The sequence below is a fragment of the Nocardia sp. CDC159 genome, from assembly GCF_023740735.1.
In the GTDB taxonomy this organism is placed as follows: domain Bacteria; phylum Actinomycetota; class Actinomycetes; order Mycobacteriales; family Mycobacteriaceae; genus Nocardia; species Nocardia pulmonis.
In genome coordinates this window covers 1-175,276 of the sequence record NZ_JAMRXH010000016.1, presented here as the reverse complement: position 1 = coordinate 175,276, position 175,276 = coordinate 1, and the positions used below count along the sequence as shown (strand labels likewise).

Below are 175,276 nucleotides of genomic sequence, written 5' to 3'. Positions count from 1 at the left end.
TGCGCGCGGTGTACCTGTACACCGCCGCCCATCAGGATCCGGTGGTGGCCGAGCAGGTTTCCGGTGCCGATGCCGATCTGGCCGCGCGGGTCAACGATCTGCTGCTGCCGATCGTCAAGGGTGTCGGCTCGGAGCGGGCCTACCAGTACCTGACCGAATCGCTGCAGACCCTGGGTGGTTCGGGCTTCCTGCAGGACTACCCGATCGAGCAGTACATCCGCGATTCGAAGATCGACTCGCTGTACGAGGGCACCACCGCGATCCAGGCGCAGGACTTCTTCTTCCGCAAGATCGCCCGCGACCGCGGTGTGGCGCTGGGTCATGTGGCCGGCCAGATCCAGAAGTTCATCGACTCCGAGGCGGGCAACGGCCGCCTGAAGGGTGAGCGCAAGCTGCTGGCCACCGCGCTCGAGGATGTGCAGGCCATGGCCACCACCCTGACCGGGCACCTGATGGGCGCTCAGCAGGACGCGAAGGAGCTGTACAAGGTCGGCCTGGGTTCGGTGCGCTTCCTGCTCGCCGTGGGCGATCTGCTGATCGGCTGGCAGCTGCTGCGCCAGGCCGAGATCGCGCTGGCCGCGCTGGACAACGGTTCGACCGAGCCGTTCTACCAGGGCAAGGTGGCCACCGCGCAGTTCTTCGCCCGCAACGTGTTGCCGGAACTGACCGCGGTCCGCACCGTGCTGTCGAACCTGGACAACGACATCATGGAGCTCGACGAAGCCGCCTTCTGACGGTTGAATCACGAAGGCCCCGTTGCCGCTTGCGGCGGCGGGGCCTTCGCCATGCCGGGAGCGACCACAACGGTGTTGCCGCCCAAGCCCTTCGCACGGTACATGGCCGAATCCGCCTGGCGGAACAGCTCTTCGCGCGAGTGGGCGCCCCAACCGGATACCGCCGCTCCCACGCTGGCCGTCACCGCGACCGGCAGGCCGGTCATGACCTCGATGGCGTGCCGCAGGCCCTCGGCCACGGCCGCGACGCCCCGCCCGCACCGGCGGCCGACGACCGCGAACTCCTCCCCACCGGTGCGCGCCACCACCGCCCCGGGCGGGGCCGCGGTGCGCAGGCAGGCGGCCGTGCGGATCAGCACCTCGTCGCCCGTGGCGTGGCCGAAGGTGTCGTTGATCGATTTGAACCGGTCCAGGTCGATCGTCACCACGTAGACATCGCCGCGGCCGTTCGGCTCGAAGAACCGCTGCATCCGCGCGTCCAGCCCACGCCGATTCAGCAGGCCGGTGAGCGGATCGGCCAGAGCGTCCAGCCGGATCAACCAGTTGACGAACTGTACGACCGGCAGCGTGACGATGAGCACCACCACATTCGCCATGAAGGTCCCCGCCCCCAGCGGGATGTCCCCGGACCCGTGACCGTGACCGAACATCATCATGAGGGTCACCACCACGATCGACAGCAGCGACCAGGCCAGATGCAGGCCCAGCAGCCGGGTGCCGTGGAAGATCGCGACATACGCCCCGGTGGTCACCAGCAGCACGATCCCGAGCGCGCCCAGCAGCCGATCGGAGACCATGATGTTGTTGGCGGTGATGAGCAGATCGATCAGCGCCACCCAGAGCAGCGACTCACCCTTGCTCGGCCACGGGAACACCCACCACCGCAGCGCCCACAGACCCGCGACCGTGCCCGCGACAACGGCCTGGGTGAGGCCCACCGGCCCGGTCTGACCCGTCGGCGAGATCGCCGCCAGCATCGTGATGAGCAGCATGACGATGCCGCCCGACCCGATCATCCGCTTCATCGGGGCGAGCGCCGCATGGGCGTCGAGGGTGCGCACCAGCGCGTCGTAGTCGACCCGGTCGCGCACCCAGGCCCGAAAGATCGCATTGTCGCCCATCGAGTCACCATCTCTCGTCGCCAATAACCAGAGATTAACTGTTACTCGACGTAGCGGCTACTGCGGCGAACCTTCGCCACCTACGCTCAGGCCGGCCCCGGGGCGTGCAGCGGCGCGGGGATCTCGCCCGACATCTCCGGATCGGCGACCACGACGGCATTCCCTCCCAGTCGTTTCGCCTCGTACATGGCCATATCGGAGGCGCGCAGCAGTCGACGCGCGGCATGCTCGTCGTCATCGCGCGCGGCCGGGTCGGCGGGCTCGTTCACCGCGACACCGACACTGGCGGTGATCCGAACGGGCAGATCGTGCATGGTCTCGATGGAACGCCGCAAACGCTCGGCGATCTCGCGCACATCGTCCTCCGCGCGCAGCGAGCCGACCACCACGAATTCCTCCCCGCCATTGCGCGCGATCACCGCGCGCGACGCCGCCGCGGCGCGCAGCCGCTCGGCCGTGCGGACCAGCACCTCGTCGCCGAACGAATGCCCGAAGGTGTCGTTGACCGATTTGAACCGGTCCAGATCGAGCGTGATCACATACGCGCCCTGGCCGTTGCGCGCGGCGTAGGACCCGACGTAGCGGGACAGGTAGTAATCGAGCCCGCGCCGGTTCAGCAGCATCGTCAGCGGATCCGACAGCGCGTCCCGGCGCAGCAGCCAGTGACAGAAATGCACCGGCGGCAATACCACCACGGTCGCCGCCACCATGATCAACACGACCGCACCGGCCAGCGCGTAATCCCCGGCGAACTCGGGGTCCCCCAACACCATTCGCGCCGACAGCACCAGGATCACCAGCAGTGACCAGGCGACATGCAGCGCCAGCAGCCGCGGGCCGTGGAAGACGGTCACATAGCCGCCGATCACCACCAGCAGGATCGCGCCCAGCGCGCCGTAGAGCCGATTCTGCTCGGGCAGGCAGTTGGCCGGGGAGGCGATATCTGCCAGCGCGACCCAGACCAGCGATTCGGCCTGGCTCGGCCACCGGAAGAACCACCAGCGCACCGCCCACGCCGCGGCCAGCAGCGAAACGAACGTGCTGATCACATAACCCGCTGTCGAGTTGGAGCCCGCCCGGGAGAGCACGCTGAGCACGGTGATCACCAGCAGCACCGCGCCACCGAAACCGACCATGATGCGCATCGGGGTCAGCGCGGAATGGGATTCGAAAGTGTCCAGCAGCCAGCGATAGTCGACCCGGTCACGCCACCAGGCTCGCACTATCGAACGGCCGTTGCTCATCGGGCACCGCCTTGCGTCGGGGAGAACAAGGGGCTTGCAGGTCTGTCCCGGAATCACGGACAGCAGAACATTCGGAAACCTCCGCAAAAGTCTAGCTGTCCCGGCGCGCGCCGAAACATCGGCGATGCATGATCCGCATCGATCCACGAAAAGGGGCAGAATACGGCTCGGCGTGACTCACGGAAGGGGCATGAGAGTTATGAAACGAACCCTGTCCGCGCTTACCGGAGCATGTGCCGCAACCGCCCTGCTGGCGGTGGCGGCGGCGCCTGCCGGGGCGGACCCGAACAACATCAATCCGATACCCGTACTCAACGGCACCAACGGTTTACCCCGGCTGCCGGGACCGACCCAGGCTGTGTTCCAGCTCACCGGAATGGCCAGCCCGAATCGCACCGACGGCAACAATGTCCTCGGCACCGATCTGGGCATCATGTGGGACGACGGCCGCGGCCAGATGCTCACCGCCTACGGCGACACCGCGGGCCTGGGCGCGCCCAATCTGCTGACCGGCAGCATCTGGGCGTGGCGGTCGAATGTGTTGTACCGCAGCCCCGCCGGGGTCTCCCCCGCCGACGGCATCCGCTACGTCAGCTTCGTCGACAATCCGCTGCCCAGCCCGAAGATTCCGGGCATCGAGATCAGCTTCATCCCCACCGCGGGCGTTTCGGTGAACGGCGTGCAGTACATGAGCATGATGTCGGTGCGGCAGTGGGGCGCCGACGGTCACTGGGAGACCAACTACGCCACCCTCGCCGTCTCCGGCGACGATGGCCAGACCTGGGCCCAGCTGCCCACCACCCGCCGCGGCAACGACGGCGGCTTCCAGAACTTCCAGCAGGCCGCCTTCGTGAAGGCCGACGGCTACGTCTACCGCTTCGGCACCCCCGCCGGGCGCGACAATCCGGGCTTCGTCGCGCGGGTGCGGGAGGCCGACATCGCCAACTGGGACGCCTACGAATTCTGGGACGGCGGTGCGTGGAAACCCAAGGACGCCAATGTCGCCAGGCCGGTGGTCGACGGGGTCGGCGAACTGTCGGTCATGTGGAATCAGTACCTCGGTCAGTATGTGATGCTCACCACGGACCCGTTCAATTCGGTCGTGCTGCGCACCGCGCCCGCACCGGAGGGACCGTGGGGCCCGCCGCGGGTGCTGGTGGATGCCCGCGATCTGCCCACGGCGTACGCACCGATGATCTATCCGTATCAGACCGGCCGCGATCTGTACTTCGCGCTGGGTGTACACAACCAGTACAACGTGGTGCTGATGCGCACGCCGCTCTAGCCCGTCCGGGACGAGAAAGGCCCCGTGCGGTTGCCGGGTCGGGGGTCTGGCAACTGCACGGAGCCGATCTGAATATCGGCGGCCCGCTCGAGGCGTTACACGGGTTCGGGGAGAATCTAGGCGGGCACAGCGACCTGAGAGCTCGGACCTGCCGGAGCTCGGACGACTCGAGGAGATGAGTATGCAGCTGGGAATGATCGGGCTCGGCCGGATGGGCGCCAATATCGTGCGGCGCATCGTCCGCGACGGGCATACGGCGGTCGGATATTCGCGGCACGAGGAGCAGATCAAGGAGTTCACCGCCGAGCTCGGTGAGAGCTTCCAGGGCGCGACCGACTACCGGGGCTTCGTCGCGCTGCTGGAGAAGCCGCGCATCGTGTGGGTGATGATCCCCGCGGGCGCCACCGGCGCGGTCATCGACGAGGTGGCCGAACTGCTCGAGCCCGGCGACATCATCATCGACGGCGGCAACAGCCGCTACCACGAGGACATCAAGCGCGCGAAGGCGCTGGCGCCCAAGGGCATCCACTACCTGGACATCGGCACCTCGGGCGGTGTGTGGGGCCTGGAGCGCGGCTACTGCCTGATGATCGGCGGCGAGGCCGAGACGGTATCGCATCTGGAGCCGCTGCTGAAGTCCATCGCCCCCGGTATCGACGCGGCCGAGCGCACCCCCGGCCGCACCGGTGCGCCCTCCCCGGCCGAGCAGGGCTATCTGCACTGCGGTCCCGCGGGCGCCGGGCACTTCGTGAAGATGGTGCACAACGGCATCGAGTACGGCGCCATGGCCGCCTACGCCGAGGGCCTGAACATCCTGGCCAAGGCCAATATCGGCAAGATCCTCACCGAGGAGCACTCCGCCGAGGAGACGCCGATGGAGAATCCGGAGTACTACCAGTACGACATCAATGTGCCGGAGGTGACCGAGGTCTGGCGGCGCGGTTCGGTCGTCGCGTCCTGGCTGCTGGATCTCACCGCGGCCCAGTTGCACGCCGATCCGGAGCTGTCCTCGTTCGGCGGCCGGGTGTCCGATTCGGGCGAGGGCCGCTGGACCATCCACGCCGCCATCGACGAGGGTGTGCCCGCGCCGGTGCTGTCGGCGGCGCTGTATCAGCGCTTCTCCTCACGCGGCGAGGCGCTGTACGCGGACAAGGTGCTCTCGGCCATGCGCAAGGCCTTCGGCGGCCACAACGAGCTGCCGGGTAAGTGAGTAGCTGAGCGAAGGGCGGTGGGTTGTCCCACCGCCCTTCGCTTTACGCCAGGTGCAATGCCTGCAATGCCAGCTTCAGCACCGCCAGCGGGCCGAAGAAGAACAGGTAGGCGGCGCCGGTCAGAAAGGCCACAGCGGTACTCCTCAGTCGAATGTTCTATCGATCCAGTCGATGGTCTGCATGCCGAAAAGGTCGGTGCCCCAGCCGTACAGATCGGTCAGCATGCGCACCATGCTGCAATCGGTGGGCTGATAGCTCACCTCGGTCCCCCTCGACCGGTAGGTCTCGGCGAGCTCGCGGGCGTCGCGGGCGGGCACCAGCGACATGAACGAGTCGTCGGCGGCACACGAGGTGATCATGACCTTCGCCTTCGGCGTCCCCGATCGGCCGAGTTCGTTGTCGTCGAAGACGGCCTGGAAATCGGGCTCGTCGGCCGGGTTGCGCCCGGAGTGGAACAGCGTGTTCAGCGGGACGAACGGCATGCCGAAGTAGGCGGGCGTCTGGCATTGCGTCCGAAACAGATTCGCGATGCCGAGTCCGGCAGGATTCAGCTTCTCGTCCAATTTCATTTCCGGATACCACGGTTCGAGCCCGAGCAGCGTCGCGAAGACGAATCCGGAGCCCACCGACCCATTGGCCACTCGCATGAAGTTGCGCTGATTGACGACCATGCCCTCCAGCACCGCGGACTTCACATTCAGCTCGGGGGCGTATTCCGGCTGCAACTCGGCCGAAAAGGCCGCGCCCACACCGCCGCCCGCGATGCCGAACAGCCCGATCTGGGCCTTCGGATCCAATCCCGCCTCGCGCAGGGCCAGTGCCGCGCGCACCCCGTCGAGCTGCGCGTGCGCGGCGAACTTCCCGGCGAACACACCGTGCGGGCGCCGATCGCCGTCGTTGCCGACATCGGAGATCATCACCGCGTAGCCCTTGTCGAACATCAGCGCCAGCGGCCCCAGCGCCGACCAGGACGAGCCGTCGAGCGGATCGCCGCCGGTCCACTGGGTGCTCGGATGGCACGACCAGCCGACGCTGTCGTTGGCCTCCTGATACGAGATGACCCGGCGCTCGCCGTTCGGGCGACCGTCCTTGGGAATCATCAGGATTCCGGTGCTGATCACCGGCGTGACACCGTCGAGCGCGGTGGTGACGTACATGAGCTTGTACGCCTCGACCGAGTTCGGCTTCACGCCCAGGAACATCACCTCGACCGGTTTGGCCTTCAGAATCGTGCCGGGTCGCTCGTCCCCGGTCAGCGGCGGCTCCTGATAGAACGGGTCATCGAACATCAGGGCCTGGAACGCCTCCTGCGGCGTGGCCGCGGGCGAGTTCTGGATGGTGCCGACGACGAAGCCGTTGAACACCCGGTCCAGTCCGGGCGTGCTGTTCGGGATCTCGGGTGAATCCGGTTGGGCCACGGCCGTTCCCGCGGCGCCGAGCGACAGCGCCAGGGCGGTGATCACCGTGGCGAGAATGGTTCGACGCATGTTCAGGCTCCCTGTCCGGCCGGTTCCACGCGCAGTTGCTGGGCCGCCGACAGCAGCAGCTGCGGCAGGTTCAGCAGCGGGCGATGCGATTCCAGCTGCGCCTCGTAGGGCGTGCGCATAGTGGCTTCCAGTGCGGGCCAATTGTTCTCGACCTGGAACTTGTACTTGGGCAGCAGTTCGGTGGTGATGTAGTCCCAGCGGTCGTCGAAGCTCGCCCAGTTCCAGCTCGGCAGGGGCAGCACCAATTCCATGGGCGCGCCATTGTTCGCGATGAACGGGATTCGCACCGGCCGAAATTCGCGCGGCGGCACCACACCGGCCACCGACGGCGATCCGGCGGCCCCGCTGAGGTAGGTGATCGCCTCGCCGATGCTGCCCTTGTAGGCGCGCGTCTCGTCCCACTGCGCGCCGACCGCCCACTGCTGTTCGCGGCGCAGCAGTACGCCGTTGCCCGCCGCGATCCGATCCCGATCGCCGGAGGCCACATCGCGCCAGGCGTTCATGATGTCCGCGCCGAACAGTCCGGCCGCCTCGAACTCCGCCAGGGCGGGCAGGCCGCCGGTGACGTAGGCGTCGTGCATGGGCATCAGATCGGAGAAGATGTTCTTCTGCATCACCAGGATCATGCCCAGGGTCCAGCGCAGATCCTCGGGCGTGAGCCGCGGTCCGGCCAGGGCGAGCGCCCGCAGGCCCTCCGGCAGCATCGCGACGGCCTGCGGCCCGGCGGCCTGTTCCACCGCGCCCACCACGGTGCGGGCGGCGTCGGACAGGCCGGGCAGGTCGTAGATGTTGGTCATCAGGTCGAAATCGATCATCCCGCCGCCGAAATCGGCCCCGACCTGACCGCCCATCCCGGCCCACTGCAGTTCGCGGTGGGCCAGCTGCAGATCCTCGTAGTAGCGATAGGACTTGATCAGATTGTCCCGGTTGGCCTGCACACCGGCGCGCGGATTCCAGGCGGCCAGGTCGATGCCCGCCTTGTTGGTGACGTCGACCAGCCAGTACTGGTAGAGCAGGGCGGCGTACCGAGTGGGCGCCACGCCTCGCGCTCGGGCCTCGTCCAGCAGTCTCGCGAGTTCCGCCCCGTCATAGGGCAATTCGGGATCGACACCGCCCGGGCCCTGTGCGGCATTGCGGTTGACCAGTGGGAGATCGAGATAGCGATCGAGGTCGTCGGCCGCCACCGCGGTACCCGCGGTGCCGAGTCCCAGGGTGAGCAGTGCCGCGAGCGCCAGTCCCGCGCCACGCACAAGCGCGCCGATGCGCATGCTGTCCAGCCTTTCGCTAGGCGATATCGATGGAACGAACCAGGCCAAGGCAATTAGCCATCCAATAGCTATTGGTTAAGCGCACGTTACCAATCTCTGTTAGAAGCGCTTAACTCGGGCGGCAGGACCTTCGCAACGCCCGCCAATCGGATCTACCGGACAAATAACCTGGTGATAGCGAGATTTTCGGATTCGGCCAATCGAGCGCCGCGATCGAATCGCCGACGAATTCGATGACCGATATCACAATGCGATAACGCGCAGTGCCGCCGCGCCGATGGGCACGGTCCCGAATCCCGGCATTGGTGGCCCGTACCGCCCACGCGGTACGGTCGGAGGCCATGCGCATCGTTCCGGGGATTCTGCTCGCCGTGACCGCGGTGGCCCTGTCGGCCTGCTCCGGCGGCAGCGGCGGGACCGCGGCCACGACCAGCTCGTCGACCGCGGCCGCGCCCAGCACCTCGACGGCCCCGGCGACCACCACGCCGGACCGAATCGATTGCGCGGCAGGCTACCTCGCGCAGTTCACCACGCGACAGAAGCTGGCGCAGCTGCTGACCGTCGGCATCACCGGCGCAGCCGACGCCGAGAACGTGGTGCGCACCGAACAGGTGGGCGGCATCTTCGTCGGCAGCTGGACCGATCCGGCGCTGCTGGCCGACCGGCAGATCGAGCGGGTGAAGGCCGCCGCGCGGACCCCGCTCATGGTCACCGTCGACGAGGAGGGCGGCCGGGTCTCGCGGCTGCGCAATCTGATCGGAGCCGCACCCTCGGCCCGCGCGGCCGCGCAGACGGTCTCCGCCGAGGAGTTCTACGCCCAGAGCAAGGCGCGCGGAACCGCGATGAGGGAGCTCGGCATCACGGTGGACTTCGCACCCGATGCCGACGTCAGCGCCCAGCCCGACGACAGCGTCATCGGCGACCGCTCGTTCTCCGACGATCCGGAGGTGGTCAGCCGCTATGCGGGCGCCTTCATCCGGGCGATGCGCGACGCCGGGCTCGGCGCGGTCATGAAGCATTTCCCGGGCCACGGTTCGGGATCGGGCGATTCGCATACCGGCGCGGTCCGCACACCGCCGCTGGAGCAGTTGCAGGGCAAGGATCTGGTGCCCTTCCGCGAACTGGTCGGCTCCGGCGCGGGGGTGATGGTCGGCCATCTCGATGTGCCCGGCCTGACCACGCCGAACGTTCCGGCCAGCATCAGCCCGCAGGTGATGGGCCTGCTGCGCCAGGGCGCGGGCTACGGCGCGGCCCCATTCGACGGGCCGATCTTCACCGACGACCTCAGCGGCATGGCGGCCATCACCGATCGCATGGATATCGAGGACGCGGTCGCCGCGGCGCTCGAGGCCGGGGCCGACAACGCCCTGTGGATCAATACCAATGCCGTGTCGCGGGTGCTGGATCGGCTGGAGCAGGAGGTCCGGGAGGGCCGACTGCCGATTCAGCGGGTCGACGAGTCGGTGCTGCGCATGGCCCGGTTCAAGGGCATCCCGCTGAACTGCTGAGCCGCGGCGAATCGCGGGCAATTGGCCACCGGCGAACTTACCTTGGAGTAAGATAGGGGCTTCGACATGGTCTAGGAGAGTGGATGGCAGGCGGAACGAAGCGGCTTCCCCGGGCGGTTCGTGAGCAGCAGATGCTGGACGCCGCCGTCGAGGTGTTCTCGCGCAAGGGCTATCACGACACCTCGATGGACGCCATCGCCGCCGAGGCCAAGATCTCCAAACCGATGCTCTACCTGTACTACGGCTCCAAGGACGAGCTGTTCCGCGCCTGCATCGCCCGCGAAAGCATCCGCTTCATCGAGGCGGTCGCGGTTGCGGGCAACCCGAAGCTGACCCCGCACGAGCAGCTGCGCGCGGGTCTCGAGGCGTTCCTGTCCTACGTCGACAACAACCGCCTGTCCTGGCAGGTGCTCTATCGCCAGGCCCTGGGCCAGCAGCCGTTCGCCTCCGAGATCGCCAACAGCCGCGAGCGGGTCATCGAACTGACCGCCAAGCTGCTCGAGTCCAGCGCCAAATACGCCGAGCCCGGAACGAATTTCGATATCGTCGCGGTTGCCGTGATCGGCGCGGGCGAGGCCATTGCCGACCGCATCGCCAATGGCGAGGTGGAGGTGGCCGAGGCGGTGGACCTGCTGGACAATCTGGCCTGGCGCGGCCTGGCGGGCAAGAAGAAGGCCGAATAGCGAAGAGCCGCACATCCTTTCGGCCTGCCGCGGATCGGATCCCCCATGCGATCCGATCCGCGGCCGCCGAGAAGACGTGCGGCTCTTGCCCCTTCGGCCTGCTGGCCGAGGCTCAGCGCAATGTGGCGGTCAGGTGCGGGTAGCCCTTCTTCGGGTGCTTCAGCGCCAGATCCCAGCCGCCGGACACCTGATCGGCGTACACATTGACCGTCGACGGTAGCAGGATGGGCTTGCCGAACTTCACCGAGTAGGTGGTCCGCGCGGGCACCCGGCCCTCGATGGCGCCGAGAATCGCCGCCGCCGACCACATTCCATGCGCGATCGAGCGCGGGAAGCCGAAGGCCTTCGCGCCGAGCGCGGACATGTGGATGGGGTTGCGGTCCCCGGAGGCCGCGGCGTAGCGGTGGATCTGCGCCTGGTCGACCCGCAGCGTGCGCAGCGGGGGCGGCGGCACCTCGTCCGGCTTGGGCTCCGGCTTCGGCCCGCCCGACAGCGACGTCTTCTGCTGGTGCAGGAAGGTCGTCACCTGCCGCCACACCAGCTCACGGCCGACGCTGACCTCACTGATCGCGTCGACCAACAGGCCCTTGGGATGTTCGCGCAGGTTCTCCACATGCGCCCGGATGTCCAGCGGCTCGCTGACCGAGATGTCACGGGTGCGCTCGATGACGTTCTCCGCGTGCACCGCGCCCACCGCGACGAACGGGAAGTCGCGGGCCACCACCAGCTGCATCACCAGCGGGAAGGTGAGCACGAACGGATAGGTCAGCGGCAGCGCGTCGCCGAACCGCAGCCCGGTGGCGTGACAGTAGGCGGCCAGGTTGTCCACATCGATCTTCAGGCCGGTCAATTCGATTGCCCGGTCCGGGATCTGGGACTTGCGGCCCGAGACCAGCGGCAGCGGAACGGCGCCGAGCGCGGCCTTGAGATAGAGGCTGCCCGTCTTGGGCGGCTCGTGCAGCGAGATGGTCTGGGTCATCATGCTCCGATCAGGGCCTGGCCGCAGACGCGGATCACGTTGCCGCTCACCGCGTTCGAGGCCGGGCTGGCGAAGTAGGCGATGGTCTCGGCGACGTCCACGGTCTGCCCGCCCTGGTACAGCGAGCTGAGCAGGCGGCCCGCCTCGCGGGTGCCCAGCGGGATGGCGGCGGTCATGGCCGTCTCGATGAAGCCCGGGGCCACGGCGTTGATGGTGATGCCCTTCTCGGCCAGCTTCGGGGCCTCGGCGTTGACCATGCCGATGACACCGGCCTTGGAGGCGCCGTAGTTGGTCTGGCCGCGGTTGCCCGCGATACCCGCGATCGAGGACACGTCGATCACGCGGCCGCCCTGCTTCAGCGCGCCCTTGGCGACCAGGCCCTCGGTAATCCGGTGCGGCGCGGCCAGATTCACGTTGATGACCGAGTTCCAGCGCGCGTCGTCCATATTGGCAAGCAGCTTGTCGCGGGTGATACCGGCGTTGTGCACGATGATGTCGATGCCGCCGAAGCGCTCGGTGGCGAATTCGGCCAACTTGTCCGCGGCGTCGGGGGCGGTGACGTCGACCGCGATCGAGACGCCGCCCACCTTGTTGGCGGTCTCGGCCAGGGCCTCACCGGCGGCCGGGATATCGGCCACGATGACCTTCGCCCCGTCGCGGGCGAAGACCTCGGCGATGGTCGCGCCGATCCCGCGGGCGGCGCCGGTGACGACGGCGACCTTGCCCTCGAGCGGCCTGTCCCACTTGATGTCGGCGGCGGCGTTGTCGTCCTTGCCGACCCGGAACACCTGGCCGTCAACGAAGGCCGACTTGCCCGAGAGAATGAAGCGCAGCGTGGACTCCAGTCCGGTCGCGGTCGAGGCGGCCTCGGGGTGCAGGTACACCAGATTCGAGGTGGCGCCGCGCAGCAACTCCTTGCCGACGCTGCGGGTGAAGCCCTCCAGCGCGCGCTGGGCGATCTGGGCCTCGACGTCGGCGGCCAGCTCCGGCGTGGTGCCGACGACGAGTACGCGGCCCGACGGCGCGATGCTGCGCATGGCGGGCTGGAAGAACTGGAACAGCTGCTCGAGATCCTCGATCCGGTTGAGCCCGGTGGCGTCGAAGACCAGCGCGCCGAACTTCACACCCTGGCTGACCGAATCGACGAAGGTATAGTCCGACAACAGGTTTCGCACGGCGTCGGCGACGCGGCCCTTACCGCCCAGCAGCACCGGGCCGGGCAGCGCGGGCTCGCCCGGGGTGTAGCGACGCAGCGTCTCCGGCTTCGGTAGTCCCAGCTTGCTCGCCAGGAAGTTACCGGGGGCCGAGTGAACGAACGATCCGTAGAGGTTGGGAGCGCCCTTGCTCTTGCTGGCTGCCACTGTTCCTACCTTTTCCTTCGTGTCGAATGTGATCGGCTCTGCCCCGAGCGTCTTTTCGCACATCTACGGGGTACGGTGTCGACAATGAACTTACTCCAGAGTAAGTTTAATGTAAACCGACGTCGAGACATGTGGAGACTCGAGTGACCAGCAAAGCCCGTTCGACGAAGGCCGCGTCCGCGAGCGGCGGGGCCAAGAACACCAAGCAGACCCGTCCGGTCGCCATTCTCGGCGGCAACCGGATTCCGTTCGCGCGCTCGGACGGCCGCTACGCCCACGCCTCCAACCAGGACATGTTCACCGCCGCGCTGAACGGCCTGGTGAGCCGGTTCGGCCTGCAGGGCGAGCGGCTCGGCATGGTCGTCGGCGGCGCGGTGCTCAAGCGCGTCGGCGAGCACGGCATGATCCGCGAGAGCGTGCTGGGCAGCGAGCTGTCGCCCTACACTCCGGCGCACGATCTGCAGTTGGCGTGTGGCACCGGCCTGCAGTCGATCGTCACCGTCGGCGACGCGATCGCTCTCGGCCGCATCGAGGCCGGTGTCGGCGGCGGCACCGACACCACCTCCGACGCGCCGATCGGGGTGAGCGAGGCCGCCCGCGAGTGGATGCTGGACGCCAACCGCGCCAAGAAGAACAGCGACTACCTCAAGCTGGTCGGGCGGCTGCGCCCGAGCATGGTCGGCATCGAGATCCCGCGCAACGCCGAGCCGCGCACCGGCCTGTCGATGGGTGAGCACGCGGCGATCACCGCCAAGGAGTTCGGCATCTCCCGCGAGGCGCAGGACGAGTTGGCCTACCTGTCGCACAAGAATATGGCCGCCGCCTACGACCGCGGCTTCTTCGACGATCTGGTCACCCCGTTCCTGGGCCTGACCCGCGACGACAACCTGCGGCCGAACTCCTCGCTGGAGAAGCTGGCCACGCTCAAGCCGGTGTTCGGCACCAAGCTGGGCGACGCGACCATGACCGCGGGCAACTCCACCCCGCTCACCGACGGCGCGTCGACGACGCTGCTGTCGAGTGAGGAGTGGGCGGCCGCGCACAACCTGAAGCCGCTGGCCTATCTGGTCGACAGCGAGGTCGCGGCGGTCGACTACGTGTGGGGTCCGGACGGGCTGCTGATGGCCCCGACCTACGCCGTGCCGCGGCTGCTGGCCCGCAACGGGCTGACGTTGCAGGACTTCGACTTCTACGAGATCCACGAGGCGTTCGCCTCGGTGGTGCTCGCCACGCTGCAGGCGTGGGAGTCCGATCAGTACTGCAAGGAGCGCCTCGGCCTGGACGGCGCGCTCGGGTCGATCGACCGCGGCAAGCTCAATGTCAACGGCTCCTCGCTGGCGGCGGGTCACCCGTTCGCCGCGACCGGCGGGCGCATCGTGGCCCAGGCCGCGAAGCAGCTGACGGAGAAGGGCTCCGGCCGCGCGCTGATCTCCATCTGCGCCGCTGGCGGCCAGGGCGTGGTGGCGATCCTGGAGCGGTGATTCGCTCCCCATCCGATTCGGGCCCCCGGGCGGCGTACCGCCCGGGGGCCCGCCCTCATCCGGTTGGTCTCGGATAGCGGCACTCGATGTGCCTGCGGGCCAGATCGAAGGTGCGCCGGGCGAGCGCGGCGATGCCGACGCCGTCGTAGCCGGATACCGCCGTGCGCAGGGTGTCGTGCAGCGGCTCGGTCCAGTGCCCGGGAATGGCATTGGCGCCCGCCAGGATTCCCGCCACCGATCCGGCCGTCGCACCGTTGGAGTCGGTATCCCAGCCGCCCTGCACGGTGAGCCCGACGGTGGCGGTGAAATCGCCCGCGCCCCAGAGCAATCCGGCCGTTAGCACGGCGGCGTTGCCGACGGCGTGCACCCAGTCGTAGTGGGCGTGGCGGGCGTGCACCGCCGCGATCGCCCGATCCCAGCTCAGTCCGCGGCGATGATCCTCGACCACCGTCTCCACCGCCTCGGCCAGCCGGGTACGGGGCGGAATCACCTGCCGCGCAACGTCGATCGCCGCGGCGGCCGATCCGGCGGTGAACGCCGCGGCCACCAGTGCGGCTGCCCAGCGCGCCGCCCAGGCGCCGTTTCCGGTGTGCGAGACCGCCGCGTCGCGGGCCGCGAGTTCGGCGGCCCGCGCCGGATCGCCCGCGCAGACATAGCCGTAGGCGTCGACGCGGATCACCGCGCCGATCCACTCGCGGTAGGGATTGCGGTGCCGGGCGGTCGCGGGCGGGCCGAAGCCGTCGATGAGATTGCGGTAGGCGACCCGCTCGGCGGTGTAGGTCTGCAGGAACGGCAGCAGCTCCAGCCACTGCGCGGCCACATCGGCGGAGGTGAAGCTCCAGCCCTGCTGCTCGAGCAGGTTCAGCCCGAGCACGGTGTAGTCCAGATCGTCGTCGCGCGGGCAGCCGTCGACGCGGCCGCGGGTCGCCTCGGGCCAGTTGCCCTGCAACTCACAGCCCTCGGGCATCGGGCTGAGCACCGGCACGTAATCGGCCAGGGGATAGGCCCCGGCGCGCTCGAGGTAGGCGCGGATGCGCACCGGGGTCCACAGCCGCCCGTTCTCGAGCGGCTTGCCGAGCGTGCAGCCGACGCAGCGGCCCAACCAGCCGCCCAGGATGCGGTCGTAGAGCCGGGCCGGTACGGCCACGTTGGTGAGGACGGGCGGGTCACCGGGCTCGTCACCGTCCTCGACATAGGGCCAGGTCGGGTCGCGCGGCGCGGATTCGATCCGATCGAGCAGCCGCCAGCAGGCCGCCGCATTGGGAATCGGAGTATGCGTCAGATCGTGCACCTCCTCGGCGAATTCGTCTACCAGACAACCGGATTCGCGCCTTTGCAGCCATTCGAAATACAGCAGGGCACGCGGATCCGCCTCAGGATGGCCGAGGGCGGCCGGGTCGATTGATTCCATGGTCTTCACAGGTGGGGAGCAAAGCGTTCGCACAATGGATACCCAGCGCGCGACATGCGGAATCGGCCCGACGAACCGGTACGAATCATCGCGTGGCGCTCGTCCCCGAAACTCGCAGGGTGGACATGGCCGCGGCCACCACTTCCGACAGCAGCGGCAGCGATTCGTCGCGCTGCGGCGCGCGCGCCCACCACCGCCCCTCGTGGGTGTGCCTGCCGAAGCCGGTGGGCAGGATGACATTGCTGCGGTGCGGACCGATATCCACGCTGTGCCTTTCCAACTGGACAGTACATTCCAGACTCGGATATCCGTCGAAGACCGCGAGGAATGTCCGCCGCGGCGGCCGGTCGCGCACCAGTACCGGCCCGGGAATGCCGCGCACGGTCAGCTCGCCGAGAATCAAGGCCCCCAACGGTTCCGGGGTGTTCACCGCCGCGATCGAATCGACCAGCGGCAGTACCACGAATCCAGGGGAGGTGACATGAACTCTGGGCAATCCGAAGATCCGGCGATATGCGGCCGCCCAATCCTGCGGTGTCACAAGTTCTTCCAACCGCACGATAAAACCTCGCTCGGCTCGCTCCTACCGACTTCTCGTGCCCCGACGTCGGTGTGGTTCTTCCAGTCAACCGTCGGATCACATGCTGCGGCACCGCTTTCGGTGAATCATTAGCGAACTGTCTAGGTATAACTAGTGCAGCCAGCACATACCGACCGATCGCTTTGCCACTCCGACGGGTACTGAACAATTGTCCGACCTATTTTCGAATCGCCCCCTGGAAATGGCATTGCGCTGACCGGGGATGCCCGTTTCCCGCCGGCGCGCCGGGTACGCTCGGGGCACGTAGCCGAACCGGAGAACCTGGGAGGTTCGTCATGGCGTGCGACCTGATGCTCATCGCCTACGACGGTTCCGAGAATGCCAAACGGGCCGTGGAGTACGCGGGGCGGTTTCTGTCGGCGACCAAGGCGGTGGTGCTGACGGCATGGGAGCCGATGGTGCGTCAGGCCGCACGGGTCTCCGGACTGTCGGGGGTGATGCAGCCGGAGTGGGTGGGCGACGACGAGATCGAGGACATCGCCTACGTCGACGCCAAACACATCAATGCCGAGGGCGTGCGGCTGGCCAAACTGTCCGGGCTCAATGCCGAGGCGCGAACCGCGGAATGCACCTCGACGATCTGGAACGCGATCGTCGACGTCGCCGACGAACTCGATGTGGACATCATCGTGGCGGGTACCCGCGGAGCCACGGGCATGCGCGCGCTACTGCATTCCAGCGTCGCCGAGGCCGTGCTGAAGCACTGCCATCGGCCGATCCTGCTGGTGCCGCCGCCCGGCAAGCCACCCGCCGACCACGAGCACTAGGTCCCGGCGAGGGCCCGCAGCGCGGCCAGCTCGGCGGCCGACGGCGGTGCGGTGGTGGCCACTTCGTCGGCCACCCGCAGCTCCCAGCCCGTGGCCGCACGCACCCGCGCCACGCTCACGCCCGGGTGGACGGCGGTGAGCATCAGCTCGCCGCGCTCGTCCGGCGCGAGCACGCCGAGATCGGTGACGACCAATGTCGGTCCGCGGCCACGCAATCCGTACTCGGCCCGCTCACCCCGGCCGGTGCCGTGGCCCAGCGAGGTGACGAACCGGACGCGCTCGACGAAGGCCCGCCGCGTATGCCGCACGACGACGAATACCTCACCGCAGGACGCGGCGATCTCCGGTGCGCCACCGGCGCCCGGCAGGCGCACCTTCGGATTCGCGTAGTCGCCGACGACGGTGGTGTTGATATTGCCGAACCGGTCGATCTGCGCGGCGCCCAGGAAGCCGACGTCGATGCGCCCCGGTTGCAGCCAGTAGTTGAAGATCTCCGGCACGCTCACCACCGCGTCGGCGGTCTCGGCGAGGATCCCGTCACCGATCGAGGCGGGCAGGCGGTCCGGTTTGGAGCCCAGCGTGCCGGATTCGTAGATCAGCACCAGATCCGGTGCGTGCGTGGTGCGGGCGAGGTTGGCGGCGGTGGAGGGCAGGCCGATGCCGACGAAGCAGCGCTGCCCGTCGCGCAGCGCCCGCGCGGCCGCCACACTCATCATCTCGTCGGTGGTGTACGGCGCCGCCGGCGTGGCGGTATCGGTTTCGAGACTCATGCGGGGCTCCCGGTCGGGGCGTGAACGTGCTCGCTCAGCCAGCGGGTGAACGCGTCGCGGTCGCGGCTGATGGCGTCCCACGCGGCGTAATAGGCGTTGTCGCGGGCGGAATAGTCCTGCGCATACGACGGATGGGCGCCGCCGGGCGCCACCGCGACGGCCGTCACCACCCACGACGGCAGCACGATCGCACCGGGGACGGGGGTCAGCTCGTCGACGACCTCCTCGACGGTGACCAGGCTGCGCCGCGCCGCCAGCACCGCCTCCTTCTGCACCCCCAGCAGGCCCCACAGCTGCACGTTGCCGCGGCGATCGGCCCGCTGCGCGTGGATGATCGACACATCGGGATTCAGGGCCGCAACTGCGGTCAGCCGCTCGCCGGTGAACGGGCAGACGATCGGCTTGATGGTGTCGGTGACCGCGGCCAGATCGGTGCCGAGATAACCGCGCAGCACCGCGAACGGCAGCCCGGACGCGCCCGCCACGTACCGGTTGGCCATGCCCGCATGGCTGTGCTCCTCGATCTCCAGCGGTGCGGGCCACTGGTTTTCGACCGCGTCGCGGAATCGGTGCAGCGAGCCGACACCCGGATTGCCGCCCCAGGAGAACACCAGCTTGCGCGCGCAACCCGCGCCGATCATCTGGTCGTAGACGATATCCGGCGTCATCCGGACCAGAGTCAGCTCGCGCCGCCGCTGCCGGATGATCTCCTGGCCCGCGGCGGTCGGAATCAGATGGGTGAAACCCTCCAGTGCGACCGTATCCCCGTCGTGGACGAGCTGTTTCACCGCGTCGGCGAGGGAAACGATCTCACTCATATTCGGCATCATAGAGAAGGTGAGCCAAATCCGTTGCGACTCAGCGCTGTTGCAACCAGCGCCAGGAGTCGTCGGCGCGCTTGCGGCCGGGCGCCAGCTCCGGGCCGAGCACATCGGGTTCGGGAGTGGACATGGCCAGCCGCCGGAAGCCGTCCGCGGGCGGTGACAGCGCATCGCCGCGACGGCTGACCACGGCCGTCTCCACGACCGGCACGTACCGCGCCAGCGGCAGTGTCACCACGGCGGGACCGCACAGCGAGCGCACCGCGGCGGGCGCGAGCGCGATACCGTGCCCGGCCCCGGCCATCGCCACCGCGGTGGCCAGCTGCGCGACGATCCGGATCGCCGGATCGATACCGCCCAACCGGCACGCCTCGGTCAGATGCGCGTACAGCCCGCCCCAGGCCCCCGGCGTGGGCGCGAAGAACTGCTCGGCCGCCAGATCCGCGAGATCGACCCGGCCGTCGTGCTGCTGGGCGAGGGCCCGCGGCAGCACGGCCACCAGCGGCTCGCGGTGGATCACCGCGATGTCCAGCCGATGCTCGTGGTCGGGATCGACCTCGACCGGGGGCAGGTGGACGATGCCGATCTCGCTGCGGCGCAACCGCACCGCGTCGAGCACGGCCGTGCCGAGCTCCTCGGCGTAGTCCAGCACCACGTGCGGCCGCTCCCGGCGATAGCGGGCCAGCAGTCCGGGCACGACCCCCCAACCCGTCTCGGAGTCGAACGACAGCGCCAGCCGCCCGGCGCGGCCGTCGCCGATATGCCGCACCGACTCGGTGACCTCGGCGATATCGGACAGGATGCGCCGCGCCTTGCCGAGCAGCTCGCGCCCGGCGTCGGTGAGATCCACGCCGCGGCGGTGCCGGACGAACAGCCGCACGTCGAGTTCCTGCTCGAGCCTTTTGATCTGGGCTGTCAGCGGCGGCTGCGTGACGTGCAGCCGGTCGGCGGCCCGGGTCACCGACCCCTCTTCGGCGACGGCCACGAAATATCCGAGCTGGCGTAGATCCATACCCGATCGTATGACTGAGCGAGGAATTTCGTATTGGACATATACCAGCCGGTACGCGACTGTGAGACGGGACACAGATCGAGGGAGGTGAGCCGATGCCCGAATTCACCTACGACATACCGCGGCAGCGCATCGTCTTCGGACCGGGCGCGGTGCGCCGTCAGCTGCGCGACGAGATCGAGAGCCTGCGTTTCACCCGGCTGCTCGCCGTGACGAGTCCGGCGCGACAACGGATTTCGGCGGATCTGCTGTGCTCGCTGTCGGACCTGATCACCGGGACCTTCACCGGCGTGCGGCCGCACGTGCCGGTCGCGGTGGCCGAGGCCGCGCGTGAGCGCGCCCGCGCCGCGGAGGCGGACGCCATTCTGAGCATCGGCGGCGGCTCCACCGTCGGCACCGCCAAGGCCATCGCCCTCACCACCGGACTGCCCATCATCGCCGTGCCCACCACCTACGCCGGGTCGGAGGTCACGCCGGTGTGGGGCCTGACCGAGCATGGGCACAAGCGCACCGGCAAACATCCGGCCGTACTGCCGCGGCTGGTCGTCTACGATCCCGAACTGCTCCGGTCGATGCCCCAGAGTATGGCCGCGGCAAGCGGTTTCAATGCCCTGGCGCACTGCGTGGAGGCGTTCTGGGGGCCGGGTCGCAACGGCAGCGTCGACGTGATCGCCGAGGAGGGCATCCGCGCGCTCGGCGCCGGGCTGCGCGCCCTGGCCGACGGCACCGGCGACGCCGCCGCCCCGGATCTGCTCTACGGCGCGTATCTGGCCGGTTCGGCCTTCGCCACCGCCGGATCGGGTTTGCACCACAAGCTCTGCCACATCCTCGGCGGCACCTACGATCTGCCGCACGCCCAGACCCACGCCGTGGTGCTGCCGTATGTGCTGGCGCTCAATGCCCCGGGCGCGCCGGAGGCGGTGCATCGCATCGGCCGGGCACTGCACAGCGCCGATCCGGTCGCGGCCCTGCGGGACCTGGCCAAGCGGCTGCGCATTCCCACCAGCCTGTGCGAGATCGGCCTGGCCGCAGGCGATCTCGACGAGGCGGCCGCACTCGCCACCGCCGTGGTACCCGACGACAACCCCGTGCCCGCCGACCGCACCGCGCTGCGCGCCCTGCTCGCCGCGGCCTGGTCCGGCACCGCCGCTCCGGAGCAGCCATGACCGACCGACACATCCACGCGGAACCGCTCACCGACGAGGTCTCGGCCAGTTTCGCCGACGCCCCGCCGCGCCTGCGCGAGGTGATGCAGAGCCTGGTCCGGCATCTGCACGAATTCGCCCGCGAGGTCCGTCTCACCGAGGACGAGTGGGCGCGCGGCATCGAGTTCCTCACCCGGACCGGACATATCACCACCGCTACCCGGCAGGAGTTCATCCTGCTCTCCGATGTGCTGGGATTATCGATGCTGACCATCGGCCTCAATGCACCCGAGGACGAAAAGGCCACGGAGCCCACGGTTTTCGGGCCGTTCTTCGTCGACGACGCCCCCGAGATCGAGCTGGGCGGCGATATCGCGCGCGGTGCGAAGGGTTCGCCGTGCTATGTCAGCGGGGTGGTGCGGTCCAGCTCCGGCGAACCGATTCCCGGGGCGCGCATCGATGTGTGGGAGGCCGATGCGGACGGCTTCTACGACGTGCAATACGACGGCGACCGCCGCGCCGGACGCGGTCGCCTCACCGCCGCCACCGACGGGACGTATCGGTTCTGGTCGGTGCTGCCCGCGCCGTATCCGATCCCGCACGACGGTCCGGTCGGCGAGTTGCTCGCCGCCGCCGGGCGCAGCCCGATGCGGCCGGCGCACCTGCACTTTCGCGTCGCCGCGCCCGGGTACCGCACGCTGGTGACGCATATCTTCGTGGCGGGGGATCCGTATCTGAACAGCGACGCGGTATTCGGGGTCAGGGACGGTCTCGTCGTCGACGCGATCGAACATCCGCCGGGTCCGGGACCGGACGGCACGCATCGCGACCGGCCGTATCACCGCATGACCTTCGATATCGCGCTCGCCCAGGAGATTCGGCCATGACCGCCCCCGACATCGACATCGACGTCCTCATCATCGGCAGCGGGCCCGCGGGCGGCGCCGCGGCGCTCGCGCTGGCCACGCTCGGCGTCGACCATCTGGTGCTGACCAAGTACCGCTACACGGCCAACACCCCGCGCGCCCACATCACCAATCAGCGCACCATGGAGATATTCCGCGATCTCGGCATCGAGGACGATGTGCTGGCCCGGGCCACCCCGCACGAGCTGATGGGGCAGACGGTGTTCTGCACCAGCCTCACCGGCGACGAGCTCGGCCGGGTGCGGGCGTGGGGCACCCATCCGGCCCGCGAGGCCGACTACACGCTGGCCAGTCCCAGCCAGAACTGCGATATTCCACAGAACTATCTGGAGCCGATCGTCATCCAGCACGCCGCCGCGCGCGGTTCGCGCATCCGGTTCGATTCCGAATATCTCGGGCTCACCCAGGACGCGGACGGCGTCGACGTGCGGGTGCGCGATCGGGTCAGCGGGGCCGAATTCACCGTCCGGGCGAAGTACGTCATCGGCGCGGACGGCGGCCGCAGCGCCGTCGCGGCCGATATCGGACTGCCGTTCGAGGGCCGGATGGATGTCGCGGGCAGCATGAACATCGTGTTCCACGCGGATCTTTCGCATCTGGTCGCGCATCGGCCCAGCGTGCTCTACTGGGTGCTGCGACCGGGCGCGGACGTCGGCGGTATCGGTCTCGGGCTGGTGCGCATGGTGCGGCCGTGGAACGAATGGCTGATCGTCTGGGGCTACGACATCAACCGACCACCGCCCGATATCGACGACGCGGCCGCCACCCGCATCGCACATCAGCTGATCGGCGACGACACCATTCCGGTCACCATTCGCTCGACCTCGCTGTGGGGCAACAACCGGATGTACGCCACCGACTATCGGGCCGGGCGGGTGTTCTGCGCGGGCGATGCGGTGCACCGGCATCCGCCGTCGAACGGGCTGGGCTCCAACACCTCGATCCAGGACGCCTACAACCTGGCCTGGAAGCTGGCCTACGTTCTGAAAGGCGTTGCGGGCGAGGCGCTGCTGGATTCCTACAGCGCGGAGCGGGTGCCGGTGGGCAGGCAGGTGGTGCTGCGCGCGAACAAGAGCATCGAGGAGTTCGGCGCGATCCTGGCGGCGCTGGGCATCGACGACACCAGCGATCCGGAGACGATGCGGGCGGCCATCGCCGAACGCCGCGACGACACCCCCGCGGGTGCGCGCAAACGGCGCGAACTGCGCACCGCGCTCGAGCTCAAGGATTACGAATTCAACGCGCACGGTGTGGAATTGGGCCAGCGCTACCGCTCCGGCGCGATCGTCGGCGACGGTACCGCCGAACCGGGCTACACCCGCGATCCGGAGCTGTACTACCACCCGACCACCCATCCCGGCGCGCGGCTGCCGCACGTCTGGCTGGGCACCGCCACCGGACATCGGGTGAGCACCCTGGATCTGTGCGGCCACGGCCGCTTCGCGGTGCTCACCGGCATCGGCGGACAGCCCTGGGCCGACGCCGCGGTGGCCGTCGCCGACAAACTCGGCATCGAGATCGCCGCCCACGTGATCGGCCCGGGCCGCACGCACACCGACCTCTACGACGACTGGGCCCGGGTGCGCGAGATCGGCGAGGACGGCTGCGTGCTGGTGCGGCCCGATATGCATGTGGCGTGGCGGGCGGCCGGACCGGTGGCCGAGCCGGAGCGGACGTTGCTGGAGGCGCTGAGCGCGGTGTTGTCGGTTGCCGTCTGATTGAGATTTCGATCGCTGCCCGGCCGTTCGGGCGCCGGTGCGGGCTATGGTCGGGGCATGGACGGCTTTCTCCTCGCGCAGCCCGGGGGTGTGCTGCGGGCCTCCGGGGTCCGGCGCGCCCTCGACGATGCCGGGCGAGCGGCCGCCGCACTGCGCGAGGGCGCGGAGCTGGTGGTGGGAGCGCTGCCCTTCGATCCCCGGGATCCGGCCGCGCTGTGCGTGCCCGAGCGGGCCGAGCACACCGCCGGGCCGTGGCGGCCCGCGGCACTGCCCGCGCTGCCGCCGGTGCGGGTCGTGACCGAGATACCGAGTCCCGCCGAACATGTCGCGCGGGTGACCAAGCTGGTCGAGCAGCTGTCCGACCCCGGGCAGCCGCTGCGCAAGGTGGTGGCGGCACGCTCGCTGCTCGCCGCGGCGGACGAGCCACTGGATCCGACGGTGGTGGCCGCCCATCTGCTGACGCGCCATCCGCAGGCCAATGTCTTCGCCGTCGATCTCACCCCGGCCGGGCGATCCGGCGCGACCCTGGTCGGCGCGACGCCGGAGGTGCTGGTGGCCCGCCACGGTGAGATCGTCACGCTGCGCCCGCTGGCCGGTACCGCACCGCGGCATGCCGATCCCGAGCGCGATGCGCGACGCTCGCGAGAGCTGTTGGCCAGCGCCAAGAATCGCTGCGAACACGCCTTCGTCATCGACTGGATCCGGGAGCGGCTGGCCCCGGTCTGCGCCGAGCTCACCGTCCCCGGCGAGCCCGAGCTGATCAATACCGCCGAGGTGTGGCATCTGGCCACGCCCATCCGCGGCCGCCTGCGCGATCCGCGGACCACGGCGCTCGATCTGGCCGTCCTGCTGCATCCGACCCCCGCGGTCTGCGGCACGCCGACCGATCTCGCCCTCGAGACCATCACCGAACTCGAGGAGGAGCGCGGCTTCTACGGCGGCGCGGTGGGCTGGTGCGATGCCCGCGGCGACGGCGAATGGGTCGTCGCGATCCGCTGTGCGGAACTGTCCGCCGACGGCCGCACGGTCCGCGCATTCGGCGGCGGCGGCATCGTCGCGGCCTCGGATCCGCAGGCCGAACTCGACGAGACCACGGCCAAACTGCGCACCCTGCTCGGCGGGCTGCGGTGTGCGCTGCCGGAGTTCTGACCGCGCCCGACTGACCGGTTCCCCGTCGATGTTGTAGGTTGACTCGGAATACGCCTGCGTCGATGTATGGGAGTACCGCGATGAAGTTTGCCGTTCCTGGGGTAGCGAGCGCCGTCGCCGGGGCTGTGCTCGGTGTGGTCGCGGTGTTCGGTATCACCATGGCCATGGCGCAAAATTCGCGGCCCGATGTGGATCGCAGCGGCAATGCCTCGTCGTCGCTGCTCAACAACGTTGAGTACGGCGCTCGCTGATTCGCCCCCTCGCGTCGATTCCACCGCACCGCTAGGACGGCGCTGGTTCGCCGGGACGGTGGTCGCGGCCTTCCTGCTCACCTTCGGCCAGGCGCCGGGGAATACGGTCGCCGACACCAAATACGATCTGGCCCAGAATCCTCTGGGTTTTCTGCAGCGCGCGGCGCATCTGTGGAGCAGTCAGGCGCCGATGGGGCAGGTGCAGAATCAGGCCTACGGATACTTCTTTCCGCACGGCGCGTTCTTCTCGCTCGGACATGTGCTCGGGCTGCCCGCGTGGGTGATTCAGCGAATCTGGTGGGCGCTGCTTGTTCTCGCCGGATTCTGGGGCATCGTCCGGCTGTGCGAGACGCTGGGCATCGGATCGCGCGGATCGCGCGTGGTGGCGGCGCTGGCGTTCGCATTGTCGCCGCGGGTGCTGACCACCCTGGGGTCGATCTCGTCGGAGACGCTGCCGATGATGCTCGCGCCCTGGGTGCTGCTGGCCCCGGCGGCGCTGGGGCGGCTGCGATTACCGAAGCGGGGCGCCGCCTCGCCCGCGGGCAGTGCGCTCGCGCTGGCGCTGATGGGTGCGGTGAACGCGGTGGCGACCGCGGCCGCATTTCTGCCCGCCGCGCTGTGGTGGGCGTCGTATCGGCCGAACCGCGCCTGGTGGCGCTTCACCCGGGCCTGGATTCCGCTACTGGTCCTGGCCACCTTCTGGTGGGTGGTGCCACTGCTGGTGCTGGGCCGGGTCAGCCCGCCGTTCCTGGACTACATCGAATCCTCCGGAGTCACCACGCAGTGGGCGTCGCTGGGTGAGGTGCTGCGCGGCACCGACAGCTGGACGCCGTTCGTCTCGCCGGAGCGGATCGCGGGGGCGGTGCTGGTCACCCAGCCCGCCGCGGTGCTGGCGACCGGGCTGCTGGCGGCGGCCGGAATGGCCGGACTGGCGCTGCGATCGATGCCGTGCCGCGGGCGGTTCGCGCTGATCCTGATCGTCGGGCTGGCCGGAATCTGCGCGGGCTACGCGGGACCGCTCGGCGGGCCGTTCGCCGAATCGGTGCGAATCTTCCTGGATTCCGGCGGTGCGCCGCTGCGCAATGTGCACAAGCTGGAGCCGCTGATCCGAATCCCACTGGTAATGGGGCTCGCCCATCTGCTGCGCCGGGTGCCGCTGCCCGCCGCGGTGCCGATGCCGGTGTGGCGCACTGCCTTCGCCCATCCCGAGCGGGATCGAATGGTGGCCGTCACCGCGCTGATCCTGGCCGCGCTGACGCTGTCCACCTCGCTGGCCTGGACCGGCAGGCTCGCCCCGCGCGGTGCGTACGACCACGTTCCCGGTTACTGGCGCGAGACCGCGGACTGGTTGGCGCGCAACGCCTCCGACACCCGCGCACTCGTCGTGCCCGGCGCGCCGTTCGGCAGTCAGATCTGGGGACTGACCCGCGACGAGCCGCTGCAGGCCCTCGCCACGACGCCGTGGGCGGTGCGCGACGCCGTCCCGCTCACCCCGCCGGGCGCGATCCGGGCAATGGATTCGGTGCAGCGGCTGATCGCCGACGGGCGAGGCTCGACCGCCCTTGCTCCGACGCTGATCGCCCAGGGCATCGGAATTCTGGTGCTGCGCAACGATCTCGACCCGGACACCTCGCGCTCGACCCGGCCGATGCTGGCGCATCAGGCCATCGCGGACTCACCCGGGCTGACCAAGGTGGCCGAATTCGGCAACGATATCGAGGTGGGCCACGGCGACGGCCTGGTCACCGACGGCGATCTGCGCCCGGCCTATCCGGCTATCGAGATCTACCGGGTGAGCGAGCCCCGGCCGGGCACACCGGCCGACCTCCGTTCCGGCGTGGGCGCGCCCGGCGCGTTCCCGGGGGCGTACACGGTGCCGCTGGATTCGGTGCCGGTGGTGCGCGGCGGTCCCGAGGTACTGGAACGCCTGCGGCGCGGGGCCGATGCGGCGTCCGGACCCGCGCTGCTGGCCGCCGACGCGCAGCGGGCGGGTCTGTCGGGTGGGTCGGTGATGATCACCGATACGCCCATGGATCGCGAGGCGGACTTCGGCCGGGTGGACAATCACAACTCCGCCCTGCGCGCGCCGACCGATGCGCGACGCACGCACAATCTGGTACCGGACTATCCGGTGCCGGGTGAGCGGTTGGTCGAGGGGGAATGGTCGGGCGCGGTGGTCACCGCGTCCAGTTCGGCGGCCGATGCCACCCAGCTCGGCGGGGCCGCGCCGGGCAGTTCCACCGCGGCGATGGTCGACGGCGATCCGTCCACGGCATGGTTGAGCAACAGCGCCGAATACGCGGTGGGGCAATGGGTTCGGCTCGACCTCGACCACCCCATCCGCACCGGCCTGCTGCACCTGACGACCAGCCCGGCCGCGATCGGCGATCCGGTGAAGTGGGTCGAGATCCGCACGGCGGGCGGCACGGTCGCCGCACGCATCTCCGAACCCGGTGTGCCCGTGTCGGTTTCGCTGCCGCCCGGCCGCGTCGATTGGCTCACGATCACCGCCACCCGCACCGAGAACGGCACCGGCGGCGGGCAATTCGGCATCAGCGAACTCTCCCTCGAGGACTATTCCGATCGCGCCGCGCCGGTGTCGGTCGACATTCGCCATCGCACCGTGCTGCCGCCGATCGCGGCGGGCACGCGAGTGCGGGGCTGGGATCTGGGGCAGGAATTCCCGGGCCGCAGCGGCTGTTTCGACGCCCCCGACCGGGTGCGCTGCAGTAAGGGGCTGGGACTTCCGGCCGAGGAGCCCGGGGCCTTCGAGCGCACCCTGCGGGTGCCCGAGCCGATGCCGGTCACGCCGCGGCTGACCGTCCGCACCCGGCAGGGCCCCGCGCTGGAGGCGCTGCTCACCGATCCGGACCGGCCGATCGCCCGCGGTAAGGCCGACGTCGGCGACCTGCGCGGCTCGGCCTTCGCCGCCACCGACGGGGATACGCGGACGAGTTGGATCGCGCCGGAGGATACGGTGCGAAATCCGGCCGGGGCCAAGCCGACCCTCACCCTCGAACTGCCCCGCCCAGCCCTGGTGACGGACCTGGAGGTGACCCCGTCGCTGGGTGCGCTGCCCGCCCGGCCGACCGCAGTGGCGGTGAATCTCGGTGACGGACCGCAGATTCGCGATCTCGACCCCGACGCCGAATCCGGTACGCCACTGCGGCTCGAGCTGCGCCCGCGGGTCACCGACCGCATCGAGCTGAGCATCAACGACTGGAAGACCGTGCTGGACCGCACCGCGCTGGGCTTCACCATGCAGCAGCCCCCCGGGCTGGCGGAGGTCGCGGTGCTCGGTCCGGACTATCCCGCGCCCGCCGCACCCGACCGTACGGTCACCGTGGACTGCGCGCACGGCCCGACGCTCGCGGTGGCCGGACGCCTGGTGCACACCTCGGTGACCGCGACGGCCGATCAGTTGCGTTCCGGCGCACCGGTTCCGGCCCGGGTCTGCGCGGCGGACGCCGATCCGGTGCCACTGCCGCCGGGACGGGTCGACGTCACGGTCGCGCCGACCGAGCTGTTCTCGGTCGACGAGCTGCGCCTGGACCGCGACGAGGCCGCGCCGCAACCGATTGCGGCCCCGCCCGGCACCCGGCTGCTGGTACTTCCGCTCAGCACCAATGTCGGCTGGCGCGCGCACACCGCCGACGGCCGCGCCCTCGACCCGATCGTGGTCGACGGCTGGGAGCAGGGCTGGCTGCTGCCCGCGGGCGCGACCGGGCCGGTGACCGTCGAATTCCCCATCGACCGCTGGTACCGCTGGGCCATCTTCGGCGGACTGCTGCTGCTTCTCCCCCTGATCGCGCTGGCCGTCCCGTGGCGACGCCGTGCGGAAGAGCCGATGCCATCCGGGGATTCGCCGCCCCGCACCTGGCGCTCCCGGATCGCCGCGGCGGCCGGGCTGACCGCGGCGGCGCTGCTGATCTCCGGACCGGTCGCGGTGGGACTGACCGCGGCCGGACTCGTCGCCGATCGATACTTCCCGCGCATCATGCCCAGGGCGCTGGTCGCCCTGGCCGGACTGGGCACGGCGGTATCGGCCGCGGCCCTGTCCACCGGTCCGTGGCGCTCGCCGCAGGGATATATGGGCGGATCGCTGTGGGTGCAGTTACCGGCCGTGGTCGCGGTCGTCGCGGTGGGTATCGCGGCACTCAGCCGAAGCGACGCCGAACCCAGTGCCGCACTGGCTCTTCCACGAGTGCGTAACTGGCGGCGGCGAGGGGAAGAGTGAACGCCACCGTCAGCACCAGCACGTACGGGAAGCGCCCGGCGAACGGCATGATCCCGAAGACCGGGAACACCATCGACAGCACGGCCAGATGCCAGATGAAGATGCCGTAGGACCAGCGGCCCAGGGTCGCGGCCACCGGGCTCTCCAGCAGTCGGTGTCGTCGATCGCCGAGCACGAGCGGCGCGAGCAGGCCGAAGCCGATGAGCGCACCCAGTCCCATCTTCATCGCGTACTGCCAGGGCGCGCCGCGGGTCAGTCCCGCCGGTCCGGCCAGATCGGTGGTCGCCAATCCGAAGGCGACCGCCGCCAGAGTCCACATGGCCCAGCGGTTTCCGGCGATGCGCCGCCAGCGCGGCGAGGCGTCCTCGACCAGTTCGGCCAGCAGCATGCCCGCGGCGAACCAGGGCAGATAGCCGGGCAACCAGTTGTCCGAGTGAATGGCCTCCGGAGTGGGTACCGGCAGGAAGTTCCAGCCCAGGCTCACCACCGCGAGCGCCGCGACAGCGCCCACCCGCCAGCGCGGCGCGCGCGTGCGCACCAGCGCCCAGGCCAGTACGGGCAGCACGAGATAGAAGGCGACCTCCACCGACAGACTCCACATCTGGGTGAGCCCGTCGGTCAGCGTCAGCGGCACGAAGACCTGCAGCAGCGCCAGATTCGCCAGCCACACCCGCCACCCGGCCGACTGCGCCGCCGACGGCAGCAGGATCAGCACCGCGCACACCACCGCCCAGTAGGCGGGCAGGATGCGCGCGGCGCGATGCAGCAGGTAGCGCCGGGCGCTCGGGGCGGCGCCGTGGTCGCGCGCGGCCGCGGCGTGCGGACGCCACAGCAGAAATCCGGACAGGCCGAAGAAGACGGCCACCGCCATATCGAACCGCTCCCAGACGCGGCCCAGCACCGGCATGCTCGTCGCCCCGGTCTGAAACGCCACATGGGTGAGCACCACCCCGAGCGCGGCCAGCGCGCGCATCCCCTCCAGCGCGGGTATGAACGCCCGCGGCGCCACCCGGCTCCGCGCGCTCGAATCCGCCGCGGCGGGGTTTGTCACGGTCGTGCTCATCGCGCTCCAGTGTGCCCGGTCGCCGCGACGGCGCGAATTCCCGCTCGGATTGTGGGAGATTCGGGCCTCAGCTGGGCATGAATGGGTGCACGACTGTTAGTGTCGGGGCTCACGGCGGCAGAGTGACCGCCCGGTAACGGCCTGTTCGACGACGAGGAGAGTTTGCATGGCACTCGGTGCCGGTACCAAGAGGACGGTGGCCTGCGTACTCGTGGGGCTCGGCACGCTGCTGATCGTCGCGGCGGTGCTGATTCCTACGTATGCGGTGGGACAGCTCGCCAAGACTCCCCTCGATCTGGAGATCACCACGATCGCGACCAACAACCCGAACGCGCCCAGCGAGGTGCTGGACGCGAAATCCCTGACCTCGGGCACGGGTCCGGCCAAGATCGATCAAAACGTCTCGTTGATCTCGCAGCGGTTCGTCACCGTCGAGGAGCCCTCGGACAAGACCCAGATGACCGTCCAGGCCGGTCAGACGCTGCGGCGGATCGATAAGCAGGGCGATACCGGCCTGCTCACCGCGACCATCGACCGGGTGACCATCGACCGCAAGACCGGTATGCCGGTCGACACCGATCCGAACGGTTCCATCGCGGCCACGGTGAACAGCAAGGGCGAGAGCGTCGCCGATCCGGTGCAGCACACCGGCCTGCAGTACCGGTTCCCGATCGGCACGGAGAAGAAGGACTATCCGTACTTCGACTACAACGTGCGCAAGACCTACGACATCAAGTTCATCGAAGAGACCGAGATCAAGGATCTGAAGGTCTACCACTTCCAGCAGCAGATCCCGGCGACCGATCTGGCCAAGGTCGTGAACTCGCCCAGTAACAAGCTCACCCTGCCCGCCGCGAAGTGGGGCGTCGAGGGCGAGGGCGATGTGACCATGGATCGCTTCTACACCAATGTCCGCGACGTGTGGGTGGAGCCGCAGACCGGCACCGTCGTCAAGGGCGCGGAGCAGCTGCACCTGTACTACGCGCGCACGGCCGAGAAGCCCGAGGTGACCGCGCTGAAGTCGAATCTGGTCTTCGACGCCAAGACCATCGATTCGCAGATCGCCGAGGCCAAGAAGTACTCCGATGAGCTGTCGCTGTACAGCCGCATCCTGCCGATCGTGCTCGGCGTGCTCGGCGCGATCGTGCTGATCGTCGGCCTCGTGCTGGGTGTGCGCGGCGGCGGCGCCGACAAGCCGGGCCGGGTGGTGCGCAAGCGCAGCCCCGACGGGGTGGGCGCCGACGATCAGCCCACGCAGCAGATCGATATGAGCAAGGGACTGTAGCGAGTTCGTTCCGAACGGCTCCCCGGCTGTGCGCCGGGGAGCCGTTGGCGTTTTCAGGGTTTGCCGACGCGCTACGCCGCGCGCTGAGGTGGGGCCGATCGCCGACGCACCGCGACCACGACGAGGGCGACGATGATCGGGGTGGCCACGGCCGCGAGCCAGATGCGCACCGGCAGCGAGTCGACGCTCATCAGCGTGTGCACGATCCGGAGGGCAAGGCCCAACCCGACCGCCGCCGCGCTAGCGCCGCGCCTCCGGGGCGGGCCCGATCGCGGGCCGACGCACCGCGAATACGACCAGGGCGATGATGATCGCGGTGACCACGGCCGCGACGATGGTCGCGAGGCAGATGAGCCCCGGCAGCGAATCGATGATCGTGAGCGCGAGCGCGACCTCGAGCGCCAGGCCCAGCCAGATCACCACGGCGGGCGCGGTGCGGTCCACCGCGATGGCCGACAGCAGCGCACCCTGCAGCAGGGCCAGCAGCGCGCCGTCGAGGGCGAACAGCCACAGCAGTCCCTCGATCGGGGCGTAGTCGCGCCCGGCGAACAGCGGGGCCAGCGGGGCGAACAGCGCCGCCCCCGCCACCGCGACGACCCCCACCGCCGACAGCACCCCGAGCGCGTCGCGCACCGCGCGCGCCGAATGCTGCGGTTGCGCCATCCGTGGATACAGCACCACCCCCACGGCCTGCGGCAGCCAGAACGCGATCTTGGTCGCGATGGCCCCCAGCGCGTATCGGCTCGCGTCCACCTCGTCGAGCACGATCCGCGCGACGATCAGATCCATCGACGACAGCGCCATCAGCGCCGCCTGCACCTGCGCCGCCCGCAGCACCGCCACAACCCCGGCCGTATCCGGTTCGGCCGCACCCTTTCCCGCGCTTCGCACCCCTTGCGGGCGGCCGGAGTCGGTGCGAGGCACGGGAAGGGGTGCGGCTGTGCGGGCGATGGTGGCGGCGAGGAGGAGGCCCGCGGCGGCGGACCAGAGGGCGGGGGCGGCGCCGGCGCCGAGTGCGAGGGCGGTCAGGGCGGGGGTGACGCGGGCGATACCCGCGCCGCCGAGGACCGTCGCGAGGGCACGGAAGCGATGGGTGCCCTGCAGAATTCCCTGTTCGGCGGACAGCAGCACCAGGACCGGTGCGGCCAGCAGCGCACCCGCGGCGGCGGCGATGCTCACCTGCAGCACCGCGGTCACCGCCGGAATCAGTACGACCGCGACCACCCCCACGATCGCGGCGCAACGGAGGCCGAGCGCGCGCGCCCGCGCGACCGGCGCACCCCGGACCACCTCGCGGGCCACCACGTTCTGCAGGGCCAGCGCGGGCACCGCGCACAGCAGCTGCACCGCCAGCAGACTCGCGAATTCGCTGTACCCGGCGACCCCCAGCCAGCGCCCGGCCAACAGTTGCAGCAGGTATCCGGCCACATTGGCGGTCATGGCCCCCGCCGTCACCAGGGTCAGATCCGCGACCACGGGTTGACGACGTAAGGCAGGCACCCCGTCATGCTGCCACCTCACCCGGTCCGGCACGTAGGGTGGCTGAGCGTGACTGCGGAAGATCGGGAAGACGGCGGGCCGCGCTGCCGGGTCGTACCGGTCGTCTGGAGCCTGGCGCTGGCACTGCTCGTGGTCGGCCCCCTGCTCGGGCCCGGCTATCTGCTGCTGCGCGACGCGGTGAGCACACCGCGGTCCTATCCGACCGACACCGCCCTGGGCCTGGGCGACGCCGCCCCGCGCGCGGTACCGCAGGACGGCCTGCTGGCAGCGGTGTCCACGGTGATCGACGGCGGATTCGCGGTGAAGGCGATCCTGGTGGGTGCGCTGTGGGCGGCCGGTTGGGGTGCGGCCGTGCTGGCCCGTCGGCTGCTGCGGGTCTCGCTGGGTCCGCAGCTGGTCGCGGCGACCCTGGCGATCTGGAATCCCTATGTGGCCGAACGCCTGCTGCAGGGCCATTGGAGCCTGCTGACCGGGTACGCCGCCCTGCCCTGGGCAATCTCGGCCGCGCGGCGAATTCGCCTGTCGCACGGGCTGTCCGGCGCCCGGCCGATCCGCGCCTGGGCGGCCTTGGCGGGCTGGCTGGCGATCGCGGGCCTCACCCCGACGGGTGCGCTGCTGGCGGGGCTGGTGACGCTGGCGACGATCGGACGGCGGGGCCTCGTCGGCGCGCTCGCCCTGTGGCTCGCCGCCTGTGCGCCCTGGTTGGTCGCGACCGCACTGTCGGCGGGTGGGGCGGGGCCCTCCGATCCGGCGGGGGTGACCGCGTTCGCGGCGCGGGCCGAACCCGGGCTGGGCACGCTGGGCAGTCTGGCCGGACTCGGCGGGATCTGGAACGGGGATGCCGTACCGGGTTCGCGGACCACGGTTTTCGCCCTCGCCGCAACGATCGCGCTGATAGCGATCGTGCTGACCGGCGTGCGGCGGGTGGTCGCGGCGGGCGATCCGGCGACTCGGCGGACGCGACGCACCCTGTTGGTCGTCGCGGTCGTCGCCGTGGCGCTGCCCGCACTGGGCGCGACCGGCTGGGGCCTGCAGTTCGGCGAGTGGCTGGTGGCGCGGATTCCGGGGGCGGGGCTGTTGCGCGATACGCAGAAGTACGTCGCCCTGGCCGTGCCGGCCTATACGCTGTGCGCGGCGGCCGGATGCCGGGCGGTGGCGGCCGCGATCGGGAGGCGGGCCGCCGGGGTCGACGCATTGCCCTTGGCCGCAACGACTTTCATCGCCCTGCCGCTGATCACCCTGCCCGATCTGGCCTGGGGTGTCGGCGGCGCGCTGCGGCCGGTGCACTATCCGCCCGGCTGGCAGCGGGTCGCCGTGGCGATCGACGGACCGGGCGAGGTGGCCGCGCTGCCCGCGGGCATGTTCCGCAAATTTCCCTACAGCGGCCGCGTTCCGGTCCTCGATCCCGCGCCCCGCATGCTGCCCCGCGATGTGCTGCAGACCGGCGAACTTCCCGTGCGCGGACGCGTCGTCGCGGGGGAGGGCACCCGTGCCCGCGAGGTGGAGCGAATTCTGTTGCGCGGCGGTGCGCCCGGTGAGCTCGCGGCACGCGGCGTGGGCTGGGTGCTGGTCGAGCGCAATACCCCCGGCCCGCTGGGAAACTCCGACAAGACCCTGGCCCAGTTGGATTCCCAGTATCTCGACGGCGATCTCGCGCTGTACCGGGTGCCCGAACCGGCCGATGTCCGCACGGCCGCGGGCCCCGGCCATCGCCGCCTGGCCATCGCCGCGCATCTGCTCTGGGCGCTGCTGCTGCTCGGCGGGCCGCTGCTGTGGCTGGCCGGTGGCCGGGTGAAAACGGTTCCCCCGGTGCGGGAGTCCGCGACATGATGGCCGCATGGCCACGTCACATCCGACGCTCCTCTCGACCGTCCTCGACACCACCGACACCCGCGGTCTGGCCGAGTTCTACCGCCGCCTGCTGGGTTACCAGTACCGGCCCGGCGACGAGCCGCCGACCGGCAACGAATCCGACGATCCGGACTGGCTGGTGCTCATCAATCCGGCGGGCGGGTCCCGGCTGGCCTTCCAGCGAGTTCCCGAACTGCCCCGCGCCACCTGGCCCGAACCCGAAGTCCCCCAGCAGATCCACCTCGACCTGATCGTCCCCACACCGGCGGAGCTGACCGCCCAGCGCGATCGCGCCGTGGCGCTGGGCGCCACCCTGCTGCACGATCGCTTCGACGACCCGATCGAACCGCTCTACGTCTTCGCCGACCCCGCGGGCCACCCGTTCTGCGTCTTCGTGGCGACGCCGCGCATCTTCGAGCCGCCCGCCGACCTCACGCCACTCGATCGGTGACCGCGCGCCCGCTGACCAGACCGGAGACGAATTCGCCGCGCCCGACGGCGGCCAGCACCTCGTAGACCCCGTTGGCCGTCTGCTCCCAGGAGAATTCGCGGGCCCGGGCGCGGGCCTTCTCCCCCATCACGGCTCGCTCCTGCGCATCGGTGAGCAGTTCGCCGACGGCCGCGGTCAGCTGGCCGGCATCGTCGACCAGCATGCCGGTCACGCCGTCCACGATGGAATCGGTCAGCCCGCGCGAACTGCGATAGCCGACGGTCGGAACACCGTGCTGGGCGGCCTCGATCACCGCCAGCCCCCAGCCCTCCTTGCGGGACGGCAGCACGTGCACCCAGGCGCGGGCGAGCAGTTCGTGCTTGCGACATTCGTCGACATGACCGTGGAAGGTGACCGCGGCATCGATATCCAGTTCGCGGGCACGGGCTTTCAGATTGTCGGCCCACCAGCCGTCGCCGATCACATCCAGACGCAGGCCCGGCACCCGGTCGCGCAGCCCGGCCAGCACGGCGAGCGCGTCCTCGATCTGCTTGTGCGGTACCAGCCGCGACAGCACCACGATGCTCGGATGGGCGGTGCGGGTCTGCTCGGCGCCGGTCGGCGCCGCCGCGGGTACGGGTTCGGCGCCGTTGCGCACCACCGCGATTCGCGAGCGGTCCACCCCGAGCGTGGCCAGTTCCTCCGCCGACGGCAGTGACACCGTCAGATACTGATTGCGCCGATGCACCCGCGGCGACAGCCGCGATTCGATCCACCAGCCGATCCGCCCGATCAGCCGACCGGCCACCGGCCACTGCTCGCGGTGCCCATGATGGACCAGCACGATCGCGGGCGCGCGAGTGGCGACGCGGGCGAAGAACGGAATGCCGTTCTGAGTGTCGATCACGGCATCGGGGCGCAGCCCGCGCAGCGGTCCCAGCCCCATCCGGCCGAGCGCGATCGCGGCCAGGGCCCGGGGGTACACGGTGTATCGGCCGCCCGCGCGGCTGATTCGAATGCCGTCGGCGAATTCGGACCGGGCCGCCCCGGGGTAGCGCGCGGTCCGCAGGGTCACCCTGATCCCGCGCGCGGCCAGCTGTGCGCCGACCTGTTCCAGATAGCGTTCGCTCCCGCCACCCTGCGGATGACCGGTGTCGCGCCAGCAGAGCAACAGCACCTCACGCACTCTGCCGGGCTCGGACACGGCACAACTCCAGATGATCTAGGGACAAGTGCGTCCACCCTACAGCTTGGGTCAAGACCGTCCCGGCGAGCGGCTGTGCGAGACTCATTCGCCGTGCTCCAACTCCTACCGGAAACGACCTTCGCGCGCCGGGCCACACTGCGCCGATCGCTGCGGCTGCTGGGTAGCTTCCGGTTCGAGCAGACCGATCCGGGGCTGTTCTACGGCGGCATCGCCGCCGACACCGTGGATCTGGTCGCCGATTTCCATCGCGACCTCACCGGCCGCGGGCTGAGCGGCGCCACCGTGCTCGATGTGGGCGGTGGGCCGGGCTATTTCGCCGACCGGTTCGCCGAGGCGGGCGCGCGCTACATTCCGGTCGAACCCGATCCGAGCGAGATGCATGCCGCCGGGCTGCGGGTGCCCGGCTCGGTGCGCGGCTCCGGTATGGCGCTGCCATTCCGCGACGACGCGGTGGACATCTGTATCTCTTCCAATGTGGCCGAACATGTGCCGCATCCGTGGCGGATGGCCGAGGAGATGCTGCGGGTGACGAAACCCGGTGGGCTGATGGTGTTCTCCTACACCGTGTGGCTGGGTCCGTTCGGCGGCCATGAGACGGGACCGTGGCACTATCTGGGCGGCGAATACGCGGCGCGGCGCTATCGCCGCAGGCATGGGCGGGAGCCGAAGAACCGGTTCGGCAGATCGCTGTTCGTGGTCACGGCGGCGGATGGGCTGCGCTGGGCGAATCGCCTCGGATCGCGCGGGCGGGTGCTGGCGGCCTTCCCCCGTTATCACCCCCGCTGGGCCTGGTGGCTGGTGCGCGTGCCGGGCATCCGCGAGCTGCTGGTCAGCAACCTGGTCGTGGTGGTCGCCAAGCAGTGAGGGGCTAGCGCTCGAGCCGTCCACGCCGCCAGGACCGGCGGCCGGTGTGCGCGGGCTGTTCGCTCCATGGCGGCTCCTGCATCGCCAGACCGACCGTCTCGAGCGGGGTGAGACCCACTCGATCGGCCAGCTGGCGCACCGCAGCAACCGCCTCGGCGGCCTGGAGGGCGGCCGCGGCCTGCTCGAGCGTCAGCGTGCGGCCGGGCAGGAAGGACACCACCCAGCCGCCCATGCCGACACATCTCGCCTGATGTGGGGTCTGATCGCTGGTCATCAAGGACCGGCCGACCACTTGCACCGCCATGACTCGGACTCCCCTGCGCTTGCATTTGAAAAATCGAGCGGGCAAAGCAGATTGCTACAAGCATGCTCCGCCTTGGCGCAGAACGCAATAGTGCGTTCTGCGAAAAGCGAACCGGCAGGTAGGATTTCGCGCAGTCGAACTGCTGTGAATTAGCCCAATTGTCCGATGCGTCAGTTTTCCGGCATCCGCACGCGCAGGATGGCCTGCCCCGCTCGCCCCGAGCGCAGCGGCGGATCGACGATGTCGACCGCCCAGCCGGGTGGGAGCACCGCCTGCAATCGGCACGCCGCGCGGTGGAGCGGGGTGCTGGCACCCGCCTCGGGTCCCTCGGGCACAACGGGTGCGTCGAACTGCAGATCGGTCATCCCAACCACCCATCTCTCACACGTTCGGCCCGACCGGTCGCGGATGGGCCGAGAATCCGCGAGCAACGGCGTGGCAATCAGTTCACTCGAATGGCCAACTACCTGCTATACGAACTGGTCAGTCATGAGATCTAGAACACCCAGAATAGGGCACAGAATAAACGACCGCCCGCACTGCGTGGGGACGCGGTGCGGGCGGTCGTCGAATTTCCTCGAACCCCTATCCGAGGCGCTGCTTGAGGGATTCGAACTCGTCGCGCACGCCCGAGGGCAGCTTGTCGCCGATGAACTCGAACCACTCCTCGATGAGCGGAATCTCCTTGCGCCACTCCTCTACGTCGACCTTCAGCGCCTCGTCGACGTCCGCGGGATCCACCTCGAGGTTGTCCAGATCCAGATGCGCGGCCGTGGGCACATTGCCGATCACGGTCGGCTCGGCCTCGGCCTTGCCCTCGATGCGGTTGATGATCCACTCCAGCACGCGCGAGTTCTCACCGAAGCCGGGCCACAGGAAGCGGCCGTCGGCGCCGCGGCGGAACCAGTTGACGTAGTAGATCTTCGGCAGCTTCGCGGCATCGGCGTTCTTGCCCAGGTTGATCCAGTGACCCAGGTAGTCGCCGACGTGGTAGCCCATGAACGGCAGCATGGCCATCGGATCGCGGCGCACGGTGCCGACCTTGCCCTCGGCCGCGGCGGTCTGCTCCGAGGACAGCGTCGCGCCCATGAACACGCCGTGCTGCCAGTCGAAGGATTCGGTCACCAGCGGCACGGTCGTCTTGCGGCGGCCGCCGAACAGGATCGCCGAGATCGGCACGCCCTGCGGATCGTCCCACTCCGGCGCCAGCGTCGGGCACTGCGACATCGGCGTGCAGTAGCGCGAGTTGGGGTGGGCGGCAAGGGTTTCGGTCTCCCGCAGGTACCAGTCGTTGCCCTTCCAGTCGATCAGGTGATCGGGCTCGCCCTCCAGGCCCTCCCACCAGACGTCGTTGTTGTCGGTCAGCGCGACGTTGGTGAAGACGGTGTTGCCCGCCTCGATGGTGGCCATGGCATTCGGATTGGACTTGCGGTTGGTGCCCGGCGCGACGCCGAAGAAGCCGAATTCCGGATTCACCGCGTACAGACGGCCGTCCTTGCCGAAGCGCATCCAGGCGATGTCGTCGCCCAGGGTTTCCGCGCGCCAGCCCGGCACGGTCGGCTGGATCATCGCGAGATTGGTCTTGCCGCAGGCACTCGGGAACGCGGCCGCGATGTAGTAGTTCTTGTTCTCCGGGGAGATCAGCTTGAGGATCAGCATGTGCTCGGCCAGCCAGCCCTCGTCGTGGGCCATGGCCGAGGCGATGCGCAGCGAGTAACACTTCTTGCCCAGCAGCGCGTTGCCGCCGTAACCCGAGCCGTAGCTCCAGATCTCGCGGTCCTCGGGGAAGTGGGTGATGTACTTGGTGTCGTTGCACGGCCACGGCACATCGGCCTGGCCCGGCTCGAGCGGCGCGCCGACCGAGTGCAGACACTTGACGAACGGCTTGTCCTTGCCGAGCTTCTCCAGCGCGGCCTTGCCCATCCGGGTCATCACGCGCATCGACACGACCACGTACTCGGAATCGGTCAGCTCCACGCCCAGCTTCGGATCCTCGGCGCCCAGCGGACCCATGCAGAACGGGACCACATACAGGGTGCGGCCCTTCATCGAGCCGCGGTACAGCTCGGTCATGGTCTTGCGCATCTCGTCCGGGGCGACCCAGTTGTTGGTCGGGCCCGCGTCGGCCTCGGTGCGGGAGCAGATGTAGGTGCGCGATTCCACGCGGGCCACATCGGAGGGATCCGACAGCGCCAGAAAGGAGTTGGGCTTCTTGGACGGATTGAGCCGCTTGAACGTACCGGCCGCGACCAGCTGCTCGGTCAGCCGGTCCCACTCCTCATCGGAACCGTCCGCCCAGACCACCCGATCCGGCTGGGTGAGTTCTGCGACCTCCTGTACCCAGGCGAGCAGCCCTGCGTGCTCAGTCGGTGCGGTGCCATCGGATCCGTGAAGACCAGGAATGGTCGCTGAGGTCATGAAAACTCTCCTGAGTGGGGCGGCTTCCGGCAGCTCGCGACGCCGGAGAGCCACCGTTGGCGATGGGTACCCGCTCGGCTTGCGATGAGCACGCCCTGGCTGGACGACGTACAAGGACGAAGCGGACGCCCAGGTTCCTGTGTAAAGAGGTTAACGCGATGTGACGGCCGGTACGGAATGGGGTTGCTCACTCGGTATTCGGTCGAAACCTACCCCGGTCAAGCCCCCGATTGTGTCAGTGGGCGTCGAGAATGGCCAGGTCGCGGTTGCAGGCGGCCAATTGAGCGGGTTGCTGGGATTGCAATTGGCGCAATTGTGCCTCGAGATCGGCGATGCGGCGATCGGCCGCCACCACCCGGGCGGTGCTCGCGCGGACCACCTGGTCGGTCAGTTCCGATTCGGCCTCGACGAGCGCGGTCGCCACCCGCTGCTCGAGCTGTGCCTTCGCATTGACCAGGGCGTCGTTGACCCATTGGCGCAGATGGGCCCGGTCGGCCAGATGGCCGCGCACCCGCACCACCCAGTAGGCCACACCGCCGCCCAGCAGCAGCGCGACCGGGACGGTCGCATAGTCCAGCGCGGGCACCAGCGACAGCGGCGCGACGACGAGTCGCCCCAGGCCGAAGCCGCCCGAGGCGCCCAAAGCGATCATCAGATGATCCTCGGCCCCGCGGTGGCGCGGCTCCGGATCCGGGCCGATCGGCGGCGGGGGATCGGTGCGCGGCACGGGGACCGCGGGTGCCGGGCCGATGACGGCCGCGATCTGGCGGGTCAGCTCGGCCAGCCGACGGCCCACCACCACATCGAGTTCGGCGGTCAGCTCGCTCACCGCATGCCGCAGGCGTTCGGGAAAGGCGCGGGCCTCCCGGCGGCCGAGCCGGTCCAGATCGGCACGGGCCGTCGTATTCAATGTCCGCACCCGCGCGCCGACCTCGTGCAGCAGATCCATGCGGGCCAGATGCAGGCGGTTGCGCAGCGTCGCCATCGCCTGGGCGCGGCCGCCGTCGCGGTCGGCCAGCAGCGTGGCCCGCTCCTCGCGCAGCTGCCGCAGGGCCGCACCGGACGTCAGCTGCTCGGCCTGGTCGAGAATGCGTCGCCTGGTCTCGGCGAGCACTTGCGCCACGACGTCGGCGTAATCGACCCGACCGCCCGGCGCCCCGATCGCGGCGGTGAGCCGGGCGTGCAGCGCGGCCACGCCCGCGCGGTCGAACAGCGCCCCGTCGCCGGAACCGCGCGCGGCCGCGGCCATCGGGGCGGAGGCGGGCACGATCTCCGGTTCGCCGCCCAGCACCCGGGCCAGCAGTGCGCGGTCCCGCTCGACGACCTCGCGCCAGTCGGCGTAGGCGTGAAAGCCGTTCAGCGCGAAGACGATCCGAGATTCGTTCGTGTGCAGACGCTGGATCAGGTCCAGGGTGGCCGCACCCACGGTGGCACCGGCGTCCAGCAGAATCAGCGCCACGGCGGGCGGCACCCGCAGGGTGGTCGGATCGACGATCGGACCGGCGAGCGGGAGCTGCGGCTGGAGCCGGGCCAGTTCGGCGCGCAGCAGCGCGGTACCGGCGTCGTCGGGTCCGAAGACGACGACCGCCGCATCGGTTTCCGCCCGCGCCCCCGGATCGGCCGGAACCGCCCGCAACAGCGCGCTGCCCTGCGGATTCCAGCGGGCGACGACGGCCGCGAGCTCCGGTGGCAGTTCGGATGGCAGGTCAGAGTCCGGCACTGCTCATCCGTTCCCACAGCCGCACGTAGCCGTTGTGCACGCGCAGCGCGGCCCGGCGGGCGACCGCGGGCATATCGCTCGATACGACCGCGCGCCAGCGTTCGGCGCGGGCCAGGGCGTCGTCGGCGTCCGCGGGACGCACCGGCCGACCGTCCGCGAGGTGGCGCAGTCGCGGGCAGGCCAGCCCGGATCGCACTCCCAGCCACAGCGCCTCGTCCCCGGTCAGATAGTCCTCGATCACCTCGCGGGCGCGTGCGCCGGTGTCCGGGATCACGCGGGCGGCCAGCCGGGTGAGCTCGTCGAGCAGTTCGCCGCCGCGCCGGGCGACGATCTGCTCGTAGCGGGCGTGCACCAGCGCGTGCACCGGCTCGATGCCACCGGCGGCGTGCAGCAGCTGCAGCAGCGGGCGCGGCCCCAGCTCCGGGTCGTGGCGCAGCGCGGTCAGCGCACATGCGACGCCGTAGAGGCCCCAGCGATCCAGCAGCGCCTGCCGATCCGCGACATCGGGTCCGGCCGCCGCGGCGGCGAACAGCTCCGGCGACAGGGTGAATGCCGGATCGGTGCGATGCACATGCCGACGCAGCGTCCGCAGATCGTCCTCGGCCGGGGTGTGCGCACGGGCGTGCGCGGCCAGCGTGGCCACCACCGGCAGCACCGGCAGCCCGAGCTCGCGGGCATAGCGCTCGGCCGCGGCGACGGCATCGGACCAGCGCGACCCGATGGCATCGGCCTTGTTCAATACGACCAGCGTCCGGTCCGCCGGCAGTGCGGTCAGGACCCGGCGGTCGGCGGGCTGCAGCACGGCGGCCAGCACATACACCACCAGATCCCCGTCGAGCACCGGATCGGCCCGGCCCGGCTCGTCCACCGGTGCGGTCTCCTCCGCCGCGATCAGCGCCAGGGCGTGCAGCAGCGTGCTCTTACCAGCCCGCGCCCGGCCGGTGACCTGGATGCGCACCGGCCGCCGCCACGCGTCGATCGCCGCCGCCGTCGCCTCGGCCACCCCGGGATCACCGGAGCGCAGCTCGGCGAGCAGCCGGTCCAGTCCGGGCGTGCGCCCGCCGGACGCGCCGACCGGTCCGGCCGACATGGTCCCTGTCGACACAGGTGACACCCCCTTCCGGCCGAAAATTCTGTCAGACCGGGGCGGCGCTCGTCGGCGCGGCGGGCCGATTGACTGTGTCCTCGATCACATAGTCTTGCCGAGTATCGCGGCGGCCCTGGGGAATCCATCCATACGTGTCATGGCTTGCGCTGTGGGACAGCACAATTCGAAATGGGCACGCTTTTCGCACAGCTGTCCGATCGCCTACCCTGGGTCGATCGGCGCACCGCCGATGCGCGGCCCCGGCGGTGCGGTCCCCGGATCACGACCGGAATCCGTATGCCGTGGGCGGGGATATGAGGAGGTTGCGATGAGCGTCATCGGCGACGTCATCGAGGAGATCGGCGCGGCCCGGCCGCTGCTGCCGTCGCGTGATCCATTCCTGCGGCCCCCGGCCGACCTGGCGGCGCACGCCCCCGGCACCGTGCTGCGCAGCCGCCCGGTACGGGTGGCGCTGCTGGGCCTGATACCGCAGCGGGTCTCGGCGTGGCAGCTGCTGTATCGCAGCAACGATCTGCACGGCCGCCCCGAGGCCGCGATCACCACGGTGCTGCTGCCCGCCGACGCCGATCCGAGCGCGCGGCGGCCGCTGCTGGCCTTCCAGTCGGCCATCGATGCCGTCTCCGAGCGCTGCGCGCCCTCCTATGCCCTGCGCGCGGGCGCGTTCGCACCCGGTTCCATCACCCAATTGGAGTGGCTGCTGGTCGCCGTCGCGCTGCGGCGCGGCTGGGCGGTGAGCATCGCCGATCACGAGGGACCCAGCGGCAACTTCGGCGCGCCACGCGAGCCCGGCTACCGCTCGCTCGACGGCATCCGCGCGGCGCTGCGCTTCGAACCGCTGGGCCTGGCCGCCGATGCCCCGGTCGCGGTGTGGGGCTATTCCGGTGGCGGCATGGCCAGTTCGTGGCTGGTGGAGATGGCCCCGTCCTACGCGCCCGAACTCGATATCACCGGCGCGGTGCTGGGTGCGCCCGTCGGCGATCCCGGCCAGGTCTTCCTGCGGCTCAACGGCGGGCGCTACGCCGGATTTCCGGCGATCGTGATCGCGGCGCTGCGGCATGTGTATCCGGCGCTGGGCAAGGTGCTCGACGAGGACCTCACCGACCGCGGGCTGCGGCTGGTCGAACAGGCCGCCCGGCTCACCCCGCTCGTCGCGCTGCTGCGGCTGGCCTTCCAGAATGTGGACGACCATATGAGCCGGCCGCTCGACGAGATCCTCGACGAACCCGGGCTGCGGGCGATGTTCGACGACATGCGCCTGGGCGGCAGCGCGCCGCGCTGCCCGATCCTGGTGGTGCAGCCGGTGCACGACAAGATCATCCACATCGAGGGCATCGACGGGCAGGTCGATCGGTATCGCCGCGCGGGTGCGACGGTCGTCTATCTCCGCGACCGCTGCAGCGACCACTTCACCCTGCTGCCGCTGAGCACCCCGCTGAGTCTGGACTGGCTGGCCGACCGGATCGCCGGGCGGCCAGTGACCGACACCACGACGCGAACCGTGTGGTCGGTCGCCGCCACCCTGGAGAGCCTGCGCGGACTGCTCGAAATGATCGGCACCGCAACACGAGTCGTCCTCGGGCGGCCGCTGCGGCAGGAGTCCGAGCCGCGGTTGCGCCCGGCCCGCACCCTCGCCGCCTGAGCCCGAACCACCCCGAACGGCGCGGTCGATTGCTGCGCTGATCAAACGATCCTGGACAATGGAGCCGTGAACGACGCCGCGAACCACACCGCCGGGAGCGAGGGATCCGTAGGCGGCAGCCTGCGTGACCACGGAGGATCCGGTGGACGGCGCGTCGAAACCGTCGAGCCGGTCGCCGGGCGGTCCACCGCCACCGGATCCCGGCTGTACCCCCGAGTGACCAGCTTCCGGTCCCGCCGGGGCGCGCTCACCCCGACCCAGCAGCAGGCCTGGGACCGGACGTGGCCCCGGATCGGCCGCGAGGTCGGCGACGAGTTGCTCGACACCACGGCGTGGTTCGGCCGCGAGGCCCCGCTGATCGTCGAGATCGGCTGCGGCACCGGCACCGCGACCGCGGCCATGGCACTCGCCGAGCCGCAGTTCGATCTGATCGGCATCGAGGTCTACCAGCCGGGCCTGGCCCAGCTGGTGCAGCGCATCGAGCGCGAGGGCATCGAGAACATCCGGCTGCTGCGCGGCGATGCCGTCGACGTCCTCGAGCACATGATTGCCAAGGATTCGCTGACCGGCGTCCGAGTGTTCTTCCCGGACCCGTGGCCGAAGGCGCGCCACCACAAGCGGCGACTGCTGCAGCCTGCGACGATGGCGTTGATCGCCAGCCGCCTGCGGCCCGGCGGCGTGTTGCACGTGGCGACCGATCATGCCGGATACGCCGAGCACATCGCCGAGGTCGGTGCGGGAGAGCCGCAGCTCATCGGCATGAACGAGGCGACCGGGGGCGATCCGGAGGCCTTCCGCGCCCAAGCTCCGATCGGCTTCGATCGGCCCGTCACGAAGTTCGAAGGTAAGGCGCATCGGGCCGGTAGCGCCATTACGGAGCTCATCTGGGGGAAGATCACATTATGAGCGTGAGCGAGATGGCCCACGAGGTCATGGATGTTGCCGAAATAATGCACGGCACCGCCTCGGAGGGCCCGGGAGCCGTGGCGGCGCTACCGCCCGGCAGCGATGTGCGCCGGGTGCTGCTGGTGTGGGACGCGCCCAATCTCGATATGGGCTTGGGCGCGATCCTCGGCGGCAGACCCACGGCCGCGTATCGACCCCGCTTCGACGCGCTCGGCCGCTGGCTGCTGGCGCGCACGGCCGAACTGTCGGTCGGCAGCGTGCACCGGGTGGAGGCCGAGGCGACCGTCTTCACCAATATCGCCCCCGGCACCGCCGATGTGGTCCGACCGTGGGTCGAGGCGCTGCGCAACGTCGGCTACGCGGTCTTCGCCAAGCCCAAGATCGACGAGGACTCCGACGTCGACAGCGACATGCTGGCGCATATCGAATTACGGCGGCGCGGTGCGGGTTTGGCGGGCATCATGGTCGCCTCCGCCGACGGCCAGGCCTTCCGCGAGCCGCTCGAGGAGCTCGCGGCGAGCGGAATTCCGGTGCAGGTGCTGGGATTCCGTGAGCATGCGAGCTGGGCGGTGACGTCCGATATCCTCGAGTTCATCGATCTCGAGGATATCCCGGGCGTGTTCCGCGAACCGCTGCCCCGGGTCAGCCTCGACTCGCTGCCCGAAGAGGGAGCCTGGCTGCAGCCCTTCCGGCCGCTGTCGGCCCTGCTCACCTCCCGCCCCGCTCAAGGAGTCGCTTAGTGTTCACCCGCTGGGGCGACCTGGTTTTCAAGTTCCGCTTCGCCGTACTCGGCGCGGTGGTCGCCGCGCTGCTCGGATTGGGCGGTTACGGGTTCGGGGTGGAGAAACATCTCAGCTCCAGCGGGTGGTTCGATCCGGATGCCGAGTCGTCGGTGGCGGCTCGGCTGGTGGACGAGGCGTACGGGCGTGATCACACCGGTGACGTCCTGCTGCTGTACACCGCTCCGGACGGGAAGACCGTCGACGATCCCGAATTCAGCGCGAAGATCGTCGATTCGCTCAACAACCTGCCGCAGCTCCATCCGGATCAGGTCGGCGGGGTCAACGCCGCGTACTGGCGGCTGAACAATCCGAATACGAAGACGTCCTCGATCCTCGCTACGCAGGACAAGAAGGTCGCCTTCGCATCGGTCGCGGTCAAGGGCGACGACGACACCACGACCATGAACAACTTCCGGGATGTGAAGGACGCCTTCGAGATTCCCGGGGTGGACGTTCAGGTCGCGGGTATGCAGGCGGTCGCGGGCACGCTACAGGACACCATCGCCGCCGACCAGAAGCGCATGGAGGTCCTGGCCATTCCGGCCGTCGGCGTGCTGCTGTTCTTCATCTTCGGCGGCATCGTCGCGGCGGCGCTGCCGCTGATCGTCGGCGGCCTGACGATCCTGGGCGCCAACGGCATCGTGCGGGCCATCACCGAATTCACCGAGGTGAACTCGTTCGTCGGCGCGGTGGTGTCGATGATCGGCCTCGGCCTGGCCATCGACTACGGCCTGTTCATCGTGAGCCGTTTCCGGGAGGAGATGGCGGAGGGCTACGACACCCGCGCGGCCGTGCGCCGCACAGTCGTTACCGCCGGGCGGACGGTCACCTTCTCGGCCGTCATGATCATCGCGGCCAGCGCGGGCATGCTGCTGTTTCCGCAGGGCTTCCTGAAGTCGCTGGCCTACGGCACGATCGCGACGGTGCTGCTGGCGGCGGTGTCGTCGATCACGATCCTCCCGGCCATCCTCAGCATCCTGGGCAAGCGCGTGGACATGCTGGGCCTGAAGTGGATGCGCAAGACCAAGACCGCCGAAGAGGTGGAGAACGGATTCTGGGGTCGCAGCACCCAGTGGGTGATGAAGCATCCGCTGAAGGTCGCGATTCCGCTGTGCATCATTCTGCTGCTGCTGATCATTCCGGTGAAGAATCTGAAGTTCGGCGGCATCAGCGAAAGCTATCTGCCGCCGGACAATTCGACCCGGCTGGCGCAGGAGGAGTTCGACCGGCTGTTCCCCGCCTATCGGACCGAGACGATCCAGCTGGTGGTCGTCGGCGCCGACACCAATGCCGTCGGTGCGGTCATCAAGCAGGCGAACAAGGCGCCCGGACTGCTGCAGAACTTCGCGACCCCGGGCTTCCCGCCCAAGGGCTCCGACGTCTGGAAGACCACCACCCAGCTCAAGGATCCCGATCATCCCGACGAGACCGTCGACTATCTGCGCTCGATGGACGTCCCCGACAGCGTGCGGGTGTACATCGGCGGCCAGCCGGTGATGCAGAAGGACAGCATCGATACCCTCATGCAGCGGATGCCGCTGATGATCGCGCTGGTCGTGCTCGCGACGACGCTGCTGATGTTCCTGACCTTCGGCTCGCTCGTGCTGCCGATCAAGGCCGCGCTGATGAGCGCGCTCGGTCTCGGTTCGACGCTGGGCATCCTGACCTGGATCTTCGTCGACGGGCACGGTGCCGGGCTGCTGAACTTCACGCCGCAGCCGATCATGTCGCCGGTGCTGGTGCTGATCATGGCCATCGTCTACGGCCTGTCGGTCGACTACGAGGTGTTCCTGCTCTCGCGCATGGTGGAGGCCCGCTCGCAGGGCGCGTCCACCACCGAGGCGGTGCGCATCGGCACCGCCCAGACCGGCCGCATCATCACCGCGGCCGCGCTGATCCTGCTCGTGGTCACCGGCGCGTTCGCGTTCTCCGATCTGGTGATGATGCAGTACATCGCCTACGGCATGGTCTCGGCGCTGCTCATCGATGCCACGGTGCTGCGCATGCTGCTGGTGCCCGCCACCATGAAGCTGCTCGGCGACGACTGCTGGTGGGCCCCCGCCTGGATGAAGCGCATCCAGCAGAAGGTCGGCCTCGGCGAGCCGGTCCTGCACGCCGAGATGCCCGGCGGCAACGAGGTGGTCGACCTGGTCAAGACCACGCCCGTCACCGATCCGGTCACCATGCAGATCCCCATGCTGCCCGACGGCACCCCCGCCAAACCCGCCCGCAAACCCAAGCGCGCCAGGCTGGTTCGCAATGTGGACAGCGAGGCGCCCACCGAACGACTGGGCAAGACGCCCCCCGCCACCGCGGCCGAGTCCGAGCCCCCACCGCCCGCGGCGGGTTCCTCCCTGGTGATTCCCGTTCCGCCGCAGCCGGATTCGACCGCGGCCGACTCGATCCCGCCCATTGCGCCCGCGCCGCAGGCGGATTCCCCGCAGCCGCAGACACCCCCGCAGCTGCCCACCATCTCCACCCCCCAGATCTCGCGCCCGGCCGCGCCCCCGCGCCTGATCCCCCCCGACCAGCCCGCCGACCCCGCGGCCCCCACCGCCCCCGTCGGCACCACCCCCCGCATCCTTCCCCCGCAACCGACGCTGCCCCCGGTCCCCCCGCACCCCGCCAGCCGCGCCCAGGCCTACCAGCAGCCCGACCCCATCGACCCCGGCACCCCGGCCGACCCACCCGCATCCGAGCCCACCCCCGACCCGAACCCCACCACCCGCAGCAGCATCGAAAAGTGGATGTCGGACCTACGCTCCTCCCGCCGCCGCCCCGACACCCCCGACCCCGAAGACGGCAAACACACCGGCGCCTCCGGCCGCACGGTCAGCGTCAACGAACTCCTCCGCCGGCAGAACCGCGACTGATCGATATCAGAACTAGTTCCGATAACCTGCCGATCCCACGATCCGTCCCGAAGGAGACCGAGTAGCGCTCATGGAGTGGCCGCCGGGGCGGAACGGGCTGTGGTGGCTCGGATTTCGGTGGTTATCAGGGTGGGGGCCTCGAGCATGGGGACGTGGCCTACGTCGGGGAGGGTGCGGGAGTGCAGGATGGGGTGGGTGGGGAGGTGGCTGTGGTCTCGGGGTGGGAGGAGGCGGTCCTGGGCGGGGAAGAGGATGGTGATGGGGGTCGTGATGTCGGGGAAGCGGGTGAAACCGGTTGGGAGGGTGGGGTCTTCGGCCAGGTCGTCGACGATGGTGCAGTGGGCGGGGGCCAAGGCGGCGGCGGTGGCGAGGCGGTGCGGGACCAGGGCAGGACGGTGGGCCAGCAGGGGGGTGACCAGGCTGCGGACCATGGGGTGGACGCTGCTGCCCGCGCCGATGCCGATCACCGGGGCGAAGGCGCGGTATTTGCGAATGAGGCGGCGGGCCGCGCGCGGATCGGAGTTCCACATGCCACCGGGAGCGATGGCCGTCACCGAGCGGGCGCGGCCGCGGGCGGCCAGTTCCAGGGCCAGCCAGCCGCCCAGCGAATTACCCGCCAGATGCGCTGTGGGCCACCCGAATTCGTCGAGTAGCGACTCCAGGAAATCGGCCAGGTAGTCGATGGTCGCGGGGCGGCGGGCCGGTGGGCCGCCCCAGTGGCCGGGCAGGGTGGGCGCCAGAACCTCGTAGTCACTTGCCAATTCGTCCGCGACCGCGCCCCACGACTGCCAGGTGAGCAACAGGCCGTGCACCAGCAGCAGCGGCTCGCCGCGCCCGGCATGTAGTCGCGGCTCCGGTTCAACCACACCCTGCGCCATGATCGTGAGGTTACCGGGCGGCGGCCGCGGCGGTTCGATCAGAAGCCTGACATCACGCGCCGCCACTGCACCCCGAACGGATGCTTGGCGGTGACCGAGCCGAAGCGAGTCCGCCCGTGCACCACCAGGTGCAGGGGACCGATCGGCGGTCCGGTGCGCACCTTGTTGTTGGCGCTGGAGCCGATCAATTCCACGCCGTTGAGGTCGACCGTCGCCTCGGCGGGCACGATCAGGGTCAGCGAGCTGCAGAAATCGTCGAGCCGCAACTCCACGACCTGCGTGCTCATCACGGCCTGGGTGAAGTCGAGCGTCACTCCGGACAGGTAGTTGTTCAGATACAGCGTGGGCGGCACCTGCCACGGGCCCTTGCGGGTCACCCCCGACAGCCGGGCGCGGATGACATTGCTCGTCGCGACGGGCGTCCCCGAAGGTCGCGGCGCGAACTGCCGCGGGGGCGGCGTCGAACTCGGCTGTCCCGCCAGGCGGATCCCGGGCAGATCGACCAGCACCGCGTTCAGCTCACCGCGCGTCTTGGCCGCCAGCGCGGTATCCATTCGCTCGGTGAACTCACCCAGCGACAGCATGCCCAGCCCGACCGCGCGCTGCAGCAGCGTCCCCACATGTTCGCGCTCGGCATCCGACACCCGCAGATCCCGATCGCCCACCGCGCCCCCGGTCGGCTGCGTGCCCGGCGCGGAGGCGGAAACCGTCTCGCCCATGCGATCGAGGCTACCGACGCGGCGGGCCGCGCACATCAGGGCAATCCCTGATCCGGGAGGACTAGTCGGGCTCCGATATCCGCGCGGGACCGGGCGGGTCGTAGCGGCCGGGGGTCGGCTCGTCCGGTTCGGCGTGATACATCGGTTCGTCGTTCCCGGTATTGAGCTCCTGATAGATCTCCTCCGGATTGTCGGCCAGCAGCGACCGGATCGCGGTGTTGAGCACCGCCACGAACGGCACCGCCAGCAGACCGCCCGGAATTCCGGCGAGCACCACACCGGTCGTGATCGCAAGCACCACCGCCAGCGGATGGATGTCCACCGCCCGCCCCAGCACGAGCGGTTGCAGCACATGGCCTTCCACCTGCATGACCGCGATGGTGATACCGAGCACGATCAGCGCCGTCACCCAGCCCTTGGTCATCAGCGCCAGGAAGACCGCGATCGATCCGGCCAGCACCGAACCGACGATCGGGATGAACGCGCCGATGAACACGAGCGAGGCCAGCGGCAGCGCCAGCGGCACATTGAGAATCGCCAGCCCCGCGCCGATGCCGATGGCGTCGACCGCGGCCACCATCACCGTGCCCCGCACGAATCCGATCAGCGTCCCGAAGCCCAGCCGCCCGGCCGTGCGGACCCGCTCGCGCTGCGCGGTCGGAACGATCCGGGTGAGGAACTCCCAGATGTGATCGCCGCCGTAGAGGAAGAAGATGAGAATGAACAGCGTCAGGAACGCGCCGGTGAAGAACTCCCCGATCGCCGCCGCCGTGGTCAGCGCGCCGCTGGTGAGCGCGTCCTGATTCGACTCGATGGCCTTGATGAGCTGGTTGCCCGCGTCGCGGATCTGATCGTTGCTCAGATGCAGCGGCCCGTTGATCAGCCAATCCTGAATCTGATGGATGCTGGTCTTGAATTCGTCGGTCAGCTGCGGCACACCGACGACGGCCTGTTCGATCACGAAGGTGAAGATCCCGGCGACCAGTCCGAGCGAGCCGACCAGCGCCACGAACACCCCGAGCCCGCGCGGCAGGCCCACCCGCTGCATCCAATCCACCAGCGGCGACAGCAGCGCCGCCGCGAGCAGCCCGATGGCCAGCGGGATGACGACGGTGGTGAGCTTGTGCGCCAGATAGGCCACGGCCAGCACGGCGGCCAGGATGAGCAACAGCCGCCAGCACCATTCGGCGGCCTCGCGCACCAGGGGATGCACCGCATCCGCCGGCGATCGCCGCGAGCGGGCCGCGCGCGAGCTGCGCTCTTGCTGGGTACCCGTGCCGTCGTCCACGCCGCGAGCCTAACCGGCGTGGCCGCCGCGGGCACGTGTCCACCAGGCCGTGCCGCTAGATTGGTGATCGTGTCAGCGCCCTTGGAAGCGGTCAAACAGACCATGCGAACGCGCTGGCCGCTATACCTCGCATCGATGCTGGCGGCCAACGCCTTCGGTGCGATCCTGGTGTACGCCTTCATTCAATACGGCCTGCCCGCGCCCGAGGGCAGCCCCAACGGCATCCGTCGCACCGGCCTGCTGGTGCCCGCGCTGGTCTTCTTCGTCGGCGGCGCGCTGAGCCTGACCGCATCGGCGCTCATGCTGCGCCCGGTGATGCGCTGGCAGATGCGCGGCGGTCCGCCGAGCCGACAGGAGCAGATGGCCGCCCTGCACGCCCCGCTGCGGCAGGCCATCGTGCATCTGGCGCTGTGGCTGGTCGGCGGCGCGGTGCTGGCCTGGTCCATCATCGCCGACACCCCGCAGCTGGCCGGGGCTGTCATCGTCACCGAATGTATGGCCGCCACCATCGTGTTCGGCTTCACCTACATGCTGGGTGAGCGGATTCTGCGGCCGGTCGCCGCGCACGCGCTGCAGACCGGCACCTTCGACCACACCCTCACCCCCGGCGTCGGCACCCGGATGGCGATGACCTGGGGTATGGGCACCTTCGCGCCGACCATCGCGATCGTGCTGCTGTGCGTCACCCAGATCACCTCGCAGGTGCAGTTCTCGGCGCGCTCGCTGGCGGTGTCGATCCTGCTGCTGTGCGGCGTGGTCATCCTGCAGGCGCTGGCGCTGTCGATGCTGACCGGCTCCAGCATCTCCGATCCGGTGCGCCAGCTGTCGCGGGCCATCGACCGGGTGCAGGAGGGCGCGCGCGATGTGCAGGTGGAGGTGTTCGACGGCAGTGAGATCGGGCTGCTGCAGGTCGGTTTCAACCGGATGATGGAGGAGGCCGCGCAGCGGCGCGAACTGCAGGAGCTGTTCGGTCAGCACGTGGGCGAGGAGGTCGCCCGCCGCGCCCTGGAGTACGGCACCGAGCTGGGCGGCGAGACCCGGTTCGTGGCGGTGTTGTTCGTCGATATGGTCGGTTCCACCGCCACCGCGGCCGAACGCCCGCCGACCGAGGTGGTGAGCCTGCTCAACGAGTTCTTCCGCATCGTGGTGGATGTGGTGGACCGGCACAGCGGCCTGATCAACAAATTCGTCGGCGACGCGGCACTGGCCATCTTCGGTGCTCCGCTGGACCGTCCGGACGCCCCGACCGCGGCGCTGGCGGCCGCGCGCGAGCTGCGCGAGGCATTGCGCGAGGTCCCGGGCCTGGATATCGGAATCGGAGTTTCGGCTGGCCTGGCCGTGGCCGGAAATATCGGCGCCGCCAATCGTTTCGAATACACGGTGATCGGCGATCCGGTCAACGAGGCGTCGCGGCTCACCGAACTCGCCAAGGAGCATCCCGGCCGGGTGCTGGCCTCGGGCAGCGCACTGTATTTCGCCGACGGGTTCGAACAGCAATTCTGGGATTCGGGCGACGAGGTCCAGCTGCGCGGACGGCGCCGCAAGACGAAACTGGCCTGGCCGAAAGAGACTTCGGCGCTGTTAGGCTGACGTCGTGACGGCCGATGGTGAACCAGCCGGCGGCTCCCCGTCGCCTGCGCAGCCGAGTGGCCGGGGACGGTTTCGCTGGGTGAAATGGGTTCTCGGCCTGGCCGTATCGGCTTTGCTGATCGCCGAGGGCATATATCTATGGCCCCGTTTGCACGATTCATGGCGAAGTCTCACCGAAATCCATTGGGGCTGGGTCGCGGCCTGCATCGTGATGCAGGCGGTGTCGATGAGCGGATTCGGTCGCATTCAGAAACAACTGCTGCACGCCGGCGGCGTCGATGTCAGCCAACGCAAATCGGTCGCGGTGGTCTACGGCGCGACCGCGATGTCGGTGACACTGCCCGCGGGCCAGGTGTTCTCCACGGCCTTCACCTATCGCCAGACCCGGCGCTGGGGGTCGAGTCCGATGCTGGCCTCCTGGCAGCTGGCGATGTCCGGGGTGGTGGCCGCGGCGGGCATGGTGCTGCTCGGTGTGGGCGGCGCGGTCCTGGTCGGCGATCGGATCGGGCCGTGGAAGCTGCTGCTGCCGCTGGGCGGGGTGATCGCCCTGGTCTGGGCGGGCAACCACATCTCCCGCCACCCCGGTTCGGTGCGGGCGCTGGCGCGGCGGATCCTGCACCTGGTCAATCGGATTCGCGGCCATCGGCCCGACGACGGTATCGATACCCTCGCCGACATGCTGCGGCAGCTGGAGTCGGTGGATCTGGGCCGCCGCGACGGCGCGCTGGTCGGACTGTGGGCGATGATGCACCGGTTCGGGGATGTGGCGTGTCTGGCCGCGGCCTGCTACGCCGTCGGCGGTGACCCGCGGCTGGCCGGGGTGATGATCGCGTTCAGCGTGGGCAAGGCCGTCGGGACGATTCCGCTCGCCCCCGGCGGCCTGGTCTACGTGGAACTGACGCTGGTGGCCAGCCTCTCGGCCGCGGCGGGTCTGCCCTTCGCCCAGGCGGTTTCGGCCGCATTCGTCTATCGGCTGGTCAGCCTGATCCTGGTGGCGATCGTCGGCTGGATCGTCTTCGCCTTCCTGTTCCGCAAGCCGCAGGCCGAGGATGCCGAGTTCGAGCGGGAGTTCGAGCGGCGCTCGGAACTTCTGGCCGAGCGACGGCTGGTGAGCGAGAACGATTCCCGCCGCGGCGACTCGCAGACCGGGTGACCCGCCCGCGGGTCCGGCCCGATTACCCTGTCCGCGTGAAGAGACTGGTGCCGTTCGTGCTCGACGCCCTGCTGGTGATCGTCTTCTGCGCGATCGGCCGGCGCAGCCACCACGAGGCGATCGCGGCCGGCCTGTTACGCACGCTCTGGCCCTTCGGCACGGGACTACTCATCGGCTGGGCCCTGGGACTGTGGCTGTTCGCGGGCAACGAATGGGCCAGCGCGATCAAGCGTTTCGACGGCCGCCGACTGTGGCCGACGGGGGTGGTCATCTGGCTGAGCACGCTGATCGGCGGCATGGCGCTGCGGGTGCTCAGCGGTCAGGGCATCGCACCGAGCTTCGTGCTGGTCGCCGGATCGGTGCTCGCGTTCTTTCTGCTGGGTTGGCGGCTGGCGTGGAAGGCCCTGGGCTGAGCCGTCACTTGTCGTCCGGCGTGGCCAGCGCCTGCAGCATGCGGGCGGCCATGCGGGCGGTGGCATCGCCGGAATCGACGTCGTCGATGTGGATGGCGAAGGCCAGATCGCCCATCGTGCCGATCAACCAGCCCGCCGAACCGGCGGTCGCGGCGAACGCGCCGACGTCGGCGTAGCGGCGCAGGCTGGCCAGCTCCGGACCGTTGGCCCCGTCGCGGAGCATGCCGCGCAGGCGGTCGACGACCTCACCGGGCAGCGGGGACAGTTCCGCCTCCGTGGTGGCCGGACGGCCGATCTCGATCATCGGCGGGGCCAGCGCACCGCGGGCGACCGTCGCCGCGGCGATCGCCATGCCGAACGGGCTGGCCAGAATCGGATCGTTGCTGCCCTGGCGGACCTGTTCGACCCCGCGGCCGCCGATCGGTAACCGGCCGGTGGTCTCGTCCAGGCCGGGCACCTTGAAGCCGATGCCGACACCGAGCATCGCGGCCGCCTCGGCCATGTCCTGGGTCGAAACGTCCTGGGGGGCCTTCTTCTTCACGACCGCGGCCACCGACCGGAACAGCTCGTTCATGCCACCGGTGGGATAGGCGCCGGTGAAGGCCACCGCACCGTGTGCGCTGGCGTAGGTGTTCTGCGCGGCGGCGACCACCGCTCCGGTGGAGGGCTGAATCGCCACGATCGAGGCGGCGGTGCCCGCGCTGACCACGGCGTCCTCGACCGCGCGCTGCAGCCGCTGATCCATCGTGGAGGCGATATCCGGCCCCGGCGGGCCCTGCTGCCCGGCGAGCTGGGTGACCAGCCGCCCGTCCGGCTCGAACAGCTGCACACCCCAGCCCGCGTGCTGATCCCGATTCTCCTGCCACACCTTGCGGAAGGCGTCCAGCAGCGGCGACCACACCCGGCGATCCGCCGCGATCAGCTGCGGCTGCTTCTCCATCACCACGCCCGGAATCGGGGCCATCCGCGGTTCCAGAATGGCGAAGTCGTCCTCGCGCAGATTCACCGCGACGATCGGCTTACCCTGCGAGGCCCCCAGCTGCTGCATCAGCGCGGACCCGGTGATCAAAGGCGCCACCGGCGCAATCGCGTCGGCGAGGGCGTTGGTGGTGGCGATCGGATCGGACGTCTTGGCCGGATCGATCTTGATGACGTTGATGATCTGCTCGGTCATCAGCGGCGCGCCCGCATTGTCGTTGACCTTCGGCGACGGCGTGGCGTCGGTCTTCACCAGCTTGACCGTCCGCTTGTAGTCCAGCTGCGGCATCACCACCGACGGCTCCCAGGAGATTCGCCAGCCGATGGCCAGCTTGCGAATCGTGCCCTGCAGATCGTAGGTCCAATCCCGGCCGGGCCCGAAGTTCCAGTCCGCCTTCAGGTTGAACATGGCCGAATTGGCATCCAGGCCGATGTACTGCACCACGTCGTAATCGGGTTTGCCGGGATTGAGCCCGCCGAAAATCTGCTGCAGTGTCGCCTCGGCCCCGCTGGGGTACGAGGTCAATTGTGCCGCCGCGGTCGCGTCCTTGTCGTCCAGCAGCTCGGTGAAGCGCTCGACGATGGCCTGGGGGTCGCTGGGCTTGTCGTGAAAACCACAAGATCCCATCGCGATCGCCAGGGCAGCCGTCGCCCCGACTGCCACTGCGCCCCGAACGCGAAAGCGGCGGGATCCCCACACATCCATGTCGCCCACTCTTCACTCTTGTCACTTCAGCAACAAGACCAACGGTACCCGAAGAAGACTCCTGCGACGTCACGCCGACGCCGCCCGCATTCTCCATGCTCAGGGACCACAATAGTGCCCGATTCAACACATCCGCGGGACCGGCCGCGCAATCGTTAGCCGTGTTCACTGAATTGCCATCTCGACGTCGTTCTCCCTGAGCGCAACCCGTGCGTCGTATTTCGACGTAATCTTGTAATCATTGAAACAACTCTTGCAGAAGCAAGCGAGGTATACCCATGAAGCACGGATACCGCGGCCGCGGATTCGGCCGCCCCGGCGGCTGGCAGCAGGCCGACCTACCCGATGCCGCCGATGCCGCGGACTGGTTCGCCGGAAGATTGCCCGCCGACTGGTTCGCCGGACCGCCGACCGTCGAGATCGATCGGGACGAGATCGTCGTCATCGGCCAGTTGCCCCTGCCCACCGGGCCGGTGGACGCCGAACAACCCGCCGACGCCGAACCGCCCACGGGTGCGGTGCCCAAGGCCACCCGCGACGGACTCGTCGCGCGATTCCGCGAGTCCACCCGCCCGGCCCGCATGCAGATCGCCCAGGAGGCGCAGGCCCGCTACGGCCGCAGCGTCGCCTGGGGCGTAGCGGTCGGCGAGGAGCGCGTGCTGTTCACCCATCTGGCCGTTCCGGTCATGACCCGGCTGCGCCAGCCCGAACGCAAGGTGCTCGACACGCTGGTGGACGCGGGCGTGGCGCGCTCCCGCGCGGATGCGCTGGCCTGGACGGTGAAGCTGGCCGGTAAGCACGCCGAGGAATGGCTCGAGGAACTGCGCGCGGCCATGCGCAAGGTCGACGATCTGCGCGCGGAGGGCCCGCGCGGGCTGTGATCCGGCGCCGAGCGACTAGATTCGGGGCATGGCACCGATCCTCGTGCTCAACGGCCCGAATCTGAATATGCTCGGCACCCGCCAGCCCGAGGTGTACGGCTCGGAGACCCTCGGCGACGTCGTCGAGCTGTGCCGCCGGACGGCCGCCCGTTTCGATCGGGAGATCGTGGCCTTCCAATCGAATTCCGAAGGGGCGCTGATCGATCGCATTCACGCCGCGCGCGGGAACGAGTCCGCCATCGTGATCAATCCGGGTGGGCTCACCCACACCTCCGTGGCGCTGGCCGACGCCCTGGTGATTCCGGAGGTCCCGATCGTCGAGGTGCACATCTCGAATGTGCATGCCCGCGAGGAGTTCCGGCACCACTCCTATGTCTCGCCCATCGCCACGGCCGTGATCGCCGGGATGGGCATTCAGGGCTACGCGGCCGCGGTCGAATTCCTCTGCCTGCGGGGCTGAGCAGGCCGACAATTCCCTTGCTCGTCCCAAAATGTAGTAGATATGCTACATCGCATCCTGGGGCTACTACGGAGGGCAGGATGACGGTAGGAGACAGCGTCGTGCTGGACGTCCGCGGTCTGCGGATGCGATACGGCACGCGGGATGTATTGCGGAATGTGACCTTTCAGGCCCACAGCGGCGAGGTGCTGGTGCTGCTCGGCCCCAACGGCGCGGGTAAGACCACCACGATCGAGGTGCTGGAGGGCTTCCGCATGCGCTCGGCCGGGGAGGTCTCGGTGCTCGGGACCGATCCGGCGCACGGCCGCGAGACGTGGCGGGCGCGCCTCGGCGTGGTGCTGCAGTCCTGGCGCGATCACGGCCGCTGGCGGGTCCGCGAATTGCTCGCCCATCTGGGCACCTACTACCAGCCGTATTCCACCGACACCATCCGAAGGCCTTGGGACACCGACGAACTCATCGCCGCCGTCGGCCTCACCGAACAGGCCGACAAGAAGATCAGCACTCTCTCCGGCGGTCAGCGTCGTCGCCTCGACGTCGCGATCGGCATCGTCGGCCGCCCCGAACTGCTGTTCCTGGACGAGCCGACCGCGGGCTTCGACCCACAGGCCCGCCGCGAATTCCACGATCTGATCCACCGCCTGGCCGACGACGACCGGACCACCATCCTGCTCACCACCCACGATCTGGACGAGGCCGAGAAGCTCGCCGACCGCATCCTGATCCTGGCCGGTGGGCGCATCATCGCCAACGGCTCCGCCGACGAGCTGTCGCGGCGGATCGCCGGTGAGGCCGAGGTGAAGTGGACCCGCGACGGTCAGCGGTTCGTGCACACCACCACCGAATCGACCGAGTTCGTCTACGAGCTCTTCCAGCAGTACGGCGAACAGATCCGCGACCTCGAGGTGAGCCGGGCCTCGCTGGAGGACACGTACATGACACTGGTACAGCACTTCGAATCCGGTCAGGGCGAGACCGAGGTGCACGCCCTGGAGGAGGTGATCCGATGAACCCGATGACCGTGGCGGTCCGTGCCGGGGTGACGCGCGGGCTGATCGAGACCAAACAGCAGTTCACCAACGGCATGGATCTGTTCGTCCAATTCTTCTGGCCCGTCCTGATTCTGGTGGCCCTGTTCCTCATGCGGAACGGTCACTTCGAGGCGACCGGGATCGGCCTGGGCGCGCTGGCCCTGCCGGGTGTGCTCGGCATGATGGTCGCCTCCGGCGGCATGATCGGCATCGCGCAGTTCCTGGCGGTGGATCGCGAGGATGGCACGCTGTTGCGGGCCAAGGCCGTGCCCAACGGGATGATCGGTTATCTGATCGGCAAGATCGTCATGACCACCAGCACGATCCTGGTGCAGGTGGTGGTCACGCTGGCATTCGGCCTGTTCTTCCTCGATGGCCTGGATCTCACGCAGCCCGGCGCGTGGTCGACGCTGGTCTGGGTGTTCGTACTGGGCATGCTGGCGACGCTGCCGCTCGGGGCGGTCATCGGTTCGGTCTTCGAGAATCCGCGCTCGATCGGCTTCATCTCGTTCCCGATCATGGGGCTGATCGCGATATCGGGCATCTTCTACCCGATCACCTCGATGCCCGGCTGGGTGCAGGGCATCGCGCAGGTGTTCCCGATCTACTGGCTGGGTCTGGGCATGCGGTCCGCGCTGCTGCCCGGCGAGGCGGCCGTCGTCGAACTCGGTCATTCCTGGCGGCACTGGGAAACGGTCGGCGTGCTGGGCGTATGGACGATTCTCGGGCTGGCCATCGCACCGATCGTGTTGCGGCGCATGGCTCGTCGTGAATCCGGTTCCAGCGTCGCCGCCCGGCGCGAGAAGGCGATGCAGCGTGCCTACTGAGGTCATCTACAACCGCATCGCGATGCTGCGCGCCGAGCGCGGCATCTCGCGGCGGCAGCTGGCCGAGGCGCTCGGGGTGCACTACCAGACCATCGGCTATCTGGAACGCGGTGAGTACAGCCCGAGCCTGCATCTGGCGCTTCGAATTTCGGAATATTTCGAGGTGCCGGTGGAGGTGATCTTCTCGACCCGCCCGTTCCCCAGGCTGGGGTCCGCGACGGAATCGGCCTGATCACCGTTTGCCACCGTCACTTCCGGTCGCCGCGCAGCAACGCGTGCAGGGTGACCGGCTCGCCGGAGCCCTCGTTGGCCTGGACGCCCCGACGCCACAGCGCCTGTGCCGCATGGGAGATCGAGGCGTCCACGCCGACCTCCTCGCTGGCGTCGATGATGTGCTGGGCACCGGCGTCCATCATCTTGTACGAGGCCACGTCTCCCCAGCCGCCGGCCTTGGTTGCCGCGGCGTATTCGGTCATGAAGAACGGGTACGCCTCGGCCGAGCGCAGCGCATAGGGCAGGAACTGATCGATGTCGTGGCCGGAGCGCTCGATCAGGGCCAGGGCCTGGTACCACCCGAGCAGCCAGGGGTGGAAGGTGGTCAGCAGCGCCTGGTAGAAGACCTGCGACAGACCGTCGTCGGTGCCGAGGTACTCCTGCGGGCTCAGCGGCCGCAGCAGTTCGGCGTGGGCCTCGAACACCTCCTTGGGGCCGCTGTAGAACAGATAGGACGCGGGGTGGCCGATGTTGTCACCGGCCGACATGAAACCGCCCGAAATGAACTGCGCCCCATGCGAACGCACCCAGGCCGCGCCCTTACGTGCGTTCTCCGGCGAGTCCGAGGACAGATTCGCGATCACCTTGCCCGGCAGGTGGTCCAGGGCCTGGCCGAGCACGTCGTACATGGCGGCGTAGTGGGTCAGGCTGAGCACGATGACCTCGTTGGCGTCGAGCGCCTCCGCGAGGGTGGTCGCGCGGATCGCGCCCAGGGCGGCCATCGCCTCGGCCTTGTCGGCGCTGCGGTTCCACACGGTCACCGCGACACCGGCGTCCAGGAAGGCCCGGACCATGGCCTGGCCCATGGGGCCGAGACCGATGACGGTGACGGATCGATCCGACATTGTGTTCTCCTTCGATTTCGTTCGACTTCGATATGCGATGTTCAGCAAAAATCGGGGGTCCGGCAATAACGCACTTTCGGATGTGGTTGCTTACCCAGAGGTACGAAATACGGTCAGGAGGTCGCGGTGACGACGGGTAGTGACGCGGTTCACGACGGCGTGTGCGGGATGTCGGTGGCCATCGACGTGGTCGGTGGCAAGTGGAAGCTGCATCTGATGTGGGTACTGGGCGAGGGGCCGCAGCGGTTCGGGCAGATCCGCGCGCTGCTCGAAGGGGTGAGCGAGAAGGTGCTCACCGAGAACCTCCGACATCTGGAGGCCGCCGGTGTGGTGCGCCGGGAGATCTACCCGGAGGTGCCGCCCCGGGTGGAGTATTCGCTGACCTCGCTCGGCGAGGAGCTCAACCGGGCGCTGAAACCGCTGGAGCAGTGGGGCGACCGGCACCGCGACACGCTGTCGGGGCGCATACTGGCCACCACCTGATTCAGGACCGCAGGTGCTCGCGGGCAATGCGGGCGCCCAGCTGTTCGAGCAGCGGACCCGCCCCGACCATCGAGCGTCGCGGGTCGGGTTCCAGCTCGGACAGCGCATAGCAATCGGCGAAACCCGCGGCCCGCCAACGGCTCTCGTCGAGCAGGCAGCGTCCCGCCACGGCGACGACGGGCACGCCCGCCGCCCGGGCCGCCGCGCACACGCCCATCGGAGCCTTGCCGTGCAGGGTCTGCTCGTCGAAGGAGCCCTCACCGGTGACGACCAGATCCGCGCCGCGCACCTCGGCGGCGAAGTCGATCAGCTCCAGCACCACCTCGATCCCGGGCCGTTCCACGGCCCCCAGCAGCGCCATCGCCGCGAAGCCGGTACCACCGGCCGCCCCCGCCCCCGGCCGCTCGGCCACCTCCGGATCGACCACTCGCGCCCAATTCGCCAGCGCCGCATCGAGAATCGCGCACTGCTCGGGATCGGCGCCCTTCTGCGGCCCGAAAATCGCCGCGGCGCCGCGCGTTCCGAGCAGCGGATTGTCCACATCGCTGGCGAGCACGATCGACGTCTCCCGCAGCGCGGGATGCAAGCCCGACCGATCGATCCGATCGGCTCGCGCGAGCGCCGCTCCGCCCCTGGGCAATTCACACCCCGCGGCATCCAGAATCCGCAGCCCGAGCGCCTGCAACATCCCCGCCCCACCGTCGGTCGACGCGCTCCCGCCAACCCCCAGCACGATATCCCGCACCCCCCGATCGAGCGCATCGCCGATCACCATCCCAAGCCCGTAGGTGCTCGAGCCCATCGGCTCCGCCCGTCCCCCAGGCAATTTCGCCAGCCCGACCACACCCGCCAATTCGACCACCGCGGTCCCACCCCGCACCGCATAAACCGCCTCGACAGGCATCCCGGTAGGCCCGACCGCCCCAACCCGCACCGCCTCCCACCCCGCCGCCACGAACGCCCCCACGGTCCCATCCCCACCATCGGCAACCGGCATCCGCACCACCCCGACCTCCGGCCGCACCCGCGCCACCCCCGCCGCCAGCGCCGCCACCACCTCCCCCGCGTCCAGCGACCCCTTGAACTTGTCCGGCGCCAACACCACCCGCATTTCCCCATCCTCCCGCCCACCCCGCCACGTCGGCATCTCGCGTGGCCTATCCGGACCTCAGGATTGCTCGCACTCGCAGAGACCCTCCTTGGTGAGCAGGGCTTCCTGCTTCCGCAGCTTGTCGAGGAAGACCTCCTTCATGTCGTCTTCGCCTTTGATGCCGGGGTCGAGTTTGGTGCCGTACTTTTCGGTGTAGGTCTTCAGGTTCGAGACGAACTTCTCTCTGGCATCGGCGTTGTCGCACAATTGGCGCGCGTAGTACTTGCCCAGCTGCGCTTCGGTTAGCCCCACCGGGGGAGCCCACGGCTGACCCTTCGCGAAAGTGACCTTCAGCGCCTCGTCCGTCGGGGAGGTGACGAAGCGCAGCGGTGAGATGTCGTATATTTCCCACCACTTCTTGATGCCCGCGTCGGAAAGCCCCACTCCCTCGAGATCGTCGGGCAGTGCCTCGGATTCACTACAGAGCGCCTTGTCAACCTTGCCCACCCGTTCGAAGTAGTCGGCGTCGTTCAACAGCTCGTTCTGTACCTTCCCGACGTCGTCGGCCGGGCTCGCACCGGCGAGCGCCCCGGGCACCGCCAGCGTACCGGCGACCGCCATTCCGATCAGCACACTTGCGATCCTGCCGATGCGCGGCACACCCGACCTCACAATCGCATTCCTCTCGTGTCCGGCCCGAAACGATCGCCACCATTCGGAAGCGACAACAGATATTCGACGCCACACTCGGCCCGGATAGGCGCGACTCCGACCGCCCGGCGGGGTTGTCAATCCAGCGGGGCCTGATCCGCGTGACTTATCGGGGTTTCGCCGGTGCGGAGGTAGGTGAGGACGGCTTGGTCGACGGTGGGGTTGCCGCGGGCGAAGGTGCCGTGGTCACCGCCTTCGATGGTGATGAGGTGGCCGTGGAGGGTGGCGGCCAGGGTGGGGGCGCCTTCGTAGGGGGTCAGGGCGTCGTGGCGGCTTTGCAGGATCAGGGGTGGGGTGCGCAGGCCGTGGTCGGTGATCGGGACGGGGGTGGTGGACGGGGGCCAGTCGTCGCAGGCTATGCCGGAGCGGATGAGGTCGGCGCGGGCGTTCAGGGCGTTGCCGCCGGAGGCCACCGTGGTGGCGGCGGTGGCGATCAGTTCGGGACGGGCGGGGATGGCGTTCTCGTTGCAGGTGATGGCGGCGAAGACGTTTCGGCCCGTGGGGTCGGTCGCGGCCACGCTCGCGAGGGCGCGCACGAGGCGAGCGTCGCTCGGGTTCGCGTCCGCCTCGGCCATGGCGCGGGCGAAGCTCGGCCAGAAGGCGCGGGTGTAGGTGGCCACGGCGGTGGCGGACAGCAGCGGCACCTGGGCCGACGCGCCGCCGGAGGCCAGGATGCGAGCCAGGTTCTGCAAACGGCCGATCTGGTCGCGGCCGCCGTTGAAACCGTCGCGGGCGATATCGGCCAGCGGCTCGGGCAGCGTCGCGGACATATCGGCGGTGGTCGCGGGCGGCGGGGTCAGATTGGCGTACCAGCCGCCACCCTGGGCGACCACCAGGCGCACCCAGTTCTGGTACACCCGCAGCGGGGTCGCGCCCAGGTGATAGTCGCCGTCGCGGGTCGCGATCCAGGCGAACAAATCGTCCAGCCGCTGTTTCCCGGCCAGTTGCTGCTGCGCGAATTGCTCGGTCCACACCCAGGCCGGATTCACCGTGGAGTCCAGCACCATTCGCTCCACCCGCCGCGGAAACAGCGAGGCGTACACCGCACCCAGATACGTACCGTAGGAGACGCCGAGAAAGCCGATGCGCTCCAGCCCGAGCGCCGCCCGTACCGCGTCCAGATCGCGCGCGGTGTTCTCGGTGGTGATGGTCGACAGGTAACCGGGCCGACCGCGCTCACAGGCGGCCCGGGTCACGGCGCGGCCGCCGGAATCGCATTCCAGTGGTGTGGACCAGCGCATACCGCGCGGCTGCACCGCAATTCGGTCGTAATGCGCATTCAGCTCATCCGGAAATGCCAGGCCGGGCCGCACCCAATAGTCCAGTGCGTCCGCACCGGGTCCACCCGGATTGGCGAATATCGTTCCCCACCGCTGTTCGGTGGCGCGAACGCGACTCACCGTCAACTCTATTCGGGGCCCGGTGGGCGAACCGTGGTCGCGCGGCACCGCGACCACCGCGCATTCGACACCGCGACCGGACGGCACCGCGCCGTCCGGACAGGGACCGAACGCCGGCGCGGCGTGCGCGGCGGGCACCCCGGTGAGCAGTTGCGCGCTCAGCAACGCGGCGAACACCCCTACCCCCGGGCGAAACACCCGTCGTGTCAGCACCTGCGCCATTCTCGCGTGACAACTCGAACGCGACAACCCGGGCCACTTACCCACAATCGGCAACCTTCCCGTTCTAGGCTCAGCGGGTGCCACAGGCCCTGACAGTCAGCAACAACGCCGCCCTCGACCGCTTCGAGTTGCACATCGATGGCAATCTCGCCGGTACCGCGGAATATCAGGAGACCGCGGGCGAGCGCGCCTTCGTACACACCGAGATCTATCCGCGCTACGAAGGCCAGGGTTACGGCCGCAAACTGGTGCAGGCCGCGCTGGACAACACCCGCGCGGAGGGCTTCGGGATTCTGCCGCTGTGCCCGATGGTTCATCATTTCGTGGAATCGCGACCGGAATATGTCGCGTTGGTCCCGCATTGGGCCCGTGAAAGATTCGGCCTACCGCGTTGAGCGCCCCGGGATGTCGGACAACGTGACGGCATGCGCGGTAAATGGACACACCTTGACCGGCATAGGGGTTGTTCCGATGCGATGATGGCGGGGTGGCACGCGCAGAGGAACACGGCGATCGTTCGCGACGCGAATTCCGGCACGAGGACCAAGCGGTCCGGCCCGGCACCCTGCTGGTCTCGGCGACCGATCTGGTCGAGCCATCGTTTCGGCGCACCGTCGTCTACATCGTGGAGCACAACGACGCGGGCAGCCTCGGGGTGGTGCTGAACCGCCCCAGCGACACCGCCGTCCACGACGTGCTGCCGCGCTGGGCCGAACTGGCCGCCCCGCCACGCGCGCTGTATCTGGGCGGACCGGTCAAACGGGATGCGGCCCTGTGCCTGGCCACCGTCCGGGTCGGCACCTCCATCGATCGCGTCTCGGGCCTGCGCCGGGTGGACGGCCGGGTGGCGCTGCTGGACCTGGACTCCGATCCGGAGGCGATCGCGCCGCTGGTCGAGGGCATCCGCATCTTCGCCGGATACGCGGGCTGGACCTTCGGCCAGCTCGAGGGCGAGCTGGAACGCGGCGACTGGATAGTGCTCTCGGCGCTGCCGTCGGACCCGATCGCTGGGCGCACCGACCTGTGGGCGCAGGTGCTGCGCCGCCAGCCGTTACCGCTGTCGCTGCTGGCCACACATCCGATTGAACTGGAACGCAACTGAGATACGTATCCACCCGGTGTGGGCAGTATCTCGCGATCCCGACGCCGACTGACCAGGTGAGCGCATGGCCGGTTCAGCAGGGACGCCCGGCGACGGGGCCGACACCCGGCCGTCTCTCATCGGCCCGCCGATTCCGGACGGGACCGACGGGGACCCGGCGCAGGCGCGGCTGCTGCGGGCGCTCTACGACGAACACGCGACGGCCCTGTGGCGATACACCTACAGCCTCGTCGGGGATTCCGGGCGGGCCGAGGACATCGTGCAGGAGACGCTGCTGCGGGCCTGGCAGCGCCCGCACATCCTCGATCAGTCCGCGGCGTCCGCGCGGGCGTGGCTGTTCACCGTGGCCCGCAACATGGCCGTCGACGAGCACCGCAGCGCTCGGCATCGACGCGAGTACCGCACCGACTCCCCACCCGAACAGGCCAGCCCGGATCAGGCCGACCGCGCCCTGGACGGCTGGTTGATCGCCGACGCGCTGGCCCGACTGAGTACCGATCACCGCAATGTGATCGTGCGCGCGTACTACCGCGGCCTGTCGACCCAGCAGATCGCGACCGAACTGGCCATCCCCGAGGGCACCGTGAAATCCCGGCTGCACTACGGCATGCGCGCCCTGCGCTCGGCACTACAGGAGATGGGGGTGACCAAATGACCGATGACGAGTACGCGACGTGGGACGCGCCGTACGTACTCGGCACGCTGGAGCGGAACGAACGCCTGGCGTACGAGGCGCATCTGGCCATCTGCCCCCGCTGCCGTGACGCGGTCGGAGAGCTGGCCGGGTTGCCGGGCCTGCTCGGCCGGGTGGACGCGGAAGTCGCCCTGGCGCTGGTGGATCCGAGCCGCGGGGAACCGGACGGCGCGCGGGTCGCGGAGGTCGCGACGAAATCCCCGGATCTGCTCCCGCTACTCGCGCACCGAACCCGCGCACAACGACGGCGAGGCCGTCTGCTGGCGGTGGGCGGTGCGGTGGCCGCCGCGGCCGCGGCGGTGATCATCGCGGTTCCGATCACCGCGACGGTCACCCAGCACAGCGCCTCCCCGGCGACCCAGCACATCGTGGCCGAGCGACAGCTGGAACCGGTGGCGGCGACCCCGGTTTCGGCCAGCTTCAAGGTGATCGACGCGGGCGGCAAGGCGACCGTGGAGATGTCGTGCCGCTACGCCCCGGGCGGGCTGCCGTACCAGGCCGGCTTCGAACTCTGGGCGACCTCGCGGACGGGCGGCTCCGCGAAGCTCATGGGCTGGTCCGCCGGTCCGGGCGAGGCCCTGACCATGACCCGGACCACCGAGCTGGCGCCCGATCAGATCGCCTCCCTCGAGGTGCGCACGGGCGGCGGCGCGACGATCCTGCGCGCCACGCTCTGAGTCGACCGGGAACTACGTGCCGAACAGATTCGTCAGTTGCCCGAATCTCGTACCGTCACCGACCGAAGCCCGCTGTCCACGCGCCGGAGGCCACGCGAATCGGGGTCGCCGAGGGCCTGCCGGACCGCGGCGTCGGCGGCTGGATCACCGACCGCGATGCGCGCGCTGCCGTCCGGATAGCCCTTGGCCGCGATACCGGCGCGCGCGAGCCTGTCCACGATGCCGGGACCAGGCAGGTACAGGAAGTTCGCACGACCCCGTGGGACGCGAATGCCACAGCGCCGCAGCGCGATTCGCAACCGCTCACGCTCGGTCGCGATTCGCAGCACGCGTTCGGCCAGTTCCGCTTCGGCCGCATACGAGGCCGCCACGGCCGCGACGGCGGTCTCCGGAACACCGAACGGCAACTGCAGCCGGAGCACCCGCCGCACCAGTTCCTCGGCGCCGAAGGCGTATCCGATCCGCAGTCCGGCCAGACCGTACGCCTTGGAGAACGTGCGCACCACCAACAGATTCGGATAGCGGGCGATGAGTTCGTGCCGATCGAGTGTGTCGGTGGCGCCGAGGAATTCGACGTAGGCCTCGTCCAGGACGACCGGCACCCGTCGCGGAATGCCGAACAGGAACGCCCTCAGCTCACCGGCCGCCACCACCGTGCCGGTCGGATTGTGCGGACGGCAGACCGCGACCAGGGCGGTGCGCGAATCCACCGCCCGCGCCATCGCCCACAGATCCTGCCGCCCCGACGAATCCAACGGAATACCCACGGTTTCCATGCCGACCATATCCGCCAGGATCGGATAGCCGTCGAAGGTGGGCGCGGCGCACACCATGCGTCCGCCCGGATCGGTCAGCGCCCGCATGATCTGCAGGACGACGCCGGTCGCACCGGCGCCGACCGCCACCTGCTCGGCCCGTACCCCGAGATGAGCGGCGATGATCCGGGGCAGTCGCCGCGGCAAGAATTCCGGATAGCGATTGGCCCGCCCCAGCGCCCGCTGCACCGCGTGGAGCACCGACGGCAGAGGCGGAAAAGGGTTTTCACTCAAGCTCAGGTCGTAGCGCACCGTCGCGGAGGAGGACATCGGCTCGGTGCGCCAGGATCGGCTCATCCCGCCGCGCCCCAGCGCACCGCCGCCGCGGCCGCGAAATCCCCGGCATGGGCGAAGGCGGCCAGCAGCACCACCGAGCCGTTGCGCAGCCGCCCCGCCCGATTCTCGATGTCCAGGGTCACCGGAATGCCCGCGGCGAACAGATTCCCACAGGCGTCGAAGGAATCGGGATGCCGTTCGGGGGGCAGTTCCAACGCGTCGCGCCAATTGCGCAGGAACAGCCGATTGGGCTGATTGGTGACGAAGGTATCGATATCGCGGCCCTTGACGCCGATCCGCTCGCACACCGCGAGCGCGACCTCGGGCACCAGCCGGTTGCCCCGCGCGAACACCTTGGCGATCTTCGATTCGGTGAAGGTCACGCAGGCCTGGCCGACCCCGGGCTCCCAGTACTTGCGCTCGGAGCCGGTGCCGAAATCCATATCCCCGGCGAATTCCGGATAGGTGCGGCATTCGATGTCCAGGATCGGGGCCCGGTCGTTCTTCACCAGCAACCCGACACCGCAGCCGTCCCCGGGCACCGGCGCCTGGGCCAGCCCGCGAATCTCGGTCTGGGTGAACACCGGACCCGCGGTGTTCTGCACGACCGCGATCAGTGCGCTGCGCGCCGCGGTGGTCCGCAGGATCATCCGGCCCAGCTGCATCATGTGCACGAAGGCCGCACAGCCGCCGTTGTGCACGTCGTAGACCCAGCCGGGCCGCATGCCCAGCCGCCGTGCCACCTCCGGACCGCAGCCCATGACCGGATTGGTCGGCAGCTGGGTGTGGGTGAGCAGCACATCGATGGCCGGAAGCAGTTCGCGCCCATGACGTTCCACGAGCGGGGCGACCGCCCGCTCCACCATGTCGACCGCCGTCTCGTCGCGATCGACGTGATGACGCGCCTTCGGGGCGCGGAACATCACGTTCTTGGCCATGCGCTCGGAGCGAGAGAATCGGGTGAAGTATTCGGTGCCGACCGGCTCGCCGGGAAGATAACTGGCCACGTCGGCCAGGCTCACCGGGGGCGGCGCCGACCTCGAATCCGGGAGATCCATGGCACGCCTCACCGCATCCAGCCGGGTTTGATCGGAAGTCGGTGTGCGGCCCGGTATTCGGCGATGGCCTTGAGATTGTTCAGCTCCAGCTGGTGCCCGGCCGAGAACATCTCCCAGAAATCGCCGACCCAGACCGACCGTTTCGGCGGCGCGGCCTCGGGATAGGGGTTTCGCTCGTAGAACGGGTGGTGGCAATTCATCCACAGCACCACCGAACCCGGCTTGTCGAAGACCACCTGCGCGTCCACCACCCGCATCAGGTAGATCATCCACAGGTGCTCGCCCTGATCCCAGGCGCAGTGGTAGTCCACGGTCAGCGCGTCGGGATTGGCGACCGTGCGCGTGTAGATCCGGGTCTCCGACCCCAGCCGGTCGTAGGCCAGCCACAGGCCGGGCCGATCGGTTTCGACGAAGCCGCGCAGGCTGTAGGTCCATTCCTCGAGGCAGCGGGTATCGGCGAGGTATTCGTACAACTCGCGCGGCGGGGCATCGATATAGGACTGCACGGGACAGAATTCACCGTAGATCTGGTCGTGCGGATACACCGACCGCAGCATGTCCATGATGATCGGCGTGGTCGCCTCGCGATCGGAATTCTCGATGCGCAACACACCCGGAATCGCTTTTTCCGGAATGTCGCTGAGCGCGGGCAGGGCGCTGGTGGTCACGAATGCCTCCTCGGGGCGGACAGGAACGGGATGAACGGCGGGATCTCGTCCGGATCGCAGTCGATCGAAATGAACGACGGGCCCGTATCTTCGATACAGCGCTGGACGACGGCGGCCAGTTCGCCCGCGCCGCCGGGCGAATACGCGGGTAGCTCCGGAAACATCGCCGCCACGCCCGCACCCGGATGGGCGGGACGAAAGCGGTTGAAGCTGTACCGATCTCCGTAGTAGAGCTGCTCGCGGGTGACGCACATGGCGTGCGCGTTGTTGTTGCACACCACGAATGTCACGGGTAGTTCGTATTCGAGTGCGGTATGGATCTCCATGCCGTGCATGTAGAACGCGCCGTCGCCCGCGATCACGAAGGTGCGCCGCATGCCACCGCCGGGACGATGCCGCCGGGCGAACGCCGAGCCGATACCCGCGCCGAACGCGTAGCCCATCCCACCCATCCCCAGGGCGACCACGAAGCGGCCCCCGCGCGGCAGGCGCAGATGATGGACGACCGCCGCACCGGTATTGCCCGCGTCGGCGAAGACATCGGTCCCGGGTTCCAGTGCGGCATTGAGGATTTCGACGATATCGCGATAGCGCAGACCGGGCCCGTCCGCGGCGGGGACCGGCAGCGGCGTGAGAGGACGCGGCGGCGCGGCGGGGCCCGGGTGGTCCGCGCCCAGGTCGTCGGCCAGGGCGGCGAGGGTGACGGCCAGATCGGTCGTCATGGCGTACTGCCCGTCCGGATAGGGGCGCTCGGCCCCGATCCCGGCGAGCACCGGGTGGGTCAGCGCCTCGTCCAGGCCGGTGCGCGCGGTGATCGGCAGCCTCGTCCCGATCAGCAGGCACAGCGCCGACCCGCGCACCGCGTCGACCAGTTCCGGATGGCCCATACTTCCGGCCACCCCGCAGAATCCGGGCTCGTCGTGGTCGTAGACGTCCTTGGCGTCGGGCGCGACCCCGACCGCGGCCTCCAGCACGGCCGCCAGGCGGCACAGTTGTGCCCGCGCGTCGTCGCGAGCCACCTGATCGCCGGCGATGATCGTGATCTTGCCGCACGCCCGCGCCGCCCGCAGTTCGGCGCGGACGCGGGCGAGTCCGGCCGTGTCGGACCGGAATTCCGGGCGCGGCGGCCGGAACGACTCGGCCGCGATCACCGCCTCCTGGACGTCCTTGGGCAGCAGCAGTACCGCCGGACCGCCGCGCAGCGCCGCGCGCACCGCGCGGTCCAACTGGGCGGGCAGGTCGGCGGCGTGGGTCACGCGGGTGCAGTAGTACGAGATCTGATCGAAAAGCCTTGCCGCGTCGAATGTTCCGGCCAGACCGCTGGAATCCTGGAACGCCCCCTTACCCGCCAGGCCGGTCGGCGCCTGGCCCACCAGCGCCAGTACGGGTACCCGGGATGCGAACGATTCGGCAAGTCCGGCAACGAGATTCATCGCCCCGCCACCCGAGGTCGCCGCGACCACGCCCAGCCCCGCGGTGGAGCGGGCGTAGCCGTCGGCCATCGCGGCCGCCGAGAATTCGTGTTTGGCCACCACACCGGTCACGTTCGGAGCGTCGAACAGGGCATCGTAGAGGTCTTCGATATTGGCCCCGTCGACGCCGAAGACGTGCCGCACGCCGAGCTCCGCCACGGCCCGCACCAGGTAGTCCACCGTCCGCGACGGCATCGACGCTCCTCTCTGCCGGGCCCGGAAGCGGCACGCGTCCGACGTGGCCGCTCTCTTCCGGGATACGAGGCATGCGCGCCGAGGGTTCATCACTTTCCGATGCGCACTTGCCATGTACGTATACGTCTACATATAGTGGAGCCATGCCCAACAAGACGGTCTATGTATCCGACGACGACCTGCCCCTGTTCCAGCGGGCGCAAGAGCTGGTCGGCGGCAACCTGTCCGGGGCGATCGTAGTGGCGCTACGCCGATTCATCGAGCTCGAGGAGGGGCGACAGGAGGGCTTCGACGAGGTGGTCGTGCGGGTCGGCCGCAACGGCGCCCGGCAGGTCCGCTTCGCCGGGGCCTTGCTGGGCGAGTGGCGCGACATCAACGACAAGGATTGGCGCTACCTCCGCGTGTGGCGCAGCCGCAAGGGCAAGTTCGTCCTGCACACCCAGGTGTCGAAGTGGTCGGAATATCCCACCCAGACACACAAGAACTGGATCAAGGAGCTCACCGACTGGCGGCGGATGCTCGGCGTCGGCGATCCGGACTGGGGTGAGTTCTCCCTCGACATCTTCGACGCGGTGACCGACCTGAAGGACCGGATCCCCGACAGCCTCTACGCCCGCGTCGTCGATCTGGCCGAACATCCGCAGATCGAGGACCTCGACATCTGATCCGGCCGCACAACGCGGCCGCGCCCAACCGAATACGCACCGACCTTGATCGCGTTCACGCCGCGGTCACGGCGCGGTCCACCCATGCATAAATAACCATTCATTAATGAGAGGCACAGCCATGCACACCCGCCATCCAGACGCGGCCATCTCGGTCACCGGCCTGCGAAAATCCTTCGGCGACCACGTCGTACTCGACGGCATAGATCTCGCCGTGCCCCGGGGAACGATCTTCTCCCTGCTGGGTCCCAACGGCGCCGGGAAGACCACGACCGTGCAGATCCTGTCGACTCTGCTGCGCCCCGACGGCGGCGAGATCCGCGTCGGTGGCCACGACGTCACCGCCGATCCCGCTTCGGTGCGCGCGACAATCGGTGTCACCGGACAGTTCTCCGCGGTCGACGAATTGCTGACCGGCCGCGAAAACCTGATCCTCATGGGCGATCTGCACCATCTGCCCCGCAGCGAGAGTCGTCGGCTGGCCGATGAACTGCTCGGGCGATTCGATCTGCTCGACGCGGCCGACAAGCCCGCGAGCAGCTACTCCGGCGGTATGACGCGGCGGCTGGATCTGGCCATGACCCTGGTCGGTGGTCCGCACATCATCTTCCTCGACGAACCGACCGTCGGACTCGATCCGCGTAGCCGACGGGTGGTGTGGGATATCGTCCGCACCCTCGCCGCCGAGGGCATCACCATCTTCCTCACCACGCAGTACCTCGAGGAGGCCGACGAGCTGGCGCATCGCATCGCCGTACTCGATCACGGTCACCTCGTCGCCGAGGGCTCCCCCGACGAGCTGAAGCGGCTGGTTCCCGGCGGGCACATCCGGCTCACGCTGGCCGATCGCCGTGCCCTGAACATCGCGACCGATCTGCTCGGCGGCATGGCGCAGGTCGAGGACCTCACCCTGGCGGTGCCCAGCGACGGGGGCGTGAAATCGCTTCGCTTCGTACTGGATCGGCTCGACGCCGCCGGTATCGAACCCGAGGGACTGGTGGTGCACACCCCCGACCTCGACGACGTCTTCCTCAGCCTCACCGGCCAATCCGTCCCCGAGAAGGAGACCACACGATGAGTATCATGACCGATTCCCTGGTCGACACCAGGACCATGCTGCGCCGGAATCTGGTGCACGCCAAGCGATATCCCGGCATGACCGGTTACCTCGTCATCATGCCGGTGGCCCTGCTGCTGTTGTTCAACTACGTCTTCGGCGGTGCGTTGAGCAAGGGCATCGGCGGCGGCAAGTACATCGACTACATCACCCCGGGCCTGCTGCTGATCGTTCCGGCGATGCTGGTCGTCACCGTCGCGGTCGCGATCGCCACCGATATGACGAAGGGTTTCGTCAACCGGTTCCGGGCCATGCCGGTGGCGCATTCGTCGTTCCTCAGCGGTCAGGTGATCGGCACCATGATCCAGGGCCTGCTCGGACTGATCCTGACCCTCGGTGTGGCGCTGCTGATCGGGTTCCGGCCGCACGCGAACCTGCTCGAGTGGCTGGCCGCGTTCGGACTGATCGTGCTGCTGCTGTTCGGCCTGTGCTGGCTGGGTGCGGGATTCGGGATGGCGGCGTCCTCGCCGGAGGCCGCGAGCAATACTCCCTCGATCATCCTGTACCTGCCCATGCTGGGCAGCGGCCTGGTACCGACCGACACCATGCCCAACGGGGTGCGGCACTTCGCCGAATTCCAGCCTTTCACCCCGATCACCGAAACCCTGCGCGGCCTGTTGATGGGTTCGGAGATCGGTAACAACGCGATCATCGCCATCGCCTGGTCCCTCGCCTTCGCGCTGATCGGCTACCTGTGGTCCACCAGCCAGTTCCGCCGCAAGGCCAACCAATAGCGAGGGGCGCGTCCCGCCGCGTGTTCAGAAGCGGAGCACCCGTCCCGTTCCGCCCGCCACTTCTACTTGTTCCCCGTCCGGTCCGCCCAGCGGGCCGGGCGGGGATTCCCGCGAGCATCATGGACACGTGATCCCCCGTGGCGAACCCAGCGGCTTCCGCCCCAACCCACCGCCCGCGACCCGCACCCGCAGCCGCGTACTGGTCCGGCTGCGGATCGCTCGCTGGGAATTGGTATTGCGCCAGACCATTATCGAACCCGGCGGCGACAGTGGCTGGCACTATCACGACGGCACGCTGTTCGTGCTGGTGACCGGGAGTGCGCTCGATCATCCGGGCACCGACTGCGTGCCCGTGATCTACCGTCCCTGGCGGATCTTCCGCGAGCCGAGGGGGCCGGACCATGCCCATCTCGCCCGTAACAGCAGCACGAAACCGCTGCTGCTCACCGTCGTATATCTCAATCCGGCGGGCCGTCCGCTCTCCCGCGGCATCGACCCCCCGCCGTGCGCTCAGGCCGCGCGGTAATCGCGCAGCCAGTCCGGGAATGCCGTCAAATCCGGCAGCACCACATCGGCCCCGGCCGCGCGCAGCTCGTCGGCGTCGCACGGCCCGGTCGTGACGGCGACCGAATAGGCCTGCGCAGTCCGCGCTCCCAGCACGTCGCCGACGTGATCGCCCACGTACACGCTCGCCCCGTGCTCACGCAGGGCCTCGGCCTTGCGCTCGGCCCACAGATCCCCGATCACCGCGTCCGCGCCGATGCCCAGATGCTCGAGGTGCAGTTTGGCATTCGGCTCGAATTTGGCGGTGACGACCACGGCCCGGCCCCCGGCCGCCCGCACGGCCGCGACGGCCTCGCGCGCGCCGGGCATGGCGACCGTGCCGGTGATGGCGTGGGTGGGGTACATCTCGCGATACAGGTCCGTCATCGCGGTGATCCGCTCGGCCGGAAACCAGTGCGCGAGCTCGATTTCCAGCGGGGGACCGAGCCGGGTCACGGTGAGATCGCAGTCGATATAGACCCCGGTGCGCTCGGACAGGGCCTGGTAGCAGGCGCGAATGCCGGGCCGGGAATCGATCAGGGTCATGTCCAGGTCGAAGCCGACCGTGAACTCGGGCGCCGCCATATCTCAGTTGGCGGGCTGGCAGGCGTCGCGCAGCGAGCAGGCGCCGCAGGCGCTTCCGCAGCCGCCGATCTCCGGCGCGGGCGCGAGCCCCGCGATCGCCTGCGCGGCGGCGTTGGCCCCGGCGCCGAGGGTGAACAGGGCGATCACGGCGGCCACCACGGCGGCGGCGATTCCGGCGAGGCCCCCGGCCCCCAGCGCGATCAGGCCACCGGCCGCGAGCAGCACACCGGCCCCGACGGAGGTGGGCGCGGCCACCCGATTGGCGACGCGGAAGGTCTCCTCGGTCCGCAACGCCTCCTCGGTATGCACGCCGAAGAATCGGTTGCGGGGCAGTGAGCCGGTCAGCCCGAGTGCCCCGGTGACGACGGCCACAGCCGCCAGCACGAACAGGATCAGCGCCACCACGAACACCCCAGCCACGCTACCCGGCGCGCCCGGGTGCCCCTTTTTGGGCCCCGACATGGGCACGCTTTACCCTGGTGAAGACCTTTATCCGGGGATGAAGCCACAAACGAAGGCAGGACCGTGCAGGACACTCGTGCAACCGAAACGACCGGTGCCGTCGCGACCGGTGACAGCGACGTCCCCGCACACCGCTACAACGCCTATCTGGCCGGGCGCATCGAGAGCAAGTGGCAGCGGACCTGGGAGGAGCGGGGCACCTTCTTCGCGCCCAATCCGGTCGGCCCGCTGGCCGGTGACACCCCGGACGACAAGCTGTTCATCCAGGACATGTTCCCCTACCCGTCGGGCGCGGGCCTGCACGTCGGCCATCCGCTGGGCTATATCGCGACCGACGTCTTCGCCCGCTACCACCGCATGCACGGGCGAAATGTGCTGCACGCCCTGGGTTATGACGCCTTCGGTCTGCCCGCCGAACAGTACGCCGTGCAGACCGGCGCGCATCCACGGGTGACCACCGAGTCGAATATCAGCAACATGCGCCGCCAGCTGGATCGGCTGGGCCTGGGCCACGATCGACGGCGCTCGTTCGCGACCACCGACCCCGAGTTCTACAAGTGGACGCAGTGGATCTTCCTGCAGATCTACAACTCCTGGTACGACACCGCGGCCGGCAAGGCCCGCCCGATCGCCGAGCTGGAGGCCGAATTCGGTTCCGGCGCCCGGAAAACCCCGGACGGGCGCGCGTGGGCGGAACTGAGCGCCGCCGAACGCGACGAGGTGCTCGACTCGTATCGCCTGGTGTACCTGTCGGATTCGATGGTCAACTGGTGCCCGGGTCTGGGCACGGTGCTGTCCAACGAGGAGGTCACCGCCGAGGGCCGCAGTGAGCGCGGTAACTTCCCGGTGTTCCGCAAGCGCCTGCGGCAGTGGATGATGCGCATCACCGCCTATGCCGACCGGCTGGTCGACGATCTGGACCTGTTGGACTGGCCGGAGAACGTGAAGGCCATGCAGCGCAACTGGATCGGACGCTCACGTGGCGCGCAGGTGCGATTCGCTGCCGACGGCGAGACCATCGAGGTCTTCACCACCCGTCCCGACACCCTGTTCGGCGCGACGTATGTCGTACTGGCCCCGGAACACGAGCTGGTGGACCGCCTGGTGGCCGCGCGGTGGCCCGAGGGTATCGACCCGCACTGGACCTTCCAGTCCCCCACACCGGCCGAAGCCGTTGCGGCGTACCGCAAGTCGATCACCGCGAAATCGGATCTGGAGCGTCAGGAGAACAAGGACAAGACCGGTGTCTTCCTGGGCGCCTACGCCACCAATCCGGTCAATGGCGAACAGCTGCCGATCTTCATCGCCGACTACGTGCTGAGCGGCTACGGCACCGGAGCGGTCATGGCCGTGCCGGGCCACGATCAGCGCGACTGGGAGTTCGCCACCGCCTTCGGGCTGCCGATCGTGGAAGTCGTTGCCGGTGGGGACATTTCGCAGGCGGCGTACGGGGGCGACGGCTCGCTGATCAATTCCGACTACCTGAACGGCCTGGATGTCGAGGCCGCGAAGACGAAGGTGATCGAGCGGCTGGAGGCCGACGGCCACGGCCGGGGCACGGTGCAGTACAAGCTGCGCGACTGGCTGTTCGCCCGCCAGCGCTACTGGGGTGAGCCGTTCCCGGTGGTCTACGACGCCGACGGCCGCCCGCACGCCCTGCCGGATTCCCTGCTGCCGGTGCAGCTTCCGGAGGTCAAGGACTTCGCGCCGGTCACCTTCGATCCCGACGACGCCGACTCCGAGCCGTCGCCGCCGCTGGCCAAGGCCACCGAATGGGTCGAGGTCGAACTGGATCTGGGCGACGGACCCAAGACCTATCGCCGAGACACCAACGTGATGCCCAACTGGGCGGGCAGCTCCTGGTACCAGCTGCGTTACACCGATCCCACGAATACCGAGGCGCTGGCCGCGCCGGAGAACGAGCGGTACTGGCTGGGCCCGCGCCCGGCCGAGCACGGCGCGGGCGATCCGGGTGGCGTCGATCTGTATGTCGGTGGCGTCGAACACGCGGTGCTGCATCTGCTGTACTCGCGGTTCTGGCAGAAGGTGCTGTTCGATCTGGGCCATGTGTCCAGCTCCGAGCCCTACCGGCGGCTGTTCAACCAGGGCTATATTCAGGGCTACGCCTACACCGACGAGCGCGGCACCTACGTGCCCGCCGCCGAGGTCGTCGAGCGGGACGGAAAGTTCTTCTGGACCAATGAATCCGGCGTGGAGATCGAGGTCTTCCAGGAGTACGGCAAGATCGGCAAGTCGCTGAAGAACGCCGTCTCGCCGGACGAGATGTACGACCTGTACGGCGCGGACACCTTCCGCTTCTACGAGATGTCGATGGGCCCGCTGGACACCTCCCGCCCGTGGGCGACGAAGGACGTCGTCGGCGCGCACCGCTTCCTGCAGCGCGTATGGCGGCTGGTCGTCGACGAGGAGTCCGGCGACCTGCGGGTCACCGACGCCGCCCCCGCCGACGCCACGCTGCGCCTGCTGCACCGCACCATCGACGGCGTCGACGCCGATTACGCGGCCCTGCGCGACAACACCGCCGGTGCCAAGCTGATCGAGCTGACCAACCACCTGACCAAGGAATACCCCCAGGGCGCCCCCCGCTCGGTGGTCGAACCGCTGATCCTGATGCTGGCCCCCATGGCTCCCCACATCGCCGAGGAACTGTGGGAACGCCTGGGCCACACCACCGCCCTGGCCCACGGCCCGTTCCCGCAAGCGGATCCCGCTCTGCTGGTGGAGGATTCGGTCGAATACCCCATCCAGGTCAACGGGAAGGTCCGCAGCCGCGTCAGCGTCCCCGCCGACGCCGACCCGAAGGCGGTGGAGGCCGCCGCCCTGTCCGACGAGAAGCTGCTGGAATTCCTGAACGGGAAGGCGCCCCGCAAGGTGATCGTCGTCCCGGGCCGCCTGGTGAACGTGGTCGCCTGACCCCGCCTCACTCCGCTCGGCGGGGGAAGTGAAGAGGTTCCGCTCGGCGGGGAAGCGAAGCGGCTCCGCCCCACGAGGGAAACGAACAGGCTTCGCTCACCCGGGGGAGTCGGAGCTCTAGCTCGCCGGGAGAGCGAAGGGCCTTTGCTCGGTGGGGTGGAATGGTTTTCGCGCGCCGGGTAGCGGAAGCCTTTCGCCCAGCTGGGGACTGAAGGCTTCGCTTCGTAGGGAAGCGAAACGACTTCTCCTCCAAGGGAAGGCGCAGGTGCCGAGGGCAGGTCGGCTGTGCGCTAACGCGGCTCAGGGGAACGAGGCGGCGTGGGGATGGGTCAGGACGGGCGGAGGTTTGTGATCGGCAGGCCGTGTTCGGCGTGTATGCGCGCGGCTACGAGAGAGCGGTGGCAGGCCTCCGGGTCGCGCTCGACGCAGAACAGAGCGGTTGTCGCGGCGGGCGGGAGTTCGGCGATGAGGGCGGGAAGGGGGAAGGGGGCGAGAATTTCTCGGGTGTAGCGGTCGATGTAGTGGGGAGCCAGCATGATTCGGTTGCGTTTACCCACGCCCTGGCGGTCGTCCTCGCGGTACTGGAGGTGGCGTAGGTCGGTTGTCGGTGCCAGTTCCCTGATGTGGCGGTAGCCAATGTCCGCCTCGGCGAGTGTGCGCTGCAGCCGGGTCGAATTCGCCCACGAGTAGTCGGGGCCCCGGACGCCGCGGCGCTGGCGGAGGTCGAGGAGGAGCCGCACGCCAGCGCCGGTGAGCTCTTCGAGGAAGGCTTCGGCCGTGAAACCGTAGACGCCGATGGTCGCGATGCCGGTCATCGCAATCCCCGAGCCATTAGGGCACGAGTGCCGGTTGGTCCACGACCCACAGCCAGGAGCCGTCCGGTTGGCGACGGGCGATCTCGACGGTCACCTCGCCGGTGGTCAGCGTGGACGCGGTCAGCGCCAGATCGCCGCTCACCAGCGCCGGATGCTGCCTACCCGGCGAGAGCACCGGTGCGGCCGCGACGAACTGCTCGTACACCGCGCGGATCTGGGCATGTCCGGTCGTGAGGTTGCCGGGCGGGAACGCCAGCACGGCGTCCGGCTCGTACAGCGCCACCAGTCCGTCGACATCGCCCGCGTTGGCGCGCTCGATGAAATACCTGCCCAGGTCGTTCGGGTCGGTGGCCACATTCTCGATTGTCATGCCGACAAGCCTTCCAACGAAACACGACATCCTGTGTCGTGTATTCGATAAAGTTTTCCCATGCGCGCCGACCGACTGGTCTCACTGGTGCTGCTGCTGCGCCGCCACGGCCGGATGTCCGCGCCCGAGCTGGCCCGCGAATTGGAGGTCTCCACCCGCACCGTGCTGCGGGATATCGAGGCGCTGTCCGCCGCGGGCGTCCCGGTCTACGCCGAACGCGGCCGACACGGCGGCTTCGCCCTGCTCCCCGGTTTCCAGACCGAGCTCACCGGGCTGAATCACGACGAGGCACTCGCCCTGCTGGTCGCCGGATCACGGCGCGGCGCACAGGCATTCGGCCTCGGCGCGGCGCTCGCCTCGGCCATGCGCAAGGTGGTCGACGCGCTACCCGAGAGCTATCGAGCCACCGCGGCCGACGCCGCCCAGCGCGTGCTCATCGACCCGGAAACCGACCTCTTGGCGCGTCGGCTGGTCGCCGAGGAGATCCCCGACGCCATCGTGACCGCGGTCCGCCGCGCGGTATTCACCGGACACAAACTACGCATCCACTACGCCGCCGCGGACCAGCCCCCGAAATGGCGCACGGTCGACCCGATCGGCCTGGTCACCGTGCGCGACCAGACCTACCTGCTGGCCACGAGGTCCGGCGCGGACCGCACCTACCGCCTGTCCCGAATCTCGGCCGCCGAGGCACTCCCCGAACCCGCCCAGCGACCGGCCCGCGTCGACCTCGACCGCGCCTGGCAAGAACGCACCACCCGATTCCGAACCGGCGGCCCCCAAGTCACCGCCCTACTACGAGTCAACCCAGCCCATCGAGACGAACTGACGGCCATCGCCCTAACCGTCCACCCCGCCCCACCCGACTCAACCGGCTGGCCCCGCCTACAGGCAACCTTCCAAGACCCCAGACACGCCGAATGGACCCTATGGCACCTCGCCCCCAACGCAGAAGTCCTCTCCCCCGAGTGGCTACGCACCTCCCTACACAACCGCGCCACCGCAACCATCACCCACTACGAAACCCCACCCTGACCCTCCCCACCCACAGAGCAGGCCCGCCGAGCGAAGCGAGGCTGGGTCAGGCGGGCGGGAGGAGGACGTCGTTGAGGGTGACCATCGACAGGTTGCGGTCCTTGATCAGGGCGACCAGGTCGTTGTAGCAGTGGGTGACCGGGGGATGGTTGGCATGGCCGATGACGATGGTCTGGGGGTTGAAGTACTGGTGGGCCATCTGGCGGATGTAATCCTCTGTGACCAGTTGGGCGTCGGAGAGGGAGCCGTACCACATGGTGGGGACGGTGTAGCCGCAGTCGGCGGCCACGCGGTCGACGGTGGGGTCGTGGTAGCCGAAGGGCGGGCGGAAGTAGGGGGTGCCGTCCACGCCGAAGGTGTTGTGCAGGAAGGCTTTTGCGCGGTTGAGCTGGTCGGCCACACCCGCGGGGGAGAGTTTGGTCAGGGCGGCGTGGTCCCAGGTGTGATTGGCCAGTTGGATCTGGCCGGATTCGACCAGGGGGCGCAATGCGTCTCGGTGGATGGTCCACGAGTCGTAGTACGCCGTCACGAAGAATGTGAAGCGCGCGCCGGTGTCGCGGGCGAATCGGATGTAGGCGCCGACGACCTCGGGGCTGGAGCCGTCGTCGACGGTCAGCGCCAGGCTCCGGCCCGGACCGGGCAGGGCGGTGATGGCGCCGCGCGACAGTCGCGTCTTGGGTCCGCCGGGCGGGGGCGGCAGCAGCGGCGGCGCGGGCGTTGCCGTACTCGGCAGCGCGCTCCCCGAGCCGCCGGAACCGCTCGGCGGTCCTCCGGGCGAACCGCTCGGCGGCGGATCTCCCTCCGCCAGCGCCGATCCGACCATCGCCGCGGCCGCACCGGCGGCTCCAGCCGCCAGCATCGTCAGGAACTGGTGCCGGGACAAGGTCGAACTCATAGCACACCAAAGATATTCGGTCGCCCGCGGAATCTCGTGAATATTCGATGACGCCGCGCCGAAGCTTCGGTCATCGCGCGATCGGACGCAGCACGATTTCGGTGGGATGCGCGTCCCGCGGCGTCTCGACCGCGTTACGCACCGCCCGCGCAACCGTTTCCGCGGTGAGGAACTCCTCGGGCCGATACTCGCGCCCCTCACCCGCCACGATGGCGCGCTGCATATCGGTATCGATCCGTCCCGGGTGGATCGAGGTGACCCGCAGGTCCGATTCCTCCTGCCGCAACGCGTCCCCGAACGCCCGCAGCCCGAACTTGCTCGCGGCATAGACGCCCCAGCCCGGATTGGCCCGCAGCCCGGCGCCCGAATTGATCAGCACCACATGACCTTTCGCGGCCCGCAGCGCGGGCAGCAGCAGCCTGGTCAACTCGGCGACGGCAATGAGATTGGCCTCCAACGTCTCCCGCCACTGCCGCACCGACGATTCGGCGATCGGCCCGAGTTCCCCCGCAACGCCCGCGTTGTGCACCAGGACATCGAGCCGCTCGATCGGGGCCGCCGCCCGCGCCACCGCCGCGTAGTCGGACAGCTCCACCGGCCAGCCGGTGGCCCCGGGCAGTTCGGTCAGAATGCCGGTCAGCGAATCGGCCGACCGCGCGCCCAGCAACAGCCGATGGGTCGGCGCCAGCTCGCGGGCGATGGCCGCCCCGAGCCCGCGGCTGGCCCCCGTGATCAGGGCGGTCGGCTTACCAGAGGAGCTCTCGGTCACCATGCCCTCACCGTAGTAAGTGCCCGATTGGCGTAACCACGCGGCCACACCCGACGATGGTCACGGCAGCCCACCTGTCCCGGGGGCCAGCCAGGCATTCCCAGTCACGAACCGAGGCGAACAGGGTGACAACTGCCGATCAACTGCCGGTCACGCACCGGCCGACGAGTGCCGAACCCGCGCAGCGCGCATACCTGCGGGTGGCATCGCAGAATAGGGAGATGAACGGACCGGGTTTCACCCCGACGCAGTTGGCCGCCCGCGCGGCCTACCTGCTGCGCGGCAACGACCTGGGAACCATGACCAGCGCCGCGCCCAAGCTCTATCCGCATATGTGGAGCTGGGACGCGGCGTTCGTGGCGGTGGGCCTGGCCCCGCTGAGCGTGGAACGGGCGGTGGTCGAACTCGACACCCTGCTCTCCGCGCAGTGGAAGAACGGGATGATCCCGCACATCGTGTTCGCGGGCGGCCGCGACGGCTACTTCCCCGGCCCCGCCCGCTGGGAGTGCCGCAGACTGGCCGTCAACGCCCCCGACGGCCCCGACACCTCCGGCATCACCCAACCACCCGTGCACGCCATCGCCGTGCAGCGCGTCCTGGACCACTCCCGCAGGCACGGCCGCAGCACCCGCGCGGCCGCCGAGGGATTCCTGGATCGCCGCTGGCCCGATCTCATGCGCTGGCATCGCTGGCTCGCCCACGCCCGCGATCCCAAGGGCAACGGCCGCATCACTCTGTACCACGGCTGGGAATCGGGTATGGACAACTCGCCGCGCTGGGATCGCGCCTACGAGAACGTGATTCCCGGTCCCGATCTGCCGCCCTACGAGCGGGCCGACATCCATGTGGTCGATCCGTCGCAGCGGCCCACCGACCGCGAATACGACCGCTACCTATGGCTGGTCGAGCAGATGCGCCGCTGTGGATACGACGATTTCCAGATGGCCTCGACTCTGGGCTTCGCGGTCGAGGACGTCTTCGTGACCGCCGTCTTCGCACTGGCCTGCGAGGTGCTGGCCGGTATCGGCGAGGACTATCGGATGCCGAACGCCGACGTGCGCGAGCTCTACGAATGGGCCGACTACTTCCGTGCCGGGGTCATCGCCACCACCGATCCGCGCAGCGGCGCGGCCCGCGACTTCGATCTGCGGCTGGGCCGCTGGATCGAGACCGAGACGCTGGCGATGTTCGCGCCGCTGCTGTGCGGCGGCCTGCGTCGCGATACCGAGCGCAGCCTGCTGCGGCTGTTCGAGGGTCCGCGGTTCTGCGGCCATCCGGATCTGCGCTACGCGCTGCCGCCGTCCACCTCACCGGTGTCCAGGGACTTCCGCCCGCGCGAATATTGGCGCGGACCGGTGTGGCCGGTGATGAGCTGGCTGTTCTCCTGGGTCTTCGCCCGGCGCGGCTGGGCGGAACGATCGTTCATGCTGCGGGCCGAGGGCCTGCGCCAGGCCAGCGACGGCAGCTTCGCGGAGTACTACGATCCGTTCACCGGCGAGCCGCTGGGCAGTATGCAGCAGTCGTGGACGGCCGCATCGGTTTTGGACTGGCTGGGTTAGCCACGAGCAATCTTCCTCGCCGAGGCACAGCCGCGTCTGTGGTCACATCGGCCGGAACTGCCTACCCTCATATCATGCATCGACGCACAGTGGCTCGCTCCGAAGTACGTCGCACAATGCTGGCACTGACTCTCGCGGCGGCGATGGGCACACTATCGGCAACTGGCATTGCCGCCGCGCAGCCGACCGGACCGGACGTATCGTCCTGGCAGCACGTCGACGGCCGGTTGATCAACTGGTTCGAGGTGCGTGCCGCCGGGCACCATTTCGCGATGGTCAAGGCGACCGAGGGGTTGTCCTATATCAATCCCTACTTCGTGCCCGACAGCCTGCTCATGCGCGCGGCCGGCGTGGCCCGGGGCACCTACCACTACGCCCGCCCGCAGCTGCCGCCCGAACCGCAGGCCGCGCTGTACGCGAGCGTGGTGCTCGGGCAGAACGGGCCGCTGGATCTGCCGCCGGTGCTGGATCTCGAACATTCCGGCGGGCTGCCCCCGGCCGCGCTCGTCGACTGGACCCACCGATACCTGAACACGGTGCAGGCGTTGACCGGTCGCGTCCCGATCATCTACACCTATCCGCACTTCTGGAAGACGGCGATGGCCGATTCGCACGAGTTCACCCGCTATCCGCTGTGGATCGCCGACTACCGCGGCAACCCACAACCCGAGGTGCCGGGCGGCTGGCCCACCTGGACCTTTTGGCAGACCACCGATTCGGGGCGCATCCCGGGGATCGCGGGGAATACGGATCTGAACGTGTACAGCGGAGCGCAGGGTGATTTCGCGCGCTTCGCAAATATGGCCTGAGCGTGAACAAGTGGGCCACGTGCGGTACGCGGCCCACTCACCCACCGGAAATCGCTCCGCACCCGGTACCCCGACCCGATCAGTGGCAGTCGTAGTGCCCGTTGTGGGCGGCGTGGCGGCAACCGTCGTGGATGTAGTCCACATGGTCGCCGTGCGGGATGGCCACATGTCCACAGCCCTCGCCGTGCTTGTGGGCGTGGCCGCCGCCGTGCTCGCGGTGCTCACCCGACTCGCATTCGTCGAAGTGCCCGTCGTGGGCGCGATGCAGATGCCCGTCGTGGACGTAGTCGACGTGATCACCGTGCGGAACGGCGACGTGCCCGCACCCCTCCCCGTGTTTGTGGGCGTGGTCGGTATGCGGCGCATGTGCTGTCGTCATCGAACTCCCCTCTTTCCGTAGTGCGGATGGATGGGTGGTGCCGATCACATACAGTAATAGCCATACATTTGCTCTTCACTCCCGACCCGCCCGGGCCCGCTCACGCGCCGATATTGCCCCCGCCCTTCTTCCAGACCGACACCACCGACGGTCGCGGCAGGCCGGTGCCGCCGTCGGGCCAGTGCGACGCGGGCTTCTCGGCGGTGGCGTCGTCCCGTTCGCCGGGGTGCTGGACACAGACCGTGATCCGCTTGTTCGTGACGGTGGGACCGCAGGTCTCCGCGCCGTAGGGCACGGTGAGGAACTGTTTGGTCTCGCCGCGGTTCGGCCCGTCGAGCACCACCGAGAACAGCCCGTCGTTGGCCTGCATGGCACGGGAGGAGTCGGTGGAGATCCAGAGGTTGCCGTGCTCGTCGAAGGCGAGATTGTCGGGCGCGGCGATCGGGCTGATCTTGGCCTTGTCGAATCCCGCGAAGTAGGTGTCGGCCGTCTTCGGATCGCCGCAGAGCATGAGCACGCTCCAGGTGAATGTGGTGCCCGCGTGCTCGTCGTCGAGCTCGAGCACCTGCCCGAACTTGTTGGCGGTGCGCGGATTCGCCTCGTCCACGGCGGGTTTGCCCGCGGTGCCGCGCTGCTCGTTGTAGGTGAGCGCGACATACACCTTGCCGGACTTGGGATTGGCCTCGAAATCCTCGGGCCGGTCCATCTTGGTGGCGCCCACCTTGTCGGCGGCGAGCCGGGTGAACACCGCGACCTCCTCGGCGGTGAAGCCGTCGACCTGCGAGGTGGCCCTGCCGTCCTCGGCGGTGATCAGCAGCGGAATCCACTGCCCGGTGCCGCTGAAACCCTTGTCGGAGGGCGTCTTTCCGGTGCCATCGATCTTGTCCGGGTGATCGCCGGTGAACTTGGCGACGTAGAGGGTGCCCGCGTCCAGGATGGTGGTGTTCGTGCGGCGATCGGCCGCCGTGCCGCCGGAGGCGATCTTGCGCGCGGACACGAACTTGTACATGTAGTCGAACCGCTCGTCGTCGCCCATGTAGGCGACCACGGTGCCGTCCTCGGTGACGTGAATGGTGGCGGCCTCGTGCTTGAACCGGCCGAGCGCGGTGTGCTTGATCGGGGGCGCGGCCGGATCCCACGGATCCAACTCCACCACCCAGCCGAACCGGTTGGCCTCGTTGGGTTCCTTCTCCAGATCGAAGCGCGGCTCGTGACGCTCCCACTTGCGTTCGGAGGCGCCCTGCGAGAAGCCGTAGCGCTTCAGACGCGCCTTGGTCGGCTCGTCGGCGACCTTGCCCGCGTTGGCGAAGTACTGGTTGACGTTCTCCTCACCCGACAGCACCGTGCCCCAGGGGGTCACACCGCCGGAGCAGTTGTTCAGCGTGCCCAGCACCCTGGTGCCGGTCGGGTCGGCGGAGGTCTTCAGATACGCGCTGCCCGCGGCCGGGCCGGTCACGACGAATTCCGTGGTGCCGGTGACGCGGCGGTTGTACCGGCCGAATTCCGGAGTGAGCCTGCCGGTCGCGGCCTCCCCGCGCACCTGGACCACCGAAAGGCCATGTGCGGCAAGGGCGATGCGATAGTGCAGTGCGGAGGGGTTCTCCTTGTCGTAGCCGAAGAACATCTGCGGTTCGGTGGTGTACTCGTGATTGACCACCAGCAGGTAGGTGTCGGCCTGCCCCTCGACCGGCAGCAGCGCGGCGAAGTCGTTGTTGAAGCCGAACTGCCTGGCCTGCGCCTCGGGGGTCTGTGCGGCCGGATCGAATGCCGGTGCGTCCGCGAATACCGGATCACCCCAGCGGATCACGACATTGTGCTCATAACCCTCGGGAACCACGAGCGCGTCCTCGGAATTCGGCGCGACGGGCTGGAAGTTGGTGCCCACCGGCACCCCGTCGACCAGCGTGCCACCGGCGGCGGTCTTGGCGGGTTCGGAATCGCCGCAGGCCGCGAGCAGACCACCCGTGCCCAGCGCCGCGACCACCGCGGCGCCGCCCTTGAACAGGCCGCGCCGGGACAACGCCGCGCGGACCACATCACCGAAGTATTCGTTGTCCGAGGTGTTGGGCGCCTCGTGCGCACAGGCGTTGCCGCACTTGTAGGTACAGGTGATGGCCGCGCGCTTGGGCTTACCGTCCCGCTCCACGAACAGCGGTAGCGGTTTGATCGCCGCATCGTGCGGCGAGGGCTGAGAACTCACAACATGCTCCAGGTTTCGCTCTGTTGCGCGCAGCGTAGACAGTGCAGGCAAGTTGCCGACGCCGAAAAAGTGAACCTTGGACCAATTAGGTTGCCCTCATCCGGGCCGCCCGCGGCTACAGCACCTGCGAGAGGAACTGGCGCAACCGCGGCGTCTCGGCCGCGTCGAAAATCGCGTCCGGGGTACCGGATTCCACGATCCGCCCCTCGTCCATGAACACGACGCTGTCGGAAACCGAACGGGCGAAACCCATCTCGTGTGTCACGACGATCATGGTCATCCCGCCCGAGGCCAGCTCGGCCATCAGCGACAGCACGCCCTTGACCAGCTCCGGATCCAGCGCCGAGGTGGCCTCGTCGAACAGCATGAGCTCCGGCTTCATGGCCAGCGCGCGGGCGATGGCGACCCGCTGCTGCTGACCGCCGGACAGATTGGCCGGACGGGTGTCGGCGCGCCCGGCCAGGCCGACGGCCTCGAGCTGTTCCAGCGCCTCCGCGCGGGCCTGCTCCTTGGACAGTCCGCGCAGTTTGCGCGGTCCCAGCGCCACATTGTCGGCGACGGTCATATGCGGGAACAGGTTGAAGTGCTGGAACACCATGCCGATCCGCTGGCGTAGCCGATCCGGATTCTCGGTGAGCACCGAGACATCGTCGATCAGCACATCACCGGCATCCGGCTCGTGCAGCCGGTTCAGCACCCGCAGCAGCGTGGATTTGCCGGAGCCGGACGGGCCGATGACCGTGGTCGTCTTCCCGGCATCGACGTGGATGTCGATCCCGCGCAACACCTTGTTGCGTCCGAGGGTCAGATGCAGTCCGGTACCGGTGAGCGAGGAACTACGGAATTCACTCATGCGCTCTGTCCTTTCGAGCATGACCGGAGGCCCTCCGTGGTTACGCACGCTGCTGCCTCCTCCGGGTCTTGACCGGTCACGCTCCGCGCCCTTCCGTGATGACGGCCTGTTCGACCGGATCGATCGGATCCTCCGCACGACCGGTGCGCAACCGCCGGTCGATGTAGTTCACCAGATGGGTGAGTGGGATGGTGAGCAGCAGGTACATCAGACCGGCCGCCACCAGCGGGGACAGATTTCCGGTCTGGGCGTTGAGGTCTCGGCCGACCGCGAACAGTTCCCGCTGGGTCGCCAGCAGACCCAAGAAGTAGATCAGCGAGGAGTCCTTGATCAGCGCGATGAACTGGTTCATCAGCGCGGGCAGCACCCGTCGCACGCCCTGCGGAATCACCACCAGCGTCATGGCCTGCCGGTAACCGAAGCCGATGGCCCGCGCCGCCTCCATTGTCCGGCCTCCACCGATTGGATGCCGGAGCGGAAGATCTCGCCGATATAGGCGGCCGCCAACAGCGCCAGCGCGACCGCGCCCAGCCAGTACGGATTGTTGCCGGTCACATTCTTGACCACCGGGCCGATGCCCAGGCCGATCAGCAGGATGATCACCACCGCGGGCAGGCCGCGGAAGATATCGGTGTACACCCGCGCGGGCCAGCGCAACCAGCGCGTGCGCGAGATGCCCGCGACCGCCAGCAGCATGCCGATGACGGTGCCGAGCGCGCCCGAGACCAGCGCCAGGATCAGCGTGTTCGGCAGACCGGTCGCGAGCAGGTCCGGAAAGGCCTTGCGGTACAGCGACCAATCGAAGAACGTGTCCTTCAGTTGCGCCAGGGTGGATTTCGGCGCGGCCTGCGGCGTATCACTGCGCTGGTGTTCGGCCGCGATCTTGTCGAAGTCCGGAAGTTCAGGTGTGGCAGCGGCTTTCGAGCCCGGCTTCCAGCCCGGGGGCAGCGGCCGCGGCTCCCATTCCGAGTACAGTCGCGCGTAGGTGCCATCGGCGATAACGGCGTCCAGGCCCGCGTTGAGGGCGTCGATCAGCGGCTGATTGTCCTTGCGCACCGCCCACGCCGTGAAGTTGTCCAGGCTGAAGGTGTTCTGCACGATCGAGGTCGGATCGCCGGGCTTGATCGTGCCGGTGGCCTGGGCCGAGGGCGCGACCCAGGCGTCGATCTGACCGGACTTCAGATTCGCGTAGGCGGTGTTGTAGTCCGGGAACTTGACCGGGTCCAGGCGCAGGGTGTTGACCACGTACTCGTCCTGCACCGTGCCCTGCACCACGCCGATCCGCACGCCGGGCCGCAGATCCGAAAAGCCCTTCAGCGCACTGCCGTTCGGCACGACCAGCGAGAAGTAGCCGAAGTCGTAGCCATTGGTGAAACCGACCAGCTGGCGGCGGGCGTCGGTGGTGGTGATGCTCGACGAGCCGACGTCGAAGCGCCCGTTGGCCACCTGCGCCAGCAGGCCCGCGAATTCGGTGCCGGAGAATTGCACCTGCAGGCCCAGCTTCGCGCCGATCGCCTTCAGCAACTCGTTGTCGAAGCCGGTGAAGGCGCCCGCCGAGTTCACGCAGATGCTCGGTGGAGCGTCCGACAGTGTCCCGACGCTGAGCTTGCCGGGGGTGAGCAGGCCGAGCTTGTTCGTATCGATCCGATCCAGCGGCACGGTATTCGCTGTGGTGTAGCGGTCACTGCCCGCCGAGGCGCCCGAGGCCAGATTCGTCGGCGCCGAGGAGGCCGACGCCACGCCCGGCGGGGCACAGAGGTCACGGCTTGCCGATGAGTTGCTGCTATCGGAGCCGCAGGCCGTCAGCATCAGGAGGGTGACGGCCGACACCACCGCGAGCAGCGCACGGGATCGAGATACGGGCAAACGTGCCATAGCCGAGAACATTAGCCGGGCGATATCGGTCAGCCGACCACGCCCCAGTGCAGCACCCGCACGGTGAACAGCACCAGGCCGAGTGACACGGTGGCGACCACCACCAGGCCGACCACGGCCACCGCCAGCGGCCGCCAGCCCGTGCGGCCGAGCTCCCGGAAGTTGGTATTGAGTCCGACACCCGCGAAGGTGAGCAGGAATGCCCACTTCGAGACGTTGCCGAGGTTGGTGATCTGGGACTTGTCCAGCCAGTGCGCGGTCACCAACGCCGAGACGGCCAGGAAGCCGAGTACGAACTTGGGGAACTTCGCCCACACGAACGCCGCCTTGGCCCGCAGCCCGGGCGCGAGGACCTCGGCCTCGCCGCGAGCGGCCCAGTACAGCGCGAAGGCGAGCACGACGAAACCGATCAGCGCGTTGCGGGTGGATTTCACCAGCACCGCGAGCTTGCCCGCGGCGTCGGAGTACGCGTAGCCGGTGGCGGTCGTCTCGGCGGTGTTGTCCACCGCCAGCCCGGCCCACAGCCCGAATTCGTGATCGGTCAGGTCCAGCCCGTGGCCGATGGCGGGCAGGGTGAACAGCGCGACCGCGCCGAGGGCGAGGATGGCGGCGATCGCGTAGCTCACCTCCGAGTCGCGGGCGCGGATCGCGCCACGGGTAGCCACGATCGCCGAGACGCCACAGATCGAGGTGCCGACGGCCAGCAGCGAGCCGAGCTTGCCGGACAAACCCAGCAGCCGGGCCACGGTCAGGATGATCGCGCCCGCCACGGTCATATCGATCAAGATCAGCACGAAGCTGGTGCCGCCTAGTTCGGCGATATCGCCGAGTACGAAGCGCGAGCCCAGTGCGACGATGCCGATCTTCAGCCAGAACTCGTAGGTACCGATGCCGGGACGGAAGATCTTCGGCACTCCAACAGTATTGGCAATGATCAGGCCGAAAAGTATTGCCCAGAGCACATATTCGATATCCGGAAAGCGCCAGTGGTGGGCCTTGACGAACGAGTTCACCCAGATCTGGGTGTATTTGCCGAGCAGACCGATGGCGATCAAGAGGAGAATGCCGGGCAGGTAGGCGAGGAGGGCGGGGCGCTGCGTGGATTCGATTGCGGGCGAATTCGTTTCGGTGGCCATCGCGCTCACCACGGAATCGTCGGCAGCACGCCGGTGACCGCCGCCAGGGTGATGACACCGGCCACGATCACCGCCCACCAGTCGAGGCCGATGCGCTCCCACACCGGCGGGCGCTCGCTGGGGACGGGGCCCGGCTCGCTCATGACGCACTCCCTCATCGCTGCCGATCGCGGCGCGGTCTCCCGCGATCAGCAGCCATGGTGAGGCGTGCCACACCGATGAGGAAGTAATGGAATCAGGATGATTCGGAACTATCCGGCGCGCTGATCCCGCCAGCGGATGGCCGCTTCCACCTCGGACAGGTCGTAGTCGGGTCCGCTGGAGCCGATGGTGAACAGCGTCGCGCCCGCCTCGACGAGGGTGTCGGCCCGCGCGGCGCCCGGCCACTCCACCGAGCGTTCGATGGTGGCCGGATCGGTGCCGACGTCGGCGCAGTGGTCGGCGAGGATCTTCGACTTGCGTTCCAGCACATCCACATCCGCGAAGGTGTGCCAGATGTCGGCGTATTCGGCGACCAGGCGCAGCGTCTTCTTCTCGCCGCCGCCACCGATCAGGATCGGGATCTCACGCAGCGGTTGCGGGTTGAGCTTCTTCAGGCGGGCGTCGATGCGAACCAGGTACTCCTTCAGCAGCGCCAGACGCGTTCCCGGGGTACCGAATTCGTAGCCGTATTCGTCGTAGTCGCGCTGGAACCAGCCCGCGCCGATGCCGAGGATCAGGCGACCGCTCGAGATGTGGTCGACGGTGCGGGCCATATCGGCGAGCAGGTCGGGGTTGCGGTAGCCGCCGCCGGTGACCAGTGCGCCGAGTTCCACGCGTTCGGTCTGCTCGGCGATGGCGGCGAGCATGGTCCAGCATTCGAAGTGCTCGCCCGCGGGGTCGCCGGAGAGCGGATAGAAGTGATCCCAGTTGAACACGATGTCGACACCCGCGTCCTCGGCGCGGCGCACGGCATCGCGGATGAGGTCGTAGCGGGGGGCGTGCTGCGGTTGCAGCTGAACTCCGATGCGGATCGGTCGGCTCATAGGAAGCGCTCCTCGTCCTGGTTGTGGGCCGTTCCCGAGGCTACTCGCGGCGCGGGATTGTCCGCATCGCCGTTGTTTCGGGGGCCGCAGCGGTTAATATTCGAGCCGCGGCCACCGCCGCACCCCCTCTACTCGGATCGTCCGGCACGTTCCTGCCGGTGAAGGGATTGATTTCGCATGGCCACGGTCACCTTCGACCGCGCGACCCGGCTGTACCCGGGCGCCGCCAAACCCGCTGTGGACGAGCTGAATCTGGAGATCGCCGACGGCGAATTCCTGGTTCTGGTCGGCCCGTCCGGCTGCGGCAAGTCCACCTCGCTGCGCATGCTCGCCGGGCTCGAGGACGTCGACGGCGGGCGCATCCTGATCGGCGACCGGGATGTCACCCACGCCGAGCCCAAGGAGCGCGATATCGCGATGGTGTTCCAGAATTACGCGCTCTATCCGCATATGACCGTGGCCGAGAACATGGGCTTTGCGCTGAAGATGGCCAAGGTGCCCAAGGCCGAGAAGGAGCAGCGCGTCCGCGAGGCGGCCAAACTGCTGGATCTCGAGCAGTACCTGGACCGCAAGCCCAAGGCGCTGTCCGGCGGTCAGCGCCAGCGCGTGGCGATGGGCCGGGCGATCGTGCGCCAGCCGCAGGTGTTCCTCATGGACGAGCCGCTGTCCAATCTCGACGCCAAGCTGCGCGTGCAGACCCGCACCCAGATCGCGCAGTTGCAGCGCCGGTTGGGCACCACCACCGTCTACGTCACCCACGACCAGGTCGAGGCCATGACCATGGGCGACCGTGTGGCGGTGCTGAAAGACGGCCTGCTGCAGCAGTGCGCGGCCCCGCGCGACCTGTACCGCGATCCCGCGAATCTGTTCGTGGCCGGTTTCATGGGCTCCCCCGCCATGAACCTGTTTACCCTGCCGGTCTCGGGCGGCGCGGTCACCCTCGGCGGCCACGCCCTGCCGGTCCCGCGCACCGTCGCCGACGCCAGCGACGGCACGCTCGTCGTTGGAATCCGCCCCGAACACCTCGAACTCAGCACCTCCGTCGGCGTCGCCATGGAGGTCGACGTGGTCGAGGAACTCGGCTCCGACGCCTATGTCTACGGCCGCAGCCTCGGCGAATCCGGCCCCGGCACCGGCGAAACCATCGTCGCCCGCGCCGACTGGCGCAAGCCCCCCGCCAAGGGCGAAAAGCTCAACCTGACCGCCTCCGAGGAACACATCTACTTCTTCGAACCGGCAACGGGCAAGCGCCTCAACTGAACCCGCGCCCCGCACCGCCCGCTGGGCGGACGGTGCGGGGCAATGGGGGTGCTGACGGACGGCGTGGGTATTGGGGTGCTGGCGGACGGCGTGGGTATTGGGGGTGCTGGCGGACGGCGTGGGAATTGGGGACGCTCGCCGACGGTGGTTGGGTTAGGGGGTTGGGGTGGGTTTGGTTGGGCGCCTTTGTTTCCAGGCCCTGTTGAGGCGGATTCTTATGCCCTCCAGGGGGACCTCGGTGCCGGAGGGGCTGCGGATTTCTACGCGGATGGGCGCGCCGGTGGCGTCTTCCAGGCGTTCCAGTGGGGGGACGCCGTTTTGGAGGTATTTGTCGCCCCATTGCCATAGGGCGATGACGACGGGGATCAGGTCGCGGCCCTTTTCGGTCAGGACGTATTCGTGGCGGGTGCGTTTGCCCTCCTCCTGGTAGGGCTGTTTGCGCAGGATGTCGGCGTCGGTGAGTTTGCGGAGGGCGGCGGAGGCGGCGGCGTCGGTGATGCCGACGCGGGCGGCGAAACCGTCGAAGCGGGTGGTGCCGTAGAGGGCCTCGCGCAGGATCAGCAGCGCGGAGCGGGTGCCGACGATGTCGAGCGCCTTGACGATCGAGCAATCGGTGGGCTTCCACTTGTTCAGGTCGCGGAGCGGCCCTTCCAGTACTGCGGACATGGCGCTCATCATACCGTTCCTGACTTGCGACAACTATTGTCAGCTCCTAATCTGACTATAGGGAACGATAGTTTGATATCGCATCGTCGCGATCCCGGAAGGACATCCCATGAGAGACGCAGTGATCGTCGAGGCCGTACGCACCCCCATCGGCAAGGGCAAGCCGACCGGCGCGCTGCACGACGTGCATCCGGTGGATCTGCTCGCGCACAGCCTGCGCGAGGTGGTCCGGCGCAGCGGCATCGATCCGGAGCTCATCGATGACGTGATCGGCGGTGTGGTCACCCAGGTCGGGGAGCAGGCCGCCAATGTGACCCGCCGGGCCGCACTGGCCGCGGGATATCCGGAATCGGTGCCCGCCACCACGGTCGATCGGCAGTGCGGCAGCAGTCAGCAGGCCGTCCACTTCGCGGCGCAGGGCGTGATCTCGGGGGCCTACGATGTGGTCGTCGCCGCCGGACTGGAGTCGATGAGCCGATTGCCGATGGGCTCCAACCTGATCGGCGCGACCGACCTCGAAGGAGCGGCGTTCCGCGAGCGCTATCCGGAAGACCTCGTCCCGCAAGGCATCAGCGCCGAGCTGATCGCCGCGCGCTGGGGCATCGGCCGCACCGCCATGGACGAGTTCTCCCTCGCCAGTCACGAAAAGGCCGCCACCGCGACGAAGAACGGCTCCTTCGACGCCCAACTCGCCCCGATCGCCGGACTCACCACCGACGAGGGCATTCGCGTGGGCAGCACGCTGGAGACCCTGGCGGGTCTGCGCCCCGCGTACTACAGCGACGAATACGCCGCCCGCTTCCCCGAAATCGGCTGGAACGTCACCGCCGCCAACGCCAGCCAGATCAACGACGGCAGTGCGGCGCTGCTGATCATGAGCGGGGAGAGGGCACGGCAGCTCGGCCTGCGCCCGCTCGCCCGGCTGCACAGCTTCGCGGTGGCCGGCGACGATCCCCTGCTGATGCTCACCGCGGTCATCCCCGCCACCCACAAGGTGCTGCGGCGCGCCGGGCTGCGGCTGGCGGATATGGATCTGATCGAGATCAACGAGGCGTTCGCCTCGGTGGTGCTGGCCTGGCAACACGACACCGGCGCGGATCTGTCCCGGGTCAATGTCAACGGCGGAGCGATCGCGCTGGGCCATCCGCTGGGCGCCTCCGGCGCCCGCCTGGCCACCACCCTCGTCCACGCCATGCGCGAGCGCGGTGCTCGCTACGGCCTGCAAACCATGTGCGAGGCGGGCGGTTTGGCGAACGCCACCATCTACGAGCGGCTGTAGGCCACGCACGGCGATAGGGTGAGCCGGTGAGCGACCAGCCGAATTGGGAAGCCGCCGTCGTCTACGCCATACCGCTGCGGAACCGCTTTCGCGGTATCACCGTGCGGGAGGGCGTGCTGCTCGAGGGCCCACTCGGCTGGGGCGAGTTCTGCCCGTTCCCCGAATACGACGACCGGGAGGCCGCGAACTGGCTGGCCACCGCCGTCGAACAGATCACGATCGGCTGGCCGGAGCCCCGGCGCGAACGCATCCCCGTCAACTGCACGGTGCCCGCGGTGGATCCCGAGCGTGCCCACGCCATCGTCGCCGGCTCCGGCTGCCGCACCGCCAAGGTCAAGGTGGCCGACCATCTCGATTCCCTGCCGGAGGATCTGGACCGAGTGGCCGCCGTCCGGGACGCGCTCGGCCCCGGCGGGGCGATCCGGGTGGATGCCAATGCGGTCTGGGATGTGGACACCGCGGTGTCGCACATTGGCCGAATCGACCGTGCCGCAGGCGGTTTGGAGTACGTCGAGCAGCCGTGCCGATCGATCGAGGAACTGGCCGCGGTGCGCCGCCGCGTGGATGTCCGCATCGCCGCCGACGAATCCATCCGTCGGGCCGAGGATCCGCTGCGCGTGGCCGTCGCCGGGGCCGCCGATATCGCCGTCCTGAAATGCACTCCCCTCGGCGGTGTCCGCCGCGCCCTGCGGGTCGCCGAGGCGGCCGGGCTGCCCTGTGTGGTGTCCTCGGCACTGGAGACCAGCATCGGGCTCGGCGCCCAGCTCGCCCTCGCCGCCGCCCTTCCCGACCTCGAATTCGCCTGCGGCCTGGGCACGATCGACCTGTTCGAGGGCGATGTGGTCGACGACTCGCTGCGCCCCGTCGATGGCTACCTCCCCGTTCCCGTCGGGCCCCCGCGGCCGGATCCGGAGCTGCTCGCGCGCTTGCGCCACCCGGATCCGGAGCGCGAGCGGTGGTGGCGCGCGCGGCTGGACCGGGTGCGCTCACTAATGTGAGTATTCGATCCAGGCCGGATCCCGGACCGCATCGGCGGGCGGGGGAGCGACGGCGGGCAGGATGACGTAGGAGAAGCAGCGGATCCGGGGCAGCCAGAGCTGCAGATCCCGCAAATCTGTGAAGGTGATCACCTTGCTGACGGTCAGCAGGCCCCGATACAACCGGTACCAGTGCGCGACATGGTTGTCGGGCACCGTGCCGACGATGCCGTTCGATCGCCCGCTGCCCGACCAGCGCGGTTCGAGATCGGCGACGAAATCGGACCAGGCCAGATCGGGACGCCGATGGGCCAGCCCACCACCGATGCGAGCGCCCGGATTCGGGGTGGCGTCGAACATCGCACCGAGCACACACGACTGCGCGGCCAGCATGCCGAGCAGCACCGCCACGGCCTCGAACTCACCCGGCCGCCCGTCGAGGCCGAGGAATCGCGACGACGAGGACAGATCGCGGGTCGCCCGAATCATCCGATAGAGGTTGAGCATTCGCTTGGCCTCACGCGGCGTCTCCACGAACAGATCGAAGGCGCCCAGCACCGTCAACTCCGGTTCGGTGAGCGGGTGCGGCGGCTCGGCCGCGATCGGATTCAGTTGCTGGGTCGCGACCTCGGAGCCGGGCTCGATCGGGATCGATGCCACGTCGTCGCTCGCCATCGGCCTGCCCCGCAGCGGCGCCCTCGTATTCACCGCGCCGGATTCCTCGCGCTGCGGCCCGGGTGGCGGACCGGCGAAGGACTGCAGCAATCTGCCGAGACCACCGGCCGACATGCGCGGCAGGATCAGCGGGACGTTCAGGATCTTCTCCAGATAGTCCTCGGGCGAATGCCAGTGCGCGTTGTTGTCGTCGGCCGCATCGGCCAGCAGCAGATCGGCGTACCGGCTGCGCAGCGAGCGCAGCAGCCAGCGCGGATCCACACCCACCACGACGACGAACAATTCGAAGGCCAGCAGCAGATGCACGGCCTGCAGCACGTCCACGACCTGTGCGGGGGAGCAGCGATCGAGATCGTCGATGTAGAGCACCACCCGGTCGATCGGGCGGCGGCCGTCCGCGGGGTGGGGATCGGCACGCCATTCGTTCATGAGGGTGACGAGTTGCTCGAAGTCTTTTCGAATCGTCGAGACCAGGCCGAGGTTGCCGGCGTAGGCGTCGCCCTGGGCGCGCTCGGCGAGGAAGGTGTAGAGCCGCTGCCCGGGCGCGAGCTGGGCGAGGCGACGGCCGAGCTCACCCACATGCGCGATGACATCGTCGAGCTGGGCCTGGGCGACGCGCTGATCCGCCTGGGCCGCACGCAGTTTGGCCAGGGTGCCCGCCATCTGGTCGCCGACCGCGCGCTCGGCCGCATCGTGCATCTCGCCGCGCAGTTCCTCGCTCAGCTGCCGGAGTTTGCGCAGCCCCGAATGGCCCCGGCTCGCCAGATAGGCGAGGCCGCCGAGCCCGGTCACCAACGCGGACAGGCCCGAACCGAGGGCAAGATAGTTCTTCATCCCGGCGGCCAGGGCCGGAATCAGCAGGCCGAGACCCAGCAGCGCCACCGCCGCGGTCAGCGACAGCAGGCCGATCCGGGACCGCGACGCCCGGCGCAGCGTATCGGCCTCGTCGAGCGAACCGTCCAGCTCGCCGACCAGGACGTGCGCCTGCTCCTTGGCATCGGCGATACCGAGTTCACGCCACAGCAGGTCGGTGGTGTGCCGGAAGGTCTCCGAATTGCGCAGGGCGTCCAGCAGATTCAGCGCCGTGCTCTCACGGCGCGCCACCGCCTCGTTGACCTGCGCCTGCAACCGCGCCACCGTGGCACGCGCCTGCTCCGTGGCCAGCTCCAGCTGACGACGCTGGTCCAGACGCTCGGCCAGCTCGGCCCGCAGCCGTTCGGCCCGATCCGACGCGCTCGCACCGGTGCCGGCCAGCTGCCGGAATATCTCGTCACCGAGGCTGGCCCACAGATTCGTATCGGTGTAATGCCAGGCGTTGAAACCGATCTGGACGATCTCCCGGCAGTAGCGCGGATTGCCGGACATGGCGAGTCCGTCGATCCGATCGCGCAGCATCGCCATGAAAAAGCTCTTTCCGGAGCCCCATTCGCCGAAGACGCCCAGCGACAGCGGCAACGGTGTGGCCTGGTCGGCGATGACGGTGGCGAGCATCGAGACATAGGGTGCGACGCCGAGCCGATCGTGGGACAACGGAATTCCGCGGTTGGGATCGACCAGATCGCTGCAGACCCCGCCGGCGAGCTCGGGGCTGGCCACGGCCGCCGCGACCGCTTCGAACTCGGCCCGAATGGCCTCGACGGCCACGTCTCGCTGGCAGATGAAGATCAACTTGTCCGCGCCGCGCTCGGTCATCTTCCGCATCGTCGCGACCGCCGCCGGAACCATCACCCGCGCCACCGACCGGGCCGGAAGTCCGAGAGCTCCGGTCGCGAGCAGCGGCAGTCCGATCGCACGCGCGCCGGTCGCGCGCGCCACCTCGAGCGATCGGACGGTGGCGGCATGCACCGACTCATCGGTGACATCACCGGTGGCAATGCCGTTGAGCTGGACCTCCCGCCCGTGCACGCTGACCAGGATCGCGCGCGCGAGCGGCATACCCGGCCGCGCGGCGGCGGGCAGGGGCAGCACATACGGCTGCTCGGAAGTCACCGCCCGATACGGGATTTCATCCCATGCCGCGTCCGGGAATCGGTTTCGCAACGCACCACCCAGCAGGCCGAGACCACTGCCCACCGAGACGACGATCGCATCGATCTCCAGCGCCCACGGCTCACTCGTCTCCGCCACCGCGAACTGGACACCGTCGATCGTCCCCAGCTCGATCGTTTCCGGCGCACCCGCCATGATCCCCCCTCATCGTTCGTCCCCAACGAATTCTCAGCAGTGTAAAGCCGCCGCCCCCGCGGCACGACCACTCAGGCCGACGCCTCCAGATCGGTGATCATGCGCTCGACGCGGTCCCGCGCCGCCACGGCGTAGCCCGGATGGGTGGTGACGTAGAGCCGATCGGATTCGACCGCGGTGAGAATCATCTCGGCGGCGCGCGCGGCCGACACGACGTCCTCCTTCATCGCGGCGAGCATTTCGACGCCGGGCCGGAATCGCTCCCACTGCTCGGGGGTGAACTCGGCCATCCACTCCGCGCCGGGGACGCCCCGCAGCCGCTCGGGCGTCAGCCCCTCGACGGCGTCGAGGAGCCCGCGAAGCAATCGAGTGTCGACCGGGCCGGGGCATACGACGGTGACGCCGACTCCCGGTGCCACGATGGACAATTCGGCCTGCAGTGATTCCGACAGGGCCACCACCCCGTGTTTGCTGACGATATAGGGGGCGTTGAACGCACCGGCGGTGATGCCCGCCACCGAGGCCGTATTGACGACGTGCCCGCGCCCCGCCGCCACCATGGCCGGAACGAAGGAGCGGATACCGTTGACCACCCCACCCACGTTCACGGCCTGCACCCGCTGCCACTGTTCGGCGCTCACCTGCCAAATCGGCCCGCCCACACCCATTCCCGCGTTGTTGAACAGCAGGTCCACCGCGCCGAAGCGGTCCAGCGCGGTATCGGCCAGCCGCTGCACCTGGTCGGCGTCGGCGACATCGGTCGGCACCGCCACCGCCTCGCCGTCGAGCCCGTCGACCACCTCGGCGAGCCGCTCATCCTCGAGATCGGCCAGCACAACACGCAATCCGCGCCCGCTGAGCTCCCGCGCCAGCGCCTCCCCGATCCCGTTCGCGGCCCCCGTGATCACCGCTACCTGCCCGGCCTCGAGCTTCATCGCCACTCCCTTCGAATCGCACCGCAACCTCTCCCCCTAGACGGTGCCACGCCGGGGTCGGCACGTCATCCGCCTTTTCGGACAGCCGCACCCCTTATCGAAAAAAATTCAGCCCAGCCGCACGCCGCAGCCGAGCAGCGTGGTGCGCAGGATCAGGGCGGCCTCGGGGCCGATCACACCGTCGACCAATTCGACATAGCGGGTGCAGAATTCGGGGCCGTGCGGAGCCAGCTCGGCGGGTACCGGCTCGAGGTGATGGGCGAGTTCGTGCAGGATCACCAATTCCCGCAGGGCCCAGGCGGTTCCGCGGGTATGCAGCGGAACGGCCAGGACGGCGCGATCGGACTCGTAATGCGCGGCGGTGGTACCCGCACGGGCGCGGACGGTCAGCGGCGCGGTGGACCGATCCCATTGCGTGCGAACCCAATTCAGCGCCAGCACGCGATCGGCATAGTCCTGCACCGACGCCACCGAGGCGAACCGTCGCTCGACCGGCAGCGTGAGCTGCGAGCCGTGCAGCACGACCGTGCGCACCCCGGTCTGGTCGGCACGGTCGAACATGCGCCGCACCAGCCCCTCCCCGTCGTAGACCCGGGCCCGCTGGGCGTCGCGTGGGCTCATCGACCGGAGCCGAGTTGCCCGCGAGCGGCGCCCAGTTCGGGCGCGGTTCCCAGGCGCGCGGCGCGCCCGGCCCGATCCCCGGCGCGGCGGGCGTCGGACGAATAGCTCGCCGATTCCTGCGGGCCCCGCCACGTCCCGCGCGCCTCGGAGGTGCGGCTGTAGAAGTCGTGCAATTCGAGTTCCTTGTCGCGCAGCGCCACCGCGGTGCCCGCGGCGGCCACGGGCTCGGCCTTCGCCTCGGCCTCGACATCGGCCTTCACCTCGGCCAGGCGCTTACCGACCCGCGCGGCGAAGGCCATCTGGAAATTCAATCGCGCCGTCACAGCTGCGACAGGTGCCTGTATGCGCCGCCGAACTTTTCGGCCCCAGCGCTTCTCGACGACCACCTTCTCCACCGTCGCCGACTTGTACTGCCCGGATTTGATGTAGTGATCCGAGGCCCGCACCATCTGGACCAGCAGGCTGGTGTAGAGCGCCTCGCAGGTGGCGATGTCGGTGTCGAATCCGTAGGCGTACACCTGGGTCGACGAGCGGGCCACATCGCAGCGCACGTCGTTGGCCGCGGCGATCGCCACGAACAGCTGCACATAGGTGCGCAGCCCCCGTTTACCGGCCTCGCCGATCGGGATGATGCGCTGCACCGGCGTGGCCCGGCGCTCCCGCCCGGCCACATGGGCGCGCGCCACCGCCAGATCGATCGACGAACGGGTCGCGAGCCGTTGTGCGGCAGCGAGAAACGCCTCGGCCTCGTGTTCGTTGTCGGTCGACTCGGCCTGGCGCAGCAGCCCGCCGATGCGGGTGAGCAGTTTGTCCTGAGTCAGCTGGGTCGACATCGCCAGTCAGGATACGAGAACCGGACGACACAATCCGGTGTAGACAATGTATCTTGCCTTGTGCAACCGGCTGAGTGTGCTCGCGCTCACGGTTAGGCGGCTGTACTCGTCTTCGACTCTGGAGTATCGATGGCTTTGAACACGGTGTCGTCACGACGCTCGTCCCTCGTGTCCCGCGCCGCGCTGGCCGTCGCCTCGGCCGCGCTGCTGACCGCGACCTTCGCGAGTGCGTGCGGAAGCGGTGGCGGCAACAACCCGACCTCCGAAAATCTCGACGGCCGCGGCCCGATCACCTATGTGGAGGGCAAGGACACCACCGAGACCGGTGCGGTGAAGAACCTCATCGAGCGGTGGAACGCCGCGCATCCGGACGAGAAGGTCACCTTCAAGGAGCAGTCCAACGACGCCTCCCAGCAGTACGACGACCTGGCCCAGCACCTGAAGGCCAAGCAGTCCGACTACGACGTGATGGCGCTGGACGTGCCGTGGACGGCCGAATTCGCCGCCAAGGGCTGGATTCAGCCGCTGAAGGATTCCTTCTCGATCGACACCTCGACGCTGCTGTCGCCGACCGTGGCCAGCGCGACCTACAAGGGCACCCTCTACGCCGCGCCGCGCAACACCAACGGCGGCCTGCTGTACTACCGCAAGGATCTGGTGCCCAACCCGCCCAAGACCTGGTCGGAGCTGCTGAACAACTGCAATATCGCCCGCGAGAAGGGGATCGGCTGCTACGCCGGGCAATTCGCGCCCTACGAGGGTCTGACCGTGAACTCGGCCGAGGTCATCAACGCCTACGGCGGCACCTTCGTCGGCCCGGACGGCAAGACCCCGACGGTGGACAGCCCGCAGTCGCGCGCGGGTTTGCAGGTGCTCGTCGACGCCTACAAGAACGGCGACATCCCCAAGGAGGCCATCTCCTTCAAGGAGCCGGAGAGCCAGAACGCCTTCGCCCAGGGCAAACTGCTGTTCCTGCGCACCTGGCCGAACTTCTTCGGCGTGGCCAACGCGGATACCTCGGTGGTCAAGGGCGATACGGCCGTCGCGCCGCTGCCCGGCAAGGACGGCATCGGCGCGTCCACGCTCGGTGGTTACAACGCGGCCATCAGCGCCTTCTCCAAGCACAAGGCCACCGCGCTGGACTTCCTGCGCTTCCTGATCAGTGAGGACGCCCAGCGCATCGTCGCCGAGGGCGCGTTCCCGCCCGTGCGCGCCTCGCTGTACGACGATCCGGCCCTGATCGCGAAGTTCCCCTATCTGCCCGCGCTCAAGGATTCGATCGCCAGCGCGGTGCCGCGGCCGGTCACGCCGTACTACAACGCGGTCTCGAAGGCCATCCAGGACAATGCCTATGCTGCCCTGACCGGTAACAAGTCGGTCGACGACGCCGTCACCGGCATGAAGAAGGGCATCGAGGCCGCCGGTTCCTGACGGCCGGTCGCACCCCTGTCGAGTCAGCCCCGTAGGAGAGTTGAACGTGTCGGATCCTTCGGGAGTGATCGACCCCGGGACGTCCGCCGCCCCGCCGCCGCCCCGGCGCGGCGGTTGGCGGCCGACCCTGCTGCACGGCGTCGGACGTCCCTGGTTGTTCGTCGCCCCCGTTCTGCTGGCCCTGGCCGTCGTCATCGGCTATCCAGTCGTGCGCGCGGTGTGGATGTCGTTCCAGAAGGACGCTGGGATCGACGAGGCCACCGGCATGTTCGTCGAGGGCGGCAATGCGGGGTTCACCAACTACACGCACTGGTTGCTGCAGCAGTGCCAGCTGCCGACCGGCGGCGTGGAGTCCTGTCCGACCGGCAATCTCGGCTCCCAGTTCTGGGCGGCGATCGTGGTCACGCTGCTGTTCACGGTCGTCACGGTCGCCCTGGAGGCGACCATCGGGCTGGGCATGGCCATGATCATGGGCAAGACGTTCCGCGGGCGCGCGCTGCTGCGGGCCGCGGTGCTGATCCCGTGGGCCATCCCGACCGCGGTGACCGCCCGGTTGTGGGAGTTCATGTTCCAGTACGACGGGGTGGTCAATCGCGTACTGGGCACCCACATCCTGTGGCAGACCGATCCGACCTGGTCGCGGGTCGCGGTGATCGTGGCCGACGTCTGGAAGACCACGCCGTTCATGGCGCTGCTGATTCTGGCCGGGCTGCAGGTGATTCCGGGTGATGTGTACGAGGCGGCCCGCGTGGACGGCGCCTCGGCGTGGCAGCGGTTCACCCAGATCACCCTGCCGCTGCTACGGCCCGCACTGCTGGTAGCGGTGCTGTTCCGCACGATGGACGCGCTGCGCCTCTACGATCTGCCCGCGATCATGACGCAGGGCAATCCGGACACCCGGACCATTTCGATTCTCGTGGTCGACCAGGTGCGCCAGGGCGCCAACAGTGCCTCGGCACTGTCGGTGATCACCTTCCTGATGATCTTCGCGGTGGCCTTCGTGCTGGTGAAGGTGTTGGGCGCCAACGCCGTCGCGACCCAGGAAGAACAGCGGAAGGCGCACTGATGACCTGGACCAAACGATTGAGCTCGGCGCGGGTCTACGTCGGTGCGCTGATCATCCTGGTGTGGGGGTTGGGGCCGTTCTACTGGATGGCCGTCACGGCCTTCCGCGATCCGGCCTTCACCTTCGACAACACGCCGTGGCCGACGCATCTGACGCTGACCAACTTCCAGAACGCCTTCGACACCTCGCGCGGCAACAATTTCGGGCGCGCGCTGACCAACAGCATCATCATCGGCGCGGCCACCACCGTCATCGCGCTGCTGATCGGGACGATGGCCGCCTACGCACTGGCGCGCATGCAGTTCCGCGGTAAGCGACTCGTGGCCGGGCTGATCCTGAGTGCCTCGATGTTCCCGGTGGTGGTGCTGGTGACCCCGCTGTTCCAGCTGTTCACCAATATCGGCTGGATCGGGCACTACCAGGCGATGATCGTGCCGAACATCTCCTTCGCGCTGCCGATGACGGTCTACATCCTGGCCTCGTTCTTCGCCGAGCTGCCGTGGGAGCTGGAGGAGGCCGCGCGCATCGACGGCGCCAGCCGGTTCCAGGCGTTCCGGCTGGTGATGCTGCCGCTGGCCGCGCCCGCCGTGTTCACCACCGCCATCCTGGCCTTCATCGCCGCGGTGAACGAATATCTGCTGGCCCGGCTGCTGTCCACCGACGCCACCGAGCCGGTGACCGTCGCGATCGCCCGCTTCTCCGGCAACGATCCGCATGTCGCGCCGTATGCGGCCATCATGGCGGCGGGCACGATCGTGACGATTCCGCTGGTGATCATGGTGCTGCTGTTCCAACGCCGGATCATCTCCGGTCTGACCGCGGGCGGCGTGAAGAGCTAGGGGGCTCACCTCCCGGGCATTTCGGACCCGAGGTGGATCGGCCGTAGGCTGGGTTTCGGATCTCTTCAGCGCGGTAGTTCGATCTTGCTCGTGTGTTTCGCCGAAACTCCGGGAGGATGTCGTGGGGCTGTTCCGCAGGGGGCGCGATCGGCCGAGTGCACCGTATGCGTCCGTCGCCGGGTGGAACGAGCTGCCCAGTGTCACCGCGCGGCGGGAGCGCGCCCAGCACGGCCGACCGCGCCGCCGCGAGCGACCGGCGAATCCGGAAGGGGCCCGGCCCCGTCCGCCCCGCACCCGCGCCCAGCGCGTCCGCCGCCTGCTGCTGGCGCTGTTCCTGATCTTCGTGGCCGTTCCGTCGCTGCTCATGGTGCTGGCGTACTGGAGCGCCGACATTCCCGATCCCGCGGCCGTGCAGACCGAGCAGGTCGCCACCATCACCGCCGTCGACGGCACCACCGAGATCGCCAAAGTCGTTCCGCCGGAGGGTAACCGGACCCCCGTGCCGCTGTCGGACGTGCCGCGGTGGATGCGCGACGCCATGCTCTCGGCCGAGGACCGCGATTTCTACCGCAATCCGGGCTTCTCCACCGAGGCCTTCGTGCGGGCGGCCCGCGACAATCTCACCGGCCGCGAGAACGCGGGCGGCGGTTCCACCATCACCCAGCAGTACGTCAAGAACGCCTTCCTGAGCTCCGAGCGCACCCTGTCACGCAAGATGCGGGAGCTGATCATCTCGGCCAAGATGGCCCGGCAGTGGAGCAAGGACGACATCCTCGCCGCATATCTGAACACCATCTACTACGGGCGCGGCGCGTACGGCATCGCGGCCGCCGCCGAGGCGTACTTCGACAAGCCGGTGCCGCAGCTGACCCTGGCCGAGAGCGCGGTCCTGGCCGCGGTCGTGCGCACGCCGTCGATCCTGGATCCGGAGACCCACCTGGAGCAGTTGCGGGCGCGCTGGAACTACGTGCTCGACGGCATGGTCACGATGGGCACGCTGGCGCCCGAGCAGCGCGCGACGGTCGAATTCCCGGTCATCGCCCCGGTGGCCGTGCTGACCGACGATTCCGCGCGTCGTCCGGCCGGGCTGATCCGCACCCAGGTGCTGCGCGAGCTGCGCGCGGCCGGAATCAGCGAACAGGACATCGCCACCGGGGCGCTCAATATCGTCACCACCATCGACCCGCGGGCCCAGCAGGCGGCGCTGGACGCGGTGCACAGGACGCTGTCCGGGCAGCCTCCCGAACTGCGCGGCGCGGTGGTGTCGATCGATCCGCGCTCGGGTGCGGTGCGCGCCTACTACGGCGGCGAGAACGGGGTCGGCTTCGATTTCGCGCAGGCGCCGCTGCAGACCGGTTCGGCGTTCAAGACCTTCGCGGTGCTGGCGGCGCTGGAGCAGGGCATCGGCATGTCGTATCAGCTCGACAGCTCCCCGGTCACCGTGAACGGCGTCAAGGTGACCAATGTGGAGGGTGAATCCTGCGGAACCTGTTCGCTGGCGGAGGCTTTCAAGCGCTCGCTGAACACCAGCTTCTATCGGCTGGCCCAGGGTGTGGGCGCGCAGTCGATCGCGAACGCCGCGCATCAGGCGGGCATTCCGGAGCGAATCCCGGGGGTGCCCGGCCGCTCGCTGAGCGAGCAGGACGGCACGCCACAGCTGTCGATCGTGCTGGGCGTGTACTCCGTGCGGCCGATCGATATGGCCTCGGCCTACGCGACCATCGCCGCCTCCGGCGTCTATCACGAGCCGTACTTCGTGCAGCGGGTGGTCGCCGGGGACGGGCGAGTGCTGCTGGACCGCGGCGCACCCGAACAGCGGCCCGCCGAACAGCGCATCGCGCGCCGCGTCGCCGACACCACCGCCCAGGCGATGCTGCCGATCCCCGCCTACTCCAACGGGCACGCCCTGGCCGGGCGGCCGTCGGCGGCCAAGACCGGGACCACCCAGCTCGGCGAGACCGGTGCCAACAAGGACGCCTGGATGATCGGCTTCACCCCGTCGCTGTCGACGGCCGTCTGGGTCGGAACCGAGAACCCCCAGCCGATCCGCACCGCCCGCGGCACGGCCGTATACGGCGCGGGACTGCCCGCCGACATCTGGAAGCGGACGATGGACGGGGCGCTGGCGGGTACGCCGGTCGAGCAGTTCCCGGCCTCGGAACAACCGGCCGCCCCCGAGACCAAGGGCGTCGGCCCGTTCGGCGTGGCCCCGCCGACCCCGCAGTCCGCGCAGGGACCGTTCGACGTGCTGGCCCCGCCCGCGAATCAGGCCCCACCGCCGATCCTGGAGATTCCGCCGCCCCCGACCAGACAGGTCGAGATCTTCCCGGGCCTGAGCATCCCCGTCCCGGGCTGACGGCACGGTTGTGCCGTCGGCGTCGTTGTGACGAAGCGAATTCTTGTTCTCCAACCGTCACTCGGGACACGCCGATAGGGTGGACCCCGGTGAGGCGGGGGTCGGCTCGCGAAACCGGACGTATCCGGTCGGGCCGATGGGCGACGACAGTGGCAGGATGCGGGAGGATGTTCGCAGAGAGGAACCAGCGCAGGGTGCGGTTACGCTGGGCGCAGACGCGAGCGGTTGCGGGCAGGGTTCGGGCACGGCTGGGAGCAGGGTGGTATGTCGCGCCGACGCGAGCCGCGCGCCACATCACACAGCACGAGACATAGGGGCGACACCGGTGGATTTCAATGTCGTTGAGCGCCACGAGACCCTGGTGGCAGGGACGGTGCTACGCAGCCCGGCGCTGGCGGTCGAGGGGCCGCGCCGGTTGAAGGTGGAGGAGGCCTGGAAACGCAATCTGGCGCGCAGCCTGCCGGGGCCGCCGGCGACGGCGTATGTGGATCACGCGCCCGAAATAGGTTCGTATCTCACCCATATCGTCGGCTATCGCCTGCAGACCATGGCCGATCTGCTGCCCGGCGATGTGCTGGCCCGCATCCCCGCGGGCCGCTACGCGCGGTTCATCCGCAGCGGTGACAATCTGGGCGACACCGTGGTGTCGGTGTGGCGCGCGGTCTGGGACCTGGAGGCGGCCGGGGCCCTGATCCGGGCCTACACCGGCGATTTCGAGCACTATCCGGATTCGCACACCGTCGAGGTGTTCGTGGCGCTCAAGGACGAGGGCGCGGCCGAGGGCGACAGGTAGGGGATGACAGTGGACTTCGAAATCGTCACCTTGAGCGACAGCCTCGTCGGCGGGCTGACCGTGCCGCTGGCCGGACGCGAGGTCACCGCGCGCGACCTCGATCTGGTGAACTTCACCTGGGACCGTTACCTGGCCCGGGAGAAGAACGTGCCGCGGGTGGCGGCCTACATCGGCCAGAACGATCACGCCGTCGCGGTGCTGGGCTACGAGTTGAGCTCGCTGGACGACCTCGACACCGGCGACGTGCTCACCCGCATTCCCGCGGGCCGCTACGCCAAGTTCGTGGTTTCCGACAAGCCCTACGATCTACTGCGTACGGCCTGGGCCAAGGTGGCCAAGGCGGAGAACGCGGGCACGATCACGCGCTCGCACACCGCGGAGATCGAGCGCTACACCGGCCCCACCTCGGTCGAGGTGTACGTCTCGCTGGACTAGTCCCGGGTCCTCGCACCTCTGCAATCTCGGCTCAGCACCGAGACTGCAGAGGTGCCAACTGATTTCGTGAGGACATGGGTAACTCGCCGAGTACCGGCGAACTCAGCCGCCTCCGCACCATCGGCCGCCGACGCCACTTACGTAGCGCCCGAGTCTGGCCGAAAACCGCGGAGAGGCGGTCAAGCCCCGATGATGAACTCCTCGAGCTGCGCGCGAGCGATATCGTCGGCGAGCTGCTTCGGCGGGGACTTCATCAGATAGGCCGAGGCGGGCAGGATCGGGCCGCCCAGGCCGCGGTCCTTGGCGATCTTGGCGGCGCGGATGGCGTCGATGATGATGCCCGCCGAGTTCGGCGAGTCCCACACCTCGAGCTTGTACTCCAGGTTCAGCGGCACGTCACCGAAGGCGCGACCCTCGAGGCGCACATAGGCCCACTTGCGGTCGTCGAGCCAGCCGACGTGATCGGACGGGCCGATGTGCACGTCGTTGGCGGTCAACTCCTTCTTGATGTTGCTGGTGACCGCCTGGGTCTTGGAGATCTTCTTCGACTCCAGCCGCTCGCGCTCGAGCATGTTCTTGAAGTCCATGTTGCCGCCCACGTTCAGCTGCATGGTGCGGTCCAGCTGCACGCCGCGGTCCTCGAACAGCTTGGCCATCACGCGGTGGGTGATGGTCGCGCCGACCTGGCTCTTGATGTCGTCGCCGACGATCGGCACACCGGCATCGACGAACTTCTGCGCCCACTCCGGATCGGAGGCGATGAACACCGGCAGCGCGTTGACGAAGGCCACACCCGCGTCGATCGCGCACTGGGCGTAGAACTTGTCGGCCTCCTCCGAGCCCACCGGCAGATAGGACACCAGCACGTCGACCCGTGCGTCCTTCAGCGCCTGCACGACGTCGACCGGCTCCCCGTCGGAGAGCTCGATGGTCTCGGCGTAGTACTTGCCGATGCCGTCCAGCGTCGGGCCGCGCTGCACGGTGACCCCGCTCGGCGGCACGTCGGAGATCTTGATGGTGTTGTTCTCGCTGGCGAAGATCGCATCCGACAGGTCGAATCCGACCTTCTTGGCGTCGACGTCGAACGCGGCGACGAACTTCACATCGCGGACGTGGTAGGGACCGAACTTGACGTGCATGAGGCCGGGCACGGTCGAGTTCTCGTCCGCGTCCTTGTAGTACTGCACACCCTGGACCAGCGAGGACGCGCAGTTGCCCACACCCACGATGGCCACGCGAATCTCGGTGGCGTTTTCAGCCGTGTTGACATCACTCATGGCCGATATTTCCCTCTTTCTGTGGTGCCGCCTTCAGTGATTGCTCCGCTGCAATCAACTCGTTGAGCCAGCGCACTTCGCGCTCGCTGGATTCCAGACCGAGCTGGTGGAGCTGACGGGTGTAGCGATCGAGGGTTCCGCTGGCCCGTTTGATCGCCTCCCGCAGTCCTTCTCGGCGCTCCTCGACCTGGCGCCGCCTGCCCTCGAGGATCCGCATCCGCGCCTCGGCGGGGGTGCGGCTGAAGAAGGCGAGGTGAACGCCGAAGCCGTCGTCGGTGTAGTTCTGCGGACCGGTGTCGGCGAGCAGTTCGGAGAACCGTTCTCGCCCGGCATCGGTCAGTTGATAGACCCGCCGCGCACGCCGCGTGACCGACCCCAGGGGGCTTTCCTCGGCGATCAGGCCGTCGGCCTGCATGCGCCGCAGGGTCGGATACAGCGACCCGTAGGAGAACGCCCGGAACGGACCGAGCAGGCCCGTCAGCCGCTTGCGCAGCTCGTAACCATGCATCGGGGATTCCAGGAGCAGCCCGAGAATCGCCAGCTCGAGCACGGGCCACACCTCCTGACTGTGCTCTGCAGATCTAACCGTTGGATGCGATTCCAAACTATATCGCGCCGATATAGTTGTCGATACGTCGACGGGTTTCCTCACACTTCTCGGCCCAAGACGCCACAGCGGTGGTCAGAGGTGGCCGCTACTCTGGTTCTCGTGCGAATTCAGCGGCAGGTAGTGGACTATGCGCTTCGGCGCCGGTCGCTGCTGGCCGACGTGTACGCGGGCCGGGTGGGCGTCGCGGAGGTGTGCGACGCGAATCCGTATCTGCTGCGGGCGGCCAAATTTCATGGGCGGGGGAGCGAGGTCACATGCCCTATCTGCCGGAAAGAGCAGCTCACTCTCGTATCGTGGGTCTACGGCGAGGGGCTGGGACCGATGGCGGGCTCGGCCCGCACGCCCGAGGAGCTGATCCGGCTGGCCGAGTCTCGCGAGGAGTTCACGGTGCACGTCGTGGAGGTGTGCCGGACCTGCAGCTGGAATCATCTGGTGCAGTCCTATGTGCTGGGTCGCGCTCCGACGCCGTCGCGGCGCCGCACCGGCACCCGACGGACCGCCGCCGAATGACGGGCCCCGTCCGCTGATATGCGGAGCGCAGGCATGCCCGTGCGGTCGCAGGACCGCGACCCGGACCGTATCGAGTTATGGAGATCCAGGCTGTGACTTCGCCCTACGACGATGGACCGAACGGCGACCGCCGACCGCGCGGCTCGCAACCGGGACCGGGGGGGTACCCACCCCCGCGCCCGGCCGGACCTCCATCTCCGGGAGCACGGCCACTTCCTCCGTTACGCCAGGGTCCGCCCTCGGGCGGTGTTCCGCGTAGCGGCCCCGGCCCGCAGCCCGGCCGCCGTCCCGGCGGGGAACCGCCGCGCGGCCCGGGCGGTATGCCACCGCGCGGCCCCGGCGGTCAGCCACCGCGTCGGCCCGGCCCGCCGCCACCTCAGCGGCCCGGCCCGGGCGCACCCAATGCCCAAGCGACCCAGAAGCTTTCGGCCCCGCCGCGCTCCGGCACGGCCACCCGCCCGGGCCCGGGCGAGGACCGGGGTCCGGACACCGGCGGTCGCCGCCCCGTCGGTGGCGGAGCACCCCCGTCGGGTCCGCCGCCGCGTCGCAACGGCGGTGGCGGCGGTCCGGGTGGTCCCGGTGGCCGCCGACCGCAGACCAAGGCCAAGAAGAAGTCGCCGTGGCGGATCGTGCGCCGGGTGATCTACGTTTTGATCGCACTGGCCATCGTCGTGCCCAGCGCGACCTTCCTGGTCGCGTACACCACCGTCTCGGTACCCAAACCTGGCGATCTCAAAACCAATCAGGTCGCCACCATCCTCGCCGCCGACGGCACCTCGGTGATCAGCAAGATCGTTCCGCCGCAGGGCAACCGGACGGATGTGACGATCAACGACATCCCGCCGCATGTGCGAAATGCCGTGATCGCGGCCGAGGACCGCTCGTTCTACACCAACCCGGGCTTCTCCATCTCCGGCTTCGCCCGCGCGCTGCGCGACAACCTGCTGGGCAAGGAGAGCGCGGGCGGTGGCTCGACGATCACCCAGCAGTACGTGAAGAACGCGATGGTCGGCAATCAGCACTCGCTGAGCCGCAAGATGCGCGAGCTGGTGATCTCGGCCAAGATGGCGCGGCAGTGGAGCAAGGACGACATCCTCACCGCCTACCTCAACACGATTCCCTTCGGCCGCGGCACCTTCGGTATCGACGCCGCCTCGCACGCCTACTTCGGCAAGAAGGTCCAGGACCTGACGGTCGAGGAGGGCGCGATGCTGGCCGCCACGATCCAGCAGCCCTACGGCCTGGACCCGGAGAACAATCCCAAGGGCGCGGAATCCCGGTGGAACTACGTGCTCGACGGCATGGTCTCGATGGGCAACCTGCCGTCCGCCGAACGCGCCAAGATGACCTATCCCAAGGTGCAGCCGTCGAGCGCGATGGAGCAGAACTCCACGGGTTCGGGTCCGGAGGGCCTGATCAAGCGCCAGGTGATGCGGGAGCTGTCCGATGCGGGCATCACCGACACCCAGCTCAACACCGAGGGCCTGCAGATCACCACGACGATCGATCAGAAGGCCCAGGAGGCCGCGGTCAACGCGGCACAGAAGAACATGAAGGGCGAGCCCGACAATCTGCGCACCGCGGTGGTGTCGGTCGATCCCAAGACCGGCGCGGTGCGGGCATACTACGGCGGTGAGAACGGCCAGGGTTTCGACTTCGCCAATGCCGGTCTGATGCCCGGCTCGGCGTTCAAGGTGTTCGGCCTGGCGGCGAATCTCGAGGCGGGTAAACCGCTTTCGACGATGTACGACAGCTCACCGCTGACCATCCACGGCATCAAGATCACCAACGTCGAGGGTGAGTCCTGCGGCACCTGCACCATCGCCGAGGCGCTCAAGCGCTCGCTCAACACCAGCTTCTACCGCATGGAGCTGGACATGGGCGAGGCGAACGGCCCGCAGAAGATCGCCGATATGGCGCATAAGCTGGGCATCCCGGAAAACATTCCGGGCGTGGGCAAGTCGCTGGCCGAACCGGACGGCGGCCCGCCGAACACCGGCATCATCCTGGGCCAGTACCAGGCCCGCCCGCTGGACATGGCGTCGGCCTACGCGACCATCGCCAACAACGGCACCTATCACAAGGTGCACTTCGTGCAGAAGGTGGTGACTGCCGACGGCCAGGTCCTGCTGGACCGCGGTGACGTCGCGGGCGAGCAGCGGATCTCGGAGGCGGTGGCCACCAACCTGATCGACGCCATGAAGCCGATCGCGCAGTGGTCGCGCCAGCATCAGCTGGCCGGTGGCCGCGAATCGGCGAGCAAGACCGGTACCGCGCAGCTGGGTGACACCGGTGAGAACCGCGACGCCTGGATGGTGGGCTTCACCCCGTCGCTGTCGACCGCGGTCTGGGTCGGCACCGAACAGGGCGAGAAGCTGCGAAATGCCAACGGCGGCATGATCTACGGTTCGGGCCTGCCGTCCGACATCTGGAAGGACACGATGGACGGCGCCCTGAAGGGCACCCCCGTCGAGAAATTCCCGCCCCCCAAGCCGATCGGCGGCCAGGCCGGTGTGCCGTCCTGGACCGCGGCCTACACCCCGCCGTCGACCACCGCGCAGGAGTTCGTGCCGCCGGTCGTGGTGACCCCGAGCGAGGTGGAAGTGCTGCCGGGCGTGCGCATTCCGGTGCCGGGCCTGGTTCCCAACCCGCAGTCGCGGCAGCAGCAGCCGCAGCGCCAGCAACAGCAGGAATCCGGTACCGGCCCGCTGCCCGGCCAGCCGGTCGCCCCGTCCGACGGTTCGTCGCCGTCGGCCACGCAACCCGGTGGGACCGGCGGGGGCACCCGGCCGACCGCGGGTGCGGGAAACGGTGACAGGTAGCCTCGGGGGCCGTGATCGAGCAGCACGTCGCGGACGCCGGGAACGAAATGCGGGATGGCTCGGGCCGTTTCACGTCCCCGGCGCCGCAGGCTCCGGATCTGCGGTCGGCCGACTGGCGAGACAAGCCGAGCCGCACCGACTCCCTGACCGCCCAGCTGTCCACGATCGTCGGCGGCCCGGTCGGTGATCATGCGCTGATCGGGCGCACCCGGTTCTGGACGCCGCTGCGGGTGCTGCTGGCCTTCGCCGTGGTCTTCCTGGCGCTCGGCTGGGGCGGTAAGGCGGCCTGCATTCAGCAGAAGACCGATGCCGACGGCCGAATCGGGTTGGACTGGAACAACGGCCGCCAGTACGTGGCCATGTGCTATTCCGACACCGTGCCGCTCTACGGCGCCGAACATCTCAACGAGGGCGCGTTCCCGTACAAGAAGCAGTGGACCGAATTCCGGGCCGACGGCACGCCGCAGGCCCGCTACATGGAGTATCCGGTGCTGTCGGGCCTGTACCAATGGCTGTCGATGCGGATCGCGCACGCCTGGCAGCAGTTGCGGCTGCCCGGTGCGCTGCCGGTCGTGGTGTACTTCAACGTCGCGGCGTTCGGCCTGGCCCTGGCCTGGCTGGTGACCGTGTGGGCCTCGGCACAGCTGGCCGGGCGGCGGATCTGGGATGCGGCGCTGGTGGCGCTGTCGCCCCTGGTGCTCGTGCACGTGTTCACCAATTTCGACGCGCTGGCAACGGCTTTCGCGGCCGCGGGGCTGCTGGCATGGGCGCGGCGGCGGCCCGTGCTCGCGGGGGTGCTGCTCGGACTGGGCGGGGCGGCGAAGCTGTATCCGCTGCTGCTGCTCGGGCCGATCGTGGTACTCGCGCTGCGCAGCGACGGACGGCAACGGGTGCCCGCACTGTGGGAACGCCTGCGGCACCGGGGCGCCGGGCCGCTGCGGGGGCTGCGCCAGTACCTCGCCGACGCACAGCTGCGGCCGATGCGCGCGGCGGGCGTCGCGGTCGCCGCGGCGGTACTGACCTGGCTGCTGGTGAATCTGCCGATCGCGGTGCCGTTCACCGACGGCTGGCAGGAGTTCTTCCGGCTCAACACCGAACGGCACGCCGACCCGGACTCGATCTACAACGTGATCACCTCGTTCACCGGCTGGCAGGGCTTCGACGGACCGCTGGCGCCGGCGGACATCCCGACCGCGCTCAACGCGATCTCACTGCTGCTGTTCGTGCTGGCCTGTGCCGCCATCGCCTACCTCGGCCTGACCGCGCCCCGGCGGCCGCGGGTGGCGCAGCTGGCCTTCCTGGTGGTGGCGGCATTCCTGCTCACCAACAAGGTGTGGAGCCCACAGTATTCGCTGTGGCTGGTGCCGCTGGCCGTGCTGGCGATACCGCATCGGCGCATCCTGCTGGCCTGGATGACCATCGATGCGCTGGTGTGGTTCCCGCGGATGTACTACTACCTGGGCACCGACAAGAAGGGTGTGCCGGAGCAGTGGTTCACCGGCACGGTGATCGTGCGCGACCTCGCGGTGCTGGGCCTGTGCCTGCTGATCGTGCGGCAGATCTACCGGCCCACCGAGGATCCGGTCCGCCGCGACGGCGTCGACGATCCGGTCGGCGGCATTCTCGATCACGCGGCCGATCCGCTGCTGCCGTGGCTGCCCGGCCCGTTGCGACCGCGCCCGGCCCCCGTCGAACTCACCCGCGCGCCCGCCGCGGCGCCGCGATAACCCCTGGCGCGGCGCCGGTCCCGTGCGAAAGGATCCCCTCATGACTTCGCTGCGCGACCAGGCCACCGCATTCCTCGAGCTGCACCGCCCCGGCAATCCGGTGATCCTGCCGACGGTCTGGGATGCCTGGTCGGCGCGGCTGGTCGAGGAGGCGGGTTTCGCGGCGCTGACGGTCGGCAGCCATCCGCTCGCCGAATCGCTGGGCCGGGCCGACGCCGAGGGGATGTCCTTCGCCGAATCGATGGGCCGGATCCGTGAGATCACCGCGGCCGTGGGCATTCCCGTCTCGGTGGATATCGAGTCGGGCTACGGCCGCAAGCCGTCGCAGCTGATCGACGGCCTGCTCGAGGCCGGTGCCGTCGGGCTGAATATCGAGGATGTGGTGCACGGCGAGGGCGGTCGGCTGCGGGAACCGGCCGAACACGCCGAATTCGTCGGCGAACTTCGCCGGGCCGCCGATGCCACGGGAGTGCACGTGGTGGTCAACGCCCGCACCGATCTGTTCCTGCGCCAGCTCGGCGACGAGGCCGACCGCTTCGAGCGCGCCGTCCAGCGGCTGCGCCTGGCGGCGGAGGCCGGGGCCGACGTGCTGTATCCCGTCGGCCGCCACGAACCCGACCTGCTGCGCCGCCTGTGCGCGGCGCTGCCGCTGCCGGTCAACGCCATCGCCCTGCCCGGTCAGGGCGACCGCGCCGGATTCGCCGAACTCGGTGTCGCGCGGGTCAGTTTCGGCCCGTTCCTGCAGGCGGCGCTGGCGACCGAGGCGAACCGACTACTGGCGCGCTGGCACTGAACTCAGACCAGCCCGTTGGCCACGATCCGTGGTTCGGACAGGCCCGCGGTAGCCGTCTGCCACTGATTCTGCGCCAGATGTTCGAGCAGGCAGATCAGCAGCATCTTCCGATTGCGCTCGCCGCCACTGATTTCCGCGTACGCGGCCATCTCCGCGGCGATCGAGTTGCCGGTGGGCGCGTCCGGAGCCGAGAGCGCCCAGAACATCTCGGGTCCGAGCAGCACCGACGCCCCGCCGGTCTCGTTGAACCAGCGTCCGGCGTAGGCAATCAGCATGTCGGTGAACAGCTGCGGATTGGCCACCGCCTCGATGAATTGATTCAGCGCCGCGGCACGCTCCGGTCCGGCCTGCATCAACGATGCCAAGCGACCGGCCAATTCGCGATACTGACCCATATCCTGGTACTGCCCAACGCTTGACGACATGTGACGGCTCCATCGGTCGAGTTCGGACGGACTGTACGGGTATCAGGACTGCGGTATGCGCCTCACCCCGTGCGTTCGCCGAGGTGGACGAGCGGGCGGTGCTCCACCAGGGGTGCGAAGCGATTGGGCTCGGTGAGTTCGGGGGCGATGAACGGGCCCGAGACCGGGCGACGCTCGGGTTCCGTTGGGAGGTCGGACATGTCGAACATATCCGGCACCGAGAACTCCTCCGGCGGGGGTGCCGATTTCGCCTCCGCTTCGACCGGCCGCACCGGTTCGCTCTCGGCGATGGCCCGCTGCGGATGGCGCTCCCGGCGACGGCTCCACAGCATCAGCGTGAGGTGAACGGCGAACATCATCGTCATCGGCATCCCGGCGTAGATGCCGACCGATACATAGCCCCCGCCGATTTCGCGGGCGTACTCGATATTGCCCGCCACAGACAGCAGCGTCGACAACACGAACAGCACGGTGGCGTACCACCAGCCCAGGCCGCCCTTGCGGAAGGACGCCGTGGCAATAATTGACCCGACCATTAACCCATCGGTCACTATCGGCACGTTCGCGGCCAGCTCCGGTGGCACGAGATTGCGGATAGCGAGGTTGTGTAGTGCGGCATAGGACATCTCGAACGATTTGTAGGCCACCACACAGGAAACGATCGCCGACGCGTGCAGCGGGCCCGGACGAAACTCTCTAACCCGCTGGATCCAGGCAGGTCGCTGCCGACGCTCCGCAATGGGAGCGTCGGCCTCGAGCGCCGCCTCCGATGAGATCAGGGTCATAGACGGGCAGCGTAGCGGCAACCGGGCCGAATTGCAGTGAGCCGGCGGTTTTCGATACTTCGTTTCGCGGCTCGGCCCGAATCATCCCATGTAGCCGAGAATTTGCTGCTTTATCGGCTGCGTCGATGACCGCTGTCGATCAGGCCGCGGAGCTATTGTGTCGCGCGGCGGCATCCCAGACCGGGTAATCGGTGTACCCCGCGGCGGTACGGCCATAGAGAACGTCCTCGCGAATCGGAGCGAGCGGATGGTTGTGCGTGATGCGCTGCACCAGATCCGGATTCGAGATGAAGGCGCGGCCGAAGGAGACCAGATCGGCATGGCCGCGGCGCAATACCCCTTCGGCGGCGGCCGCATCGGTGGCGTCCCGATTCTCGCCGACATTCGCGATCAACGGACCCGTCCAGCGCGGTCGCAGATCGATCAGGGCGGGATAGTCGTCGTTGTCGATCAGATGCAGATAGGCCAGATCGCGGCGGGCCAATTCCGCGACCAGGGCGCGATACAGCGGTGCCGGATCGTCCTCGCGCATACCGAACTGCGGATTGCCGGGCGACAGCCGGATGGCCGTGCGCCGCGAACCCACCTCCGCCGCAACGGCATCGGTGACCTCCAGTGCGAACCGAAGTCGGTTGGTGTTCGAGCCGCCGTATTCGTCGGTGCGCAGATTGGTGTTGTCGGCCAGGAACTGGTGCACCAGATAGCTGTTGGCGCCATGGATCTCGACTCCGTCGAACCCGGCTTTCAGCGCATTGCGGGCGGCGGCCGCGTACTGCTCGATCGTGGCGGCGATATCGGCCCGGGTCATGGCCCGCGGAGTCAGCGAGCGCGCCTTGCCGCCGTCGATCAGATGCAGCACATCGTCGTCGGAGACCGCCGACGGGCCCGCGGGCAGCGTGCCATCGATGCGGGCCAGCGGATGCCCCTTGCGTCCGCCGTGCATGAGCTGCGCGAAGATGCGCCCGCCCGCGGCGTGCACCGCCTCGGTCACCCGCCGCCACGCCGCCACGTGCGCATCGGTCTGCAGGCCGGGCACCCAGGCCTCGCTCTGACCGGAGCTGTGCGGCCAAATGCCCTCGGTCACAATGAGTCCGGCCGCCGCCCGCTGGGCGTAGTAGTCCGCCACGTCGGCGGTGGGCGAGCCGTCGGGCCGCGAGCGCAGCCGGGTCATGGGCGCCATCACCACCCGATTGGGCAGGGTGAGATGGTCGGTGCGGTATTCGGTCAGCAGCAACATGGGCGTACGGTAGAACCTGACATCAATGTCAGGTGCAAGGAGTGAATCCGTGCGAATCGGTGAGCTGGCGCGTCGCACCGGGGTGAGCGTGCGATCGCTGCGCTACTACGAGGCTCAGGGTCTGCTCGCGTCCACCCGCACCGGGGGCGGGCAGCGCGAATATCCCGAGTCCGCGGTGGACCGGGTGATCCGCATTCAGGAGATGTTCGCCGCTGGCCTGCCCAGCCGCACCCTGGTCGAACTGCTGCCCTGCATCCACGACTCCGACGGCACGCCCAATGCGCGCGCCACCCCGTTCCTCACCGAAACCCTTGCGGCCGAACGGGATCGCATCGACGCCTGCATCAAGGATCTGCATCGCACGCGCGAGGTGCTCGACGGGGTGATCCGCGCCGCGAACGGGGATGCCGCCGCGACGCCCTGATTGTCCGGACCGGCTCGCGCGCAGCCGTTTTCGGCAGATGCGATCGGTGTTATGCCGGTGCGCCAGGTGATCTCGGTCTGCCCCCGGGTGGTCCGACGCTCCATCGCGGCGGTGGACGCCCGCGGGGAGGCGGTGACCAGGGCTGCTGGTCGCCGCGACCGCCAGGCTCTCGTAGCCGACCGTCTCGGGCCAAGCACCTCACGGGTGGCAGCAAGGGAGTTACGCCGGAACCGGCTCGCGCGCACCCTGTTTCGTCGGCGCGACGCTGCCCCGAGCGGCCAAAACCATTCCGATGACACCGACCGCAAGCCCGCCGATCGTCAACGGCCGCAACGGCTGGTCGATCACCACCCACGCCAGCAGCGCCGTCACCACCGGGGTGGCGAAGAACAGCCTGCCGACCCGGGTCGTATCCCAGCGCCGCAGCAGGGCGTTCAGCAGCAGGAACGCGCCCATCGAATTCACCAGCACCATCCACGCCAGGGACCCGGCCAATCTACCCGCGTCGTAGACGTGAAAATCGCTGCGCAGCAGGGCCATCAGCCCCACCGCCGGGGTGCTGACGGCAACGTGTAGGGCCGTGGCCGCGCGCGGATCGACGGCCGGGGCGAATCGCTTCTGATAGACCGTGCCCAGGCTCAGACCCAGCAGCCCGAATACGCAGAAGATCAGCCCCGACAGCGAGAATGCCGACTGGTCGACGACGGCCAGGCCCACCCCCGCTCCCCCGATGCCGAAGCCCAGCCACTGCCGCGGCGTGACCGTCTCCCCCAGCACCCGCCCGGCGAACAGCGCGATCACCACCGGATTCAGCCCCTGCACCAGTGAGATCACCGCCGCCGATACATGTTCGGCCATCGCGGTGTAGAACGCGGCGAACTGCACCAGCTGCATCAGCAGGCCGACCACCAGCACATGGCCGAGCTGACCGCCGCGCGGCCACACGGCACGCACCGCAAGGGCATACAGCGTCAGCGCGATGGCCGCGAGCCCGAACCGGACGAACAGCACCAGCAGCGGCGGGGCCGCGCCCACCCCGATGATCCCGGCGATGAACGCGCTGCTCCACATCAGGATGAAGGCCGTCGGCGCGACCGTGTCCAGCACTCGAGACTTCACGAACCCTCCAAAGTAACCGCCTAAGACGGTTATCACCGTCGCATCGCCTCACGTAACCTGTCAAGGCGGTTACCATGGGACCGTGTACACCTTCGTCAGCGGGAATCTGGCCCTGGACTTCGCCGGTACTGTCCACGCCCGCCGCACCGAATCGCGCGAACGGCTGCTCACCCCGGCCGACCTCGCGCACTGGCTGGTCGAGGCAGAACTGCTCGATGCCGATCCGGACGGCGACGAGACCGCGCTGCGCCGGGCGATCGCGCTGCGCGAGGCGATCTATCGGCTGGCCACGGCCGCGCGGCTGGAGCGGCCGTTCGATCCGGACGACCGCGCCCTGCTCAACGAGTTCGCCTCCGGCGCACCGCCGATGGTCGCGCTGACCGCCGACGCGACGGTCCGCCGCACCGGCCCGGTCGACGCGGCGCTGGCGGCGATCGCCCGCGCGGGGATCGAGCTGCTCGGCGGGCCCGATCGGGCCCGCCTCAAGGAATGCGAGCACACCGAATGCACCCGGCTCTACGTCGATACCTCGCGCGCGGGCGCACGCCGCTGGTGCGATATGACCCGGTGCGGCAACCGGATGAAAAGCGCGGCGTTCCGAGCGCGCCGGGCGCGCTGAATCAGGAGGCGGCCGAGACCAATTCACCGGCCGGCGCCGACTCGGCCCGCGGCGCCTCGCGCCGCCCGCGTTCGCGCGCGCGCAGGAAGGCGAAGAAGAAGTACACCAGCAGTATCGCGCGCCCCCACACACCGAACTGCACGATGTTCTCCTCGACGCTGGCCGACTCACCCATCCCCAGCGCGTAGAAGTAGCGGAAGACGCCGATGCCGATGGCCGCGTCGGCCAGCAGATAGCCCACGATCGCGGGCCGGGACACCTCGAGCAGCACCAGGAACGGGATCAGCCACAGCGTGTACTGCGGCGAATGCACCTTGTGGAACAGCAGGAAGCCACACAGCATCGCCCCGCTCACCCCGATCCACGGATAGGTGCCGGTGGCCTGGTAGCGCTTCCACCCCAGCCACACCGCCAGCGCGAACGCGGCCAGCACCAGCATCGGCGACGCGGTCGAGACCACGTCCTGGAAGGAAGTCTCACCGGTGGACGTATCGGCGAACATCGGCCGAACCCCCCAGTACCAGATGGAATTCGTGGTGATATCGGCCTGGCGCAGCTGCTGGAAGGTGATCGAGGCGCGCCAGCCGTCGTATCCGGCCAGCGCGAACGGCAGATTGATCGCGACCACCGTCGCCAGCGCCGCGCCCAGCACCGCCAGCGCGCCGCGCACATCGCGACGCCCCGCGCCGCGGTCGGCGCCGACCAGCACGTACAGCGCCAGCGGCACGACGAAGATGCCCGGGTACAGCTTCAGGCAGAAGCCGATTCCCAGCAGCACCGCCGCGATGATCCCTCTGGTGCGCAACGAATATCGGGTCAGCGCCGTGACGACGTACACCGCCGCCACGGCCGTGCACACCACGGGCAATTCCCAGTTGTGGAAGGCATAGAGCACCAGCGGCGGTCCCGCCGACCACAACAGCGCGGCCGCACCGGACATCCGGCCCAGCAGCCACGCGGTCACCAGGGCGAACGGCGCCAGCAGCAGCGCCGAATGCAGCAGGAAGGCCGCGTCGTCGTGGGCGCCGGTCGCGCCCAGCCACATGAGCAGGCCGCTGAGCACCGGATATTCCACGGCGCCGCCGGTCAGCGCGCCGTCGGGCGTGATGCCGCCGGTTATATAGGGGAAGACGTGCTCGTTGATGCTGCGGCCCAGCCACAGGTACTGGATATCGGAATAGCAGACCCGGGCGTCCTTCACCTGGTCGAACAGCTCGCTGCGGCCGTCCTCGGTGAACGGGCCGCCCGCGCAGCGCGCCTTGTTGAGATAGGCGAACACCAGCGTCACCCCGCACAGCAGGGTCGCGGTGACGGCGGCGATCCGGCCCACGGCGACATCGGCGACGGGTCGGTTCGGCATGGGCACCACGATAAGTGGCATACCGCGCCGATGCCCGCATTCCTCCCGGCGGGGGATCGATTTCGCTGGTCGCGACCCGTTCATGTAGCCTTGTCGGGTTGCTGACGCAACGACCCTCCTGCCCACGGACCGTCCGTGGGCCGTCCTTAGTCCACAGGAGGTGATGGGTTCCCGTGCGTCATTACGAAGTGATGGTCATTCTCGATCCAACCCTGGACGAGCGCACCGTCGGTCCGAACCTGGACAAGATGCTGAGCGTGGTCTCGCAGCAGGGTGGCAAGGTCGACAACGTCGACATCTGGGGCCGCCGTCGGCTGGCCTACGAAATCGCCAAGCAGAGCGAGGGCATCTACGCGGTCGTCAACGTGACCGCCGAGCCCGACACGGTGAGCGAGCTGGATCGTCAGCTGGGGCTGAACGAGTCGGTGCTGCGCACCAAGGTGCTGCGCAACGACAAGAAGTAATCCCCCCTCCCCGCACGCCACTCGTAGACGTCGGTGCCTGTCTCTAGGCTCTAGCGCAACAGGCGAGTGCATTGTGCGGACTGCACCGGAGACCAGGAGGAACCATGGCAGGCGACACGGTCATCACCGTCATCGGAAATTTGACGGCCGATCCGGAGCTTCGTTTCACACCCGCGGGCCAGGCGGTCGCGAACTTCACCGTCGCGTCGACGCCCCGCGTATTCGACCGGAACAGCAACGAGTGGAAAGACGGCGAGGCGCTGTTCCTTCGCTGCAACATCTGGCGCGAAGCTGCGGAGAATGTCGCCGAGAGCCTGACCCGAGGCGCTCGCGTGATCGTGAGCGGACGGCTCAAGCAGCGCTCCTACGAGACCCGCGAGGGTGAGAAGCGCACGGTCGTCGAGCTCGAGGTCGACGAGGTCGGTCCCTCGCTGCGGTACGCCACCGCCAAGATCAACAAGACCACCCGCGGCGGTGGTGGCGGCGGCTTCGGCGGCAACTCCGGCGGAGGTGGTGGGGGCTTCGGCGGCAACAGCGGAGGCAATCGCGGCGGACAGAACGCCGGCGACGATCCCTGGGGCAGCGCCCCCGCGGCCGGCTCCTTCGGGGGCGGCATGGACGATGAACCGCCGTTCTAGGCAACGGCTTTCACCAGGAGCCCACCCGGCTCCCAGGCATAACGGAGTAAGACAATGGCCAAAGCACCGGCGCGCGAAAAGGTGCTGAAGAAGAAGGCGTGCACCTTCTGCAAGGAAGGCAAGTCCGGCACGGTCAAGATCGACTACAAGGACACGGCACTGCTGCGCAAGTACGTCAGCGATCGCGGCAAGATCCGTGCCCGTCGCGTCACCGGTAACTGCGTGCAGCACCAGCGCGACATCGCCATCGCGGTGAAGAACAGCCGCGAGGTGGCGCTGCTGCCCTACGTGTCCACGGCTCGCTGAGAACGGGAGGCACACGATGAAGCTGATTCTTACCGCTGATGTGGACAACCTCGGTGCCCCCGGCGACACCGTGGAGGTCAAGGACGGTTACGGCCGCAACTTCCTGCTGCCGCGCGGCCTGGCGATTCCCGCCAGCAAGGGCGCGCAGAAGCAGGTCGAGGGCATCCGCCGGGCGCAGGACGCCCGCCGCGTGCGCGATCTGGACCACGCCAACGAGCTGAAGCAGGCCATCGAGGGCCTGACCGGCGTGTCGCTGTCGGTGAAGACCGCCGGCACCGGCAAGCTGTTCGGCTCGGTCACCGCGGCCGACGTCGCGGGCGCCATCAAGGCGGCCGGTGGCCCGGTCGTCGACAAGCGCAGCATCGAACTGCCGAAGGCGCACATCAAGACCACCGGCAAGCACGGCATCGCGGTGCACCTGCACCCCGATGTGGTCGCCAAGGTCGACCTGCAGGTCAACGCCGCCGAGTGACGGCGTCGCACTAGCGCATTCGTCGAAGACCACCCTCGTGTCGCGAGGGTGGTCTTCGGCTGCGCCCATTCGCTCTCCGGAGGACGGATATCGTCCAGCCCCGACCCTCCCTCGAGATTGCTATTGAATAGCTATTTCGTCGCTTCGCAATTGCGCCGGTGGCGTGAAGTTGTCACCGATCGGTTCAGCCCCAGTTCGGGAAGATTTGGGGACAACTTTCAGAACCGACCACCCGTATTGTGATGTAGGCCATATTCGGAGAGAACGTTGTTTACCCAACACGCCCGGCCGTTCATCTTCGGCGACACGCCGAGGCGTTATCGATCCACAGGTGGATGAGTGGAGAAATGGGTTTCTATCAGCGGATATGAGCGAATCCGGGCACTTTTTCCCCAGGTAGTACACAGGGGCTGCACAACAGCGGGTGAACTGTCCCCAGATTATCCACAGACGTGTGCACATTTCGGTTTGGTAGTCCCCAGTTCGGTCCCTAAGGTTGCTCGCGGTGTCGCGATCCGACGCCTCGGGGCCTCGTGTTCCGCGTTCCCTACCGAGCACACCATCGGTTTGCTGTTCCGCGCCGCACGGGCCGTCGCGACCGGTGCGCAGGTTTCGGCCGCGGAACCCGAACGTGTCGTACCCCGGGCGTAGAACGAGACATCGATAACCTCGAAGCCGGGCGTGATGAGAGAGGACGGTCGAGTCTGGTGGCAGTCGTCGACGATCGCGGACACTCGGACTACCAGGACGCTCCCGGTGAGGATTTCGGCCGCCAGCCGCCGCACGATATGGCCGCCGAGCAGTCGGTACTGGGCGGCATGCTGCTGTCCAAGGACGCCATCGCCGATGTGGTGGAGGTGCTGCGCCCCGGCGACTTCTACCGTCCCGCGCATCAGGCCGTCTACGACGCCGTCCTGGATCTCTACGGCCGCGGCGAGCCCGCCGACCCGGTCACCGTCGCCGCCGCCCTGGACCGCCGCGGCGAACTCAAGCGCATCGGCGGCGCCCCCTATCTGGTCACCTTGACCCAGACCGTCCCCACCGCCGCCAACGCCTCCTACTACGCGGAAATCGTTGCGGAGAAGGCGATTTTGCGCCGCCTGGTCGAGGCGGGCACCCGCATCGTCCAATACGGTTACGCCGGTGCCGACGGCCAGGACGTCGCCGAGGTCGTCGACCGCGCCCAGGCCGAAATCTACGAGGTCACCGAACGCCGCTCCAGCGACGACTTCCTCCCCCTCGAGGAACTCCTCCAGCCCACGATGGACGAGATCGACTCCATCGCCAGCCGCGGCGGCATGTCCCTGGGCGTCCCCACCGGCTTCACCGAACTGGACGAAATCACCAATGGCCTGCACCCGGGTCAGATGATCATCGTCGCGGCGCGGCCCGGTGTCGGTAAATCGACGCTCGGAATGGATTTCATGCGGAGCTGCTCGATCAAGCACGGCTTGGCGAGCGTTATTTTCTCGCTGGAAATGAGCCGCACCGAGATCGTGATGCGCCTTTTGTCGGCGGAGGCGAAGATCAAGCTCGGTGATATGCGGTCCGGGCGCATGAGCGATGACGACTGGACCAAGTTGGCGCGGCGGATGAGTGAGATCAGCGAGGCGCCGCTGTTCGTGGACGATTCGCCGAATATGACCATGATGGAGATCCGGGCGAAGGCGCGGCGACTCAAGCAGCGCCACGATCTACGGCTCGTGGTCGTCGACTACCTCCAGCTGATGACCTCCGGTAAGAAGGTCGAATCCCGCCAGCAGGAAGTCTCGGAATTCTCCCGAAGCCTCAAGCTGCTCGCCAAGGAGCTCGAGGTCCCGGTCGTCGCCATCAGTCAGCTCAACCGCGGCCCCGAACAGCGAACCGATAAGCGCCCCATGGTCTCCGACCTCCGCGAATCCGGCTCCCTCGAACAGGACGCCGACATGGTTATCCTGCTGCACCGCCCCGACGCCTTCGAACGCGACGACCCCCGCGGCGGCGAGGCCGACCTCATCCTCGGCAAACACCGAAACGGCCCCACCGCCACCATCACCGTCGCCCACCAGCTGCATTTGAGCCGCTTCGTGGATATGGCCCGGGGGTAGGCCGCCGCACAGGGTCTCAGAAGTTGTGGCCGCCCCAGGCGCTGGGCGCGGTTGGAAACGAGCCCTGTCAGTGGGTGTGGTCGAGTGCGGGTGCGTTCGGGTGGGCGAGCAGCCAGTCCATGCGGCGGCGGCTGGGCTCGTCGACCGGAGTCCATACCGTGAGGAATGTTTCGGGGGTGGCGGGCAGGTCCATTCGCGTCAGGGCGAACGACAGTTCGCCGACGGCGGCGTGGCGGTAGGTCATGGTTTGGTGGGGTGGGGCGGCGACGTCGTGGGTGGCCCACAGTCGCGTGAATTCCGAGCTCGCGGTGGCGAGTCCGCGGATCAGGTCGAGCCAGGCCGGGTCGTCGAGGTGGGTTGCGAAATCTGCCCGGAACGAGGCGACCATGTGCGGCAGGACGAGGTCGCGGTTGACGAAGCAGCGGCAGCATTCCCGGGTGGTGAACAACTCCCACAAGACATTACGAGAACCCTCGGGAGCGGTGAGCCCCGGCCACACCGCCGCGGCCGCGTCGTTGTAGCCCAGCAGATCCCAGCGGCTGTTGAGCGCGGCGGCCGGAAAGCCGGTGACGGCATCGAGAATCGATTGCACTGTCGCGGTGATTGCGTGGGCGCGGGCGGCCACTGCGGGGATCGGCACCTCGGCCAGGCGGTAGAGGTGGGCGCGTTCCGCGGCGTCCAGGCGCAGCGTGGCGGCAATGGCGTCGAGGATCTGAGCGCTGACGTTGATCGGGCGTCCCTGTTCGAGCCAGGTGTACCAGGTGATCGAGACCCCGGCGAGCTGAGCGACCTCCTCGCGCCGCAATCCCGGTGTCTTGCGGCGCACTCCGGGCGCCATGCCGACCTCGTGGGGGGTCAGGCGGTCGCGGCGGCTGCGTAGGAACGCGGCGAGCTCGGGGCGGCGGGCGGAAACGGCGGTGCGCACGCACTCATCATCGAGCACCCCCGGGCCCGGTGCCAGGTGGTGGCGACACCAGTGTCACCACTGTCTTGGTGCCGGTGTGCCTGCGGCGGCAGGCTGGCAAACCGTTGTCAATCCCGCCAGTATCAGGAGCGCCCGTGTCAGAAGCTGCCGTGAGTGCCGCGCCATTCACCATGCGATTCACCGTTCGCAGTTACGAACTCGACACCAATCACCATCTCGCCTCCACGGTGTATCTGCAGTACGCCGAGCATTCCCGCTTCGCCTGCGGGCAAGCGGCGGGGCTGTCGCCACAGCGGCTGCTCGCCGACGGCTTCGGGCCGATCAACCTCGAAACCACGCTGCGCCACCACGCGGAACTGCGCGCCGACGACGCGGTCGACGTCACCTGCACGTTCGTGTGGGGGCCTGGTAAGACCCACCGCGTCGAGCATGTGCTGCGCAAGCCGGACGGCACGCTGGTGGCCGAGGTGAGCAGCGTCAGCGGACTACTCGACATGCGGACCCGGCGACTGGTGCCCGACCCCGCGCAGCAGTTGCGGGCCCGTGCCACCAACCCCGCGCTGCTGGGCCTCGACTGACATGAAATACCGCCTGGGACTGATCGATCACGGTTTCGTACCCCGAAAACTCACCGTCAGCTACGTGACTCTCTGTGTCGGCGAGGTCGACACCGCGCTGCTCCACAGGGCTTTCGAGCTGCTGTGCCGCAAGTTCCCCATACTGCGCGGCACGATAGAACTCACCGGCGGCGGGGCCGAGCTGCATATTCCCGACGACAGCTCGAGTGCCGCGACCGTCGACATCGCGGCGGGCCCGATCGCGGGCCGGCTCGGCCGTGACGTCGCACCGCTGGACCCCGCGCGCACCCTGGCCGAACTCACGACCGTGTCCGAGGGCGCGACGACCGCGGTTGCGCTGCGGATCAGCCACGCCATCAACGACGCCACCCTGGGATTCGCGCTGCTCGCCCACTTCTGGCACGCCGCCGCCGCGCTCGCGGGAACCGTCGAATACCCCGACCCGACTCCGGTGTACCCGCTCAGCCTCGAACACGCCTACCTCGCGCGGGCCATGGACCTGCCCGCACCGGCGGTGCCGACCGGCGGCCCGGTGCGCGGTCTCGCGGTCGACGACGTCGGCGCGGGCACCGGGTTCGGCCCGGATTTGGCGCAGCGGATCACCCTGTCGCAGGCCGACACCGCGGCGCTGCTCGGGCGGGCGCGGGCGGCAGGGACGACGCTGCACGCTCTGCTGGCTGCCGCGATCGTGCGTGCCGAGCGCGCGACGATCACCGAATCGACCGACGCCGCAACCGAACTGCCGATGATCATGTTCCATCTGGCCGATCTGCGCCCGCACCTGTGTCCAGCGGCACGCCCGGACGAGGTCACCAATGCCCTGGCCTTCGCACCCACGATCACTGTGTGCGAGCACGGCACCGATCTGGGCGTACTCGCCAAACAGGTCAAGACCCAGATCGTCGACGGAATCGAAGGCGGCACGGCACTCGCGGTCATGCTGGCCGCGGCGTCGGCGGCCGCGCACGGCCGCGCGCGCGAGACCGTCGGGAACTTCATCACCAACTGGGGAGTGGTCCCCGACCTTCCCGTACCCGCAGGGCTCGAGATCGTCGATTTCCGCGGCTTCGCCACCTCCGAACCGGTCAGCTGGGTCGGCTATTTCGTGTCCACCTTCGCCGGGCGGTGCAGCATCGAGCTCGCTTTCTCCTCGCGCTTCCACCCGCCCGCGCAGATCGCCGAGCTCCGCGAGCTGATCGTCGCCAACCTCGCCCAGCTCAACCACCCTCCACTGCCGTAGTGAACCAGCATTTGTCAGCAACCACACCGGTCGCACCGCCGTCACCGAGGCGAAAGCCCTTGTGTACATAGCTGCTTTCGCTCCCGACAAAGGGGCGGCGAAGGGAAGGGATGCTTCCCGGATGCCACAAACTCGAAACGCCCCGGTCGATGGGGTGCCGGCTGCCACGAATTCCAGACCCTACAACCTACTCTCGCAGGGCTCGGAAGTCTGGGCGCGTAACTACACTCAGCAATCGTGCGGCTACAAGGCAACGATATCTATGGCGGGGTCGTCGGGACGATCATGGCCAGCGTCATCGTCGCGGCGATGCCGCTGGGTGAGAGCCCTCGCAATTCCGCGCTGTGGGTGGGCATCAGTGTCGCGATCGCGGCGATAACTCGCGGTTACGGACAGCACGTGTCCACCCACAGCGCCGCTTCGGAATCGGGATTCTGGGCGGATCTCGGACGCAATATGCTCACCGGCATCCCCCTCGTGATCGCCTGTCTCCCTACGGTTCTGCTGTTGCTGCTGGCGCATTTCCTCGACTGGCCCGACGATATCGTCCATCCCGACGGCTCGGTCACCATCGGTTTCACCACCGTGACCCTCGTCGTGAACATGGCGTTGCTGTTCGGCTGGGGACTGCTGGCCGCCCGATCCAGCGGCTACTCCGCGTGGAAAGCCGCCGCGATCGGGTCGGGCAATACGGTGCTCGGCCTGGCGGTCTGCCTGGCGAATGTGCTTATTCGATAGAACCTGGCCCGCGATCCCACCCGCGGGTCCTGACCGCTTCGATTTCACCCACCGCGAAACCGGCCGGGGCCCGCTCGACCGATCGGAATGCGGGCCTGCCCAGCCCGGTTATCCCTGCTTGTCGCGACAGCGGCGCATCCATGGCAGGAGAACAACATGACCACAGCACACCCGACCAGGCTGGCCGTCCTCGGCCTCGGACAGCTCGGCACCGCCCTGGCCCAGGCTTTTCTGGACGGCGGCCATGAACTCGCGGTGTGGAATCGCACCCCTGCCCGGGCCGATGCCCTGATCGAGCGTGGCGCCCGGCGTGCGGAGTCGGTGGTCGATGCGGTGGGCTCGGCCGAGCTGATCGTCACGGTGGTGTCGGATTATGCGGCGGCCGAACAGCTTCTGGCACCGGCCGCGGACGAACTGCGCGGGCGTACGATCGCCAACCTGATCTCCGGGACACCGGAACAGGCCAGGGCGCTGGCGAGGTGGGCCGATGAGCGCGGCATCGGTTATCTCGACGGTGCGGCGATGAGCGGCACCACGCTCATCGGAAAGCCGGAGGCGCTGTTCATTTTCAGCGGCAGCGAGGAGACCTTCGCCGCGCACCGGTCCACGCTTTCCGCGCTCGGCAACGCGGTCCACCTCGGTTCCGACGCCGGACTCGCCGCCATGTACGACACCGCGCTGCTCGGCCTGATCTGGGGCTCGTTGAGCGGCTTCTACCACGGGGCGGCACTGCTGGGTACCGAGCAGGTCGCGGCGCGGACCTTCGCGAAGGTGGCGGTCGGGCATCTGTCGTTCATCGCGCGGCTGTTCGCCGAGCACGCGGGTCAACTCGATCGGGGCGAGTTCTCCGACGCCGACGGCACCATCGAGGTGCACGTCGAGGCGGTGAATCACCTGCTCGAGACCAGCCGCCGCCAGGGCATCGATACCGCGGTACCCGAGCTCTTCGCCCAGCTGCTCCAGCGCGGAATCGCCTCGGGCCGAGGCGATTCCGGTGTCGCGGCGGTCGCCGAGTCGATCAGATCCGGGGTGTGAGCCGGATCAGTCGCCGCGTCGGGAGCCGCGACCGGTTTCGCGGCTCTACGACTTCCCGCAGATCGCGGTGTCGAGGAGTACGGACGCCAGGGGAACGTCGCCTTCGGTGACGAGCTTTTCCGGGAGTTGGTTGACGATCAGGGTTGCGGCGCGGTCGGTGGTGGCGATGCTCACCGCGCCGTAGCCGGGAAAGGCGCCGTCGTGGCCCCAGGTTTCGAGGTTGCAGCTGTTGGGCAGGTGGAACAGGCCGAGGCCGGGGGCGCGGGGGGAATTCGGGTCCGGGGTGGGGAAGGTGCGCTGCATTTCGGTGAGTTGGGTGGGCGGGAGGACTCGGGCGGAGAGCAGGCTGGTGAAGTAGCGGTTGAGGTCGGCGGGGGTGGCTACCATGGCGCCGTCGGCCAGGCCCCAGGACGGGTCGAAGTCGTCGAGGTCGACGCGTTTGCCCTCGAGGATCGCGTAGCCGTGCGGATGCGGGCCGCGGATCACCTGTTCGCGTGGGAAGTCCGGCCAGTAGGTGTCGGCCAGGGCGAGCGGTTCGATCACCCGGTCGGTCACCTCCTCGCGCAGCGATCGACCGGTCACTCGTTCGATCAGCTCGCCCGCCAGTAGGTAATTGGTGTTGGAGTAGCCGTAGTCGGTGCCGGGGGCGAAGCGGGCGGGTTGGTCGAGGCCGAGGCGGAGCAGTTCCTCGACCGGGCGGGGGTTGCGCAGTGCCGCTTCCGTGGAAATGTCCAGTTTCTCCAGGTAGTCGGGGATTCCGCTGGTGTGCTGCAGCAGGTTTCGGACGGTGATCACATTGCCGTCGCCGCCGGGGCCGTGTACCACGCCGGGCAGATAGCGCTGTACGGGGGCATCGAGCTCCACCTTGTTTTCGGCCACCAGGAGCAGGGCCGTCGCCGCGACGAAGGATTTGGTGACGCTCGCGATGCGAACCTGTGCCGTCGAGGGGAATGGTTCGCCGGTGGCGAGATTTCCCACCCCGCTGCTGAGGCGGATATCGCGGCCCCGTTCGGTGATCACCAGTTGCGCACCGGGAATCTCGGACTCGCGCACCAGCCGGTCCAGCAACCTCTGAAGCGTGCCGGTGCGCGCGTCCGCGCTTCCGGTGTCCGCGACGGCCCGCGGGGAACTCACCGAACACATCAGCGCCGCGCACACCATGAGCGCCGAGATCATCGCGAACCGCCGCACCGCGAACTCCTGCCGTCGAAACGTCTGCGATTTCGATGATAGGCAGCCCCGGCCCCGAAACGACCTGTGCGCAAAGCACATACGGGAAAGATCAGGGTGGGTCTCCGGTGAATCTCAGGGGAAGGTCATTCCGCGGTGGTACCCGGCGCGGTACGTCGACCGCGCGCACGATATCGGTCAGACGCGCGGCCACTGTGGCGCGGATCGCGTCGAGCCGTCCCTGGGCGGCCATGAGCAGGGTCGGAGGGTGCACCGGTGCCGCATTCCACCCCATTTCCCAGGGCTTGACCGTCGATTTCGCCTGTTCGACACCCGAAAGCTGTGCCAATCGGTAACACCGAGCGCCCGGATTACGACGTCTCTGGTGGCAATGGCCCGTCGGGGGGCCTGTTCGTTTTGCTAATCCGGTAATGAAATGGGGATCGGGACATGTCCTTTCGGGAGTTCCTGGGGCGGCATCGGATCGTTTCGGCGATCGCCGCTCCCGCGGCGTTAGGTGTGGCGGCGGTGGTCGCCGTCGCGGTGTTGCCCTCGGCCACCAAGAGTCATACGGCCGATACGCAGCTCAAGGCGTCGGTGACCGAGTGCAAGGACATGGTGACCATCTCGGTGGCCGGGCGCGGCGACACTCCGGCGTCGGGGACCACGAAGATGCTGGTCGGGCCGAACGGGGAGGAACTGCCCGCCGCGCTGTCCGGTGATCACCGCAGCACCTGGGTGGATCCGGTGGTCAACGCCCCGGCCGGTGCGGTCGATCCCAATTCCTATGCCGCCGTCTACATCGCGTATCCGGCGAATATGGCCACCTACGAGGATGCCGTCAACGCCGGTGCGACCAATGCCAAGCGGGTGATGACCGAGATCCGCAAGGCCTGCCCGAACACCCGATTCGCCATCGTCGGCTACAGCGAGGGCGCCGACGTCGTGCGCCGGGTCGCCATGGAGGTCGGCAACCAGCAGGCGGACAAGGACGGCAAGTACGGGATCGTCGATCCGAACAATGTCGTCGGCGTGGTGATCCTCGCCGATTCGGGCCGTTCGGCGGGGGACGGAACGTTCATCGGCTCGAAGGATCCGACCCGGCCCGACAACTTCGATCAGAAGTATCAGAACGGCAATGTGAAACCCGTCTCCGGGCAGGGCGCGCTGCCGGGTACCAGCGGCGGCTTCGGCGCGCTGAACGGCAAGGTCGCATCGTTCTGTTCCGAGGGCGACCTCACCTGCGCCGCGCCGCAGAACATCTCGCTGCTACAGCTGGTGGTCAATGTCGGCCGCCAGATCAACGCCGACAAGCTGGAGCGGGAGGGGCTGAACCCGGCGACCGGACAGGATGTCGCGGTGGCACTCGGCCGCATCGCCCTCGACGCGTTCGGCTACATTGCCGCGCAGCCGAACTGGATGGCCAGCGACGAGACCTTCCTCCAGGTCCTGCTGCGGGTCTCCGATCCCGCCTACAAGCCCGGCCAGACGCCGCCGCCCGCCCCCAAGGCGGATGCGATCGCCAAGGAGCAGATGTCGCCGCTGGCCTATCTGCCGCAGAAGGTGTTCAACGAGATCGTCGGCCTGATCGTGACGAATCAGAACACCATCCCCGTCATCATGAGCGATCCGTACCAGCTCACCCTGGGCCCCAATGCGACCGGTCACCACTTCGACTACTGGCGCAACGCCGATTCGGCCAACGGCCGCCCGATGACCTCGGCCGAGTACGCGGCGGCCTGGCTGACCCATCTGGCCAAGCAGGCGCAGGCGGGTGAGCAGCTCGATACGAACTACAAGCCGAACTCCGAGGATCTCGCCACCGCGTACCGCGCGGCCGAGCAGGCCAAGAAGGAGAAGGAGAACGTGCCGGTCACGACCACCACGACCGCACCGGCGAGCACAACGACCAGCACCACCAGCCCGGTGACCAGCGCCCCGAGCTCGACCACCACGGCCGCCCCGACCACCACGGTGACCGGCTCGTCCACGACGACAACCGCACCGGGCACGACGGCGCCCACCACGACCTCGGTGGCACCGACGACGACCGCGACCGTCGCGCCCACGACCACCACGGCCGCGCCGACGACCACGACGACATCCCCGGCCTCGACCACCACCCGATAACCCACCTCCGACGACGGGCGCGGAACTTCCGGTTCCGCGCCCGTTCGCGCATTCACCCCCGGCGCGGCCCGATCGCTCGCGGCCGGAACGGGGTGCGGGTGGCGTATTCCTCGCGAGCGTGCGCCAGCCATCCGGCGGTGCGGGCGACGGCGAAGATCGTCTCGCCGGAGCCCTCCGGCATATCGAAGATCGTGGTGAGCAGGCCGAGTGCGAGGTCGATATTGAAGGCGGGCAGGCGGCGATGCCGCAGCTCGGTCAGGACCGCCTCGGCCACCGGCAGTTTCGGATGATCCGGAGCCAGCGCGCGCAGCCGGTCGAGCAGATGGGCGCCGCGACCGTCGCCGCCGCGGTAGACCGTGTGGCCCGCACCGGGAATGCGTTCCCCACGCAGCAGCCGGTCGCCGAGGACGCGCGCGACGTCGGCGGGCCGCTCGATCTCGGCGAGCAGCCGCTCCACACCGAGCGAGGCTCCACCGTGCATGGGCCCGCCGACCACGCCGAGGCCGGTACTGACCACGGCGTACGGGTCCGCGCGCACCGAGGCGGCCACCCGGGCGGCGAAGGTGGAGGCGGCCAGTTCGTGGTCGGCGAGCAGAATCATGGCCGTCTCGAGGGCCTTCAGTTCACCGGCGGCGGCCGGAGGCCGGGGGGCGAGTCGCGACCACAGCAGCCCGGCCATGCTCGGATCGGCCGGTTTCGACCGTTGCGGCAGGGCCGTGACCATATCCGCGACGAACGTGGCGGGGTCGATCTCGCGATCGGCCCGGCGCGGGTCCGCGATCGCCAGCGCGGGCACCACGAGTTGCAGCCGGTCCAGCGACGCCGAATCCGCGGGCAGTCCGCGCTGGACCCGGCGTGCCCCCGCGACCGCCGCCGGGCGGGGCCGCCAGGGACCGGTGTCGCGCAGCTCGCGCCCCCACAACCACTCCGCGACGGCCTCGAACGAGTGCGCGTCGGCGAGGGCCAGGGCGTCCAGCCCGCGATAGTAGGGCCGGTCCGAACCCAGTGCGGTGACGCGTGATTCGATCGCGATCTCGGTCGGCGCGGGTTTGCGGCGCGGTTTGCCGCGCCGAGCCAGCCGCTCGACCTCGACCGGATCGAACAGGCTGCGGCGGCGCTCGGGATCGTAGCGGCGGCGCAGCACCCCACGACTGACATAGGCGTAGAGCGTCGCGGGCTTCACCCCCAGTCGCTCGACCGCCGTCGCCGAATCGATCCAGTCCAACATCGGTTGATCATAATCAATATTGATTTACCGGCACCGCGGCAGGCACAGTCCAGATATGTCGCTCGTCTCGCATTTCCGCCTGCACGCCCGAGCCTGCGCCCAGCTCGGATCTCCGCTCTACGCGGGCCTTTTGGAGCGGGTGGCGCGCGATCTCGCCGATGGCGGGCCGTGCGCCCGCGCCCTGACCGGATATGAGCGGAGCACCCGGGACGCGGCGGTCCCGCTGCGCTTCATGGCGGCCGTGCACGCGCTGGCGCTGTCGGGCCGGGCCCCGGAACTCGCCGCGCACTATCCGAGCACGGGCGCCGCGGCCCCGCCACCGTCGAATGGCGCTGTGTGGCAAGCCTTCCGGGCCACGGTCGCCGACCAGCCGGAGTGGATCGCGGACTGGCTGACCCGGCCACCGCAGACGAACGAGGTGGGCCGGGCCGTTCCGCTGCTGGCCGGTCTGCTGGCGGCGGTGGACGCCACGCCCCTGCCGATCCGGCTGCTGGAGTTGGGCAGCAGCGCGGGCCTGAATCTGCGGGCCGACCATTTCCACTGGGCCGCAGGCGATCTGGCCTGGGGGCCGACGGGTTCCCCGGTCACGATCGAACGCGCGTGGCGGACGCCGATACCGCCGTGGCTGCGGGCCGCCGTCGAGCGCCATCCGCGGGTCGAGGTCGTGGCGCGCGCGGGCTGCGATCCGGCCCCGCTGGATCCCGGTTCCCCCGCCGACGCACTGTCGCTGCGCGCCTACGTCTGGCCCGATCAGCCCGACCGGCTGGCCCGGCTCGACGGTGCGCTGCGCCTGGCGCGGCGGATACCCGCGACGGTCACCCGCACCCACGCCCGGGACTTCCTCGGCGACCTCGACCTCGTCCCGGGCACGTTGACCATCGTCTGGCATTCGGTCATGCGCCAGTACGTGCCGGAGGAGGAGTGGCGGGCGGTGCGAGCCGAGCTGGCGCGCCTGGCCGCCGCGAGCTCCCCCCGAGCCGCCTTCGCCCACATCTGCTTCGAGCCGCAGGGCACCGCGGACGACGGCAACGGCTTCCTCCTCACCGCCCGCCTCGGCGACGCGCCCCCGCGGCTATTGGCCCGCGCCGCGCCGCACGGCATCCCGGCCGTCGCCCGCACCGGCCCGCTCGTGCAGCAGGAGCAATGAATAGGCCGCGATGGACTGGGCGTCGGTGATCTCCCCCGCCCGGATCATCTGCTCCACCCGCGCGCGCTCGAACCACGCCGACCGCATGTCCTGCTCCTCGGGTTCGCGCTCCGGCTCGCCCGCGGTGAGTTCGGTGGCGAGGAAGACCTGTCCGCGCTGAGCCAGCGAACCGGTCGCGGCGTCCACGGTGCCGAGCCGCATCAATCGGCCCGCCCGCAGCCCGGTCTCCTCGCGCAGCTCCCGATGCGCGAGGTCGATGGGATCGCCGACGGCCCGGCCGGGCAGCGTCCCGGCGGGGAACTCCCAGCCGCGCCGGCGCTGGGCATAGCGGTACTGCTCGACCAGATGCAGCCGGTCGCCGTCCATCGGCACCACGATGGCGAAATCGGGGCAGTGCACGACGCCGAAGATGCCGGTGGATCCGTCCGAACGCCGCACGCTGTCCTCGCGGACCTCCATCCAGGGATTGATGTAGACCGTCTTCGATGCGAGCGTCTCCATGGCGCAATTCTCCCGCCGGTGGCGCAGATAGGCTGGCGCGGTGCGAGATTCGATGGCGAGCGAATGGGCGGATGTGGCGGCGACGCGGGCGGGATACGACGCGCTCGCGGAGAAATACGCGGAAATCGCCGCGGGTGAGATGGACAAGCGGCCGTTCGATCGGGCGATGCTGCGGGCGTTCGCGGACGTGGTGCGCGGCACCGTCGCGGAGCTGGGTTGCGGACCGGGCCGGATCGCGGCGCATCTGCACGGCCTGGGGCTCGATGTGTTCGGCATCGATCTGTCACCGGAGATGATCCGGCTGGCGCGGGCGGCGTATCCGCGGCTGCGGTTCGACCAGGGCACCATGGAGGACCTGGCGCTGGCCGACGGCGCGCTGGGTGGAATCGTGGCCTGGTACAGCATCATTCACACTCCGCCCGAGCGCATTCCGGCGGTCTTCACCGAATTCGGGCGCGTCCTGGCCGACGGCGGGCATCTGCTGCTGGCCTTCCAGGCCGTCGACGATGCGACGGATGTGCTGGCGCACGACCATGCGGTAGCCCAGGCGTACTGGTGGTCGCTGCGCGGACTGGAAAGCCGCCTGCGCGACGCCGGATTCCGTCCGATCGCCCGCCTGTGGCGGGAAGGCGATCCGGACGAGCGCGGGCCGCAGGGGTATCTGCTCGCGACCAAGCGGCCGGAATCGTGATATCCAGGGCAGATGCCTTCTAGCTACGACGTCGTCATCGTCGGCGGCGGTCACAACGGCCTGGTCGCGGCCGCCTATCTGGCCCGGGCCGGTCGCTCGGTGCTGGTCCTGGAGCGCGCTGGGCGGACCGGAGGGGCGGCGGTGTCGGAGCGGGTGTTCCCGGATTTCGACGCCCGGCTGTCGCGGTACTCGTATCTGGTGAGCCTGCTGCCGCGGCAGGTGGTGACCGAACTGGGCCTGCGATTCGAGACCCGGCGCCGCCGCATCTCCTCCTACACCCCGGTCGGCGACGGCGGCCTGCTGGTGGACACCGCCGATCCGGAGCGCACCCGGGCGAGCTTCGCCCGGCTCACCGGCTCGGAATCGGATCACCGAGCGTGGCAACGGTTCTACGGCACGACCGCCCGGCTGGCGCAGCGGGTGTTCCCCACCCTCACCGCGCCCCTGCCCACCCGCGCCGAACTGGAGCGCATCGTCGACGACACCGCGACCTGGGAGGCGATCTTCGAACGCCCGCTGGGTGAGACGATCGAGGCCACCTTCGCCGACGACACCGTGCGTGGCGTGGTCCTCACCGACGCGCTGATCGGCACCTTCACCCACGCCCACGATCCACAGCTGCGCCAGAACCGCTGCTTCCTCTATCACGTCATCGGCAACGGCACCGGCGACTGGGATGTGCCGGTGGGCGGGATGGGCGCGCTCACCGACGCTCTCGCCGCCGCGGCCCGCGCGGCCGGGGCCGAGCTGCGGCCGGGGCATGCGGTCACGGCGATCGAGACCGACGGCGTGCGCGCCGAAATCCGTTGTGCGGGCGGAGCGGTCGGCGCGCGCCACGTCCTGGTCAACGCCGCCCCACACGAGCTGGCGCGGCTGCTGGGCGAGCCCGCGCCCGCGAAACCCGAAGGGGCACAGCTGAAGATCAATATGCTGTTACGTCGCCTGCCCCGGTTGCGCGACGCGGTCGATCCGCACGACGCCTTCGCCGGAACCTTCCATATCGCCGAGGGTTACACCCAGCTCGAACGGGCCTACCGCGAGGCCACGGCCGGGCGGCCGCCGAGCGCCCCACCGTCGGAGATCTACTGCCACACCCTCACCGACCCCTCGATCCTGTCTCCCGGCCTCGCCGCGCGGGGTGTGCACACCCTCACCCTGTTCGGCCTGCATACGCCCGCGCGGCTGTTCGCCGACGATCCCGAGGGGGTCACGCGGCGGCTGGTGGAATCGACGCTGGCCCAACTGGATTCGGTGCTCGCCGAACCGATCCGCGACTGCCTGGTCACGGCCCCGGACGGCCGGCCCTGTCTGGAGGCGAAATCGCCGATCGATCTGGAGCACGAACTCGGCCTGCCCGGCGGCCACATCTTCCATACCGATCTGAGCTTCCCGTTCCGCACCGACGACGATCCCACCCCGGCCGCGCGCTGGGGGGTGGCGACCGGTCATTCGAACGTATTCCTGTGCGGTGCGGGCGCGGTCCGCGGCGGCGGGGTCAGCGGGATCGGCGGGCACAACGCGGCAATGGCGGTCCTGGAGACGCGCTGAAGGCCGCTCAGCCGAAGCTGGGCCGGGTCACGGAATTGGCGCTGACCCGGTAGGTCGCGAGCAGCACGCCGTTGTCGAGTGCCTGAGAATTGTTGAGCGTCAGAGTCGCCTCGACCTCGGTGAGATTGAACAGCCGCAGCCCGTTGCCGAGCAGCACCGGATAGATCACCAGGCGGTACTCGTCGACCAGTTCGTGCGCCCGCAGATAGTCGACCAGTGTGCCGGAGCCGAAGACCAGCAGATTCCGCTCGGTACGCAGCTTCGCGATACCCTCGGTGACCTCGCCCTCGATGCGCTGGGCGTTCCACTCCAGCTGGGTCAGCGTCGTGGTCGCGACATATTTGGGCATGGCGTTCATCTTGTCCTTGTAGGCGCCCTGCTCCGGGTGGTTCGGCCAGGAGGCGGCGAACATCTGATAGGTAGAGCGCCCCAGGAGCAGTGCCTCGGCCTCCTGTAACTCCGCGGATTTGAAATCACCGATCCGGTCGTGCCAGAACGGGGCCGTCCAGGCCGGGTCCTGAATGAATCCGTCGAGCGAGACGAATTCCGCGACAACGACTTTCCCCATGTCCGAACCTCATTCCCATACCTGTGAGGACCCCACGGTAGCCAATCCGCTCACCCCACGTCGGGCAAACCGGATCCCGGTTCGGACAGCCACAGCAGCCACAGCGGGACGATCAGCGCCGCGAATTCCTCATAACCGGCCGCGCTCGGATGGAAGCCGTCGCCCGCGCGCACCTCGCGCATCCAGGTCTCGCTGTGCCGCAGCGGCTGATGCACCCGCACATAGGGAATGTCCTCGCCCTCGCAGACCTCGGTGAAGTGCGCATCCAATTTCTCGATGCGACCGTTCTGCTCGATGTCGTCGACCGGCGGCGGGGCCACCACCATGGTCTCCCAGCGCCTGGCCTTGGCGCGGCGCAGGATGGCGGTCAGATCGGCGATGGACTGTTCGGTGGGCACCCGGACGCGGCCGTCCTCGATCAGGGTGTCGTTGATCCCGAAGGAGAACACCACGCGGGCATCGGTGCCCTCGGGCAGCCGCTGTTCGCATTCGGGCTCCCAGCGCGCCGCGATATCGGCCGAGGTCTGTCCGCGCACGCCGAGGTTGTAGTGGGTGACCGGGCGTCCGGCGTTGATCGCCCGTGCGGCCAGTCGCCCGGTCCAGCCCAGGCATAGCCGATCTCCGTGCCCTGCCACCAGCGAATCACCGACAAAGCAAATACGGACATCTCGGCTCACCGTGTGATGGTTGCATGCTCAACGAAGTTCGCACCATGGAATCGTCGCTACCGGTCGGTCGCCCACTACCCAATAAGATCACCCGTGGTCGTCTGGGAGGGAGTTCGCATGAAGACCGGGCTCACCACCCGCCGCGCCGGGCGGCGACGGCGTGTTGCCATCGGGCTGCTCGAGGCCCTCCTGCATACTCACACCCGAGCCGACCCCGGGACCGACGCCGCTCCCTCGATCCGAAAGTTCCGATACGACATGCGAGTCGACGGGCGGGAAATACCCGTCTCCGGCAGCCTGCTGCAGCCGCGGACGCGGCGCACCAGCGACATTCTGCGCGTGGTGCTGTCGGCCCTGCTGGTGGCGCTGGTCGTGGCGGGCTCGCTGATCACCCGGCCGCGCTGGGAGGCATTGGAGCGCTCGGTCTCCGACATCCTGGGCTTCCTCACCGCCGAGCAGTCCAATATCGTCTATCTGCTCTACAGCATCGCCATCTTCGCGCTGCCGTTCGCGATCCTGGTCCGGCTGATCTTCCGGTGGCAGTGGAAGCTGCTCGCGGGCTATGTCGCGGCCGGGCTGCTCGCGGTGCTGGCCCTGTCGATCACCGGCACCGGGATCTCCGCGCCGCAGTGGCATCTGGCGGTGCCCAAACAGCTCGACACCTTCCTGTCGCAGTTCCTCGACGATCCGCGCTGGATCGCCATGCTGACCGCGATGCTCACCGTCGCCAGCCCCTGGCTGCCCGCGTCCTGGCGACGGTGGTGGTGGGCGCTGCTGGGCGCGTTCGTCCCGCTGCATCTGTTCGTGAGTCTGGTGGTGCCTTCGCGGGCGATGCTCGGACTGGCCGTGGGCTGGTTCGTGGGGGCGGTGATCGTGCTGCTGGTCGGCACGCCCGCACTGGAGGTGCCGCTGGAGGACGCGGCGCGGGTACTGGCCGGGCGCGGCTATACCGTCACCGGCTTCACCGTCATTCGCCCGGCCGGGCCCGGTCCGCTGCTGCTGTCGGCGGAGACCGGGCCGCATCACCGGCTCGTGGTGGAGCTGTACGGGCAGAACCAGCGCAGCTGGGGCATGCTGCGGCAGTTGCGGCGCTGGTTGACCTTCCGCAGCAGCGAACGGCCCGCGGCCTTCGCATCCATGCGGCGCGCGGTCGAGCATCGCGCGCTGATGGGTATCGCGATCAGCGATCTCGGCCTGGCCAGCAACAAGCCGCTCACGGTCGCGGCGCTCGAACGCGGCTGGACGCTCTACGCGCACACCGTGCCCCGCGGAACGGTGCTGTCGGCGACCGACGACACCATCGTGCTGGCCAATGTCTGGCGCGCGCTGCAGAACATGCACCGGTCGCAGATCTCGCACGGCGATCTGCGCGCCGAGGAGATCCGCGTCGTCGACGGCCGGATCCTGTTCGGCGGGTTCATGTGGGCCGAATTCGGCTCGTACGAATCGCGGTTCTCCGCCGATATCGCGCAGTTGCTGCTGACCACGGGCGCGCTGTTCGGCGCGAAGACCGCGGTGCGGGTGGCGATCGAGATGCTGGGCGAGCAGGCGGTGGTCGATGCCTCCCGGCGGCTGACCAAATCGGCCATGTCCGCCTCGGTGCGCAAATCGGTCTCCGACGCCGGGGCCCTGATGAAGGCGATGCGCGAGGAGGTGCTGCACCAGACCGACGCCGATCGCATCGAATCGGCCCGTATCACGCGCTTCTCGCGCAATCAGATCATCCAGCTGGTGCTGCTGATCGGCCTGGTGTACGTGGCCTATCCCTACATCAGCCAGGTGCCGACGTTCATCACCGAACTGCGCACGGCCAACTGGTGGTGGGCGCTGCTCGGGCTGGCGGTGTCGGTGGGCAGGTACGTGGGTGCGGCCATGGCGCTGTGGGGCTGCACCTCGGCATCGGTGAACTTCCCCCGACTCCTGCTCGCCCAGGTGGCCAACACCTTCGCCGCCACCACCACGCCCGCCGGGGTCGGTGGTCTGGCGCTGAACGTGCGGTTCCTGCAGAACAGCGGCCTGGGCACGGTCCGTGCGACCGCGGCGGTCGCGCTGCAGCAGTCGGTCCAGGTGAGCACGCACGTGGTGCTGCTGGTGTTCTTCAGCGTGGCGGCCGGGGTGTCGACCAATCTGGAGCACATCGTGCCGAGCGCGACCGTGCTGTATCTGGTGGCGGGCGCGCTGTTCGGCCTGCTGGGCGTGGCCATGTTCGTACCGCAGGTGCGGCGCTGGCTGCGCACAGAGGTGCGGCCGCAGCTGGCCGAGGTGGTGAACGAACTGCGCGATCTGGCGCACAGCCCGAGCCGCCTGGCGATGATCGTCGGCGGCAGCGCCGCGATCACCCTCGGCGCGGCCGGGGCGCTGTGGGCCAGCATCGAAGCCTTCGGCGGCAGTACCACATTCGTGACCGTCACCGTGGTGACCATGATCGGCGGCACACTGGCCTCGGCCGCGCCGACGCCGGGTGGGGTGGGCGCGGTGGAGGCGGCGCTCATCGGCGGCCTGGCCGCATTCGGCGTGCCCGCCGCCATCGGCGTGCCCGCGGTGCTGCTCTACCGGGTGCTGACCTGCTGGCTGCCAGTGTTCTGCGGCTGGTGGCTCATGCGCTGGCTCACTCGCAGGGAGCTCATCTAGGGCCGGACCGCACCCGCACCCGGCAGCGCCTGCTCCGCGGAAAGGCATCCGGCGGTGGCCAATTCGAGATTCGCCAGCGAGGAGATGTGCGCCTCCAGGGTGACCGCGGTGACGCAGTCGGAGACCGGGTGCACGATGAAGCCGAGATCGGTGCCGTGCCGGGCGGTCTGCTCGACGGTGAGATTCGTCGCGACGCCGGTGATCAGCAGGGTGTTGATCCCCCGCGTGGTCAGCCACCGCGGCAGTGCGCTGGCGGCCAGGCCGGACAGCTTCTGATTGTCGAACACCGCGCCGTCGGCGACCTGCTGACGCATCTCCGGAATGATCTGCGCCCCGGGCGCATCCGGCCGGAATTCGGTCTGCGCCGCCGCCACCGATCGCATGAAGCCGGTGTTGCGCACCAGATCACCCTCGCCGACCGGCACGGTGAACCTGGTGAACAGCACCGGAATTCCGACCGCCAGCGCGGCGGCGTGGAAGTCGACCGCCCGCTCGATCACCCCGCTGGCCGCGACCGGTTCCGCCAGCATGGGTCCGAAGAATCCCTCCGGCTTGACGACATTGACCTGCCAGTGCAGGGCGAGGACGGCGGTGCGGTCGCGATCGAGGAGCATGGACTCCATAGTGCCCGCCGCACCCGGTGTCCCGGCGCGCTTTGCCCCCGGACTAGCCCGAATAGTCCTTACGTAGTTGGACTTTCACGACCTTGCCGCTGGCGTTGCGAGGCAGTTCGGGCACCACGACCAGATCCTTGGGATGTTTGTAGCGGGCCAGGTTCTCGTTCAGGAACGGCTCTAGTTCGGCGAGGGTCAGCTCCTCGTCCGGACGCACCAGTGCCACCACGGCCACCGGGACCTCGCCCCACTTCTCGTGCGGGCGGCCGATGACCGCGGCCTCGCGAATCCTGGGGTGGCCGAACAGCACGTTCTCCACCTCGGCGCAGTAGATGTTCTCACCGCCGGAGATGATCATGTCCTTCTTGCGGTCCACCACCCAGACGAAGCCCTCCTCGTCCTGGCGCACCAGATCCCCGGAGTGGAACCAGCCGCCCGCGAACGCCTCCGCGGTGGCCTCGGGCTTGTTCCAGTAGCCCTGCATGAGCGTCGGCCCGCGGTAGACGATCTCGCCGACCTCACCCGGCGCCACATCGTTCATCTCGTCGTCGACGATGCGGGCCTGGATGGTCGGGATGGGCTTGCCGACCGAGCCGAGTTTGCGCAGCGCGTCGCGCCCCTCCAGCACGCAGGTGATCGGCGACATCTCGGTCTGGCCGAATACCGCGACGTTCTGGGCCTCGGGGAAGCAGTCGGCCATCGCTCGCAGCACGCTGTCCGAGGCGGGCGCCGCACCCCAGCTGAGCATGCGCAGCGCCAGCTTGCGCCGTTTGACGGTCGGCTCCTCGCAGATCATCTGCCACTGCGCCGGTACGCAGAACGCGGCGGTGGCCTGTTCGGCCTCGACGGCGTCGAGGAATTCGGTGGCGTCGAAGGCGCCGAGCGGATGCAGCACGGTCTTCGCCCCGAGCAGGAAATACGGTGCGAGACTGCCCAATCCGGCGATGTGGAACAGCGGTGAGGTGCAGAAGCCGATCGACTCCGGGGTCAGATCCATGGCCCGGATACAGGTCAGGGCCTGGGCGTTCATATTGCCGTGCGACAGCACCGCACCCTTCGGGCTGCCCGTGGTGCCCGAGGTGTACATGATCAGGCAGGGGGTGTCCTCCGGAATATCCAGCGGCACATGGGTTTCCCCGCCCTCGGCCAGGATGTCCTCGTAGCCCAGCACACCCTCCCCGCTCGACCCGCCGATCACCACGCAGGTCTCGAGGTTCGGCGACTGCGCCGCCACGCCGGTCGCGAGCGGCCGCAGCAGCGTATCGGTGATGATGGCCTTGGCCCCGGAGTCGGCGACGATATAGGCCACCTCGGGCGGGGTCAGCCGGAAGTTCATCGGCACCGCGATCGCCCCGAGGGCGTTGATGCCGAAGACCGCCTCCAGATACTCCGGATGGTTCAGCGCCAGGATCAGCACCCGATCGCCGAACCCGACCCCTCGACGGGCGAGCGCGTCGGCGCAGCGCAGCGACCGCTCGTGCAGCTGTTTCCAGGTGATGTCCCGCCCCCGATACCGGATGGCCACCGCCTCGGGGCGCATCAGCGCATGCGTCGCCAACTGGTTGTTCCAGTGGTTGCGGCGTGACCGAATCGGCTCGTCGAGCGCCTGGGTCATCTGAACTCCTCTCGAACGGCGATGAGAATACCAACTAACTTTTCATCGTGACAAGGGTTACAGAGAAGAATGGCCTAGGTTCTTCTCATTTGATCATTTCCCAGTTCACAAGCGCTTACGGAGCCGTAGGCGAGGAGCTATCAGTGCGACTGATTTCCGCGATGGTTGAAGTGATCAGCAAACTGTGACTTACATCCAGGTTGTCGCCGCCAGCACGGACGTGCCACTATCGACGCAACCGGGCGCAGGCGCGTCCGCGCAGGCAGGAGGACAAAACCGATGTTGCGGACCAGGTTCACCGAGCTGTTCGGGGTCGAGCATCCGATCGTGCAGGGCGGCATGATGTGGGTCGGCCGGGCCGAGCTCGTCGCGGCCGTTGCCAATGCCGGCGGCCTCGGCTTCATCACCGCGCTCACCCAGCCCACGCCGGAGGATCTGCGCCGCGAGATCGAACGCGCCCGCGAGCTCACCGACAAGCCGTTCGGCGTGAACGTCACCATCCTGCCGTCGATCAACCCGCCGCCGTACCAGGAGTACGTCAAGGCGATCATCGATTCCGGCGTGAAGATCGTCGAGACCGCGGGCAGCAATCCCGAACCCTTCCTGCCGTACTACAAGGAGGCGGGAATCAAGGTGCTGCACAAGTGCACCAGCGTGCGGCACGCGCTCAAGGCGCAGAAGATCGGCGTCGACGGTGTGAGCATCGACGGCTTCGAATGCGCCGGACATCCGGGTGAGGACGATGTGCCCGGCCTGATCCTCATCCCCGCGGCCGCCAAGGCCCTCGACATCCCGATCATCGCCTCCGGCGGCATCGCCGACGCGCGCGGCCTGGTGGCGGCGCTGGCGCTGGGCGCGGACGGGGTCAATATGGGCACCCGCTTCATGTGCACCCAGGAGTCGGCCATCCACCAGCGGGTCAAGGAGCAGATCGTCGCGCATACCGAACGCGACACCCAGCTCATCTTCCGCACGCTGCACAACACCGCGCGGGTGGCGAACAACGAGATCAGCCGCAAGGTCGTCGAGATCGAGAAGGCCGGCGGCGCCACGTTCGACGATGTGCGCGATCTGGTCGCCGGGGCGCGCGGCCGACGGGTGTTCGAGGAGGGCGACCTGGATGCGGGCATCTGGAGCGCCGGACAGGTGCAGGGCCTCATCGACGACATTCCGACCTGTGCGGAACTGATCTCGCGCATGGTCGCCGAGGCCGAGGCGCTGATCAACCAGCGGCTGGCATCCTTTGTCGCCTGAGGAAATTCGCTGGACAGGGCGGTTATAACTGCCTTGTGAACGAATCGCTGTTCTGCGGGACCGAGCTGGCGGCGCGTATCGAGCGCGCCGAGGCGGAGTTGATCACCGCGGCCACCGGGGCGGCGCGCGTCCGCCGCCCCGACGCCGCGGGCTTCGTCCTGCCGATCGCCGGGGGCGCGGCCTGTTACGGCGAACCCGGCTCACCGCTGAACAAGGTGGTGGGCCTGGGTTTCGACGGCATACCGTCGGCCGCGGAGCTGAACGAGATCGAAAGCGCCTACGCCGCGGCGGGATCGCCGGTGCAGGTCGAACTGGCACATCTCGGCGATCCGGGACTGGCCACCCTACTCACCGAGCGGGGCTATCGGCTGAGCTGGTTCGAGAACATTCTGGGCCGGACGATCGAATCCGGCTATGCGCGAAAGACGCCGCCGGGCATCGAGATCCGGCTCGGCGCCGAGGACGATTTCGACATCTGGCTCGACGTGGTGGTGGACGGCTTCGCCCACCCGGACGAGCAGGGCGTGGCCTCGCCCGAGGAGTTCCCGCGCGAGGTACTCGCCGATGTCATGCGGGACATGACCGCCGCCGCCGGGGTGCGCCGCTATCTCGCGTCGCGCGACGGCGCACCGGCGGGCGCGGCGAGTATGCGGATGAGCAATGGCATCGCACAGCTCACCGGGGCGGCAACCGCACCCGCGCACCGCCGCCGCGGCGTCCAAACCGCACTGCAGTCGGCACGCCTGGCCGATGCCGCGCAGAACGGTTGCGAGCTGGCCACGATCACCACCATGCCCGGCTCCAAATCCCAGCAGAACGCCCAGCGCAGCGGCTTCCAACTGCTCTACACCCGGACCGTCCTGGTCAAATCGTGAGCGTCACACCATGAGCGCGATCCCAGCGAACACCGCGCAGGTCGCCGCGAACTCGGCCGACGCGCCGCGGGTCTGAGCCCACTCTCACGCCCGCGACGCCACGGCCGCGAAGTCATGGCTGGCGATCACCTCGATCCCGTCCGGCAGCGCGTGTAGGCGCTGGATGGTTTCGAAGGCGCGATCGCGGTCGGCGTCGAAGAGCCGACCCGGCATGGGGGCCTTCTCCCGGATGAGCTCGATCTGCAGGGTGTGCCAGACCGAGTCCCCGGCCAGCAGCACGCGGGTGCCGTCGTCGACCGCGAGCAGGACGCCGACGCTGCCGGGGGTGTGCCCGGCCAGATCGACCAGGACCACCGCGCCGTCGCCGAAGACGTCGTGGCTGCGCGGGAAGGTGAGCACGGGCGGGCCGTCGAGCTCCACATGGCCGATCGTGCGGTCGCGAAGCGGGCCGCGCACCACGCCGTAGGGCGCGTACTCGCCGGTCATCGCCCATTCGTATTCGATTGCCGGAACGCGCAGTTCGAGCGCGTCCGGCAGCTCGAGCAGACCCGATATGTGATCCCAGTGCAGGTGGGTGGCCAGGGCGAAATCGATGTCCGCGCCGGTCAGATCCCGGGCGGCCAGCGCATCCGCGATCCCGAGCACCGGCTTGTCCGGCGACACCAGCATCCGCACCGGCAGCGGCATACCGGGCAGCACCCGATCGTGCACGCCCGCGCACAGGGCGGGATCGACGAGGAAGCGGGCCTGTGGATGTTCGATCAGGAAGGCGCCCATAGCCATCGGGATCTCGCCGAGGCTGCGGGCGCCCTCGGCGACGATCGTGGTCGGCGCGGACATCCGCCCCTGTAGCAGTGCGGTCATGCGAACGGTCGTGCGCGCCTGGGGAATCGGGGCGACCGTCAGGTTCGCCAGGAACGCCCGATCCGGCTGGCGCGGACGCAGCAGTTTCGCGGGTGTCGCGGCGAGCGCCGCGCAGCAGCGCGCGAGGGTGATGAGGGTGCCGGGCCGACCATCGGTCACATCTGTCCGTTTCGATGACACAGCGCAACCGTAGGGCATCCACCGCCACGCCGAAAGGACTTCTCCACGCGCCGACTTCTCGGCATAATCGCTGGGGGTTGCCCCACTGTCGGCGCATGTCGCCGGAGGCAGGGAGGGAGAACGCAAGCGATGACCGACCCCGAGCCTCGACATCGGCCGGTATCGATCATCGGTATCGGCTGCCGGATGCCGGGTGCGGTGGGAGTGCGACGCTTCTGGGGGCTGCTGACGGGCGATCCGGCCGAACACGCCGAATTCGTCTTCGACCACGACTGGTTCGGGATCAACACCGACGCTGCCGCCGCCCTGGATCCGCGCGAGCGGTCGAGCCTGACCGTCGCGGTCGAGGCCATCGACGACGCCGGTATCGGCTATCGCGCGCGCGGTTCGCCGGCGGCGGTGCTCTTCGGAGCGAGCGGTTCGAACATGATCGCCAATCGGGTCTCGCAGGCTCTGGATCTGCGCGGCCCGAGTCTGGTGCTGGACAGCGCCGGTTCGTCGTCGCTGGCCGCGGTGGATCTGGCCGTGCGCCTGCTCGCTGACGGCACGGTGCCGTGGGCGCTCGTCGGCGGCGTGGACGCGGCCGATGTCTGCACGGTGCTGGTCCTGCAGCGCACCGTGGACGCGCGGCGCGAAGGGAACCGAGTGTATGCCGAACTCCTCGGCACCGCAGTCGGTTCGGACGGACGAGTCGGCCCCGACGGTGCGACGCGCCGCCGGATCATCCGCACCGCATGGGAGCGGGCCGGTATCGACCCGCACGCCGCCGGTTACTTCGAATGCCACGGCGATGCGACGAGCGCGGCCGACGCCGTGGAGATCGAGGCGCTGGCGCAGGTGCTGCACGCGGGCAGCGAACCCGCGGCCAAGATCTGGATCGGATCGGTGACGGCCGACCTCGGCCCGCTCGAGGCGGCGGCCGGGGTCACCGGACTGGCCAAGGCGGCGCTGTGCATCGATCGCGGAATCATCGTGCCGGCCAGCGTCTTCCGGCAGCGCAGCGCGGCGTTGCGGCTGGACGAGCGCGGGCTGCGCGTGCCGACCGAGCCGATCGGATGGCAGGAGGTCGCCGCGCGGGGGCGCGTCGCCGGGGTGGGATCGGTCGGGCGCGGCGGGACCGCGGCGCATGCGGTGCTGCGTGGAGTGGCCCAGTCGACGCCGGAGCGGGCCGTCGATCCGCCGATACTGATTCCGATCGGCGGCGCCGATCCGGCCCGGCTGCGGTCGACGGCCGGGCGCTGGGCCGATGCGTTGCTCGCCAGCCATCCGCCGCTGCCCGAATTCGCCTCGGCCAGTGCGCGACTGCTGCCCGAGCCGGTGCGCGCGGTCGTCTTCGCGGACAAGCACGCCGAGGCGGTGGCGCGGCTGCGGGCGCTCGCGCGCGGACATGCGGACGGGAACGCGGCCGTGCTCGGGCCGACCGCGCGGCGGCACGACGGCGGGGTGCTACTGCTGTTCCCGGGCGGGGGTGGCGGGCAGGCGCGCATGGGCTGGGTGCTGGCGGCCCGATATCCGACCTTCGCCCGGGCGATCGCCGAGGTCACCGAGGCCGTGGTGCGGGCCGGTGGGAGGCGGGTGTGGACGCCCCGGCACGGTTTCGTCCCCGGTGCCGCGGCAATGTTCGTATTCCAGATCGCGCTGGCGGAGCTGGTGCGTGCCTGGGGAATTCGATTCGACGCCGTCATCGGGTACGGGCGCGGCGAGTTCGCCGCCGCGGCGGTGAGCGGTGCGTTGGCACTGGACGACGCGGCGCGGCTGATGGTGGCGTGGACACCGTCGCGGTCCGCGCCACCGCGTGCCGTGCTGCTGGAGACCACGCCCGAGGAGGCGGGGCGGCTGGTGGAGCCGCTGCGCGGGGAGGTCGCCGTCGCGGCCGTGCACGGGCCGGATGCCGTGGTCGTGGCCGGTGCGGCGCGGCGACTCGATGCGGTGGTGCGCCGGGCGCGCCGACGCGGGATGGCGGTGCGGGCCGTGCCCGCGGATCTGGGGCTGGGCGATCCGGCGGATCCGCCGGTGTTCGCCAAACCGCTCGCGGGACTGCGTCCGGGTGCGCCGGACGTGCCGCTGTACTCGACGACCCGTAGGGGCGCGGTGATCACCGACGCCGTGCTGGACGCCGATTACTGGGCCGAGAATCTCTGTGGCACCGTGCATTTCGCTGCGGCACTGGAATCGGCGGCGGCCGACGGCATCACAACGGTCCTCGAGATCGCACCGCAACCGATCCTCGCGCCGGTCGTTCGGGATTATCCGGACTTCCGGGAGTCGACCCATCCGATGGCCGGAACGAATGAGGCGGTCGCCTTCCTCGGCGGCATCGCGCGGCTGTATCTGGAGGGCCGGGACGTGGACTGGTCGGCACACGGCGCGTTCACCGGAACCGTGCTCGAACGATGCTGGCGCGCCGACGTTTCGGATGGCCACCTCCCGGCGGGTGACCGTACCGACCGGGTTCGGGTCACGCGGGAGCGACCAGCCGCTCAGCCGCCGATCGAATCGCACCGCGTCGCAACGGGATACGACGCTACGGTGGCGACCGCCCTCGAATGGGCGGCGTCGGTGCTGCGCACCGAGAACTGGGTGCGAATCGCCCCGCCCGTCGACCCGCCGCCGCGCCCGAATCGCGCGCTGGTACTCGGCGAATCACCCCTGGCGGTCGCACTGGCCCGGACCCTGGATCGCAGCGTGCCGACGCGGCGCGTGCCGGGTGCGATCACGACGGCGCTCGCGGAGCTGCGCGAACCGACCGCCGTGATCGTGGTGTGGTCGCCCCGCAACCGCGAGGATGCCCCGGCGGCCGCGGCGGCGCGAGCGCTGGAGCTGCTGCGGGAGCTGCGGGGCTGTCCTGCGGTCGCCGCACTGACCGTGGTGCTGCGCGACCGCACGCAGATCGCGCAGCGCGGTGTCGCCGGGGTGATACGCGCCCTGCGATCGGATACGACGCCGCCAACGAGGCTGATCTGGTGCGCGGCGGAGGATGCTCCGGCCGTCGCCGCTGCCGCGCTGAATTACGATGCGACCGACGAGCTTTCGATCGACGGCCCATCGGTCACGGCCCGCCGTTTCCGCCCTGCGTCGCCCACGCCCGCGCAGCGGGCGATCGCACCGGAGGGCACCTATGTGGTGACGGGCGGACTGGGCGTGCTGGGCGCGGTGGCGGTGCGCTGGCTGCTGCTGGGCGGCGCGCGTGACGTCGTGATCCTGACCCGGACGCCGCGGCCGTTGCCGCCGCTGCTGGAGGGCCTGGACGACCGTATTGTGGTGGCGCGCTGCGATGTCACCGATCGCGCCGATCTGGCGAGCGCGCTGGACGATATCCGCGCCTGCGGCTCGGCCATCCGCGGGCTGGTCCACGCCGCGGGGGTCGGCGCGAGGGGGGAAACCGGCTCGGCCCCGGGCGAATCGCTCGACCGCTCGTTCGCGCCCACCGTACTGGCCGCGCTCGACCTGCTCGAACTCACCGCCGCCGACTCGATCGATTTCGCCCTGCTGTTCGCCATCGCCGCCGAGGGGCTGAGCGGTCCCGGAGCGGTGGTTCGCGCTGCCATCGGATCGGCGCTAGACGCCGTCGCCGCCACCCGGCTCGGGGCGCACACGACCAGCATTGCCTGGGGCAGTTGGGGATCGGATCATCCGGCCCGGCCGCTGCGCCGGGCCGGAATCACTCCGCTCGATCCGGCCCGCGCCACCGCGATCCTCACCCGCATCCTCGACTATCGCGAACCCACGCTACTGGCCCTGGACTACACCCCCGCGGCCGATCATCACGCGCCGAACCGACACTTGCATACGCTGTTCACCAACCCCATTACTCCCCAACCCCTTTCATAGCGCCGGGGAGTGTGCTCGATCGCCGAATCGGACGCGAGCCGAGCGGTATCGTCTCGGTCGTTCGAGGAGGTGTTGTGAGCGCCGAGATGTTACCTGCCGCGATACGGAGGTGGGCGCTGGAGCGGCCGGACGCGCCCGCGGTTATCGCGTTGTCCCACCGCGGCGAGGAGCGTTCGGTGGAGGTACTCACCTATCGCGAATTGGACTGCGCGGCAAGCGCGCTCGCGGCGCTGATCCGCACCGCCACCGCACCCGGGGATCGGGTCGCCGTCGCCTGCGAATACGGGTTCGATCACGTCGTGGCATTTCTCGCCTGTCTGTACAGCGGCCGGACGGCCGTCCCGCTGGCCGCGCCGACGCGACCGCGAGCGGCCGATCGACTGGGGGCGGCGCTGGTGCGGGTGCGGCCGACGCTGGCGTTGCTGTCCCGAGGCGCCGCGGGCGGGGTCGCGGATGGCGTTCGGGTGCTGACGGTTTCGATCGATCGATCCGCGCCGCCGATTTCGCCCGATGCGACGGTTCGCGACCCCGCCTATCTGCAGTACGACTCGGACGCGCTGGTCGATCCTGGGCAGTTGGCCGCCGCCCTCGATCGCCTGCGCGCGCACTTCCCGGTGGTCGCGGAGCGACCGGTGGTGAGCTGGTTGCCGCCGCATCATTGCGTCGGACTCGTCTTCGCGCTGTCGCTTCCGCTGTACTGCGGCGTGCCCGCGATCACGCTGCCGCCCGCCGAATTCGTGGCCCGGCCGATCCGCTGGCTGCGCGCCTGCTCCGATTTCCACGCGGGCGCGACGGCCAGTCCGAATGCCGGTCTGGGCCTGGCGGTTTCGGCGACGACACCGGCCGAGCGCGCCGGACTGGAGCTGTCCGGGCTCGCGGTGCTGCTGGGCTGCGCCGAGCCCGTGCGCGCCGAGCCGTTGTCGGCCTTCACCCGGGCCTTCGCCCCCTACGGTTTCCGGCATGCCGCGCACACCCCCACCTACACCACGCCCGCGATGCCGCTGCCGGTCACCTGCGCCGCACCCGCGGATGATCCGGTCTGCGAGGAATTCGACCGCACCGAGCTCACCGCCGGGCGTGCCGTCCCGCGCCGCGACGGTCTCGCGCTGGTCGGCTGCGGCGAGCCGCTCGGCCGAGCGGTGCGGATCGTCGATCCGATCGCACACGAGGATGTCGCCACCGGCCGGGTCGGCGAGATCTGGGTGGCGGATCCGTCCGGGCGGGCCGAGAACTGGCTGCGCACCGGCGATCTCGGCTTCCGGCACGACGGTCAGCTCTATCCGACGGGCCGCCTGCCCGGCCTGCTCCGGATCGACGGCCGCACGCACTACCCCGGCGATATCGAGGCGACGGTCGCGGAAGCGTCGGGGCCCCTGCGGCCGGGCCGCATCGCCGCCTTCACCCACGACGAGAATTCCCTGATCGTGGTGGCCGAATTCGACGATGGCACAGCCGATCCCGCCCAGGCGGTCACGCACATCCGCGCCGCCATCGCCGATCGCCACGGCATCACCCCCGCCGATATCGTCCTGGTACCGCCCGGCAGCCTCCCCAGGACCTCCGACGCTCCGCGCCGCCGCGCCGAATCCCGGGCCCGCTACCGCGACGGCCGATTACCCCGCCTCACCACGGAGCGCCCGTCGACCTGACGCGCGGCCATCCGGCCCGACCAGCGACTTCGCCGCGATGCTTGCGCGTGTCGGCAGCCCTGCCCGATGCGGCGGGCCGATGATGGCGAGGTGACAAGGGCGACGAGGTAGTTCGCATGGACTTCAGCACGCTTGCGTTGGTGCTCGCGCTCGGGTTGGCCGGGCCCCTGCTGGCGTGGCGACGAGCATGGCGTGTTCCGATCGTGCTGGGTGAGTTGGTGGCCGGAATTCTGTTCGGTTCCACGGGTTTCGGAATGCTGGATTGGACCGATCCGACCTTCATGTTCCTGGCGGACATGGGCTTCGCGCTGGTGATGTTCGTGGCCGGAACGCATGTGCCCGTGCGCGATCCAACCGTGCGGTCGGCGCTGGGTGTCGGGGCGGTGCGGGCGGGGACGGTCGGGGTCGTCGCGGCCGCCGCCGGATTCGCCGTCGCCCACTGGTTCGATACCGGACACGGCGCGCTCTACGCGGTGCTCATCGCGTCCTCCTCGGCCGCGCTGGTGCTACCGATCATCGATTCGCAAGGGCTGCGGGGTAGGCCGGTGCTGGCGCTCACCGCGCAGGTGGCCATCGCCGATACGGCCTGCATCGTGGTGCTGCCCCTGGTCATCGATATCGGCGCGGCCGGACGCGCGGCCCTGGGTACGCTGGCGGTGATCGTGACCGCCGCGGCGTTGTTCGCCCTGCTGCGCTATCTGGAGCGCTCCGGGCTGCGCGAGCGCGTGCACGAAAGATCCGAACAACGCGGCTTCGCCCTGGAACTGCGGATCAGTCTCGCCCTGCTGTTCGGCCTGGCGGCACTGGCCACCCGCACCCACGTGTCGATCATGCTGGCGGGCTTCGCGGCCGGACTCGCGGTGGCCGCGGTCGGCGAACCCCGCCGGGTGGCACGCCAACTCTTCGCGATCACCGAGGGCTTCCTCGGCCCCCTGTTCTTCGTCTGGCTGGGCGCACGCCTGAACCTGCGCGATTTCGGCGCACACCCGACCCTTATCGCGCTCGGGCTGGCCCTCGGCGCGGCGGCCGTGCTCGCCCACGTCCTGATGCGCCTGCTCGGCCAGCCGATCGGCCTCGCCACCCTGGCCGCGGCCCAGGTCGGCATCCCGGTGGCGGCGGTGACGGTCGGTACCGAACTGCGGGTGCTGATCCCCGGGGAGGCGTCGGCCCTGATGCTCGGCGCATTGGTGACCATCGCCGCGGCGGGCGTCGGGGCGGCGGTGACGGCGCGGCGCGGAGCCGCGGCCGGGTAGCCGATCGCAGTGCGGATTTGCGCGATCTGGCCGCCACCGCTCGTATTCGTAGGATGGCGCCATGGGAAGGGCACCTCTGCCGGGCGGATCGGATTCGGCGCGAAAAGTTTTCTCCGACCGGCTGAGCCAGCTGTTCGAAGCGGCCGGAAAGCCGACCCTCGAGCAGGTCGTGCGGACGACCACGCAACGCATGCGAGCCGCACAGGGGCGCGGTGGGAGACAGGCGGTGACGGCACAGCGGATCAGTGATTGGCGATCCGGCCGCAACCTCCCGCACACGTTCGAATCGGCGGCACCGGTGCTGGTCACATTGATCGACTTGGCGAAGGCCCGCCCTGGTCGCGTGCGCGAGGATCTGGTCGATCACCGAATGTGGGAACGGTTGTGGACCGCGGCGGCAGCCGAGCCCTCCGGCGGATCGCGCCCGGCGGCGACCAAGTCCCTGCCCCGCGACGTGGACACGCTCGTGGGCCGCGAGGAACAACTGCGGCGCATCGTGCGGGCGGCGGAATCGGAGCGAATCGTGTCGATTCACGCGATCGACGGCATGCCGGGCGTCGGCAAGACCGCACTGGCGATTCGCGCCGCCCACGAGCTGGCGCCGAAATTTCCCGACGGGCAGTACTTCGTACATCTGCACGCCCACACCCCCGGGCAACCGGTCGCGGATCCGTCGGAGGTACTGGCCGGGCTGCTCACCGATCTGGGTATCGACCCACGCAGTCTGCCCGACACCCTGGCGGCACGACGGAATCTGTGGCGGGATCGGCTCGCCGACAAGCGAATTCTGCTCGTGCTCGACGACGCCCACAGCCCCGCGCAGATCGAACCGCTACTACCCGCCGGCAGCGGCTGTGTGACGGTGGTGACCAGCCGCCGCCGTTTGGTCGCGCTCAACGGTGCGACCCCACTCGCGCTCGGGGTGCTCGACCCCGACGCCGCGGTGCACCTGTTCGTAGCCCTAGCCCACCGGACCATCACCGGCGATACCGGCCAGTCCGCCGCGGATCGAGCAGCGGCCGAACGCATTGTCGAACTGTGCGGCTACCTGCCGCTGGCAATCGTTCTGCTGGCCGGGCGGCTGGCGCATCATCCGGCCTGGAGCATCACCGATCTCGACGAGATGTTCAGCGCCACGAGCGACCGGCTGGCCGAACTCGAGACCTCGGATCGGGCGGTGCGGGCGGCGTTCGATCTGTCTTATCGGGATCTGCCGGACGAGCGGCAGGTCGTGTTCCGGTTGTTGGGATTGCATCCCGGCACCGAATTCGATCAGTGGGCGGTGGCGGCCGTGGCCGATATTCCGCTCGAGACCGCGCGGCGGCATCTGGAGGCTCTCTACAACGACCATTTGCTGGACGAGACCAGCCTCGGGCGGTATCGGCTGCACGACCTGTTGCGCGAATATGCCGGTAACCTCGCCGCGAGCACCGCGGCAAGTGACAACGCCGTGGCGATGGACCGGCTGCTGGACTATTACCAGCACACCGCCGCTCAGGCCGACCGGTGGCTGGCCCGCCGAACCCGTCCCAGCGCCGACGACATCGGGCCGCCCGTTGAGGTGAGTCGCGGTGTGGCAGTGCAAAGCTTCGGCAGCCAACCCCGGGCCCTGGCCTGGATGCGCGCCGAGCGGGAAAACCTATTGGCCTGCCTGGAATACAACGCCGACCGCAATCCCGCTCGAATGATCGCTTCGACCGAAGTCGTTGCGGGGCTGCTCGACCGGGACGGACCGTGGCCGCTGGCCGAACGACTACACCGGAGAGCAGCCGACATCGCCCGCCACCACGGCGACCGCCTCGGAGAAGCCAACGCTCTCACCAACCTTGGCGTAGTGCGCCAGTACACCGGTGACTACAAGCGAGCCACCGACCTGTACCAGCAGGCCCTGAACCGATATCGCGACCTCGGCAGCCGTCGCGGGGAGGCCAACGCTCTCAGCGGTCTCGGTGTGGTGTGCTATCTCACGGGCGACTACGAGCCGGTCGCCGATCTGTTCCAGCAGGCCCTGACGCACTACCGCGACCTGGGCGACCGCCGCGGGGAAGCCAACACCCTCAATCATCTCGGCCTCACCCGCCGAGTCGCCGGAGACTACGGACAGGCGACCGACCTGTTTCAGCAAGCCCTGGCCCGCTACCGCGACCTCGGCGACCGCCGCGGCGAAGCCACCGCCCTCAGCAGTCTCGGCTTTACACGCTGGGCTACCGGGGACTACGGACCGGCTGCCGATCTGTTCCAGCAGGCCCTGACTCACCACCGCGACCTCGGCGACCGCCGCGGCGAAGCGACCGCTCTCGCCGACCTCGGTCTCGTGCGCCAATGCGTCGGGGACTACGGGCAAGCGGGCGATCTATTCCAACAGGCGCTGACCTATTACCGTGAACTCGGCGATCGCCGTGGTGAAGCCGACACGCTCTGCAATCTCGGTCAGGCACGCCGGGAAACGGGCGCCTACGACCAGGCCGCCGACTTGTTGCAGCAGTCATTGACCGCGAACCGGGAGATCGGCAACCGCCACAACCAAGCCGATGCCCTCGGTAACCTCGGCATCCTGTACGAGAGAACCGGGGACCACGAGCGGGCCGCCGACTTGCATCAACAGGCCCTGGCCCTCTATCGGGATGTCGGCAGCCGTCACGGCGAAAGCGAGGAACTCAACGGCATCGGGCGAGTACGGCTGGCCATTGGCGAACCGGGCGAGGGCTCGACCGCCTTTACCGAGGCGCTCGGACTGGCCCGCGAAGTCGGCGTTCAACTCGAGGAGGCCCGGGCCCTCGACGGTAGGGCTCGCTGCCGGGCCGCTCTCGGCGACATTCGCAGCGCCGTAACCGATCTACGCGCCGCTGTCGTTATCTACGAGAACCTCGGTGTACCCGAAGCCGAGTCCGCCGCCACATATCTCGCGACGTTGGAGGAGCGCACGGCCGAGGCACGGGCCGAGACGTAATGCCCGACAATGCGTTCGAGGGTTCAGCCGGGCGGGCGGCCGAGTAGTCGGTCCGTCTCGCGCCGTTCGCGTTTGGTGGGTCGGCCCGTGCCGCGGTCGCGGCGGGGCATCGACGCGAGGATTTCCTTCGGTGGTGGGGGTGGGCTCTTGTCGATCAGGCATTGGGCGGCGATGGCGGCACCTACACGCTTGGTGACCAGTCGTTCGACGATCACGATGCGTTCGAGTCCGTTGATGCGAACGCGTACCTCGTCCCCCGACTTCAGCTGATGCGCGGGTTTGACGGCTACGCCGTTGACCTTCACATGACCGCCGCGGCACGCTGTCGCGGCCGCCGAGCGGGTCTTGAACAGCCGGACAGCCCAGGTCCAGGAGTCGACCCGGGCTGAAATCGGTTGTGACGCTTCCAGATTCGCTCCTCATACCCGGCCGCGGGTGCGACCGGGCACGACGCGAACTCAGGCGACTCGGCGTGCGGTGACGACCGAGTCGGGGTTCAAGTGCGCGTAGCTGACGACCTCACCAGTCTGCGGCGCCTGCAGGATCTTGCCATCGCCAGCGTACATGGAGACGTGACCGCCGCCTTCGGAGATGATGAGGTCACCCGGCTGCAGCTGCGAAAGCGCAACGGGAGCCCCGACATGCGACATCTCGAAGCTGGTCCGCGGCAGTTTGATTCCGGCCTGCTTGTAGGCCCACTGCACCAGGCCCGAGCAGTCGAAGCCGGACGGACCGGTTCCGCCCCAGACATACTCGGCGCCGATCTTCGTCTTGGCCGCGTCGAGCGCGACATCACCGGCGGAGTGCTGCTGCTCGAACATGCCGGGCATCGGCGGCTGGAAGTTCGGCAGGTTGGGGGCGGCCTGGCCAGGCGCGATCGCCTGCGGAGCCAGCGCCTGCTGAACCTGCTTGATCTCGTTGGCGTGATCGGCGAGTGCCTGATTCACCTGACCGGCCTGCTGGTCGTCCAGGGGCACGTCGAAGTTGCCGAAGCCGGGAACGTTGATGGTCGCGGCATTTGCCGAGATTGCCGGCATTGCACCGGTAGTGGCTGCCACGGCACCGAAAACCAGCGCGCCCTTGACCGAATTCGGCAGCCGGGATTCGCGCTGCAAGCTGTGTTTACCCACCGAGCTGAGTCTCCTGTTTCTTCCTGCCCACTCCGCCGACCGAGTTAGCTGACGGGTTCGGGCCGGGAAGATCGGCCCTACCCCGACGGCCTTGCGGCCGAGGGGGATTCACCCCAACACACCTGGGTCCCCGGTTCGGTGTTCGAGCTGCCCACTCGTCCACCGATTAGGCGGGTGACTTCCGGGCCGCCTCTCTGGTGAGGCGACGGACTCCGTGAAGTCACGAGAAGATTACGGCCACGCCGCGCGGATGTCCACCGGTGCGCCACATGTGTTTAGCCCGGGCTAACAGGGACTCGCATCGGCCTGCGGTTTTCCGAGTTTCGGCGGTGGGTGACGAGCCGATCTCGGTGCGATCGCCGGTGTTATCGAACCGCAAGGTGGGAACGTTACGGTGCTTGACGTCAGTTGGTCGAGCCATCGCGATCCGCCAGCGTTCGCTCCAACTCCTCGATCCGCCGACGCGCATCCGCCAGCCCGACCTCCAACTGCCCCAGCGCCATCACCAACGGTCCCACCGCCAGATCCGCCACCAACTGCGGATCGTCGTACCCGCGCTCGATGGCCACCAGGATGTTGTTGCGGATGCGCGCGGCAACCGGTGCCTCGGCCGGCACGTTCCAGGACTCGACCACCTCGGCCACGGTCGGAATGGACTCCTCGGACATGACCCCAAGCCTAGGTGCCCGCCCCGCCGTTTCGGCGGAGTCTGCGGGGCGATAGCGGTATCTAGTGCATTCCTTATATAGCGGCAGAATTCGATCGAGTGCCGTCCGATCCGGGGCTGCGGATACCAACCGATAGGTGTGTCTAGGACATTCCGTAGATATCGACAGATTCAGGTGTGGAGGCGCTACGGTGTACGGGCATGGACCCCGTGCGGAATCCCTACGCTCCCGGCGCCGGGCAGCGGCCGCCCGAATTGGCCGGGCGGGACAGGCAGTTGGATGCCTTCGACGTTGTGCTGGAGCGAGTTTCGCGGGGACGGCCCGAACGCAGTGTCGTGCTGACGGGGTTGCGCGGGGTGGGAAAGACCGTGCTGCTCAATCAGCTTCGATCGGCGGCGCGCAATCGTGGTTGGGGGACGGGGAAATTGGAGGCGCGGCCGGACCAGGAGTTGCGGCGGCCGTTGGCCTCGGCGCTGCATATGGCGGTTCGGCAGATCGCGGTGGGGCATCGGAATCCGGAGCGGGTGGACGACTTCCTGGGGATTCTCAAGGCGTTCGCGCTGCGCTCGACCGCGGACAAGGCGATGCGGGAGCGATGGCAGCCGGGTATCGACGTTCCGGCCGTCACGGGGCGCGCGGATTCCGGGGATATCGAGATCGATCTGGTGGAGCTGCTGATGGAGGCGGCGCAGGTGGCCCGGGACATCGGGGTGGGCGTAGCGATCTTCATCGATGAGATGCAGGATCTGGGCGCGGCCGATGTGTCGGCGATCTGCGGGGCCTGCCACGAGTTGAGCCAGGAGGGGGCGCCGCTGATCGTCGTGGGGGCGGGGCTGCCGCATCTGCCCGCGGTGCTGTCGGCGTCGAAGAGCTATTCGGAGCGACTGTTCAGCTATCACAAGATAGATCGACTCGACCGCGCGGCGGCGGATCTGGCGCTGATCGCCCCGGCCGAGCGGGAACAGGTGAAGTTCACCGAGGCCGCTCTGGACGCGCTGTACCGCAAGGCCGACGGCTACCCGTATTTCGTCCAGGCCTACGGCAAGGCCACCTGGGACGTCGCCGCGCAGAGCCCGATCGGCGCGGAGGATGTCGAACTGGCCGCCCCGGCCGCGGAGGAGGAGCTGGCGGTCGGCTTCTTCGGTTCGCGCTACGAACGCGCGACACCGGCCGAGCGCGAATATATGCGGGCCATGGCCGATCTGGCCGGTGACGACGGGCCGGTGGCGACCGCGGCGGTGGCCAAGGAACTGGGCCGCAAACCCGCCTCCCTGTCCCCCGCCCGGGACGGCCTGATCAAGAAGGGCCTGATCTACTCCGCCGAGCGCGGAACCATCGGCTTCACGGTGCCGCACTTCGGGCGCTACCTGCGCAGCGTCAGTTAGCGGCGGATTCGCCTGACTGACAAGATCATTGGAAATCGTTGGATTTCCCTGACCTCCAACCCCTACCCGCGAGTAACAAACCCTCCTACACTCGAATGTGATTCCGATCACGTCCGATGGAGGACATCATGGCGACTACCGCGAAAGTCGACGCCACCGAAGAGCAGGCCCGCGCACTGGTCGAAGAATCACGCGAAACCACCTGGGCCAGGCCATCGTTCGCGAAGGAGATGTTCCTCGGACGATTCCGGCTCGATCTGATCCATCCCTATCCGCAACCCTCCGCCGAGGACGCCGCCAAGACCGAGGCATATCTGACGCGGCTGCGCGCGTACCTGGAAACCATCGACGGCAGCGTGATCGAGGAGACGTCGAAGATTCCGGCCGAATATGTCCAGGGCCTGGCCGAACTCGGCTGCTTCGGACTGAAGATCCCGGAAGAGTACGGCGGCCAGGGGCTTTCGCAGGTCGGCTACAACAAGGCGTTGATGCTGGTCGGCTCGGTGCACGCCAGCCTGGGCGTCCTGCTGTCGGCGCATCAGTCGATCGGCGTGCCGGAACCACTCAAGCTGGCTGGTACCGAGGAGCAGAAGCGGGAATTCCTGCCACGCTGTGCAAAGGGCGCGATCAGCGCCTTCCTACTCACCGAACCCGATGTCGGCTCGGATCCGGCGCGCATGGCCTCGACCGCGACCCCGACGCCCGACGGCGAGGCCTACGAACTCAGCGGCGTCAAGCTGTGGACCACCAACGGCGTCGTCGCCGAACTGCTGGTGGTGATGGCCCGGGTGCCCCGCAGCGAGGGCCACCGCGGCGGCATTTCGGCCTTCATCGTCGAGGCCGATTCGCCGGGTATCACCGTCGAACGCCGCAACGCCTTCATGGGCCTGCACGGCATCGAGAACGGCGTGACCCGCCTGCACAAGGTGCGGGTGCCCAAGCGCAATCTGGTCGGCCGCGAGGGCGACGGCCTGAAGATCGCGCTCACCACCCTCAACGCCGGTCGGCTAGCGATTCCGGCGATGTGCACCGCGGCCGCCAAATGGTCGCTGAAGATCGCGAGCGAGTGGAGCTCCACCCGGGTGCAGTGGGGCCGTCCGGTCGGCGAGCACGCGGCCGTCGGCGCGAAGCTGTCGTTCATCGCGGCCACGACCTTCGCCCTGGAGGCCGCGCTGGATCTGTCCGGCGCCATGTGCGACGAGGCGCGCAACGACATTCGCATCGAGGCCGCGCTGGCCAAGCTGTGGGCCTCGGAGATGAGCTGCGCGATCGCCGATGAGCTGGTGCAGATCCGCGGTGGACGCGGTTACGAGACGGCGGCCTCGCTGGCCGCCCGCGGCGAACGTGCCGTCGGGGCCGAGCAATTGGTGCGGGATCTGCGCATCAACCGGATCTTCGAGGGCTCCAGCGAGATCATGCGGCTGCTGATCGCCCGCGAGATGGCCGATGCGCATATGGCCGCCGCGGGGGCGCTGGTCGATCGCAACGCCGATGCCAAGGCCAAGGCCAAGGCGGCGGTGGGGGCGAGCGGCTTCTACGCCAAGTGGTTCCCGCAGCTGGCGGTGGGGGCGGGCTCGGTGCCCGCGACGTACGGTGAATTCGGCTCGCTGGCAAGGCATCTGCGGTTCGTGGAGCGGATGTCGCGCAAGCAGGCCCGATCGCTGATGTACGCCATGGCGCGCTGGCAGGCGAAGCTCGAGTACCGGCAGGGCTTCCTCGGCCGCATCGTCGACATCGGCGCGGAGCTGTTCGCCATGTCGGCGGCCTGTGTGCGGGCGCAGGCGCTGCGGACGGCGGGCGGCCCGGAGGCCGCGGGGGCCGAACAGCTGGCCGACACCTTCTGCAAGCAGGCCCGGCTGCGGGTGGAGCGGCTGTTCGACGCGCTGTGGGACAACACCGACGACGCCGACACCGCGCTCACCCGCGACGTGCTGAACGGCAACTTCCGCTGGCTCGAGAGCGGGGTGCTCGATCCGAGCGAGGGCACCGGGCCGTGGATCGCCGAATGGCAATTCGGTCCCTCTACCGAGGCGAATCTGCTGACCCCGTTCCTGCCCTCGACGCGAACGACCGCGGGAACCTAGAGGCTCCGGACGCCGAACCCGGAACACACCGGCCCGTAGCGCGTTTCGCGTCGCGGGCCGGTGGCGGTTCAGGGCAGCGTGGTGAAGAACGTCCGCAGGTCGGCCGCGTAGGCGTCGGCCTGATCCATCGCGATGAAGTGATGACCCGACGGGTTGCCGGTGGGCCAGTGCACGATCTTCGCGGTGCGTTCGGCCAGGCGGCGGACGCCCGGGGCGCCGCTGTAGACGCCGGTCGGCACCGCGGCCGATCCGGTCGGCCAGGCGATCGCGCTGGTCTCGTAGTACTGCCACGAGGAGGTGGCGAAGGTGCGGGTGAACCAGTAGATGCTCAGATTCGTCAGCAGCGCGTCGCGGTCGATGCCGTCGAGCCCGCCGAAATCGTGGAACTTCTGCAGCATCCAGGCCAGCGCGGCGGCCGGGGAGTCGTTCCAGCCGTAGCCGAAGGTCTGCGGGGCACTGCGCAACAGCGCGTGATGGTCCACACCGTGCATCCAGTCCGCCGACATCAGGGCCTCGTATTCGGTGCGCTCCGCGGCGGTCAGCTCGGGCACGTCCGCGGGTGTCGGAAAGCCCAGCCCCGCCGTGATGTACAGGCCCGCCACCCGTTCCGGCGCGGCCTCGGCCATGGCCGTGGCGACGTAGGAGCCGAGGTCACCGCCCTGCACGCCGTAGCGCTCGTAGCCGAGCCGGGCCATCAGCTCGATCCACATCGACGCCACGCGGTCGACGGAGAATCCGGTCACGGTCGGCGCGGCGGAGAAGGCGAAGCCCGGCACCGAGGGGACCACGACGTGGAATTTCGCCGTCAACCGGCCGATCAGCTCGGTGAATTCGACGAACGAGTTGGGCCAGCCGTGGTTGAGCACGATCGCCAGGGCGTCGGGATCGGCGCAGCGTACATGCAGGAAGTGCACGTCCAGGCCGTCGATCTCGGTCAGGTACTGCGGGAATTCATTGAGGCGGGCCTGCCGTGCGGCCCAGTCGAAGCCGGTGGCCCAGTGGTCGGCCCACTCGCGCACCTCGGCCAGCGGGATGCCGCGGCTGCGGTCCGCACCCGGCAGCTGTGCGCCCCAACGGGTTTCGTTCAGCCGGCGGCGCAGGTCGTCGAGTTCGGACTGCGGGATCTCGATGCGGAAGGGGCGGATCTCTGTGCTCATGAGGAGAACAGTAGGGCGGATGTAGGACAGCTTCGGTCCTATATTTTTCTGGATTCTATTTGACAATCTAGATAAAAGGCTAGATATGGATAGATTTGACGATCGAGCCGCTTTCGAGCAGCTTCTACGGACATCTAGCAAACGGGCTAGATAGGCGCAGACACCTGTCGACAAAACCTCACCGACCAGGCGGTCTATCGCTGGCACCGGTTGCACAACGTGTGCGTAACGCCAGGTTAGCGGGGATAACGCGCCGGAAATCTCTATCGACAACCGGGCAAGCGCGACTCTCCAGGAGCACGTCATGTCCATGATCGCCCTTCGCGCGGCCGAGTACGACGGCCGCCGTGTCACCGTCACCGTCGACGACGGCACGCCGCTCGCCGTGCGCGAATTCGGTGCGCCCACCGCCGAACTGACGGTGGTCTTCGTGCACGGGCACTGCCTGCGCACCGAGTCCTGGACGTTCCTGCGGGACGAACTGCTGCGCCAATGGGGCGAGGACGTCCGGATGGTGTTCTACGACCATCGCGGCCACGGCGAATCCGGCGCGGCCGATCCGGCCACCTACACCATCGACCAGCTCGGCCGCGATCTCGACGCGGTACTGCGTACCGTCGTACCCACGGGACCCGTTGTGCTGGTGGGGCATTCGATGGGCGCGATGGTGGTACTGGCCTTCGCCCGGCTGTTTCCCGAGGCGATCGGGGCTCGGATCATCGGCGTCGGATTGCTGGCCGGGGCGGCCGGTGGGATCACCACGGTCGGGCTGGCGCGGTTCCTGAACCGGCACACGGTCGGCTCGCTGCGGCTGGCGGTGCGGCGCGCGCCGCGGGTGATGCATGCCTCCAAGCGGCTGAGCAGGCGCATCTTCGAACCGATCATGCGCGAGGCGAGTTTCGGCACCCGCCGGGTGAGCCCGCGGGTGGCCGCGGTGGCCACGGCCATGCTCAACGACACCCCGCTGCTGACCATGGCCTGCTTCTTGGACTCGCTCATCCGCTTCGACGAGACCGCGACACTGCGCCTGCTGGCCGATCTGCCCGCCCTGGTGCTGGCCGGGTCCGCGGACATCATGATCCCGTTCGCGCATTCGGTCGTGCTGGCCTCGCAGCTGTCCGGGGCCGAGCTGGTGCGACTCGACGGGGCCGGTCACAGCGTGATTCTGGAGCGGACCGAGGAGGTCGCGCTCGCCATCGCGGCGCTGGTGGAGCGCGCCACGACCGCTATGGGCGGGCAGGACCCCGCGCTGGCGGCGGCCGGATGATTTCCATTCAGATGGTTTTCCTGCGGCCGAATCGCCGATCTTCGCGTACTGTGTTGTAGATCACGATGTGTGGTCGATCACACGGCTCGAGGAGGTTTCGATGACTCGCAGCGAGATTGCCGAACTGCGCTTCGCGGTCGGCCAGCTCCGGCAGTGCATCGGCGCACTGCGCTCGCACTACGGGGACGCCAACACCGTGCGACGGCTGGAGAACGACCTCGAACGGCTCGCCATCGATGCCGAGGAATTCGAGCAGTCGCCCCCACCCGAGGTCGCCGAGCGCCGCCAGCAGGAGGTCATCTACGTCCCGGACGCCAAGTCCGACGAGGCCGCCTGGATGGGCGCCCAGGACGAGGGCCTCGGCTTCCACTCCCGCCCCCGCACGAAATAGTCCCCCGCTCGGCAAAGCCCAAACTTCGCACCCTTTCCCGCCCTTCGCACCCCCTATGGCCGCCCACAACGGGTGCGAAGGGTGGGAAAGGGTGCGAAGGTGTTTGGCTCTGCCGACCGGTGGGGTCAGGGGTCAGGTGCGGTGGCGGCCGGGGCGGCGGGGGCGGACGCCGTGGAAGCGGGCGCCTCGGGGGGTGGGGTGCAGGGTGGGGGCTTGGGGGGATTCGAAGAGGGCGGCGAGGGCGGCGTCGGGGCCCAGGGGGGTGACCGCCAGGCCGGAACCGCCGCCGCGGCGGGCGAGTTCGTGCAGGAGGGTGGTCGTGATGCGCAGGCCCGTGGCGGCGGTCGGATCGCCGAGGGCGATGGAGCCGCCGTTCACGTTGATAAGGTCGACGGGCTGGTCGAGGTGGCGGAGCAGGGCCAGGACGTCCACGGCGGTCTTCTCGTCGATCTCCAGCAGGTCCAGGTCGGTGCGGTCGAATCCGCTGCGGGACAGCACCTTTTCCACCGCGGGCGCGGCGATGGGCAGCCGCTCGGGGGTGGGGCAGGCGGCGGCGGCCCAATTCGTCAGGTAGGCAATCGGTTCCAGGCCGAGGTCGGCGAGGCGGTGCTCGGCGACCACCAGGCAGGCGGCCGCGCCGGAGCCGGGCACGCTCAGCACGCCCGGCGTGAGCACGCCGTCGGGCCACAGCGGCCGCAGGGCGGTCAGGGCGCGGGTGGTCATATCCTCGCGCACGGCCTCGTCGTGTTCCATGAGATGCGGTGCGGGGGAATAGTTTTCGTAGCTCGCCGGGGTGATCACCTTCACCGGGGCCACCTCGGCGCCGAAGCTGCCCTGCCGCCAGGCGCGGGCGGCCTTGCGGTGACTGCGCAGCGCGAATTCCTCGGCGTCGGCGCGGGTGATGCCATAGCGCTGGGCCAGTTGCTCCACGCCCGCAAGATCGGCCGGTATGGCCGCGTCCTCCGCACTCGACCCGCGATCGACCCCGGCCGCGACAACCACCTCCGCGGCCCCGGTGCGCACCATCATCGCGGCGGTGATCAGCGCGTAAAGCCCGTTGCCACAGCGCCGTTCGAGATCGAAGCCGGGGGTGCCCCCGGGCAGTCCGGCCGTCCGCGCCGCCGGTCGGGCCAGGCGTGGATCACCGGTCGTCGCACCGGAGAGCACCACATCGTCGACCCGCGCGCCGTCGAGTCCGGACCGTTCGACGGCGGCGGCGATGGCCGTGGCGGCGAGCCGCTGTGCCGTCATGGCCGACAACCCGCCGCCCGCGAGGCCGCCGGGCGTACGCACCGGCGCGACGATCGCCGCTCTGTTCATCACTGCTCCTTCCCCCGCAGGGTCCGGGTCCCGCTCGCAGGACAGCGCATCACAGAGTTGTTGCTGATGTGTGACGGCAATGGCGCCGGGCGAAGGTGCGACACCGTCCGAATTGCCGCCAGTGCCCGAATCACGCTGGGCATCACGATAGTTCGTGAGATTTGCTTACGATTCACTGTCCCGCACGCCGCGCACGAAGATCAGAAAATGTGGCGCAAATCATAGGAATCAAGCCGGGTCGATATTCCCAGGACCCGACGCGGGTCATAGCTCGGGTGTCGTATGGTGCTCAGCATCACATCCGATGCCGGAGGTAACGATGACGTTCCACGGGGAAGATCAGCGAGGCATCCAGCAGTGACCGCACCCACACGCGCCCCCGAATCGGGCACGGGAGTTTTCAGCAAAGGTCGAGCGGCCATCGCCGCACGGACGTTGCGCACCGATCGCTGGTGGGTGCCGCCGCTGTTCACGGTGCTCGGCCTGTCCGCGTTCATCATCTACGCGACCGTGCGAGCCTTCACGAGGTCGGCGTATTGGGTTGCCGACTACCACTATCTGACGCCGTTCTACTCACCGTGCGTGAGCACCTCCTGCGTCGAGGGCTCCAGTCACTTCGGCCACTGGGTGGGCGAGCTGCCGATGTGGATTCCGCTCGGCTTCCTGGTGCTGCCCTTCCTGCTGCTGTTCCGATTGACCTGCTACTACTACCGCAAGGCCTACTATCGCGCGGTCTGGTTCTCCCCGCCCGCGTGCGCGGTGGCCGAGCCGCACGGGAAGTACACCGGCGAGACCCGGCTTCCGCTGATCATCCAGAACGCCCATCGCTACTTCTTCTATGTGGCCGTGGTCGTCTCGGTGATCAACACCTACGATGCGATCGTCGCCTTCCACGGCAAATCGGGCGGCTTCGGCTTCGGCCTGGGCAACATCGTGCTGTGGGTGAATGTCCTGCTGCTGTGGGCATATACGCTCTCGTGCCATTCCTGCCGCCACATCGCGGGCGGACGCCTGAAGCACTTCTCGGCGCATCCGGTGCGCTACTGGTTCTGGACGCAGGTGTCCAAGCTCAACACCCGGCACATGCTGCTGGCCTGGACCACGCTCGGCACGCTGATGCTCACCGACTTCTACGTGATGCTGGTGGCGAGCGGCACCATCTCGGACCTCCGCTTCGTGGACTAACGCCTGGCGGTGACAAGTATTCAACTCAAAGTTCAGGAGTGATCGGTTTCCATGCCTGAAGTCGAGCGGCACAAGTACGACGTCGTCGTGATCGGTGCCGGTGGCGCCGGACTGCGCGCAGTGATCGAGGCGCGCGAGCACGGCCACTCGGTCGCGGTGGTGTGCAAGTCGCTGTTCGGCAAGGCGCACACCGTGATGGCCGAGGGCGGCTGCGCGGCGTCCATGGGCAATGCCAATGAGAAGGACAGCTGGCAGACCCATTTCAAGGACACCATGCGCGGCGGCAAATTCCTCAACAACTGGCGGATGGCCGAACTGCACGCGCAGGAGGCGCCCGAGCGGGTGTGGGAGCTGGAAACCTATGGGGCCCTGTTCGATCGGACCCCAGACGGCCGGATCAGCCAGCGCAACTTCGGCGGTCACACCTACCCCCGCCTCGCCCACGTCGGCGACCGGACCGGACTCGAGATCATCCGGACCATGCAGCAGAAGATCGTCTCGCTGCAGCAGGAGGACTACGCGGCCACCGGCGACTACGAGGCGCGCATCAAGGTGTTCGCCGAATGCACCATCACCGATCTGCTCACCGAGGACGGCCGCGTCGCGGGCGCGTTCGGCTACTGGCGCGAATCCGGCCGGTTCATCCTGTTCGAGACGCCCGCGGTGGTGCTGGCGACGGGTGGAATCGGCAAGTCCTACAAGGTGACCTCCAACTCCTGGGAGTACACCGGCGACGGCCACGCGCTGGCGCTGCGGGCCGGGGCGACGCTGATCAATATGGAGTTCCTGCAGTTCCATCCGACCGGCATGGTCTGGCCGCCGAGCGTGAAGGGCATCCTCGTCACCGAGGGCGTGCGCGGCGACGGCGGGGTGCTGAAGAACACCGAGGGCAAGCGCTTCATGTTCGACTACATCCCCTCGGTCTTCAAGGGTCAGTACGCCGAGACCGAGGAGGAGGCCGATCAGTGGCTGCGCGACAACGATTCCGCGCGCCGCACCCCCGACCTGCTGCCCCGCGACGAGGTGGCCCGTGCCATCAACGAGGAGGTGAAGGCGGGTCGCGGCACCCCGCACGGCGGCGTATATCTCGACATCGCCTCCCGCCTGCCCGCGGCCGAGATCATGCGGCGGCTGCCGTCGATGCACCATCAGTTCAAAGAGCTTGCCGACGTGGACATCACGAAGGAGCCGATGGAGGTTGGGCCGACCTGCCACTACGTGATGGGTGGCATCGAGGTCGATCCCGACACCGGCGCGGCGACCGTGCCGGGACTGTTCGCCGCGGGTGAGTGTTCCGGCGGCATGCACGGCTCCAACCGGCTGGGCGGCAACTCGCTGTCGGATCTGCTGGTATTCGGCCGCCGCGCGGGACTGGGCGCGTCCACCTATGTCGAGCAGCTGGGTGACCGGCGCCCGGCCGTGACCGACGCCGATATCGCCGATGCCGCGAAAACGGCCCTGGCCCCGTTCGACGCACCGACCGAGGGGCCCGGCGAGAACCCCTACACCCTGCACACCGATCTGCAGCAGACGATGAACGATCTGGTCGGCATCATCCGCAAGGAACACGAGCTGAAGCAGGCCATCGAACGGCTCGCGGAGCTGCGCGAGCGCTTCGACAATGTGACCGTCGAGGGCCATCGCCAATTCAACCCGGGCTGGCATCTGGCCCTGGATCTGCGCAATATGCTGCTCGTCAGCGAGTGCGTCGCGCAGGCGGCGCTGCTGCGCACCGAGAGCCGCGGCGGGCATACCCGCGACGACCATCCGCAGATGGATCCGAACTGGCGCAACAGGCTGCTGGTGTGCCGGGTCGATCCGGACGGCATCGGGCAGACCGTGCCCGCGGTCACCGTCACGCCGGAGGATCAGACGCCCATGCGCGACGATCTGCTCGCCCTGTTCGAACTGGGCGAGCTGGAGAAGTACTACACCTCGGCAGAGCTCGCCGCGCATCCGGCGACCGCACCGAAAGGGGATGCGTAGCAATGAGTTACGACGCCCGGTTCCGAGTCTGGCGCGGCGATGCCGACGGCGGCGATCTGCAGGACTTCACCGTCGAGGTGAACGAGGGCGAGGTCGTCCTCGACATCATCCATCGGCTGCAGGCCACCCAGGCGCCGGATCTGGCGGTGCGGTGGAACTGCAAGGCCGGTAAGTGCGGATCGTGTTCCGCGGAGGTCAACGGGCGGCCGCGACTGCTGTGCATGACCCGGATGTCCACCTTCACCGAGGACGAGGTCGTCACGGTGACTCCGATGCGCACCTTCCCGGTGGTACGCGATCTGGTGACCGACGTCTCGTTCAACTACGAAAAGGCCCGGGAGATACCGTCTTTCGCGCCGCCGGTGGATCTGAAGCCGGGCGAGTACCGGATGAAACAGCAGGACGTGGAGCGCTCGCAGGAGTTCCGCAAGTGCATCGAATGCTTCCTGTGCCAAAACACCTGTCACGTCGTGCGCGACCACGAGGACAACAAGCACGCCTTCGCCGGGCCGCGCTATCTGATGCGCGTCGCCGAGTTGGAGATGCACCCGCTGGATGTCGCCGATCGCCGCGAAATGGCGCAGGAGGACTTCGGCCTGGGCTTCTGCAACATCACCAAATGCTGCACTGAGGTCTGTCCGGAGCACATCAAGATCACCGATAATGCCCTGATCCCGCTGAAGGAGCGGGTGGTCGATCGGAAATACGATCCGATCGTCTGGCTGGGCAACAAGCTGTTCCGGCGGTAGCCCCCGGTGGCGGCCGCGTGGCCGCCACCGAAGGGAACCGATGTCCGGCCGACGGGTCGGCCCGACTCCGGCCCGGCCGTCCGGACAAGTCAGAGCATCGACACCACGCCGATCGCGACGACCGCGACCAGCAGTCCGAACAACAGTGCCGACAGCACGGCTCCGGTCAGTACGTACACACCTGCCGCGGATACCGCGAACAGCATTCCCACGATCAGTCGTTCGACCCAATCACCGGGCAGCAACTTGCGGTACCGGGGAGAGGTGCTGTTTCTCAACCCGCGGTCCATGACTGAGTGTGTACCCCGTACTTACCTGCGGCAAACATTCATTCGTTGCTAAAGGTCCATCGTTTTGTGATGCGCGGTCCCGAACTCGATCTTGTGTGCGCAGACCGTCTCCCGCACCGCTGCTGAAAATTTGCCGGAATTCATCTCCGATCTGACGAAAATCCACCCGCCGCCGGGTCGGCTGAGGGATGCTAGGAGTGTGCCCGGAGCAGTAAGACGCTCGGTCCCTACGCACTCCTGAACCCTCCCGGGCACGTTCGGGATCCGTTGGCTGGAACGAGGAGTCATGGCTGTACTGCACTACGCGTCACCACAGTTCGCATCGGCGCCGGGGGTGGCGGCATGCAGCTGACCAACCTGCACCTCCCCGTGGCCGCACTGCTGCGCTGCGGCGTCGATCCGGGTGTCATGACGGCCGAACAGGCCCATGCCGCAATGCAGTTGCACCTCGAATGCGCGGTCGACACCTGCAAGGTGCGGCGGCGGGCACGCGCGGTCCTGGTCGAGCAGGGCCGGTGTGTGCTGGACGAACGGGCGCTGCCATGACCTCGCTCGTGGAGGCCGGGGACGGTCGGAAAGTGGTGCAGCTGTTCGGTCCTCGCCGGCGCTCGGCGCGGCACGCGGCCCTGCACCGGCCCGCGGCGGGCCGCCACGCGCGGGTGCCGAGTCGCGTGGTTCGTCCGCTCCGGGTGGCGCAGCCGGGCGCCGCGCGCCATGCCGTCGTGCCGACGGTTCGCACCCGGCGCAGGCACGATTCCCTGGATCGATACGATCGCTTCCTGCTGTGGGGTGCGGGGTGGTTGCTGCGCCTGCGGATCGCGCTCATCGGCGAAAGCCCTGTGGATTGGCGTTGATTCGGTTCCCCGGCAAAACAAGATCGATTGACGTGTGCCCGGTCGGAAGGGGTTGCGGGCGCGGCTGTGCCCCCTATTCTTCTTCGATATCGGGGCGGGTCCGTACAAGCGAGGTTCCTCCCGCGAGAGTGAGGCGAGAGGAACCGTATGGCCAGGAGACAGCAGCCGGAGGTCGAACGCTGGCCGGAGGTTCCCGACGACGAACGGTGGCCGGTGGCCGAACCTGACGAGGACCGCTGGGAGGCGGCGCGAAATCGTCGCCGCATGGCCGAATCCGAGGACGACCGCTGGGATGTTCCGCGCACCCGCCAGGCCGTCGAAGCCGACGACGAGCGCTGGGAGACATCGAGTCGGCGCCGCACCGGGCGGCTGCGCGTCGAGGTGCCGCCGATCGTAAACCCCTACGCGATCGTCGCGCTGGTGGCCGCCCTGCTCGGCCTGTTCCCGGTGGCGATCGTCTTCGGCTTCATCTCGTTCACGCATCCGCGCGGGCGCGCGATGGCGCTGTTCGCGTTGATGATCGGGATCGCCGAGGTGGTCGCGCTCGCGGGCGTGCTGGTGCTGTCCGGGGTGACCCTGCCCCGGCCCGCGCTGCGCAGCGATCCGGCGACGGTGGGCACCACGATCGTGACGGTCACCAGCCCGCCGCCCGCGTCCGCGGCCGCACCGAGCTACGCCGTCCCCGTCCCGCCCAGCACGGCAGCGGTCCAGCCCACCACGGTCGCCAAGGGCGAGGTGTGCACCGAACCGCAGGCCGGACTCATCGGCACCGCCGCCGACGGTGGCACCCTGCTGTGTCTGCGCGGCGCCAACGGATACCGCTGGAACGGCCCCTACACCGTCGCCACGGCCGTGTACAACGGTGGCACCAAATGCAATCCGGCCACCGACAAGACGGGCCGCACCGCCGACGGTCGCGCCCTGGTCTGTGAGCGCAATACCTGGACGCTCTGGGTGGAATAGCGGCATTAGGCTCGGTTGCGCCCTTCGCTCGAGGGCAGCCACCGTCGGCCGCCACGCGGCCAGCACAGGAAGGACGTGATCATGGCCGATCGAGTTGCCGTGGTATCGGGGGCCGCGCGGGGAATCGGCGCGGCGATCGCCGAACGCCTTGCCGCCGACGGGCTGAAGGTCGGGGTGCTCGATCTCGACGCGGCCCACTGCGCCGACACCGTGGACGCCATCACCCGGGCGGGCGGGACGGCGGTCGCGCTGGGGGCCGATGTCTCGAAGGAGGATTCGGTCGCCGCGGCGGTCGAACAGCTCGAGCGGACGCTGGGCGGGCCGACGGTGGTGGTCAACAACGCCGGAATCCTGCGTGACAACCTGCTGTTCAAGATGAGCGTCGACGACTGGGACGCGGTCATGAACGTGCATCTGCGCGGCGCGTTCCTGCTCGCCCGGGCCACCCAGAAGTACATGGTCGAGGCCAGATGGGGCCGCATCGTGAACATGTCCAGCACCTCGGCGCTGGGCAACCGCGGCCAGGTCAACTACTCCGCCGCCAAGGCCGGTATGCAGGGCTTCACCAAAACCCTCGCATTGGAACTGGGCAAATTCGGCGTAACCGCCAATGCCATCGCCCCGGGCTTCATCGTCACCGATATGACCGCCGCGACCGCCGAGCGGGTCGGGGTGCCGTTCGAGGAATTTCAGCGGGCCGCGGCCACGCAGATTCCGGTGCAGCGGGTCGGCCGTCCGGAGGATATCGCCCATACCGCGTCGTTCCTCGTCAGTGAGGGCGCGGGATTCGTATCGGGCCAGGTCATCTATGTTGCGGGCGGGCCGCGGGACTGATCCGGGCCGCGGCGCCGGGATCCGTTTCGGGACAAATGATCTAGATTTTCCGCCACGCCGGTTTGATCGACCGATCAGAACGCGGGATTGTTTCGGTCCGGCAGCTTCGAGGGATACCATTGGGGATCGGACGCCGTGTGTTTGCAAACGCGCGCACACGGCCAACCCGAGGGTGATCTTCGAGAATCGGAGTAGGGCCTCATGAACCCAGAACCGGTCCGCCGTCTAGAACCACTGGTCGAGCCGCGCATTGCCCAGCTCGGCCCTACAGCGCTGCGCATCGCGATCGGCGGACAGCTCCGCAAGATGCGCCAGGAGCT

Annotated in this window: 159 protein-coding genes, 1 pseudogene and 1 riboswitch; of the genes and pseudogenes, 88 read left to right on the top strand and 72 right to left on the bottom strand. The window is 68.8% G+C overall.

What is annotated here, in order from left to right:
* On the top strand, positions 1–734 hold a 734-nt coding region (locus NDR87_RS29250; RefSeq protein ID WP_251941249.1), incomplete at its 5' end, for an acyl-CoA dehydrogenase.
* Between the two features lie 8 nt (positions 735–742).
* On the opposite strand, the gene NDR87_RS29245 is transcribed toward NDR87_RS29250, so the two are convergent.
* Positions 743–1,855 (bottom strand): diguanylate cyclase, encoded by a 1,113-nt coding sequence (locus NDR87_RS29245; RefSeq protein WP_251916553.1) that lies wholly within the window; start codon positions 1,853–1,855, stop codon positions 743–745.
* An 86-nt stretch (positions 1,856–1,941) separates the two neighbouring features.
* Positions 1,942–3,099 carry a diguanylate cyclase gene (locus NDR87_RS29240; protein WP_251916554.1) on the bottom strand — a complete coding sequence of 386 codons (1,158 nt, stop codon included), beginning with the start codon at positions 3,097–3,099 and terminating at the stop codon, positions 1,942–1,944.
* A 199-nt stretch (positions 3,100–3,298) separates the two neighbouring features.
* On the opposite strand from NDR87_RS29240, the gene NDR87_RS29235 reads away from it, so the two are divergent.
* Complete coding sequence (locus tag NDR87_RS29235; RefSeq protein ID WP_251916555.1) at positions 3,299–4,384, top strand: DUF4185 domain-containing protein; 1,086 nt, start codon at positions 3,299–3,301, stop codon at positions 4,382–4,384.
* A 181-nt stretch (positions 4,385–4,565) separates the two neighbouring features.
* Positions 4,566–5,594, top strand: a complete 1,029-nt coding sequence (gene gnd, locus NDR87_RS29230) for a phosphogluconate dehydrogenase (NAD(+)-dependent, decarboxylating) (protein ID WP_251916556.1) — start codon at positions 4,566–4,568, stop codon at positions 5,592–5,594.
* Between the two features lie 144 nt (positions 5,595–5,738).
* Here the strand turns inward: gnd and NDR87_RS29225 are convergent, their stop codons facing one another.
* The gene (locus tag NDR87_RS29225; protein WP_251916558.1) at positions 5,739–7,082 is read right to left on the bottom strand and encodes a lipase family protein; all 1,344 of its coding nucleotides are present in this window, start codon (positions 7,080–7,082) and stop codon (positions 5,739–5,741) included.
* 2 nt (positions 7,083–7,084) lie between these two features.
* A complete protein-coding gene (locus tag NDR87_RS29220) occupies positions 7,085–8,350 on the bottom strand; it encodes a hypothetical protein (protein WP_251916560.1) in 1,266 nt (421 codons plus the stop codon).
* A 341-nt stretch (positions 8,351–8,691) separates the two neighbouring features.
* Between NDR87_RS29220 and NDR87_RS29215 the strand changes: the two genes are divergently transcribed.
* Entirely contained in the window at positions 8,692–9,858 is a 1,167-nt protein-coding gene (locus NDR87_RS29215; protein ID WP_251916562.1) for a glycoside hydrolase family 3 N-terminal domain-containing protein, read from the top strand.
* 83 nt (positions 9,859–9,941) lie between these two features.
* The gene (locus NDR87_RS29210) at positions 9,942–10,541 is read left to right on the top strand and encodes a TetR/AcrR family transcriptional regulator (protein WP_251916565.1); all 600 of its coding nucleotides are present in this window, start codon (positions 9,942–9,944) and stop codon (positions 10,539–10,541) included.
* 112 nt (positions 10,542–10,653) lie between these two features.
* On the opposite strand, the gene NDR87_RS29205 is transcribed toward NDR87_RS29210, so the two are convergent.
* Both NDR87_RS29205 and NDR87_RS29200 read right to left on the bottom strand, forming a co-directional pair.
* Complete coding sequence (locus tag NDR87_RS29205) at positions 10,654–11,523, bottom strand: MaoC/PaaZ C-terminal domain-containing protein (RefSeq protein WP_251916567.1); 870 nt, start codon at positions 11,521–11,523, stop codon at positions 10,654–10,656.
* Complete coding sequence (locus NDR87_RS29200; protein ID WP_251916569.1) at positions 11,520–12,881, bottom strand: 3-oxoacyl-ACP reductase; 1,362 nt, start codon at positions 12,879–12,881, stop codon at positions 11,520–11,522. Before NDR87_RS29200 ends, NDR87_RS29205 begins: the two co-directional genes overlap by 4 nt.
* A gap of 143 nt (positions 12,882–13,024) precedes the next feature.
* Here NDR87_RS29200 and NDR87_RS29195 point away from each other — a divergent pair, with 143 nt between their 5' ends.
* Complete coding sequence (locus NDR87_RS29195; RefSeq protein ID WP_251916571.1) at positions 13,025–14,362, top strand: acetyl-CoA C-acetyltransferase; 1,338 nt, start codon at positions 13,025–13,027, stop codon at positions 14,360–14,362.
* Positions 14,363–14,417: 55 nt separating this feature from the next.
* Here NDR87_RS29195 and NDR87_RS29190 read toward each other — a convergent pair whose 3' ends face one another.
* Together NDR87_RS29190 and NDR87_RS29185 are read right to left on the bottom strand one after the other, a co-directional pair.
* On the bottom strand, positions 14,418–15,773 hold the full coding sequence (locus NDR87_RS29190; RefSeq protein WP_251916573.1) for an ADP-ribosylglycohydrolase family protein: 1,356 nt from the start codon (positions 15,771–15,773) through the stop codon (positions 14,418–14,420).
* Positions 15,774–15,858: 85 nt separating this feature from the next.
* On the bottom strand, positions 15,859–16,332 hold the full coding sequence (locus NDR87_RS29185) for a hypothetical protein (RefSeq protein ID WP_251916575.1): 474 nt from the start codon (positions 16,330–16,332) through the stop codon (positions 15,859–15,861).
* 317 nt (positions 16,333–16,649) lie between these two features.
* Between NDR87_RS29185 and NDR87_RS29180 the strand changes: the two genes are divergently transcribed.
* Entirely contained in the window at positions 16,650–17,141 is a 492-nt protein-coding gene (locus NDR87_RS29180; RefSeq protein ID WP_251916578.1) for a universal stress protein, read from the top strand.
* Here NDR87_RS29180 and NDR87_RS29175 read toward each other — a convergent pair.
* The 3 genes from NDR87_RS29175 to NDR87_RS29165 are packed head-to-tail and all read right to left on the bottom strand — an operon-like array spanning position 17,138 to position 19,744.
* Entirely contained in the window at positions 17,138–17,911 is a 774-nt protein-coding gene (locus tag NDR87_RS29175) for a CoA-transferase subunit beta (protein WP_251916580.1), read from the bottom strand. The genes NDR87_RS29180 and NDR87_RS29175 overlap by 4 nt on opposite strands.
* Complete coding sequence (locus NDR87_RS29170; protein WP_251916582.1) at positions 17,908–18,729, bottom strand: CoA transferase subunit A; 822 nt, start codon at positions 18,727–18,729, stop codon at positions 17,908–17,910. Before NDR87_RS29170 ends, NDR87_RS29175 begins: the two co-directional genes overlap by 4 nt.
* 40 nt (positions 18,730–18,769) lie before the next feature.
* Positions 18,770–19,744 carry a LysR family transcriptional regulator gene (locus tag NDR87_RS29165; protein WP_251916583.1) on the bottom strand — a complete coding sequence of 325 codons (975 nt, stop codon included), beginning with the start codon at positions 19,742–19,744 and terminating at the stop codon, positions 18,770–18,772.
* Between the two features lie 95 nt (positions 19,745–19,839).
* On the opposite strand from NDR87_RS29165, the gene NDR87_RS29160 reads away from it, so the two are divergent.
* The 6 genes from NDR87_RS29160 to NDR87_RS29135 all read left to right on the top strand — a co-directional run bounded on the left by NDR87_RS29160 (position 19,840) and on the right by NDR87_RS29135 (position 29,170).
* A complete protein-coding gene (locus NDR87_RS29160; protein WP_251916585.1) occupies positions 19,840–20,910 on the top strand; it encodes a maleylacetate reductase in 1,071 nt (356 codons plus the stop codon).
* Entirely contained in the window at positions 20,907–21,776 is an 870-nt protein-coding gene (locus tag NDR87_RS29155) for a dioxygenase (RefSeq protein ID WP_251916587.1), read from the top strand. The genes NDR87_RS29160 and NDR87_RS29155 overlap by 4 nt, the downstream gene beginning before the upstream one ends.
* A complete protein-coding gene (locus NDR87_RS29150) occupies positions 21,773–23,533 on the top strand; it encodes an FAD-dependent monooxygenase (RefSeq protein WP_251916589.1) in 1,761 nt (586 codons plus the stop codon). The genes NDR87_RS29155 and NDR87_RS29150 overlap by 4 nt, the downstream gene beginning before the upstream one ends.
* A 57-nt stretch (positions 23,534–23,590) precedes the next feature.
* Positions 23,591–24,682, top strand: a complete 1,092-nt coding sequence (locus NDR87_RS29145) for an isochorismate synthase MenF (protein WP_251916591.1) — start codon at positions 23,591–23,593, stop codon at positions 24,680–24,682.
* Positions 24,683–24,762: 80 nt separating this feature from the next.
* A complete protein-coding gene (locus NDR87_RS29140; RefSeq protein ID WP_251916593.1) occupies positions 24,763–24,933 on the top strand; it encodes a DUF2613 domain-containing protein in 171 nt (56 codons plus the stop codon).
* Complete coding sequence (locus tag NDR87_RS29135; RefSeq protein ID WP_251916594.1) at positions 24,914–29,170, top strand: DUF3367 domain-containing protein; 4,257 nt, start codon at positions 24,914–24,916, stop codon at positions 29,168–29,170. The genes NDR87_RS29140 and NDR87_RS29135 overlap by 20 nt, the downstream gene beginning before the upstream one ends.
* Here the strand turns inward: NDR87_RS29135 and NDR87_RS29130 are convergent.
* On the bottom strand, positions 29,091–30,233 hold the full coding sequence (locus tag NDR87_RS29130; RefSeq protein WP_251916596.1) for an acyltransferase: 1,143 nt from the start codon (positions 30,231–30,233) through the stop codon (positions 29,091–29,093). The genes NDR87_RS29135 and NDR87_RS29130 overlap by 80 nt on opposite strands.
* A 166-nt stretch (positions 30,234–30,399) precedes the next feature.
* Between NDR87_RS29130 and NDR87_RS29125 the strand changes: the two genes are divergently transcribed.
* On the top strand, positions 30,400–31,518 hold the full coding sequence (locus NDR87_RS29125) for a DUF3068 domain-containing protein (protein WP_251916598.1): 1,119 nt from the start codon (positions 30,400–30,402) through the stop codon (positions 31,516–31,518).
* 71 nt (positions 31,519–31,589) lie between these two features.
* Here the strand turns inward: NDR87_RS29125 and NDR87_RS37460 are convergent, their stop codons facing one another.
* Together NDR87_RS37460 and NDR87_RS37455 are read right to left on the bottom strand one after the other, a co-directional pair.
* A complete protein-coding gene (locus NDR87_RS37460; RefSeq protein ID WP_286014171.1) occupies positions 31,590–31,721 on the bottom strand; it encodes a hypothetical protein in 132 nt (43 codons plus the stop codon).
* 37 nt (positions 31,722–31,758) lie between these two features.
* Entirely contained in the window at positions 31,759–33,018 is a 1,260-nt protein-coding gene (locus NDR87_RS37455) for a polysaccharide biosynthesis protein (protein WP_308212163.1), read from the bottom strand.
* Positions 33,019–33,024: 6 nt separating this feature from the next.
* On the opposite strand from NDR87_RS37455, the gene NDR87_RS29115 reads away from it, so the two are divergent.
* Complete coding sequence (locus tag NDR87_RS29115) at positions 33,025–34,848, top strand: hypothetical protein (RefSeq protein WP_372494319.1); 1,824 nt, start codon at positions 33,025–33,027, stop codon at positions 34,846–34,848.
* Between the two features lie 7 nt (positions 34,849–34,855).
* Positions 34,856–35,320, top strand: coding sequence for a VOC family protein (locus tag NDR87_RS29110; RefSeq protein WP_251916603.1), 465 nt, complete (start codon positions 34,856–34,858; stop codon positions 35,318–35,320).
* Here the strand turns inward: NDR87_RS29110 and NDR87_RS29105 are convergent.
* Complete coding sequence (locus NDR87_RS29105) at positions 35,301–36,485, bottom strand: glycosyltransferase family 4 protein (protein WP_251916864.1); 1,185 nt, start codon at positions 36,483–36,485, stop codon at positions 35,301–35,303. The genes NDR87_RS29110 and NDR87_RS29105 overlap by 20 nt on opposite strands.
* A gap of 93 nt (positions 36,486–36,578) precedes the next feature.
* Here NDR87_RS29105 and NDR87_RS29100 point away from each other — a divergent pair, with 93 nt between their 5' ends.
* Entirely contained in the window at positions 36,579–37,370 is a 792-nt protein-coding gene (locus tag NDR87_RS29100) for a class I SAM-dependent methyltransferase (RefSeq protein ID WP_251916605.1), read from the top strand.
* A gap of 4 nt (positions 37,371–37,374) precedes the next feature.
* On the opposite strand, the gene NDR87_RS29095 is transcribed toward NDR87_RS29100, so the two are convergent.
* The 5 genes from NDR87_RS29095 to NDR87_RS29075 all read right to left on the bottom strand — a co-directional run bounded on the left by NDR87_RS29095 (position 37,375) and on the right by NDR87_RS29075 (position 42,917).
* Complete coding sequence (locus tag NDR87_RS29095; protein WP_251916607.1) at positions 37,375–37,674, bottom strand: hypothetical protein; 300 nt, start codon at positions 37,672–37,674, stop codon at positions 37,375–37,377.
* A 170-nt stretch (positions 37,675–37,844) separates the two neighbouring features.
* Complete coding sequence (locus NDR87_RS29090) at positions 37,845–38,039, bottom strand: hypothetical protein (protein ID WP_251916609.1); 195 nt, start codon at positions 38,037–38,039, stop codon at positions 37,845–37,847.
* Positions 38,040–38,259: 220 nt separating this feature from the next.
* Positions 38,260–40,092 (bottom strand): phosphoenolpyruvate carboxykinase (GTP), encoded by a 1,833-nt coding sequence (locus NDR87_RS29085; protein WP_251916611.1) that lies wholly within the window; start codon positions 40,090–40,092, stop codon positions 38,260–38,262.
* A gap of 235 nt (positions 40,093–40,327) precedes the next feature.
* Positions 40,328–41,812 carry a hypothetical protein gene (locus NDR87_RS29080; RefSeq protein WP_251916613.1) on the bottom strand — a complete coding sequence of 495 codons (1,485 nt, stop codon included), beginning with the start codon at positions 41,810–41,812 and terminating at the stop codon, positions 40,328–40,330.
* On the bottom strand, positions 41,799–42,917 hold the full coding sequence (locus NDR87_RS29075) for a hypothetical protein (RefSeq protein WP_251916615.1): 1,119 nt from the start codon (positions 42,915–42,917) through the stop codon (positions 41,799–41,801). Before NDR87_RS29075 ends, NDR87_RS29080 begins: the two co-directional genes overlap by 14 nt.
* Positions 42,918–43,227: 310 nt before the next feature.
* Here NDR87_RS29075 and NDR87_RS29070 point away from each other — a divergent pair, with 310 nt between their 5' ends.
* Genes NDR87_RS29070 through NDR87_RS29055 form a run of 4 tightly spaced genes read left to right on the top strand, consistent with a single transcriptional unit; the run spans position 43,228 to position 49,120 of the window.
* Positions 43,228–44,559 carry a lipase family protein gene (locus tag NDR87_RS29070; protein WP_251916617.1) on the top strand — a complete coding sequence of 444 codons (1,332 nt, stop codon included), beginning with the start codon at positions 43,228–43,230 and terminating at the stop codon, positions 44,557–44,559.
* Between the two features lie 48 nt (positions 44,560–44,607).
* Complete coding sequence (trmB, locus tag NDR87_RS29065; RefSeq protein WP_372494324.1) at positions 44,608–45,465, top strand: tRNA (guanosine(46)-N7)-methyltransferase TrmB; 858 nt, start codon at positions 44,608–44,610, stop codon at positions 45,463–45,465.
* On the top strand, positions 45,462–46,205 hold the full coding sequence (locus NDR87_RS29060) for an NYN domain-containing protein (protein WP_251916619.1): 744 nt from the start codon (positions 45,462–45,464) through the stop codon (positions 46,203–46,205). The genes trmB and NDR87_RS29060 overlap by 4 nt, the downstream gene beginning before the upstream one ends.
* A complete protein-coding gene (locus NDR87_RS29055; RefSeq protein ID WP_251916621.1) occupies positions 46,205–49,120 on the top strand; it encodes an MMPL family transporter in 2,916 nt (971 codons plus the stop codon). The genes NDR87_RS29060 and NDR87_RS29055 overlap by 1 nt, the downstream gene beginning before the upstream one ends.
* A 68-nt stretch (positions 49,121–49,188) precedes the next feature.
* On the opposite strand, the gene NDR87_RS29050 is transcribed toward NDR87_RS29055, so the two are convergent.
* From NDR87_RS29050 to NDR87_RS29040, 3 genes are all read right to left on the bottom strand, one after another.
* Positions 49,189–49,998: an alpha/beta fold hydrolase gene (locus NDR87_RS29050; protein WP_251916623.1), complete on the bottom strand. Its 810-nt coding sequence runs from the start codon at positions 49,996–49,998 to the stop codon at positions 49,189–49,191.
* Between the two features lie 38 nt (positions 49,999–50,036).
* Positions 50,037–50,663 (bottom strand): DUF1707 domain-containing protein, encoded by a 627-nt coding sequence (locus NDR87_RS29045; protein WP_251916866.1) that lies wholly within the window; start codon positions 50,661–50,663, stop codon positions 50,037–50,039.
* 115 nt (positions 50,664–50,778) lie between these two features.
* Positions 50,779–51,930: an AI-2E family transporter gene (locus tag NDR87_RS29040; protein ID WP_251916868.1), complete on the bottom strand. Its 1,152-nt coding sequence runs from the start codon at positions 51,928–51,930 to the stop codon at positions 50,779–50,781.
* A gap of 177 nt (positions 51,931–52,107) precedes the next feature.
* Between NDR87_RS29040 and NDR87_RS29035 the strand changes: the two genes are divergently transcribed.
* The 3 genes from NDR87_RS29035 to NDR87_RS29025 are packed head-to-tail and all read left to right on the top strand — an operon-like array spanning position 52,108 to position 55,161.
* Positions 52,108–53,595, top strand: a complete 1,488-nt coding sequence (locus tag NDR87_RS29035; RefSeq protein ID WP_251916871.1) for an adenylate/guanylate cyclase domain-containing protein — start codon at positions 52,108–52,110, stop codon at positions 53,593–53,595.
* 4 nt (positions 53,596–53,599) lie between these two features.
* Positions 53,600–54,748, top strand: a complete 1,149-nt coding sequence (locus tag NDR87_RS29030) for a YbhN family protein (protein ID WP_251916625.1) — start codon at positions 53,600–53,602, stop codon at positions 54,746–54,748.
* 35 nt (positions 54,749–54,783) lie between these two features.
* Positions 54,784–55,161 carry a DUF3054 domain-containing protein gene (locus tag NDR87_RS29025; RefSeq protein ID WP_251916627.1) on the top strand — a complete coding sequence of 126 codons (378 nt, stop codon included), beginning with the start codon at positions 54,784–54,786 and terminating at the stop codon, positions 55,159–55,161.
* Positions 55,162–55,165: 4 nt separating this feature from the next.
* On the opposite strand, the gene NDR87_RS29020 is transcribed toward NDR87_RS29025, so the two are convergent.
* A complete protein-coding gene (locus tag NDR87_RS29020) occupies positions 55,166–56,803 on the bottom strand; it encodes an NTF2-like N-terminal transpeptidase domain-containing protein (protein ID WP_251916630.1) in 1,638 nt (545 codons plus the stop codon).
* A 320-nt stretch (positions 56,804–57,123) separates the two neighbouring features.
* Here NDR87_RS29020 and NDR87_RS29015 point away from each other — a divergent pair, with 320 nt between their 5' ends.
* The 5 genes from NDR87_RS29015 to NDR87_RS28995 all read left to right on the top strand — a co-directional run bounded on the left by NDR87_RS29015 (position 57,124) and on the right by NDR87_RS28995 (position 60,276).
* Entirely contained in the window at positions 57,124–57,726 is a 603-nt protein-coding gene (locus NDR87_RS29015; protein WP_251916632.1) for a hypothetical protein, read from the top strand.
* A gap of 28 nt (positions 57,727–57,754) precedes the next feature.
* Positions 57,755–58,186 carry a type II 3-dehydroquinate dehydratase gene (gene aroQ / locus NDR87_RS29010; protein ID WP_251916635.1) on the top strand — a complete coding sequence of 144 codons (432 nt, stop codon included), beginning with the start codon at positions 57,755–57,757 and terminating at the stop codon, positions 58,184–58,186.
* Positions 58,187–58,266: 80 nt separating this feature from the next.
* Positions 58,267–59,196, top strand: a complete 930-nt coding sequence (locus NDR87_RS29005) for an ABC transporter ATP-binding protein (RefSeq protein WP_251916638.1) — start codon at positions 58,267–58,269, stop codon at positions 59,194–59,196.
* On the top strand, positions 59,193–60,044 hold the full coding sequence (locus NDR87_RS29000; protein ID WP_251916641.1) for an ABC transporter permease: 852 nt from the start codon (positions 59,193–59,195) through the stop codon (positions 60,042–60,044). The genes NDR87_RS29005 and NDR87_RS29000 overlap by 4 nt, the downstream gene beginning before the upstream one ends.
* Complete coding sequence (locus tag NDR87_RS28995) at positions 60,034–60,276, top strand: helix-turn-helix transcriptional regulator (protein ID WP_251916643.1); 243 nt, start codon at positions 60,034–60,036, stop codon at positions 60,274–60,276. The genes NDR87_RS29000 and NDR87_RS28995 overlap by 11 nt, the downstream gene beginning before the upstream one ends.
* A 16-nt stretch (positions 60,277–60,292) precedes the next feature.
* On the opposite strand, the gene NDR87_RS28990 is transcribed toward NDR87_RS28995, so the two are convergent.
* Positions 60,293–61,201, bottom strand: a complete 909-nt coding sequence (locus NDR87_RS28990) for an NAD(P)-binding domain-containing protein (protein ID WP_308212164.1) — start codon at positions 61,199–61,201, stop codon at positions 60,293–60,295.
* 129 nt (positions 61,202–61,330) lie between these two features.
* Here NDR87_RS28990 and NDR87_RS28985 point away from each other — a divergent pair, with 129 nt between their 5' ends.
* Entirely contained in the window at positions 61,331–61,645 is a 315-nt protein-coding gene (locus NDR87_RS28985; protein ID WP_251916873.1) for a helix-turn-helix domain-containing protein, read from the top strand.
* Between the two features lies 1 nt (position 61,646).
* Here the strand turns inward: NDR87_RS28985 and NDR87_RS28980 are convergent, their stop codons facing one another.
* From NDR87_RS28980 to NDR87_RS28970, 3 genes are all read right to left on the bottom strand, one after another.
* Entirely contained in the window at positions 61,647–62,756 is a 1,110-nt protein-coding gene (locus NDR87_RS28980; RefSeq protein ID WP_251916647.1) for a glycerate kinase, read from the bottom strand.
* Positions 62,757–62,813: 57 nt separating this feature from the next.
* Entirely contained in the window at positions 62,814–63,368 is a 555-nt protein-coding gene (locus NDR87_RS28975) for a hypothetical protein (protein ID WP_251916649.1), read from the bottom strand.
* 155 nt (positions 63,369–63,523) lie between these two features.
* Positions 63,524–65,059: an alpha/beta hydrolase gene (locus NDR87_RS28970; protein ID WP_251916651.1), complete on the bottom strand. Its 1,536-nt coding sequence runs from the start codon at positions 65,057–65,059 to the stop codon at positions 63,524–63,526.
* An 86-nt stretch (positions 65,060–65,145) separates the two neighbouring features.
* On the opposite strand from NDR87_RS28970, the gene NDR87_RS28965 reads away from it, so the two are divergent.
* The 4 genes from NDR87_RS28965 to NDR87_RS28950 all read left to right on the top strand — a co-directional run bounded on the left by NDR87_RS28965 (position 65,146) and on the right by NDR87_RS28950 (position 67,541).
* Positions 65,146–65,463, top strand: coding sequence for a GNAT family N-acetyltransferase (locus NDR87_RS28965; RefSeq protein WP_251916653.1), 318 nt, complete (start codon positions 65,146–65,148; stop codon positions 65,461–65,463).
* A gap of 92 nt (positions 65,464–65,555) precedes the next feature.
* A complete protein-coding gene (locus tag NDR87_RS28960) occupies positions 65,556–66,170 on the top strand; it encodes a YqgE/AlgH family protein (protein ID WP_308212161.1) in 615 nt (204 codons plus the stop codon).
* 64 nt (positions 66,171–66,234) lie between these two features.
* Entirely contained in the window at positions 66,235–66,825 is a 591-nt protein-coding gene (locus NDR87_RS28955) for a sigma-70 family RNA polymerase sigma factor (protein WP_251916655.1), read from the top strand.
* Positions 66,822–67,541, top strand: coding sequence for an anti-sigma factor (locus NDR87_RS28950; RefSeq protein ID WP_251916658.1), 720 nt, complete (start codon positions 66,822–66,824; stop codon positions 67,539–67,541). Before NDR87_RS28955 ends, NDR87_RS28950 begins: the two co-directional genes overlap by 4 nt.
* A 32-nt stretch (positions 67,542–67,573) precedes the next feature.
* Here the strand turns inward: NDR87_RS28950 and NDR87_RS28945 are convergent, their stop codons facing one another.
* Genes NDR87_RS28945 through NDR87_RS28930 form a run of 4 tightly spaced genes read right to left on the bottom strand, consistent with a single transcriptional unit; the run spans position 67,574 to position 72,025 of the window.
* Positions 67,574–68,653, bottom strand: a complete 1,080-nt coding sequence (locus NDR87_RS28945) for a histidinol-phosphate transaminase (protein ID WP_251916660.1) — start codon at positions 68,651–68,653, stop codon at positions 67,574–67,576.
* A complete protein-coding gene (locus NDR87_RS28940) occupies positions 68,650–69,690 on the bottom strand; it encodes a 3-oxoacyl-ACP synthase III family protein (RefSeq protein WP_251916662.1) in 1,041 nt (346 codons plus the stop codon). The genes NDR87_RS28945 and NDR87_RS28940 overlap by 4 nt, the downstream gene beginning before the upstream one ends.
* Before the next feature lie 8 nt (positions 69,691–69,698).
* Positions 69,699–70,358: an SRPBCC family protein gene (locus NDR87_RS28935; RefSeq protein ID WP_251916664.1), complete on the bottom strand. Its 660-nt coding sequence runs from the start codon at positions 70,356–70,358 to the stop codon at positions 69,699–69,701.
* Positions 70,355–72,025, bottom strand: a complete 1,671-nt coding sequence (locus NDR87_RS28930; RefSeq protein WP_251916666.1) for a thiamine pyrophosphate-binding protein — start codon at positions 72,023–72,025, stop codon at positions 70,355–70,357. The genes NDR87_RS28935 and NDR87_RS28930 overlap by 4 nt, the downstream gene beginning before the upstream one ends.
* Before the next feature lie 143 nt (positions 72,026–72,168).
* On the opposite strand from NDR87_RS28930, the gene NDR87_RS28925 reads away from it, so the two are divergent.
* The 4 genes from NDR87_RS28925 (at position 72,169) to NDR87_RS28910 (ending at position 75,067) form a co-directional block, all read left to right on the top strand.
* Positions 72,169–72,690 (top strand): EXLDI protein, encoded by a 522-nt coding sequence (locus NDR87_RS28925; protein WP_251916668.1) that lies wholly within the window; start codon positions 72,169–72,171, stop codon positions 72,688–72,690.
* 121 nt (positions 72,691–72,811) lie between these two features.
* Positions 72,812–73,768 (top strand): ATP-binding cassette domain-containing protein, encoded by a 957-nt coding sequence (locus NDR87_RS28920; RefSeq protein ID WP_372494325.1) that lies wholly within the window; start codon positions 72,812–72,814, stop codon positions 73,766–73,768.
* Complete coding sequence (locus NDR87_RS28915; RefSeq protein ID WP_251916672.1) at positions 73,765–74,541, top strand: ABC transporter permease; 777 nt, start codon at positions 73,765–73,767, stop codon at positions 74,539–74,541. Before NDR87_RS28920 ends, NDR87_RS28915 begins: the two co-directional genes overlap by 4 nt.
* Before the next feature lie 127 nt (positions 74,542–74,668).
* The gene (locus tag NDR87_RS28910; protein ID WP_251916673.1) at positions 74,669–75,067 is read left to right on the top strand and encodes a cupin domain-containing protein; all 399 of its coding nucleotides are present in this window, start codon (positions 74,669–74,671) and stop codon (positions 75,065–75,067) included.
* Here the strand turns inward: NDR87_RS28910 and NDR87_RS28905 are convergent.
* Positions 75,052–75,669: an HAD family hydrolase gene (locus tag NDR87_RS28905; protein WP_251916675.1), complete on the bottom strand. Its 618-nt coding sequence runs from the start codon at positions 75,667–75,669 to the stop codon at positions 75,052–75,054. The genes NDR87_RS28910 and NDR87_RS28905 overlap by 16 nt on opposite strands.
* Positions 75,670–75,672: 3 nt before the next feature.
* Positions 75,673–76,131: an SdpI family protein gene (locus tag NDR87_RS28900; RefSeq protein WP_251916677.1), complete on the bottom strand. Its 459-nt coding sequence runs from the start codon at positions 76,129–76,131 to the stop codon at positions 75,673–75,675.
* Between the two features lie 63 nt (positions 76,132–76,194).
* Between NDR87_RS28900 and leuS the strand changes: the two genes are divergently transcribed.
* Positions 76,195–79,065, top strand: a complete 2,871-nt coding sequence (gene leuS / locus NDR87_RS28895; RefSeq protein ID WP_251916679.1) for a leucine--tRNA ligase — start codon at positions 76,195–76,197, stop codon at positions 79,063–79,065.
* A 329-nt stretch (positions 79,066–79,394) separates the two neighbouring features.
* Here the strand turns inward: leuS and NDR87_RS28890 are convergent, their stop codons facing one another.
* Both NDR87_RS28890 and NDR87_RS28885 read right to left on the bottom strand, forming a co-directional pair.
* Positions 79,395–79,880 (bottom strand): DUF488 domain-containing protein, encoded by a 486-nt coding sequence (locus NDR87_RS28890; protein ID WP_251916701.1) that lies wholly within the window; start codon positions 79,878–79,880, stop codon positions 79,395–79,397.
* Between the two features lie 16 nt (positions 79,881–79,896).
* Positions 79,897–80,250, bottom strand: a complete 354-nt coding sequence (locus NDR87_RS28885; protein WP_251916704.1) for a nuclear transport factor 2 family protein — start codon at positions 80,248–80,250, stop codon at positions 79,897–79,899.
* A gap of 60 nt (positions 80,251–80,310) precedes the next feature.
* Here NDR87_RS28885 and NDR87_RS28880 point away from each other — a divergent pair, with 60 nt between their 5' ends.
* On the top strand, positions 80,311–81,285 hold the full coding sequence (locus NDR87_RS28880) for a YafY family protein (RefSeq protein WP_251916706.1): 975 nt from the start codon (positions 80,311–80,313) through the stop codon (positions 81,283–81,285).
* A 46-nt stretch (positions 81,286–81,331) separates the two neighbouring features.
* Here the strand turns inward: NDR87_RS28880 and NDR87_RS28875 are convergent, their stop codons facing one another.
* Together NDR87_RS28875 and NDR87_RS28870 are read right to left on the bottom strand one after the other, a co-directional pair.
* Entirely contained in the window at positions 81,332–82,180 is an 849-nt protein-coding gene (locus tag NDR87_RS28875; RefSeq protein ID WP_251916709.1) for a polysaccharide deacetylase family protein, read from the bottom strand.
* 70 nt (positions 82,181–82,250) lie between these two features.
* Positions 82,251–82,952, bottom strand: a complete 702-nt coding sequence (locus NDR87_RS28870) for an SDR family oxidoreductase (RefSeq protein WP_251916712.1) — start codon at positions 82,950–82,952, stop codon at positions 82,251–82,253.
* 218 nt (positions 82,953–83,170) lie between these two features.
* On the opposite strand from NDR87_RS28870, the gene NDR87_RS28865 reads away from it, so the two are divergent.
* Both NDR87_RS28865 and NDR87_RS28860 read left to right on the top strand, forming a co-directional pair.
* A complete protein-coding gene (locus NDR87_RS28865) occupies positions 83,171–84,508 on the top strand; it encodes a glycogen debranching protein (RefSeq protein ID WP_251916714.1) in 1,338 nt (445 codons plus the stop codon).
* Between the two features lie 143 nt (positions 84,509–84,651).
* Positions 84,652–85,317: a glycoside hydrolase family 25 protein gene (locus NDR87_RS28860; protein WP_372494326.1), complete on the top strand. Its 666-nt coding sequence runs from the start codon at positions 84,652–84,654 to the stop codon at positions 85,315–85,317.
* Positions 85,318–85,396: 79 nt separating this feature from the next.
* On the opposite strand, the gene NDR87_RS28855 is transcribed toward NDR87_RS28860, so the two are convergent.
* From NDR87_RS28855 to NDR87_RS28825, 7 genes and pseudogenes are all read right to left on the bottom strand, one after another.
* Complete coding sequence (locus NDR87_RS28855) at positions 85,397–85,696, bottom strand: hypothetical protein (RefSeq protein ID WP_251916716.1); 300 nt, start codon at positions 85,694–85,696, stop codon at positions 85,397–85,399.
* Positions 85,697–85,796: 100 nt separating this feature from the next.
* The gene (locus NDR87_RS28850; protein WP_251916718.1) at positions 85,797–87,896 is read right to left on the bottom strand and encodes a PhoX family phosphatase; all 2,100 of its coding nucleotides are present in this window, start codon (positions 87,894–87,896) and stop codon (positions 85,797–85,799) included.
* Between the two features lie 115 nt (positions 87,897–88,011).
* Positions 88,012–88,749: an amino acid ABC transporter ATP-binding protein gene (locus NDR87_RS28845; protein ID WP_251916720.1), complete on the bottom strand. Its 738-nt coding sequence runs from the start codon at positions 88,747–88,749 to the stop codon at positions 88,012–88,014.
* A gap of 76 nt (positions 88,750–88,825) precedes the next feature.
* Positions 88,826–90,636 (bottom strand): annotated as a pseudogene (locus NDR87_RS28840) (ABC transporter substrate-binding protein/permease).
* Positions 90,637–90,653: 17 nt separating this feature from the next.
* Positions 90,654–91,760, bottom strand: coding sequence for a YeiH family protein (locus tag NDR87_RS28835; protein WP_251916722.1), 1,107 nt, complete (start codon positions 91,758–91,760; stop codon positions 90,654–90,656).
* 5 nt (positions 91,761–91,765) lie between these two features.
* Positions 91,766–91,903 carry a hypothetical protein gene (locus NDR87_RS28830; RefSeq protein WP_251916885.1) on the bottom strand — a complete coding sequence of 46 codons (138 nt, stop codon included), beginning with the start codon at positions 91,901–91,903 and terminating at the stop codon, positions 91,766–91,768.
* Positions 91,904–92,011: 108 nt separating this feature from the next.
* Complete coding sequence (locus NDR87_RS28825) at positions 92,012–92,785, bottom strand: LLM class F420-dependent oxidoreductase (protein ID WP_251916724.1); 774 nt, start codon at positions 92,783–92,785, stop codon at positions 92,012–92,014.
* A gap of 177 nt (positions 92,786–92,962) precedes the next feature.
* Here NDR87_RS28825 and NDR87_RS28820 point away from each other — a divergent pair, with 177 nt between their 5' ends.
* Positions 92,963–94,045, top strand: a complete 1,083-nt coding sequence (locus tag NDR87_RS28820; RefSeq protein ID WP_251916726.1) for an ABC transporter ATP-binding protein — start codon at positions 92,963–92,965, stop codon at positions 94,043–94,045.
* 153 nt (positions 94,046–94,198) lie between these two features.
* Here the strand turns inward: NDR87_RS28820 and NDR87_RS28815 are convergent, their stop codons facing one another.
* Positions 94,199–94,711, bottom strand: coding sequence for a helix-turn-helix domain-containing protein (locus tag NDR87_RS28815; protein ID WP_251916728.1), 513 nt, complete (start codon positions 94,709–94,711; stop codon positions 94,199–94,201).
* Positions 94,712–94,820: 109 nt separating this feature from the next.
* Here NDR87_RS28815 and NDR87_RS28810 point away from each other — a divergent pair, with 109 nt between their 5' ends.
* Positions 94,821–95,990 (top strand): thiolase family protein, encoded by a 1,170-nt coding sequence (locus NDR87_RS28810; RefSeq protein ID WP_251916729.1) that lies wholly within the window; start codon positions 94,821–94,823, stop codon positions 95,988–95,990.
* A 26-nt stretch (positions 95,991–96,016) separates the two neighbouring features.
* Positions 96,017–96,988 carry an o-succinylbenzoate synthase gene (locus NDR87_RS28805; protein ID WP_251916731.1) on the top strand — a complete coding sequence of 324 codons (972 nt, stop codon included), beginning with the start codon at positions 96,017–96,019 and terminating at the stop codon, positions 96,986–96,988.
* Here the strand turns inward: NDR87_RS28805 and NDR87_RS28800 are convergent.
* From NDR87_RS28800 to NDR87_RS28785, 4 genes are all read right to left on the bottom strand, one after another.
* Entirely contained in the window at positions 96,980–99,826 is a 2,847-nt protein-coding gene (locus tag NDR87_RS28800; RefSeq protein WP_251916734.1) for a P-loop NTPase fold protein, read from the bottom strand. The genes NDR87_RS28805 and NDR87_RS28800 overlap by 9 nt on opposite strands.
* Positions 99,827–99,897: 71 nt before the next feature.
* Positions 99,898–100,761: an SDR family NAD(P)-dependent oxidoreductase gene (locus NDR87_RS28795; RefSeq protein WP_251916736.1), complete on the bottom strand. Its 864-nt coding sequence runs from the start codon at positions 100,759–100,761 to the stop codon at positions 99,898–99,900.
* A gap of 108 nt (positions 100,762–100,869) precedes the next feature.
* A complete protein-coding gene (locus NDR87_RS28790; protein ID WP_251916738.1) occupies positions 100,870–101,382 on the bottom strand; it encodes a TIGR04338 family metallohydrolase in 513 nt (170 codons plus the stop codon).
* Positions 101,379–102,203, bottom strand: coding sequence for a DUF2786 domain-containing protein (locus tag NDR87_RS28785; RefSeq protein ID WP_251916878.1), 825 nt, complete (start codon positions 102,201–102,203; stop codon positions 101,379–101,381). The genes NDR87_RS28790 and NDR87_RS28785 overlap by 4 nt, the downstream gene beginning before the upstream one ends.
* Before the next feature lie 141 nt (positions 102,204–102,344).
* Here NDR87_RS28785 and NDR87_RS28780 point away from each other — a divergent pair, with 141 nt between their 5' ends.
* The 6 genes from NDR87_RS28780 to NDR87_RS28755 all read left to right on the top strand — a co-directional run bounded on the left by NDR87_RS28780 (position 102,345) and on the right by NDR87_RS28755 (position 109,135).
* Entirely contained in the window at positions 102,345–103,646 is a 1,302-nt protein-coding gene (locus NDR87_RS28780) for an ABC transporter substrate-binding protein (RefSeq protein WP_251916740.1), read from the top strand.
* Positions 103,647–103,692: 46 nt separating this feature from the next.
* Positions 103,693–104,712: a carbohydrate ABC transporter permease gene (locus NDR87_RS28775; protein ID WP_372494322.1), complete on the top strand. Its 1,020-nt coding sequence runs from the start codon at positions 103,693–103,695 to the stop codon at positions 104,710–104,712.
* Positions 104,712–105,551: a carbohydrate ABC transporter permease gene (locus tag NDR87_RS28770; RefSeq protein ID WP_251916742.1), complete on the top strand. Its 840-nt coding sequence runs from the start codon at positions 104,712–104,714 to the stop codon at positions 105,549–105,551. Before NDR87_RS28775 ends, NDR87_RS28770 begins: the two co-directional genes overlap by 1 nt.
* A 121-nt stretch (positions 105,552–105,672) precedes the next feature.
* Complete coding sequence (locus NDR87_RS28765; RefSeq protein WP_251916743.1) at positions 105,673–107,907, top strand: transglycosylase domain-containing protein; 2,235 nt, start codon at positions 105,673–105,675, stop codon at positions 107,905–107,907.
* A 325-nt stretch (positions 107,908–108,232) separates the two neighbouring features.
* Positions 108,233–108,700 (top strand): GyrI-like domain-containing protein, encoded by a 468-nt coding sequence (locus NDR87_RS28760; RefSeq protein WP_251916745.1) that lies wholly within the window; start codon positions 108,233–108,235, stop codon positions 108,698–108,700.
* A gap of 3 nt (positions 108,701–108,703) precedes the next feature.
* Positions 108,704–109,135, top strand: a complete 432-nt coding sequence (locus NDR87_RS28755) for a GyrI-like domain-containing protein (protein WP_251916747.1) — start codon at positions 108,704–108,706, stop codon at positions 109,133–109,135.
* Between the two features lie 179 nt (positions 109,136–109,314).
* Here the strand turns inward: NDR87_RS28755 and NDR87_RS28750 are convergent, their stop codons facing one another.
* Entirely contained in the window at positions 109,315–110,412 is a 1,098-nt protein-coding gene (locus tag NDR87_RS28750) for an inositol-3-phosphate synthase (protein WP_251916749.1), read from the bottom strand.
* Entirely contained in the window at positions 110,405–110,962 is a 558-nt protein-coding gene (locus NDR87_RS28745; protein ID WP_251916751.1) for a PadR family transcriptional regulator, read from the bottom strand. The genes NDR87_RS28750 and NDR87_RS28745 overlap by 8 nt, the downstream gene beginning before the upstream one ends.
* Positions 110,963–111,121: 159 nt before the next feature.
* On the opposite strand from NDR87_RS28745, the gene NDR87_RS28740 reads away from it, so the two are divergent.
* From NDR87_RS28740 to NDR87_RS28725, 4 genes are all read left to right on the top strand, one after another.
* Positions 111,122–111,532 (top strand): DUF5318 domain-containing protein, encoded by a 411-nt coding sequence (locus NDR87_RS28740; protein WP_251916753.1) that lies wholly within the window; start codon positions 111,122–111,124, stop codon positions 111,530–111,532.
* Positions 111,533–111,852: 320 nt separating this feature from the next.
* Positions 111,853–114,354 carry a transglycosylase domain-containing protein gene (locus NDR87_RS28735; protein WP_251916755.1) on the top strand — a complete coding sequence of 834 codons (2,502 nt, stop codon included), beginning with the start codon at positions 111,853–111,855 and terminating at the stop codon, positions 114,352–114,354.
* 47 nt (positions 114,355–114,401) lie between these two features.
* Positions 114,402–116,081 carry a glycosyltransferase family 87 protein gene (locus NDR87_RS28730; protein WP_251916882.1) on the top strand — a complete coding sequence of 560 codons (1,680 nt, stop codon included), beginning with the start codon at positions 114,402–114,404 and terminating at the stop codon, positions 116,079–116,081.
* Between the two features lie 40 nt (positions 116,082–116,121).
* The gene (locus NDR87_RS28725) at positions 116,122–116,874 is read left to right on the top strand and encodes an isocitrate lyase/phosphoenolpyruvate mutase family protein (RefSeq protein WP_251916756.1); all 753 of its coding nucleotides are present in this window, start codon (positions 116,122–116,124) and stop codon (positions 116,872–116,874) included.
* A gap of 2 nt (positions 116,875–116,876) precedes the next feature.
* Here the strand turns inward: NDR87_RS28725 and NDR87_RS28720 are convergent, their stop codons facing one another.
* The 3 genes from NDR87_RS28720 to NDR87_RS28710 all read right to left on the bottom strand — a co-directional run bounded on the left by NDR87_RS28720 (position 116,877) and on the right by NDR87_RS28710 (position 119,321).
* Complete coding sequence (locus tag NDR87_RS28720) at positions 116,877–117,299, bottom strand: hypothetical protein (protein ID WP_251916758.1); 423 nt, start codon at positions 117,297–117,299, stop codon at positions 116,877–116,879.
* 62 nt (positions 117,300–117,361) lie between these two features.
* On the bottom strand, positions 117,362–118,084 hold the full coding sequence (locus NDR87_RS28715; protein WP_251916760.1) for a DUF2637 domain-containing protein: 723 nt from the start codon (positions 118,082–118,084) through the stop codon (positions 117,362–117,364).
* A 139-nt stretch (positions 118,085–118,223) separates the two neighbouring features.
* Positions 118,224–119,321 (bottom strand): alkene reductase, encoded by a 1,098-nt coding sequence (locus NDR87_RS28710; protein ID WP_251916762.1) that lies wholly within the window; start codon positions 119,319–119,321, stop codon positions 118,224–118,226.
* A gap of 49 nt (positions 119,322–119,370) precedes the next feature.
* Between NDR87_RS28710 and NDR87_RS28705 the strand changes: the two genes are divergently transcribed.
* On the top strand, positions 119,371–119,745 hold the full coding sequence (locus NDR87_RS28705) for a MerR family transcriptional regulator (protein WP_251916764.1): 375 nt from the start codon (positions 119,371–119,373) through the stop codon (positions 119,743–119,745).
* 219 nt (positions 119,746–119,964) lie between these two features.
* On the opposite strand, the gene NDR87_RS28700 is transcribed toward NDR87_RS28705, so the two are convergent.
* Positions 119,965–120,864 (bottom strand): DMT family transporter, encoded by a 900-nt coding sequence (locus NDR87_RS28700; RefSeq protein ID WP_251916766.1) that lies wholly within the window; start codon positions 120,862–120,864, stop codon positions 119,965–119,967.
* Positions 120,865–120,946: 82 nt separating this feature from the next.
* Between NDR87_RS28700 and NDR87_RS28695 the strand changes: the two genes are divergently transcribed.
* The gene (locus NDR87_RS28695; RefSeq protein WP_251916768.1) at positions 120,947–121,483 is read left to right on the top strand and encodes an ABATE domain-containing protein; all 537 of its coding nucleotides are present in this window, start codon (positions 120,947–120,949) and stop codon (positions 121,481–121,483) included.
* 1 nt (position 121,484) lies between these two features.
* Here the strand turns inward: NDR87_RS28695 and NDR87_RS28690 are convergent, their stop codons facing one another.
* Positions 121,485–122,843, bottom strand: coding sequence for a glycosyltransferase family 87 protein (locus NDR87_RS28690; RefSeq protein WP_251916770.1), 1,359 nt, complete (start codon positions 122,841–122,843; stop codon positions 121,485–121,487).
* 173 nt (positions 122,844–123,016) lie between these two features.
* Here NDR87_RS28690 and rpsF point away from each other — a divergent pair, with 173 nt between their 5' ends.
* From rpsF to dnaB, 5 genes are all read left to right on the top strand, one after another.
* Positions 123,017–123,307 carry a 30S ribosomal protein S6 gene (gene rpsF, locus NDR87_RS28685; RefSeq protein WP_251916773.1) on the top strand — a complete coding sequence of 97 codons (291 nt, stop codon included), beginning with the start codon at positions 123,017–123,019 and terminating at the stop codon, positions 123,305–123,307.
* Between the two features lie 104 nt (positions 123,308–123,411).
* Complete coding sequence (locus NDR87_RS28680; RefSeq protein ID WP_251916775.1) at positions 123,412–123,945, top strand: single-stranded DNA-binding protein; 534 nt, start codon at positions 123,412–123,414, stop codon at positions 123,943–123,945.
* Positions 123,946–123,999: 54 nt separating this feature from the next.
* Entirely contained in the window at positions 124,000–124,251 is a 252-nt protein-coding gene (gene rpsR / locus NDR87_RS28675; RefSeq protein WP_251916778.1) for a 30S ribosomal protein S18, read from the top strand.
* A gap of 16 nt (positions 124,252–124,267) precedes the next feature.
* A complete protein-coding gene (gene rplI / locus NDR87_RS28670; RefSeq protein ID WP_251916780.1) occupies positions 124,268–124,723 on the top strand; it encodes a 50S ribosomal protein L9 in 456 nt (151 codons plus the stop codon).
* 707 nt (positions 124,724–125,430) lie between these two features.
* Positions 125,431–126,810 carry a replicative DNA helicase gene (dnaB, locus tag NDR87_RS28665; protein ID WP_251916782.1) on the top strand — a complete coding sequence of 460 codons (1,380 nt, stop codon included), beginning with the start codon at positions 125,431–125,433 and terminating at the stop codon, positions 126,808–126,810.
* A gap of 67 nt (positions 126,811–126,877) precedes the next feature.
* Here dnaB and NDR87_RS28660 read toward each other — a convergent pair whose 3' ends face one another.
* Complete coding sequence (locus NDR87_RS28660; RefSeq protein WP_251916784.1) at positions 126,878–127,735, bottom strand: helix-turn-helix transcriptional regulator; 858 nt, start codon at positions 127,733–127,735, stop codon at positions 126,878–126,880.
* A gap of 134 nt (positions 127,736–127,869) precedes the next feature.
* Here NDR87_RS28660 and NDR87_RS28655 point away from each other — a divergent pair, with 134 nt between their 5' ends.
* From NDR87_RS28655 to NDR87_RS28640, 4 genes are all read left to right on the top strand, one after another.
* Positions 127,870–128,313: an acyl-CoA thioesterase gene (locus NDR87_RS28655; RefSeq protein ID WP_251916786.1), complete on the top strand. Its 444-nt coding sequence runs from the start codon at positions 127,870–127,872 to the stop codon at positions 128,311–128,313.
* 64 nt (positions 128,314–128,377) lie between these two features.
* Positions 128,378–129,553: a hypothetical protein gene (locus NDR87_RS37780; protein ID WP_251916787.1), complete on the top strand. Its 1,176-nt coding sequence runs from the start codon at positions 128,378–128,380 to the stop codon at positions 129,551–129,553.
* A 237-nt stretch (positions 129,554–129,790) separates the two neighbouring features.
* The gene (locus tag NDR87_RS28645; RefSeq protein WP_251916789.1) at positions 129,791–130,291 is read left to right on the top strand and encodes a hypothetical protein; all 501 of its coding nucleotides are present in this window, start codon (positions 129,791–129,793) and stop codon (positions 130,289–130,291) included.
* Positions 130,292–130,447: 156 nt separating this feature from the next.
* Positions 130,448–131,326, top strand: coding sequence for an NAD(P)-dependent oxidoreductase (locus NDR87_RS28640; protein WP_251916791.1), 879 nt, complete (start codon positions 130,448–130,450; stop codon positions 131,324–131,326).
* A 45-nt stretch (positions 131,327–131,371) separates the two neighbouring features.
* Here the strand turns inward: NDR87_RS28640 and NDR87_RS28635 are convergent, their stop codons facing one another.
* A complete protein-coding gene (locus tag NDR87_RS28635) occupies positions 131,372–132,517 on the bottom strand; it encodes a serine hydrolase domain-containing protein (RefSeq protein ID WP_251916793.1) in 1,146 nt (381 codons plus the stop codon).
* A gap of 429 nt (positions 132,518–132,946) precedes the next feature.
* On the opposite strand from NDR87_RS28635, the gene NDR87_RS28630 reads away from it, so the two are divergent.
* Complete coding sequence (locus NDR87_RS28630; RefSeq protein WP_251916797.1) at positions 132,947–134,626, top strand: cutinase family protein; 1,680 nt, start codon at positions 132,947–132,949, stop codon at positions 134,624–134,626.
* Positions 134,627–134,678: 52 nt separating this feature from the next.
* Here NDR87_RS28630 and NDR87_RS28625 read toward each other — a convergent pair whose 3' ends face one another.
* The gene (locus tag NDR87_RS28625; protein ID WP_251916799.1) at positions 134,679–135,854 is read right to left on the bottom strand and encodes a citrate/2-methylcitrate synthase; all 1,176 of its coding nucleotides are present in this window, start codon (positions 135,852–135,854) and stop codon (positions 134,679–134,681) included.
* A 55-nt stretch (positions 135,855–135,909) separates the two neighbouring features.
* On the opposite strand from NDR87_RS28625, the gene NDR87_RS28620 reads away from it, so the two are divergent.
* Positions 135,910–137,001 carry a DUF2332 domain-containing protein gene (locus NDR87_RS28620; RefSeq protein WP_251916801.1) on the top strand — a complete coding sequence of 364 codons (1,092 nt, stop codon included), beginning with the start codon at positions 135,910–135,912 and terminating at the stop codon, positions 136,999–137,001.
* Here NDR87_RS28620 and NDR87_RS28615 read toward each other — a convergent pair.
* Entirely contained in the window at positions 136,927–137,502 is a 576-nt protein-coding gene (locus NDR87_RS28615) for an NUDIX hydrolase (RefSeq protein WP_251916803.1), read from the bottom strand. The two genes, NDR87_RS28620 and NDR87_RS28615, sit on opposite strands and share 75 nt — an antisense overlap.
* 40 nt (positions 137,503–137,542) lie before the next feature.
* Here NDR87_RS28615 and NDR87_RS28610 point away from each other — a divergent pair, with 40 nt between their 5' ends.
* The gene (locus tag NDR87_RS28610; RefSeq protein ID WP_251916805.1) at positions 137,543–138,193 is read left to right on the top strand and encodes a class I SAM-dependent methyltransferase; all 651 of its coding nucleotides are present in this window, start codon (positions 137,543–137,545) and stop codon (positions 138,191–138,193) included.
* Between the two features lie 12 nt (positions 138,194–138,205).
* Positions 138,206–139,741 (top strand): NAD(P)/FAD-dependent oxidoreductase, encoded by a 1,536-nt coding sequence (locus NDR87_RS28605; protein WP_251916807.1) that lies wholly within the window; start codon positions 138,206–138,208, stop codon positions 139,739–139,741.
* Between the two features lie 7 nt (positions 139,742–139,748).
* On the opposite strand, the gene NDR87_RS28600 is transcribed toward NDR87_RS28605, so the two are convergent.
* Positions 139,749–140,309 (bottom strand): dihydrofolate reductase family protein, encoded by a 561-nt coding sequence (locus NDR87_RS28600; RefSeq protein WP_251916810.1) that lies wholly within the window; start codon positions 140,307–140,309, stop codon positions 139,749–139,751.
* Positions 140,310–140,359: 50 nt separating this feature from the next.
* Positions 140,360–140,986, bottom strand: coding sequence for a GDSL-type esterase/lipase family protein (locus tag NDR87_RS28595; protein WP_308212160.1), 627 nt, complete (start codon positions 140,984–140,986; stop codon positions 140,360–140,362).
* A 249-nt stretch (positions 140,987–141,235) separates the two neighbouring features.
* Between NDR87_RS28595 and NDR87_RS28590 the strand changes: the two genes are divergently transcribed.
* On the top strand, positions 141,236–143,608 hold the full coding sequence (locus NDR87_RS28590) for a lysylphosphatidylglycerol synthase transmembrane domain-containing protein (protein WP_251916883.1): 2,373 nt from the start codon (positions 141,236–141,238) through the stop codon (positions 143,606–143,608).
* Here the strand turns inward: NDR87_RS28590 and NDR87_RS28585 are convergent.
* Together NDR87_RS28585 and fadD5 are read right to left on the bottom strand one after the other, a co-directional pair.
* Positions 143,605–144,222, bottom strand: a complete 618-nt coding sequence (locus NDR87_RS28585; RefSeq protein WP_251916813.1) for a cysteine hydrolase — start codon at positions 144,220–144,222, stop codon at positions 143,605–143,607. The genes NDR87_RS28590 and NDR87_RS28585 overlap by 4 nt on opposite strands.
* A gap of 52 nt (positions 144,223–144,274) precedes the next feature.
* Complete coding sequence (fadD5, locus tag NDR87_RS28580) at positions 144,275–145,837, bottom strand: fatty-acid--CoA ligase FadD5 (RefSeq protein WP_251916815.1); 1,563 nt, start codon at positions 145,835–145,837, stop codon at positions 144,275–144,277.
* Positions 145,838–146,116: 279 nt separating this feature from the next.
* On the opposite strand from fadD5, the gene NDR87_RS28575 reads away from it, so the two are divergent.
* The gene (locus NDR87_RS28575; protein WP_251916817.1) at positions 146,117–147,091 is read left to right on the top strand and encodes a nitronate monooxygenase family protein; all 975 of its coding nucleotides are present in this window, start codon (positions 146,117–146,119) and stop codon (positions 147,089–147,091) included.
* Between the two features lie 35 nt (positions 147,092–147,126).
* Entirely contained in the window at positions 147,127–147,966 is an 840-nt protein-coding gene (locus NDR87_RS28570; RefSeq protein WP_251916819.1) for a GNAT family N-acetyltransferase, read from the top strand.
* A gap of 84 nt (positions 147,967–148,050) precedes the next feature.
* Here the strand turns inward: NDR87_RS28570 and NDR87_RS28565 are convergent, their stop codons facing one another.
* Positions 148,051–149,010, bottom strand: coding sequence for an MBL fold metallo-hydrolase (locus tag NDR87_RS28565; RefSeq protein WP_251916822.1), 960 nt, complete (start codon positions 149,008–149,010; stop codon positions 148,051–148,053).
* Between the two features lie 129 nt (positions 149,011–149,139).
* Between NDR87_RS28565 and NDR87_RS28560 the strand changes: the two genes are divergently transcribed.
* The 4 genes from NDR87_RS28560 (at position 149,140) to NDR87_RS28545 (ending at position 158,693) form a co-directional block, all read left to right on the top strand.
* Positions 149,140–152,841, top strand: coding sequence for a type I polyketide synthase (locus NDR87_RS28560; protein WP_251916824.1), 3,702 nt, complete (start codon positions 149,140–149,142; stop codon positions 152,839–152,841).
* Between the two features lie 74 nt (positions 152,842–152,915).
* A complete protein-coding gene (locus NDR87_RS28555; RefSeq protein WP_251916826.1) occupies positions 152,916–154,490 on the top strand; it encodes an AMP-binding protein in 1,575 nt (524 codons plus the stop codon).
* Positions 154,491–154,606: 116 nt separating this feature from the next.
* Positions 154,607–155,743 carry a cation:proton antiporter gene (locus NDR87_RS28550; RefSeq protein WP_251916828.1) on the top strand — a complete coding sequence of 379 codons (1,137 nt, stop codon included), beginning with the start codon at positions 154,607–154,609 and terminating at the stop codon, positions 155,741–155,743.
* Positions 155,744–155,804: 61 nt separating this feature from the next.
* Positions 155,805–158,693 (top strand): tetratricopeptide repeat protein, encoded by a 2,889-nt coding sequence (locus NDR87_RS28545; RefSeq protein WP_251916830.1) that lies wholly within the window; start codon positions 155,805–155,807, stop codon positions 158,691–158,693.
* A 23-nt stretch (positions 158,694–158,716) separates the two neighbouring features.
* Here NDR87_RS28545 and NDR87_RS28540 read toward each other — a convergent pair whose 3' ends face one another.
* From NDR87_RS28540 to NDR87_RS28530, 3 genes are all read right to left on the bottom strand, one after another.
* Entirely contained in the window at positions 158,717–159,103 is a 387-nt protein-coding gene (locus NDR87_RS28540; protein WP_251916884.1) for an RNA-binding S4 domain-containing protein, read from the bottom strand.
* A gap of 48 nt (positions 159,104–159,151) precedes the next feature.
* The gene (locus NDR87_RS28535; RefSeq protein ID WP_251916833.1) at positions 159,152–159,823 is read right to left on the bottom strand and encodes a C40 family peptidase; all 672 of its coding nucleotides are present in this window, start codon (positions 159,821–159,823) and stop codon (positions 159,152–159,154) included.
* Positions 159,824–159,841: 18 nt separating this feature from the next.
* A riboswitch (cyclic di-AMP (ydaO/yuaA leader) is annotated at positions 159,842–160,006 on the bottom strand.
* 221 nt (positions 160,007–160,227) lie between these two features.
* Positions 160,228–160,491: a hypothetical protein gene (locus NDR87_RS28530; RefSeq protein WP_251916837.1), complete on the bottom strand. Its 264-nt coding sequence runs from the start codon at positions 160,489–160,491 to the stop codon at positions 160,228–160,230.
* A 200-nt stretch (positions 160,492–160,691) separates the two neighbouring features.
* On the opposite strand from NDR87_RS28530, the gene NDR87_RS28525 reads away from it, so the two are divergent.
* Together NDR87_RS28525 and NDR87_RS28520 are read left to right on the top strand one after the other, a co-directional pair.
* Positions 160,692–161,876 (top strand): ATP-binding protein, encoded by a 1,185-nt coding sequence (locus tag NDR87_RS28525; RefSeq protein ID WP_251916839.1) that lies wholly within the window; start codon positions 160,692–160,694, stop codon positions 161,874–161,876.
* Between the two features lie 128 nt (positions 161,877–162,004).
* Positions 162,005–163,960: an acyl-CoA dehydrogenase family protein gene (locus tag NDR87_RS28520; RefSeq protein WP_251916843.1), complete on the top strand. Its 1,956-nt coding sequence runs from the start codon at positions 162,005–162,007 to the stop codon at positions 163,958–163,960.
* Positions 163,961–164,028: 68 nt separating this feature from the next.
* Here the strand turns inward: NDR87_RS28520 and NDR87_RS28515 are convergent, their stop codons facing one another.
* Complete coding sequence (locus tag NDR87_RS28515) at positions 164,029–165,117, bottom strand: epoxide hydrolase family protein (RefSeq protein WP_251916845.1); 1,089 nt, start codon at positions 165,115–165,117, stop codon at positions 164,029–164,031.
* A 304-nt stretch (positions 165,118–165,421) separates the two neighbouring features.
* Between NDR87_RS28515 and NDR87_RS28510 the strand changes: the two genes are divergently transcribed.
* Positions 165,422–166,384, top strand: coding sequence for an alpha/beta fold hydrolase (locus NDR87_RS28510; protein WP_251916847.1), 963 nt, complete (start codon positions 165,422–165,424; stop codon positions 166,382–166,384).
* Between the two features lie 100 nt (positions 166,385–166,484).
* Entirely contained in the window at positions 166,485–166,775 is a 291-nt protein-coding gene (locus tag NDR87_RS28505) for a hypothetical protein (protein ID WP_251916850.1), read from the top strand.
* 132 nt (positions 166,776–166,907) lie between these two features.
* Here the strand turns inward: NDR87_RS28505 and NDR87_RS28500 are convergent, their stop codons facing one another.
* Positions 166,908–168,095, bottom strand: coding sequence for an acetyl-CoA acetyltransferase (locus NDR87_RS28500; protein ID WP_251916852.1), 1,188 nt, complete (start codon positions 168,093–168,095; stop codon positions 166,908–166,910).
* A 357-nt stretch (positions 168,096–168,452) separates the two neighbouring features.
* On the opposite strand from NDR87_RS28500, the gene NDR87_RS28495 reads away from it, so the two are divergent.
* From NDR87_RS28495 to NDR87_RS28485, 3 genes are read left to right on the top strand one after another with little or no spacing between them, the layout of a single operon-like run.
* Complete coding sequence (locus tag NDR87_RS28495; RefSeq protein WP_251916854.1) at positions 168,453–169,280, top strand: hypothetical protein; 828 nt, start codon at positions 168,453–168,455, stop codon at positions 169,278–169,280.
* Positions 169,281–169,331: 51 nt separating this feature from the next.
* Complete coding sequence (locus tag NDR87_RS28490; protein WP_251916856.1) at positions 169,332–171,266, top strand: fumarate reductase/succinate dehydrogenase flavoprotein subunit; 1,935 nt, start codon at positions 169,332–169,334, stop codon at positions 171,264–171,266.
* 2 nt (positions 171,267–171,268) lie between these two features.
* On the top strand, positions 171,269–172,015 hold the full coding sequence (locus NDR87_RS28485) for a succinate dehydrogenase/fumarate reductase iron-sulfur subunit (protein WP_251916858.1): 747 nt from the start codon (positions 171,269–171,271) through the stop codon (positions 172,013–172,015).
* 89 nt (positions 172,016–172,104) lie between these two features.
* On the opposite strand, the gene NDR87_RS28480 is transcribed toward NDR87_RS28485, so the two are convergent.
* Positions 172,105–172,305, bottom strand: coding sequence for a hypothetical protein (locus NDR87_RS28480; protein WP_251916859.1), 201 nt, complete (start codon positions 172,303–172,305; stop codon positions 172,105–172,107).
* Between the two features lie 342 nt (positions 172,306–172,647).
* Here NDR87_RS28480 and NDR87_RS28475 point away from each other — a divergent pair, with 342 nt between their 5' ends.
* The 4 genes from NDR87_RS28475 to fabG all read left to right on the top strand — a co-directional run bounded on the left by NDR87_RS28475 (position 172,648) and on the right by fabG (position 174,956).
* The gene (locus NDR87_RS28475; protein ID WP_251916860.1) at positions 172,648–172,851 is read left to right on the top strand and encodes a hypothetical protein; all 204 of its coding nucleotides are present in this window, start codon (positions 172,648–172,650) and stop codon (positions 172,849–172,851) included.
* Positions 172,848–173,159, top strand: a complete 312-nt coding sequence (locus NDR87_RS28470) for a hypothetical protein (protein ID WP_251916861.1) — start codon at positions 172,848–172,850, stop codon at positions 173,157–173,159. The genes NDR87_RS28475 and NDR87_RS28470 overlap by 4 nt, the downstream gene beginning before the upstream one ends.
* A 147-nt stretch (positions 173,160–173,306) precedes the next feature.
* Entirely contained in the window at positions 173,307–174,122 is an 816-nt protein-coding gene (locus tag NDR87_RS28465) for a DUF4190 domain-containing protein (protein ID WP_251916862.1), read from the top strand.
* Positions 174,123–174,203: 81 nt separating this feature from the next.
* On the top strand, positions 174,204–174,956 hold the full coding sequence (fabG, locus tag NDR87_RS28460; RefSeq protein WP_251916863.1) for a 3-oxoacyl-ACP reductase FabG: 753 nt from the start codon (positions 174,204–174,206) through the stop codon (positions 174,954–174,956).
* Positions 174,957–175,276: the final 320 nt, after the last annotated feature.

What these genes read in the sequence shown, in the direction of transcription:
- NDR87_RS29160 (WP_251916585.1), top strand. Translation starts at nt 19,840, where the DNA reads ATGCCCGAATTCACCTACGACATACCGCGGCAGCGCATCGTCTTCGGA.
- NDR87_RS28715 (WP_251916760.1), bottom strand. Translation starts at nt 118,084, where the DNA reads ATGACCCTGATCTCATCGGAGGCGGCGCTCGAGGCCGACGCTCCCATT.
- NDR87_RS28865 (WP_251916714.1), top strand. Translation starts at nt 83,171, where the DNA reads ATGAACGGACCGGGTTTCACCCCGACGCAGTTGGCCGCCCGCGCGGCC.
- NDR87_RS28730 (WP_251916882.1), top strand. Translation starts at nt 114,402, where the DNA reads ATGCGGGATGGCTCGGGCCGTTTCACGTCCCCGGCGCCGCAGGCTCCG.
- NDR87_RS29050 (WP_251916623.1), bottom strand. Translation starts at nt 49,998, where the DNA reads ATGGCGCAGGGTGTGGTTGAACCGGAGCCGCGACTACATGCCGGGCGC.
- NDR87_RS28950 (WP_251916658.1), top strand. Translation starts at nt 66,822, where the DNA reads ATGACCGATGACGAGTACGCGACGTGGGACGCGCCGTACGTACTCGGC.
- NDR87_RS28725 (WP_251916756.1), top strand. Translation starts at nt 116,122, where the DNA reads ATGACTTCGCTGCGCGACCAGGCCACCGCATTCCTCGAGCTGCACCGC.
- NDR87_RS28590 (WP_251916883.1), top strand. Translation starts at nt 141,236, where the DNA reads ATGCGAGTCGACGGGCGGGAAATACCCGTCTCCGGCAGCCTGCTGCAG.
- NDR87_RS29155 (WP_251916587.1), top strand. Translation starts at nt 20,907, where the DNA reads ATGACCGACCGACACATCCACGCGGAACCGCTCACCGACGAGGTCTCG.
- NDR87_RS29220 (WP_251916560.1), bottom strand. Translation starts at nt 8,350, where the DNA reads ATGCGCATCGGCGCGCTTGTGCGTGGCGCGGGACTGGCGCTCGCGGCA.
- NDR87_RS29210 (WP_251916565.1), top strand. Translation starts at nt 9,942, where the DNA reads ATGGCAGGCGGAACGAAGCGGCTTCCCCGGGCGGTTCGTGAGCAGCAG.
- NDR87_RS28475 (WP_251916860.1), top strand. Translation starts at nt 172,648, where the DNA reads ATGCAGCTGACCAACCTGCACCTCCCCGTGGCCGCACTGCTGCGCTGC.
- NDR87_RS28690 (WP_251916770.1), bottom strand. Translation starts at nt 122,843, where the DNA reads ATGCCGAACCGACCCGTCGCCGATGTCGCCGTGGGCCGGATCGCCGCC.
- NDR87_RS28750 (WP_251916749.1), bottom strand. Translation starts at nt 110,412, where the DNA reads ATGAGTGATGTCAACACGGCTGAAAACGCCACCGAGATTCGCGTGGCC.
- NDR87_RS28515 (WP_251916845.1), bottom strand. Translation starts at nt 165,117, where the DNA reads ATGAGCACAGAGATCCGCCCCTTCCGCATCGAGATCCCGCAGTCCGAA.
- NDR87_RS28905 (WP_251916675.1), bottom strand. Translation starts at nt 75,669, where the DNA reads ATGGCGGCGCCCGAGTTCACGGTCGGCTTCGACCTGGACATGACCCTG.
- NDR87_RS28710 (WP_251916762.1), bottom strand. Translation starts at nt 119,321, where the DNA reads ATGTTGCTGCTGACCGAATACCGCACCGACCATCTCACCCTGCCCAAT.
- NDR87_RS28585 (WP_251916813.1), bottom strand. Translation starts at nt 144,222, where the DNA reads ATGCTCCTCGATCGCGACCGCACCGCCGTCCTCGCCCTGCACTGGCAG.
- rplI (WP_251916780.1), top strand. Translation starts at nt 124,268, where the DNA reads ATGAAGCTGATTCTTACCGCTGATGTGGACAACCTCGGTGCCCCCGGC.
- NDR87_RS28940 (WP_251916662.1), bottom strand. Translation starts at nt 69,690, where the DNA reads ATGGATCTCCCGGATTCGAGGTCGGCGCCGCCCCCGGTGAGCCTGGCC.
- NDR87_RS28605 (WP_251916807.1), top strand. Translation starts at nt 138,206, where the DNA reads ATGCCTTCTAGCTACGACGTCGTCATCGTCGGCGGCGGTCACAACGGC.
- NDR87_RS29175 (WP_251916580.1), bottom strand. Translation starts at nt 17,911, where the DNA reads ATGAGTCTCGAAACCGATACCGCCACGCCGGCGGCGCCGTACACCACC.
- NDR87_RS28800 (WP_251916734.1), bottom strand. Translation starts at nt 99,826, where the DNA reads ATGGCGGGTGCGCCGGAAACGATCGAGCTGGGGACGATCGACGGTGTC.
- NDR87_RS28470 (WP_251916861.1), top strand. Translation starts at nt 172,848, where the DNA reads ATGACCTCGCTCGTGGAGGCCGGGGACGGTCGGAAAGTGGTGCAGCTG.
- NDR87_RS28485 (WP_251916858.1), top strand. Translation starts at nt 171,269, where the DNA reads ATGAGTTACGACGCCCGGTTCCGAGTCTGGCGCGGCGATGCCGACGGC.
- NDR87_RS29005 (WP_251916638.1), top strand. Translation starts at nt 58,267, where the DNA reads ATGACGGTAGGAGACAGCGTCGTGCTGGACGTCCGCGGTCTGCGGATG.
- NDR87_RS29165 (WP_251916583.1), bottom strand. Translation starts at nt 19,744, where the DNA reads ATGGATCTACGCCAGCTCGGATATTTCGTGGCCGTCGCCGAAGAGGGG.
- NDR87_RS29145 (WP_251916591.1), top strand. Translation starts at nt 23,591, where the DNA reads ATGGACGGCTTTCTCCTCGCGCAGCCCGGGGGTGTGCTGCGGGCCTCC.
- NDR87_RS28875 (WP_251916709.1), bottom strand. Translation starts at nt 82,180, where the DNA reads ATGAGTTCGACCTTGTCCCGGCACCAGTTCCTGACGATGCTGGCGGCT.
- NDR87_RS28795 (WP_251916736.1), bottom strand. Translation starts at nt 100,761, where the DNA reads ATGAAGCTCGAGGCCGGGCAGGTAGCGGTGATCACGGGGGCCGCGAAC.
- gnd (WP_251916556.1), top strand. Translation starts at nt 4,566, where the DNA reads ATGCAGCTGGGAATGATCGGGCTCGGCCGGATGGGCGCCAATATCGTG.
- NDR87_RS28770 (WP_251916742.1), top strand. Translation starts at nt 104,712, where the DNA reads ATGACCTGGACCAAACGATTGAGCTCGGCGCGGGTCTACGTCGGTGCG.
- NDR87_RS29015 (WP_251916632.1), top strand. Translation starts at nt 57,124, where the DNA reads ATGAAGCACGGATACCGCGGCCGCGGATTCGGCCGCCCCGGCGGCTGG.
- NDR87_RS29095 (WP_251916607.1), bottom strand. Translation starts at nt 37,674, where the DNA reads ATGGCGGTGCAAGTGGTCGGCCGGTCCTTGATGACCAGCGATCAGACC.
- NDR87_RS28830 (WP_251916885.1), bottom strand. Translation starts at nt 91,903, where the DNA reads ATGAGCGAGCCGGGCCCCGTCCCCAGCGAGCGCCCGCCGGTGTGGGAG.
- NDR87_RS28530 (WP_251916837.1), bottom strand. Translation starts at nt 160,491, where the DNA reads ATGTCCGAGGAGTCCATTCCGACCGTGGCCGAGGTGGTCGAGTCCTGG.
- NDR87_RS29225 (WP_251916558.1), bottom strand. Translation starts at nt 7,082, where the DNA reads ATGCGTCGAACCATTCTCGCCACGGTGATCACCGCCCTGGCGCTGTCG.
- NDR87_RS28520 (WP_251916843.1), top strand. Translation starts at nt 162,005, where the DNA reads ATGGCGACTACCGCGAAAGTCGACGCCACCGAAGAGCAGGCCCGCGCA.
- NDR87_RS28600 (WP_251916810.1), bottom strand. Translation starts at nt 140,309, where the DNA reads ATGGGGAAAGTCGTTGTCGCGGAATTCGTCTCGCTCGACGGATTCATT.
- NDR87_RS28815 (WP_251916728.1), bottom strand. Translation starts at nt 94,711, where the DNA reads ATGTCCGCAGTACTGGAAGGGCCGCTCCGCGACCTGAACAAGTGGAAG.
- NDR87_RS28525 (WP_251916839.1), top strand. Translation starts at nt 160,692, where the DNA reads ATGGACCCCGTGCGGAATCCCTACGCTCCCGGCGCCGGGCAGCGGCCG.
- NDR87_RS28915 (WP_251916672.1), top strand. Translation starts at nt 73,765, where the DNA reads ATGAGTATCATGACCGATTCCCTGGTCGACACCAGGACCATGCTGCGC.
- NDR87_RS28925 (WP_251916668.1), top strand. Translation starts at nt 72,169, where the DNA reads ATGCCCAACAAGACGGTCTATGTATCCGACGACGACCTGCCCCTGTTC.
- NDR87_RS28845 (WP_251916720.1), bottom strand. Translation starts at nt 88,749, where the DNA reads ATGAGTGAATTCCGTAGTTCCTCGCTCACCGGTACCGGACTGCATCTG.
- NDR87_RS29035 (WP_251916871.1), top strand. Translation starts at nt 52,108, where the DNA reads ATGCGAACGCGCTGGCCGCTATACCTCGCATCGATGCTGGCGGCCAAC.
- NDR87_RS28955 (WP_251916655.1), top strand. Translation starts at nt 66,235, where the DNA reads ATGGCCGGTTCAGCAGGGACGCCCGGCGACGGGGCCGACACCCGGCCG.
- NDR87_RS29180 (WP_251916578.1), top strand. Translation starts at nt 16,650, where the DNA reads ATGGCGTGCGACCTGATGCTCATCGCCTACGACGGTTCCGAGAATGCC.
- NDR87_RS28885 (WP_251916704.1), bottom strand. Translation starts at nt 80,250, where the DNA reads ATGACAATCGAGAATGTGGCCACCGACCCGAACGACCTGGGCAGGTAT.
- NDR87_RS28465 (WP_251916862.1), top strand. Translation starts at nt 173,307, where the DNA reads ATGGCCAGGAGACAGCAGCCGGAGGTCGAACGCTGGCCGGAGGTTCCC.
- NDR87_RS29125 (WP_251916598.1), top strand. Translation starts at nt 30,400, where the DNA reads ATGGCACTCGGTGCCGGTACCAAGAGGACGGTGGCCTGCGTACTCGTG.
- NDR87_RS28810 (WP_251916729.1), top strand. Translation starts at nt 94,821, where the DNA reads ATGAGAGACGCAGTGATCGTCGAGGCCGTACGCACCCCCATCGGCAAG.
- NDR87_RS29240 (WP_251916554.1), bottom strand. Translation starts at nt 3,099, where the DNA reads ATGAGCAACGGCCGTTCGATAGTGCGAGCCTGGTGGCGTGACCGGGTC.
- NDR87_RS29130 (WP_251916596.1), bottom strand. Translation starts at nt 30,233, where the DNA reads ATGAGCACGACCGTGACAAACCCCGCCGCGGCGGATTCGAGCGCGCGG.
- NDR87_RS29205 (WP_251916567.1), bottom strand. Translation starts at nt 11,523, where the DNA reads ATGATGACCCAGACCATCTCGCTGCACGAGCCGCCCAAGACGGGCAGC.
- NDR87_RS29110 (WP_251916603.1), top strand. Translation starts at nt 34,856, where the DNA reads ATGGCCACGTCACATCCGACGCTCCTCTCGACCGTCCTCGACACCACC.
- NDR87_RS28930 (WP_251916666.1), bottom strand. Translation starts at nt 72,025, where the DNA reads ATGCCGTCGCGGACGGTGGACTACCTGGTGCGGGCCGTGGCGGAGCTC.
- NDR87_RS28720 (WP_251916758.1), bottom strand. Translation starts at nt 117,299, where the DNA reads ATGTCGTCAAGCGTTGGGCAGTACCAGGATATGGGTCAGTATCGCGAA.
- NDR87_RS28500 (WP_251916852.1), bottom strand. Translation starts at nt 168,095, where the DNA reads ATGAACAGAGCGGCGATCGTCGCGCCGGTGCGTACGCCCGGCGGCCTC.
- NDR87_RS28625 (WP_251916799.1), bottom strand. Translation starts at nt 135,854, where the DNA reads ATGTTGGACTGGATCGATTCGGCGACGGCGGTCGAGCGACTGGGGGTG.
- NDR87_RS28945 (WP_251916660.1), bottom strand. Translation starts at nt 68,653, where the DNA reads ATGAGCCGATCCTGGCGCACCGAGCCGATGTCCTCCTCCGCGACGGTG.
- NDR87_RS28880 (WP_251916706.1), top strand. Translation starts at nt 80,311, where the DNA reads ATGCGCGCCGACCGACTGGTCTCACTGGTGCTGCTGCTGCGCCGCCAC.
- NDR87_RS28480 (WP_251916859.1), bottom strand. Translation starts at nt 172,305, where the DNA reads ATGGACCGCGGGTTGAGAAACAGCACCTCTCCCCGGTACCGCAAGTTG.
- NDR87_RS28780 (WP_251916740.1), top strand. Translation starts at nt 102,345, where the DNA reads ATGGCTTTGAACACGGTGTCGTCACGACGCTCGTCCCTCGTGTCCCGC.
- NDR87_RS29215 (WP_251916562.1), top strand. Translation starts at nt 8,692, where the DNA reads ATGCGCATCGTTCCGGGGATTCTGCTCGCCGTGACCGCGGTGGCCCTG.
- NDR87_RS28510 (WP_251916847.1), top strand. Translation starts at nt 165,422, where the DNA reads ATGTCCATGATCGCCCTTCGCGCGGCCGAGTACGACGGCCGCCGTGTC.
- NDR87_RS28620 (WP_251916801.1), top strand. Translation starts at nt 135,910, where the DNA reads ATGTCGCTCGTCTCGCATTTCCGCCTGCACGCCCGAGCCTGCGCCCAG.
- NDR87_RS28820 (WP_251916726.1), top strand. Translation starts at nt 92,963, where the DNA reads ATGGCCACGGTCACCTTCGACCGCGCGACCCGGCTGTACCCGGGCGCC.
- NDR87_RS29090 (WP_251916609.1), bottom strand. Translation starts at nt 38,039, where the DNA reads ATGACCGATCTGCAGTTCGACGCACCCGTTGTGCCCGAGGGACCCGAG.
- NDR87_RS29150 (WP_251916589.1), top strand. Translation starts at nt 21,773, where the DNA reads ATGACCGCCCCCGACATCGACATCGACGTCCTCATCATCGGCAGCGGG.
- fabG (WP_251916863.1), top strand. Translation starts at nt 174,204, where the DNA reads ATGGCCGATCGAGTTGCCGTGGTATCGGGGGCCGCGCGGGGAATCGGC.
- NDR87_RS28550 (WP_251916828.1), top strand. Translation starts at nt 154,607, where the DNA reads ATGGACTTCAGCACGCTTGCGTTGGTGCTCGCGCTCGGGTTGGCCGGG.
- NDR87_RS28920 (WP_372494325.1), top strand. Translation starts at nt 72,812, where the DNA reads ATGCACACCCGCCATCCAGACGCGGCCATCTCGGTCACCGGCCTGCGA.
- aroQ (WP_251916635.1), top strand. Translation starts at nt 57,755, where the DNA reads ATGGCACCGATCCTCGTGCTCAACGGCCCGAATCTGAATATGCTCGGC.
- NDR87_RS29085 (WP_251916611.1), bottom strand. Translation starts at nt 40,092, where the DNA reads ATGACCTCAGCGACCATTCCTGGTCTTCACGGATCCGATGGCACCGCA.
- NDR87_RS28855 (WP_251916716.1), bottom strand. Translation starts at nt 85,696, where the DNA reads ATGACGACAGCACATGCGCCGCATACCGACCACGCCCACAAACACGGG.
- NDR87_RS29140 (WP_251916593.1), top strand. Translation starts at nt 24,763, where the DNA reads ATGAAGTTTGCCGTTCCTGGGGTAGCGAGCGCCGTCGCCGGGGCTGTG.
- NDR87_RS29115 (WP_372494319.1), top strand. Translation starts at nt 33,025, where the DNA reads ATGCTGCCACCTCACCCGGTCCGGCACGTAGGGTGGCTGAGCGTGACT.
- NDR87_RS28490 (WP_251916856.1), top strand. Translation starts at nt 169,332, where the DNA reads ATGCCTGAAGTCGAGCGGCACAAGTACGACGTCGTCGTGATCGGTGCC.
- NDR87_RS28505 (WP_251916850.1), top strand. Translation starts at nt 166,485, where the DNA reads ATGACTCGCAGCGAGATTGCCGAACTGCGCTTCGCGGTCGGCCAGCTC.
- NDR87_RS28860 (WP_372494326.1), top strand. Translation starts at nt 84,652, where the DNA reads ATGGGCACACTATCGGCAACTGGCATTGCCGCCGCGCAGCCGACCGGA.
- NDR87_RS28630 (WP_251916797.1), top strand. Translation starts at nt 132,947, where the DNA reads ATGTCCTTTCGGGAGTTCCTGGGGCGGCATCGGATCGTTTCGGCGATC.
- rpsR (WP_251916778.1), top strand. Translation starts at nt 124,000, where the DNA reads ATGGCCAAAGCACCGGCGCGCGAAAAGGTGCTGAAGAAGAAGGCGTGC.
- NDR87_RS28825 (WP_251916724.1), bottom strand. Translation starts at nt 92,785, where the DNA reads ATGAGCCGACCGATCCGCATCGGAGTTCAGCTGCAACCGCAGCACGCC.
- NDR87_RS29070 (WP_251916617.1), top strand. Translation starts at nt 43,228, where the DNA reads ATGAGCGTCATCGGCGACGTCATCGAGGAGATCGGCGCGGCCCGGCCG.
- NDR87_RS28680 (WP_251916775.1), top strand. Translation starts at nt 123,412, where the DNA reads ATGGCAGGCGACACGGTCATCACCGTCATCGGAAATTTGACGGCCGAT.
- NDR87_RS28890 (WP_251916701.1), bottom strand. Translation starts at nt 79,880, where the DNA reads ATGACCGGCATCGCGACCATCGGCGTCTACGGTTTCACGGCCGAAGCC.
- fadD5 (WP_251916815.1), bottom strand. Translation starts at nt 145,837, where the DNA reads ATGACCCAGGCGCTCGACGAGCCGATTCGGTCACGCCGCAACCACTGG.
- NDR87_RS29190 (WP_251916573.1), bottom strand. Translation starts at nt 15,773, where the DNA reads ATGGAATCAATCGACCCGGCCGCCCTCGGCCATCCTGAGGCGGATCCG.
- NDR87_RS29060 (WP_251916619.1), top strand. Translation starts at nt 45,462, where the DNA reads ATGAGCGTGAGCGAGATGGCCCACGAGGTCATGGATGTTGCCGAAATA.
- NDR87_RS28615 (WP_251916803.1), bottom strand. Translation starts at nt 137,502, where the DNA reads ATGGAGACGCTCGCATCGAAGACGGTCTACATCAATCCCTGGATGGAG.
- NDR87_RS28545 (WP_251916830.1), top strand. Translation starts at nt 155,805, where the DNA reads ATGGGAAGGGCACCTCTGCCGGGCGGATCGGATTCGGCGCGAAAAGTT.
- NDR87_RS28575 (WP_251916817.1), top strand. Translation starts at nt 146,117, where the DNA reads ATGTTGCGGACCAGGTTCACCGAGCTGTTCGGGGTCGAGCATCCGATC.
- NDR87_RS28735 (WP_251916755.1), top strand. Translation starts at nt 111,853, where the DNA reads ATGCCACCGCGCGGCCCCGGCGGTCAGCCACCGCGTCGGCCCGGCCCG.
- NDR87_RS28985 (WP_251916873.1), top strand. Translation starts at nt 61,331, where the DNA reads ATGTCGGTGGCCATCGACGTGGTCGGTGGCAAGTGGAAGCTGCATCTG.
- NDR87_RS29000 (WP_251916641.1), top strand. Translation starts at nt 59,193, where the DNA reads ATGAACCCGATGACCGTGGCGGTCCGTGCCGGGGTGACGCGCGGGCTG.
- NDR87_RS28640 (WP_251916791.1), top strand. Translation starts at nt 130,448, where the DNA reads ATGACCACAGCACACCCGACCAGGCTGGCCGTCCTCGGCCTCGGACAG.
- NDR87_RS28870 (WP_251916712.1), bottom strand. Translation starts at nt 82,952, where the DNA reads ATGGTGACCGAGAGCTCCTCTGGTAAGCCGACCGCCCTGATCACGGGG.
- NDR87_RS28835 (WP_251916722.1), bottom strand. Translation starts at nt 91,760, where the DNA reads ATGGCCACCGAAACGAATTCGCCCGCAATCGAATCCACGCAGCGCCCC.
- NDR87_RS28560 (WP_251916824.1), top strand. Translation starts at nt 149,140, where the DNA reads ATGACCGACCCCGAGCCTCGACATCGGCCGGTATCGATCATCGGTATC.
- NDR87_RS28900 (WP_251916677.1), bottom strand. Translation starts at nt 76,131, where the DNA reads ATGTCGGGGCCCAAAAAGGGGCACCCGGGCGCGCCGGGTAGCGTGGCT.
- NDR87_RS29245 (WP_251916553.1), bottom strand. Translation starts at nt 1,855, where the DNA reads ATGGGCGACAATGCGATCTTTCGGGCCTGGGTGCGCGACCGGGTCGAC.
- NDR87_RS29170 (WP_251916582.1), bottom strand. Translation starts at nt 18,729, where the DNA reads ATGAGTGAGATCGTTTCCCTCGCCGACGCGGTGAAACAGCTCGTCCAC.
- NDR87_RS28755 (WP_251916747.1), top strand. Translation starts at nt 108,704, where the DNA reads ATGACAGTGGACTTCGAAATCGTCACCTTGAGCGACAGCCTCGTCGGC.
- NDR87_RS28790 (WP_251916738.1), bottom strand. Translation starts at nt 101,382, where the DNA reads ATGAGCCCACGCGACGCCCAGCGGGCCCGGGTCTACGACGGGGAGGGG.
- NDR87_RS29235 (WP_251916555.1), top strand. Translation starts at nt 3,299, where the DNA reads ATGAAACGAACCCTGTCCGCGCTTACCGGAGCATGTGCCGCAACCGCC.
- NDR87_RS28980 (WP_251916647.1), bottom strand. Translation starts at nt 62,756, where the DNA reads ATGCGGGTGGTGTTGGCGCCGGACAAGTTCAAGGGGTCGCTGGACGCG.